The 210,066-nt window shown below is 70.7% G+C and carries 199 protein-coding genes, 2 tRNA genes, 1 rRNA gene, 1 pseudogene and 1 riboswitch; of the genes and pseudogenes, 73 read left to right on the top strand and 130 right to left on the bottom strand.

Translation table 11 applies throughout. The features are described 5' to 3' along the window. Positions 1-71: 71 nt before the first annotated feature. Positions 72-1,529 carry an ABC transporter ATP-binding protein gene (locus JKJ07_RS42745; protein ID WP_202997731.1) on the bottom strand — a complete coding sequence of 486 codons (1,458 nt, stop codon included), beginning with the start codon at positions 1,527-1,529 and terminating at the stop codon, positions 72-74. A gap of 323 nt (positions 1,530-1,852) precedes the next feature. On the opposite strand from JKJ07_RS42745, the gene sepH reads away from it, so the two are divergent. Both sepH and JKJ07_RS42735 read left to right on the top strand, forming a co-directional pair. Beyond that, on the top strand, positions 1,853-2,938 hold the full coding sequence (sepH, locus tag JKJ07_RS42740) for a septation protein SepH (RefSeq protein ID WP_202997730.1): 1,086 nt from the start codon (positions 1,853-1,855) through the stop codon (positions 2,936-2,938). Further along, positions 2,887-3,477, top strand: a complete 591-nt coding sequence (locus tag JKJ07_RS42735; protein ID WP_202997753.1) for a 2'-5' RNA ligase family protein — start codon at positions 2,887-2,889, stop codon at positions 3,475-3,477. Before sepH ends, JKJ07_RS42735 begins: the two co-directional genes overlap by 52 nt. Here the strand turns inward: JKJ07_RS42735 and JKJ07_RS42730 are convergent, their stop codons facing one another. The 4 genes from JKJ07_RS42730 to JKJ07_RS42715 form a co-directional block, all read right to left on the bottom strand. After that, positions 3,478-3,927 (bottom strand): hypothetical protein, encoded by a 450-nt coding sequence (locus JKJ07_RS42730; protein WP_202997729.1) that lies wholly within the window; start codon positions 3,925-3,927, stop codon positions 3,478-3,480. 59 nt (positions 3,928-3,986) lie between these two features. Continuing rightward, on the bottom strand, positions 3,987-5,300 hold the full coding sequence (locus tag JKJ07_RS42725; protein ID WP_202997728.1) for an MFS transporter: 1,314 nt from the start codon (positions 5,298-5,300) through the stop codon (positions 3,987-3,989). Between the two features lie 67 nt (positions 5,301-5,367). Next, positions 5,368-5,814 (bottom strand): MarR family winged helix-turn-helix transcriptional regulator, encoded by a 447-nt coding sequence (locus JKJ07_RS42720; RefSeq protein ID WP_202997752.1) that lies wholly within the window; start codon positions 5,812-5,814, stop codon positions 5,368-5,370. A gap of 71 nt (positions 5,815-5,885) precedes the next feature. Further along, positions 5,886-7,310 carry an NCS2 family permease gene (locus tag JKJ07_RS42715; protein WP_202997727.1) on the bottom strand — a complete coding sequence of 475 codons (1,425 nt, stop codon included), beginning with the start codon at positions 7,308-7,310 and terminating at the stop codon, positions 5,886-5,888. 173 nt (positions 7,311-7,483) lie between these two features. On the opposite strand from JKJ07_RS42715, the gene JKJ07_RS42710 reads away from it, so the two are divergent. Continuing rightward, complete coding sequence (locus JKJ07_RS42710) at positions 7,484-7,696, top strand: DUF2530 domain-containing protein (RefSeq protein ID WP_202997751.1); 213 nt, start codon at positions 7,484-7,486, stop codon at positions 7,694-7,696. On the opposite strand, the gene JKJ07_RS42705 is transcribed toward JKJ07_RS42710, so the two are convergent. Then, positions 7,687-8,532, bottom strand: coding sequence for a DUF3027 domain-containing protein (locus JKJ07_RS42705; protein ID WP_202997726.1), 846 nt, complete (start codon positions 8,530-8,532; stop codon positions 7,687-7,689). The genes JKJ07_RS42710 and JKJ07_RS42705 overlap by 10 nt on opposite strands. Positions 8,533-8,619: 87 nt before the next feature. Here JKJ07_RS42705 and JKJ07_RS42700 point away from each other — a divergent pair, with 87 nt between their 5' ends. The 3 genes from JKJ07_RS42700 to JKJ07_RS42690 all read left to right on the top strand — a co-directional run bounded on the left by JKJ07_RS42700 (position 8,620) and on the right by JKJ07_RS42690 (position 12,114). Then, complete coding sequence (locus JKJ07_RS42700; protein WP_202997725.1) at positions 8,620-10,413, top strand: MFS transporter; 1,794 nt, start codon at positions 8,620-8,622, stop codon at positions 10,411-10,413. Between the two features lie 190 nt (positions 10,414-10,603). Next, a complete protein-coding gene (locus tag JKJ07_RS42695; protein ID WP_202997724.1) occupies positions 10,604-11,230 on the top strand; it encodes a futalosine hydrolase in 627 nt (208 codons plus the stop codon). A 71-nt stretch (positions 11,231-11,301) separates the two neighbouring features. Continuing rightward, positions 11,302-12,114, top strand: a complete 813-nt coding sequence (locus JKJ07_RS42690) for a 1,4-dihydroxy-6-naphtoate synthase (RefSeq protein WP_202997723.1) — start codon at positions 11,302-11,304, stop codon at positions 12,112-12,114. On the opposite strand, the gene JKJ07_RS42685 is transcribed toward JKJ07_RS42690, so the two are convergent. Next, positions 12,111-12,497: a cold-shock protein gene (locus tag JKJ07_RS42685; protein WP_202997722.1), complete on the bottom strand. Its 387-nt coding sequence runs from the start codon at positions 12,495-12,497 to the stop codon at positions 12,111-12,113. The genes JKJ07_RS42690 and JKJ07_RS42685 overlap by 4 nt on opposite strands. 131 nt (positions 12,498-12,628) lie before the next feature. Continuing rightward, positions 12,629-13,252, bottom strand: a complete 624-nt coding sequence (locus tag JKJ07_RS42680) for an HAD family hydrolase (RefSeq protein WP_307834708.1) — start codon at positions 13,250-13,252, stop codon at positions 12,629-12,631. A gap of 288 nt (positions 13,253-13,540) precedes the next feature. On the opposite strand from JKJ07_RS42680, the gene JKJ07_RS42670 reads away from it, so the two are divergent. The 3 genes from JKJ07_RS42670 (at position 13,541) to JKJ07_RS42660 (ending at position 18,430) form a co-directional block, all read left to right on the top strand. After that, positions 13,541-15,970 (top strand): helicase-associated domain-containing protein, encoded by a 2,430-nt coding sequence (locus tag JKJ07_RS42670; RefSeq protein WP_202997720.1) that lies wholly within the window; start codon positions 13,541-13,543, stop codon positions 15,968-15,970. Between the two features lie 115 nt (positions 15,971-16,085). After that, positions 16,086-17,747, top strand: a complete 1,662-nt coding sequence (locus JKJ07_RS42665) for a DNA repair helicase XPB (protein ID WP_202997719.1) — start codon at positions 16,086-16,088, stop codon at positions 17,745-17,747. 59 nt (positions 17,748-17,806) lie between these two features. Next, a complete protein-coding gene (locus tag JKJ07_RS42660; protein WP_202997718.1) occupies positions 17,807-18,430 on the top strand; it encodes a maleylpyruvate isomerase family mycothiol-dependent enzyme in 624 nt (207 codons plus the stop codon). On the opposite strand, the gene JKJ07_RS42655 is transcribed toward JKJ07_RS42660, so the two are convergent. From JKJ07_RS42655 to ligD (JKJ07_RS42635), 5 genes are read right to left on the bottom strand one after another with little or no spacing between them, the layout of a single operon-like run. Then, the gene (locus tag JKJ07_RS42655) at positions 18,427-18,840 is read right to left on the bottom strand and encodes an HAAS signaling domain-containing protein (protein ID WP_202997717.1); all 414 of its coding nucleotides are present in this window, start codon (positions 18,838-18,840) and stop codon (positions 18,427-18,429) included. The genes JKJ07_RS42660 and JKJ07_RS42655 overlap by 4 nt on opposite strands. Further along, positions 18,837-19,181: a PadR family transcriptional regulator gene (locus tag JKJ07_RS42650; protein ID WP_202997716.1), complete on the bottom strand. Its 345-nt coding sequence runs from the start codon at positions 19,179-19,181 to the stop codon at positions 18,837-18,839. The genes JKJ07_RS42655 and JKJ07_RS42650 overlap by 4 nt, the downstream gene beginning before the upstream one ends. A gap of 54 nt (positions 19,182-19,235) precedes the next feature. Continuing rightward, entirely contained in the window at positions 19,236-20,339 is a 1,104-nt protein-coding gene (locus JKJ07_RS42645; protein ID WP_202997715.1) for an Ig-like domain-containing protein, read from the bottom strand. Positions 20,340-20,377: 38 nt separating this feature from the next. After that, a complete protein-coding gene (gene ligD / locus JKJ07_RS42640; protein WP_202997714.1) occupies positions 20,378-21,283 on the bottom strand; it encodes a non-homologous end-joining DNA ligase in 906 nt (301 codons plus the stop codon). Then, on the bottom strand, positions 21,273-22,223 hold the full coding sequence (gene ligD, locus JKJ07_RS42635) for a non-homologous end-joining DNA ligase (RefSeq protein WP_202997713.1): 951 nt from the start codon (positions 22,221-22,223) through the stop codon (positions 21,273-21,275). The genes ligD (JKJ07_RS42640) and ligD (JKJ07_RS42635) overlap by 11 nt, the downstream gene beginning before the upstream one ends. Positions 22,224-22,319: 96 nt before the next feature. Here ligD (JKJ07_RS42635) and ku point away from each other — a divergent pair, with 96 nt between their 5' ends. Together ku and JKJ07_RS42625 are read left to right on the top strand one after the other, a co-directional pair. After that, the gene (ku, locus tag JKJ07_RS42630; protein WP_202997712.1) at positions 22,320-23,204 is read left to right on the top strand and encodes a non-homologous end joining protein Ku; all 885 of its coding nucleotides are present in this window, start codon (positions 22,320-22,322) and stop codon (positions 23,202-23,204) included. 13 nt (positions 23,205-23,217) lie between these two features. Beyond that, a complete protein-coding gene (locus JKJ07_RS42625; RefSeq protein ID WP_202997711.1) occupies positions 23,218-23,706 on the top strand; it encodes an NUDIX domain-containing protein in 489 nt (162 codons plus the stop codon). On the opposite strand, the gene JKJ07_RS42620 is transcribed toward JKJ07_RS42625, so the two are convergent. The 5 genes from JKJ07_RS42620 to JKJ07_RS42600 all read right to left on the bottom strand — a co-directional run bounded on the left by JKJ07_RS42620 (position 23,696) and on the right by JKJ07_RS42600 (position 26,938). Next, positions 23,696-24,229, bottom strand: a complete 534-nt coding sequence (locus JKJ07_RS42620; RefSeq protein ID WP_202997710.1) for a GNAT family N-acetyltransferase — start codon at positions 24,227-24,229, stop codon at positions 23,696-23,698. The genes JKJ07_RS42625 and JKJ07_RS42620 overlap by 11 nt on opposite strands. A 14-nt stretch (positions 24,230-24,243) precedes the next feature. Then, positions 24,244-24,438, bottom strand: a complete 195-nt coding sequence (locus JKJ07_RS42615; protein ID WP_202997709.1) for a hypothetical protein — start codon at positions 24,436-24,438, stop codon at positions 24,244-24,246. A 126-nt stretch (positions 24,439-24,564) separates the two neighbouring features. Beyond that, on the bottom strand, positions 24,565-25,815 hold the full coding sequence (locus JKJ07_RS42610; RefSeq protein WP_307834706.1) for an MFS transporter: 1,251 nt from the start codon (positions 25,813-25,815) through the stop codon (positions 24,565-24,567). Continuing rightward, a complete protein-coding gene (locus JKJ07_RS52085) occupies positions 25,812-26,381 on the bottom strand; it encodes a TetR/AcrR family transcriptional regulator (RefSeq protein ID WP_202997708.1) in 570 nt (189 codons plus the stop codon). Before JKJ07_RS52085 ends, JKJ07_RS42610 begins: the two co-directional genes overlap by 4 nt. Next, positions 26,378-26,938, bottom strand: coding sequence for a sugar O-acetyltransferase (locus JKJ07_RS42600; protein ID WP_202997707.1), 561 nt, complete (start codon positions 26,936-26,938; stop codon positions 26,378-26,380). Before JKJ07_RS42600 ends, JKJ07_RS52085 begins: the two co-directional genes overlap by 4 nt. Between JKJ07_RS42600 and JKJ07_RS42595 the strand changes: the two genes are divergently transcribed. Further along, positions 26,937-28,100: a geranylgeranyl reductase family protein gene (locus JKJ07_RS42595; RefSeq protein ID WP_202997706.1), complete on the top strand. Its 1,164-nt coding sequence runs from the start codon at positions 26,937-26,939 to the stop codon at positions 28,098-28,100. The two genes, JKJ07_RS42600 and JKJ07_RS42595, sit on opposite strands and share 2 nt — an antisense overlap. Here the strand turns inward: JKJ07_RS42595 and JKJ07_RS42590 are convergent. From JKJ07_RS42590 to JKJ07_RS42570, 5 genes are all read right to left on the bottom strand, one after another. Further along, entirely contained in the window at positions 28,054-28,602 is a 549-nt protein-coding gene (locus JKJ07_RS42590) for a DUF6226 family protein (RefSeq protein WP_202997705.1), read from the bottom strand. The two genes, JKJ07_RS42595 and JKJ07_RS42590, sit on opposite strands and share 47 nt — an antisense overlap. 57 nt (positions 28,603-28,659) lie before the next feature. After that, positions 28,660-28,863 carry a DUF397 domain-containing protein gene (locus JKJ07_RS42585; protein WP_202997704.1) on the bottom strand — a complete coding sequence of 68 codons (204 nt, stop codon included), beginning with the start codon at positions 28,861-28,863 and terminating at the stop codon, positions 28,660-28,662. Positions 28,864-29,104: 241 nt separating this feature from the next. Further along, positions 29,105-29,299, bottom strand: a complete 195-nt coding sequence (locus JKJ07_RS42580; RefSeq protein ID WP_202997703.1) for a DUF397 domain-containing protein — start codon at positions 29,297-29,299, stop codon at positions 29,105-29,107. A gap of 55 nt (positions 29,300-29,354) precedes the next feature. Continuing rightward, on the bottom strand, positions 29,355-30,287 hold the full coding sequence (locus JKJ07_RS42575; protein ID WP_202997702.1) for a helix-turn-helix domain-containing protein: 933 nt from the start codon (positions 30,285-30,287) through the stop codon (positions 29,355-29,357). A gap of 145 nt (positions 30,288-30,432) precedes the next feature. Further along, positions 30,433-30,885: a DUF6232 family protein gene (locus JKJ07_RS42570; protein WP_202997701.1), complete on the bottom strand. Its 453-nt coding sequence runs from the start codon at positions 30,883-30,885 to the stop codon at positions 30,433-30,435. A 763-nt stretch (positions 30,886-31,648) separates the two neighbouring features. On the opposite strand from JKJ07_RS42570, the gene JKJ07_RS42565 reads away from it, so the two are divergent. Next, positions 31,649-32,107 (top strand): DUF2231 domain-containing protein, encoded by a 459-nt coding sequence (locus tag JKJ07_RS42565; RefSeq protein WP_202997700.1) that lies wholly within the window; start codon positions 31,649-31,651, stop codon positions 32,105-32,107. A gap of 45 nt (positions 32,108-32,152) precedes the next feature. Then, positions 32,153-32,689, top strand: coding sequence for a type 1 glutamine amidotransferase domain-containing protein (locus tag JKJ07_RS42560; protein ID WP_202997699.1), 537 nt, complete (start codon positions 32,153-32,155; stop codon positions 32,687-32,689). A gap of 55 nt (positions 32,690-32,744) precedes the next feature. Here the strand turns inward: JKJ07_RS42560 and JKJ07_RS42555 are convergent, their stop codons facing one another. Next, positions 32,745-33,938: a DNA polymerase III subunit delta' gene (locus JKJ07_RS42555; RefSeq protein WP_202997698.1), complete on the bottom strand. Its 1,194-nt coding sequence runs from the start codon at positions 33,936-33,938 to the stop codon at positions 32,745-32,747. Positions 33,939-34,101: 163 nt separating this feature from the next. Between JKJ07_RS42555 and JKJ07_RS42550 the strand changes: the two genes are divergently transcribed. Genes JKJ07_RS42550 through JKJ07_RS42540 form a run of 3 tightly spaced genes read left to right on the top strand, consistent with a single transcriptional unit; the run spans position 34,102 to position 35,394 of the window. Beyond that, positions 34,102-34,428 carry a YbaB/EbfC family nucleoid-associated protein gene (locus JKJ07_RS42550; protein ID WP_202997697.1) on the top strand — a complete coding sequence of 109 codons (327 nt, stop codon included), beginning with the start codon at positions 34,102-34,104 and terminating at the stop codon, positions 34,426-34,428. A gap of 1 nt (position 34,429) precedes the next feature. Continuing rightward, positions 34,430-34,783: a hypothetical protein gene (locus JKJ07_RS42545; protein ID WP_202997696.1), complete on the top strand. Its 354-nt coding sequence runs from the start codon at positions 34,430-34,432 to the stop codon at positions 34,781-34,783. Then, complete coding sequence (locus JKJ07_RS42540; RefSeq protein ID WP_202997695.1) at positions 34,783-35,394, top strand: hypothetical protein; 612 nt, start codon at positions 34,783-34,785, stop codon at positions 35,392-35,394. Before JKJ07_RS42545 ends, JKJ07_RS42540 begins: the two co-directional genes overlap by 1 nt. A 301-nt stretch (positions 35,395-35,695) precedes the next feature. Here the strand turns inward: JKJ07_RS42540 and JKJ07_RS42535 are convergent, their stop codons facing one another. Next, complete coding sequence (locus tag JKJ07_RS42535) at positions 35,696-37,393, bottom strand: hypothetical protein (RefSeq protein ID WP_202997694.1); 1,698 nt, start codon at positions 37,391-37,393, stop codon at positions 35,696-35,698. A gap of 162 nt (positions 37,394-37,555) precedes the next feature. On the opposite strand from JKJ07_RS42535, the gene JKJ07_RS42530 reads away from it, so the two are divergent. Then, on the top strand, positions 37,556-38,392 hold the full coding sequence (locus JKJ07_RS42530) for a PSP1 domain-containing protein (protein WP_202997693.1): 837 nt from the start codon (positions 37,556-37,558) through the stop codon (positions 38,390-38,392). Here the strand turns inward: JKJ07_RS42530 and JKJ07_RS42525 are convergent. Next, a complete protein-coding gene (locus tag JKJ07_RS42525; RefSeq protein ID WP_438871483.1) occupies positions 38,389-40,149 on the bottom strand; it encodes a metallophosphoesterase in 1,761 nt (586 codons plus the stop codon). The two genes, JKJ07_RS42530 and JKJ07_RS42525, sit on opposite strands and share 4 nt — an antisense overlap. 51 nt (positions 40,150-40,200) lie before the next feature. Between JKJ07_RS42525 and JKJ07_RS42520 the strand changes: the two genes are divergently transcribed. Next, a tRNA-Thr gene (locus tag JKJ07_RS42520) sits at positions 40,201-40,277 on the top strand. A 60-nt stretch (positions 40,278-40,337) separates the two neighbouring features. Here JKJ07_RS42520 and tmk read toward each other — a convergent pair. Beyond that, positions 40,338-42,842: a dTMP kinase gene (gene tmk / locus JKJ07_RS42515; protein ID WP_438871486.1), complete on the bottom strand. Its 2,505-nt coding sequence runs from the start codon at positions 42,840-42,842 to the stop codon at positions 40,338-40,340. Between the two features lie 201 nt (positions 42,843-43,043). Between tmk and JKJ07_RS42510 the strand changes: the two genes are divergently transcribed. Beyond that, entirely contained in the window at positions 43,044-44,249 is a 1,206-nt protein-coding gene (locus JKJ07_RS42510) for an amino acid deaminase/aldolase (RefSeq protein WP_202997691.1), read from the top strand. Between the two features lie 4 nt (positions 44,250-44,253). On the opposite strand, the gene JKJ07_RS42505 is transcribed toward JKJ07_RS42510, so the two are convergent. Further along, positions 44,254-44,883, bottom strand: a complete 630-nt coding sequence (locus JKJ07_RS42505; RefSeq protein ID WP_202997690.1) for a TetR/AcrR family transcriptional regulator — start codon at positions 44,881-44,883, stop codon at positions 44,254-44,256. Between the two features lie 114 nt (positions 44,884-44,997). Here JKJ07_RS42505 and JKJ07_RS42500 point away from each other — a divergent pair, with 114 nt between their 5' ends. Further along, positions 44,998-46,299 carry a D-arabinono-1,4-lactone oxidase gene (locus tag JKJ07_RS42500; protein WP_202997689.1) on the top strand — a complete coding sequence of 434 codons (1,302 nt, stop codon included), beginning with the start codon at positions 44,998-45,000 and terminating at the stop codon, positions 46,297-46,299. Here JKJ07_RS42500 and topA read toward each other — a convergent pair whose 3' ends face one another. The 6 genes and pseudogenes from topA to JKJ07_RS42470 form a co-directional block, all read right to left on the bottom strand. Beyond that, positions 46,300-49,131, bottom strand: coding sequence for a type I DNA topoisomerase (gene topA, locus JKJ07_RS42495; RefSeq protein ID WP_202997688.1), 2,832 nt, complete (start codon positions 49,129-49,131; stop codon positions 46,300-46,302). Between the two features lie 852 nt (positions 49,132-49,983). After that, positions 49,984-50,283 (bottom strand): annotated as a pseudogene (locus JKJ07_RS42490) (hypothetical protein); the annotation flags it as partial. A gap of 1 nt (position 50,284) precedes the next feature. Beyond that, complete coding sequence (locus JKJ07_RS42485) at positions 50,285-50,815, bottom strand: hypothetical protein (protein ID WP_202997687.1); 531 nt, start codon at positions 50,813-50,815, stop codon at positions 50,285-50,287. 91 nt (positions 50,816-50,906) lie between these two features. Next, the gene (locus JKJ07_RS42480; RefSeq protein WP_202997686.1) at positions 50,907-53,240 is read right to left on the bottom strand and encodes a sodium-translocating pyrophosphatase; all 2,334 of its coding nucleotides are present in this window, start codon (positions 53,238-53,240) and stop codon (positions 50,907-50,909) included. 275 nt (positions 53,241-53,515) lie between these two features. Beyond that, positions 53,516-53,956 (bottom strand): ATP-binding protein, encoded by a 441-nt coding sequence (locus tag JKJ07_RS42475; protein ID WP_202997685.1) that lies wholly within the window; start codon positions 53,954-53,956, stop codon positions 53,516-53,518. Further along, on the bottom strand, positions 53,953-54,309 hold the full coding sequence (locus tag JKJ07_RS42470; RefSeq protein ID WP_184954092.1) for an STAS domain-containing protein: 357 nt from the start codon (positions 54,307-54,309) through the stop codon (positions 53,953-53,955). Before JKJ07_RS42470 ends, JKJ07_RS42475 begins: the two co-directional genes overlap by 4 nt. Positions 54,310-54,451: 142 nt before the next feature. Here JKJ07_RS42470 and JKJ07_RS42465 point away from each other — a divergent pair, with 142 nt between their 5' ends. After that, the gene (locus JKJ07_RS42465) at positions 54,452-56,770 is read left to right on the top strand and encodes a DEAD/DEAH box helicase (protein WP_438871482.1); all 2,319 of its coding nucleotides are present in this window, start codon (positions 54,452-54,454) and stop codon (positions 56,768-56,770) included. Here the strand turns inward: JKJ07_RS42465 and JKJ07_RS52080 are convergent. The 7 genes from JKJ07_RS52080 to ssd all read right to left on the bottom strand — a co-directional run bounded on the left by JKJ07_RS52080 (position 56,752) and on the right by ssd (position 61,562). Then, positions 56,752-57,105, bottom strand: coding sequence for an Rv3654c family TadE-like protein (locus tag JKJ07_RS52080; protein WP_202997683.1), 354 nt, complete (start codon positions 57,103-57,105; stop codon positions 56,752-56,754). The genes JKJ07_RS42465 and JKJ07_RS52080 overlap by 19 nt on opposite strands. Further along, positions 57,102-57,398: a TadE family type IV pilus minor pilin gene (locus tag JKJ07_RS52495; protein WP_438871485.1), complete on the bottom strand. Its 297-nt coding sequence runs from the start codon at positions 57,396-57,398 to the stop codon at positions 57,102-57,104. Before JKJ07_RS52495 ends, JKJ07_RS52080 begins: the two co-directional genes overlap by 4 nt. A gap of 179 nt (positions 57,399-57,577) precedes the next feature. Beyond that, positions 57,578-57,706, bottom strand: a complete 129-nt coding sequence (locus JKJ07_RS42450; RefSeq protein ID WP_438871484.1) for a DUF4244 domain-containing protein — start codon at positions 57,704-57,706, stop codon at positions 57,578-57,580. A 116-nt stretch (positions 57,707-57,822) separates the two neighbouring features. Further along, positions 57,823-58,530, bottom strand: coding sequence for a type II secretion system F family protein (locus tag JKJ07_RS42445; RefSeq protein ID WP_202997681.1), 708 nt, complete (start codon positions 58,528-58,530; stop codon positions 57,823-57,825). Between the two features lie 43 nt (positions 58,531-58,573). Further along, the gene (locus JKJ07_RS42440) at positions 58,574-59,275 is read right to left on the bottom strand and encodes a hypothetical protein (RefSeq protein ID WP_236030837.1); all 702 of its coding nucleotides are present in this window, start codon (positions 59,273-59,275) and stop codon (positions 58,574-58,576) included. Further along, positions 59,272-60,495 carry a TadA family conjugal transfer-associated ATPase gene (locus JKJ07_RS42435; protein WP_438871481.1) on the bottom strand — a complete coding sequence of 408 codons (1,224 nt, stop codon included), beginning with the start codon at positions 60,493-60,495 and terminating at the stop codon, positions 59,272-59,274. Before JKJ07_RS42435 ends, JKJ07_RS42440 begins: the two co-directional genes overlap by 4 nt. Continuing rightward, positions 60,492-61,562 carry a septum site-determining protein Ssd gene (gene ssd / locus JKJ07_RS42430; protein WP_202997680.1) on the bottom strand — a complete coding sequence of 357 codons (1,071 nt, stop codon included), beginning with the start codon at positions 61,560-61,562 and terminating at the stop codon, positions 60,492-60,494. Before ssd ends, JKJ07_RS42435 begins: the two co-directional genes overlap by 4 nt. 137 nt (positions 61,563-61,699) lie before the next feature. On the opposite strand from ssd, the gene JKJ07_RS42425 reads away from it, so the two are divergent. Next, positions 61,700-62,143, top strand: coding sequence for an STAS domain-containing protein (locus JKJ07_RS42425; protein WP_236030836.1), 444 nt, complete (start codon positions 61,700-61,702; stop codon positions 62,141-62,143). A 349-nt stretch (positions 62,144-62,492) separates the two neighbouring features. Continuing rightward, positions 62,493-63,302 (top strand): HAD family hydrolase, encoded by an 810-nt coding sequence (locus JKJ07_RS42420; RefSeq protein WP_202997679.1) that lies wholly within the window; start codon positions 62,493-62,495, stop codon positions 63,300-63,302. 500 nt (positions 63,303-63,802) lie between these two features. Here the strand turns inward: JKJ07_RS42420 and JKJ07_RS42415 are convergent, their stop codons facing one another. Together JKJ07_RS42415 and JKJ07_RS42410 are read right to left on the bottom strand one after the other, a co-directional pair. After that, positions 63,803-64,276, bottom strand: coding sequence for an SCO5741 family PH domain-containing membrane protein (locus tag JKJ07_RS42415; RefSeq protein WP_307834702.1), 474 nt, complete (start codon positions 64,274-64,276; stop codon positions 63,803-63,805). A gap of 69 nt (positions 64,277-64,345) precedes the next feature. Then, the gene (locus JKJ07_RS42410) at positions 64,346-65,077 is read right to left on the bottom strand and encodes a Fic family protein (protein WP_307834701.1); all 732 of its coding nucleotides are present in this window, start codon (positions 65,075-65,077) and stop codon (positions 64,346-64,348) included. A gap of 213 nt (positions 65,078-65,290) precedes the next feature. Here JKJ07_RS42410 and acs point away from each other — a divergent pair, with 213 nt between their 5' ends. The 3 genes from acs to JKJ07_RS42395 all read left to right on the top strand — a co-directional run bounded on the left by acs (position 65,291) and on the right by JKJ07_RS42395 (position 68,888). Further along, positions 65,291-67,276: an acetate--CoA ligase gene (gene acs / locus JKJ07_RS42405; RefSeq protein ID WP_202997677.1), complete on the top strand. Its 1,986-nt coding sequence runs from the start codon at positions 65,291-65,293 to the stop codon at positions 67,274-67,276. Between the two features lie 100 nt (positions 67,277-67,376). Continuing rightward, positions 67,377-67,871, top strand: coding sequence for a hypothetical protein (locus tag JKJ07_RS42400; RefSeq protein WP_202997676.1), 495 nt, complete (start codon positions 67,377-67,379; stop codon positions 67,869-67,871). A 93-nt stretch (positions 67,872-67,964) separates the two neighbouring features. Then, complete coding sequence (locus JKJ07_RS42395; RefSeq protein ID WP_202997675.1) at positions 67,965-68,888, top strand: alpha/beta fold hydrolase; 924 nt, start codon at positions 67,965-67,967, stop codon at positions 68,886-68,888. An 8-nt stretch (positions 68,889-68,896) separates the two neighbouring features. On the opposite strand, the gene JKJ07_RS42390 is transcribed toward JKJ07_RS42395, so the two are convergent. The 4 genes from JKJ07_RS42390 to JKJ07_RS42370 form a co-directional block, all read right to left on the bottom strand. Then, complete coding sequence (locus JKJ07_RS42390) at positions 68,897-69,262, bottom strand: UCP033725 family protein (RefSeq protein WP_202997674.1); 366 nt, start codon at positions 69,260-69,262, stop codon at positions 68,897-68,899. Beyond that, positions 69,262-72,669 (bottom strand): SseB family protein, encoded by a 3,408-nt coding sequence (locus tag JKJ07_RS50690; RefSeq protein ID WP_307834700.1) that lies wholly within the window; start codon positions 72,667-72,669, stop codon positions 69,262-69,264. The genes JKJ07_RS42390 and JKJ07_RS50690 overlap by 1 nt, the downstream gene beginning before the upstream one ends. Before the next feature lie 342 nt (positions 72,670-73,011). Continuing rightward, a complete protein-coding gene (locus JKJ07_RS42375; RefSeq protein WP_202997673.1) occupies positions 73,012-73,308 on the bottom strand; it encodes a WXG100 family type VII secretion target in 297 nt (98 codons plus the stop codon). An 18-nt stretch (positions 73,309-73,326) separates the two neighbouring features. Then, positions 73,327-73,614, bottom strand: a complete 288-nt coding sequence (locus tag JKJ07_RS42370) for a WXG100 family type VII secretion target (RefSeq protein WP_236030834.1) — start codon at positions 73,612-73,614, stop codon at positions 73,327-73,329. A 350-nt stretch (positions 73,615-73,964) separates the two neighbouring features. On the opposite strand from JKJ07_RS42370, the gene eccE reads away from it, so the two are divergent. The 4 genes from eccE (at position 73,965) to rarD (ending at position 77,855) form a co-directional block, all read left to right on the top strand. Further along, positions 73,965-75,818, top strand: a complete 1,854-nt coding sequence (gene eccE / locus JKJ07_RS42365; RefSeq protein WP_202997671.1) for a type VII secretion protein EccE — start codon at positions 73,965-73,967, stop codon at positions 75,816-75,818. Positions 75,819-75,921: 103 nt separating this feature from the next. Beyond that, complete coding sequence (locus JKJ07_RS42360; RefSeq protein ID WP_202997670.1) at positions 75,922-76,302, top strand: phage holin family protein; 381 nt, start codon at positions 75,922-75,924, stop codon at positions 76,300-76,302. A 107-nt stretch (positions 76,303-76,409) separates the two neighbouring features. After that, the gene (locus tag JKJ07_RS42355; RefSeq protein WP_202997669.1) at positions 76,410-76,847 is read left to right on the top strand and encodes a GNAT family N-acetyltransferase; all 438 of its coding nucleotides are present in this window, start codon (positions 76,410-76,412) and stop codon (positions 76,845-76,847) included. 75 nt (positions 76,848-76,922) lie between these two features. Continuing rightward, positions 76,923-77,855, top strand: coding sequence for an EamA family transporter RarD (gene rarD / locus JKJ07_RS42350; protein WP_202997668.1), 933 nt, complete (start codon positions 76,923-76,925; stop codon positions 77,853-77,855). A gap of 15 nt (positions 77,856-77,870) precedes the next feature. On the opposite strand, the gene JKJ07_RS42345 is transcribed toward rarD, so the two are convergent. Next, positions 77,871-78,596, bottom strand: coding sequence for an anti-sigma factor family protein (locus tag JKJ07_RS42345; protein ID WP_202997667.1), 726 nt, complete (start codon positions 78,594-78,596; stop codon positions 77,871-77,873). An 88-nt stretch (positions 78,597-78,684) separates the two neighbouring features. Then, a complete protein-coding gene (locus JKJ07_RS42340; RefSeq protein WP_202997666.1) occupies positions 78,685-79,479 on the bottom strand; it encodes an IclR family transcriptional regulator in 795 nt (264 codons plus the stop codon). A 152-nt stretch (positions 79,480-79,631) separates the two neighbouring features. Between JKJ07_RS42340 and JKJ07_RS42335 the strand changes: the two genes are divergently transcribed. Together JKJ07_RS42335 and JKJ07_RS42330 are read left to right on the top strand one after the other, a co-directional pair. Next, positions 79,632-80,822, top strand: coding sequence for an MFS transporter (locus tag JKJ07_RS42335; protein WP_202997665.1), 1,191 nt, complete (start codon positions 79,632-79,634; stop codon positions 80,820-80,822). A gap of 746 nt (positions 80,823-81,568) precedes the next feature. Continuing rightward, on the top strand, positions 81,569-82,603 hold the full coding sequence (locus tag JKJ07_RS42330) for a polyprenyl synthetase family protein (protein ID WP_202997664.1): 1,035 nt from the start codon (positions 81,569-81,571) through the stop codon (positions 82,601-82,603). A gap of 81 nt (positions 82,604-82,684) precedes the next feature. Here the strand turns inward: JKJ07_RS42330 and nuoN are convergent, their stop codons facing one another. From nuoN to JKJ07_RS50685, 19 genes are all read right to left on the bottom strand, one after another. Next, positions 82,685-84,217: an NADH-quinone oxidoreductase subunit NuoN gene (gene nuoN / locus JKJ07_RS42325; protein ID WP_202997663.1), complete on the bottom strand. Its 1,533-nt coding sequence runs from the start codon at positions 84,215-84,217 to the stop codon at positions 82,685-82,687. A gap of 2 nt (positions 84,218-84,219) precedes the next feature. Further along, positions 84,220-85,761, bottom strand: coding sequence for an NADH-quinone oxidoreductase subunit M (locus JKJ07_RS42320; RefSeq protein WP_202997662.1), 1,542 nt, complete (start codon positions 85,759-85,761; stop codon positions 84,220-84,222). Beyond that, on the bottom strand, positions 85,758-87,683 hold the full coding sequence (gene nuoL / locus JKJ07_RS42315) for an NADH-quinone oxidoreductase subunit L (RefSeq protein WP_202997661.1): 1,926 nt from the start codon (positions 87,681-87,683) through the stop codon (positions 85,758-85,760). The genes JKJ07_RS42320 and nuoL overlap by 4 nt, the downstream gene beginning before the upstream one ends. Before the next feature lie 12 nt (positions 87,684-87,695). Continuing rightward, a complete protein-coding gene (gene nuoK, locus JKJ07_RS42310; RefSeq protein ID WP_184954117.1) occupies positions 87,696-87,995 on the bottom strand; it encodes an NADH-quinone oxidoreductase subunit NuoK in 300 nt (99 codons plus the stop codon). Beyond that, complete coding sequence (locus JKJ07_RS42305) at positions 87,992-88,735, bottom strand: NADH-quinone oxidoreductase subunit J (protein ID WP_202997660.1); 744 nt, start codon at positions 88,733-88,735, stop codon at positions 87,992-87,994. Before JKJ07_RS42305 ends, nuoK begins: the two co-directional genes overlap by 4 nt. Then, positions 88,735-89,328: an NADH-quinone oxidoreductase subunit NuoI gene (nuoI, locus tag JKJ07_RS42300; protein ID WP_202997659.1), complete on the bottom strand. Its 594-nt coding sequence runs from the start codon at positions 89,326-89,328 to the stop codon at positions 88,735-88,737. The genes JKJ07_RS42305 and nuoI overlap by 1 nt, the downstream gene beginning before the upstream one ends. Before the next feature lies 1 nt (position 89,329). Continuing rightward, positions 89,330-90,697 carry an NADH-quinone oxidoreductase subunit NuoH gene (gene nuoH, locus JKJ07_RS42295; RefSeq protein WP_202997658.1) on the bottom strand — a complete coding sequence of 456 codons (1,368 nt, stop codon included), beginning with the start codon at positions 90,695-90,697 and terminating at the stop codon, positions 89,330-89,332. Continuing rightward, on the bottom strand, positions 90,694-93,171 hold the full coding sequence (locus JKJ07_RS42290) for an NADH-quinone oxidoreductase subunit G (protein ID WP_202997657.1): 2,478 nt from the start codon (positions 93,169-93,171) through the stop codon (positions 90,694-90,696). The genes nuoH and JKJ07_RS42290 overlap by 4 nt, the downstream gene beginning before the upstream one ends. Beyond that, positions 93,171-94,487 carry an NADH-quinone oxidoreductase subunit NuoF gene (nuoF, locus tag JKJ07_RS42285; protein WP_202997656.1) on the bottom strand — a complete coding sequence of 439 codons (1,317 nt, stop codon included), beginning with the start codon at positions 94,485-94,487 and terminating at the stop codon, positions 93,171-93,173. Before nuoF ends, JKJ07_RS42290 begins: the two co-directional genes overlap by 1 nt. After that, complete coding sequence (gene nuoE / locus JKJ07_RS42280) at positions 94,484-95,509, bottom strand: NADH-quinone oxidoreductase subunit NuoE (RefSeq protein WP_202997655.1); 1,026 nt, start codon at positions 95,507-95,509, stop codon at positions 94,484-94,486. Before nuoE ends, nuoF begins: the two co-directional genes overlap by 4 nt. Beyond that, positions 95,509-96,834 (bottom strand): NADH-quinone oxidoreductase subunit D, encoded by a 1,326-nt coding sequence (locus JKJ07_RS42275; protein WP_202997654.1) that lies wholly within the window; start codon positions 96,832-96,834, stop codon positions 95,509-95,511. Before JKJ07_RS42275 ends, nuoE begins: the two co-directional genes overlap by 1 nt. Further along, a complete protein-coding gene (locus JKJ07_RS42270) occupies positions 96,831-97,448 on the bottom strand; it encodes an NADH-quinone oxidoreductase subunit C (RefSeq protein ID WP_236030865.1) in 618 nt (205 codons plus the stop codon). The genes JKJ07_RS42275 and JKJ07_RS42270 overlap by 4 nt, the downstream gene beginning before the upstream one ends. Positions 97,449-97,522: 74 nt before the next feature. Beyond that, positions 97,523-98,194: a NuoB/complex I 20 kDa subunit family protein gene (locus JKJ07_RS42265; protein ID WP_184954125.1), complete on the bottom strand. Its 672-nt coding sequence runs from the start codon at positions 98,192-98,194 to the stop codon at positions 97,523-97,525. A gap of 6 nt (positions 98,195-98,200) precedes the next feature. Continuing rightward, positions 98,201-98,566 (bottom strand): NADH-quinone oxidoreductase subunit A, encoded by a 366-nt coding sequence (locus tag JKJ07_RS42260; protein WP_133873576.1) that lies wholly within the window; start codon positions 98,564-98,566, stop codon positions 98,201-98,203. 70 nt (positions 98,567-98,636) lie between these two features. Beyond that, positions 98,637-99,932: a geranylgeranyl reductase family protein gene (locus tag JKJ07_RS42255; RefSeq protein ID WP_202997652.1), complete on the bottom strand. Its 1,296-nt coding sequence runs from the start codon at positions 99,930-99,932 to the stop codon at positions 98,637-98,639. Between the two features lie 98 nt (positions 99,933-100,030). Next, entirely contained in the window at positions 100,031-100,300 is a 270-nt protein-coding gene (locus JKJ07_RS42250) for a hypothetical protein (RefSeq protein WP_202997651.1), read from the bottom strand. A gap of 57 nt (positions 100,301-100,357) precedes the next feature. Continuing rightward, on the bottom strand, positions 100,358-101,053 hold the full coding sequence (locus tag JKJ07_RS42245; protein ID WP_202997650.1) for a demethylmenaquinone methyltransferase: 696 nt from the start codon (positions 101,051-101,053) through the stop codon (positions 100,358-100,360). 300 nt (positions 101,054-101,353) lie between these two features. Continuing rightward, positions 101,354-102,595: a cyclic dehypoxanthinyl futalosine synthase gene (gene mqnC, locus JKJ07_RS42240; RefSeq protein ID WP_202997649.1), complete on the bottom strand. Its 1,242-nt coding sequence runs from the start codon at positions 102,593-102,595 to the stop codon at positions 101,354-101,356. 33 nt (positions 102,596-102,628) lie between these two features. Beyond that, positions 102,629-103,366 carry a TetR/AcrR family transcriptional regulator gene (locus JKJ07_RS50685; protein ID WP_307834698.1) on the bottom strand — a complete coding sequence of 246 codons (738 nt, stop codon included), beginning with the start codon at positions 103,364-103,366 and terminating at the stop codon, positions 102,629-102,631. A 78-nt stretch (positions 103,367-103,444) separates the two neighbouring features. On the opposite strand from JKJ07_RS50685, the gene JKJ07_RS42230 reads away from it, so the two are divergent. From JKJ07_RS42230 to JKJ07_RS42220, 3 genes are all read left to right on the top strand, one after another. After that, a complete protein-coding gene (locus JKJ07_RS42230) occupies positions 103,445-106,762 on the top strand; it encodes an SNF2-related protein (protein ID WP_236030833.1) in 3,318 nt (1,105 codons plus the stop codon). Position 106,763: 1 nt separating this feature from the next. Further along, positions 106,764-107,594: an SWIM zinc finger family protein gene (locus tag JKJ07_RS42225; RefSeq protein WP_202997646.1), complete on the top strand. Its 831-nt coding sequence runs from the start codon at positions 106,764-106,766 to the stop codon at positions 107,592-107,594. 81 nt (positions 107,595-107,675) lie between these two features. Next, complete coding sequence (locus JKJ07_RS42220; protein ID WP_202997645.1) at positions 107,676-108,134, top strand: cytidine/deoxycytidylate deaminase family protein; 459 nt, start codon at positions 107,676-107,678, stop codon at positions 108,132-108,134. On the opposite strand, the gene JKJ07_RS42215 is transcribed toward JKJ07_RS42220, so the two are convergent. Next, positions 108,089-108,724, bottom strand: coding sequence for a Type 1 glutamine amidotransferase-like domain-containing protein (locus JKJ07_RS42215; RefSeq protein ID WP_202997644.1), 636 nt, complete (start codon positions 108,722-108,724; stop codon positions 108,089-108,091). The two genes, JKJ07_RS42220 and JKJ07_RS42215, sit on opposite strands and share 46 nt — an antisense overlap. A gap of 723 nt (positions 108,725-109,447) precedes the next feature. After that, positions 109,448-111,037, bottom strand: a complete 1,590-nt coding sequence (locus tag JKJ07_RS42210) for a beta-1,3-glucanase family protein (RefSeq protein WP_438871480.1) — start codon at positions 111,035-111,037, stop codon at positions 109,448-109,450. Between the two features lie 153 nt (positions 111,038-111,190). Between JKJ07_RS42210 and JKJ07_RS42205 the strand changes: the two genes are divergently transcribed. Continuing rightward, positions 111,191-112,150 carry an aldo/keto reductase gene (locus JKJ07_RS42205; protein WP_202997643.1) on the top strand — a complete coding sequence of 320 codons (960 nt, stop codon included), beginning with the start codon at positions 111,191-111,193 and terminating at the stop codon, positions 112,148-112,150. Here the strand turns inward: JKJ07_RS42205 and JKJ07_RS42200 are convergent, their stop codons facing one another. Further along, complete coding sequence (locus JKJ07_RS42200; protein ID WP_202997642.1) at positions 112,151-112,924, bottom strand: SDR family NAD(P)-dependent oxidoreductase; 774 nt, start codon at positions 112,922-112,924, stop codon at positions 112,151-112,153. Positions 112,925-113,041: 117 nt separating this feature from the next. On the opposite strand from JKJ07_RS42200, the gene JKJ07_RS42195 reads away from it, so the two are divergent. Continuing rightward, positions 113,042-113,926: an AraC family transcriptional regulator gene (locus JKJ07_RS42195; protein WP_307834696.1), complete on the top strand. Its 885-nt coding sequence runs from the start codon at positions 113,042-113,044 to the stop codon at positions 113,924-113,926. Here the strand turns inward: JKJ07_RS42195 and JKJ07_RS42190 are convergent. From JKJ07_RS42190 to JKJ07_RS42170, 5 genes are all read right to left on the bottom strand, one after another. Beyond that, on the bottom strand, positions 113,915-114,733 hold the full coding sequence (locus JKJ07_RS42190) for a class I SAM-dependent methyltransferase (RefSeq protein ID WP_202997641.1): 819 nt from the start codon (positions 114,731-114,733) through the stop codon (positions 113,915-113,917). The genes JKJ07_RS42195 and JKJ07_RS42190 overlap by 12 nt on opposite strands. 77 nt (positions 114,734-114,810) lie before the next feature. Next, a complete protein-coding gene (locus JKJ07_RS42185) occupies positions 114,811-116,268 on the bottom strand; it encodes an LPXTG cell wall anchor domain-containing protein (RefSeq protein ID WP_202997640.1) in 1,458 nt (485 codons plus the stop codon). A 57-nt stretch (positions 116,269-116,325) separates the two neighbouring features. Then, positions 116,326-117,177, bottom strand: a complete 852-nt coding sequence (locus JKJ07_RS42180; RefSeq protein ID WP_202997639.1) for a menaquinone biosynthetic enzyme MqnA/MqnD family protein — start codon at positions 117,175-117,177, stop codon at positions 116,326-116,328. Further along, positions 117,174-118,394 carry an MFS transporter gene (locus JKJ07_RS42175; protein ID WP_202997638.1) on the bottom strand — a complete coding sequence of 407 codons (1,221 nt, stop codon included), beginning with the start codon at positions 118,392-118,394 and terminating at the stop codon, positions 117,174-117,176. The genes JKJ07_RS42180 and JKJ07_RS42175 overlap by 4 nt, the downstream gene beginning before the upstream one ends. Before the next feature lie 44 nt (positions 118,395-118,438). Beyond that, the gene (locus JKJ07_RS42170; protein WP_202997637.1) at positions 118,439-119,029 is read right to left on the bottom strand and encodes an ArsR/SmtB family transcription factor; all 591 of its coding nucleotides are present in this window, start codon (positions 119,027-119,029) and stop codon (positions 118,439-118,441) included. Between the two features lie 199 nt (positions 119,030-119,228). Here JKJ07_RS42170 and JKJ07_RS42165 point away from each other — a divergent pair, with 199 nt between their 5' ends. Continuing rightward, positions 119,229-121,229 carry a HelD family protein gene (locus JKJ07_RS42165; RefSeq protein ID WP_307834694.1) on the top strand — a complete coding sequence of 667 codons (2,001 nt, stop codon included), beginning with the start codon at positions 119,229-119,231 and terminating at the stop codon, positions 121,227-121,229. Here the strand turns inward: JKJ07_RS42165 and JKJ07_RS42160 are convergent. Then, positions 121,213-121,638, bottom strand: coding sequence for a GNAT family N-acetyltransferase (locus JKJ07_RS42160; RefSeq protein ID WP_202997636.1), 426 nt, complete (start codon positions 121,636-121,638; stop codon positions 121,213-121,215). The genes JKJ07_RS42165 and JKJ07_RS42160 overlap by 17 nt on opposite strands. A gap of 468 nt (positions 121,639-122,106) precedes the next feature. Here JKJ07_RS42160 and JKJ07_RS42155 point away from each other — a divergent pair, with 468 nt between their 5' ends. Genes JKJ07_RS42155 through JKJ07_RS42135 form a run of 5 tightly spaced genes read left to right on the top strand, consistent with a single transcriptional unit; the run spans position 122,107 to position 125,511 of the window. Beyond that, positions 122,107-122,739 carry a transporter gene (locus tag JKJ07_RS42155; protein ID WP_202997635.1) on the top strand — a complete coding sequence of 211 codons (633 nt, stop codon included), beginning with the start codon at positions 122,107-122,109 and terminating at the stop codon, positions 122,737-122,739. Further along, entirely contained in the window at positions 122,736-123,047 is a 312-nt protein-coding gene (locus JKJ07_RS42150) for a winged helix-turn-helix domain-containing protein (protein WP_202997634.1), read from the top strand. Before JKJ07_RS42155 ends, JKJ07_RS42150 begins: the two co-directional genes overlap by 4 nt. A gap of 13 nt (positions 123,048-123,060) precedes the next feature. Then, complete coding sequence (locus tag JKJ07_RS42145) at positions 123,061-123,960, top strand: ABC transporter ATP-binding protein (protein ID WP_202997633.1); 900 nt, start codon at positions 123,061-123,063, stop codon at positions 123,958-123,960. Positions 123,961-123,969: 9 nt separating this feature from the next. After that, on the top strand, positions 123,970-124,710 hold the full coding sequence (locus JKJ07_RS42140; protein WP_202997632.1) for an ABC transporter permease: 741 nt from the start codon (positions 123,970-123,972) through the stop codon (positions 124,708-124,710). 51 nt (positions 124,711-124,761) lie between these two features. After that, positions 124,762-125,511: a VOC family protein gene (locus tag JKJ07_RS42135; RefSeq protein ID WP_202997631.1), complete on the top strand. Its 750-nt coding sequence runs from the start codon at positions 124,762-124,764 to the stop codon at positions 125,509-125,511. 57 nt (positions 125,512-125,568) lie between these two features. On the opposite strand, the gene JKJ07_RS42130 is transcribed toward JKJ07_RS42135, so the two are convergent. The 6 genes from JKJ07_RS42130 to JKJ07_RS42105 all read right to left on the bottom strand — a co-directional run bounded on the left by JKJ07_RS42130 (position 125,569) and on the right by JKJ07_RS42105 (position 130,027). Beyond that, a complete protein-coding gene (locus JKJ07_RS42130) occupies positions 125,569-126,336 on the bottom strand; it encodes an ABC transporter ATP-binding protein (RefSeq protein ID WP_202997630.1) in 768 nt (255 codons plus the stop codon). Next, positions 126,333-127,406 (bottom strand): FecCD family ABC transporter permease, encoded by a 1,074-nt coding sequence (locus JKJ07_RS42125; protein ID WP_202997629.1) that lies wholly within the window; start codon positions 127,404-127,406, stop codon positions 126,333-126,335. Before JKJ07_RS42125 ends, JKJ07_RS42130 begins: the two co-directional genes overlap by 4 nt. After that, positions 127,403-128,338, bottom strand: coding sequence for an ABC transporter substrate-binding protein (locus JKJ07_RS42120; protein ID WP_202997628.1), 936 nt, complete (start codon positions 128,336-128,338; stop codon positions 127,403-127,405). Before JKJ07_RS42120 ends, JKJ07_RS42125 begins: the two co-directional genes overlap by 4 nt. 132 nt (positions 128,339-128,470) lie before the next feature. Then, positions 128,471-128,532: riboswitch (cobalamin riboswitch) on the bottom strand. A 41-nt stretch (positions 128,533-128,573) separates the two neighbouring features. Beyond that, complete coding sequence (locus JKJ07_RS42115) at positions 128,574-128,885, bottom strand: DUF4229 domain-containing protein (protein WP_202997627.1); 312 nt, start codon at positions 128,883-128,885, stop codon at positions 128,574-128,576. 19 nt (positions 128,886-128,904) lie between these two features. Then, positions 128,905-129,333 carry a hypothetical protein gene (locus JKJ07_RS42110; protein WP_202997626.1) on the bottom strand — a complete coding sequence of 143 codons (429 nt, stop codon included), beginning with the start codon at positions 129,331-129,333 and terminating at the stop codon, positions 128,905-128,907. Between the two features lie 25 nt (positions 129,334-129,358). Next, positions 129,359-130,027 (bottom strand): hypothetical protein, encoded by a 669-nt coding sequence (locus tag JKJ07_RS42105; protein ID WP_202997625.1) that lies wholly within the window; start codon positions 130,025-130,027, stop codon positions 129,359-129,361. A 284-nt stretch (positions 130,028-130,311) separates the two neighbouring features. Between JKJ07_RS42105 and JKJ07_RS42100 the strand changes: the two genes are divergently transcribed. The 4 genes from JKJ07_RS42100 to JKJ07_RS42085 all read left to right on the top strand — a co-directional run bounded on the left by JKJ07_RS42100 (position 130,312) and on the right by JKJ07_RS42085 (position 137,551). After that, positions 130,312-131,985: a C40 family peptidase gene (locus JKJ07_RS42100; protein ID WP_236030832.1), complete on the top strand. Its 1,674-nt coding sequence runs from the start codon at positions 130,312-130,314 to the stop codon at positions 131,983-131,985. 207 nt (positions 131,986-132,192) lie between these two features. Continuing rightward, positions 132,193-134,604, top strand: a complete 2,412-nt coding sequence (locus JKJ07_RS42095; RefSeq protein WP_202997623.1) for a hypothetical protein — start codon at positions 132,193-132,195, stop codon at positions 134,602-134,604. Positions 134,605-134,892: 288 nt separating this feature from the next. Next, the gene (locus JKJ07_RS42090; RefSeq protein WP_236030831.1) at positions 134,893-136,809 is read left to right on the top strand and encodes a DEAD/DEAH box helicase; all 1,917 of its coding nucleotides are present in this window, start codon (positions 134,893-134,895) and stop codon (positions 136,807-136,809) included. 91 nt (positions 136,810-136,900) lie between these two features. Next, entirely contained in the window at positions 136,901-137,551 is a 651-nt protein-coding gene (locus JKJ07_RS42085; protein ID WP_202997622.1) for a putative glycolipid-binding domain-containing protein, read from the top strand. A gap of 62 nt (positions 137,552-137,613) precedes the next feature. Here JKJ07_RS42085 and JKJ07_RS42080 read toward each other — a convergent pair whose 3' ends face one another. Next, positions 137,614-138,063, bottom strand: coding sequence for an Lrp/AsnC family transcriptional regulator (locus tag JKJ07_RS42080; RefSeq protein WP_202997621.1), 450 nt, complete (start codon positions 138,061-138,063; stop codon positions 137,614-137,616). A 212-nt stretch (positions 138,064-138,275) separates the two neighbouring features. Here JKJ07_RS42080 and JKJ07_RS42075 point away from each other — a divergent pair, with 212 nt between their 5' ends. Beyond that, positions 138,276-138,551: a BldC family transcriptional regulator gene (locus tag JKJ07_RS42075; RefSeq protein ID WP_030442123.1), complete on the top strand. Its 276-nt coding sequence runs from the start codon at positions 138,276-138,278 to the stop codon at positions 138,549-138,551. On the opposite strand, the gene JKJ07_RS42070 is transcribed toward JKJ07_RS42075, so the two are convergent. The 7 genes from JKJ07_RS42070 to JKJ07_RS42040 are packed head-to-tail and all read right to left on the bottom strand — an operon-like array spanning position 138,524 to position 144,851. Next, positions 138,524-139,162 (bottom strand): UbiX family flavin prenyltransferase, encoded by a 639-nt coding sequence (locus tag JKJ07_RS42070; RefSeq protein ID WP_202997620.1) that lies wholly within the window; start codon positions 139,160-139,162, stop codon positions 138,524-138,526. The two genes, JKJ07_RS42075 and JKJ07_RS42070, sit on opposite strands and share 28 nt — an antisense overlap. A gap of 16 nt (positions 139,163-139,178) precedes the next feature. Beyond that, complete coding sequence (locus tag JKJ07_RS42065) at positions 139,179-140,348, bottom strand: hypothetical protein (RefSeq protein WP_202997619.1); 1,170 nt, start codon at positions 140,346-140,348, stop codon at positions 139,179-139,181. Beyond that, complete coding sequence (locus JKJ07_RS42060; protein ID WP_307834690.1) at positions 140,335-140,859, bottom strand: SigE family RNA polymerase sigma factor; 525 nt, start codon at positions 140,857-140,859, stop codon at positions 140,335-140,337. Before JKJ07_RS42060 ends, JKJ07_RS42065 begins: the two co-directional genes overlap by 14 nt. A gap of 40 nt (positions 140,860-140,899) precedes the next feature. Beyond that, on the bottom strand, positions 140,900-141,973 hold the full coding sequence (locus JKJ07_RS42055) for a hypothetical protein (RefSeq protein ID WP_202997618.1): 1,074 nt from the start codon (positions 141,971-141,973) through the stop codon (positions 140,900-140,902). Then, positions 141,954-142,466: a SigE family RNA polymerase sigma factor gene (locus JKJ07_RS42050; RefSeq protein WP_202997617.1), complete on the bottom strand. Its 513-nt coding sequence runs from the start codon at positions 142,464-142,466 to the stop codon at positions 141,954-141,956. Before JKJ07_RS42050 ends, JKJ07_RS42055 begins: the two co-directional genes overlap by 20 nt. 31 nt (positions 142,467-142,497) lie before the next feature. Then, positions 142,498-143,394, bottom strand: a complete 897-nt coding sequence (gene mqnP, locus JKJ07_RS42045; protein ID WP_202997616.1) for a menaquinone biosynthesis prenyltransferase MqnP — start codon at positions 143,392-143,394, stop codon at positions 142,498-142,500. After that, entirely contained in the window at positions 143,391-144,851 is a 1,461-nt protein-coding gene (locus JKJ07_RS42040; protein ID WP_202997615.1) for a menaquinone biosynthesis decarboxylase, read from the bottom strand. The genes mqnP and JKJ07_RS42040 overlap by 4 nt, the downstream gene beginning before the upstream one ends. A gap of 149 nt (positions 144,852-145,000) precedes the next feature. Here JKJ07_RS42040 and JKJ07_RS42035 point away from each other — a divergent pair, with 149 nt between their 5' ends. Continuing rightward, on the top strand, positions 145,001-145,900 hold the full coding sequence (locus tag JKJ07_RS42035; RefSeq protein WP_236030830.1) for a hypothetical protein: 900 nt from the start codon (positions 145,001-145,003) through the stop codon (positions 145,898-145,900). Here JKJ07_RS42035 and ccsB read toward each other — a convergent pair. The 6 genes from ccsB to hemL are packed head-to-tail and all read right to left on the bottom strand — an operon-like array spanning position 145,854 to position 151,788. After that, positions 145,854-146,822: a c-type cytochrome biogenesis protein CcsB gene (ccsB, locus tag JKJ07_RS42030; RefSeq protein WP_202997614.1), complete on the bottom strand. Its 969-nt coding sequence runs from the start codon at positions 146,820-146,822 to the stop codon at positions 145,854-145,856. The genes JKJ07_RS42035 and ccsB overlap by 47 nt on opposite strands. Continuing rightward, positions 146,822-148,444: a cytochrome c biogenesis protein ResB gene (gene resB / locus JKJ07_RS42025; RefSeq protein ID WP_202997613.1), complete on the bottom strand. Its 1,623-nt coding sequence runs from the start codon at positions 148,442-148,444 to the stop codon at positions 146,822-146,824. The genes ccsB and resB overlap by 1 nt, the downstream gene beginning before the upstream one ends. Next, a complete protein-coding gene (locus JKJ07_RS42020; protein WP_202997612.1) occupies positions 148,441-149,244 on the bottom strand; it encodes a cytochrome c biogenesis CcdA family protein in 804 nt (267 codons plus the stop codon). The genes resB and JKJ07_RS42020 overlap by 4 nt, the downstream gene beginning before the upstream one ends. After that, positions 149,244-149,804, bottom strand: a complete 561-nt coding sequence (locus JKJ07_RS42015; RefSeq protein WP_202997611.1) for a TlpA disulfide reductase family protein — start codon at positions 149,802-149,804, stop codon at positions 149,244-149,246. Before JKJ07_RS42015 ends, JKJ07_RS42020 begins: the two co-directional genes overlap by 1 nt. After that, positions 149,801-150,448: a histidine phosphatase family protein gene (locus JKJ07_RS42010; protein ID WP_202997610.1), complete on the bottom strand. Its 648-nt coding sequence runs from the start codon at positions 150,446-150,448 to the stop codon at positions 149,801-149,803. Before JKJ07_RS42010 ends, JKJ07_RS42015 begins: the two co-directional genes overlap by 4 nt. After that, on the bottom strand, positions 150,445-151,788 hold the full coding sequence (hemL, locus tag JKJ07_RS42005; protein WP_202997609.1) for a glutamate-1-semialdehyde 2,1-aminomutase: 1,344 nt from the start codon (positions 151,786-151,788) through the stop codon (positions 150,445-150,447). The genes JKJ07_RS42010 and hemL overlap by 4 nt, the downstream gene beginning before the upstream one ends. 146 nt (positions 151,789-151,934) lie before the next feature. Between hemL and JKJ07_RS42000 the strand changes: the two genes are divergently transcribed. From JKJ07_RS42000 to JKJ07_RS41990, 3 genes are read left to right on the top strand one after another with little or no spacing between them, the layout of a single operon-like run. After that, positions 151,935-152,261 (top strand): STAS domain-containing protein, encoded by a 327-nt coding sequence (locus JKJ07_RS42000; protein WP_202997608.1) that lies wholly within the window; start codon positions 151,935-151,937, stop codon positions 152,259-152,261. Between the two features lie 58 nt (positions 152,262-152,319). After that, positions 152,320-152,709 carry a MerR family transcriptional regulator gene (locus JKJ07_RS41995; protein ID WP_202997607.1) on the top strand — a complete coding sequence of 130 codons (390 nt, stop codon included), beginning with the start codon at positions 152,320-152,322 and terminating at the stop codon, positions 152,707-152,709. Then, positions 152,682-153,029 (top strand): thioredoxin family protein, encoded by a 348-nt coding sequence (locus JKJ07_RS41990; protein ID WP_202997606.1) that lies wholly within the window; start codon positions 152,682-152,684, stop codon positions 153,027-153,029. The genes JKJ07_RS41995 and JKJ07_RS41990 overlap by 28 nt, the downstream gene beginning before the upstream one ends. On the opposite strand, the gene JKJ07_RS41985 is transcribed toward JKJ07_RS41990, so the two are convergent. Both JKJ07_RS41985 and JKJ07_RS41980 read right to left on the bottom strand, forming a co-directional pair. Next, complete coding sequence (locus tag JKJ07_RS41985; RefSeq protein WP_202997605.1) at positions 153,030-153,578, bottom strand: response regulator; 549 nt, start codon at positions 153,576-153,578, stop codon at positions 153,030-153,032. A 22-nt stretch (positions 153,579-153,600) separates the two neighbouring features. Continuing rightward, positions 153,601-158,007, bottom strand: coding sequence for a HAMP domain-containing protein (locus JKJ07_RS41980; RefSeq protein ID WP_202997737.1), 4,407 nt, complete (start codon positions 158,005-158,007; stop codon positions 153,601-153,603). A gap of 63 nt (positions 158,008-158,070) precedes the next feature. On the opposite strand from JKJ07_RS41980, the gene JKJ07_RS41975 reads away from it, so the two are divergent. Together JKJ07_RS41975 and JKJ07_RS41970 are read left to right on the top strand one after the other, a co-directional pair. Then, complete coding sequence (locus JKJ07_RS41975) at positions 158,071-160,158, top strand: SpoIIE family protein phosphatase (RefSeq protein WP_202997604.1); 2,088 nt, start codon at positions 158,071-158,073, stop codon at positions 160,156-160,158. A gap of 408 nt (positions 160,159-160,566) precedes the next feature. Further along, positions 160,567-161,178, top strand: coding sequence for a dihydrofolate reductase family protein (locus tag JKJ07_RS41970; protein ID WP_202997603.1), 612 nt, complete (start codon positions 160,567-160,569; stop codon positions 161,176-161,178). A 264-nt stretch (positions 161,179-161,442) separates the two neighbouring features. Here the strand turns inward: JKJ07_RS41970 and JKJ07_RS41965 are convergent, their stop codons facing one another. Beyond that, a complete protein-coding gene (locus JKJ07_RS41965; protein WP_307834688.1) occupies positions 161,443-162,585 on the bottom strand; it encodes an FAD-binding oxidoreductase in 1,143 nt (380 codons plus the stop codon). A gap of 146 nt (positions 162,586-162,731) precedes the next feature. On the opposite strand from JKJ07_RS41965, the gene JKJ07_RS41960 reads away from it, so the two are divergent. Both JKJ07_RS41960 and JKJ07_RS41955 read left to right on the top strand, forming a co-directional pair. After that, positions 162,732-164,810 (top strand): S9 family peptidase, encoded by a 2,079-nt coding sequence (locus tag JKJ07_RS41960; RefSeq protein ID WP_202997602.1) that lies wholly within the window; start codon positions 162,732-162,734, stop codon positions 164,808-164,810. Positions 164,811-165,039: 229 nt separating this feature from the next. Further along, entirely contained in the window at positions 165,040-166,146 is a 1,107-nt protein-coding gene (locus JKJ07_RS41955) for a FlgD immunoglobulin-like domain containing protein (RefSeq protein WP_202997601.1), read from the top strand. 9 nt (positions 166,147-166,155) lie between these two features. Here the strand turns inward: JKJ07_RS41955 and JKJ07_RS41950 are convergent, their stop codons facing one another. From JKJ07_RS41950 to JKJ07_RS41925, 6 genes are read right to left on the bottom strand one after another with little or no spacing between them, the layout of a single operon-like run. Next, a complete protein-coding gene (locus JKJ07_RS41950; RefSeq protein ID WP_202997600.1) occupies positions 166,156-167,688 on the bottom strand; it encodes a SpoIIE family protein phosphatase in 1,533 nt (510 codons plus the stop codon). Next, a complete protein-coding gene (locus tag JKJ07_RS41945) occupies positions 167,685-169,022 on the bottom strand; it encodes a sensor histidine kinase (protein ID WP_202997735.1) in 1,338 nt (445 codons plus the stop codon). Before JKJ07_RS41945 ends, JKJ07_RS41950 begins: the two co-directional genes overlap by 4 nt. Before the next feature lie 35 nt (positions 169,023-169,057). Beyond that, positions 169,058-170,089 (bottom strand): ATP-binding SpoIIE family protein phosphatase, encoded by a 1,032-nt coding sequence (locus JKJ07_RS41940; protein WP_202997734.1) that lies wholly within the window; start codon positions 170,087-170,089, stop codon positions 169,058-169,060. Then, on the bottom strand, positions 170,086-170,490 hold the full coding sequence (locus JKJ07_RS41935; RefSeq protein WP_202997599.1) for an anti-sigma regulatory factor: 405 nt from the start codon (positions 170,488-170,490) through the stop codon (positions 170,086-170,088). Before JKJ07_RS41935 ends, JKJ07_RS41940 begins: the two co-directional genes overlap by 4 nt. Then, positions 170,487-170,909: an STAS domain-containing protein gene (locus JKJ07_RS41930; RefSeq protein WP_202997598.1), complete on the bottom strand. Its 423-nt coding sequence runs from the start codon at positions 170,907-170,909 to the stop codon at positions 170,487-170,489. Before JKJ07_RS41930 ends, JKJ07_RS41935 begins: the two co-directional genes overlap by 4 nt. Position 170,910: 1 nt before the next feature. Then, a complete protein-coding gene (locus JKJ07_RS41925) occupies positions 170,911-171,747 on the bottom strand; it encodes an STAS domain-containing protein (RefSeq protein WP_202997597.1) in 837 nt (278 codons plus the stop codon). 160 nt (positions 171,748-171,907) lie between these two features. Between JKJ07_RS41925 and JKJ07_RS41920 the strand changes: the two genes are divergently transcribed. The 3 genes from JKJ07_RS41920 to JKJ07_RS41910 all read left to right on the top strand — a co-directional run bounded on the left by JKJ07_RS41920 (position 171,908) and on the right by JKJ07_RS41910 (position 173,101). Continuing rightward, complete coding sequence (locus tag JKJ07_RS41920) at positions 171,908-172,261, top strand: STAS domain-containing protein (protein ID WP_202997596.1); 354 nt, start codon at positions 171,908-171,910, stop codon at positions 172,259-172,261. 115 nt (positions 172,262-172,376) lie between these two features. Next, complete coding sequence (mscL, locus tag JKJ07_RS41915; RefSeq protein WP_202997733.1) at positions 172,377-172,805, top strand: large conductance mechanosensitive channel protein MscL; 429 nt, start codon at positions 172,377-172,379, stop codon at positions 172,803-172,805. A gap of 62 nt (positions 172,806-172,867) precedes the next feature. Further along, a complete protein-coding gene (locus JKJ07_RS41910; protein WP_202997595.1) occupies positions 172,868-173,101 on the top strand; it encodes a hypothetical protein in 234 nt (77 codons plus the stop codon). A gap of 88 nt (positions 173,102-173,189) precedes the next feature. On the opposite strand, the gene JKJ07_RS41905 is transcribed toward JKJ07_RS41910, so the two are convergent. The 3 genes from JKJ07_RS41905 to sthA form a co-directional block, all read right to left on the bottom strand. After that, entirely contained in the window at positions 173,190-174,101 is a 912-nt protein-coding gene (locus JKJ07_RS41905; protein WP_202997594.1) for a zf-HC2 domain-containing protein, read from the bottom strand. A 103-nt stretch (positions 174,102-174,204) separates the two neighbouring features. Further along, positions 174,205-174,834 carry a CGNR zinc finger domain-containing protein gene (locus tag JKJ07_RS41900; protein WP_236030829.1) on the bottom strand — a complete coding sequence of 210 codons (630 nt, stop codon included), beginning with the start codon at positions 174,832-174,834 and terminating at the stop codon, positions 174,205-174,207. Between the two features lie 253 nt (positions 174,835-175,087). Further along, a complete protein-coding gene (sthA, locus tag JKJ07_RS41895) occupies positions 175,088-176,491 on the bottom strand; it encodes a Si-specific NAD(P)(+) transhydrogenase (protein ID WP_202997593.1) in 1,404 nt (467 codons plus the stop codon). A gap of 108 nt (positions 176,492-176,599) precedes the next feature. Between sthA and JKJ07_RS41890 the strand changes: the two genes are divergently transcribed. The 3 genes from JKJ07_RS41890 to JKJ07_RS41880 all read left to right on the top strand — a co-directional run bounded on the left by JKJ07_RS41890 (position 176,600) and on the right by JKJ07_RS41880 (position 178,866). Beyond that, entirely contained in the window at positions 176,600-177,535 is a 936-nt protein-coding gene (locus JKJ07_RS41890; RefSeq protein ID WP_202997592.1) for a hypothetical protein, read from the top strand. A 249-nt stretch (positions 177,536-177,784) separates the two neighbouring features. Continuing rightward, the gene (locus tag JKJ07_RS41885) at positions 177,785-178,303 is read left to right on the top strand and encodes a helix-turn-helix domain-containing protein (protein WP_202997591.1); all 519 of its coding nucleotides are present in this window, start codon (positions 177,785-177,787) and stop codon (positions 178,301-178,303) included. Next, complete coding sequence (locus JKJ07_RS41880; protein WP_202997590.1) at positions 178,303-178,866, top strand: DUF6036 family nucleotidyltransferase; 564 nt, start codon at positions 178,303-178,305, stop codon at positions 178,864-178,866. Before JKJ07_RS41885 ends, JKJ07_RS41880 begins: the two co-directional genes overlap by 1 nt. Before the next feature lie 74 nt (positions 178,867-178,940). Here the strand turns inward: JKJ07_RS41880 and JKJ07_RS41875 are convergent, their stop codons facing one another. Both JKJ07_RS41875 and glpK (JKJ07_RS41870) read right to left on the bottom strand, forming a co-directional pair. After that, positions 178,941-180,662, bottom strand: coding sequence for a glycerol-3-phosphate dehydrogenase/oxidase (locus tag JKJ07_RS41875; RefSeq protein WP_202997589.1), 1,722 nt, complete (start codon positions 180,660-180,662; stop codon positions 178,941-178,943). Between the two features lie 13 nt (positions 180,663-180,675). Beyond that, a complete protein-coding gene (gene glpK, locus JKJ07_RS41870; RefSeq protein WP_202997588.1) occupies positions 180,676-182,136 on the bottom strand; it encodes a glycerol kinase GlpK in 1,461 nt (486 codons plus the stop codon). Between the two features lie 61 nt (positions 182,137-182,197). Here glpK (JKJ07_RS41870) and JKJ07_RS41865 point away from each other — a divergent pair, with 61 nt between their 5' ends. Beyond that, a complete protein-coding gene (locus JKJ07_RS41865; protein ID WP_202997587.1) occupies positions 182,198-182,953 on the top strand; it encodes an IclR family transcriptional regulator in 756 nt (251 codons plus the stop codon). After that, on the top strand, positions 182,950-184,422 hold the full coding sequence (glpK, locus tag JKJ07_RS41860) for a glycerol kinase GlpK (protein ID WP_202997586.1): 1,473 nt from the start codon (positions 182,950-182,952) through the stop codon (positions 184,420-184,422). Before JKJ07_RS41865 ends, glpK (JKJ07_RS41860) begins: the two co-directional genes overlap by 4 nt. Here the strand turns inward: glpK (JKJ07_RS41860) and JKJ07_RS41855 are convergent. From JKJ07_RS41855 to JKJ07_RS41835, 5 genes are all read right to left on the bottom strand, one after another. Further along, positions 184,406-185,236, bottom strand: coding sequence for a universal stress protein (locus tag JKJ07_RS41855; RefSeq protein ID WP_202997585.1), 831 nt, complete (start codon positions 185,234-185,236; stop codon positions 184,406-184,408). The two genes, glpK (JKJ07_RS41860) and JKJ07_RS41855, sit on opposite strands and share 17 nt — an antisense overlap. 70 nt (positions 185,237-185,306) lie before the next feature. Continuing rightward, positions 185,307-186,956 (bottom strand): alpha/beta hydrolase, encoded by a 1,650-nt coding sequence (locus JKJ07_RS52070; protein ID WP_202997584.1) that lies wholly within the window; start codon positions 186,954-186,956, stop codon positions 185,307-185,309. Positions 186,957-187,529: 573 nt separating this feature from the next. Then, positions 187,530-188,135, bottom strand: a complete 606-nt coding sequence (locus tag JKJ07_RS50675) for a helix-turn-helix domain-containing protein (RefSeq protein WP_236030827.1) — start codon at positions 188,133-188,135, stop codon at positions 187,530-187,532. Positions 188,136-188,151: 16 nt separating this feature from the next. After that, positions 188,152-188,355: a MerR family DNA-binding transcriptional regulator gene (locus JKJ07_RS41840; RefSeq protein ID WP_202997583.1), complete on the bottom strand. Its 204-nt coding sequence runs from the start codon at positions 188,353-188,355 to the stop codon at positions 188,152-188,154. After that, positions 188,352-189,791, bottom strand: a complete 1,440-nt coding sequence (locus JKJ07_RS41835) for an alpha/beta hydrolase (protein WP_202997582.1) — start codon at positions 189,789-189,791, stop codon at positions 188,352-188,354. Before JKJ07_RS41835 ends, JKJ07_RS41840 begins: the two co-directional genes overlap by 4 nt. Before the next feature lie 172 nt (positions 189,792-189,963). Between JKJ07_RS41835 and JKJ07_RS41830 the strand changes: the two genes are divergently transcribed. The 3 genes from JKJ07_RS41830 (at position 189,964) to JKJ07_RS41820 (ending at position 193,396) form a co-directional block, all read left to right on the top strand. Then, complete coding sequence (locus JKJ07_RS41830; protein WP_202997581.1) at positions 189,964-191,094, top strand: glycoside hydrolase family 19 protein; 1,131 nt, start codon at positions 189,964-189,966, stop codon at positions 191,092-191,094. A 99-nt stretch (positions 191,095-191,193) separates the two neighbouring features. Then, positions 191,194-191,892 carry a type II restriction-modification system restriction endonuclease gene (locus tag JKJ07_RS41825; protein ID WP_202997580.1) on the top strand — a complete coding sequence of 233 codons (699 nt, stop codon included), beginning with the start codon at positions 191,194-191,196 and terminating at the stop codon, positions 191,890-191,892. After that, a complete protein-coding gene (locus tag JKJ07_RS41820; RefSeq protein WP_202997579.1) occupies positions 191,882-193,396 on the top strand; it encodes a hypothetical protein in 1,515 nt (504 codons plus the stop codon). The genes JKJ07_RS41825 and JKJ07_RS41820 overlap by 11 nt, the downstream gene beginning before the upstream one ends. A gap of 147 nt (positions 193,397-193,543) precedes the next feature. Here the strand turns inward: JKJ07_RS41820 and JKJ07_RS41815 are convergent, their stop codons facing one another. Then, positions 193,544-194,431, bottom strand: coding sequence for a pyridoxamine 5'-phosphate oxidase family protein (locus JKJ07_RS41815; protein ID WP_202997578.1), 888 nt, complete (start codon positions 194,429-194,431; stop codon positions 193,544-193,546). A gap of 114 nt (positions 194,432-194,545) precedes the next feature. Here JKJ07_RS41815 and JKJ07_RS41810 point away from each other — a divergent pair, with 114 nt between their 5' ends. Next, on the top strand, positions 194,546-195,091 hold the full coding sequence (locus JKJ07_RS41810) for a CGNR zinc finger domain-containing protein (RefSeq protein WP_202997577.1): 546 nt from the start codon (positions 194,546-194,548) through the stop codon (positions 195,089-195,091). Positions 195,092-195,173: 82 nt separating this feature from the next. Then, positions 195,174-195,383 (top strand): hypothetical protein, encoded by a 210-nt coding sequence (locus JKJ07_RS41805; protein ID WP_202997576.1) that lies wholly within the window; start codon positions 195,174-195,176, stop codon positions 195,381-195,383. Here the strand turns inward: JKJ07_RS41805 and JKJ07_RS41800 are convergent. The 7 genes from JKJ07_RS41800 to JKJ07_RS41770 all read right to left on the bottom strand — a co-directional run bounded on the left by JKJ07_RS41800 (position 195,380) and on the right by JKJ07_RS41770 (position 201,626). After that, entirely contained in the window at positions 195,380-195,568 is a 189-nt protein-coding gene (locus tag JKJ07_RS41800) for a hypothetical protein (protein WP_202997575.1), read from the bottom strand. The genes JKJ07_RS41805 and JKJ07_RS41800 overlap by 4 nt on opposite strands. 11 nt (positions 195,569-195,579) lie before the next feature. Further along, entirely contained in the window at positions 195,580-196,233 is a 654-nt protein-coding gene (locus JKJ07_RS41795) for a response regulator (RefSeq protein ID WP_202997574.1), read from the bottom strand. Then, positions 196,230-197,375: a sensor histidine kinase gene (locus JKJ07_RS41790; protein ID WP_202997573.1), complete on the bottom strand. Its 1,146-nt coding sequence runs from the start codon at positions 197,373-197,375 to the stop codon at positions 196,230-196,232. The genes JKJ07_RS41795 and JKJ07_RS41790 overlap by 4 nt, the downstream gene beginning before the upstream one ends. After that, complete coding sequence (locus JKJ07_RS41785; RefSeq protein WP_202997572.1) at positions 197,375-197,635, bottom strand: hypothetical protein; 261 nt, start codon at positions 197,633-197,635, stop codon at positions 197,375-197,377. The genes JKJ07_RS41790 and JKJ07_RS41785 overlap by 1 nt, the downstream gene beginning before the upstream one ends. Positions 197,636-197,918: 283 nt before the next feature. After that, a tRNA-Lys gene (locus tag JKJ07_RS41780) sits at positions 197,919-197,990 on the bottom strand. Between the two features lie 103 nt (positions 197,991-198,093). Continuing rightward, positions 198,094-199,713, bottom strand: coding sequence for a hypothetical protein (locus tag JKJ07_RS41775; protein WP_202997571.1), 1,620 nt, complete (start codon positions 199,711-199,713; stop codon positions 198,094-198,096). Then, positions 199,710-201,626 (bottom strand): hypothetical protein, encoded by a 1,917-nt coding sequence (locus JKJ07_RS41770; RefSeq protein WP_202997570.1) that lies wholly within the window; start codon positions 201,624-201,626, stop codon positions 199,710-199,712. The genes JKJ07_RS41775 and JKJ07_RS41770 overlap by 4 nt, the downstream gene beginning before the upstream one ends. 242 nt (positions 201,627-201,868) lie before the next feature. Between JKJ07_RS41770 and JKJ07_RS41765 the strand changes: the two genes are divergently transcribed. Then, complete coding sequence (locus JKJ07_RS41765; RefSeq protein WP_202997569.1) at positions 201,869-202,933, top strand: hypothetical protein; 1,065 nt, start codon at positions 201,869-201,871, stop codon at positions 202,931-202,933. Positions 202,934-203,050: 117 nt separating this feature from the next. Here JKJ07_RS41765 and JKJ07_RS41760 read toward each other — a convergent pair whose 3' ends face one another. From JKJ07_RS41760 to JKJ07_RS41750, 3 genes are all read right to left on the bottom strand, one after another. Next, positions 203,051-203,455 (bottom strand): hypothetical protein, encoded by a 405-nt coding sequence (locus JKJ07_RS41760; RefSeq protein WP_202997568.1) that lies wholly within the window; start codon positions 203,453-203,455, stop codon positions 203,051-203,053. A gap of 162 nt (positions 203,456-203,617) precedes the next feature. Further along, positions 203,618-204,724, bottom strand: coding sequence for a glycosyltransferase (locus JKJ07_RS41755; RefSeq protein ID WP_307834686.1), 1,107 nt, complete (start codon positions 204,722-204,724; stop codon positions 203,618-203,620). A gap of 11 nt (positions 204,725-204,735) precedes the next feature. Continuing rightward, positions 204,736-205,878, bottom strand: coding sequence for a glycosyltransferase family 4 protein (locus JKJ07_RS41750; RefSeq protein ID WP_202997566.1), 1,143 nt, complete (start codon positions 205,876-205,878; stop codon positions 204,736-204,738). A 108-nt stretch (positions 205,879-205,986) separates the two neighbouring features. Between JKJ07_RS41750 and JKJ07_RS41745 the strand changes: the two genes are divergently transcribed. Then, a complete protein-coding gene (locus JKJ07_RS41745; RefSeq protein ID WP_202997565.1) occupies positions 205,987-206,718 on the top strand; it encodes a hypothetical protein in 732 nt (243 codons plus the stop codon). Here the strand turns inward: JKJ07_RS41745 and JKJ07_RS41740 are convergent. Then, positions 206,699-208,036, bottom strand: a complete 1,338-nt coding sequence (locus tag JKJ07_RS41740; protein ID WP_202997564.1) for a serine/threonine-protein kinase — start codon at positions 208,034-208,036, stop codon at positions 206,699-206,701. The genes JKJ07_RS41745 and JKJ07_RS41740 overlap by 20 nt on opposite strands. Before the next feature lie 49 nt (positions 208,037-208,085). Here JKJ07_RS41740 and JKJ07_RS41735 point away from each other — a divergent pair, with 49 nt between their 5' ends. Then, positions 208,086-208,628, top strand: a complete 543-nt coding sequence (locus JKJ07_RS41735; RefSeq protein WP_202997563.1) for an RNA polymerase sigma factor — start codon at positions 208,086-208,088, stop codon at positions 208,626-208,628. Here JKJ07_RS41735 and JKJ07_RS41730 read toward each other — a convergent pair. Together JKJ07_RS41730 and rrf are read right to left on the bottom strand one after the other, a co-directional pair. Beyond that, positions 208,625-209,845, bottom strand: a complete 1,221-nt coding sequence (locus tag JKJ07_RS41730) for a phytase (protein ID WP_202997562.1) — start codon at positions 209,843-209,845, stop codon at positions 208,625-208,627. The genes JKJ07_RS41735 and JKJ07_RS41730 overlap by 4 nt on opposite strands. Before the next feature lie 120 nt (positions 209,846-209,965). Further along, positions 209,966-210,066: ribosomal RNA gene (rrf, locus tag JKJ07_RS41725) — 5S ribosomal RNA — on the bottom strand; the annotation flags it as partial.

Raw genomic sequence — 210,066 nt, 5'->3', positions numbered from 1 at the left:
GCCCGGCTCACACCCATCACCACCAGCCAACACACCGAACCCGACCAGCCCGTCGAGATCGCCGCATAACATCAACCCACACGGATCAGCGATGGCCGACTGTTACACCACGCCCGCGGACGTGACCACGGCACCTCGCGATGTGAGTGCTCACTTACCTTCCGCGGCACCTCGCGATGTGAGTGCTCACTTACCTTCCGCGGCACCTCGCGATGTGAGTCCTCACTTACCACCGGCGGCACCCCACGATGCGAGTCCTCGCTTACCCCCGGCGACGCCACGCGAAGTGAGTCCTCACTTACCACGTGCGGCATGTCGCGAAGTGAGTCCTCACTTACTGACCACAGCAGTGCATTGTCGCGGAGAGTGCCGTCCAGTTCGGGCTCGTTGCGGGCGACCACGGCGACCCGCCCAGGCAGGTCGTCCAGGTAGGCCCGGACCGCGGCGGGATCGCCCAGCACGAGGATCCGCTCGCCGGGGCGGGGTGGGGGGCCCGACGGTTCGAGCAGGGGCGCGTCGCGGAACAGTGTCTCCACGTCGGCGGTCATCGTTGCCGCCCAGGCCACCGCGGCGTAGGTGGACATGTTTTCGCGGACCGCGGCGACCAGCAGCTGGACGACCAGCAGCAGGGCCAGGCCCGCGCCCAGATCGCCGGCCAGCACGACCGCGATCAGGCAGACCAGCGCGGTTCCGCCGCCGGCCAGCGCGGCCAGCACCGCGGCGGGGCGGGCGGCTGCACGCAGGGCCGTGAACTGGCCGTCGCGGGCGCGTTCGGCGGCGGTGAGGACGGGCCGGGTCCAGTGCTGGCGGGCGATCGACGCCCAGTGCCGGGTGACCGTGTCGACGAGCGTGACCCGCTGGTGCCCGTGCTCGAGGTAGCCGTGCATGGCCCGGGTCTCGGCCCGCACGAGCCGTTGCCACCCGGCGACCAGCACCCCGACCAGGGCCGCGACCACGAGCCCGACCCAGCCGAAGGCGACCGCCAGATAGCCGGTGAGCGCGAGCGCGAGGGCCGTGTTGACGGCGAACTCGGCGACGAACGCGATCTGGGCGACCTGCTGCGGCGCGGTGACCAGATAGGTGCTGACCGAACGGCCGGTCCGCGCCGGATCGACGCGCTGCAGCCGGGCGAAGATCGCCAGCTTGAGCAGGGTCGTCATCTGATAGAGCAGCGCGCGCACGAGCCACGTCGTCAGCCAGCGCAGCGCCGCCGCGAGCGTCACCGTGCCAACCACCACGCCGGCCAGGGTCAGGGTCACCCCGCCCGTACGCAGGCGATCGGCGAGCCGGGCGACCAGGGCCGGCACCGCCGGGCCGAGGGCCACCACGCCCAGGCCGGCGACACAGTAGAGGGCGATCCAGCCGCGGTGGGCCCGGAGCAGCGCCCGCGACGCGCCGCGGGCTTCGAGGTCGTGAGTGAACCTCTCGACCCGGCCGGGCGCGGGGAAGGACAGCCGGTCGGCTTGAGCGACCGTGAGATCGTCCGGCGCCAGGCGGGCCAGCCGGCCGGCTCGCAGAAATCCCGTCACGAGGGGTAGACCCTAGATCGGGGGCCACCCTCGCGTGACCACCCACCACGGCCGGAGGACGCGGCACGGGCCTTGGGTTGCAGTCGGTCGCGGTGTCGGGCAGGGTTCTGTCCTAGTGCTTTTGGTCACCCACGACCCGTACGTCTGCAGTTGAAGGTTCTGAATTTTCAAGATCATCGCAGCTCAGCGAACTTGACTGGCGTGGCTTACCACCATTAGGTGACCAAGACGCGTACCGTGTTCCGAAACGCGCCCGAGTGGCTGACTCTCGGGAGCACAGGCCACCGGGCAGATCCTAGAGAGTGACGGGACGGAGGCAACGCATGCGGCCGGTACGCTTCGTCGCCCTTTCCGAGGACGGCCAGGCCATGGTGCTCGCCGATGAGGTCGGCCGGCTCCTGGCTCTCCCGATCGACGACCGGGTCTCCGGCGCGATCGGCCAAGAGGGACACCCGGTGTCACCCGGCACAGCCGTCGCGGTCATGGCACCCGACGCTCAGCCGTCGCTGTCCCCGCGCGACATTCAGGCCCGCATCCGCTCCGGCGACTCGGCCGAAGAGGTCGCCCGCATCGCGGGTGTGCCGGTCGACCGGGTGCTGCGTTATGCCGGTCCGGTGCTGCAGGAGCGCGCCATGCTGGCGCAGCATGCACGCCGCACCCGCCTCAAGACTTCGGATTCCGGTGCCCCGCTGGCCGAGGTGGTCGACAGCCGCCTTTCGCAGCACGGCATCGACACCGAGAAGATCTCGTGGGACGCCTACCGGCGCGAGGACGGCACGTGGCGCATCGTCGCCACCTGGCCGTCCGGCAAGGCGACGGCCCAGGCGATCTGGGATCTCGACAAGGGACGCCAGGTCGTCTCGCCGCACGACGACATGGCGCAATATCTGTGCGCCGAGCGGCCCACCCAGATCCTCGGGCAGGAGCCCGCGCCCGAGCGTGCGTTCACCGAGCGGGGCGGTCACGGCCTGCCCGGCCCGTCGCGTTCGGCCGAGCCCACTCGCGGCGGTCACGGCCTGCCCGCCGCCGAGACGCAGTCGCCGCGGCCCGTCCGCGACCCGATCCGGGCCGGTCGTGACGCGCTGCTGGCGTCGCTCGACCGTCCGCTCAGCCCGTCCGCGGGCAGCCGCAGCCTCGACGCCGGCCCGGCCGAGTCTCCGCGCCGCCCGGTCGCCGGTGGCGCCGCGGCCCTGCTCGGCGGCGGTTCCGGCTCGGCTTTCGACGAAGACTCCGACCTGCCCAAGGAGGTGCCGGCGGTGCCTTCGCTGGCCGTCCTCCGGCCGCGCCGCACGGTGGGCCAGGGCCAGCAGCAAAACAGCGAAACCGACGAGGCGAAGCCCCGCAAGCGGCTGCCGAGCTGGGACGACGTGCTGTTCGGCGGCGGCCCGGCCGCGCGCGAGTCGTCCTGACCCGGCTCTTCGTCGCCGTTTATCCGCCGCCGTCGGCGCTCGATCCGCTGCGCGCCGCCCTGCCCCCGTCGTCCCGTCTGACGCCGCTGGAAAAGTGGCACCTCACGCTGGTATTCCTCGGCACCGTCGCGGCGCCCTCTAACGCCGCGCCCGCCGAAGCCGCCGCGCCCGCCGCGCCCTCCCGCGGCGCTGCGGTCGAGCAAGTCGCCGCCATTTTGGGCGATCTGCCGCCTCTGGGTTCGTTCGAGGTGCGGCTCTCGGGTGGCGGGCGGTTCGGGTCGGCGTGCTGGGCCGGGGTGGACGGTGAGCTGGCCGCGCTGAGCGAGCTGCGCGAGGGCGTACGGGATGCCTTGACGCTGGGCGGCTTCCCCAGCGACGACCGGCCGTTCCACCCGCATCTGACGGTGTCCTACCACCCGGATGCGGCGCTGCGGCAGGCGCTGGCCGGCTATTCGGGGCAGCCGTGGCCGGTCACCGAGTATTCGCTGGTGCGGAGCGTGGACGGCCGTTACGAGCGACTGGGGACCTGGGCGGTCTGATCAGCGCAGTTCGAGGCCGGCGGCTTGGAGGGCGCCTTCCACCCGTACGCGCTCGATCTCACGGTCCATGCCGTCGAGCGGCTGCAGATTCTCCGCCACCCCCAGGCATTCGCAGGCGAGGCAGAGTCGCTCGTCGTAGGCCCGCAGCACGGCCGCCAGCAGCAGGCCGGATTCGAGGGTGATGCCGCCCCGGCGCTGACGGTCGAGGCGGCGCAGATCTTGGGCCAGCCACTCGATCGGCGGCGGCCCGAGGCGGGCCAGGGCGGCGGCCGGGTCGAACTCCCGGATGTCGCGGTCGAGGCAGGCCAGCGTGCGCGCCTGGGCCGGGCAGTCAGCCCGCGCACGCCTGCGGCGGAACTCGTCTCGCCGCAGAGCGACCGCCACCGCATAGGGAACGGTCAAGGGAAGAACGAGCGCCGCCGTGAGCACAGCAACGTGCGCGAGGGCCACGCACTGACGCTAAAGGGGAACAGGCCCGAACCGGAATAGGATTTCCTGCCAAATACCCGTCAGGCGGCCGTCGGAAGCTTGACCGGCGGGGCGTCCTCAGCGACCACCGGCGGCACCAGGGTGAGCCGCGGGCGGGGGCGCAGGGTCATCTCGATCCGCTCGCCGTTCGAGCGGAGCTGCCAGAACAGCGCGGCCACGGCGGCGACGAAGCAGACCACCCCGGCCCCCGAGATGCTCGACGCGACCCCGAAGCGCTCGCCCCACCAGCCGGCCAGCGATGCCCCGATCGGGGTCGTGCCGAGGAACACAAGCACGTAGAGGGCCATGACGCGGCCGCGGTAGGCGGGGTCGACGCCCATCTGCACGCGGTGGTTGGCCGCCTGGGCCAGATAGATCGAGAAGAACCCGGTCGGGATCAGCACCAGCATCGCGACCACGAAGTTCGGGGCGAAGCCGACCGCGAACTCGAGGGCGCCGAACGCGATGGCGGCCCCGATCACGACGTAGGAGCTGGGCCGGGCCCGGCGGGCGCTGCCGGCCAGGGCGCCACCGAGCGCGCCGACGGCCAGGGCCGTGGTGAGCAGGCCGAACGTGGACGGGCCGGCGTTGAAGTCAATCTTGGCCAGTGCGGCCAGGGTGACCGGGAAGTTGAAGCCGATCATGCCGACCACGAACATCAGGGCGATCGGCATCATCAGGTCGGAGCGCCGGCCGACGTAGCGGAGCCCGTCCAGGATGCGGGCGTCCTTCTTGGCCTGCCGGGCGGCCGGCTTCAGCTCGTCCGCCCGCATCAGGGTGTAGCTGAAGATCGGGGCGATCGCGACGGCAGTGGAGATCAGGAAGACCGGGCCGGTGCCGAAGAGCGCGAGGGCGACGCCGGCCAGGGCCGGTCCGCCGATCCGGGCCGTGTTGAAGGTGGCCGCCGAGAGGGCGAGCGCGTTCGGCAGCAGGCGCAGCTCGACCAGTTCGGAGACGAACGCCTGCCGGACCGGGGTCTCGACGGCGTTGGCGATGCCGAGCAGGCCGGCGAAGAGGAACACGTGCCAGAGCTGGACGTGCCCGGAGGCGACGATGACGGCGAGGGCGACCGCGGTGACCGCGAACGCGGCGTTGGCGATCACGAGCAGGCGCCGCTTGTCGAAGCGGTCGGCGAGCTTCCCGGCGTACAGGGTCAGCAACAGAACCGGCAGGAACTGCAGCGACGTGACCAAACCGAGGGCGCTGGGCGAGTTGCCCGACAGGTCGAGCACCAGCCAGTCCTGGGCGGTGAACATCATCCACACGCCGACCAGCTTCACGAGCTGGCCGGTGGCGAAGAGCCGGTAGTTGCGAACCCTGAGGGACCGGAAAGTGGTGTTCAGCACTGACCGCACGCGGTTGTGCCTCCTGTTCGGTCGTACGCGTCATCGTCACGTGACGAAGCGCCGCGTAGCCGAACCCTCAGGCGCGGGAGATCTTTTGCAGGATCTCGGAGGCCTGGGCCAGGGTTTCTCGTTCGCTCGGCGTCAGGTCGGCCAGTTGCGTGGCCAGCCATTCGTTTCGCGCCTGCTCGAACTGGGCGTGCACGGCCCGTCCCTGCTCCGTGGCCGACAGGATGACCTGCCGGCCGTCGGTCGGGTGCGGGGTCCGCGCGACCAGGCCGCGTTCCTCCAGCTTCCCGACGATCTTGGTCATCGTCGGGGGCTGGACACGTTCGACGTCGGCGAGCTCGCGCGGGGTCAGCGCGCCGGCCAGTTGGAGGCTGGTCAGCGCGGAGAGCTGGCTGAAGGTGAGATCACCGACCGGGCGGGCCTGGCGGACCCGCCTGTTCAGCCGCATTATCGACTCGCGCAGGGCCTTGGCCAGCTCATCGGCTGTGCCTCGATCCGCCACCACGGGCCACTCCATCACGGTTCTTAGCCTAGCTAATGAGCATGGCTAACGACATTCGAAACGCGCATGACCTCGGTCACCGCAGGTCACAGGATCCAAGTCTCCAGCGGACCGCGCAAGAAGTAGAGGACGAAGAGCGCGGCCACGCCGTACAGGATCGGGTGGATCTCGCGGGCCCGGCCGGTGACCGCCTTGAGCAGCACGTAGGTGATGATCCCGGCGCCGATGCCGTTGGAGATCGAATACGTGAACGGCATCAGCGTGATCGCCAGGAAGGCGGGCACGGCGATCGTGTAGTCGCCCCACTCGATCTGCTTCACGGCGGTCATCATCAGGAAGCCGACCACCACGAGCGCGGTCGACGCGGCCTCGAACGGCACCACCGAGACCAGCGGGGCCAGGAACATCGCGAGCAGGAAGAGCACGCCGGTCACCAGGTTGGCGGCACCCGTACGGGCGCCCTCGCCGACGCCGGCCGCGCTCTCGATGTACGACGTGTTGCTGGAGACGCTGGCCGCACCACCAGCGGCGGCCGCGACCGAGTCGACCAGCAGAATCTCCCGCGTACGGGGTGGCATGCCCTCGGCGTCGAGGAGCTCGCCCTCCTGGCCCACCGCGACCATCGTGCCCATGGTGTCGAAGAAGTCGGTGATCAGCAGCGTGAAGATGAACATCACCACGACCAGCCAGCCGGCCCGCGACCACGAGTCGAGCACGTTGAAGTGGCCGAGCAGCGACAGGTCGGGCGAGCTGACGATCTTTTCGGGCAGCTTGGGGGTGTTCAGCGACCAGCCTTTGGGGTGCGCGATCGCCTCGACGATGATCGCCAGCACGGTGCTGCCGAGGATGCCGATCAGGATCGCGCCGCGCACCTTGCGGACGAACAGCACCAGCGTGAACAGCAGGCCGACCACGAAGACGACGGTGGGCCAGGTGGACAGCCGCCCGCCGACGCCGAGCTCGAGCGGGACGGTGGTGCCGGACGCGTCGGGGATGCGGCGCACGAAGCCCGCGTCGACCAGTCCGATGATCATCAGGAACAGGCCGATGCCGACGCCGATCGCCGTCTTGAGCTGGGTCGGCACCGCGCGGAAGACCATCGTGCGCAGGCCGGTGAGCACGAGGATCGCGATCAGCACGCCCTCGATGACCACCAGGCCCATCGCGTCGGCCCAGGTCATCTCGGGGGCGATCTCGTACGCGACCAGCGCGTTCACCCCGAGCCCGGCGGCCAGCGCGAGCGGGAACCGGGCCACCACACCCATCAGGATCGTCATCAGACCCGCGACCAAGGCGGTGCCCGCGGCCAGGGCGGTGATCGCCAGCTGGGCGCCGTCGCCGTCGACCCCGTTGCCGAGGATCAGCGGGTTGAGCACCACGATGTAGGCCATCGTGAAGAAGGTGGCCAGGCCACCGCGAACCTCCCGGCCGAGGGTCGAGCCCCGGGCGGAGATCTCAAAGAACCGATCAAAACCATTTTTCGGCGTACGGGTGTCGGCAGCGGCGGTCATGCGGCCCTCTCCGGATCACGAGGAAACGTCGCGGGCATGGTCTCAGTCGTCGATGACCTGCGCAAAACCGGGCTGTGTCGGCCCTGTCACAGGGGGCCCCCGCGTGATCGTCCCGGACCTATCCTGTCCGAGTGACCACACCCAAGCCCCGAGTCGAGCCGCTGGACCCACCCATGGTCCCGTTCGCGGTCGGCGGGCTGGCCGCATTCGCCGTCGCCGCCCTGATCGTGTGGCTCGCGAACGGCCCCGACCGCTGGCTGCAGATCTGCGTCGCCGGTTTTCTCTGCGGCATCCCCGGCCTGATCACGATGATCGTGCACGACCGGCACCGCAAGCGCCGCCGGCTGCTCAGCCACCCCGAGTTTCGGGTGACCTCTCAGCTGTGACCGTAATCCTCGGCGGGCTCGCTCTCCTCCACCGAGCCGTGGCCGCGGCTGACCGCGACTGACTCGACCTCGCTGTCGTCGTAGACCGTCGGCAGCTCGTCGACCGGCGGTTGCTGCTCGGGCGTGCCGAGCAGGGCCTCGGAGTGGGCCCCGCAGCCGTGGTCGGCGCTCACCGCGCGGCCGTCGTCGGGCGCGTAGAGGTTGCCGCAGACGCCGAACATCGAGCGCATGGAGCCGGCCAGCGGCAGATAGAACCCGCAGGCGCCGCATCGGGCGTTGCGCGGGGCGGCCACCGAGATCGGCGCCTCGGGCCCGGCCTCGCCGTCATACCACCGCTGGGCGACGTCGATGCGGCCCTCGCGCGACATCACCCGGGGGCGGCCGAGGCCCAGCTCCCAGCTGACCTCCTCGACGGCCGGGTCGTCGCTCAGCACGTAACCCTGGGCGAGGCGCTCGTCGTCGGGGGCGGTGGGCATGAGGTCGCCCACGCCCAGGTCGCCGGGCTGCAGCCGCTCGTTCCACGGCACCCAGCCCGGGGCCAGCAGCGCGTCGGGGCCGGGCAGCAGCACGGTCTCGCAGATGGTGACGTGGCGGCTGCGCGGCACCCGGGTCACCGTGACGGCCCAGCGCCAGCCGCGATAGCCCGCGAGGTGGCTCTCGAAGAGGTGGGTCACGACCCGGTCGCCCTCGGCGATGGCCTCGAGGTGGTCGCCGACGTCGGCCGGGTCCACATCGGTGATCGCACCACGTGCGACGCCGACCGCATCGGCACAAACCTGGTCGAGGCGGGCAGCGCGAGTGGTGGTCCGAGTCGTCACGTATCTATTGTCCCCCACGCGGGCGCGGCTTCCGCACCGACTCCCCCGGATTCCGGCCGTCACGGAACGGGACAGCACTGGCCCGGATCAGTCAGGATGGGTGCCATGCCGCTGCTTCCCACCCTCGGACGCACAGTCGGCACCGGCGTCAAGGCGGCCCGCCTGCTGGTGCGAGGCTCCGTGCGCGGTGGCGCCTGGGCGACCCGGCGGGTCGGCACGGCACGGGCCCGGGGCGCCGCCAACGAGACCGGCATGATCCGGCTCTTCGACCTGCACGCGCTCTCCTGCGCGGGCGACACGCTCATCGCGATCGGCCTGGCCGGCACGATCTTCTTCAACGTCCCGCTGGGCGAGGCGCGCAGCAAGGTCGCGCTCTATCTGCTCATCACGATGGTGCCGTTCGCGCTGCTGGCGCCAGTCGTGGGCCCGCTGCTCGACCATTTCCGGCACGGCCGTCGCTACGCGCTCGCGGTCACCATGCTGGGCCGGGCGTTCCTGGCCTATGTGATCTCCGATCACCTGTTCGGCTGGGGCCTCTATCCGGCGGCTTTCGGGGTGCTCGCGCTTTCCCGGGCGTACGGGGTGGCCAGGTCGGCCGCGGTGCCCCGGCTGCTGCCCGAGGGGGTCGGCCTGTCCCAGGTCGGCGCGCGGGCCAGCGTCTACGGCACGTTCGCCGGGGCCGTGGTCGCGCCCGTGGGCCTGCTCGCGTTCAAGTTCGGGCCGCAGTGGCCGCTCCGCGTCGCGATGATCATCTTCATCGTGGGCATGGTGGTGTCGCTGCGCCTGCCCCCGCGCGCCGATTCCGACCCGCCCGAGGCCGTGCCGCGCCCGTGGCGCACGATGCTGCGCCTGGGCCGGGGCGAGGACAGGCCGCTCTCGGGCGCGCTGGTGATCTCGACCCTGATCGGCGCCGCCGGCCTGCGGCTCCTGTACGGCTTCATGCTGCTCTTCCTGACCTTCGCCATCATGGCCGACCAGCTCGACACCACGGTCCTGGGCAACGACCTCGGCCGCCAGGGCGCGGTCGGCCTGGTCGGCGGCGCGCTGGTCGTGGGCACCTTCCTGTCCACGGCCGTCGGCACCCGTCTGCGCATCCGCCGCCCGCTCGCGCTGCAGTCGGCCGGCCTCACCGTGGTCGCCGCCGTGGGCGTGCTGACGACGCTCTTCTACAGCCTGCTGACGGTCACCCTGCTGGCGCTGCTGGTCGCGATCTTCAGCGGCATCGCCAAGCTGGCCGTCGACGCCACCATCCAGGAGCGCGTCCCCGAACGCCTGCGGGCCAGCGCCTTCTCCCACTCCGAGACGGTCCTGATGATCGCCTGGGTCGTGGGCGGCGGCATCGGCATCATCCCGCTCCCCGGCCGCCTCGGCGTCGGCCTGGCCACCCTGCTGGCAGTGCTCGCCGCGGCCCGGGCCGCCTACATCGCGACCCGCCTCCACAATGAACGCCTGAGCGGCCGCGCCGACGACCCCTCGCCCGGCACCACCCCGGAGGAGGCCCCCCAGCCCTCGCCCCGCTCGGCCGAGCCCAGCGATCCGTGGCCCGAGGCCCCGACCGTGCCCACCCGCACGCGGGCCAACAACACGCCCCCGAGCCGCCCCGCCACGCCCCCACAGGCGGAACGGCCGAGGACCGACCCGTCCACCAAGGTCGACCTGGGCGAGCCCACGAAGGGCTGGTTCGGCCGCCGCAAGGACAAGAAGGCCGCCTCCGAGCCGCCACCGCCACCCCCGCGCGCAGCCGAGCCGACGTCTCCCGGGCCGCGGTCCTCAGATGACTCCCAGCCGGCCACCAAGCCCGACGCCGCCTTCGCCCCGCCCGGCTTCCACGTCTATCGCCCGTCGTCGGTCGACCACCCCACCAACGGCAATGCCTCGACCGACGACCCCGGCCGCTGACCCTGCCCATACCATCCGGCCTCGGCGCCAGGCGGCTTATCCACAGATCTTCGCTTGTCCACAGGCACGGCACTGGGCTCTTCGTTGATCAGGCCGGCTCGATAAAATGGTGGTGGCGGGGGCCCCCGGTGGAGGGCGGGCCCCTGTGTTCGGCCATGATCGACTGGGGACTGAGCGAGGACCGCGACCGATGACTTTGCCCCTGTTAGTAGTCACCGCGGTGGCTGCCGAGGCGGAAGCCGTACGCGCCGGCGCCGATCCCGATCACGTGGTGGTCGAGCCGGTCGGCGTGGGTCCCGCAGCCGCCGCCGCAGGCACGACTCGACTGTTGGCGACCGGTCATTACCGGGCCGTCATCTCGGCCGGCATCGCGGGCGGCTTCGTCGGCCGCGCCCCCGTCGGCTCGGTCGTCATCGGCGTCCGCAGCATCGCCGCCGACCTGGGAGCCGAGACCCCCGACGGCTTCCTCAGCGTCGACGAGCTCGGCTTCGGATCCAGCGTGATCCCCGGCGACCCCGCCCTCGTGAAGTCGCTCACCGAGGCGCTGCCCGCCGCGATCCCCGGCGACGTCGTGACCCTGAGCACCGTCACCGGCACGGCGGTCACGGCCGAGCGGCTGGCCGCAAGTTATCCACAGGCCGTCGCCGAGGCGATGGAGGGCTACGGCGTCGCGGTCGCCGCCCACGGGCTCCCCTTCGCCGAGCTGCGCAGTGTTTCCAACCCGATCGGCCCGCGGGACAGGGCGGCGTGGCGGCTCAAGGAGGCCTTCCAGGCGTTGTCCACAGCTTCCGGGGCCTTGTGGATAGCCTGTGGATAACTTAAACGTGTGGGATGAGAGACAGCCGTCGTGACCCACGGGGACGGGTCGGCGCGTCTAGCGTGGACGACGTGGCGCTTTCTCTCGCGGTCTCTCCCTGCCCCAATGACACGTTCGTCTTCCATGCTCTGGTGCACGGGCTCATTCCGGGCACGCCCGAGGTCAATCTGACCTTCGCCGACGTCGACGTGACCAACACGGCGGCCGAGCGTGGCGAGTTCGACCTGGTCAAGGTGAGCTACGCGGCGCTGCCCTGGCTGCTCGACGACTACGAGCTGCTGCCGACCGGGGGCGCGCTGGGCCGGGGCTGCGGCCCGCTGGTGCTGACCCGCGAGCCGGGCGTCGACCTGACCGGCAAGACGGTGGCCGTGCCCGGCGACCGCACGACGGCCTATTTGCTGTTCCGCCTGTGGTCGGCCGACCGCGCGCCGGGGCGCATCGAGGTCGTCCCGTTCCACCAGATCATGCCCGGGGTCGCCGAGGGCCGGTTCGACGCCGGCCTGGTCATCCACGAGGCCCGGTTCACCTATCAGCGGCACGGGCTGCACGCGCTGGCCGACCTGGGCGAGTGGTGGGAGGGCGACACCGGCCTGCCCATCCCGCTGGGCGCGATCCTGGCCCGGAAGGGCGCGGTCGACCCGGTCGAGGCCACCGAGTGGATCCGCAACTCGGTCAGCATGGCCTGGGCCAACCCCGCCGCGAGCCGCGAGTTCGTGCTGGCCAACGCGCAGGAGATGGAGCCCGAGGTCGTCCAGCAGCACATCGACCTCTACGTCAACGAGTTCACGCTGGAGCTGGGCCGAGACGGGTTCGCCGCCGCCGACGCCCTGTTGCAGCGTGCGGCGGCGGCGAATTTGACGCCGGCTGTGAAGCCGTTTGTCTAAGCCTCGAACTCTTTCGCGACGGCGTGCACAAGCTGCGCGATCTTCTGCGAGACGCGCTTGTCGGGGTATCGCCCGCGGCTCAGCCCGGGCTGCACCTGCGACTCCAACACCTTGATCATGTCTTCGACCATGCCGTGAAGCTCCTCGGCTGGCCGGCGACGCAGCTCGGACAACGACGGCGGGGCGTCGATCAGCTTGACGCCCATGGCCTGGGCACCCTTGCGACTGTCGACCACGCCGAACTCGATGCGCTGACCCGTTTTCAGCTCGGCCACCCCGGCCGGCAGCGCGCCCTTGGGCAGGAACACGTCGCCGCCCTCATCGCTGGTGACGAACCCGAATCCCTTCGCCGCGTCGTACCACTTCACTCGACCCGTGGGCACCGCTGACCTCAACTCACTGAGTGAGGATTATTCAGGGCGGTGGAGACCAAGGCGACAACCTGCGCAAGTCGTCGGTCAAGGTGGGCCCTGAATAACCCTCAAATGGAAACAACCGCTCACGGCAAGGCTACTTAAGCGGCGGGCTCGCGCCCAACCGAGAATCGGCGCAGCAGCGGGGGCAGCCCGGTGAGGTCGTCCAGCACGTACGCGGCCCCGGCGTCGCGAAGCTCGTCGGGCGAGCACGGTCCCGTGGCCACGCCGATCCCCGGCACCCCGGCCGTCCGCGCGGCCACCATGTCGGCCACGTGATCACCGACGTACCAGCGGACGCCGTGCTCGGTCAGCGCGGTCGCCTTGCCCTCGGCGAACAGGTCGCCGGCGAGCTCGTCGGCGACCAGGCCGAGGTGCTCCAGGTGCAGCGCGGCCAGCCGGCCCAGCTTCGATGTGACAACCACAACACGCAGGCCCAGCTCGCGGACGGCGGCCAGCGCCTCGATCGCGCCCTTGGTGGGCACGGCCGGGGTGATCGCGTGCTCCACGTAGAGCGCGCGGTAGGTGGTGACCGCCTCCTCGACCTGGTCGGCCGGGAACCAGTGCGCGAGCTCGGTGCGCAGCGGCGGCCCCAGGCGCGTGACCGCGAGGTCGGCGTCGACGAAGACGCCGGTGCGCTCGGTCAGCGCCCGGTAGGCCGCATGGATGCCCGGCCGGGAGTCGATCAGGGTCATATCCAGGTCGAACCCGACCGCAGCGGTCACGCGGGGGTCGACGGGATGTAGTTCAGCCGGTCGACCGGCAGCGGGAAGGTCTGGTCGTCACCGAACGGAGACGGCGCGGCGGCCCGGTCGGAGAGGATCTCGGAGACGTCCATGTGCCCCTTCATGTCGACCGACTGCGTCTGGCGAGGACCCGCGCCTCCCTCGACGGCGGTACCCGGCAACTTGTTCTTCGCGGCCACAGATGTCCCCTTCAGCGTCCGTACAGATCGGTGTCGCGGCCAAGCCGGACACCTCAATATCGTCCCATGACCGCTAGCGTTGAACACGATGGCCACCACATTCGCCGATCAACTCCGGTCGCTGACCGATGAGGCGCTGAGCGCGCTCGTCCAGCTGCGGCCCGACCTCGTCGTGCCCGTGCCCGCCGACATCTCCGCGCTCGCGGTGCGCGCCCAGTCCCGGGGCTCGGTCGCGCGCTGCCTCGACGGCCTCGACGAGTTCACGCTGCACGTGCTCGACGCGGCCCGGCTCAGCCGCTCCCCCGAGACGGCCATGACCTCGGCCGACGCGATCCTCGAGCTGGCCACCGGGGTCGCCGCCGACGACGTGCGGGTGGCGATCGACCGGCTCCGGGTGCGGTTCCTGCTCTACGGCAGCGAGGACGCCCTGCAGCTCGTGGGCGCGATCGACGAGGTCACCTCGCCCTATCCGGCGGGCCTGGGCCGCCCCGCCGACTATCTCGACCCCCAGGCCGCCGCGCTCTGTGCCGACAAGGCCAAGCTCCGCCGTACGGTCCTGGCCGCCCCGCCGGGCGCGCGGGCCGTGCTCGACCGGCTCGCCGTGGGGCCGCCGATCGGCGCGCTGCGGCGCGAGGCGGTCGCCGAGCCGGTGCAGTGGCTGGTCGACAACCACGTGCTGGTGCCGATCAGCGAGGCCGGCCGGGCCCCGCGACCCGACGGCGAGCTGGTCGAGCTGCCCCGTGAGGTAGGCATGCTGCTGCGGCGCGACACGGGCCCGCTGGGCGCGCTGCGGCCGTTCCCGCCCATTCCCGAGGGCGCCGCGCGCGACCCGAAATCCGTCGACTCGGCCGGTGCGGGCCAGGTCATGGAGGCCGTACGCAGCACCGAGGCGCTGCTCGAGGCGCTCGCGACCGAGCCCGCCCCCGTGCTGCGGGCCGGTGGCCTGGGCGTACGGGATCTCAAGCGGGTCGCCCGCGCGGCCGGCCTGGACGAGCCCGGGGCGGCGCTGCTGGTCGAGGTGTCGTATGCGGCGGGCCTGCTCGGCGAGGCCGACGTCGCCGGTTCCGGCCGTTCGGTCACCGTGAGCCGGGCCGGCGGCGGCGCCGACGAGACGTTCCTGCCCACCGGCGCGTACGACCTGTGGCGCGCCCTCAGCATCGCCCAGCGCTGGACCTCGCTGGCCCGCGCCTGGCTCGCCATGACCCGGCAGCCTGGCCTGGTGGGCCGGCGCGACGACCGGGACCGCCCGATCAACGCGCTCGCCCCCGACGCCGAGCGCGCCGGCGCCCCGCAGGCCCGCCGGGAGGCCCTGCTCGTGCTGGCCGACCTCAAGCCGGGCACCGCCCCGCAGGTCGACGAGGTGCTCGGCCTGCTGGCCTGGCAGACCCCGCGGCGCTCGCGCGGGCGGGAGGCGGCCCACCGCGACGCCCTGGCCGGGGCGGCCCAGCTCGGCGTCTCGGCGCTCGGGGCCATCACCTCGTACGGGCGGCTGCTCCTGGAGGATGTCGACGACCCCGACACCGACCCGCTGGGGGTGCGGCCGGGCCCGGGCGAGCCCCGCGACGACGCCGTCCGGACGCTCGACACGCTGCTCCCGGCCCCGGTCGACCACGTGCTGGTGCAGGCCGACCTGTCGGTGGTCGTGCCCGGCCCGCCCGAGCCGGAGCTGGCCGGTGAGCTCGACGTGATCGCCGAGCCCGAGTCGGCCGGCGGCGCCAGCGTGTTCCGGGTGACCGCGGCCAGCGTGCGGCGGGCCCTCGACGTCGGCTACACGGCGGCCGACCTGCACTCGCTGTTCCGGCGCCGGTCGCGCACGCCGGTGCCGCAGACGCTGACCTACATGATCGACGACGCCGCCCGCAAACACGGCGGGCTGCGGGCCGGTTCGGCCGGGTCCTACCTGCGCAGCGACGACGAGGCCCTGCTGGCCGAGGTGCTGGCCGACAAGCGGATGGGCCCGCTCGGGCTGCGCCAGATCGCCCCGACCGTGCTGGTCAGCCCGTTGCAGGTGGCCCGGCTGCTGGGCGCGCTGCGCGAGGCCGGGTTCGCGCCGGTGGCCGAGGACGCCGGGGGCGCCGCGGTGCTCAGCCGGCCCAAGGTGCGGCGGGCCCCCACCCGCTCGTCGGTGGCCGCCCGGCTGGCCGACCAGGCCGGTCCGCCGGTGCTGGCCGGGCCGCGGCTGGCCGGGGTGGTCGAGCAGATCCGGCGGGGCGACATCGCCACCCGCGCGGCCCGCCGGGCCCCGACGACCGTGCGCGCGGCCAACGGGCAGGGCGTGCCCGGCCTGACGTCGGTGCAGCAGCACGGGCAGGCCATGGCGGTGCTGCAGCAGGCCGTACGGGAAAAGGTCCGGGTCTGGGTGGGTTATGTCGACTCGCACGGCGCCACGCTGTCGCGGCTGGTGCGCCCGGTGTCGCTGAGCGCGGGCTATCTGCGGGCCGAGGACGAGCGGACCGAGACGCTGCACACGTTCGCGCTGCACCGGATCACGGCCGCGGTTCCCGACGAGGAGAAGTAGGCCGCACGCCCCCGTACGCGTGCGGCCTCTTGATCAACGAGCGCCGGGGCCGGAAGGTTGCCCGGTTTCCGTGTCAGACTGGAGGGTCGGTTAGAGCTCTTCGAAGGGTGTCTCAGTGAGCGGCGGACCTCTGATCGTCCAGTCCGACAAGACTCTTCTGCTGGAGGTGGACCACCCGGACGCGCAGGCGTGCCGGATGGCGATCGCCCCGTTCGCCGAGCTGGAACGGTCGCCGGAGCACGTGCACACGTACAGGCTGACCCCGCTCGGCCTGTGGAACGCCCGGGCCGCGGGCCACGACGCCGAGAGCGTCGTCGACTCGCTGATCAAATACTCGCGGTATCCGGTGCCCCACGCGCTGCTGGTCGACGTGGCCGAGACGATGGATCGGTACGGCCGGTTGCAGCTGGTCAACGACCCGAGCCACGGGCTGGTGCTGCGCGGCCTCGACAAGATCGTGCTGATCGAGGTGGCGAAGTCCAAGAAGCTGGCCGGCATGCTCGGCGCCAAGATCGATGACGAGACCATCGCGGTCCACCCGTCCGAGCGCGGCCGCCTCAAGCAGGCGCTGCTCAAGCTCGGCTGGCCCGCCGAAGACCTCGCGGGTTACGTCGACGGCGAGGCCCACGAGATCAACCTGGCCGAGGACGGCTGGACCCTGCGCTCCTACCAGCAGGAGGCGGTCGACGGCTTCTGGGCGGGCGGCTCGGGCGTAGTGGTGCTGCCCTGCGGCGCCGGCAAGACGCTGGTCGGCGCGGCCGCGATGGCCACGGCCAAGGCCACGACGCTGATCCTGGTGACCAACACGGTCGCCGGGCGGCAGTGGAAGCGCGAGCTGATCGCCCGCACGTCGCTGACCGAGGAGGAGATCGGCGAATACTCGGGCGAGCGCAAGGAGATCCGCGCGGTCACCATCGCGACCTATCAGGTGCTCACGTCCCGCCGCGGCGGCGCGTTCACGCATCTCGACCTGTTCGGCGCGCGCGACTGGGGCCTGGTCATCTATGACGAGGTGCACCTGCTGCCCGCGCCGATCTTCCGGTTCACGGCCGACCTGCAGGCCCGGCGCCGGCTCGGGCTGACCGCCACCCTCGTGCGCGAGGACGGCCGCGAGGGCGACGTGTTCTCGCTGATCGGCCCCAAGCGCTACGACGCGCCGTGGAAGGACATCGAGTCGCAGGGCTGGATCGCGCCCGCCGAGTGCGTCGAGGTGCGGGTCACGCTGACCGACGCCGAACGGATGGCGTACGCGGTGACCGAGGCCGAGGAGCGCTACCGGGTCGCCGCCACCGCGCGCACCAAGCTGCCGGTCGTCCGGGCCCTGGTCGAGAAGCACCCCGACGAGCAGGTGCTGGTCATCGGGGCCTACATCGACCAGCTGCACCAGCTGGGCGAATATCTCGACGCGCCGATCATCCAGGGCTCGACGACCAACAAGGAGCGCGAGCGGCTGTTCGACGCGTTCCGCAGCGGCGAGCTGCGCACCCTGGTGCTCTCGAAGGTCGGCAACTTCTCGATCGACCTGCCCGAGGCGGCGGTGGCCATCCAGGTCTCCGGCACCTTCGGCTCGCGGCAGGAGGAGGCCCAGCGGCTCGGCCGGGTGCTGCGACCCAAGGGCGACGGCCGCCAGGCCCACTTCTACACGGTCGTCTCGCGCGACACGATCGACACCGAGTACGCCGCCCACCGGCAGCGCTTCCTGGCCGAGCAGGGCTACGCCTACACGATCGTCGACGCCGACGACATCCTCGGCCCGGCCCTCCCCCAGATCGACTGAGGACATTCGGAACGTACGGCCGTAGTGCTCTTGAACACCCCGGCCGTACGTTCCGGTTCGTGTGGGACGTCATCATCGCCGAGCGGGTGGCCCTGACCGACCTGCTCGCCTCGCTCTCGCCCGACGAGTGGGAACACCCATCGCTCTGCGCCGACTGGACGGTTCACGACGTCGCGGCGCACATGACGCTGCAACAGGTCAGCCTGGCCGGGTTGTTCGGCATCCTGCGGCAGTGGCAGGGCAGCATCGACCGCACCAACCACCACGTGGCCAAGCGGCTCGCCGCGAGCAAGCCGCCCGAGCGCATCGTGGCCGAGCTCAGGGCGACAGCGAACAACCGCAGGGGCTCCACAGGCGTCTCGCGGCTGGAGACCCTGACCGACCTGCTGGTGCACACGCAGGACATCGCCCGCCCGCTCGGCCGCACCCATGACATGCCGCCCGCGGCCGCGGCGCTCGCGGCCACCCGGGTGCTGACGATGCGCTGGCCACCCCCGTTGCCGGCGACCCGCAAGGTCGCGGGGTTCCGGCTGGTGGCCACCGACACCGACTGGTCGTACGGGGGTGGGCCCGAGGTGCGCGGACCGATCAGCGCGCTGCTGCTGGTCTGCACCGGCCGCCGGATCGCGGCGCCCGAGCTGAGCGGTGAGGGCGCCACGCAACTGGTCGCCCGGATCGGCTAGCTCGTCGGCTCGACCGCAGGCGGCGCGGTGACCGCGGGTTCGGCCGGGGCTTGCTCATTACTCGAGCTTTGGGCGAAGAACAGGAAGAAGGAACACACGACCAGCACGACGAGCACGGCGGCGGCCCCCGCGAACCACGGCCAGAGCCGGCGGTGCGGCGGGGCGGGCGGCTTCGGACGGGTGCCGGCCTCCTCGTGGGCGGCCGCGGCCACCACTTCGGGGCTGCCCAGCCGCTCGAGCACCTCGATCAGCTCGCCCTCGCTGGCCAGGTTGCGCTCGGCCCGCTCGGCGGCGATGTGCGCCTCGAGGTCGGCCAGCAGCTCGCGCCGCTGCAACACCGGGATCCCGGCCAGCCGTTGGTCGATCTCGCCCAGGTATTCCGCGACGACATCGTTCTGCCTGGTCTTCATGCTGCCTCACCGGTTCCCACGAGACGGTCGACGGTCTGCCGAAACGACACCCATTCGGTGCGGAAGTGGGCGAGCGCGGAACGCCCGTCCGAGGTCAATCCGTAGTAGCGCCGCGGCGGCCCGCTCGGCGACTCGACCCATTTGCTCTCCAGCCAACCCGACCGGCGCAAACGCGAGAGCAGCGGATAGATCGTGCCCTCGCCAGCGGCCAGATTGGGCTCCTCGCCCAGCCGCCGGACGATCTCGTTGCCATACCTGTCTTCGAGCTCGACCAACGACAGGACGCAGAACTCGAGGGTGCCGCGGCGCAGACTCGTCGACAACTGCGAGACATCTGCCATGCGCCACACAGTACCTTGCGACGCAAGGTAGGTCCACAAAGAGAAGGTCAGGCCCTAGCGACGCCAGGTGCGGGTGGCCGTCGTGGTGGCGTTGCCGGCCCGGTCGTACGCGCGCACGGCGACCTTGATCGTCTTGCCGTGCTTGGCGGTGTTGACCGAGAAGGCGTACGCGGCCGTGGTGTCGCGGGCGACCACCTTGCCGTTGACGATCAGCTCGACCCGGGCCACGCCGTAGCGGTCGTTGGCCGCCACCGACACCTTGACCGTGCCCTTGACCTTGGCCTTGTTCGCCGGCGCCTTGGTGACCTTGAGCGAGGGCCGGGTGTTGTCCACGATGACCGTGCGCCGGACGGTCGACGTCTGCGTGTAGTCGTCGACCAGACGCCAGGTCAGCACCTTCGGGCCGTCCTTGCCGGCCGCCACCGAGTCGGTGTACGGCGTCTTGTGGATGCTGCCCGTCCCGTTGTCCAGCGTGACCCACTGCACGCCGCTGCGGTCGGCCGCCACCACCGTGCTCCTGATCCGGGTCCCCCGTACGAGGGCGAGCGACGCCGGAGTCATCGACACCAGCTTGGGGCCGTCGCCGTCGACCCAGAACGTCACCGGGGTCCGCGACGCGTTGCCGAGCGCGTCCCAGGCCCGGAACTCGCCGCTCACGACCGTGCTCTTCGGCCCGAAGTCGTAGAAGAAGGACTGACCGGAGGCCTGCTGCACGCCGCCGATCCAGAACTCGACCCGGCTGACCGGGGAGATGTCCGACGTCCGCAGCGTGACGAAGTTCCGGCCCTTCGGCACGACACCGATCTTGCTGTCGCCGTAGTCGACCGAGACGCCCGGGCCGGAGTTGTCGACCCGATAGGTCCGGGTGACCCAGATCCCGCGGCCGTCAGCGTCGACGACGCGGAACGCGACCCCCTGCTGCGCGACGGTGTCCCACGAAAAGGTCCACGGCGCGCCGGTAGCCCGGCTCAGCTGCGTGCCGAGCACCTTGTCATACATCGCGATCTCGGCGACGTTCGCGGAGACGTCGGTGAAGGTCAGCTCGGTGACCCCGTGCACGATCGCCCCCGACGCGGGCGAAAGGGTGTACGTCACCACTTCGGCCGCCCGCACGGGCGTCGAGCCCATCGCCAATACGGAAACCAGAACCGCCGCCATTACGGCCACCCTTTTCACGGCGGCAATATAGATCAATATCAGGGTAGTGCGGGGCCCGGGGTGAGCAGTGGTTCCATCAGATCGCCGTGCGCCTCGATGCGATCGAGCACCTCGGCCGCCGTGTAGTGGTGGGGCTCCTCGGCCCCGGTTGCCACCGCCTCCACCTCGTCCCAGGTCAGCGGGGTCGAAGCGGTCGGAGTCGCCTGCGCCCGCAGCGAATACGGCGTCACCGTGGTCTTGGCGCCGTTGTTCTGACTCCAGTCGATGAAGATCTTTCCCGGGCGTACGGCCTTGGCCATCTTCGCCGTGATCGAACCGGGCACCATCGACGCCAGCTCGTCGGCGACCCTCTTCGCGTACAGGGAAACGGTTTCCGAATCTTGGGTCCCCGAGATCGGGCAGCACAGTTGCATGCCCTTCTTGCCGGAGGTCTTCGGATACGCGGCCACGCCGTCCTCGGCCAGCCGATCGCGCATCAGCACCGCGACCGCGCTGCACTCCCGGAGCCCGGCCGGCGCGCCCGGATCGAGGTCGACCACCAGCAGGTCGGGGTGCTCGCCGATCCGCCACTGCGGGGTGTGCAGCTCGAGCGCGGCCAGGTTGGCCAGCCAGACCAGCGTGGGCAGGTCATCGACGACCACGAAGTCGATCGTCTCGCGGCTCTTGGTCGACCCCGGCACGGGCAGCGTCTCGAGCCGCACCCAGCCCGGGGTGCCGCCCGGCTTGTTCTTCTCGAAGAAGTGCATGCCGTCGACGCCGTTGGGATAGCGGATGCGGGTCACCGCGCGCTCGGCCAGATGCGGCAGCATGACCGGCGCGATCCGCGTGTAGTAGTCGATGACCTCGCCCTTGGTGAAGCCCGCGGCGGGGTACATCACCTTGTCGAGGTTGGACAGCTCGAGGTCGCGCCCGTCGATCGTGACGGGCAGCCGGTTACCGGCCATCCTCGTCCTCCTCCACGCACTCCTTGGGAGTCTTGTCGTAACGCAAACGCAGGAACCTGGGGAAACGCAACCGCCCGTCCGGCGTCCGGTTGCCGTAGCGCACCTCGACGACCAGCTCCGGTCGTACCCAGTGGGCGCCCCGGGAATCCTCGCGAGGCACCGCGCCGGCCACGAACGGCGACCTGGGCTGGACCAGCGGTCCGAGCGCGGCCAGCAGCTCCCGCTCGGCGGCCGCCCCGATGCCCCCGCCGACCCGCCCGCGAAAGGCCAGCCCGTCCGGGGTCGGCACGCCGACGAGCAGCCCGCCGAGCTTGCGCACCCCGGCTCGCCAGCCACCGATCACGTAGTCGCCCGTACGGTCGAATTTGACCTTGACCCAGTCGGGCGAGCGCAGCCCGGGCAGATAGACCGAGTCCTCCCGCTTCGCCACCACGCCCTCGAGGCTGTTCTCGCGGGCCGCGTCGGCCGTCGCGGGCCCGTCGCCGAACGAGGGCGGCACCATCCAGCGCGGCCCGGCCAGCCCCAGCTCCTCGAGCCGCCGCCGGCGCACCCGATACGGCAGGCCGGTCAGGTCCTCGCCGGCGTAGAAGAGCAGGTCAAAGATCATGTACGTCACCGGGAGGGTCACCGCCAAGCGAGCCGCCCGATGCCGCTCGCGGACATGCATGCGCTCGGCCAGCGCCGTGAAGGACGGCCGCCCGGCCTCGTTGAGCACCACCATCTCGCCGTCGAGCAGCGTGCCGTCGGGCAGCCGCAGGTCGGCGATCTCCGGGTACGCCGCCGTGACGACCGCTCCGGAGCGCGCGAACAGGGCGGGTGGCCCCTCGGTGAAGAGTGCGAGAACCCGGACCCCGTCCCACTTGAACTCGTAACTCCACCCCGGCCCGGCCGGCAGCGCGCCGGAGGTCGCGAGCATGGGAGACAGCGGCGCGCCGGGCACCCGATCACCATAGGCAGGGACGAACACCTTACGCAGGAGTCTCAGTGATGCGATTCTGATCAGGCGCTTTATAGTTTTCGACCCACGGGAGGCGACATGCGAGCGATCTGGAAGGGTGCCGTCTCCTTCGGGCTGGTGTCGATCGCGGTGAAGCTGTATTCGGCCACCGAGGAGAAGGACATCCGGTTCCACCAGGTGCACCGCACCGACGGCGGCCGGATCAAATACCAGCGCACCTGCTCGATCGACGGCGAAGTGGTCAGCTACGACGACATCGCCAAGGGGTACGACATCGGCGGCGGCGAGATGGTCATCCTGACCGACGAGGACTTCTCCGACCTGCCGCTGACCACGTCCCGCGCGATCGACGTGCTGGAGTTCGTGCCGGCCGACGACATCGATCCGATCCTGTTCGCGAAGGCGTATTACCTCGAGCCCGAGGGGCAGGCGGCCAAGCCGTACGTGCTGCTCCGGGACGCGCTGCAGGACGCCGACCGGGTCGCCATCGTCAAGATCGCGATCCGGCAGCGGGAACAGCTGGCCACCCTGCGCGTGCACGAGGACGTGCTGGTGCTCAACACGATGCTCTGGCCCGACGAGGTGCGTACGCCGGATTTCGGCTTCCTCGACGAGGACATCGAGACCCGGCCCGCGGAGCTCGCGATGGCCAGCTCGCTGATCGACTCGATGGCCGGCAGCTTCAAGGCCGACGAATTCACCGACAACTACCGGGCCGCGCTGCAGGAGGTCATCGACGCCAAGGTCGAGGGCCGCGAGATCGTGCAGCCGGAGGAGGCCGAGGAGGCCCCGGCGGCGGCGGTCGACCTGATGGCGGCGCTGAAGGCGTCGGTCGAGCGGGCCAAGAAGGCTCGTGGTGAAGAGGCCCCGGCCGCTGCCCCCAAGAAGAAGGCCGCTCCGGCGAAAAAGGCGGCTGCGAAGAAGGCCACTCCCGCCAAGAAGGCCGTCAAGAAGTCGGCGTGACTAGAGTTGCCCCGTGGGATTGACGTGGGCTGAGTCTTATCTGGGCAAGGTGCGGGCGAGCATCGGCGACACCGACACGATCCTGTTCGTCGGGGCACGCGGCGTGATCTTCGACGAGCAGAAGCGGCTGCTGCTCATCCAGCGCTCCGACAACCACCGCTGGGCCATCCCGGCCGGCGCGATGGAACTCGGCGAGAGCATGGAGGAGTGCGCCATCCGCGAGACGTGGGAGGAGACGGGCCTGCGGGCCACCTCGCTCACGCCGTTCGCGTTCTACACGGCGTACACCTACACGAACGACTACGGTCACACCTACCAGCAGATCCTGATGTCGTTCCTGATCCACACCTGGGAGGGCGAGCTGCTGCGCCAGACCGACGAATCCGTGGACGCCGGCTTCTTCCCGCTCGACGCCCTGCCCGGTCCGAAGTCGTTCGTGATCGACGAGACGCTGGCCGACCTGGCCCAGTTCGAGTCGACCGGCCGCCTGGTCATGAAGTAAGGCGCAGCTCGCTCTCGAACAGCCCCATCGTGAACTTGTCGGCCCACTGACCGTCCGCGCTCCGGAAGGTCCCGCGCAGCCGCCCCTCCTCGACAAAGCCGACCTTGCCGTAAATGTGCCGCGCCCCCTCGTTCTCGGCGGCGACAGTCAGCGTGATCTTGCGAAGGCGCATCTTGTGGAAGCCGTACCGGCAGACGGCCCGGACGGCGTCGGTGCCGTAGCCCTTGCCCCAGAAGTCTTTCTCGCCGAGATAGATGTCCATGTCGGCGATGCCCGCCTCGGGCTCGGCCCCGTGCAGTCGGACGAGCCCGATCAGCGTGCCCTCGGCCTCGACCCCGAACAGCACATCCCCGTACGCGTTGGGCGGCCGCTCCTCGAGCCACTTGGCCACCTCGGCGACCGTTTCCGCGTAGCCCTCATCCATCCAGCGCATCACGTCGGCGTCATGGTTCCACCGCCACAGGGCCTCGGCATCGTCGACACCCATGGCCCGCAGCCGAACCAGTTCCCCGTACGCATCCATGCCTGTCCCCGTTGTCAGCCGGCGTTACGCACCTCGCGGCTGAAGTCGTGCCCGCACGGCAGCACCACGAAGACCACCGAGAGGACAGTCATTGTGCCGTCCGCATGCTCGACGTAATCGAGCGGCTCCGCATTCACGTCGGTGACCACCTTGCCGCAGGTCGGACAGCGCCCGTCGGCGGTCACCACCCCGAATTCGTGGGCCGGCATACGGTCACCTTGCTCGTCCGCGTCCCCACTGTTCGCCATGCTCATCTGCGGTCTCGGCACAGAACCCCCATTTACGACTCATACGCTTTCGAAAGCGGCCGCCCCCGGCCCAGTACGGCCAGAATCTCAGACCAGCCGCTCCTCTTCCAACGCCGCCTCCGGCAACGGCTTGACCGCGCCCGCCAAAGTCAGTGAGACGATCAGCAGGACGGCCACCGCCACCAGCGCGTTCTTGACCGTCATGTGGTCGCCCAGGAAGCCGATCAGCGGCGGCCCGCCCAGGAAGGCGCAGTAGCCGATCGAGGCGACCACGCTGACCCGGGCCGCAGCGTGGGCCGGGTCGTCGGCGGCCGCGCTCATCCCCACCGGGAAGCCCAGCGAGGCACCCAGTCCCCACAGCAGCGCTCCCACGAAGGCGAACGGCGCCGCCGGCCCGAGGATGTAGAGGGCCAGCCCACCCAGGCTCACCGCGGCCAGCACCCGCACGACCGGGACCCGGCCGTAGCGGTCGAGCAGAGCCGGGCCGAACCAGCGGCCGGCCGTCATGGCGCTCAGGAACAGGGCGAAGGCCAGCGTGCCGACGGCGGCCGACGTGCCGTAGCTGTCGATCATCGAGATGCTGATCCAGTCGATGCCGGCGCCCTCGGTGAAGGCGAACGCCAGCACGAACACCCCGACCAGGAGGGTGCGCGGCTCCCGCCACGTGGAGACGGCGTTGCGGAAGCGTTCGCGCTTGGTCACGACGGGGGTGTTCGAGCCGATCATCGTGGGGTCGGAGGGTGTCACGGCCGGCATCGGGCCGGCGTCGTCGGGGACGAAGGCCCGCACCGAGAACACCACGATGACGGCGATCAGCACCGCGGTCACGGCCAGGTGCACGGTGACCGAGAGGCCGAGGGCGACGGCGGCCGCGCCGACCAGGGCGCCCGCCACCGTGCCGACGCTGAAGCCGGCGTGGAAGCGCGGCATGATCGACTTGCCGAGGCGGCGTTCGACTATCGCACCCTGCACGTTCATGGCCACGTCCCAGGCGCCGTTCGCGAACCCGAAGGCGAACAGCCCGATCACCACGGGTACGACGCCGAACTCGTAGCCGATCGAGATCGAGAACAGGGCCACGCCGAGCAGCACACCCATCGTGGCGACCGTGCGGCTCGAGCCGAAGCGGGCGACGATCTGACCGGCGATCAGCAGCGAGACGATCGAGCCGGCGGCCAGCGCGAGCAGCACGAGACCGAGGCGGGACGGGGTCAGCTCGAGCTCGTCGCGGACCTGCGGGATGCGCGAGGCCCAGCTGGCGGCGGCGACCCCGGCCATGATGAACGCCGCGTAGACGGCGCGGGTGGCCGCCCGCACTTCGGGAACGACGATGGTCACCCGGTGACTCCGAGGAAACGGCGCACGATCGTACGGGTGTCGGCCCGGTCGAACGTGGCGGTGGACAGGATGAGGTGCATGACCAGGCCCTCGTTGAGCGCGTCGACGGCCCGCGCGGTCACCGGGTCGACGAATCGCTCGAGCACGGCCCGTGACCGGCGCATCCACGCCTCGGTCACGCTGCGCAACGCGGGGTCGCGCAGGGCCGCCAGATAGAGCTCGTACGCCACGGCCCAGTCCTTCTGGTCCCCGCCGGCCCCGCCGTGAATCAGGTCGGTCACGGCGTCGGCAAACCCGGCCAGGTCGGTGACGTGCTCGAAGTGCGCCTCGTAGCGGGGCGACATCTGCTCGGCGTGCCGCCGGAAGGCCTGTTCGAGCAGGTCCTCCAGGCTGTCGAAGTGGTAGGTGATCGAGCCCAGCGGCACGTCGGCGGCGGCCGCGATGCGCCGGCTGGTGGTGCCCGCGACGCCGTGGCCGGCGATCACCTCGATGGCCGCGTCGATGATCCGGCTCTTGCGGCCGGGGTCGTAGCGCCGCGGCGAGCGGGCCGCGGGGACGGCGGTCACGGCTCGACCGTCCGGATGATCCGGGCCGGGTTGCCCACCGCGACCACGTTCGGTGGCAGGTCCTTGGTGACCACCGCGCCCGCCCCGACGACCGTGTTCTCCCCGATCGTCACGCCGGGCAGGACGATCACGCCGCCGCCGAGCCAGACGTTGTCGCCGATGACGATCGGCGAGGCCGCCTCCCACTTGTCGCGGCGGGGACCGGCGGCGACCGGATGCCACGGGGTGAGCAGCTGCACGTTGGGGCCGATCTGCACGTCGTCGCCGATCGTGACGGTTGCCACATCCAGGCTGACGAGCCCGAAGTTCACGAACGTCCGGGCGCCGATGAAGGTCTGATACCCGTAGTCGCAGCGGAACGGGGGCCGGATCTCGGCGCCCTCGCCCAGGCCGCCGAGCAGCTCGGTCAGCAGCTCCCGGCGCAGCGCGTGGTCGGCCGGGTCGGCCTGGTCGAGCCGGTGGGACAGCGTCGCCGCCCGCTCCATGTCCTGGAACAGGGCGGGGTCGTCGGCCCGATAGAGCTCACCGGCCAGCATCCGCTCGCGCATCGTGGTCATGCGTACGAGCGTACATAACATCCTGGCTAGAATCCCCGTCGTGAGGGCAGAGCCGGCATGGGACGTTGCGGTTGTCGGCGGCGGACCGGCAGGGTTGTCGGCGGCGCGTGCGGCGGCCGCGGCGGGGGCCCGCACGATCGTCCTCGAGCGCGCCGAGCATCCGCGCTACAAGACGTGCGGCGGCGGCCTCATCGGCACCTCCCTGGCGTACGCGTCGGCGCACATCTCGGTGCCCGCCCGCGATCGCATCACGTCGCTCACCTTCACACGCGACGGGCGGCGGTCCTTCACCCGGCACGCCTCCGGCCGGCCGTTCCTCACGCTGGTCCGGCGCGACGACTTCGACCACGCCTGGTTCGTGGCGGCCGTCGAGGCGGGCGCGACCGTGCGGCAGAACGCGCAGGTTCGCGCGATCGACCAGAACGACGAGTACGCGACTGTGACGCTGGCCGGCGGCGAGCAGATCACGGCGGGCGTGGTGATCGGCGCGGACGGCTCGGCCGGCATCACGTCACGCTACGTGGGTGTCACCTTCGAGCAGCAGGATCTGGGCCTCGAGGTGGAGCTGGCCGCGACCGAGGCCGACCGCGAGACGTGGCGCGGGCGGGTCCTGCTCGACTGGGGCCCGTTCCCCGGGTCGTACGGGTGGGTCTTTCCCAAGGACGACGAGCTCACGGTCGGCGTGATCATGGCGAAGGGCAACGGCGCCGCCACGAAGCAATACCTGAACGACTTCGTGCAGCGGCTCGGCCTGGGCGACCGTCCGGTCGTGCGCGATTCCGGGCATCTGACGCGCTGCCGGCGACCCGACGCGCCCCTGCGCCGGGGCCGCGTGGTGGTCACCGGCGACGCCGCGGGCCTGCTCGAGCCGTGGACCCGCGAGGGCATCAGTTACGCGTTGCGCTCCGGCGACTGGGCCGGTTCCGAGTTCAAAGACCTTCCCGCGTACGAACGTCGCGTCACCGCCGAGCTGGCGCCCGAGATGACCGCGGGCCGGCGGCTGCTGGGCGGCTTCTCCCGCCTGCCCGGCGTCGTGCACCTGGCGATGGCGACCCCGCTGGGCTGGCGCGCGTTCGAGACGTTCTGCCGCGGGGACCTCTCGATGGCCCGCGTGGTCAAACGTCCCGGCGTACGGGCTCTGCTCGCGCTGTTCCGGGCTTGAGCGGCCAGGGCGCCCACTGCACCGCCGCGGCGAACCCGCTGCGCCGCGCCTCACGCGCATCCCACCTGGTCAGCGGCCCTTCGCGGCGCGCGTTGAGGCCCACCCCGATGAGCCGGCTCTCGAACCACGAGCCGCCGACGCCACGCCGCACGCGCTCCCACAGGCCGCCCTCGATCAGGGCCGACGCCTGTGTCCGGAGCGCGTCGACGAGGCGGGCCGGGTCTTCGTCGCAGACCGCGCAGGCGCACATGGGCAGGGTTTCGACCCACCAGCGCCCCAGCCGCAGGACGAGGCCCGGCGTCTCGGTGAACGCGATGGCCAGCGGCGCGGCCGCGGGCGTACGCGGCATGAGCCGTTCCATGCGCACCAGGGCGTCGGCCGGCCCGAGAAGCTCCTTGCTCTCGCGGCGGTCAACCACGTAACGCTCCGCCAAATCGTCCAGCAGCGCCTCGGCCGCGTCATGCAGGACGGCAAAGCGAGCGACGTGCGGGTCAGCCCTCACCAGCGCAGTATGCCGCCCTCGGCCGGCAGCCCACCAGCGCTTCCGCCGGCTTCTCCCTCATCCGAAGGAGAAGTCCCCCGCCTTGACGCCGGCCACGAACGCCAGCCACTCCGCCTCGGAGAAGCTCAGCGCCGGGCCCTCCGGATCCTTCGAGTCCCGGATCAGGACGATGCCGCCCTTCTCGGCGGCGACCTCGACGCAGGTTCCTCCGGAGCAGCGCGTCGAGCGATACCACTTGTGCCTGTCGTTTTTCTGTTCCATGTGCACCTCCGTGCCGGTTCCCAAATCCCACGGTAGGCGACCGGTTACAGGCACGGCAGGAGTGAATACTGCGACCTCGCGCGCTATGTGCTCTATCTACCAAAAGTGCGCAGCGTTTGGCGTGTATTGCAGGCTTTCGCCCGTTTTGCAGAGCGCGTGCAGGCCCGAGCCACGCAAGCGCGGCTTCCGTTTTGTCGTCGTCTCGCGCGAGTGAATCGCGCGAGACGACGATTCATGTGCGTCAGAAGGTGAAGTCGTCAGCCTTCACGCCGGCGACGAACGCTTGCCACTCCGCCTCGGTGAACGAGTGCGGGGCCAGATCGGGGTTCTTGCTGTCCCTGATGAGATAGCCCCCGTCGACCTTGGCCACTTCCACACAATTACCACCGGTGCAACGGCTGCTCCGACGCCACTGAGGCGACACGACCTCACCCATCTGTCTCTCCCTGTTTCTAGTACGGTTCAGTCATTGATTTTCATGTTGCTCGACCTCACAAGTTCGGAGATTTCGCGCCAAGAAAAACTGCTCGACGCTCCTCGATGAAGGCGATTGTGTCGCCCTCATTCCGGGCGACTTCCCACAATTGGTCGAATCTGTTGCGATGCCGCGCGGTCTCGTCCCGGTCCTCGACCATCTCGTCGAGCGGGCCGTTCTCGCGATACATGACCTCGCTGTCCGCGCCTACCTTGAGCAGGTCGAAGCTGCCGTTGTTGGCGATCGCGGTGCCGAGGTCGAAGGGCAGCATGCGCAGCTTGAACATCCCCTGCGCGCTCAGCTCAAGGATCTGCTGGAGCTGGGCGGCGAAGATCGCGGGCCCGCCGGCCGGGCGCAGCAGCACGGACTCGTCGAAGAGAATCAGATATTTCAGCGAGTCGAGCCGGTTCAACATCGCCTCGCGGCGCAGGCGCCTGGCCTCGACCAGGGCGGCGACCTTCTCGGGGGAGAATCCGCCGGGGCGGGGCGACTCGCTGTCGCTTCTCTCGTTCTGCCACATGCGCGTGAGGGCGGTCGCGTATTCGGGCGTCTGCAACGGCCCGGGCACGTAGAGGATGTTGTAGGACCGGATCTCGGATGCCTCGGCCTCGTACTCGACGAAGCGGCGCAGCGGGTCGTTCATCCCCTCGCGAATGCTCGGGTCCTGCCACCACGCCGTGACCGGCTGCTGCCGCCGGCGGGCGACCCGGGCGTCGGCCAGCAGGGAGTCGATGTGCTCCTTGTCGGAGACGCCGAGCAGGGTCAGCAGGTTTTTCAGGTCATTGATCGAGATGGTGTTGTCGCCGTTCTCGATCCTTATGACCTTACTGTTCGACCACTCCATCGCCTCGGCGACTTCAACCTGCGTCAGACCGGACGCCTTACGCGCCTCGCGAATGGCGAGACGAACGCGTAGGCGCGCGATCGTAGGCGAATCGCCCTCGGTCATCGGTCCTTCATCGTTGAAGTAGTTGCATCACGGAGCGGATCAAACTGCTACCTCGCGGATTGCCAGCTGGCAGTCCGCGAGGTCGCGCACATCCTAACGTCCGTTATACAGACGACCGACCGGGGGGTCAGGTGATTGTTAAAGATCAAGCGACCGCGAGGTCAAGTCCCCTCCCGGGTGGCCGGGCATTCTCGATGGCCCGCCGCAGGGCCCGCTTGACCTGGTTGAACTGACGTTCGTCGAAGTCCGAGTAGAGAACGACGTCGGATCCCCGATAGATCGCGTGGAGCTCCCACCCCCGGCCGCTGCGCCGCACCAGCGAGGGCACGACGCAGGCCAGCGGAACGAGCACGGCCAGCAGGGCGATCGCGTACGCGGTGGGCGGTGCCAGCAGGGTCCACCCGGCGCCGACGGCCGCGACCGTGCCGGCCGCCACGGCCAGGGTGGCTGCCGGCGAGGACGGCGCCGAGCTGGAGCGCACCACTCCGACGTTGTGCAGATCGTGAACCGCGTAGCTTTTCAACGGCTTGCCGCGCAGGATGAACAATTCGTCGGTGACCACGACGCCGGGGCCGCGATAATAGATGCGTTTGCTCATGGCGCACTCCTGTCCCTCGGTCCTTGCGAGGAAAGGAAGTCACGGCAATACTGCCGCTAGAGAGAGATGTTTCCCAGCCTCGCTCGTCCGGAAGATCATTGGCGTCAACGAAAGACGTCCCCAGAAGCGAAAACGGCACCCGGTTGCCGCCGGGCACCGCCTTTCCTCCAACCTCGCCCTTGTTGCTCTACAGGTAGTACAGCACGCGCTCCGGTGAAGCCGCTACCCATCATTCTGCCATGTAGCAGATTACGAACAAGCTGGCATTCGCCGAGTTCACGAGGGGTGTGCCGAAACGCGGGTGGGAACCGGCGCGGCCGACGAACCTGATCACGGACGTGTGAAGCGTTTCCTGATAGCGCATTCCTCGCCCCCGGATTCTTGCGGTGACGGGGCCGCCGAGTTCAGGATGGCGCTTAACGGGAGACGTTGCCCATCTCGTTTGTTCAAGATCGTCGTTTGTCATGACGACAGCGAACGCCCGCAGCGGCAAGAACGGCACCCGGTTGCCGCCGGGTGCCGTTGTCTACCGTCTCCCCTCCAACTCCGCCCTTGTTGCTCTACTTGTAGTGAAGCATGCCTCCAGGCTGTCCGCTACGCATCAATCTGCCATGTTGCAGATTGCGTCTAAGCTGAGTGTTCTATGAGTAGCGTGCGCCACTTGACCACCTTGTGGCGTTTCATTGACGAACCGACCGGGTAGCTCAGCGACGGATGCCAACCTCGAACCTGTGATGTCGCAGGTAGAAGGGCGATAACCCGCATGGAGAGCCGACTCAAGATCGCGGGCCAGGCGGTGCAGCCAATTCTGGTGATGTTCCCGCTGGGCCTCTTCACGATGGCCGTCATCTTCGACGTGGCCACCCTGCTCGGAGCGCCGGGGATCGTGGGATCACTGGCCTACTGGAACATCGTCGCCGGCCTGGTGGGCGGCGTGGCCGCGGCCATCGCGGGCGCCATCGACCTGGCGTTCGTCCGCCGACCCGACGCGAAACGCATCGGCGTGCTGCGCGTCCTGCTCAACATGGGCGTGCTGTTCCTGTTCGCCGTGATCCTGATGGTCCGGGTCGGCGACCCCAACCGGCAGGCCGGCGTCGGCCTGTTCCTCCTCGAAGTGCTGGCCCTGGCGATCAGCGGCTTCGGCGCCTGGTTCGGCGGCGAACTGGCCAACGGCCGCACCCCGGCGTTTGCCCGCGCCGCAGTCGGGAATCGCGGCTACTAGGGCGCCCCGGCGCCCTGGCTCCACCGACGAGAAAGGGCGCCTGACATGACCACCTCGATAACCGGCAAGCGCATCGCCTTCCTGGCCGCCGACGGCGTGGAAGAGGTCGAATACACCGAACCGCGCAAGGCGGTCGAGGCAGCGGGCGGCACGGCCGAGCTCGTCTCGATCAACGACGACGAGATCCAGGCCGTCAACCACATGGACCCGGCCGGAAAGCACAAGGTCGAAAAGCCGATCACGAGCGCGGCGGTGGCCGACTACGACGCGCTCGTGCTGCCGGGCGGCGTCGCCAACCCCGATTTCCTCCGTACGAATCCCGACGCGGTCGCCTTCGTGCGCGAGTTCGTCGCGTCCGGCAAGACCGTGGCCGCCATCTGCCACGCCCCGTGGACGCTCATCGAGGCCGGTGCGGTCGACGGCCGCACGATGACGAGCTGGCCCAGCCTGCGCACCGACCTGACCAACGCCGGCGCCACCTGGGTCGACGAGCAGGTGCACACCGACGGCAACCTGATCACCAGCCGCAAGCCGGACGACCTGCCCGCCTTCTGCGAGAAGCTCGTGGCCGCCCTGGCCTGACCCGGCGCCTACGGAAAGCCCAGGCCAGTCGGTCTGGGCTTTCGTCGTCTCGGGGTCAGCCGCGCCAGAGGCTCAGCATCATGGCCTCCACAGCGATCTCGGGCTTGACGTTCTCGTCGATCGCCTGACGGCAGGCCAGCACCGCCTCCAGCCGGCGCAGGGCGCTCTCGGGCGACCACTTGCCGGCCGCGGCCTCGGACTGGCCGGCCACGTCGGTGTGCACCACGGCGACCGGCGCGCGCATGTTGGTGATCAGCACGTCGCGATAGAAGCCTGCCAGGTCGACCAGCGCGCGATCGAGCGCGTCCCTTTTCGAGCGGGTCGCCCGTGACTTCTGCCGGCGTTCCAGATCTTTCAGCTGGCCGGCCGCGCCGCGCATCGCCCCCGCCGCACCCCGGCCCGTGCCGCCCGCACCCAGCGCCTGCTCGAGGGCCGCGCGCTCGGAGGCGTCGGTCTCGACCAGCTGCTCCGCCGCCTCGGCCTCGGCCGCCTTGATCAGCGCGCTCGCCGCCTCGAAGCACGCCCCGACCCCGGTCAGCCGCCGCGGCACCGACAGCACCGCCTCGCGCCGCCCGCGGGCCTCGGTGTCGTTGGCCAGGCGCTTGGCCCGCCCGACATGCCCCTGCGACGCGGCCGCGGCCCACGCGGCGACGTCGGGGGCGATGTGGTCACGGCGCACGAGCACCTCGGCCACCGCGTCGGCCGGTGGCTGCCGCAGCGCCACCACCCGGCAGCGCGAGCGGATCGTCACCGAGATGTCGTCGGGGTGGGTCGACGGCGTGCAGAGCAGGAAGACCGTGCGCGGCGGCGGCTCCTCGATCGCCTTGAGCAGCGCGTTTCCCGCCTGCTCGGTGAGCCGGTCGGCATCCTCGATGACGACGATCTGCCACCGGCCGCCCGAGGGGGCGCTGGCCGCCCGCAGCACCAGGGCCCGCATCTCGTTGACGCCGATCGAGAGGCCCTCGGGCACCACGAACCGGACGTCGGCGTGGGTCTTGCCGAGGGTGGTGTGGCAGCCGTGGCACTCGCCGCAGCCGGCGCCGTCACGCTCGCACTCGAGCGCGGCCGCGAAGGACCGCGCGGCCACCGAGCGGCCGCTGCCGGGCGGGCCCGTGAAAATCCAGGCGTGGGTCATGGCGCCGGCGGCCACCTGCTCACCGGCGACGACCCGGGCCGCGGCCGACGCCGCCTGTCGCAGCGTGGCGACGGGCTCGGCCTGGCCCACCAGATCGGCGAAGACGTCACTCACGGCACCGATGGTATTGCCCGCCCCCGACAAAACCTCATCCGTCATCCACCGGGCCGGGAGTTATCCACAGTGGAAAACCCGGCGTAGCGAAGGCATCACTCTTCCGTGTACGTTCTGGTCCCGGTGCGCGACGGCACGTTGACACACGGTTAGGAGCCTCGGTATGGCGCGTGAGATCGACGAGGCGTGGATCAGCGAAGCCATCGAGAGGCATCGACGCGTCGAGCAGCTGCGCGGCGATTACGAACGGGCGGTCGAGTCGCATCAGGTCTCGGTCCACTCGCCCGACGACTCGATCGAGGTCACGGTGACGGCATCCGGCCAGATAACGGACATCCAGATTCATGGCGGGCTCCAGCATCGGCAGCCGGTCGAGTTCTCGCGCGAGCTGCAGGCCGTGGTGGCCAACGCCGCCGAGGCCGCCCACTGGGCCCGCGGCAAGCTGCACGACGAGATCTTCGGCAAGCTGCGTTCGCTGGGCGAGGCCTGAGGTGGAGGGGCTGGCCGAGGGCCTCGATCAGGCCGCCGACGCGTTGACCGCGCTGTCCCGCGAGCTTCCCGCCCTGCAGGCTGCGCCGGGGGCGTTCGCCGCGGCCCCGGCCGCCCTGGCGCACCCGCGCGGATCGGTCGCGTCCGGCTCGGGCGCCACCGCGGGTTCGGGCCTGCCGGGCCGGGTGGGAAACGCCCTGCATGAGCATTGGGCCGCGACGCTCACGGCCCGGGCGCACGAGGCGTCGGCTGCGGCCGCCCGCCTGGCCGCGACGGCCGGCTCGGTGCGGGCCACCCGGCGGGATTACACCGAGACCGACGAGGCGGTCCGGCGCCGCTTCACCCGGGAGATGTGATGGACCGGCTCGACCAGGTGCTCGATTCCGCCACGCCGCTGCTGCGTCGGGCCGAAGACGTCCTCGAGCTGGCCGGCGCACCGCCGGGTCATCCGGTGTGGGGGCACCTTCGACGCGTACGCCTGATGCCCGCCGACGCCGCTCGCGCGGTGGCCGAGCTGCGGCCGGCCGCGCTGGCCGAGGCCGAACCGGAGTTGCGGGCAGGCGCCCGGCTCTGCGCCGGCACGGCCGCCGCGCTGCCCCCGCCCGACGAGTGGGAGGGCGAGGCCGCCGACGCCTACGACGATCAGCGCCGCCGCGTCGCCGCGCACCTCTCGGGCGGCCACGACAGCCTGGAGGAGCGCTTCGAGGCGACCGCCGACCTGGCCGCGGCCCTGCACGACTGGATGACCCGGGCCCGCGACAACCTGGCCGCCGTGCTGGCCGACGCCCTGACCTCGGCCGAGGCGCTCACGCTGACCGGTCCCGCGAGCCTCCCGCCCACGTCCGCCGAGAGCGTGGCCGCCGCCGACCTGACGGCCCATGTGCTGCGCGCGATCGCCGACGACTACGCCGAGGCCGAAGAGCTGCTCGAGGGGTCGCGGCAGCTGGCCGACCCGATCCCGCTGTGACGGGGGCTCGGCGCACATGAACGCGGCGCCGCATTCGGATAACCGGAAAGAACCCCGAATGCGACGCCGCGTCCTCCTGCACCCCCCGCAGGTATAGGAATACTCAACGCTACTAATCGATGGATGTCTCGGAGTCGGGCACGCTTTCGGCCGCTCGGCGGAGCAGGAAGGGACAACCGTTCGGGTCCGACTCATCCGTCAGGAGATCGACATGCCTCCATCCGGCCGACCCGGTTCCGGTATCGGGCGGCCCTCCGGTTCGAGACCGGAGGACCGCCCGGGCGTGATCACACCCGAGTGATCACGAGTGCGAGCGGCGCCGCCGCAGGCTGAACAGCACAGCGCCGATCCCGGCCAGCAGCAGGCCACCGCCGGTCAGCGCGACCCGGTCGAGCCGGGGGCCGGTCACCGGAAGGCCACCGCCCCCGCCCGGCGAGACCGCGGGGCCCTCGGGCGAAACCGCGGCCGCCTCCAGCACGCCGACCGACATGCTCAGCGAGACCATGGGCTTGCCGCCGTAGCCGTCCTGGCCCCGGTCCTTCGAGCCGGCCGCCTGCGCGACCGAGACCTTGATGGCGTCGGCCCGGGCGGCGATCGCGTGCCCCTCGATCGCGTGCCGCACGTCGCCGAGCGAGACCCGCACCCGCATCCCCTTGGCAGGCAGGGTGGCCGACTCCGGTTCCGGGGCGGCCACCGGCGGCAGGCCCGGGACGCCGGGCACGGGCAGCGGCCCGGTCTTGCCCAGCCCGCCCAGGTCGGTCAGCGGCGCCGACTCCATCGCGCGCTGGTTCGGGGTCAGCGCGAAGTCGGCGTGGTCACCCGCGGCCTCCAGACGCTTGGTGGGCAGGCCCTCGCCGGAGACCTCGACGACCGCGGGACGATAGGCGACCTTGCCGCCGGCCGTGGCCGACATGGCGGCCTCGAGGGTGGGCGCGCGCAGCACCCGTACGGTGACCTTGCCGCCCGCCAGCTCGATGCGCCCCGCGGTGATGGTCGACCGGGCCACCGTACGGGCCTGGTCGTTGTGGTTCTCGATCACCGTGGTGCCGCGGCTCGTCATCCTGCCCGGCACCCGGACCAGCGCTTCGCGGCCGCTGCCGAGCAGGCTGAGGCTCTGCAGGACGGTGTCGGCGCGACCCGTCTCGCCCGCGACCCGGCCGCACGCCATGGCCTTGTCCCACCGGGCGTGCGCGCCGATCCGGCCGTTGCCGAGGCGGAACGGTCCCGCCTTCGCGGCCAGGGTCGAGCGCTGGGCGCCCTTCGCGTTGGTCGGCGGCGCCTGCTGCAGCAGCGGCTTGGCGATCGCCGCGTCGGGGGCGCCGCCGAGCATCCGGGCGTACGCGGCCGACGCGACCTTCGAGGGCGCGATCATCGCCGTACGGGCCTCGCCGACCTCGACCTCGGAGAGCGACCCGCTCGTGGCCCTCGCCCGCTTGTTCGTGACCTGCCCGCCGTCACCCTGAGCGCCCGCCGCCCCCGAGTCGTCGTCCGCCCGTACGTCGTCGGCGCCCTTGGATCGGCGGTCGGCTCGCGAGTCACCGTCGGCAGACTCATCTTCGTCGGCCGGTTCCCCGCCCCCGGCGCCCCCGGTCAGGCCGCCCACCACGGCGCCACCCCGATCGGCCAGATCGCCCGCCAGCCCACTCCTGGCCGGCGGCACCCCATCGGCCCCCGACTTCGGCGCGAGCCCGAGATAGCCCAGCGCCCCCGTCGCGGTCATGCCGATGCCCTCACTCAGCGTGTCGCTGTCCGCGGGGTCGGGGATGACCGAGTCGTCGCCGCTCAGCACGCGTGCGCGCTCCTGAGTCTTCGGCCGCTCCCCGGCGGGCGCGTTGACCTCGAGCTTGTTGATCTTCAGCAGGTCAGCGCCGGACTGCGCCGCGAAGTTCTCGGCCCGTTCACAGGGCGTGGGCGCCGCGAGTGCGGGCTGCGGTGCGGTGAGGGCGCTCGCGAAACCGAGCGCGGCGACACTTGCGGCCAGCGACCTGGCGGGCGTCATGTGGCAGTTCCCTCCCTCAGATGGGCCGCGAACGAGCGGCGTCTACGGGTCTGCCCAACGAAGGTCGATTCGGGCGGTTGCGATACATCTATGCGACAACCCCGACGGGTAGCCCAAAACCGACATTTGTTACGGCGTTCTCGGCGTCGTAGGGTGGTGGCCATGGGCATGCTGTGCGCGGTCAGCTTCAACCGGTACGGCCGCCTCTACTACCTCGATCCGGGCGAGTTCACGCCCCAGGTCGGCGACCGTGTGCTCGTGCCCACGGATGACGGCCCCGAGGTGGCGGAGTGCGTCTGGGCGGCGCAGTGGGTGAGCGAGGACACGTCGGGCTTCCCGAAGGTGGCCGGGCTCGCCGATGACAACGATCTGCGGCGCGACGAGCTGCTGCGCAAGCGCAAGGCGGAGGCCAAGGTCGCCGCCAAAAAGCTGATCAAGGCGCACGAGCTGCCGATGAAGGTCGTCGCGGTCGACCACGTGCTCGACCAGACCGGCGCCGGCAGTGCCCGCACGACGATCTATTTCACCGCCCCGCACCGGGTCGATTTCCGTTCCCTCGTACGGGATCTTGGCGCGACCCTGCATTGCCGCGTGGAGCTCCGGCAGCTCTCGGCCCGCGACTCCGCTCGCGTGCAGGGCGGCATCGGCTCGTGCGGGCGTGACCTGTGCTGCGCGACGTTCCTGACCGATTTCGAGCCGGTCACCATCCGGATGGCCAAGGATCAGGACCTGCCGCTCAACCCCCTGCGCATCTCGGGTGCCTGCGGCCGCCTCATGTGCTGCCTCAAATATGAGCACCCGCTCTATCAGAAGTTCCAGGCCACGGCGCCCGCCATCGGCTCCCGCGTGACGACCCCCGAGGGCGACGGCCGGGTGGTGGCCCACAGCGTGCCCAAGGACGCCGTGGTGGTCCGCATGGACGCCGACGGTTCCCGCTGCTCGTGCAGCCGGGCCTCGGTCTGCGGCCCGCGTCAGTCACACGAGGAGCGCTACAGCTAACGGACCTCGATCGGCGCCTCGATGCGCCGGGGAGTCAGCGGTTCGGCGGGGTGCAGCCACGGCCCGTCGGCGGGTCCGTCGGGGTCAGGGGTCCACTTGCGACAGATCTTGTCGACGGCGATGGGGTGGATCGTCAGGCTGCCGTCCGTCGCGATGTGCATACGCAGGAAGCTCTTGTGGTCCTCGATGCCCTGACCGGCGAACAGCTCGTTGACGTTGACGCCGGCGTAGGACGCGAGCAGCAGATAGAGCGCCGTCAACTGGGTGGCGAGGAAGCCGATGACCGGGCCGTAGACGACCGCGGCGACCACGAGCGGGCCCGGCCACGCCCAGTCGTGGAACGGGAGCACCAGCCAGAGCCAGGTGCCGGCCGCGGCCAGTCCGATGTGGGCGAACGCGTGCAGCAGGCCGGCGATCCAATGTCGAGCGTGCCCGGGTTTGTCGGCCTTCGGGGGTTGGGCGAAGGCTACCGACCCCGCGATGATCAGCACCAGCATGACCGTCAGCGGAATGCTGAACAGCCGGGCGACGATGCTCGCGTTGCCGGCCGTCGCGCCCGCCATGGCCAGCATGGTCAGCACGTGGATGATGCCGAGCATCGTGACGAAACCGGGGTTACGCGTCGGGATCCGCCGGAAAGCGCCCCACCCGAGACTGCGCGAGGTCTTGGCGTCCGGATAGGACTGGCGGAACTCGTACGGCCGGCTGACGCTGCGACTGCGGGTGAGCGTGTCGGGCTGCGGGACGATCAGCTCGTCCGGCAGTTGCTGCGTGCCGACCAGATAGGCGCCGCCACCCCCACAGGTGATCAGCTCACGCCCGGGGTCGCTGTAGCGCGCGTAGTGATGCAGGTCGCCCGAGACGAGCACCCGCGTGGTCGCGCCCCGCGGGTCGAGAATCTTGCGGATGAAGTAGTCGATCGCGTCGTATTCCTCGGGACTGTCGACCGACTTGACCCACTTCGGCGACGGGGTCATCAGGATGACGCGATCCTCCGGGCCGACATGCCGGGCGGCCTGCTCGAAATACTGCAGCTGGGGATCGTCGATATACGCCCCGAACTGCTCGTCGATCGCGAACAGCCACCAGTTCGCGGGCAGCTTGACCGCGAAGTAGGACCGGCGCTGCTCGGTGCGCCACCCGCCGATGTGACCGTCCTTGCGGCGGGCGAAGAGCCGGATGAAGGCGGTGAGCCCGTCGTACCAGTCGTGGTTGCCCGGCAGCGCGAACAGGGTGGGCTGCGGCACCCCGGCCGGCGGCTCGGGCAGCGCGGCGCGATAGGGCCCCTTCATCCGGCTCTCGTAGCCGTCGCCGCTGGCCAGCGGATAGACCTGGTCGCCACCCATCAGCAGCAGGCGGCCCCGGGGCAGCGCGGCGCCGTCGACCTCGAGGCTCGGCTGGGCCAGCAGATAGGCCACCGAATACGTCGCGTCGAAGCCGTCGCCCAGGTCGGCCACATAGTCGAGCCAGAGCTCGCCGTCCTCGGTCTCCGAGTGGTCGAACCAGCCGCCGTCGAGGGCGTTCTGCAGCTCACGCTTGTCGAGATAGGCCCCGAACAGGGTCGCCAGCAGGGCGCGCAGCCCCGTGCTGAGCAGCAGCAGCGGGGCCAGCCAGCCGACCGGCCGCTGCGGCGTGAACCCGAGCTCACGGGGCTGCATGCTGCCGGGCCGGCGCGGCACGACCTGACCCGTCGGCAGCGGGGGAGGCTCAGGGTGATCGTCGGTCACGCGGGGAACACTAGTCCCGCCCCCCGACATTCGGACCCCGGCGTGGCGTCGAGGGCGGATACCGTACACTTGGTTCTCGTTGCCGCCTTAGCTCAGTCGGCTAGAGCGACGCACTCGTAATGCGTAGGTCGACGGTTCGATTCCGTCAGGCGGCTCCATGCGAAAGCCCAGGTCAGATGGCCTGGGCTTTTGCCATTCCCGGCGCTGGGCCAGGTCGCTCAGCGGCGGCTGTAGCGGCCGGGGCCGTCCGGGGTCTCGTCGTCGTTAATGCCGAGCAGTTCCGCCATCTCCTCGAGCGGCGGCTCCTCGTCGCGCCCGTTGGCTCGGTGGTCGGCGGGCGGGATCGCCTGCGTGACGTCGGCGGCCGGGCGGTCGGGGATCGGCTGGGTCTCGTCCACGTCGGCCATCGGCCGGTCCGCGATCGGCTCGGTGGGGTCGGCCGCCTCAGCCACCGTCCGATCCGCGATCGGCTCGGTGAGGTCGGCCGCCTCAGCCACCGTCCGAGCCGCGATCGGCTGGGTGACGTCGGGCGCGGAGTCGCCCCGGGCAGCGGGCGCGGCCTCGCCCAGGGCAGCGGGCGCGGTCTCACCCGGGGCAGCCGGAGCGGAAGGAGTGGTGGGCCTGGCGCGGCGGTCGTCGGGGCCGACGCGGCGGTTGTGGGTGGCCGTCAGGTCGGGGGCGCCGAAATCCGGCTCCGGGGGCAGGTCGGTCGAGGCCGGGGCCGGGTGGTTCGGCTCGGCCGCGCCCAGCAAGCCCGAGAGGCGTTCCTCGACCACGGTGGTGATGTCGTCGACCGGGCGAGCCGCGTCGAGCACCAGGTAGCGTTTCGGGTCGGCCGCGGCCAGGTCGAGGAAGGCGTAGCGGACCCGCTCGTGGAACGACCGGGATTCGCTTTCCAGGCGGTCGGTGCCCTCGCCGCGGGAGTCGACCCGGTTGAGGCCGACGCCGGGGTCGACGTCGAGCAGCACGACCAGGTCGGGCTTGAGGCCGCCGGTGGCCCATGACGACAGCCACGAGATCTCGGCCACCGGCAGGGTGCGGCCGGCGCCCTGATAGGCCAGCGACGAGTCGACGTAGCGGTCGCTGATCACCACCGCGCCGCGGGCCAGGGCCGGGCGGACGACGGTGGCCACGTGGTGGGCGCGGTCGGCCGCGTAGAGCAGGGCCTCGGACCGGGGCGACGGGGCCTCGCTCTTGTCGAGCACCAGCTGGCGGATGCGCGCCCCGACGTCGGTGGCGCCGGGCTCGCGGGTGACCACCACGTCGCGCCCCTCGGCCTGCAGGAGCGCCGCCAGCCGGGTGACCTGGGTCGACTTGCCCGCGCCCTCGCCGCCCTCGAAGACGACGAAGATGCCGCTGCGCACGAACTGCTCGTCGGGCGCGAGCGGGCGGCCGCGCAGCGAGCCCCACAGGTCGGCCAGCACGGGCACGCCGCGCTTGTCGTCCATCTGGCGGAACGAGCCGATGCCCACGAAGACGCCGACCGCGCCCGCGACCAGCAGCAGCACGCGGGTCGAGGAGACGTCGAAGTGCACGACGCCCAGGTCGACGCGCCGCGAGCTGCCCAGGCCGACGAGGAAACCGGAGAGCGTGATGGCCAGCAGCAGCACCATCCGCACGCCGATCTGGACGACGGCGAACACCCTGCCCCGTACGGCGTCGTCGACCTCGCCGTAGAGCAGCGTCGTGCCGGCCAGGAACGCCATGCCCGCGCCGGCGCCGACGAGCAGCGCGCCGACCAGGGCCATCGAGAGGTGGAAGGCGATGCCCAGGAACATCACCGAGCCGCTGGCCAGCACGATGCTCATGCCGAACCAGCGGCGGCGGGACAGCTCCTTGATGATCATGGGGCCGAGGCCGATGCCGACCGCCAGGCCCATGAAGATCGTGCCGAAGAGCAGGTAGAACGCCGCTTCACCGGCGCCCAGCGAGGTCGCGAACGTCTTGGCCGCGCCGATCACCACGCCGCCGGCCGCGAACGCGCCGAAGATGCCGAGCACCAGACCCCGTACGAGGGGGGTGGTCCCGATGTATTTCCAGCCGTCGAGGAATTGCCGGGTCATGCTCTGCTGCTGGGCGGCCTCCTGCCGTTCCGCGCTCTTGCCGCCGATCTCCTTGATGCCGAAGAAGACGGTGATCGCGGTGGCGAGCCGGGAGATCGCGTTGAGATAGAGGGCGATCTGCACGGGCTGGGCCCAGCCGGGCAGCGTGGCCCCGGATTGCTGGATGCCCGCGGTGAGGGCGGACAGCGCGAGCGCGGCCAGGATCGGCGTGATGCCGTACGTGGTGACCAGCGTGAGCTGGTTCGAGACCTCGATCCGCGACTTCGGGATGAGGTTGGGCACCGCGGCTTCCTTGGCCGGGATCCAGATCAGCGTGATCGTCTCGCCGACGAAGGTGGCGATGGTGGCCCAGAGCACGGTGACCCCGGGCGACCCGCCGAAGAGCGGGACGAGCGGGATCGAGCCGTAGAAGACGAACCGGATCAGGTCGGTGATGACCATCGTGTAGCGCCGGTCGAACCGGTCGGCGAACACGCCCGCGATCGGGCCCAGCAGCAGCGCGGGCAGCAGGCGGACGGCGATCGTGCCACCGAACGCGGCGCCCTGGCCGACGCTGCTCTCGAACTGGGCGGCGGCGAAGATGCCGGTGGCCAGCAGCCCGATCCAGTCGCCGAAGGAGGCGAGGCCGAGCACGAGCCAGAGGCGGCGGAAGGGCCGGATGCGAAGCACCGAGCGCAGCGCCGCCGCGCCGGACAAGTCGACCGGGCCGGATTCCCGCTTTTCGGTGTCGATGACCGTACCTCCCGTGATTACTGCAGGGTGCACTCTATCGGGCGGCTCGTAGCCGCCGGTTTACCCACGTTCGGGTATCGAATAAGTGAAGAGCTTTCGCATTGCTCGTGACGGCGATACGGTGCGGGCGTGATCGATGACCGCAAGGCCTTGCAGAAGCGGCTCGACCGGGCCACCGCCCACCTCGAGACGCCGGTCGCGGCAGTCGACCTGGCGGCCTTCGACGCCAACGCCGATCAATTGGCCGCGCGCGCCCAGGGCAAGCCGCTGCGCGTGGCGAGCAAGTCGGTTCGCTGCCGTACGCTGCTGGAACGCGTTCTCGCCCGCCCCGGCTGGCACGGCGTGATGGCGTACACGCTGCCCGAGGCGATCTGGCTCGTGCGCACCGGCCTGACCGACGACGTGCTGGTGGCCTACCCGACGGCCGACCGCACCGCGCTGCGCGAGCTGACCTCCGACGCCAAGCTGGCCGACGCCATCTCGATCATGGTGGACCACCCGTCCCACCTCGATCTGGTGGATCAGGTCACTCCGCCGGGCGACCGTCCCGCCGTACGGCTCTGTCTGGATCTCGACTCGTCGTGGCGCCCCGCGGCCGCCCTGCACGTCGGGGTGCGCCGCTCCCCCGTCCACTCGGCCGGTCAGGCGTCGGCCCTCGCGCGCCGCATCACCGCCCGCCCCGGCTTCAAGCTGGTCGGGATGATGTCGTACGAGGCCCAGATCGCCGGCCTGGGCGACCTGCCGCCGGGGCAGACCCTGCGGGGCCGCGCGATCCGCCTGATGCAGTCGCGCTCGTTCCCCGAGATCGTCCGCCGGCGGGGCGAGGCCGTGGCCGCCGTACGGGAGCACGCCGACCTGGAGTTCGTGAACGCGGGCGGCACCGGCAGCGTGGCCGCGACCGGGGCCGACCCGGCGGTGACCGAGGTCACGGCGGGTTCCGGCCTGTACGGACCGACGCTGTTCGACGCCTACTCGGCGTGGCGCCCGACCCCGGCCGCGTTCTTCGCGCTCAGCGTCGTCCGCCGCCCGGCCCCGCGGATCGCGACCGTGCTCGGCGGCGGCTGGATCGCGTCGGGACCGGCCGAGACGTCCCGGCAGCCGACGCCCTGGCTGCCCGCGGGCCTCAAGTTCAAGCCCGACGAGGGGCCCGGGGAGGTGCAGACCCCGCTGGTCGGGGCGGTGGCGGACACGCTACGGCCCGGCGATCGGGTCTGGTTCCGTCACGCCAAGGCCGGCGAGCTGTGCGAGCACGTCAACGAGCTTCAGCTGGTCGACGGCGAGTCAGCGACGCCGGCCCCGACGTACCGGGGGGAGGGTCATGCCTGGCTGGGCTGACCCTTCAGTTCGTGACGTGGCGGTGCAGGTATTCCCGGATCAGCGCCTTGGCCTCGGTCAGCACTGCCTCGTCGCCGCCTTGGTCGCGCCGGAAGGCCAGCTTGATCAGCGCGTCCGCGGCCTCGACCGAGATCTCCAGCGAGAACCGCATCCGTCCCCTGTCCATCAGCTGGAACTGGTCGACCAGCAGCTCGGCCAGGCGCTCGGCGATGACCGCGTTGTTGTCGCGTTCGACGTCGAGCAGGTGCACGTCGACCACGTCGCCGAAGTGCAGCGTGCGGAAGCCGGGCACCGAGCGGTGCATGTGGATGAAAATGTCGATCGCCGCGTCGACGCCGTCCCACCAGTGGGCGAACGTCTCGCTGCCGAACCGGTCGGACAAACCCTGCAGATACGCATCCATGTTGCGCATGGCCAGGGCCTGGACGATCGCCCTCTTGTCCGGGAAGAACTGGTAGACCGAGCCGATGGCGACCTCGGCGCGCTCGGCCAGAAGCGTCGTGGTCAGGCCCTCATAGCCGACCTCGTCCACGAGCTCGGCACAGGCGTCGAGCATGCGCTGGACCCGGGCAACGCTTCTGCCCTGCACCGGGACACGCCGCAGCGGCCCGGTGGTGACGGTTGGTGTCGACACGCGTCGCCACTCCCTCTCAGCAGTGATAATCGGAACGTTACTCGGATCAACGAGCGAGGCGCATCGACGGGACGCGCGGTGCGCCTGTCCGCTCGTACGGAGGACAAAGGCTGAATGACTACCCCCCGGAACGCCCGCAGTTGGATCAATTGGGGCGGCAACCAGCAGTCACTCGCTGTCGACGTCCTGACCCCTGGCACTGTTGACGAGGTCGTGAGCCACGTCAAGGAGGCGTCGGAAACCGGACGCCGGGTCAAGGTCGTCGGCAGCGGTCACTCGTTCACCGACATCGCGGTCGCCAACGACCAGCGGATGCTCATGCACCAGCTGACCGAGCTCGTCTCGGTCGACGGCCCGCTGGTGACGGTGCAGGCCGGCATGCCGCTCTGGAAGCTCAACGAGCTGCTGGCCAGGCACGGGCTGGCGATGCCGAACCTGGGCGACATCGACGCGCAGACGATCTCGGGGGCCATCTCCACCGGCACGCACGGCACGGGCGCGGATCACTGCACGCTGGCGACCTGCGTCGAGGCCGTGAAGCTGGTCACCGCCGCGGGCGAGGTTCTCGAGATCAGCAAGGGCGACGAGATCTTTCCCGCCGTACGGCTCGGGATCGGCGCCCTGGGCATCCTCGTCGAGGTGACGCTGCGTTGCGTGCCGGCGTTCACGCTGCTGGCCGACGAGCGCCCGATGGCCCTGACCGACGTGCTGGCCGGTCTCGACGAGTGGATCCCGGCCAACGAGCACGTCGAGTTCTACTGGTATCCGTACACCGACCGGGCGCAGCTCAAGCGGAACAACAAGGTGGCCGAGAACGACCGCCCGCTGTCCGGCTTCCGGGGCTGGATGGACGACGAGTTCCTGGCCAACACGCTCTGGCAGGGCGTCTGCAAGCTGGGCCGGCGGGTTCCGGCCGTGGTGCCCACGGTGCAGTCGATCGCCGCGCGGGCGCTCACGGCCCGCACGTACACCGAGCGCTCGGACCGGGTCTTCTGCACGCCGCGGCGGGTGCACTTCACCGAGATGGAGTACGAGATCCCGCGCGCGGCGCTGCCCGAGGTGCTCGACGCGCTGCCGCGGATCATCGACGGGCTGCCGTTCAAGATCCAGTTCCCGGTCGAGGTGCGGTTCACCGGCCCTGACGACGTGTGGCTGTCCCACGGCTACGGCCGCGAGTCGGCCTACGTCGCCGTGCACCAGTTCACCGGCGCGCCTTACGAGCCCTACTTCAAGGCGTTCGAGGCCGTCTGCCAGCCCCTCGGCGGACGCCCGCACTGGGGCAAACTGCACTACCGTACGGCGGCGGATCTGCGCCCGGCCTATCCGAAGTTCGACGACTTCGTGGCCGTACGCGACCGGCTCGACCCGGCCCGGGTCTTCACCAACGACTACCTGGACCGGGTGCTCGGCGCCTGACTACTCGGACGTGGCCGCGGCCTTGGCCGGCGCCGTCTTCTTGGCCGGCGCCGCCTTCTTCGCGGCGGCGGTCTTCTTGGCCGGCGCGGCCTTCTTGGCGGCCGTCTTCTTCGCGGGAGCCTTCTTCGCCGCCGCCTTCTTGGCCGGCGCGTCGGAGGCTGCCGCCTTGGCGGGCGCCTTCTTGGCCGCGCGCTTCTTCGGCGCCGGGCCCTTGGCCCGCTTCTCGGCCAGCATCTCCGACGCCTGCTCGATCGTCAGGTTCTCGGGGGTCTGCTCGCCGCGCAGCGACGCGTTGTATTCGCCGTCGGTCACGTACGGCCCGAACCGGCCGTCCTTGATGACCATCGGCTTCTCGGTCACCGGGTCGGGACCCATCTCGCGCAGCGGCGGCTTGGCCGCGCCCCGGCCGCGGGTCTTCGGGGCCGCCAGCAGCGCCAGCGCCTCGTCGAGGGTGACCGTGAACAGCTGATCCTCCGACGCCAGCGAGCGCGAGTCGGTGCCCCGCTGCACGTACGGGCCGAAGCGGCCGTTCTTGGCGATGATCTCGTTGCCCTCGGGGTCCTTGCCGACCACCCGGGGCAGGCTGAGCAGCTGCAGCGCCTGGTCGAGAGTGAGCGTCTCGGGCGTCTGCGACCGGAACAGCGACCCGCGCCGCTCGCCGCTCTGCACGTACGCCCCGAAGCGGCCCGACTTGATCAGCACGGGCTCGTTGGTCTGCGGGTCGTCGCCCAGGCTGCGCTCGCCGCCCCCGCCGAGGAAGAGCTCCTTGACCTTCTCGAGGTTGAGCTCGTCGGGCGCGACCCCCTCGGGGATCGAGACCCGGTTGGCCTTGTCGTTCGCCTGTTCCTCGGTCGCGCCGGGCACCTGACGCTGCAGGTAGGGCCCGAACCGGCCGACCCGCACCACGATGTGGCGGCCCTCCTCGTCGTCGAAGAGGGGGATCGAGTTGATCAGGCGGGCGTCGATCGCGCTGAGGTTCTCGGTGACCATCTTGCGCAGGCCGCCGGCCTTGGCGATCTCGTCGTCGGCGCCGGGGGTCTGGCTGCCGAAATAGAAGGAGGTCAGGAAGTCGAGGGAGGCGTGGTCGCCGCCCGCGATGCCGTCGAGGTCGTTCTCCATCGCGGCCGTGAAGCCGTAGTCGACCAGGCGCGGGTAGTGCTGCTCCATGAGGTTGACCACGGCGAACGCGATGAACGTGGGGATCAGCGCCTGGCCGCGCTTCTCCACGTAGCCGCGGTCCTGGATCGTCTGCATGATCGACGCGTAAGTGGAGGGGCGGCCGATGCCGAGCTCCTCCATCGCCTTGACCAGCGACGCCTCGGTGTAGCGGGCGGGCGGGCTGGTGTGGTGGCCCGCGGCGGTCAGCTCGTCGGCGTCGAGCGGCTGGTCCTTGGCGAGGTTGGGCAGGCGGCGCTCGGCGTCCTCGGCCTCCGCGTTCTCGTCGTCGGACGACTCGACATACGCCTTCAGGAAGCCCGGCTCGGTGATCGTCTTACCGGTGGCGCCGAAGTCGGCCTCCTCCTGCGCCGTGGAGACGGCCCGGATGCGCACCGAGATCGAGTTGCCGACCGCGTCGGTCATCTGCGACGCGACCGTGCGGCGCCAGATCAGCTCGTAGAGCCGGAACCCGTCGCCCGAGAGCTCCCCGGCCAGCTCGGCGGGGGTGCGGAAGGTGTCACCGGCGGGCCGGATGGCCTCGTGAGCCTCCTGCGCGTTCTTGACCTTGCCCTTGTAGTGGCGGGGCTCCGGCGGAACGCTGCGCTCGCCGTAGAGCTCGGCGATCTGCCGGCGGGCGGCCGCGATGGCCGTCTCCGACAGGTTGACCGAGTCGGTACGCATATAAGTGATGTAGCCCTCTTCGTACAGCCGTTGGGCCGTGCGCATCGCCTGGGCCGACGACATGCGCAGCTTGCGGGCGGCCTCCTGCTGCAGCGTCGAGGTGATGAAGGGCGGGTAGGGCCGGCGCCGATACGGCTTCTCCTCGACCCGGGTGACCGTGAACTCCTGGCCCTCGAGCCGGGCCGCCAGCCCCCGGGCGCCGGCCTCGTCGAGCTGCGTGACGGCCGCGCCGGGCTTGAGACGGCCGGTCGTGGGCTCGAAGTCCTTGCCGGTGGCGATCCGGTCGCCGTTGAGCGCGATCAGCGTGGCGCCGAACTGGCGCGGACCCTCGACCTGGCCCCGGACGGCGAGCAGGGCGTTGATGTCCCAATACTCGGCGGTGCGGAACGCCATGCGCTGACGCTCGCGCTCGACCACGATGCGGGTCGCCACGGACTGGACGCGGCCCGCCGAGAGCTTCGGCATGACCTTCTTCCAAAGCACCGGGCTGACCTCGTAGCCGTAGAGGCGGTCGAGGATGCGGCGGGCCTCCTGCGCGTCGACGAGGTTTTTGTCGATCTGGCGCGGGTTGGCCACGGCGGCCTGGATCGCGGGCCGGGTGATCTCGTGGAAGACCATCCGGTGCACGGGCACCTTGGGGTTGATCGTCTCGAGGAGGTGCCACGCGATGGCCTCGCCCTCGCGGTCCTCATCGGTGGCGAGGAAGATCTCGTCGACCTCTTTGGCCAGCTTCTTCAGCTTGGCGATCTGCTGCTTGCGATCGGCCGAGATCACATAGAGCGGGTGGAAGCCGTTGTCGACGTCGACGCCCAGCCGTGCCCACGACTCACCCTTGTACTGTTCGGGCACCTCGTCGGCGTTCTTGGGCAGATCCCGGACATGGCCGATGGAGGCCTCGACCAGATAGTCGGGGCCCAGATAACCGGCGATCGTCTTGGCCTTCGACGGGGACTCGACGATGACCAGACGGGTCGTCCTGGTGTCACTCGGCACGGCACTCCCAAACTTCGACACTTTCGCGTTCCGCCATGTGGACATGGCCGAACACAGACTTTCAACGTAACGCGCCGGATGAGTCAACATTCCCCGGCAAGCCCGGAGTCGGATGGTAACGGTCCGGCCACCGTATGCCTCCGACGGCGACACCGTACACCGGGAACATGCTGTCGTGTCGCACACAATCCAGGAAGATCACGCAGCCGCGCCACCGGGCCAGAGTCGTTCGGGGGCCGCCGCGGGCCGTTCGCCGACCAGCTCGGCCAGGCGCTTGACCCGCCTTTTCCCGGAGATCAGATAGCGTCGCCCGTCGTCGCTGACGCGCCCGGCCAGACCGGCCCGGACCAGCGCGGCATCGATCTCCGTGACGTCCTTGGCCGGGTCGAGACCGAGCGCGTAGCCACCCGGGACGGGCTCGCCGGCCGCGGCCACCCAGAGACGCAGGCGAGGGCCGCTGAGGAAAAGCTGTGAAGCGGCCTGGGGCCAGGCTTGGGCCAGACCGTTCAACCTTCGGGAGTACGCCGTGAGAACCTCGAACCGGGGGGCCGCCGGCTCGGGTTCCGGCTGTGCCTCGGGCGCGAGTTTTGCCTCGTCAGCGCCGTCCTGCGACTCGCCCGAGTCGCCTGGGGTCGCGCTCGCGTCGCCCGTGACTTCGCCCACGTGGGCCGCTTCGACCGCCCGCAATTTTGTGGACTTTTTCGGTTTGTCGGCATCTGCCGGAACTTCGGCCGTGGTGCCGCCGCGCGGATCAGCGTCGGCACCGAGCTCGGGAATCGAGTCGTCCTCGAACGGCGCGTACACGACGTCTCGTACATCTGTCTCTTCATGGTCTTGATCTTGAATAGGGCGCCAGTTGACCACCAGGCCCCGGATGACGAGCTCGGCCACCAGCACATGCACCCGCCAGGCGGCGTCGACCGGCACCAGCACCCGGGCCGTCCCGCCCATCCGCCCGAGCACCCCGGGCCCGGCCAGCAGCCCGGCGAGGTCGGCGGGCGACGGCTCGGTGGTCTCGGCGCCGAAGAACGGCAGCTGACGGCCGGCCTCGGGCGACGGCGGGTCGGCGCGGGGCGAAGCAGGGCGCTTGGCAGCCGGAACCGGCGCGGGCAGCACCTCGCGCGGGATAAGCGGCCACCCCGTCTCGGTCATCTCACCGGCACTCGGGCACTTCGTCGAAGGCGGCCTTGAGCTCGCTGGAGCTCAGCTTGCTGGTGTCGAGGCCGCTCGCCTGATAGTCGCTCTGCAGCTGCTGCACGACCTGGGTGACCTGCTGATAGAAGGTCTGGGCGGGCGCCGTCGGCAGCCCCTCGATGCCGCTCCTGGCCCTCGAGTAGGCGTCGCGTGTGGCGGCCAGCGAACCGGTGAAGCCGTCGGCGATCCGCTCGCCGTCGTCGACGTCGGGCACCCCGGCCTTGACCACCCCGGCCCGCGCCTTCTCGCTGGCGTCGGCCGCCCCGCCGAACAGGCGCATCAGATTTTCCTTGGCCTGACTGGGCGTGGTGGCGGTGTCCATCTGCTGCTGGGTGCGTGACGTGAGGGAGCCGATCTCGCTGCGCCACGGCTCGAGAGTGGTGCACACCGAGGCCGCCCAGGCGCGGGCGCTGTGCGACCCGGAACAGGCGGCGAGGGATGCGACGAGCGCGAGAACGACAAGTGGAACGAGGGGTCGGGCCGGGCGCATGGGAAGCAGCGTACGGGCAACGTCCGACAACCTCATCTATGGTGCGGGGCACCCGGCTCAGCCGGGTGCCCCGCATCGGGATCAATCAGCCTCAGGCGGTGACCTTGGCGGTCGGCGTCGAGCTGCTTGTCGGGGTGTCGTCACCCATCGAGATGGGCTTGCGCTTGCTCCACACCACCGCGCCCGCGATGATCAACGCCGCCACGACCGCAATCGAGATGCGCAGCGGGTTGTTCTGGTCGTTGCCGATGCTCCAGGCCACGACGGCCGGGGCGATCAGCAGCGAGACCAGGTTCATCACCTTGATCAGCGGGTTGATGGCCGGGCCCGCGGTGTCCTTGAACGGGTCGCCCACGGTGTCACCGATGATCGTCGCCTCGTGCGACTCGGAGCCCTTGCCGCCGAAGTTGCCGTCCTCGACCAGCTTCTTGGCGTTGTCCCAGGCCCCACCGGAGTTGGACAGGAAGACCGCCATCAGCGTGCCCGTGCCGATCGCACCGGCCAGGTAGGACGCGAGCGCGCCCGCGCCGAGGCCGAAGCCGACGGCGATCGGCGCCATGATCGCCAGCAGGCCCGGGGTGAGCAGCTCGCGCTGCGCGTCCCGGGTGCAGATGTCGACCACGCGGCCGTACTCGGGCCGCTGGGTGCGGTCCATGATGCCCGGGAACTCGCGGAACTGGCGGCGGACCTCCATGACGACCGCGCCCGCCGAGCGGGACACGGCGTTGATGGCCAGGCCGGAGAAGAGGAACACAACGGCCGCGCCGACCAGCAGGCCGACGAGGTTGCGCGGGTTCGCGATGTTGAGCAGGCCCAGGATCTCGTTGCCGACCTGGCCGGCGTCGATGCCGGCGTCGGCCAGCGAGGTGGCCAGGCTGTTGGTGTACGAGCCGAACAGCGCCGTCGCGGCGAGCACGGCCGTCGCGATCGCGATGCCCTTGGTGATCGCCTTGGTGGTGTTGCCGACCGCGTCGAGCTCGGTCAGGATCTGCGCGCCCTTCTCGTCGACGTCGCCGGACATCTCGGCGATGCCCTGCGCGTTGTCCGAGATCGGGCCGAAGGTGTCCATGGCGACGATGACGCCGACCGTGGTCAGCAGGCCGGTGCCGGCGAGCGCGACGGCGAACAGCGACAGGGTGAGCGACGAGCCACCCAGCAGGAACGCGCCGAACACACCGGCGCCGAGCAGCAGCGCCGAGTAGACCGCGGACTCGAGGCCGACGCTGATGCCGGCCAGCACGACGGTGGCCGCACCGGTCTGCGACGACTTGCCGATGTCCTGCACCGGGCGGCGGTTGGTCTCGGTGAAGTAGCCGGTCAGCGCCTGGATGGCGGCGGCCAGCACGATGCCGATGACGACCGCGCCGACCGCGAGCCAGCGCGGGTCCTGCCCGCTGGCCAGGATGTCGGCCGAGATGCCCTCGTCCTCGAAGCCCGCGAACGACGACGGCAGGTAGACGAAGCTGACCACCGCGACGGCGACTGCGGCGACGGCCGCGGAGATGTAGAACGCCCGGTTGATGGCGGTGAGGCCGTTCCGGTCGCTCGGCCGCAGCCGGGTGATGAAGACGCCCAGGATGGCGATGACGACGCCGACCGTCGACACGATCAGCGGGAAGATCAGGCCGTCCTGACCGAACGCGGCCGAGCCCAGGATCAGCGCGGCGACCAGGGTCACGGCGTACGACTCGAACAGGTCGGCCGCCATGCCGGCGCAGTCACCGACGTTGTCGCCCACGTTGTCGGCGATCGTCGCGGCGTTGCGCGGGTCGTCCTCGGGGATGCCCTGTTCGACCTTGCCGACCAGGTCGGCGCCGACGTCCGCGGCCTTGGTGAAGATGCCGCCGCCGACCCGCATGAACATGGCGAGCAGCGCGGCGCCGAAGCCGAAGCCCTCGAGCACGGTCGGGGCGTCGCCGCGGAAGATCAGCACGACGAGCGCGCCGCCGAACAGGCCCAGGCCGACGGTGAGGAAGCCGACCACACCACCGGTGCGGAAGGCGATGCCCATCGCCGTCTCGCGGCCACCGTTCTCGCCCGCCGCCGCGGCCACCCGCAGGTTGGCCCGCGTCGCCAGCGCCATGCCGGCGCCGCCGATGAACGAGCTGAACACGGCGCCGACGATGAAGAACAGCGACCGTCCGATCTTGACCCAGACCTCGTTGTCGGTGTCGTGCACCGGCAGGAGGAAGAGCAGGACGACCGCGATCACCACGAAGATGGCGAGGGTCTTGAACTGGCGGAACAGGTAGGCCGACGCGCCCTCTTGGACGGCCCCGGCGATCTCCTGCATGTTCTTGGTGCCCCGGCCGGCCTTGAGAACCGACTGGACGAACATCGCCGCGAAGCCCAGCGCGATGAGCGCGAAGACCAGGGCGACGATGACAAACGTGACGTTAGAACCACTTAATGAGGTCCCGGACATCAATGTCCTCCTGTACACCGACCGCGCCCGGTTTCGGCGGACGAGACCGCACGGGCGCATCCCCTTGCGAGGGGAAACGACAACTGGGTCCCGCGGCCGCGGGACCAGGAGCAGTAGCTGATAACTCGCGTACTGTATCGGCCGATGGTGGTGCTGGTCACACCTGAGTTCAGCCGTGTCGTGGTGATGTTTGCCGCTGTGTTAGCAGGCGGATGTCGGGGTATCAACGAGGGTTGATATCGTCGCGGATTTGTCCAGTTTGTTTTAAGACCGGTTCAGCGCCGCCGGACCGGCCAGACCATCCGGACCTCCGTGCCCGGGCCGTCGTCAACCGGGCGTACCTGCAGGTCGTCGACAAATCCGGCCAGCAGCGCGAAACCCACGCCGGTGGTGAGCGCCTCGTCGGTCAGCGACTCGTCGGCCAGCTCGTCGGGCGGCAACTTGGTCAGCCCGACGCTCGCCTCGATCGGGGCGTGGTCGATGACCCGTACGGAGTAGGAATCCGAATCAGACATTTCGACGGTCACCAGATCGGGCAGACCGTACTGATTGTGCAAGGCGACGGCGCGCGTGCAGGCCTCACCGATCGCCAGCCGGACCTCGTCCAGCAGCTCTTCGGCGACCCCGGCACGCCGGGCCACCGCAACGCCGACCAGCCGTGCAGTCCGAACGTGCACGGGGGCGGGAGAGAAGGACAGCCGAACTGTCGCCATCACGAAGTCGCGCTGCCGTCGCTGTCTGCGGTGGCCGCCTCGATCGTGGGGAAGATCGGGAAGACCTGATCGAGCGCCGTGATCCGGAAGATCTTGAGCAGGGCCTCCTTGGAGCACACGAGGCTGAACCGCCCGTTCGCCACCCGCAGCCGCTTCATCGCGCCGACCAGCACGCCGAGGCCGGTGGAGTCGAGGAACTCCACGCCGCCGAGGTCGACGACGACGCTGCGGACCCCGGAATCGACCAGCTCCACGAGGCGCTCACGCAGCCTCGGAGCCGTGTAGACGTCGACCTCGCCGCCAACCTCGAGCACCGTGTGCTCGGCGACGGTCCTGGTCGCAAGGGACAGCTCCATCGCTCCTCCTCCCTGCGGGGGCACGCTGATTGACGGCCGATCTCCCCAGCGAATCTAACCATCGACCGGCAATCGGCCGACGTCCGGCTCCACCGTCGTACCCGTTTGAGGTTCCCGCCATTCGGGTGTCACAGTGGCCGGCGTGACGTCGACCGCCTACGGCCCCGCCGAACTGCTGCAGCGGCTGCGGGCCCGCACCCCGGCGGCCGACTCCCCCATCACCCATATCGAGGAGATTCCCGCCCGTACGGGGAAAACCGCTCCCTGGCCCGAGTGGGCCGCCCCGGAGGTGGTCGCCGCCCTGACCGCGCACGGCATCGCCCAGCCGTGGGAGCACCAGGCCACCGCGGCGTCGCTGGCCGCCGAGGGCACCCACGTCGTCGTGGCGACCGGCACCGCGTCGGGCAAGTCGCTGGCGTATCAGCTCCCGATGCTCACCCGGCTCGCCGTCGACCCGCGTGCGACGGCGCTCTACCTCTCGCCGACCAAGGCGCTCGCGGCCGACCAGCTGCGCGCGGTGACCAAGCTCGGCATCGACGGGGTGCGCCCGGCCACGTACGACGGTGACACCTCCCGCGAGGAGCGCGAGTGGATCCGGCAGCACTCCCGGCTGATCCTCACCAATCCCGACATGCTGCACCACGGCCTGCTGCCCGGCCACGCGCGCTGGGCGACCTTCCTGCGCCGCCTGACGTACGTGGTGATCGACGAGTGCCACGCCTATCGCGGGGTGTTCGGCTCGCACGTCTCGCACGTGGTGCGCCGGCTGCGACGACTGGCCGCGCGCTACGGCGGCTCGCCCACGTTCGTGCTCGCCTCGGCCACGTCCGGTGATCCCGCTGATGCCGCGTCGCGCCTGATCGGCCTGCCCGTGACCGCGGTGACCGAGGACTCGTCGCCGCGCGGGGCGACCACGTTCGCGCTGTGGGAGCCGCCCCTGCTTCCGCCCGAGGAGCCAGACCTTCCCCCCGTACGCCGGTCCGCCCTGAGCGAGACGTCCGACCTGCTCACCGACGCCGTCGTGGCGGGCACGCGCACCCTGGCGTTCATCCGCTCGCGCCGCGGGGCCGAGGTGGTCGCGACGATGACCCGGCGCTCGCTCGACGAGGCGGTGCCGGGCCTGGGCGGTCGCGTGGCGGCGTATCGGGCGGGCTACCTGAAGGAGGACCGCCGCAAGATCGAGCGTGCCCTGCTCTCGGGCGAGTTGCTCGCGCTGGCCTCGACCAACGCGCTCGAGCTGGGCGTCGACCTGGTCGGGCTGGACGCGGTGCTGATCTGCGGCTACCCCGGCACCCGGGCGTCGCTCTGGCAGCAGGCCGGGCGGGCCGGTCGCGACGGCGGCTCGGCGCTGGCGGTGCTGATCGCGCGGGACGACCCGCTCGACACCTACCTCGTGCACCACCCGTCGGCGCTGTTCGGCCGCCCGGTCGAGATGACGGTGCTGGATCCGGCCAACCCGTACGTGCTGGGTCCGCAGCTGTGTTGCGCCGCGTCCGAGATGCCGTTGACCGCGGCCGACATGTCCCTTTTCGGACCGGCTGCTCTGCCTGCGGTCGAGGGGTTGACCGCCTCGGGTGCGCTGCGGAAGCGGCCGTCGGGCTGGTATTGGACGCGTCCCGGCCGCCCCGACGTCGACCTGCGCGGCGCGGGCGGCGCCCCGGTCTCGATCGTCGAGGCGTCGACGGGCCGCCTGCTGGGCACGGTCGACCAGACGTCCTCACACGTCATGCTGCACACCGGCGCGGCCTACCTGCACCAGGGCGTGACCTACCTGGTGGACAACCTCGACCTGGACGACGCGATCGCGCTGGTGCACCACGAGGAGCCCGACTGGACGACCCAGGCCCGCGACGTGACCGACGTCGAGGTGCTGGGCATCCGCGAACACATCAGCGCGGGCCCGGTCGGCCTGTTCCTCGGTGACGTCGAGGTGACCAGCCAGGTCGTCTCATATCAACGCCGCCGCATCACGACCGGCGAGGTGATCGACACCCGGCCCCTCGACCTGCCGGTGCGCGACCTGCGGACGGTGGCCGTTTGGTTCACGATCTCACCCCAGGCCCTCGACCGCGCCGGCGTCGAACCGCCCGACGTCCCCGGCGCCCTGCACGCCGCCGAACACGCCGCGATCGGCCTGCTGCCGCTGATGGCCACCTGCGACCGCTGGGACATCGGCGGCCTGTCCACGGCCAACCACGTCGACACCGAGGCCCCGACGGTCTTCGTCTACGACGGGCACCCCGGCGGCGCCGGTTTCGCCGAACGCGCCTACGCCGTGGCCGCCGACTGGCTCGCGGCCACCCGGGAAGCCATCGCCGCCTGCACGTGCGACTCCGGCTGCCCGGCGTGCGTCCAGTCCCCCAAGTGCGGCAACGGCAACAACCCCCTGCACAAACTAGGCGCCGTCCAGGTCCTCGACACCGTGCTGACCGCCCTGGCCGATCAGTCCGGCAGGGCGTAGACCGGGCCTGCTCGGGCCGTGGCCACCGCTTGTCCGCCCAGGCCGAAGGCGACGCGGACCTCGACCTCGGCCCGGACGACGATCTCCAGGCCCTCGACCACGCACGACGTCATGCGGCCGCCGTTGGCCGTCACGAACCGGGCGGCTCGGGGGCACGCTGTCTCGGGGCCGAAGATCGCCTGGGTGCCGCCGGCCAGCGCGCCCAGATCGGCGGCCGTGCGGGCCTGGTGGCGACCGACCCGAGCCGCGCCCACGCTCGCGCCGAAGACGCCCGCCGTGACCAACACCAGGCCGATCGCCAGGACGAGGACGGTGGCCGCCCCGCGGTCCCTCACAGCACCGGCTCCGGCTCGCGGGCGGCCGTCGCCGAGCCCTCGACGGTGATCGCGGGCAGTTGGGCGCCCAGCACCCGGAAGTGCGCCCGCACGTGGACCGTCACGATCTCGCCGTCGCCGCCCAGCTCGACCGCCGCGCCCGGCGGGGCCACCCGGGCGCCCGCCGCGGCCCCCGACTCGCCGCGGGCCTCGGCCAGGGCCGCCTCGCGGGCGGCGTCCAGGCATTGGCCCTTGGCGGCCACGGCCGACACCATGGCCAAGCCCGCCAGGAGCAGCAGCATCAACGCCGGCAGCCCGGCCGCGAGCTCGGCCGTGAACGCTCCCCGGTCGCACCGCGAGACCGCGAACGCTCCCCGGTCGCACCGCGAGGCCGTGAACGCTCCCCAGTCGCGCCACGAGACCGGGGACGCTCCCCAGACGCGCCGCGAGGCCAGGGACGCTCCCCGGTCGCGGCCGGGCCGCCGGCGCCGGATCACTTCAGCGCCCGGCCGATGATGCCGGTCAGGGCGGCCATCACGGCCGTTCCCGTCAGGACCTTGTAGAGGATGCCGGCGAACGCGACCGCCGCCAGTGTGCCGACGGCGTATTCGGCTGTGTTCATGCCGGCGTCCGCCGCCTCGGCCCGCAGCCGCGCGAAGTTCGCGATCAGTTTGCGCACGTGGTTCTCCTTCAGTTGTGGTGAGCGACCGGCCCGCGGCCGGTCCGGTGGTCCCGGGGTCAGAGCACGTCCCCGAGGACCGCGATGAGCACCGGGACGAGCCCGGCGAGCAGGAAGGCGGGCAGGAAGCACAGCCCGAGCGGCAGCACGATCAGCACGGCGGCCCGCTGCGCGGCCGCCTCGACGGCCACCGACCGGTCGGCCCGCAGGTCGTCGGCGAGCCCGCCCAGCGCCTTGGCCAGGGCGCCGCCGCTGGCGCTGGTGCGCACCGCCGCCGCGACCAGCCGGTCGGCGCCCGGCACCCCGTCGAGGTGCCCCCACGCCTCGGCCGGGGCCGCGCCCAGCGCCAGCGATCGGGCCGTGCGGCACAGCCGGGTGCCGAGCGGCCCGTCGAGGGCGTCGGCCACCGCGGCGGCCGCCCCGTCGACCGGCGCGCCCGCCCGCAGCGCGGCCGCCAGCAGGTCGGCCCCGAGCGGCAGGTCGGCCGCGGCGGCCCGGCGCTCCTGCCGGACCCGGGCCGGTTCGCGCCGCCGCAGGAACCGCTCGGCGCCCACCCCGGCGGCGACGCCCGGGAGCACTCCCCACCAGGTGCCGAGGTAGCCCGTGACGGCCAACCCGGCCAGGACCGCCAGCAGGATCCTCAATCGCCGTGCGTTCGCGGCCGGCGCCGACCGCGGGACCGGGCGCAGGAAGGCCAGCCGCCGACGACGAACCGCGGGGGTGATGACCAAGGCGAGGGCCGCCCCCACAAGCAGCAGGGCGGTCATCGGGTCACCCCGACGAAAAGCCGTCGCGACCGGAACAGGGCGGTCATCGGGTCACCCCGCCGACGAGACGCTCCGACCAGAGCAGGCCGCCGGCTTGCAAGCCCACCGCGACCAGCCCGCAGGCCGCACCGAGCGGGGTGTGCAGCAGCACCCGCAGCGGGTCGGCGCCCATGGCCGCGCCGAGCCCGAGCCCCGCCACCGGCAGACAAGCCAGCAGCATGGCCGTGGCGTGGGCGCCGGCCGCCTGGGCCTTGGCCGACGCGCCGGCCCGGTCGGCCGCGCGCGCGTCGGCCTCGATCCGTTCGACCAGGTCGGCCGCGGGGGCGCCGGTCCGCTCGGCGAGACGCCACACCGAGCCCGTCAGCCGCCGCAGCCGATCGCCGCTGCCGGGGCTGCTCGCGGGTGGCAGCCCCGCTCGCAGATCGGCCGCCAACGCCGCCAGTGCGTCAAGCGCCGCCGCCCGCTCAGCCGCCTCTCGCCGCCGCCGGGCGCGCCGGATCAGGGCCCGCCCCGCGAGCGCCGCATAGGCCCCGGCCATCACCGCCCCGGCCGGGCCACCCGCGAGCAGCCCCGTCACCACCGCGACCGTCACCCCACCGGCCACCGCCTGCCGCGGCGACCGCCCGGCCGTGACGGCGATCCGACGCACGATGGCCACAAAGGACAGCCGGGGCAGTCGCACCCGCCCGTTCGGCAGCACGACGACGAGCGCCCCGGCCACGAGCAGCAGCGGCCCCCAGTTCATGGCGCCACCACCGGCGGCGTGAGCACCGCGGGCACGGCCGCCCCGCGTACGGCCAGCATGCGGGCCAGCGCCCCCGAACCGGGCCCGGCGCCGCGCAGCCGCTGCCAGGCCGGCACCACGGTGGCCAGCCGTTGCTCCCCCGAGGGCAGCAGCACGCTCACCGATTCGAGCACGCGGCCCCGATCCGTACGCCGGACCTGCAGCACCACCTGCAGCGCCGCCACCACCTGGGCGTGCAGGGCGGCCCGGGGCAGCCCGCCGAGCAGCCCGAGCGCCTCGAGCCGGGCCGGCACGTCGCCCGGCGTGTTCGCGTGCAGCGTCCCCGCCCCGCCGTCGTGCCCGGTGTTGAGCGCGCCGAGCAGGTCGACGATCTCGGCCCCGCGACACTCCCCCACGACCAGCCGGTCGGGACGCATCCGCAGCGCCTGCCGCACCAGGTCGGTCAGCCCGATCGCGCCCGCCCCCTCGACGTTCGCCGTGCGGGCCTGCAGGGCGACCACGTGCGGATGCAGGGGCCGCAGCTCGGCGGCGTCCTCCACGAGCACGATCCGCTCGGTCGGCGGCACCATGCCCAGCAGCGTGGCCAGCAGCGTCGTCTTGCCGCTGCCGGTGCCGCCGACGACCAGATAGGCCAGCCGGGCCGCGACGATCGCCTCGAGCACCGGGGCCACGGTCGGCGGGACGGTGCCGTGCTCGACCAGGTCGCTCAGGCGGAACGGCCGCTGGCGGAAGGTGCGCAGCGACAGACAGGGCCCGTCGGCCGCCACCGGGGGCAGCACGGCGTGCAGCCGGGTGCCGTCGGGCAGGCGGGCGTCGGCGTAGGGCTGGCCGTCGTCGAGCCGCCGTCCGCAGGCGGCCGCGAGCCGCTGGGCCAACCGGCGCACCTCCTCGAGGGAGCCCAGCACGATCGGCGCTCGTTGCAGGCCCACGCCCCGGTCGACCCACACGGCCAGACCGTTCACCAGCACGTCGGTCACCTGTGGATCGGCCAGCAGCGGGGCCAGCGGACCGGCCCCGACCAGCTGGTCGTGCACCCGGTCGGCCAGGCGCAGCACGGCCGTGTCGCCCAGGGCCGCCGCGTCGGACTCGCTGCGCACGGCGTGCACCACGGCCGCGGGCGTCGCCTCCCCGCCGTCGACGGCGAACCGGTGCCGCACCCGGTCGGCCACCGCCGGCGCCGAGGCCGCGAGCCGGCTGCCCAGCCCCGCGTACGCCGTCACGCCGCCACCCCCGCCGTGTCGCCCAGCAGGTCGGCGAGCAGGTGCCGGCACAGGTCGGCCAGCGGCCCCTTGCCCTCGGCGGCCGGCGCGACCCCCCGCTCGACGCCTTGGCTGATCGCCGGCTCGGGCCGCAGCGTGCCGATCAGCGGCAGGCCGAGCGCGGCCGAGATCTCCCGCGGCTTGAGCTTGCCCGGGGACGGCCCCCGCACCACCAGCGCCAGCTCGCGGCGGTGGGCCTGCACCATGCGCGCGATCCGGGCCGCGGCCGCCGATGCGCGCACCTCGGCCGGCACGATCAGCACCGCCTGGTCGGCGCATTCGAGCGCCAGCACCCCGGCGTCGTCGAGCCGGCGCGGCAGGTCGACCACGATCACGTCGCGGGCCCGCCGGCCGGCGTCGATCGTCGCGCCCATCGCCTCGGCCGGCACGAGCGGCGTCGCCTCGCGGTCGAACGAGAGCACCACGAGATCGCCCCGATGCGGCAGCGCCTCGAGCAGGGTGGGCGGATCGACCCGGCCGCCCGCCTCGGCCAGGGCCGACCAGCGCAGGCCGTCGCGGCGCTCCCACCCGAACATCAGGTCGAGCCCGCCGCCGAGCGGGTCGGCGTCGATCAGCAGGGTGCGGTGCCGGGCCGCGGCCGCGGTCGTCGCCAGCCCGGCGGCCAGGGTGCTCGCGCCCGCGCCGCCACGCCCGCCGATCACAGCCAGCACCCGGCCGATCGGCTGGTCGAGCTGCTCGGCGAAGCGGTCGACGACCCAGGAGTCGGCCACGGGCAGCTCGGCGATGTGCTCGACGCCGTGCGCGTTCGCCGCCGCCCACATCGTCTCGGTGACCTCGTCGCGGCCCACGACGGCGACCCGGGAACGGCGGGGCAGCCGGGCGCGCAGGCAGGCGTCGAGCTGATCGGCGCCGATCATGACCAGCGGGGCGGTGCCGTAGCGGGGACGGGCCGCGGCCGGGTCGGGGGCCACGTCGATCTCGGTGCCACCGGCGGCGGCGAGGCGCAGCAGATCGTCGAGCAGGTCGGGGTCGGAGGTGACGACGAGGGGCAGGCGGGCAGCGGGCATCTGCGGTCTCCAGCGCGGGGCGGCGGTTGTGGCGCCCACCTTCGCGGCTCCGGGCGGGCGCGGCCGGTGCCGGCCGCCCGGGCTGTGGACAACTCCGGGCCCTGTGGATATCGCGTCCCCGCCCGGGTCGATCTGGTATGGACGCCGAGCCCCGGCACGGCGGGTGGAACAGGCGTCGATTGGGTATGTTGGTGCCGACACGAACCGATGGGGTTGGCATGGAAAGCTCGATCAATCGTTCGCTCGACGCCGACGGAGCCGCCGTCGTGTCCGTCACGGGCGAGATCGATTTCTCGAATGCGGACGAGTTGGCCGGCTGTTTGCGCGGCGCCGTCTCCGAGTGGTCCCCGCCGGTCGTGCGGGTCGACCTGCGCGGCGCCAGCTTCATCGACTCCACCGGTCTGGGCGCCCTCATCGAGGGTTACCGCGCCACCACCGAGATCGAGTCCCGCTTCCTCGTGATCAACCCGACGCCGGCCTTCCGCCGCGTCCTCGATGTGACCGGTCTCTGCGATTTTTTCGGGTTGGGCGAGACGGCTGAGGCCGAGCCCGCCGAGCAGACGCAGGCCACCGGCGCCTGACAAAGCCGAAAGCAGCCGAAAGCAGCCGAAAGATAGGGAACGACCCCCGTCGGGGGAGACGGGGGCCGTCCGAGGATTCGGCTCCGGGGGGGTCGAGCCGAATCGACTCGGTGATCGCGGGGGGCGCAATCACCGAGGGTTCTTGAGTGGTGGGGCGCGACCGTCACAACATGAATCCCGATCGCAACAGCACAAGCATGCCTCACAGAAGCAGCGCAGTCGAGTACCGACTTGTCGCGCCCTGCGATACTGCTGCCCGTCTGACCGATTTCACGGGCTGTCACGGCCGGAGCGGCCGGGCGCGCCGAGGACAACGGCGTTGAACCACTTGCGACTACACTTGCCGCCCGTGGGCCTGAGTGCCGCGTTTTTCGACCTCGACAAGACGGTCATCGCCAAGTCCAGCGCGCTGGCCTTCGGCCGGCCGTTCTACCGTGACGGCCTGATCAGCCGTCGTGACATGGTCAAATCCGCTTACGCACAGCTGATGTTCCGGCTCGGTGGCGGCTCCGACGAGCAGGCGATGGCCCGCACCCGCGACTATCTCGCCGCGCTCTGCAAGGGCTGGCGGGTCGAGCAGGTGCAGCAGATCGTCGCCGAGACGCTCGACGAGCTCATCAATCCCTATGTCTACGCCGAGGCCGCGACGCTGATCGCCGAGCATCAGGCGGCCGGGCGCGACGTCGTGCTGGTCTCCGCCTCGGGCGACGAGATGGTCCGCCCGATCGGCGCGCTGCTCGGCATCACCGACATCATCGCCACCCGCATGGGCATCGTGGACGGGCGCTACAGCGGCGAGGTCGAGTTCTACGCGGCCGGCCCGAGCAAGGTCGTCGGCGTGCGCGAGCTGGCCCTCGAGCGTGGTTACGACCTGACCGACTGCTACGCGTATTCCGACTCCAGCAGCGATCTTCCCCTGCTTGAGGCGGTCGGCCACCCGACCGTCGTCAACCCCGATCGCACCCTGCGCCGCGCCGCGATCGAGCACGAGTGGCCCGTTCTCGAGTTCCGGCATCCGATCCCGCTGGGTCAGCGCCTGCGTGATCGGCCCGCGGTGCCGGTCGCCGCCGCGGCGCTCGGGGTGGGTGTCGGCGCCGCCATCGGCCTGGCGATCTACGCACGTCACCGCCGAGCCAAAACCCTTTCCCGTACGGGTTAGCCCCGGTCCCCGCATCACGGGATGCGCCAGGCGTTTCCTCACCCTCCTCACCCGCTTCCGGGTGGGCCCGGCCCGTTGCGCGACGGCCGCGCCGCCGAAGACGATGCGTATCGGTGCGCATTGCCGTGGGTGATCGCGCCACTCTGCGCAAGCCTAGTGAGCTGCGCGAATGCCTTTGGTCTGACTAATACCGAAAGCCAGGTTTGCCGGGCTGAAGCCCTGGCGATCATGCCGGGACGGGCGTAGAAAGAACGAGCGAGGTTCGCAGCGGAGGGGCCGGGTTTCCGGCCAGCAGGCAGCGGATTTCGTGCACGGCCACCGGGAACCCACGCGCGATCAGCCACGGCAGGCACGTTGCGACGGGACCGCGGCCCCCTGGGCTCCATTTGAGGAGCCGCGAGGCTGTGGACCGGCGACAACGACCCAGGTGCACGCTTGATAACCCGGTCCGGACGCGCAGCAGCCGGCGCCCCATCGCGGGACGCCGGCTCTAAACTTTTTCAGGCGTTCTGCGCGGCCAGGTGCCGTTCGCGCAGCTCGCGATAGACGGCGCGGAAGACCTTGGGCCGCGAGTGGAAGTCGACGCCCTGGGCCCACAGCTCGGTGTCGACAGTCGTGCCGTCGCGCCGCTCGATCAGCACGGTCAGCCCGCTCGGGATCCGCCACGGACCGATCCGGTGGTTGACCTCGTGCAGGCGCACGTGGGCGATCTGGTCCCACGGGATCGTCCGCGAGCGCAGCAACCCGTGGATGCGCAGACCGTCGGGGCTCACGTAGGCGCCCATCTGCAGGATCCGGTAGGCGCCGAGCACCCAGATCACGGCCAGGGCGCAGGTCACCAGCCGCACGCCGTGCCAGCCCAGGCCGAACGTCTCGATCGAGCTCCAGGCCAGCAGGGCCAGGGCGAAGGCTTCCCAGCCGATGACCAGCCAGCGTCCGGCTCCGGGCGTGTAAGGCCGCTCCCACGTCTCCACGACATAGAAGTCTAGAAGCGATTCGTCATCGCCTCGGCTGTAAGCACAAACGCACAGTTCAACAACTGGTCATACGGTCGCCAGCACATTGTCGCCGATCGTGGTGATCTCGTCGGCGGCGGCGGTGACCGCGGCGGCGTAGTGCCGCAGCCACGAACGGACACCGTCGGGCGTCCCGGTCGCATAGGCGCCGGCCGAACCGACGTACTCCGGCTCGCGGCTGTGATGCCCCACTTCGACGGCGACCAAACCCCGCGGATCGAAACCGCGGCTGATCAGGGTCAGGCGGGCGGCGGCCCGGGCCACGACCCCGGCCGGGCCGGCGAACGGCCGCAGCGTGATCAACTCGGCGTGCACCACCGCGGCGAGCAGCAACGGGGGCGTCTTGTCGTTGCCCGCGACCAGGCCGGCGAGCATGTCGACCCGCTCCGCCGCGCCGGTGAGCCGGCCCAGGTCGGCCGCGGGCACGGCACCCCGGGCGGCCAGCACGTGCAGCTTGGCGAGCACCTGACGCGGCGCGCGGGGCCAGAGGTCGACCAGCCCGCCGACGCCCTCGGCGACCCGCAGGGCGCCCTGCACCACGGGATCGGTGACGGTCCCACCCCGTACGTCGTCAAGGTCGTGAACACTGCCCTCGAGCGCGGCGCTGGCGACGGCCGCGCGCAGGCTCGCCTCGGCCGCGACCTGACCGCCGTGCCGGCGCAGGGCGCGGTGCCGCATCGCCGCGTCGACCCGCTCGCGGGCCTCGGCCAGGGCGGGAGCAACATCGGCAAGGTCAAGAAGCGGGGCAAGTGGATCCACGGGAACACCGTAGCCGGTAAACCCGGCGAAACATGGGCTGCACAAACGGGCTCAGAACTGGCAAGATTCGCGCAGTATCACGCACGGATTGGTCATCCGGCGCGGCCACGACGCCATCTGGCGTTCTGTTGTCCACAGGCCTCGCCGGTGCCCATCAGCGCAACTAGTGTGCAACGAAGAAGCCCGGGTCAGCAGTGAAGAGGAGCCGCCCTCATGAGCGAGACATTGGCGAACCTGTCATCGGAGAGTCGACAGTTCCCGCCGCCTGAAGCGCTGGCCGCGGCCGCCAACGTCAAGGCGGAGGCCTACGAGGAGGCGGCCGCCGACCGTCTCGCGTTCTGGGCGCGGCAGGCCGAGCGCCTCACCTGGAGCAAGTCGTGGGACCAGGTGCTCGACTGGTCCAACCCCCCGTTCGCGAAGTGGTTCGTCGGCGGCGAGCTGAACGTCGCGTACAACTGCGTCGACCGGCACGTCGAGGCCGGCCACGGCGACAAGGTCGCCATCCACTGGGAGGGCGAGCCCGGCGACACCCGCACGATCACCTACGCCGAGCTGCTCAAGCTGGTCAGCCAGGCCGCCAACACCCTGACCGACCTGGGCGTCGGCGCCGGCGACCGGGTCGCCATCTATCTGCCGATGATCCCCGAGGCCGCGGTCGCGATGCTGGCCTGCGCCCGCGTCGGCGCCACCCACAGCGTGGTCTTCGGCGGCTTCTCGGTCTCCGCGCTGTCGACCCGCATCCAGGACGCCGACGCCAAGCTGGTCATCACGGCCGACGGCGGCTACCGCCGGGGCAAGCCGTCGGCGCTCAAGCCCACGGTCGACGAGGCCGTCGCCCAGTGCCCGAGCATCGAGAACGTGCTCGTCGTCCGCCGCACCGGCCAGGATGTCGCGTGGACCGACAAGGACAAGTGGTGGCACGAGACCGTCGAGCAGGCCAGCCCGGAGCACAAGGCGCAGCCGTTCGACGCCGAGCACCCGCTGTTCATCCTCTACACCTCGGGCACGACCGGTAAGCCGAAGGGCATCCTGCACACCACGGGCGGCTATCTGACCCAGGTGTCGTACACGCACAACGCCGTCTTCGACCTCAAGCCCGAAACCGACGTCTACTGGTGCACGGCCGACATCGGCTGGGTCACCGGCCACTCGTACATCGTCTACGGCCCGCTCTCCAACGGCGCCACCCAGGTCATGTACGAGGGCACGCCGGACACTCCGGGCCGCGACCGGTTCTGGCAGATCGTCGACAAGTACAAGGTGTCGATCCTCTACACCGCGCCCACCCTGATCCGCACGATGATGAAGTGGGGCGACGACATCCCCGCGGGCTACGACCTGTCCTCGCTGCGCGTGCTGGGCAGCGTCGGCGAGCCGATCAACCCCGAGGCCTGGATGTGGTACCGGGAGAACATCGGCCGCAACCGCACCCCGATCGTCGACACGTGGTGGCAGACCGAGACCGGCGGCGTGATGATCTCGCCGCTGCCCGGCGTGACCGCGACCAAGCCCGGCTCGGCCATGACCGCGCTGCCCGGCATCACCGCCGACGTGGTCGACGACCAGGCCCAGTCGGTGCCGAACGGCGGCGGTGGCTTCCTGGTGCTGCGCGACCCGTGGCCGTCGATGCTCCGCACGATCTGGGGCGACGACAAGCGCTTCATCGACACGTACTGGTCGCGCTTCGGCGCCGGGGCCGGCACGGGCGACGAGTGGATCTACTTCGCGGGTGACGGCGCCAAGAAGGACGAGGACGGCGCGCTCTGGCTGCTCGGCCGGGTCGACGACGTCATGCTGGTCTCGGGTCACAACATCTCGACCACCGAGGTCGAGTCGGCGCTGGTCTCGCACCCGTCAGTGGCCGAGTCGGCAGTCGTCGGCGCGACCGACCCGACCACCGGCCAGGCCATCGTGGCGTTCGTGATCCCGCGGGGCAATGTGGACACCGAGGGCGACGCGGGTGAGCAGCTCAACGTCGAACTGCGCAACCACGTGGCCAAGACGCTCGGCCCGATCGCCAAGCCCCGCCAGATCATGCTCGTGCCCGAGCTGCCGAAGACCCGCTCCGGCAAGATCATGCGGCGCCTGCTCAAGGACGTGGCCGAGAACCGCTCGCTGGGCGACGTCACCACGCTGCAGGACTCCGCGGTGATGGACCTGATCTCGAAGGGCATGAACACCGGCAAGTCCGAGGACTGACGACCTTCCCGACACCGCACCCCCGTACGGGACGTGAAACCGCTACGCTTTGCGCCGCGGTCCCGGACGACCGCAAGCTCGGGTCACGGGGGTGCGGGTCATGGTCAGGTCCACCGCAGGCGTCGCGGGAGCGCTGACGCTGGCGCTGCTGATGGTCGGCGGCTGTTCGCGCGACGACGAGCCGGTCGCCGCGGGTGACTCCGGCGTCGCACCGGGCGTCTCGGCCTCCGTCGCCCCGGGCGCGTCGCAGCCGACCGGCGGCGCCCCCGGCGACAATCCCGTCCCGGCCGGGCAGCCGGCCGACAGCGAGGCCTCGCCCCTGCCACCGCCGAGCCGCCCCGCCGGTGTCACCGCCCCCGACCTCTCCTCGTTGCGCGTCGGCTCGATCACCGCGACCGTCACCAAAGGCGGCGGCGGCCCCTGCTACGGCCTCAAGAGCGCCGACGGCGTGGCCTGGTCGGTCTACTCCAAGAAGCCCGTGCCGCTCGCCAAGGGCGACCGGGTGCAGGCCCGCATCACGCCGGGCAAGACGCCGGTCGACTGCGGCTCCGGCAAGCCGGCCACGCTCGACCGCGTGATGATCGGCACCGACTGAGTTTCCCCCGGGTTACGGCCGCCGCGGGTTCGACGCGGGTTGGTTGCGGCCGCCGCGCGCTCACGCTCGACCCGAACGCCTAGGCTGGAGGCCATGGGCGGTCGGGTGGACGAGTCGTGCGTGCTGGTGGACGGGCCCTGGACCCATCGCTTCGTCGGCGCCAACGGCAGCCGTTTCCACGTCGTCGAGGCCGGCACCGGCCCGCTGGTGCTGTTCCTGCACGGCTTTCCCGAGTTCTGGTGGGCCTGGCACGACGTGCTCCCCCGCATCGCCGACTCGGGCTTCCGGGCCGTCGCGATCGACCTGCGCGGCTACGGCGCGAGCGACAAACCGCCGCGCGGCTACGACGGCTACACGATGGCCGCCGACATCACCGGCCTGATCCGGGCCCTGGGCGAGCGGAACGCGACGATCGTCGGGGCCGGCGCCGGCGGCATGATCGGCTGGGCCGCCGCCGCCTTCCACCCCAAGCTGGTCAACCGGCTCGTCGTGCTCGGCGCGGCCCACCCGCTGCGGCTGCGGGCGGCCCTGTTCGCCGACCCGCGCGGCCAGTTCGCCGCGTCCTCGTCCGCGCTGCGCTTCCAGGTGCCGCGTTACGAGCACGTGCTCACCCGCGACAACGCCGCGATGGTGGGCGAGCTGATGACCAGCTGGACGGGTCCGCAGTGGAGAGAGACGCCCGAGTTCGCCGATTACGTGGCCCGCTGCCGGGAGGCCATGCAGATCCCGCAGGCCGCGTTCTGCGCGCTCGAGGCGTACCGGTGGGTGTTCCGCAGTGCCCTTCGCCTGCAGGGCTACCGGTTCGTCAAGCTGATGCAGAAGCCCCTGATCACGCCGACCCTGCAGCTGCACGGCGGGCTCGACACGGCCACCCTGCCCCGCACGGCGCAGGGCTCGGGGCGTTACGTGCTCGCGCCGTACGAGTGGCGGCTGATCCCCGAGGTCGGGCACTTCCTGCACCAGGAGGCGACCGACGTGATCACCGGCGAAGTGCTGCGCTGGCTCAAGTCCAACTGAGGCCCCGGCTAGATGCGCTGCTCGCTCAGGTCGGAGACCTCGTTCAGCGGCGCCCAGCCCTGATAGACGCCGAAGTCGAACTCCTCCAGGCCCAGCTGGCGGGCGATCGGCGCGCGGCCGCCCGTGTATTCGACCCGCAGCCACGCATCGGCCTCGGCCAGCACGATGAACGGCGCGCCCCGCCAGGTGCACGTGGTGCGCACGTAGACCAGCTCGTCGTACTCCTCGGGGGTCAGCACCCGCGCGTAGCGGCCCGGGCGCACCTCGTCGAAGCCGTCGGCCGGATCGGTGCGATAGATCCGCACGTTGTCGCCGTCGGGCGCGGCGTCGTACTCGCGGCCCTGCCAGGCCACCACGTAGCCGTCACGCATCACTACTCACCCACCCGGCGCCAGAGCGGACCGTCGTTGTCGAAGATCGCGACCATCCGCTCGTTGCCGTCCACGTCGATGCGCCACAGCTGCGCGCCGTGCGGCAGCCGGACACTGTCCACCTTGAACTCGGCGATCACGTCGCGGCCCTCGCCGGGGGCGAACCCGTTGCCCCGGAAGGGCGCGCGCTCGATGACCCAGCCGTCCATCGCCCGCAGGGCCTGCTCGTTCTGCCCGCCGTACGGGATGCGGTAGAGGCTCGGACGATACGCCGGCCACCGCAACACGTACGCCTCCTTGGCGTCGTGCTGATGCGGCGAGGTGTCGTAGCTCAGGCCCAGGGCGCCCAGCAGCTCCGCGGGCGTCCGCAGATGCTCGACCTCGGTCGCGCGGTGCACGAAGCCGGCCACCCGGTCGTAGCCGCGCTCGAGGTAGTAGTCGACCTGGTCGGGCGGCAGCGTCTTCTGCATCACCGTGGCGTGCTGCTTGTCGTCGCTGGCGGGCTCGGGCGCGGGCACCGGCGCGACGTCCTCGATCGGGCCGTCCGGGTCGTGACCCAGGCCCGACTCCGCGGCCCAGCTGGCCAGCGCGATGACCTGCGGCCCGGGATACTTCGCGCCGATCGGGCCGTCCGGGTTGACCGCGAACGACCAGGCCGGGTCGGGCCAGTTGCGGATCAGCTCGAAGAAGCGCACCCCGACCGTACGGGTGGGCTCGGAGAAGTGCTCGGCGAGCCTGTCGCGGCTGGTGAAGACGACGAGGAAGGTCTCGCCCTCGGCCTGCTCGGTGCGGAAGGCGAACCCGGACTCGCCGGGCGAGCTGCCCGGACGCGAGTGGTCGGCCACCGGCACGAGCACCGTGGCCAGCAACAGCGTGGACAGGAAGGTGTCGGTGTTGTGGGCGCTGGCGGCGTTGTAGAGATCCTGCTCGACCTCGTTGGCCGGCACGAACGCCACGGGCGGCGGGGCCTGCGGGGCGGGCGACGCCGGACGGGTCTCCAGCGGCGGCTGGGCGCCGAGCCGGGCCGGGCGGTCGCTGCCGGGCGAACCGGGAATGACCGGCGGGGTCATCGGCTGCGCGGGGGCCTCGGACTTGGTCTGGAACGCCGGGAAGGACGTGAGGCCGGGAGCCTCCGACGGCGAGGTCGCCTGCCGGCGGGGCAGCGGCGTGCCGAAACCGGGACTGGGCTCGGTCGGCAACCCGGGCGCGGCCGCCGGGGCCGGGCTCGACAAGCCGGGCAGCCGAGCCGCCAGGCCCGGGGACGGACTCGCCGGGGCCGGCGGGGCCGAGATGGGCGGCATGGCGGACGCGGACGACTGCCGGGCGGCCGCCTGCGGGGAGGCCGGGCCCTGCGGGAAGGCGGCACCACCGGACGACGACTGGCGGCGCGGCAGGTCGCTCAGCGCGCTGGTGCCCGGACGCGACGGCGGGGCCGACGCCGACCAGTTCGGGTTGAACGGGGTCTCGTCGGGGTTGTGCGGGCTGAAGTTGTCGGGCGGGGGCGGGGTCTGCGCCATGGGGGTGCGGACCGGCAGCCCGGCCGGGTCGGGCAGGGGGCCGCGCGGGTCGTCGCCACCGGTGGGCGGGACGGCCGGCGACTGGTAGGCCGGGGGCACCACGGGCGGCTGGGCCGGCGAGGGCGCGACGCTCGGCTGCTGACCGAAACCCTGCGGCGCGCTCGGCTGCTGGCCGAAGGCGGGCGGGGCGCTCGGCTGCTGGCCGAAACCTTGTGGGGCGCTCGGCTGCTGGCCGAAGGCGGGCGGGGCGCTCGCGGGCAGGCCGGAGGTGGGCGCGGCGCTCGGGGTGCGGGCGGGCAGGCCGCTCGGCAGCACCGTGCCGGGCGTGCGGATCGGGAGGCCGCCGGGGCCGAACTGCTCGGACTGCGCGCCGGGCGACTCGGGAGAGGTCGGCGCACCCAGGGGCTGACCTGCGTTTTCAGGCTGGCCTGCGGTTGCGGGCCGGGCTGCGCTCGCGGGCTGGCCGAAGCCGCCGGACGTCGGTGCGGGCCGGTTGAAAGCGTCGGCAGCGGACGAGGCATGGCCCGAGCCGCCGGAGCGGACCGCGGCGTGGCCGGAGGCGGCCGAGCCGGCCGACTGGCCGTAGGCCGGGGGCGCGCTCGCCGGGCGTCCGTAAAGCGGCGGGCCGCTGGCCGGCGGCGCACTCGCGGGCGGAGCGCTCGCGGGAGCAGCTGCGGGCTGGCCGTAGGCGGCGGGCTGACCACGCGTGGGCAGACCCGCGGGCGACTGCCCGGCGGCCTGGCCGAACGCGGCCGACGGTGAACGAGTCGGCAGGCCACCGACCTGATCCGGCGCCTGGCCATAGGCGGGAGTGCGGGCCGCGGGCTGCTCCCCATAGGCGGGGGTGCGGGCCGCCGGCTGCTCGCCGTAGGCCGACGTGCGGGCCGCCGGCTGCTCGTTCGGCTGGCCGTTGGACGGGCTGCGCGTGGGCAGGCCGGGAGCCTGATCCGCGGCCTGACCGTAGGCCGGCGTGCGGGGCGGCAGGCCAGGAGCCTGATCCGCTGCCTGCCCATAAGCCGGCGTGCGGGTCGGCAGGCCGGGAGCCTGCTCGCTGCCCTGACCGTAGGTGGGGGTGCGCGTGGGCAGGCCACCGGCGGGCGGCTGCTCGGCGGAGGGTGTGCGGGTCGGCAGGCCGGCGGGCTGACCGTAGGCGCTCGCCGGTGCCGGCGTACGGCTGGGAAGGTCGCTCGACGGCGCGGGCGTGCGGCTCGGGAGCTCGCTCGACGGCGGCTCGCCCGGGGTGTGGGCGTAGGCACCGCCGTAGGAGGCCGCAGCGGCCTGACCGTACGCGGCCGGCGCCTGTCCGTAGGAGGTCTTGGCGCCGGGATATTGCGGGTAGGACCCCGTGGCCGCGGTCATCGGGGCGCCCTCGTGAGTGGGACCGCCCGGCCGGGCCGTCTCCTCCTTTTGGGCGGCCGCCGCGTTGGCCGCCAGGGCCGCGGCCTGCAGATCCTGCATCTTGCCGGACTGGCCGACCGGCTCGGCGCGGCCCGGGCCACGGGTCGGCAGCCGCAGATCGCCACGTGAGAGTTGCGCCACGAACCAGGCCGGAAGGTAGCCCTCGATCGGCAGGCCGGGGTTGACCGCCAGCCACCACTCGAGATTTGGCCAGGTGTTGGCAAGCTCCGCATAGGGGACACGACGGGCGGAACCCGTGTAATCCGCTAGGCAGGACTGCAACGCCGCTGTCGACGTGAAGGCCAGCACGTGCGTGCGGCCCCCGGTGCTCCAGGTGCCCCAGCCGAGCGGGGCGAGACCCGCCAACGCGTCGGCCGACACCGGCAAGAGCAGGTCAACACCGGAGAGAATGCGGAAATACGACTCCTGGTCGTCGGTGCGCAAAGCATCGCGCATAGCGACCTCGGCGTCCGTAGCCGGCTCCCACTCGGACACGTCCACCTCTCCCCACCGTGCGACGAGGCCATCTCAACGCGTACAACCTACAAGGTCAGGCCACGATCACAATGGGCGGCGGTACGCAGAAGAGTAAAGCGGGTGGTCGAAGCCCTAAGTATGCGTCCGAATGCTCTCCGGATCACCGTTTCGGTCGCTCGAGGCGATCAAACAACAACTGATCGTAGCCGGATCGCCCAGACGGTCCAGTACGCGTTCGAGCGACAACAAGCTTCGCAACAACGGACTAAACGGTCGTATTGCCGGGCCGGGAAATGCGAAACGGCCGGGACAGTCGCTTGACTGGTCCGGCCGTTCACGGCTGCGGCGAGCGCCGCGCGCTCACTGGAAGCGCGAGGTCGCCTGCTTCTCGGTGTTCACGTAGTCGTCGGCCGACTGGTCGACGGCGCCCTTGATGTTCTGCAGGATGCTGGTCAGGTCGTTGGCCGCGGTGCGCCACGCCTCCTGACGCGCGTAATACGCCTGCTGGGCCTCGCCGTCCCACGAGTCGACGAGCCGCTTCGAGTCGCGCTCGAGGTCGCCGAGCTGCTGCTGCAGCGAGCTCACGGCCTTCGCGATGTTGGCACCCGCTCCACGCAGGGCCTCGAAATTGACGAGAAGTACTCCGTCGTTAGCCATTTGTTGGTCTCCCCCGGGTCAGAGCGGCAGCGAGAAGTTGCCGCCGGAGCCGGACACGCGGCTGGCAGCGTCGGTGTCGGTCGAGCTGTAGCCGGTGCCGGACACCCGGATCGACTCCGCGGTGTCGGCCAGGGCCGAGTTGAGCTTCTTCAGGTCGGTCTCGTACTGCACCTTGACCTGCTCGAACGCGGCCGCGCCCATGCCCTTCCACGCGCCGTTCAGCTGCGACAGCTCGTTCATCAGCGTGGACAGCATCTGCTGCAGACCCTGGTTGACGTTGTCGAAGTTGGTGGCAGCAGCTGCCATCTCCTCCGGTGTTACTTGCGTTGATCCGGCCACCCGGAAGTCACCCCGCTTTCTCGTTCGGTTCGCCGAGGATGTCGTGATCCGTTGTGGACGGACGGTGATCATTCACCTGCGACATATCGACGCTGGCCACCAGGCTAACCCCTGACCACAAGCCACGGGGGGCGGGCCGTGAGCGGCCGACTACTCTTTCCTGACGTCGCCGACCGTAGCGAAACTCGTCAAGCCGCGACAGTCCCGGATCGGGGCCTGTGGATAACTCTCGGTTGTCCACAGGGTGCCCCGCCGATGGCCGCGAGCCCATACGATAGGCGCCGCACGAGCACAAATGCGGGGAAGGGCGGTGGATCGTGACGGTCGGAGTGACAGGCGACCGCGACTACCGCGAGCTGTCCGGGCCCGCGAAACCACTACCCAAGGTCAGCCGGCGGCCGATCCGCCGTGGACGGTTCCTCGGCGTCCGGGCCGGCCAGCTCGTGGCCACCCAGGTCGCCGCCGTGGCCGTGGCGCTGGGCGCGGTCAACGGCCCGATCGGCCTGGTCGCCGGCGCCGTCCTGGGCCTGGTCATCCTCGCCCTGACCTGGTTGCGGCTCAACCGGCGCTGGGCGTTCGAGTGGCTCGGCGTCGGTCTTCGCTTCGGCGGTCGTCGGCACTCCGCCGCGGTCGACACCGACCCGACGGCGCTGCTGCGATTCCTCGCCCCGGGCGCGCGGGTCGAGCAGGCCGAGCTGGCCGGCGATCCGGCCGCGGTGGTCGTCGACGGTCACGGCCTCACCGCCGTGCTCGAGCTGGGCGACCCGACCGGCCTGCTGACCGAGGAGACACCCGACCTGCCGTCGCCGGCCACCCTGCTGCCCTCGGGCGAGGCCGAGCTGCCCCCGGTGCTGATCCAGCTGCTGCTGACCGGGGCGCCGGCGCCCTCGCTGCGGGCCGGCGCGGGCACCCCGGCCAACTCCTATCGGCAGCTCACCGAGGGCCGCCTGCTCGGACACAGCCGGGCGCTGCTGGCCGTGCGGGTGCTGCGGGCCGAGGGCTGGTCGGAGGAGGAGCTGCGCCGCTCGCTGTCCGGCCTGGTGCGCAAGCTGGTGCGGCGGCTCTCCGCGGTGCCGGCGCGCCCGCTCGGTGAGGCGGCCGCGCTGCGGGTCATCGCCGAGCTGGCCCACGACGACGGGGTGGGCTCGGCGCAGGAGACGTGGCCCGCCCTGCGGGTCGGCGGCCTGGCGCAGACCACGTTCCGGCTGCGGCGCTGGCCCGACCCGCAGGTCGAGACGTCCCGGCGGCTGGTCTCCCGCCTGCTCACCCTGCCCGCGGCCGCGACCACGGTGTCGCTGACCGCCGGTCCGCAGGCGGCGCGCGGTCCCGTCCCGCTCGACATGACGATCCGGCTGGCCGCGCCCGATCCGAATGCGCTCGGCGTCGCCACCCAGGCGCTGCGCAAGCTCCTGTCGGGCGAGCACGCCGGCGCGCAGCGCCTCGACGGCGAACATCTGCAGGGCCTGTTCGCCACGCTGCCGCTGGGTGGCCGGCCGAGCGCCGTGCCCGGCTTCCCCGCCGACGGGGTGCAGCCGGCCGAGCTGCTCGAGGGCCTGCACCTGCCGGTCGGCGCGTCGGGCCTGATGCTCGGGCGCAACCGCCACGGCAGCCCGGTCGTGATCCGTCTGTTCCGCCCCGAGCAGACCCGGGCCCTGCTTGTCGGCGGCGTCCGGGCGGCCCAGCTGGTGGCCCTGCGAGCGATGGCCCTGGGCGCCCGCGTGGTGGTGCAGACGGCTCGGCCGCGCGCGTGGGAGCCGTTCGTCCGCGGGGCGGCCGTCCCCGGCGAGTCGATCGCCGTGGTGCCGCCGGGCCGCCCGATCGAGATCGCGCCCGGCTCGGCCCTGCACCCGCTGCTGATCGTGGTCGACATCGGCCCGGTCGGCGCCGACAACCGCCCCGGCGAGGGCTGGCAGGCCACGCTCGTGGTGCGCGACGAGTTCTCGGCCGCCGACGTCGACGTGGCCTCCCGCGCCGACCTGCTGATCCTCCAGCCGCTGCGCCCCGAGGAGGCCACGCTCGTCGGCGGCGCCCTGGGCCTGGGCGAGGTGGCCCAGTGGATGACGCGGATTCGGCCCGACATGGTCGGCGTGGTCAACCGCCGGGCGGTCCGCTGGGCGGCCCTGGCCCACACCCCCATCGAGACCCAGCTGACCGGCCCACCCGGCCGCTGAAAAGAGCGGCGAAAGTCGATATGCGCTGTTCAGTGCAACGAGATCGACAAGATCGGGGAGTGTCGCCGCTGCCGGTGGCATGATCGTGGCACCATTCCGGGCCATGGGCCTCATCATTCGGCTTCTGATCACGGCGTTCTCGCTGTGGCTGGCCACCGTCTTGATCGACGGCATTGAACTGACCACCGACAAGGTGTCGGAACAGATCATCACGCTGCTGATCGTGGCGGTCATCTTCGGCGTGATCAACGCAGTGCTGCGACCGATCATCAAGGTCGTGGGCTGCGGTTTCTATGTGCTCACGCTCGGGTTGATCGCCCTGGTCGTCAACGGCGCGCTGTTCATGCTGACCAGCTGGGTCGCCGGCCAGTTCGACCTGCCGTTCCACGTCGACGAGTTCTGGCCCAGCGCCGTGCTCGGCGCGCTGCTCGTGGGCGTCGTGAGCTGGCTGCTCAACATGCTCGTGCCCGACGGCGACGACTGACACTGCTACGACCGGCCCGGCTACGGGGTCGCCGACGACTACCTCCGTCGGCGGCCTCGGCGGGAAACCGCTGGCGGTCCGGCGATCTTGCGGCTTGACTCGGCGGCGTGCTGCACGAACTTCGCGACGACGGGTACGAGCTGGACTCCGCACGCGAGCGGATCGACCTCGCCACCGTGCATCGATGGCTGTCCACCGACTCGTACTGGGCCATGGGACGCCCTCTCGAGCAGATGCGGGCCGCCCTCGACGGCTCCGAGGCGTACGGGATCTATGACCGCGGCGGCGCCCAAGTGGCCGTGGCCCGGGTCGTCACCGACGGGGCGGTCTTCGCCTATCTCTGCGACGTCTACGTCGACCCGGGCCATCGGGGCCGCGGCCTCGGCGGCTGGTTGGTGCGCAACCTGCGCGATCACTACGCCGCTCGCGGCCTCAATCGCTTCCTGCTGGTCACCCGGGACGCGCACGCCGTCTACGCGCCGCACGGCTTCACCGAGGTCGAGCCGGGACGCTGGATGGAGTGCGACCTGCGCGCAGCGAGGTGAGGCCGGCCGCGAGCGCTGCGGTGAGGTCGGCCATAGGCAAGGAGCGAAACGCCGCCGAAACCTTACGGTGAGGGCATGAGCGACGAGCGGCGCGGATACCTCTACGGCCTCGCGGCGTACGGGATGTGGGGTTTCTTCCCGATCTACTTCAAGCACCTGCAGCCGGCGTCACCGCTGGAGATCCTGGCCCACCGGGTGATCTGGTCGGTGGTGTTCGTCAGCCTGCTGCTCGCGGCCATGCGGAACTGGGTCTTCCTCAAGCGCCTGTTCCGCTCGCCCAAGCTGCTCGGCGGCCTGGCGCTCGCGGCGCTGCTCATCGGCGTGAACTGGGGCTCCTACATCTACGGCGTCAACTCGAACCGGGTCGTCGAGACGGCGCTGGGCTACTTCATCACCCCGCTCGTCATCATGCTGCTGGGCGTGACCGTGATGCGTGAGCGGATGCGCGCCCTGCAGTGGGTCGCGGTCGGCATCGGCGCGATCGCCGTGGCCGTGCTGACGATCGACTACGGCCACCTGCCATATATCGCCCTGCTCCTGGCGGCCAGCTTCGGCACCTACAGCCTGGTCAAGAAGCGCATGTCGCTGCCGCCGGCCGAGGGGCTGTTCGTCGAGTCGGCGGTGCTGGCGCTCCCGGCGCTGGCCTACGTCGCCTGGCTGACCAGCGCGGGTGACGGCGAATTCGGGCACGTCTCGGCCACCCACACCGCGCTCATGATCTTTTCGGGGCTGGCCACCGCGCTGCCGCTGCTGCTGTTCGCCGCGGCCGCCAATCGAGTGCCGATGGTCGGGATCGGCATCCTGCAATACGTCGCGCCGATCCTGCAGCTCGCCGTCGGCCTGCTGATCTATCACGAGCCGATGCCGCCGGCCCGCCTGGCCGGGTTCGCCCTCGTGTGGCTGGCGCTGATCATCTTTACCGTCGACGCGCTGCGCCGTCGCAAGCAGACGGCAGCCGGCCCGACGGCCGCCACCGTCGAGCCGGCTACCACCCTGCCACCCCGCTGACCTCGAATCAGAAGGTCAGGGGACGTCGTAGGCGAGCAGCACCTTTCCATCGTTCTGCACCAGCTCGAGCCGGGACAGGCTGTCGCTGCCGAAGTGGGTGACGCTATTCATCGTGAACTCGCCGCCCGGGGTCGCCTGCCAGGAGCCGATCTGATCGTCCTTCTCGCCGGGCCCGTAGGCGATCATGCGGAAGGTGGCCGGCTTCTTGGCGGTGGCGCTGTAGGAGCAGACGAGCTCCACCTTGGTGCCGCCGGGGGTGCTGGTCAGCCGCACCGAGGCGGAGACCGGCGACGACCTCTGCATCGCGGTCATCGCGACGGCGGGACCGGCCGGTGGGGCGGCGGGGGCCGCGTTGTCCCGCGTCCAGGCGAACACCCCGACGCCGATCAGCGCGACGAGCACCGCGGCCGCGGCGGTGCTCATGACCCGTACGCGGAAGGTCTTGGTCTTGCCGCTCTTGCGACGCTTGGCATCGGGCGCGAGCGTCTGCCACTCGCTGGTCGCCCAATCGCGGAAGGCCGCCCCCGGGTGCCCGTCGCCGCTGGTCAGCGTCGGGTCGAGCAGCTTCGCGAACTCCCTCGCGTCGAGCCGGGACAGCAGGTCGGGCAGGGCCGAGATGTCGGCGACAGCCTCACGGCAGAACGAGCACGTGGCGAGATGCCCCTCGTACGCCGCTCGTTCCGCCGGCGACAGGGCGCCCAGCACATACGCCCCGTCGTCGTGCTCGTGCTCGCAGTGCACCCGTCACCACCCTCCGCCGATGTCCCCCTTGCAACCTGTCTTACGGGAGGGAGGCGCCGGAGGTTCAACGGAAGATTAGGTCTGCACGTCAGGCCGTGGCGGACTCGCCCGCGGAAAGCGCCTCGGCCACGTTGCGGGCGGCCGCGGTCAGCTTCGCTCGCACGACGCGGGCGGAGGTGAGCATCTCGGCGGCCGGCAGCGCACACGCCAGCACCAGGCGGCGCTCGATGTCGCGATCGGCGATGACCAGCACCGAGGCACAGGCCAGCCCCTGCCGCCACTGACCCATCTCGAGCTGCATGCCCCGTCGCTCACCGGCGGCCAGGTCGGCCTCGAGCGCCTCGGGCGTGGTGAGCGTGGCCGGGGTGAACGCCCGCATGCCGTAGTCGCGCAGATATCGCGCCCGCTGATCCGGAGTGAGCGTCGCCAGCAACGCCTTGCCGAGCGCGGTCGCGTGGCCGCCCTCGTCGAAGCCGGGCGACATGTCGTCGATGAACGGCGACCGGGCGCCCTCGGCCGACGCGGTCACCGCGATCCGGCCGCCGACGAAGCGACCCAGGTAGTGGCTGTAACCACTGTCGAGCGCGGCGCGCCGCAGCGCCTCCCCCACCGCGGGCGGGCCCCGGAAGGCGGAGACCAGCTCCCGATACCTGTCCGCGATCTCCAGGCCCACGATGTACGTGCCGTCCTCACGGCGGATCACGTAACCCTCGTAGGCCAGAGTGCGCACCAGGTGGTACGTCGTCGCGACGGTCAACTCGCACCGTCGCGCTATCTGCTTCACGGTGAGTCCGCGGGGTGCCCGGCCGACCGACTCGAGCACGCGCAGGGCGCGTGACACGCTCCGAATCAGGTCGGACGGCTCCGCCAGGGGGTCGCGCACAGCTACCTCCGACGCCAGGGACTTACACCATATGAATAATCTTCCTCCGAGGGAATGCCAAAACCATGTGGATCACGATCGATTTGCACGAGGCGTGTGGTCATTAGCACTCTGAGCGCACGGATGCATTCTGTCGGCTTAGTCTGCGAGTGATGGCGAAGCTCAAGATCTTTTCTCCGCCGAGCACGCCGACCAGCGCGTTCCGCGCATCCACCTCCGCGCTGACGACGACGATCGCGGTCAGCGTCCCGGTCTTCCTCGTCGGCGGACTCGCCGTACAGATCGGCGACGAACTCGAATTCAGCCCCGCCGGGCTCGGGCTCGCGGTGTCGGCGTACTTCGGCGCCAGCGCGCTCGCCTCCATCCCGGCCGGCAATCTCGTCGAGCGCTACGGCGCGGCCCGGGTCTCCCGCGGCGGGATCATTCTCGCGGTGGCCTCGTTGCTGGGCGTAGCGGCCTTCGCGAATACATTGTGGAGTCTCATCGCGATCCTGGCCCTCGGCGCCGGGGCCAACGCGATGGGCCAGCTCGCCAGCAACACGACGCTGTCCCGGCACGTGCCGCCGCGCCGGCAAGGCCTCTCGTTCGGCATCAAACAGGCCGCCATCCCGGTCGGCACGCTGCTGTCGGGCGCCGCGGTGCCGGCCGTCGCGCTCACCCTGGGCTGGCGGTGGGCCTTCGTCTTCGTCGCCGCGCTGGCCGCCTCGGCCCTCCTGCTCGTGCCGGCCGAACCGGCGGCCGCCCGGCGCCCGGCCGCCAAACCGGCCAGACGGGCCACGGGCGCGCTGATCGTCGTCGGGGTCGCGGCCACCCTCGCCGCCGCGTCCGCCAACGCGCTGAGCACGTTCCTGGTCGATTCCGCGGTAGCTCGCGGTATTTCTCCGGGTCCGGCCGGTCTGTCCCTCACGCTGGGTAGCGCGGTCTGCGTGGTCGCGCGGATCCTGGGCGGGTGGCTCGCCGACCGTCGGCCCGACCGGACGATCGCGGTCATCGCCGGCCTGCTGCTGACCGGGGCCGCCGGCCTGACCCTCCTCGCCGTGCCGGGCGACCTGCCGCTGGTCGCGGGCGTGGTGCTCGGCTTCGGTTTCGGCTGGTCATGGCCGGGGCTGATGAACTTCGCGGTGGTGCGGCTGCATCCCCAGGCACCGGCTGCGGCCACCTCGATCACGCAGACCGGGGTGTATGCGGGGGGCTGCATCGGGCCGCTCGCCCTGGGGACCCTGGCCACGGCTACGAACTATTCGACCATGTGGTTCGTCGCGGCCGGCGCCATGCTCGCGGCGGCCGGGGCCATGCTGCTGGGGAGCCATTTGCTGCGCGCCTCGGCCGGCAGCGGATCGTAGCCACCGCCATGGGCGCCGCGGGGCTGGGCGCATTCTCCGCCTGCGGGGTCTAAGCATCGTCCGGCTCTGCCCGCTGCATGCGCGGGCTGAGCACTGTCTGAGCGCAGTCGCTGGCCGCTGGGTCCGACCGCGCTCGCTGCCTGCGCGGGCTGCTCACCGTCCGAGCGCAGTCGCTGGGTCCGACCCTGCTCGCTGCATACGCGGGCTGCTCACTGTCCGACGCAGTCGCTGGCCGTGGGGTCCGACCCCGCCCGCTGCATACGCGGGCTGAGCACCGTCCGAGCGCAGTCGCTGGCCGCAGGGTCCGACCCCGCCCGCTGCATACGCGGGCTGCTCACCGTCCAAGCTCAGTTGCTGGCCGCGGGGGCGGATAGGAGCCGCGGCGACGCGGCCCGGGTGACCACCCGCCACGGCCGGAGCCCGCGCTGCGGCCCGGTGGCTCACGCAGGCCGCGAGGCACCCCCGGGGGCCACCCTGCCTGCGGGTGTGGGAGCCGACGAGTCGTACGTCTTCGATCTTGGCCGCTTTTCAAGATCGCTGAGCAGCCACCACCTCCCCCGCCCACCCAAGGGAAAAAGCGGGGTCACCCTATCGCTGGGGCGGGGCTCGAAACGGAGTTGTCCACAGGTGCGGATCGGATGAAATCGGGGATATCCACAGGGGCGGTTCGGGCAAATGGCGTACGTGTGCCAGATCTCGAATTTGATCTTGCTGCCAAGACCCCTGGGGCCGAAGTCGTCGGACCCATGTGGCATCGTGAAAGCGTGGTGAGCACCGGTGACATGACGCTCTCGTCGCTCGGCCTCGACATCGATCCCGCGGTCGATGAGTCGGTGTCGGCGACGCTGACCGCCGTCGAAGAGGCGCTGCGGGCCAACGTGGCCAGCGCCGACCCGCTGGTGGCCGAGGCTGCGCGGCATCTCGCCGACGCGGGTGGCAAGCGGTTCCGGCCGATGCTGGTGGCCCTGGGCGCCCAGTTCGGCGACCCGTCGGCCCCCGAGATCATCGCGGCGGCAAATGTGGTGGAGCTGACCCACCTGGCCACGCTCTATCACGACGACGTCATGGATGAGGCGCCCGTGCGCCGCGGCGCCCCGAGCGCGAATGCCCGCTGGGGCAACTCGGTGGCCATCCTCGTCGGCGACTATCTGTTCGCCCAGGCGGCCGACCTGGCGGCCTCGCTCGGCCCCGAGGCGGTGCACCTGCAGGCGCGCACGTTCGCGCGGCTCGTGCACGGTCAGATCGCCGAGACGGTGGGCCCCCGCGGCAGCGACCCCATCGAGCACTACCTGCACGTGATCACCGAGAAGACGGCGTCGCTGATCGCCACGTCGGCGCGGTTCGGCGGGCTGTTCTCGGGCGCCCCGGCCGAGCACGTCGAGGCCCTCGCGGGCTATGGCGAGACGATCGGCATCGCCTTCCAGCTCTCCGACGACCTGCTCGACATCGCCTCCGAGTCGGTGCAGTCGGGCAAGACGCCCGGCACCGACCTGCGTGAGGGCGTGCCGACGCTGCCGGTGCTTTACGCGCTGGCCGGTGACGACACCGACGCGTCGGCAGTGCGCCTGCGCGAGCTGCTGGCCAGCGGCCCGATCACCGATGACGACCTGCACGCCGAGGCGCTCACGCTGCTGCGCGAGTCCGCCGCCATGAAGAAGGCGCGCGAGACGGTGCGCACCTATGCCGAGGAGGCGCGGGCCCAGCTGGCCCCGCTGCCCGACAGCGGCGCGAAGCGGGCCCTCGAGGGCCTCTGCGACCACATCGCCGACCGCACAAGCTGAAGCGGCCGCACAAGCTGAAGCGGCCGCACAAGCTGAAGGGGCCCCGGCTGGCAACCAGCCGAGGCCCCCGCAACACACCAGCTAGCGGACGAACTGCGCCGCGTCTCGAGTCAGGTCGATCAGCGGCGCCGGCATCACACCCAGGGCGAACGTCGCGGCGACCCCGATGACCAGGGCGGCCGAGGTCAGGAAGCCCGGGATGGAGACCGTCGGCGTCGACTCGCCAGGCTCGGAGAGCCACAGCATGACGACCACCCGCAGGTAGGGGAACGCCAGCAGCATGCTGGTGACCACACCCACGATGACCAGCCACGTCTGGCCGCCCTCGACGGCCGCCCCGAAGACCGCGAACTTGCTGGTGAAGCCGCTGGTCAGGGGGATGCCGGCGAAGGCCAGCAGGATGAACGTGAAGGTCGCGGCGAACAGCGGGCTCTTGCGGCCCAGGCCGGCCCAGCGGGCGAGGTGGGTGGCCTCCCCGTCGGCGTCCCGCACCAGGGTCACCATGCCGAAGGCGGCGAGCACCGAGAAGCCGTACGCCACCAGGTAGAACATCGTGCCGCTGAGGCCCTCCTCGTTGAGCGCGAGGACGCCGACCAGCAGGTAACCGGCGTTCGCGACCGACGAGTAGGCCAGCAGGCGCTTCATGTCGGTCTGCGTGACCGCGAGGATCGCGCCGACCAGCATCGTGAGCACCGCGATCGCGCCCAGCACGGGCTGGAAGTCCCAGCGCACGCCGTCGAAGGCGACGTACAGGATGCGCAGCAGCGCGCCGAACGCGGCGACCTTGGTGCAGGCGGCCATCAGCGCGGTGATCGGGGTCGGGGCGCCCTGGTAGACGTCCGGCGTCCACACGTGGAACGGCGCCAGGGCCGCCTTGAAGAGCAGACCGATCGCGATCATGGCCAGGCCCGCGTAGAGCAGGATCTGGCTGCGCTGCGGGTCGACCACGGCCGCGTGCACCTGGCTGAGCGAGATTCCGCCGGAGAAGCCGTAGACGAGCGCCACGCCGAACAGGAAGAACGCCGACGCGTACGAGCCGAGCAGGAAGTACTTGAGCGCGGCCTCCTGGCTGAGCAGGCGGCGCCGGCGGGCCAGCGCGCACAGCAGATAGAGCGGCAGCGAGAAGACCTCGAGCGCGATGAACATGGTGAGCAGGTCGTTCGCGGCGACGAAGAGCATCATGCCGCCGAGCGCGAACAGCGTGAGCGGGTAGACCTCGGTCATGCCGGGCTGGTCGCCGGCCTGCTTGAGGTCCTTCTGCGAGCCCACCGTGATCGCGGCCTGCGAGACGAACGGGCCGCCCCGCTCGACCGAGCGCTCACCGATCAGCATCAGCGAGACCAGGCCGAGCACCAGGATCGCGCCCTGCAGGAAGACCGTGGGGCCGTCGACGGCGACCGCGCCGCCGATCGTGATCTTGCGGGTGCTGTGCTGGACGATCACGGCCACGAACGCCGCCGTGACGGCGAGGAAGCCGAGGGTCAGCTGGATCGGGTTGCGGGACCGGCGGGGCGTGAACACCTCGATCAGGATGCCGACGCACGCCGCCCCGAAGAGGATCAGCATCGGCAACAGCGCGCCGTAGTCGATGCTGGGTAGTTGGAGGTCCTCCATGGCTAGCGCGCCACCCTTTCGTTAGCGACGACCGCCGTCGGCCCCGGATCCTCGACGCCGACGTCCTGCATGGTCGCCTGGACCGCCGGGTTGATCACGTCGGTGACCGGCTTGGGATAGAAGCCGAGCAGGATGATCAACAGGATGAGCGGGGCCACCACGACCTTCTCGCGAAGCGTGATGTCCTTCTTCATCTCCGGCACCTCGGTGAGGGCCGGATTGAGGGTGCCCTGCGTGGTGCGCTGCACCATCCAGAGCACGTAGGCGGCGGCCAGGATGATGCCGGCCGTGGCCACCACCGCGTACGCCGGGTGCACGGTGAAGGTGCCGATCAGCACGAGGAACTCGCTGATGAACGGCGCCGTGCCGGGCAGCGCCAGCGACGCCAGACCGGCGAAGAAGAACACCCCGGCCAGGACCGGGACGAGCTTGCCGGCGCCGCCGAAGTCGCTGATCAGGTTGGAGCCGCGGCGGGCGACGAACATGCCGACCACGATGAACAGCAGACCGGTCGCGAGACCGTGGTTGACCATGTAGAGCACCGAGCCGGTGCCGGCCTGGGTGGTGAACGCGAAGATGCCGATGCCGATGAAGCCGAAGTGCGCGATCGACGTGTACGACACCAGGCGCTTGAGATCGTTCTGGCCGACCGCGAGCAGCGCGGCGTAGATGATCCCGATGACGCCGAGCACCAAGGCGGCGGGCGCGAACCAGCGGGACGCCTCGGGGAACAGCGAGAGGCAGTAGCGCAGGATCCCGAACGTGCCGACCTTGTCCATCACGCCGACCAGCAGCGCCGCGGCGCCGGCCGGGGCCGCACCACCGGCGTCCGGCAGCCAGGTGTGGAACGGGAAGAACGGCGCCTTGATCGCGAACGCCACGAAGAAGCCGAGGAACAGCCAGCGCGCGGTGTCCTGATCGATCGAGCCGGCCGCCTCGGCCAGCTTGGCCCAGTCGAACGTGTGCCCGCCGACCACCCACAGCCCGATCACCGCGGCCAGCATGAACAGACCGCCGACCAGGCTGTAGAGGAAGAACTTGACCGCCGCGTACTGGCGGCGCGGCCCGCCGAACGACCCGATGATGAAGTACATCGGGATCAGCATGACCTCGAAGAACACGTAGAACAGGAAGATGTCGGCGGCCGCGAAGACGCCGATCATCGTGAACTCGAAGGCCAGCAGCAGCGCGAAGTAGACCGGTGCGGAGCGGTTGCTCTTCTCCACGTCGTGCCAGGACGCCAGGATCACGACCGGGAACAGGATCGCGATCAGCATCAGCATGACCAGCGCGATGCCGTCGGCGGCGAACGTGAACCGGGCGTCCCAGGACGGGATCCAGGCGTACGACTCGCGGAACTGGAAGCGGTCACCGTCCACCTGGAAGGCGATCCACATGAGGACGCTCAGCACCAGCACGACCAGCGACCAGGCGAACGCCACGGTCTTGGCCAGCTCGGCCTTGTGCCGGGGGATGAACGCCACCGCGATGGCGCCCACCAGGGGCAGCAAGGTCAGGATGGAGAGAAACGGGAAGTCTTTCACGCCAACCACCCAAGCTGGATCGCGAGGAAGGCGCCGACGACCACGACGGCACCGGTGAGCATGGAGAGGGCGTACGAGCGGACGAAGCCGGTCTGCAACCTGCGGAGCCGGCCGGAACTGCCGCCGACCCCCGCCGCGATCCCGTTGACCAGACCGTCGATGCCCCGGTTGTCGAGGTAGACCAGCGCCCGGGTCAGATAGATGCCGGGCCGCTCGAACACCGCCTCGTTGAACGCGTCGGTGTAGAGGTTGCGGCGGGCCGCGGTGACGACCACGCCGGCCGGCTGCTCCTGCAGGGCCGTGCCCCGGCGGAACATCGCCCAGGCCAGACCCGCGCCCGCCACCGAGATCACGATGCCGAGGATCTGGATCAGCGTGTGCGGGATGACCGCCTCATGGTGCGCCTCCTCGGGGCCGAATACTGGCTCGAGCCAGCCGGGCACCGAGGTCGACATGAGCCAGCCGGCGCCGATCGAGCCGAGGGCCAGCAGCATCAGCGGCACGGTCATGATGAACGGCGACTCGTGCGGGTGCTTGTTGTCCTCGGTGTACCGCTCGGGGCCGTGGAAGGTCAGCACGAACAAGCGAGTCATGTAGAACGCCGTCAGGCCGGCGCCGAGCAGGGCCGCCATGCCGTACAGCCAGGACGTCCAGTCGCCGCGCTCGAAGGCCGCCGCGATGATCGGTTCCTTGGAGAAGTAGCCGGACAGCGGCGGGATGCCGATGATCGCGAGCCAGCCCATCATGAAGGTGAGCCAGGTCCACTTCATGTATTTACGCAGGCCGCCGAAGCGCCGGATGTCGACCTGGTCGTGCATGCCGTGCATGACCGAGCCCGCGCCGAGGAACATGTTGGCCTTGAAGAAGCCGTGCGCCAACAGGTGGATGATCGCCAGCGCGTACGCCCCGCCGCCGAGCCCGACGCCGAGGAACATGTAGCCGATCTGGCTCACGGTCGACCAGGCCAGCACCCGCTTGATGTCGTCCTTGGCGGCGCCGATGATGCAGCCGATCAGCAGCGTGAGCGCGCCCACGCTGACCACGACCGTCTGCAGCGTGGTGTTCGCCGTGAAGATCGCGTTGGAGCGGGCGATCAGGTAGACGCCCGCGGTCACCATCGTCGCCGCGTGGATCAGGGCCGAGACGGGGGTCGGGCCCTCCATCGCGTCGGGCAACCAGGCCTGCAGCGGGAACTGACCGGACTTGCCGGCCGCGCCCAGCAGCAGGAGCAGACCCATGATCAGCACGGTGGTCGAGCTGAGCGCGCTGACGTTGCCGAAGACCTCGTCGTACTGGGTGGTGCCGAGCGTGGCGAACATCATGAAGATGCCGATGGCCAGGCCGGCGTCGCCGACCCTGTTCATCAGGAACGCCTTCTTGCCGGCGGTGGCCGCGGACGGCCGGGTGTACCAGAACGAGATCAGCAGGTACGACGCGAGACCCACGCCCTCCCAGCCGAAGTAGAGCATCACGTAGTTGTTGCCGAGGACCAGCAGCAACATCGCCGCGACGAAGAGGTTGAAGTAGGCGAAGAACTTCCGCCGGCCCGGGTCGTGCTCCATGTAGCCGACCGCGTACAGGTGGATCAGCGATCCGACGCCCGTGATCAGCAGGACGAAGACACCGGCCAGCGGGTCGAACAGCAACCCGAAGTCGACATGCAGATTGCCGACGGCGATGAAGTCCCACAGGCTCAGCTCGGCCGACCGCTGTTCCGGGTCGAGACCGCGCAGGCTGAAGAAGAAGATCAACCCAAGCACGAAGGAGGCTGCCACCGCGAGGACGCCGAGCCAGTGCCCCCACTTGTCGGCCCGCTTGCCCAGGAACAGCAAGATCGCGGCGCTGACCAGCGGAATGGCGATGAGCAGCCAGATGCCGCTCAGCGCCCCCGTCGCGTGGGCGTACTCCACTGTTGGTTCCACGTGAAGGCCCCTTTAGTACTTCAGAAGGTTCGCGTCGTCGACGCTCGCCGAGCGCCGCGTACGGAAGATCGACATGATGATCGCGAGACCCACCACGACCTCGGCGGCCGCGACGACCATCACGAAGAACGAGATGATCTGGCCGTCCAGGCTGCCGTTGATCCGGCTGAAGGTGACCAGGGCGAGGTTCGCGGCGTTGAGCATGAGCTCGATGCACATGAACAGCACGATCGCGTTGCGGCGGACGAGCACCCCGGCGGCGCCGATGGTGAACAGGATTGCCGCGAGCACCAGGTAATACTCGGGAGTCACTTCTCAGTTCCCTTCGGTGCCGCCTCGTCCGCGGTGAGCTCGCGGATCGGCAGGATCGGGGAGATGCTGCGCTCGGAGCCGTTGCCGTCGGGCAGCCGCGCGGGGGCGGCGACCGACATGGTGTTGGCGTAGACGCCGGGACCGGCCTTGGGACCGGGGTAGTTGCCCGGCCGGAACCGCTCCTTCATCCGGGTCAGCTGGTCGACCGCGTCCTCCTTGGCCTTCTCGACGTGGGCCAGGATCATCGCGCCGACCGCGGCGGTGATCAGCAGCGCCGAGGTGACCTCGAAGGCGAAGACGTACCGGGTGAACAGCAGTGAGGCGAGGCCCTGGACGTTGCCGTCCGCGTTCGCCTCGGTCAGCCCGATCGTCGGGACGTCGCCCAGCGAGCGGGCCAGCCCGGCCCCGATCAGGGCGGCCAGGCCGACACCGAGCAGGATCGCGGCGACCCGCTGGCCGCGGAGCGTCTCGATCAGCGAGTCCGAGGCGTCCCGGCCGACCAGCATGAGCACGAAGAGGAACAGCATCATGATCGCGCCGGTGTAGACGATGATCTGCACCGCGCCCAGGAACGGCGCCGAGTTGACCACGTACAGGAAGCCCAGGCAGAGCATCGTGACGACCAGCCACAGCGCCGAGTGGACCGCGTTGCGGGCGATCACCATGCCGAGGGCGCCGATCACGGCGAGCGAGCCGAGGATCCAGAAAGCGACCGCTTCGCCGGTGGACACGTGGTCCATCACACGGCCTCCTTAGCGGCTTGCCCCGAAGCGTCCTCGGCCTCGTTGGTCGCCCACGGCGCCCGCTCGGCACCCGCCGAGGTGCCCGGGTTGCTGAGCGCGCCGACGTAGTAGTCCTTGTCGGTCTCGCCCAGGCGCATCGGGTGCGGCGGCTGCTCCATGCCGGGCAGCAGCGGGGCCAGCAGCTCCTTCTTCGTGAAGATCAGATCCTGCCGGCTGTCGCGGGCCAGCTCGTACTCGTTGCTCATGGTCAGCGAACGGGTCGGGCAGGCCTCGATACAGAGCCCGCAGAAGATGCAACGGGCGTAGTTGATCTGGTAGATCCCGGCGTAGCGCTCACCCGGCGAGAACCGCTGCTCGTCGGTGTTGTTCGCGCCCTCGACGTAGATGGCGTCGGCCGGGCAGGCCCAGGCGCACAGCTCACAGCCGATGCACTTCTCCAGGCCGTCCGGGTGCCGGTTGAGGATGTGCCGGCCGTGGTAGCGCGGGGCCGGCGTGGGCGGTGTGAACGGGTAGTCGGTCGTGATGACCTTGCGGAACATGTGCGCGAAGGTCACCCCGAAGCCCTTGAACGAGCCGGTGAACGTACCCACGTCACACCTCCTTGTTTTCTTCAGGAGACCCGACCGTGGCCGGGGCACGCTCGGCCACGGCCCGGCGGGCCCGTGGACTGGGAGGAACTTGTAGATCCATCGGTGGCACCGGGAAACTGCCCGGTGGTCTGGCGGCCAGCTCCTCCTCGATGGAGAGCTGCCTCGGCTTGCGGGCGGCCGGCCAGAGCATGGCGACCAGCAGGATCACGACCACGATGCCGACGATCGAGAACCACTTGGCCTGCTGCGAGAGCTCGTTGTTGGCGACCTTGACGTAGCTCAGGAAGAGGATCCACACCAGGTTGACCGGGATGAGGACCTTCCAGCCGAAGCGCATGAACTGGTCGTAGCGCATGCGGGGCAGCGTGGCCCGCAGCCAGATGAAGCCGAAGAGCAGCAGCAGCACCTTGGCGAAGAACCAGATCAGCGCGAAGTAGCCGGAGTTCGCGCCCTCCCAGAACCACGTGATCGGCCAGGGGGCCCGCCAGCCGCCGAGGAACAGCGTGGTGGCGAACGCCGAGACGGTGATCATGTTGATGTACTCGGCCAGGAAGAACAGCGCGAACTTGAACGACGAATACTCGGTGTGGAAGCCGCCGACCAGCTCGGACTCGGCCTCGGGCAGGTCGAACGGCGCGCGGTTGGTCTCGCCGACGGCCGCGATGCAGTAGATGACGAAGCTGGGCAGCAGCAGCACCGCGTACCAGCTCGGGGTCGTCACCTCCCAGCCGAACAGGTTGACCGGGTTGCCGTGCGCCTGCGCGGCGACGATCTGCGACGTGCTCATCGAGCCCGCGGTCATGAACACCGCGACGATCGACAGACCCATCGCGACCTCGTACGAGATCATCTGGGCGCTCGACCGCAGACCACCCAGCAGCGGGTAGGTCGAGCCGGAGGCCCAACCGGCCAGCACGACGCCGTAGACCGCCATCGACGAGCAGGCGAGCAGCACGAGCACCGAGACCGGCACGTCGGTCAGCTGCAGCGCGGTCTGGTGGCCGAACATGTTGACCACGCCGCCGAACGGGATGACCGAGAACGCCGTGAAGGCGACCGTCGCCGAGATCACCGGGGCGATGAAGTAGACGACCTTGTCGGCCGTCTTCGGGATGATCTCCTCCTTGAACGGCAGCTTGACGCCGTCTGTGAGGCTCTGCAGCCAGCCCTTGGGCCCGACCTGGTTGGGGCCGGGCCGCACCGCCATCCGGGCCACGACCTTGCGCTCATAGTTGATCGTGAAGAGCGTCAACAGGAGCAGCAGGACGAAGACGCCGAACAGCTTGATCAGCGTGATCCACCAGACGTCGTTCTCGAACGTCTGCAGCGTCGGATCCACGGCGTGGGCCGCGAGAATCGACGTTTTCATGCCTTGACCTCCGACGACGCGAGGATCGGGCCGCTGCGCCCGGCGGTGAGCCGGACGACCGCACCCGCGGTCACGCCGAGGCTGCGGCCGACGGCCGACCCGGGCGAGTTGGTGGGCAGCCACACCACGCCGTACGGCAGGTCGGTGATGACGGCCGGCAGGGTGATCGCGCCGCGGTCGGTGCCGACGGTGAGGGCGTCGCCGTCGGTCACGCCGAGCGACTTGGCCAGCACCTTGCCGATCCGGACGACCGGCGGCCGGGCGGTGCCGGCCAGCGCCTCGTCACCCTCGAGCAGCGAGCTCTCGTCGATCGCGTGGTGCCAGGTGGCCAGCACGGCCTCGTGCTGGCCGACGGTGGGCAGCGCCGCCGCCGTGACCGTGGGGGCCGCCGGGCGAGGCGCCTTGGTGAGCGGCATCGCGCCCAGCTCGCGGCGGATCGCCAGCACGTCGCCGGTGGCCAGCGTGACGTCCATCAGGGCGGCGACCGCCTCGAGGACCCGGCCGTCGGTCATCGACGTGCTCGGCAGCACCGTGCCGAAGGACCGCAGCCGGCCCTCCCAGTTCAGGAACGTGCCGGACTTCTCGGCGGCCGGGGCGATCGGGAGCACCACGTCGGCGCGGCGGGTGACCGCGCTGTGCCGCATCTCGAGGCTGACCACGAAGCCCGCGTTGTCGAGCGCCTGCTCGGCCAGGCGCGGGTCGGCCAGGTCGCCCGGGTCGACGCCGCCGACCAGCAGGCCGCCGAGCTCGCCCGCGGCGGCCGCCGCGACGATGCCGTTCGTGTCGCGACCCAGCCGGCTGGGCAGCGCGCCCGCCTCGACGTCCCAGGCCAGCGAGAGCTCGGCGCGGGCCGCCGGGTCGCCCACGGGGCGGCCGCCGGGCAGCAGGTTGGGCAGGCAGCCGGCGTCGATCGCGCCGCGGTCGCCGGCCCGCCGGGGCACCCACGCGAGGCGGGCGCCGGTGCGGGCGGCCAGCGCGGCCGCGGCCGACAGGCCACCCGGCACGGTGGCCAGACGCTCGCCGACCAGCAGCAGCGAGCCGGGCGCGGCGAGCGCCGCGGCCACCGCCGCGTTGTCGGTCAGCACCCGGGCCTCGTCACCTGGAACCGTCGGCACCAGGGTCGCGCCCATCTTGCCGAAGCCTCGGGTGAGGAACGGCGCGACCGCGGTGACCTGCAGCTTCTTGCGCAGGTGGCCCTTGCGGAGGCGCAGGAAGAGGATCCCGCTCTCCTCCTCGGGCTCGAGGCCGACGATCACGGCCGATGGGGCGTTCTCGACGTCGGTGTAGGTGACGTCGGAGACCCCGGCGACCGAGGCGGCCAGGAAGTCGGCCTCCTCGCCGCTGAGCGGGCGGGCCCGGAAGTCGATGTCGTTGGTGCCGAGGGCGACCCGGGCGAACTTCGCGTACGCGTACGCGTCCTCCACCGTGAGCCGGCCGCCGGTCAGCACGCCGACGCCCTTGGCCTTGGCCGCCTTCAGCCCCTCGGCCGCCGCCAGCAGAGCCTCGCTCCACGACACCTCGCGCAGCTCACCGGTCGCGGCGTCGCGCAGCAGCGGGTTCATGATCCGGTCATTGGCGACCTGATACTGGAAGCCCCAGCGGCCCTTGTCGCAGTTCCACTCCTCGTTCACCGCCGGGTCGTCACCGGCCAGCCGGCGCAGCACCTTGCCGCGGCGGTGGTCGGCCCGCAGCGAGCACCCACCCGCGCAGTGCTCGCAGGTGGTGGGCGTGGAGACCAGGTCGAACGGGCGGGCCCGGAACCGGTATTGCTCGCCGGTCAGCGCGCCGACCGGGCAGATCTGGATCGTGTTGCCCGAGAAGTACGAGTTGAAGGCGACGTCGCCCTCGCCCTCGCCGACCTGGCCGTCGCCGGTGCCCGTGCCGCCGAAGAAGTCGTCACGGTAGACGTTGATCTGCTCGCCGGACGAGCGGTCCATCAGGTCGATGAACTTGTCGCCGGCGATCTCCTCGGAGAACCGGGTGCAGCGCTGGCAGAGGATGCAGCGCTCACGGTCGAGCAGCACCTGGCTGCTGATGTGGATCGGCTTCTCGTACTCGCGCTTGTGCTCGTGGAAGCGCGAGTCGGCCCGCCCGTTGCTCATCGCCTGGTTCTGCAGGGGGCACTCGCCGCCCTTGTCGCAGGTCGGGCAGTCCAGCGGGTGGTTGGCCAGCAGCAGCTCCATCACGCCGCCCTGCGCCTTGGCCGCGACCTCGGAGGTGAGCTGGGTGCGCACCACCATGCCCTCGGCCACCGTCTGGGTGCACGAGGCGACCGGCTTGCGCTGGCCCTCCACGTCGACCAGGCATTGGCGGCAGGCGCCGGCCGGGGCCAGCAGCGGGTGGTCGCAGAACCGCGGGATCGCGATGCCCATCCGCTCGGCGACCCGGATGACCAGCTCGCCCTTCTCGGCGGTGACCTCGATCCCGTCGATGGTGAGCGTGACGGTATCTGTCTTCTTGGCTACGTCCGTCATCAGTGCGCCCCAACCAGAGCCTTGGCGGACAGCCGCGGGGCGGTCCGGCCCTCGATGTAGTCCAGGTAGTCCTGGCGGAAGAACTTGAGCGTCGACATGACCGGAGTCGCGGCGCCGTCGCCCAGGCCGCAGAACGACCGGCCGAAGATGTTGTCCGCCGTGTCCTGCAGGGTGTCGAGATCCTTGTACGTGCCCTCGCCGCTGAGGATCCGGCGATAGGTCCGCACCATCCAGTAGTTGCCCTCGCGGCACGGGGTGCACTTGCCGCACGACTCGTGGTGGTAGAACTCCAGCCATCGCCACGTCGAATAGACCGGGCAGTCCTGGTCGCTGAAGATCTGCATCGCGGTGGTGCCCAGGATCGACCCGGCCGCGGCCACCCCCTCGAAGTCCATCGGGGTGTCGATGTGGTCGGCCGTGAGCAGCGGGGTGGACGACCCGCCCGGGGTCCAGAACTTCAGGTTGTGCCCGGGCTTCATGCCGCCGGCCAGCTCGATCAGCTCGCGCAGCGTGATGCCCAGGCCGCACTCGTACTGCCCCGGGTTGGCGATGCGGCCGGAGAGCGAATAGATCATCGGGCCGGACGACTTCTCCGTGCCCATGCTCTTCCACCAGTCGGGGCCGCCGAGCACGATGTACGGCACGCTCGCGATCGTGCCGACGTTGTTGACCACGGTCGGGCTGGCGTACAGGCCCGCGATGGCCGGGAAGGGCGGGCGGAGCCGGGGCTGGCCGCGGAAGCCCTCCAGCGAGTCGAGCAGCGCCGTCTCCTCGCCGCAGATGTACGCGCCGGCGCCGCTGTGCACGACCAGCTCGAGGTCGAAGCCCGAGCCCAGGATGTTCGTGCCCAGGTAGCCCTTGGCCTTCGCCTCCTCGACCGCGTTGCGCAGGCGGCGGGCGGCGTGCACGGCCTCGCCGCGGATGTAGATGAACGCCCGGTTCGCGCGGATCGCGTACGAGGCGATGATCGCCCCTTCGATCAGCGAGTGCGGGTCGTACGTCATCAGGGGCAAGTCCTTGCAGGTGCCCGGCTCGCCCTCGTCCGCGTTGATCACGAGGTAGTGCGGCTTGCCGTCGCCCTGCGGGATGAAGCCCCACTTGAGACCGGTCGGGAAGCCCGCGCCGCCGCGGCCGCGCAGACCCGAGTCCTTGATCAGCTGAATCAGGTCGTCGGGGTGGACGTCGAGGGCCTTGCGGAGCGCCGCGTAGCCGTCGAGCCGCTCGTAGACGTCCATCTTCCAGGCGTCCGGCGACAGCCAGCGCTTGGTGAGGACAGGGGTCAGCTTCTGCAGAATCTCACGCCGCGGCTGAGTCACTTCGCCTCCTCGGTACGGGCGGTGTCCCCGGCGGGCTTGCCGTCGCCGGCAGGCTCATTGGACGCGGTCCCGGCGGCCTCGGCCGGGTTCGACGGCACGGGCTTCTTCTCGTCGGCCGTCCCGGTCTTGTCGGGCGTGCTCGCGTCGGGGTTGCGCTGCTCCGCCGTACGGGTCTGGGGGTCCTTGACGTCACCGGCGTGGGTCGTCTTGCCCGCGTGCCCGGGGGTGACGCTGCTGACGGCGCTCTTGACCTTGTCGACCACCGTGGCGACCTTGCCGCGGCTCTCCTCGCGCGGGGAGGGCTTCGTCTTGGTGATCGGCGTGTCCGGGTTGAAGTCGGCGACCGCGATGCCGTGCTCCTGGGCCAGCGTCACGCCGCGCAGGGTCGGCGCCCCGGCCACCCCGTCGGCGACGGCGCCCGCCCGCGGCTCGGCGAACCCGGCCAGCTGGACCTGCATCTCCTTGAGCGAGCAGATGCGCGCGCCCCGGCTGGGCGTGGGCCGCTCGCCGTTGCGCAGCTGGTCGACCAGGCCGACCGCCGCGGCCGGGGTGGCCTCGTCGATCGCGAAGTCGTAGTTGACCGTCACGACGGGCGCGTAGTCGCAGGCGGCCAGGCACTCGGCGTGCTCCAGCGTGATCCGGCCGTCGGCCGTGGTCTCGTCGTGCCCCACCCCGAGATGCTCGGACAGCTCGTCGTAGACCTGCTGACCGCCGAGGGTGTTGCACAGCGTGTTGGTGCAGACGCTGACCAGGTATTCACCGGTCGGGCGGCGCTTGTACATCGTGTAGAACGTGGCGACCGCGCCGACCTGGGCCTTGTTGATGCCCAGGATCTCGGCGCAGAAGGCCACCCCGTTCGGGCTGACGAACCCCTCCTCGGTCTGCACGAGGTGGAGCAGCGGCAGCAGCGCGGAGCGGCTGCGGTCGGCCGGGTAACGAGCGATGACCTCGAGCGCCGCGGGAAGCAGCTTCTCGGCCAAGGGAGCGGCGGCGGGGGAAAAGTCCACCGTGGTGTCAGTCATTAACGGTCACACCCACCCATCACGGGGTCCAGGGACGCGCCGCCGGCGATCACGTCGGCCAGCAGCGCACCTTCGGCCATCGCCGGGATGGCCTGGAGGTTCACGAAGCTCGGGTCCCGCATGTGGACCCGATAGGGATGGGTGCCACCGTCGGAGACGGCGTGGACGCCCAGTTCGCCACGCGGGTGCTCGATCGCGACGTACACCTGGCCCGGCGGCACCCGGAAGCCCTCGGTCACGAGCTTGAAGTGGTGGATCAGGGACTCCATCGACTGGCCCATGATCTTGGCGACGTGCTCGAGCGAGTTGCCCATGCCGTCCAGACCCACGGCCAGCTGCGCGGGCCAGGCGATCTTCTTGTCGGCGATGAAGATCGGGCCCGGGCGGAGCCGGTCGAGCGCCTGCTCCACGATCTTGAGGGACTCGCGGATCTCGGCCAGGCGCACCTGGTAGCGGCCCCACACGTCGGCGGTCGTCGCGGTCGGCACGTCGAACTCGTAGTTCTCGTACCCGCAGTACGGCATCGTCTTGCGCAGGTCCCAGGCCAGGCCGGAGGCGCGCAGGACGGGGCCGGTGACGCCCATCGCGAGGCAGCCGGTGACGTCGAGGACGGCCACCCCCTGCGTACGCTCCTGCCAGATGACCTGGCCGGAGAGCATGGCCTCGTACTCCTTGAGCTTCTTGGGCAGATACACCAGGAAGTCGCGGATCTTCTTGATCGCCGACTCCGGGATGTCCTGCGCCACGCCGCCCGGGCGGAAGTACGCGTGGTTCATCCGCAGGCCGCTGGTCTCCTCGAAGATGTCGAGGATGTACTCACGCTCGCGGAAGCCGTACAGCATCATCGAGATGGCGCCGAGCTCCATGCCCGTCGTGGCCAGCCACACCAGGTGCGACGAGATCCGGTTGAGCTCCATGAAGAGCACCCGGATCGTGTTGGCCCGCTCGGTGATCTGGTCGGTGATGCCGAGCAGCTTCTCGACCGCGAGGCAGTAGCCGGCCTCGTTGAACAGCGGGGCCAGATAGTCGGCGCGGGTCACGAACGTCGTGCCCTGGGTCCAGTTGCGGTATTCGAGGTTCTTTTCGATGCCGGTGTGCAGGTAGCCGACGACCGGCCGGACGTCGGTGACCGTCTCACCCTCGAGCTCGAGCACCAGCCGCAGCACGCCGTGCGTGGACGGGTGCTGCGGACCCATGTTGACGACGATCTTCTCGTTGCTCAGCGGGTCGACACTGCCGGTGACGGTGTCCCAGTCGCCGCCGGTGACCGTGAAGACGCGGCCCTCGGTGGTCTCCCGCTCGCTTGCGTATCCGGACTGTGTCATTGGTAGACCCTCCGCTGGTCAGGAGGCGGAATCTCGGCGCCCTTGTACTCGACGGGGACGCCGCCGAGCGGGTAGTCCTTGCGCTGCGGGTAGCCCTCCCAGTCGTCCGGCATCAGCACCCGCGTCAGGTTCGGGTGACCCGTGAAGATCACCCCGAACATGTCGTACGTCTCCCGCTCCTGCCAGTCGGCGGTCGGGTAGGCGCTGGTCACGCTGGGGACGCTGCCGCCGGCCGGGATCGCGACCTCGAGGCGTACGCGCCGCCGGTAGGTCATCGAGGTCAGGTGGTAGGTCACGTGCAGGCGGCGGGAGTCGCTGTTGAGGTAGTCCACGCCGGAGACCGAGGAGCAGAGCTCGAAGCGGAGCGCCTCGTCGTCCCGCATGATCTGCGCGACCTCGGCGATCCGCTCGGCCTTGATGTGCAGGGTCAGCTCGTCGCGGTCGACGACCACCTTCTCGATGGCGTCGGCGAAGCCCGGGTAGGCCTCCTCGAGCGCGTCGGTGACCTCGTCGAAGTAACCCCCGTACGGCTTGGGGCTGCCGACCGACTCGGGGCGGTGACGCACGAGGCCGCCGAAGCCGGAGACGTCACCGGTACCGGTGATGCCGAACATGCCCTTCTGCGGGCTGGCCGGGGTCTGGGCCGGGGCGCCGAGGTTGGCGCCGTCCGGGCTGCTGGGTTCGACAGTCACTTGCCGTCCTCCCGGAGGTGCGGCTGGAGCTTCATCCAGTTCTCGATGCGCAGCTGCTCCTCGCGGCCTTCCTTGACCGCCTGGGTCCACTCCGCACGCCGGGCCTTGTCCACCCGGTACGACGACGGCATCGCGCCCGGGGCGACGATCGGCATCTTGCCCTCGGCCTTGCGGGCCTCCAGCATCTTCTTGCCGTTCGGGCCGAGCGGGGCGGCCATGACCTTCTCGCGCATCTTGAGGATGGCGTCGATCAGCATCTCGGGCCGCGGCGGGCAGCCGGGCAGATAGATGTCGACCGGGACGATGTGGTCCACGCCCTGCACGATCGCGTAGTTGTTGAACATGCCGCCGGACGAGGCGCACACGCCCATCGAGATCACCGAGCGCGGCTCGGGCATCTGGTCGTAGATCTGGCGGACGACGGGCGCCATCTTCTGGCTGACCCGGCCCGCGACGATCATCAGGTCGGCCTGGCGGGGCGAGGCCCGGAAGACCTCCATGCCCCAGCGGCCCAGGTCGTAGTGCGGGCCGCCGGCCGCCATCATCTCGATGGCGCAGCAGGCCAGACCGAACGTGGCGCCCCAGAACGAGGACTTACGCGCCCAGTTCGAGACCTTCTCGACGGAGGTGAGCAGGATTCCCGCAGGGAGTTTCTCTTCGATACCCATGACGCATCAGTCCCAGTTGAGTCCGCCGCGTCGCCACACGTAGGTGTAGGCGATGAAGACGGTGACGATGAAGAGGACCATCTCGACGAACCCGAACAGGCCGAGCGCTCCGAAGGAGACGGCCCAGGGATACAGGAAGATGGTCTCGATGTCGAAGATGATGAAGAGCATCGCGGTCAGATAGAACTTGACCGGGAACCGGCCACCGCCGACCGGCTGCGGCGCCGGCTCGATACCGCACTCGTACGCGTCGAGTTTGGCGCGGTTGTAGCGATGCGGGCCGACGATCGGGGCGATCGACACCGAGAACAACGCGAAGAGCGCGCCAAGGATCAGTAACCCGACGATCGGGACGTATGGGTTGATCGTCATCGTGTCTCCTGGTCGACTATTAGCTGGTTCACACTATTAGTCCGATTTGCTCGTGTCGGCCGCGGGGTGCTCATACGGCCGGTGCGACCTTGGTCAGGCCGTTGATGATCCGGTCCATGCTGTCGCCGCCACGCGGGTCCGTGAGGTTGGCCAGCAGCTTCAGAACGAATCGCATCAGCGTCGGATGCGGCATGCCGTGTTTCGTGGCAATCCGCATGATCTGAGGATTGCCGATCAACTTCACGAATACGCCACCAAGGCGGTAATAGCCGCCGAACCTGAGGCTGAGCTCCGTGGGATAGGCCCGCAGCGCGCGCTCACGGTCGGCGCCGGCGGGCCGGGCGAGCGCCTGCACCGCGACCTCGGCCGCCAGCTCGCCGCTCTCCATCGCGTACGCGATGCCCTCGCCGTTCATCGGGTTGACCATGCCGCCGGAGTCGCCGACCAGCATCAGGCCGCGCGTGTAGTGCGGCACCCGGTTGAAGCCCATCGGAAGCGCGGCGCCGAGGATCGGCCCGTCCGCGTTCGACTCGTCGCGCATGCCCCAGTCGGCCGGCGTCCCGGCCAGCCAGTCGGTCAGCATCGCGCGGTAGTTGGTCTTGCCGAACGCGCTCGAGCTGTTGAGAATGCCGAGGCCCACGTTCACCCTGCCATCCCCCATGCCGAAGATCCAGCCGTATCCGGGGAGAAGGCGCTCGCGGTCGGTCGCGCTGCGCAGCTCGAGCCAGGACTCGAGATAGTCGTCGTTCGCGCGCACCGGCGAGTGGTAATAGCGCCGGACGGCCACGCCGAGCGGACGGTCGTCGCGCTTGGCCAGGCCCATGGCGATGGGCAGTTTGCCCGAGACGCCGTCGGCCGCGATGACCAGCGGGGCACGGAACTCGACGGGCTCCTTGCCCGGGCCCACCTTGGCCGTGACGCCGATCGCGTGGCCGTCGTCGTCCAGCACCGGCCCGGTGACGTTGGTGTTCGTGTGCAGCACGGCGCCCGCCTCGACGGCCCGCCGGGCGAGCATGTCGTCGAAGTCGAGCCGGGTCCGCACCAGGCCGTAGTTGGGGAAGCTGGCCAGATCGGGCCAGTCCAGCTCGAGCCGGACGCCGCCGCCGATCACCCGGAGGCCCTTGTTCTGCAGCCAGCCGGCCTTTTCCGAGGTGTCGACGCCCATTCGCACCAGCTGGCGGACGGCACGCGGGGTGAGACCGTCGCCGCAGACCTTCTCGCGCGGGAACTCGGTCTTCTCCAGCAGCAGGACTCTGAGCCCGTGCCGCGCCATGTGATAGGCCGCCGCAGATCCTCCCGGACCTGCACCGACGACGATGACATCAGCCTCGTCGGCTATTCGCCCGGATGGTACTTGGTTGCTCACACCACACCTCCGTCTCGCAGCAGCTCGTGAAACAGTTCACAAGCATGCCCAAGTCGGAGTCTAGGACGGCCATTGAAGGTCGTTCGGGTTAGGGGAACCTAACTGTTTCGGCCGGGTGAATTGCCCGACGTCAGTACCCTGTCCGCGGCCTCCCGCGCCTCACCGTCCAGGTAGTCCCGGAAGTTGCCGCCCATGGCCTTGTCGAGCGCGACGATCAGGTTGTCGACCAGCTCCTGAGCCAGGTCGGGATCCTCGGCGGCGACCATCCGGAGCCGGGTGGCCAGCTCCATGCCCCGGCGCTCGCCGGCGTCGCGCTCGTCGATCGCGATGTCGATGTCCGTGTCTTCGAGATGCCCGAAGGTCGTCATTCCCCGAGCCAAACAGGCCTTCTACCGTTTCGCGGCGAAAGCCGTTTTTATCCCTCTTTAGGCCTTCGTCGCCCGATGCAGGGCCACGATGCCGCCGGTCAGGTTGCGCCAGCCGATCCGGCTCCACGGGCCCGCCGCGGCGATGCGCGCCGACAGGGCCGCCTGGTCGGGCCAGGCGCGAATCGATTCGGCGAGATACACGTACGCGTCGGGGTTGCTCGACACCGTGCGCGCGACCACCGGCAGCGAGCGCATCACGTACTGCATGTAGACCGTGCGGAACGGCGTGAAGGTCGGGCTGCTGAACTCGCAGATCACCAGCCGGCCGCCGGGCCGCGTGATCCGGGCCAGCTCACGCAGCGCGCCCTCGACGTCCACGACGTTGCGGAGCGCGAACGAGATCGTGACCGCGTCGAACGTCTCGTCGGCGAACGGCAGCCTCAGCGCGTCCCCGGCGACCAGCGGGACCTGGGGGCGCACCCGGCGGCCGGCCCGCAGCATGCCCGTGGACAGGTCGGCGCCCACCGCGAACGCGCCCGAGCGGCTCAGCTCCTCGGTGGAGATGCCGGTGCCGGCCCCGACGTCGAGCACCCGCTCCCCCGGCCGCAGACCGAGGGCCGCGCGGGTGGAGCGGCGCCAGCCCCGGTCCTGCCCGAAGGCGAGTACCGTGTTGGTCAGGTCGTACCGCTCGGCCACGCCGTCGAACATCTCGGCGACCTCGTGCGGCTGCTTGTCCAGATCTGCGCGCGTCACCCTGACAACTCTGCCACCCCGCACAAACAGATCGGGCGGGATGGTCACCCATCCCGCCCGGTTCCTTGTGCGTTATATATACGACCGCCATCGGTCGGGTCCGCGACCATCACCGGTATTGATCCCCGGCTCTGCGTCAGGAAGTTCTCAGGCCTTACGCAGGCAACGTAACCAGGCGTGCAACACCCGCAACAGAGGTTCACGAGCCTCGTTACGAAGGAGATACCCGGCCTCCACAGTTTGGGGAGGGCGACCTGACCGAACGGTCAATGGCGGTACGTCTATTCGGCCTTCCGGTCTCTATTTGGCCTCGACCAGGGGCAGCTGGGCGCGGCCGGCGCCGCCGCCGGGCATCGCGATCGAGGAGAAGTGCGAGACCACCCGCTCGTCGGTCGGGTCGTCGGCCGGGGTGTGGTGCACCGCCAGATGGCGGTAGAGGGTGTCGCGCTGGGCCGGGGTGCGGTCGGCCGTGCGGATCATCCAGATCAGCTCGTGCAGGTTCGACCGGTGGCGGGCGCCCGCCGAGGAGATCACGTTCTCCTCGAGCATGATCGAGCCCAGGTCGTCGACGCCCAGGTGCAGCGACAGCTGACCGACGTCCTTGCCGGTGGTCAGCCAGGACGCCTGCAGGTGCGGCACGTTGTCGAAGAACAGCCGCGACATGGCCAGGAACCGCAGGTATTCCATGGTCGTGGCCTGGGTGCGGCCCTTGAGGTGGTTGTTCTCGGGCTGATAGGTCCAGGGGATGAACGCGCGGAACCCGCCCACCTCGTGGCTGGTCTCGACCGCGTCGTCGCGGTAGCCGTTGGCGACCGCCAGATCCTGCACGTCGCGGATCATCCGGATGTGCTCGATGCGCTCGGTATGCGTCTCGCCCGTGCCCATCATCATCGTCGCGGTCGACGAGAGGCCGTGGCGGTGCGCGACCGCCATCACCTCGAGCCAGCGAGCGCCGCTCTCCTTGAGCGGGGCGATGGCCTTCCGCGGGCGGTCGGGCAGCATCTCGGCGCCGGCCCCGGCGATCGAGTCGAGCCCCGCGGCCTTGATGCGGACGACCGCCTCCTCGATCGAGACGCCGGAGACCTTCGCCATGTGCAAGATCTCGCTGGGGCCGATCGAGTGGATCGCGAGCTGCGGATACGCCTGCTTGACGGAGGAGAAGAGCTCCTCGTAATACTCCACGCCGAAGTCGGGGTGGTGGCCGCCCTGCAGCATCACCTGGGTGGCGCCGAGATCGACCGCCTCGCCGCAGCGGTGCAGGATCTCCTCCATCGGGTGCGACCAGCCCTCCTTGTGCTTCGGGGCACGGAAGAAGGCGCAGAACTTGCACGCGGTGACGCACACATTGGTGTAGTTGATGTTGCGGTCGATCAGGTAGGTGACGATGCCGTCGGGATAACGACGGCGGCGGACCGTGTCGGCGGCCTCGGCGAGCGCGTGGAACGGCGCCTCCGTGTAGATGAGCAGCGCCTCCTCGGGCGTGATCCGCCCGCCGTCGGCGGCTCGCTGCAGGATGCTGTCGATCTCCGGGTTCGCCGTCACATCGTCGAGATTACGTCCCCGGCTGCCCGGTCGTCAGTCGGCGGGTCGCGTGGCGATGAGCACTCCCAGCCCGTCGAGCACTCGTTCCAGACCGAACCCGTACGCATGATCGGGGTTGATCGCGGCCCTCTGAGCGGCCCCGGCGGCGGCCCCGACGCGCGTCGCCGTGGGATAGGCCCGCTCGTCGAGGACGACGCTGAACCGGGGCTTGTTGACCTCCCACCACTGCGCGTCGGTGCCCTCCTGAGCGGCGGCGACGGCGCCGGCTCGGGCCGAGGACTGCACGAAGCCGATCAAAAAGGTCAGCGCCGCGTCGGTGGTCACGTCGTCGAGCCCGCACCCCTCGAACGCCTTGAGCTCGTGCTCGTACTTCGCCATCAGCCCCGGGCCCAGCGGCGGGCGGCCGGCGGGCATCTCGGCCGCCCACGGGTGCTCGGCGTAGAGCCGGCGATTCTCCTCGGCGATCGCGGCCAGCCGGTCACGCCACGGCTCGCCCGGCCGCTCGACCCGGCTCATGGCCAGATAGACCCGGTCGAGCATCAGCTCGAGCAGCGTCGCCTTGTCGGGCACATAGGTATAAAGCGTCATCGGCACGACGCCCAGCTCGTGAGCCACCCGGCGCATGGTCACCGCCTCGAGACCCTCGTCGTCGGCCAGCGTGACGCCGGTCTCGACCACGCGGGGCACGCTCAGGCCCTGGCGGCGGCCGCGCCGCTTCTCCACCGCGTCGGGGAACCACAGCAGATCGATGGTGCGTCTGGCCTCGGCCACGGGTTGGCGCTCCTTTCTTGTACGGCGTATTGTGTACGACGTACAGACTTGCCGCTCGGCTCCGCTCAAGGGGGCACCATGAAGATAAGCCGCGCCCCGATCCGGCGCCGCCACCCCGGTCGTCGCCGTCCGTGGTCGCGCAACGGCGCCCCCTGGGACGAGATGCCCGAGGCCGGCTTCACCCCAAAAACTGCCGCCACCCTCGTACGGCTGCTGGACGTGCTGGCGAAACGCGGGCTGCGGCGTCGCAGCCCCCGAAGCGGGCCGCTGCCCTGCAGCCACTCCGAACCGCCGGGGCGTGAGTCGTTTCCGCGGGCCGGGGTCGTTAGTCTCGATGCGTTCTTTCAGGGGGTGGGTGTGCTCGTCGTGCATGGCGGCTGGGTCCCGGGCACGGACCGGCCGGGTCAGCTCGCGCTCTGGGCCGAGGATCCCGATCTTCCGTCGACGACCCGCTCCCGGGCGCAGCAGCGGTCGCATCCGTTCGCGCCCGGCGCCGAGGCGCTGCTGACCGCCTTGGCCGAGACGTCCGACGACGTCCGCGACGCGCTGGGCAAGGCCGCCGCGGGGTCGCTGACGCTCCGGCTGCCCAGTTCGGCCCGCGGCCCGCTCCCCTCCCCCGACACCGGCGTCGAGTCGGCGACGCGCGGCGTTCGGCTGGCCGAGTGGTCGGTGCCGGTTCTGCTGCTGCCGGGCGACGCCGCGCTGGCCGCCCTCTCCGCGCTGGCCGAGCCCGACCCGGCCGGCTCCTGGCTGGCCGGCTCGTCGCTGCGCTACCTCAGCGTGCTGGCCGCCCACGCCTGCGACCTGGCCCGCCGCGGCCGCATGCTGCCCCAACTGGTCACCGAGGCCGGGGTGCCGACGGCCCGCTGGCGCGCGGTCGTCACCGGCGCCGACGCCGCCACCTATCGCGACTTCGCCACCGCGATGCCCGCCGCGGTCCGGGCCACCGGCACCTCGGTGGCCGCCACCCTGCAGGACGCGGTGGCCGCCCTGCTCGACGGCGCGGCCCGGGCCGTCATGCCCGAGCGCATCCTGCTCGGTCATCGGGCCGGCCCCAAGGGCCCCCTGCCCGACCGGTGGATCGCCGCGCTGACCGCGGCCGACCCCGCGCTGCCGGGGGCCAAGCCGGCCGAGGAGCGCGAGCTGCGCGAGGCGCTCGACGAGTGGCTGCGCGCGGCCTACGAGGCCAACGGGCCGATCCGGGTCAGTTTCCGGCTCAGCGAGCCCGAGCCCGGCGCCGACGAGTGGGGGCTGGAATTCGCGCTCCAGTCGTCGGAGGATCCGAGCCTCTATCTCGCGGCGACCGACGTGTGGGCCGGTGGACGGTTCCCGGGGCTGCCGGCCCGGCCCGACGAGACCCTGCTGGCCGGGCTCGGGCGGGCCGTCCGGCTGTTCCCGCTGCTGCATCTGGCCCTGCAGGAGCAGGAGCCGGCGGCGCTCGTGATCGACACCGGCGAGGCGCACGAGTTCCTCCGGCAGGCCGCTCCCCTGCTGCAGGCGGCCGGGTTCGGGGTGCAGCTGCCGGCCTGGGCCGGGCGCAAGGGCGTCGGGCTCAAGCTGACCACCCGGTCGAAGTCGAAGAAGGGCAGCTCGTCGCGGGCGGTCGCCGATTCCGGGTTCGGGCTCGACGACCTGGTCGACTTCAAGCTCGAGCTGGTGATCGGCGACGGGGTGGTGACCGCGGAGGAGCTGGCCGAGCTGGCCCGGCTCAAGGTGCCGCTGGTGCGCGTCCGGGGGCAGTGGGTCGAGCTCGACGATCGCCAGCTCAAGGCCGCCCTCAAGGCCGTCGGCAAGCGGCGCGAGGGCGAGCTCACCGCGGGCGAGGTCCTGCAGCAGGTCATGGATGGCGGCGAGGAGGATCTGCCGCTGGTCGACGTCGACGCCGACGGGATGCTGGGCGACCTGCTCTCCGGCCAGGCCGCCGAACGTCTCGCCCCGGTCCCGACCCCGGCGAGCTTCCAGGGCGCGCTCCGGCCCTATCAGGAACGCGGCCTCTCGTGGCTGCACTTCCTGTCGCGGCTGGGGCTCGGCGGCATCCTCGCCGACGACATGGGCCTCGGCAAGACGGCGCAGACCCTGTCGCTGCTGCTGACCGAACGAGCCGACCCGGCGGCACCCGTCGCGCCGACCCTGCTCATCTGTCCTATGTCTCTGGTCAGCAACTGGCAGAAGGAGGCGGCCCGGTTCGCGCCCAGCCTGCGGGTCTACGTGCATCACGGCGGCACCCGTCAGCGCGGCGAAGACTTCGACGCGGCAGTGCGCGACGCCGATCTGGTGCTGACCACGTACGGGACGGCGGTTCGCGACATCGAGGCTCTGCGTGATGTCCATTGGGGACGCTTGGCGTGCGACGAGGCGCAGGCCATCAAAAACAGCGGCACCCGGCAGGCCCAGGCCGTACGGTCGGTGCCGGCCCGCACCCGGCTCGCTCTCACCGGCACGCCTGTCGAAAACCACCTGGCCGAGCTGTGGTCCATCATGGACTTCTGCAACCCGGGGCTGCTCGGGCCGGTCAAGCGGTTCCGCCGGCGGTTCCAGGAGCCGATCGAGGTGCGGCAGGACGAGGACGCCGCGGCCGCGCTGAAAAGGGCGACCGGCCCGTTCGTGCTGCGCCGCCTCAAGACCGACAAAACGATCATCTCGGATCTGCCCGAGAAGAACGAGATGAAGGTCTGGTGCACGCTCACGGCCGAGCAGGCGACGCTCTATCAGGCCGTCGTCGAGGACATGATGGAGGCGATCTCGGGCAGCGAGGGCATCCAGCGGCGCGGCAACGTGCTGGCCGCGATGACCAAGCTCAAGCAGGTCTGCAACCACCCCACCCACCTGCTCAAGGACGGCTCGCGCCTGCCGGGCCGCTCGGGCAAGCTGGCCCGGCTCGAGGAGCTCGCCGAAGAGATCATCGAGGACGGCGACAAGGCCCTGATCTTCACGCAGTACGCGGAATGGGGCTCGCTGCTGCAGCCCTATCTCGCGGCGCATCTCGACCGTCCGGTGCTGTGGCTCCACGGTGGACTCTCGAAGGCGAAGCGCGACGATCTGGTCGAGCGGTTCCAGACCGATGACGAGCCGATGCTGTTCCTGCTGTCGCTCAAGGCGGCGGGCACCGGTCTCAACCTGACGGCGGCCAACCATGTCGTCCACTTTGACCGATGGTGGAACCCCGCGGTCGAGGATCAGGCCACCGACCGTGCGTTCCGGATTGGACAGTCGCGCAACGTGCAGGTCCGCAAGTTCATCTGCACGGGGACGCTGGAGGAGAAGATCGACGGGATGATCGAGCGGAAGAAGGCGCTCGCCTCGTCGGTCGTCGGCACCGGCGAGGAGTGGATCACCGACCTGAGCACTGACCAACTGCGTGAGCTGTTCGCGCTCGACCCGGCGGCGGTGCGCTGACATGCCGATTGATCCCAAGGGGCGATTCTTCGAGGGCGGCCGGCCGATCGAGGTCGAGGGCGGCATCGCCGTACGCGCCAAACGCGGCAAGATCGGCGACAGCTGGTGGTCGCGGCGCTTCGTCGACGTGCTCGAGCAGATCTGCGACGGCGGGCGGCTCGCGCGCGGACGAAGCTACGCGCGCAAGGGCCAGGTGATGGATTTCGCGCTGTCGGCGGGCCGGGTCACCGGCCGGGTGCAGGGTTCACGACCCCAGCCGTACGAGGTCACGATCGAAATCGCGGCGTTCGACGAGGCACAGTGGACGGAGCTGACCGACGCGCTCGGCTCGCAGGCCTTGTATCGCGCGGCGCTGCTGGCAGGCGAGATGCCGCGCGAGATCGTCGACCTGTTCGCCGAGCACGACGCGCCACTTTTCCCCGACCGGCTCGACATCCGGTGCAGCTGTCCTGATTGGAGCGTGCCCTGCAAACACGGCTCCGCGGTGCTTTACGTGCTGGCCGAGGCCTTCGACGACGACCCGTTCCTGGTGCTGGCCTGGCGGGGCCGCGCACGTGAGGCCCTGCTCGACGCCCTGCGCGGCACTCCCGACCCCACGCCGCCCGTCGACCCGCTGGCGGTCGAGGAGTCCCCTTTGGAGGCTCACCTGGCCGACTTCTACACCCCGGCGATCAGCTTGAGCCGGCTGCGGGAACGACCGTCACGCATCACGGCTCCACCCGAGCTACTACTGCGAGCACTGGACGCCCCGCAGATCCGCGTCCGGCACATCCCGCTGGTCGACCTGTTACGCCCCGCCTACCGAGACCTGGCCGCCCCGGCGGACGGCTGACCTCGGGTTCCAGGAACGTCTCGAATCGGGACGCGGCGGGCGTTCGGGGCCGGCCTCAGGATCGGGCGCGTGGGAATTCCGATGCGTGAGTTGACCGTGGACGATCGAGAGCTGATCGAGTTCGCCCGGCAGATCGTGGATGCCAACACCGACGGCGAGACGGGTGTGCACACCATGGGTGCGGCCGTGCGCGAGGCCGACGGTCGCATGTTCGGCGGCATCAACATCTTCCACTTCCTCGGCGGTCCGTGCGCCGAGCTGGTGGCGCTGGGCCACGCGCGGGCCTCGGGCGGGCGCGAGTTCTCGACGATCGTCGCGGTCGGCAACGAGGGCCGCGGGCCGGTCGGGCCGTGTGGGCGTGATCGCCAGATCCTGTTCGACTACCACCCGGGCATTCGCGTCATTCTGCCCACCGAGCAGGGCCTGCGCAGCGTGGCCATCACCGACCTGATGCCGCTGGCCGCCCGCTGGGACGCCGAGTCGGGCACCCAGCCCTACGACCCCGCGCTGTTCAACGACCACACGTCGCTGGCCGCATAGGTCACCTTCGCGCCAGGAGTTAAGACCTGGACGGGCGAGGGGCCGGCGTTGCGGGCCGTCTCCCCGTCGACGATGACGCCGGCGGTCTCGGGAATGGCCAGCACGGCGACGTCGTGATCGGCGGCCCAGCGTGCGGCCGTCGACTCTTGGTCGGCGGTGAAGTGCGGATAGACCACGTGCCCGGCCAGCAGGTCGGCGCCCGCGGTGTCGGTCAGCCCGATGTCGTTCGGGTCGAGAATCCCGGCGATGTCGATGTCGGCACCCAGCAGGATGGCGCCCGCGCTGCCGCCGTAGATGTGACCGCCCCGCTCCAAGAACGGACGCAACGCGGGCAGCATGTCGCGCACCGCCGCCAGTAAGTCATAGGTGTTGCCGCCCGGAATGGCCAGTATGTCGGCCTGGTCCAAAGCGCGGTCAAACACGAACTGTCCGCGCGGGGCCAGCGCCTCGCGGAACCACCGTTCGACTTGGGGCCGGCGGTCGGGTGGCATCGCATAAGGCCAGAGCGTGAGCCGCCGGCCCTCGACGAAGACCTCGTCCCAGAGGTTTGCCTCGTCGGTTTCGCTGCCCCCGCCGCCCAGAAAGATCACCCGCCCAAACTGACAGCCGCCGAGCTAGGACCGCAAGCGCATTGATCAGAACGGCAGCGCAGGCGGCGGCGAGGTGCCGGTGGGACGTGCGGGGGGCGACGTAGCGCGGGGCGACGTAGCGCGGGGCGACCTCGCGGAGGGCGACGTGGCGCGGGGCCACCTCGCGGAGGGCGACGTGGCGCGGGGCCACCTCGCGGAGGGCGACGTGGCGCGGGGCCACCTCGCGGAGGGCGACGTGGCGCGGGGCCACCTCGCGGAGGGCGACGTGGCGCATGGCCACCTCGCGGAGGGCGACGTGGCGCATGGCCACCTCGCGGAGGGCGACGTGGCGCATGGCCACCTCGCGGAGGGCGACGTGGCGCGGGCCAAACCGGCTGGGGCGACGTGGCGGGGGCAGCGCCGGAAAAGAGCGCGCAGGGTAGGGGCGCGCGGCGGACGGGCGCGCGGGAACGAGACGCCGTAGAAGAGGGGCGCGAAGGAGGCGGCGCGAGGGCGGCAGCACGGGAGAGCCCGGCGGGAGCAGGGGAGGCGCGGGACAAGAAGGCACGGGCCAAGAGGCGCGCGCGAAGGCTGGCGCAGGACAAGAGGGCGCGCGGGAGAACTGGCGCAGGACAAGAGGCGCGCGGGAGAGCTGGCGCAGAGCAAGAGGGCGCGGGAGGGGCTGGCACGGGCATGAGGGCGGCCCCACCGCGAAGTGCGGTGGGGCCGCTGTGAGAGGGAGGGTTAGCCCTTGCGCCACTTTTGGTTGGCGGCGCCTACGCAGTCCCACAGGTGCAGGCGGGCGCCGTCGGCTGAGTTGACTTCTTTGATGTCGACGCAGCGGTTGGCTTGTGGGTTGACCAGGTCGCCGGCTGCGCTGAGGACGAATTGCTGGGCTGCCGTGCCGTTGCAGGTGTAGAGCTGGATCGGCGTGCCGTTGGCGGTGCCGGCGGCCTGGGCGTCCATGCATTTGCCGCCGGCCTGCAGGGTGCCGCCCGTGAAGGTCCACTTCTGGGCGCTCGAGTCGTTGCAGCCCCACATCTGCAGCGGCGCGCTGTCGACGAAGTTGCCGCTCGGCACGTCGATGCACTTGTTGTTCAGCGAGCTGATCACGGAGACGCCGGTGGGCTGCGGGTTCGTCGGGCCGCCGCCGCCGGTGAACGGGGTCAGGTGGATGCCGGCCGAGCGCGGGTCGCCGTCGTGGACCAGGGACTCGAACGCGCCGACGTCGTCGAATGCGAACGCGTACGCCTTGCCGTCCTGCATGTTGGCGTGCACGGCCTTGGCGTACACGTTGGTCGGGTTGTTCTTGTAGAAGTCGGCTGCGTTGGTGCTCGGCTGGGTGTCGATCGTGCCGAGCGTGCCCCGGTTGAGCGCGGCGCACAGCGTACGGGAAATGGGGCCGACGACCAGGTCGTTGGGGGCGGGCAGGTCGCCGTCGCAGCCCCACACCGACGCCGACGAGGGCCGGTTGAACGACGCCACCTGCGCGCCCGACGAGTTCGTGAAGCGCATGACGTTGCCCGAGGTCCGCCCGGTGTAGCGAGTGTTGGGCTGGTCGGCGAACGGCACGACGGTCAAATTCTTGCCGGTGTATGCGTTCCACGCCGACGCGATGTACGAGTCGAGGTAGGTGCTGCTCATCAGGCCCGCGCCGGCCGCCTTGCCCGGGGCGAGCACCCGCAGCACCGTGCCGTCCGAGCGGCTGTAGACCGTGCTGCCCAGCCCCGCGTTGCGGATGGCGTTGATGATGTTGTCGCGCCCGTTGGCGACCAGGTCACCCGTACGGCGGGAGGCGCCGTTGGCCCCGGTCACCGAGACCGCGTGCGGCACGGCGAACATGTCGACCTGCGAGCTGTTGAGCCACAGACCCGAGTCGTTGTAGGTGAACTCGCTCCAGTCGAACAGGATGTCCCGGTTGGCGTCGCCGCCGGCCCACGGTGCGGGCTGCACCAGGCCGTCCGGGGTGAGGAAGAACTTGAGCTTCTGGCCGAGCGAGAAGTAGACGCGTCCGGAGAAGCCGCGCGGGAAGTTGATCGTCGTCGAGCCGCCGTTGCCGGCCGCGTTGATCGCGACGTCGGGTGCGGGGGCGGGCGGGATCGCGCCGCCGGTCCACGCGTTGAAGGTGCCGGCCTGGTTGACGTACCCGAGCCTGCCCGACGACAACTGGATGCCGATGACGTACAGGTAGACCGCGTCACCGCGACCGGTGTTGTTGGAGACGGTGACGGGCAGGATGCTGGGGCCGATCGCTTGGGCCGCGGGCGGGGACACCGCGGCCGCGACCGGAATGGTCATGGCCAGTGCCGCTAAGGCTCGGAGGACGGTACGCACGGGGGACACCTTCCGCTTCAAGGGGGAACGGACGGATCGTGGAGAGCGCTCTCAGGAAAGAGTCCTTTTCGTTTCCGACTCGTGTCAATAGATAACGGCCGATGGATGGCGTCGCGGGCAAACGTCGGCACGAACGGGCATAGGGTCGTGGTCATGAGCGAGATGAGCTACCGGCGACTGGGCACCTCGGGCCTGGTCGTCTCCGTGGTCGGCATCGGGTGCAACAACTTCGGCCGCAAGCTGGACGCCGAGGGCACCCGCAAGGTCGTCGACGCCGCGTTCGACGCCGGGATCACCCTGTTCGACACCGCCGACCGTTACGGCACCGAACCCGGCGCCTCCGAGGAGTGCCTCGGCGCCGCGCTCAAGGGCCGCCGCGACGAGGTCATCGTGGCCACCAAGTTCGGGCTCGACGTGGGCCGGCTCAACGGCAACGACTTCGGCGCCCGCGGCTCCCGGCGCTACATCGTGCGCGCGGTCGAGTCGTCGCTGCGGCGGCTCGAGACGGATTACATCGACCTCTATCAGATGCACGAGCCCGACCCGCTTACCCCGATCGACGAGACTCTGTCCGCCCTCGACGACCTCGTACGCTCGGGCAAGGTGCGCTACCTGGGCAACTCGAACTTCGCCGGCTGGCAGATCGCGGACGCCGACTGGACCGCCCGCGCCGGCGGCCTGACCCCGTTCGTCAGCGCGCAAAACCAATACAGCCTGCTCCACCGCGAGGTCGAGAAGGAGGTCGTGCCGGCCTGCGAGCAGTTCGGGCTCGGCCTGCTGCCGTTCTTCCCGCTCGATTCGGGCCTGCTCAGCGGCAAGTATCGCCGCGACGAGAAACCGGCCGAAGGCACTCGCCTCTCGCTGCCGCGCTATCAGCGCTGGGTCGACGGCGCCGACTGGGACACAATCGAGGCGCTCACCGCGTTCGGCGCCGAGCGCGGTCACAGCCTGCTCGACGTGGCGATCGCCGGCCTGGCCGCGCTGCCCGCCGTGACCAGCGTGATCGCGGGCGCCACCACCGCCGAGCAGGTGCACGCGAACGCCGCCGCCGGCCGTTGGGAGCTGACGGCCGACGACATCGCCGCGCTGGAAGCCGTACTGGAAAAGGGGTAGTCAGAGGCCGAAGCCGCCCGACACCTCGACGTTCTGCGCGGTGATCCAGCGGCTCTCGTCCCCGAGCAGCGCCGCGATCGCGACCCCCACGTCGTCGGGCTCGCCGAGCCGGCCCAGCGCGGTCTGCTCGGCCAGCATCGGGATGACCTCCGGGTACGCCTCGAAGCCGACCACCCCGTCGGCGTCCGCGAGCCGGGTGCGGGTCGGGCCGGGCGAGACGGTGTTGACCCGGATCCGGCGGACGGCGAGCTCCTTGGCCAGCATCCGTGTCCACACGTTGAGCCCGCCCTTCATCGCCGCGTAGGCCGTGTAACCGACGGCGGCGGGCCCGGTCGGCAACGCCGAGCTGCTGCTCACGTTGACGATCGCCCCGCCGTCGGCGAGCAGCGGCGCCAGCGTCTGGGTCAGGAAGAACGGCCCCTTGAGCAGCACCCGCATAAACCGGTCGAACAGTTCCTCGGTCACGTCGGGGAACATCACCATCCCGCCGAAGCCGGCGCTGTTGACCAGATAGTCGAACGTGTCCCGCTGCCACGTCGCGAGCAGCGTCGCGGCCACCTGCTCGCGGAACGCGGGAAACTCCTCGGTGCGCCCGACGTCGAGCCGAAACGCGACGGCCGTGCCACCCTCGCGCTCGATCGCGGCCACAGTGTCCTTCGCCCCCGCCGGGTTGCCGCTGTAGGTGACGATCACGCCCACCCCACGCCGCCCCAGCTCGACGGCCGCCGCCTGCCCGATCCCCGAACTGCCCCCGACCACCATCGCGACTCGCATAATCCAACCCCTTTTCCCATACGGCGTGAAGTGCTCTTCCTCAATGTCACCAGCTGAGACACGTACGGGGTAGAATGAGCCTCGCTGATACTTGCCCAATCCTCTCGTGGAGGATCAGTGCCGCTCGACGTCCTGCGCGCCTTGCTGGAGCGCCATGCCCGCGGTGACGGGGCCACGGCCATCGACGGTGTGCTGATCGGCAGGGCGACCCGGGCGTACGAGAACAGCGCCTCGATGTCGGGAACCGTGCTGGCCCTCGTCGCCCAAGGGGCCAAGACCCTGGCGCTCGGCGAGCGGGTCTTCGAGTATCGCGCCGGGCAATATCTGGTGGCGTCGGTCGACCTGCCGGTCACGGGGTATTACACGGAGGCGCCGGCCCTCGGGTTCGGACTGCTGCTCGACCCGGCCGAGATCGCGGAACTGCTGCTCCAGGCCCCCGCCGGCTCGCTGCCCCCGGCCTCCGGCGCGCCCTCGGCGATCGCGGTCAGTGACGCCCCTGCCGAGCTGCTCGATGCGGCCGTACGGATGCTGCGGCTGCTCGAGACCCCGCGCGACATCCCCGTGGTGGCCCCGCTGATCCGGCGCGAGATCCTGTGGCGTCTGATCACCGGCGAGCAGGGCGCGACCGTACGGCAGCTGGGTCTGGCCGACAGCAGCCTCGCGCACGTGGCCCGGTCGGTGCAGTGGATCCGGGACCACTATCGCGAGGCGTTCCGGGTCGAGGACGTGGCCCGGTTGGCCGGGATGAGCGCCTCCGCGTTCTATCGCAACTTCCAGGCGGTGACCGCGATGAGCCCGATCCAGTTCCAGAAGCAGATTCGCCTGCAGGAGGCCCGCCTGATGCTGGCCACCCGGCCGAACGACGTCACCGGGGTCGGCCAGCGGGTCGGCTACGACAGCCCGTCCCAGTTCAGCCGCGAGTATCGCCGCCAGTTCGGCCTGCCCCCGAGCCGGGACGCGGCCCACCTGCGCGCCACTCCCGCGGCGACCTCAGTGCCGTAAGCCACCGGAGGCCAGCAGCGCCGACGTGGGGAGGGCCAGCATCCCGTCGTCCGTCCGATAGGGAGCCGTGACCTCGTCGTACGCGGCCCGCACCTCGGCCACGACCGACGGCGGCTGGTGATCGAGAATGAGGCCGGCCGTGCCCAAACCCGCGGCGGGTCCGGCCCACCAGTCGTCCGGGTCGATGTGCAGCGTCCACGACACCGTTTCGCACCTGACCCCGGCCAGGCCGGCCCCTTCGAGCAGGGCGGACAGACCTGATTCCGTACGGGGGAAGTCTTTGGCCGCCTCGAGCCGGGGCAACGACGCGGGCCGCTCGGCACCCGCCGCGTCGAACGCCTCGCCCCACAACCGCTGAGCCGTGGGCGCCGGCGCGGGCCAGAGCGTGACCGCTATCCGGCCGCCCGGACGGGTCACCCGGGCCAGCTCGGCGACCGCCGCGGCCGGATTGCCCACGTGATTGATCACGAAATTGCCCACGCTCGCGTCGAAGGACCGCGCCGGGAACGGCAGCACCGGCAGGGTCGCCAGCACCGTGGCCCGGGCCGGGAGCCGGGTCGCGGCCACCTCGAGCATCGACGGCTCGGCATCCACCGCCACCACCGAGGCCCCCCGCGCCGCGGCCAGGGCGGCCACCGTGCCCGTGCCGGTGCCGACATCCAGCAGGTGGTGCCCCTTGTCGACACCCGCGGCATCCAGCAACGCCTCGGCCGGATGGGCACAGAGACGAGCGAAGCTGCGGTCATAGGCGCGGGCCCGCCCGGACCACCGGGCCCGCTCGTGCCCATCGAAGTCGGGACTCATCATGATCCGTCGGACCCTAGCAAGCCAGAGCAACCCGACATATCCCCCGGAGCACCGCCGCCCCGGGGGCCCGCGTGCGGCTAGAGCGTCGTAACGATCCGCCGGCGCCGGAAGAGGAACGCCGCCCCGGCCCCGGCCAGCAGCAGCACCGCGCCACCCAGCGCGACCCACCCGGCCGGCGCGCCGGTGACCGGCAGGCCGCCGCCCTGGCCACCGGAGGCGGTCACCACGATCTCCGCCTTGTCGTTGGCGGCGTTGGTGTCCTGCACCCCGCCGTCGACCACGACCGAACCCTTGCCGCTGCCGGTGGCCGTGCCCGCGAAGGCGAACTTGATCGTCTCGCCGACCGCCGCGCCCAACTCGGGGAAGCAGGTGTAGACGTGGCCGTCGACGGTTCCGGCCGTGTCGAAATCCCACTCCGTCAGGTCGGTGCCGGGCACGCAGTTGACGTCGACGTCGGTCAGCTCCACATTGGCCGGCACCGCGACGCGGACGCTCGGGAACCAGGTGAAGTCGTCGTTACCCGAGATCAGGGTCGTCGGCCCGTTGTTCCGCAGGCCGACCTCGAGGGTCACGTCTTCCGAGTCAGCAGTCGCCCCCAGTGCGGAGACGTCGGCGACCGACTTGCCGACCGTGACACCGAAGAAGGCGCTGTTGTCCTCCTCGTTGATGTCCTCCGGCGCGTCACCGTCGGTGACGTCCGACTTCTTGCGGAGCGCGTCCAGGGTCAGCAGCTTGCCGGACTTCTTCTTGGCCAGCAGGGCGGCGTCGGAGTCGTTCACGCCGATGGCCAGCACGGCGGCACCGTACGTGTAGGGGCCGCCCGCGTCCTTGTTGACCTTGATCGAGAGCGGGGAGGCGGCCGGCACCTCGAAGGTGGCGCCGGGCTCGAACGTCTCGTCGAACTTGCAGACGACCCCGGTCTCCTCGCCGAGCTCGTCGTCGATGTCGGCGAGGTTCAGGCAGTTGCGGTAGTCACCGAGCGCGGTCAGGCCCTGCTCGTTGAGCACCACGATGCCGACCGAGTCGACCGCCTCGGTGCCGGCGTTGTGCACGACGACCGGCAGCTTGGCCGACTGGCCACGATTCAGGTTCAGACTGGCGATCGGCTCGATCTCGAGGTCGACGCCGCCCGCGGAGCGCACGACGGTCACCTCGGTCTCGAAGGCGCCGGTGGCGACCTCGAAGGTGGCGGCCAGCTTGTCGCCGGTCACGCCGACCTTGAGGGTGAGGACCTTGGTGGCCCGGGGCGCGAGGTCGCCCACCTGGCACGAGGTGGCGTCACAACCGGCCGGCAGGCTCAGCTCGAGCGACTTGTCCACATTGCCGAAGTTCACGACCACGTTCTTGGCCACGGTGCTGCCCGCGTTGATCACTTCGGCCCGGATCGTCTTGGTCCGACCCTCGATCACGGCGATCTGCTCGGGCAGGATCACGCCGACGGTCGGTTCGGGGACTTCGGGCGCGGCTTGAGCCGGCGCGGCGAGACCGCCGAGGGCAACGGCCGCGAGAGCGGCCGGAAGTGCGAGTCGACGCATGACCCGGTCCCCGTTTCTAGGAAGAGGCCGGGAGCGTATGGCCTGCGCCTCCGAAGATCAAACTTCGGCGAATAGCGGCCCTTCCGCGGGCAACGCGGGCACCTCACCGCGAGCCGCCGCACGCCGGGCGAACTCCCGCACACCGGCGATTTGACGCTCGCCGAGCGAGAAGTCGAGCGCGCGGAAATAGGTGGCCAGGGTCTCGGCGTCGAACGGCTCCCAGCGCGCGGCCGCGGCGGCGACCTCGTCGAGCTCACCCAGGCAGAGGTCGCGGGAGCGCTGGAAGGCCTCGTGCACGTCCTTGACCACGCCGGGGTGGGCGGCCGCGAAGTCTTTGCGGACGGCCCAGACGGCGAAGACCATCGGCAGGCCCGTCCAGTCGCGCCAGGCCTGACCGAGGTCGACGACCTGCAGGCCCGAGCGGGGCGCCTCATACATGGCGCGCAGGGCCGGGTCGCCGATCAGCACGCCCGCGTCGGCCTCGATGAGCATCTGGGTCAGCTCGGGCGGGCAGCGGAAATACTCCGGCTCGGCGCCGTACTGCTCCGACAGCAGCATCTGGGCCAGCAGCACCCCCGTACGGGAGGTGGAGCCGAGCGCGACCGGACGCCCGTCGAGCTCGGCCGGCGGCCGGGTCGAGATCAGGTTGACGCTGAGCACCGGCCCGTCGCTGCCGACGGCCAGGTTGGGCAGCAACAGCAGGTCGTCGGCGTGGCGCAGGTATTCGACGAGGGTGATCGGGCCGATGTCGAGGTCGCCCGCGACGAGCTGGGCGCTGAGCCGCTCGGGGGTGTCCTTGCGCAGGTCGACGTCGAGCAGGGCGCCGGACCGCATCAGCCCCCAATAGATCGGGAGGCAGTTGAGGAACTGGATGTGCCCGACCCGGGGCCGACCGGCGCTGTCGCTCATGCTGCGACGCTATCCCGCGCCGGCGGCTGTGTGCTCGTGAGCGGAACCGAAGGTGGCTCACGTCGCACCAGTGGCAGGCTGACCAGGATCGTGACCAGGCCGAACGCACCGGCCACGGCCATCAGCAGCCGCGGGTCGGCCACCTCGACCAGCGGACCCGCGACGAGCAGGCCGATCATGCCGGAGCCCTGCACCGCGGCGTTGAGGGCGGCGAAGGCGCGGCCCCGGGCGGCCGACGGGGTGCGGCCCGCGATGATCACCATGGTGAAGATGTTGATCCCGCCGTTGCACACGCCCCCGGCGATCCAGAGCGGGATCAGCCAGTACGGTCCGGGCACGGCCGCGCCGAGCAGCAGCGGAAGGCACGAACCGCCGGTGACCAGCAGCACCCCGGACACCGTGACGCGGTCGGGCCGGACCCGGCTGAACAGGGCGTTCCCGGCCAGCATGCCGACCGTCCAGGACGCCGCGACGAAGCCGAACAGCGTGGTCGAGGCGCCCAGCGTGTCCCGGATCAGGAACACCTCGACCACCTGGATCATGCTGACCCCGGCGATCGTGGCGGCGAGCACGCCGACCATGACCGTGAGGGTCCGGTCGTCCCGCAGGCGCCATTTCGCGAGCGGCGCTTTCCGATCAGTCAAACCCTTCCTTCTCGTACGCAGGAAGAGCGCGGCAACCACAAGCGCGAGGTAACTCGCCGCGTCGAGCAGCAGCGGCAACCGGGCCCCCGACTGCCCCACGAGGATGCCGGCCAGCGCGGGCGCGACCAGCATGCCGATGTTGCCGGCGGTCTGGCTCAGCCCGCTCGCCTTGGCCAGATCCGCCCGGCGAGCGATCTCGGGCAGCAGGGCCGCCGTGACCGGCTGGGTGAAGGCGAGCCCGCAGGCCAGCAGCGCGACCAGGCCGATGATCGCGACCGGGTGCCTGGTGAAGGCGAGGGCCAGGCAGACCCCCGCCTGCAACAGCGGCACCACGGTCAGGATCGTCCGGCTGTCGGCGCGGTCGGCCAGCCGCCCGGTGATCGGCGCGAGCAGGGCCAGGGGCAGGCTCGCGGCCAGCATCAACCCCGACACGGCCAGGCCGCCGTGGCCGCTCTGCTGCAGCACGAGGGCCAGGGTGGTGGCGGCCAGGAAGTCGCCGCAGACCGACACGGCCTTCGACCCGGCCACGATGTAGACATCGCGCCAACGCGTCTCGCCAGATGTGAAGGACATACTTTGAAAATAATCCTTCACATCTGATCAACACCAGAGGGCGGTCAGCTTTTCGTCACGTCGTCCGGGAAGGCCATGTAGTTGATCTGGACCCGGCGGGCCCCCGCCGGCGGCTCCTCCTGGCGCCGCCGCACCCGGTACGGCTCGACCAACGCGAGCACCTTCTCGTTAAGCTCGCGCAGCTCATCGGCCGTGAGCGACACCTGATGGCTGCTGATGGTGGCGGTCTCGCGCCACTCCTCCGGCTCGCCGGCCGCCCGCCCGATATAGTGCCGGGCGCGTTCCATGTCGCGCTCGAGAAAGATGTCGACCAGAGCCGCCCGCGCCGACACCGTCTCCGGATCGTCCCGGTCGGCGTCGATGCTCAGCCCGGCGCTGGTGCTGCGCCAGACCCGCTCGCGCCCGTCGCCCCGGCTGTCGGCCTGCTCCACGAGCCCGAATTTGGCCAGCTCACGCAGGTGGTAGCTGGTCGCGCTGGGCGACAGGCCGACCAGCTCGGCGCACTCGGTCGCGGTGATGACGGCCCCGGTGCTGTTCAGATGCTCCACGATCGCGATCCGTGCCGGGTGGGCCAGCGCCCGCATGACCTGCGGATCCGTGATCCGAACCCCACTGCGTGCACGCTCATCCGTCATGCGCCCATTCTTGCTGGCCGCCCGGCCGGGGCAGTGCTTGGTAATTCGGTGGAGGCGCGGGGCGACGTGCCGTAACGTGGAGTGCCGCTTGACGGCCGTGGTGAGCATGCACCGCAGCGGACGTCCTCCCCGCGCCGATGGGCGACGTGAGCCCCCCGGAAACGCGAGCAGACGAGTAACACCGGCCCGAGGATGCACCGTGCCCGCATTCGACCTGGACACCGAACTCACCGCCGAACGACACCACCTCGCCGAGTCGCGCGCCGCGCTCGCCCGCATGCGGGGCCGGGCCGAGGAGCTCTTCTCGACCGGCGACCGGGTGGCCGGCGACGCCTACACCGCCGAGCAGCTGGGCCGGCACATGGCCCGCCGCGTCAAGGAGCTCGCCGACGACCCGACCACCCCGCTCTTCTTCGGCCGGCTCGACATCGAGGAGGCGGCGTTCCACGTGGGCCGCCGCCACGTCACCGACGACGCCGGCGAGCCGATGGTGCTCGACTGGCGGGCCCCGCTCTCCCGCTCGTTCTATCGGGCCAGCGTCCGTGACCCGCAGGGGGTCGCCACCCGCCGCCGGTTCGGCTTCGTCAAGGGCGAGCTGACCAGCTTCGAGGACGAGCACCTCGACCGCGGCGAGGAGCTGGGCACCAAGAGCCGCATCCTGACCGCCGAGATCGAGCGCCCGCGCGTCGGGCCGATGCGCGACATCGTGGCGACGATCCAGCCCGAGCAGGACGAGCTGGTGCGGGCCGAGCTGACCGACTCGATCTGCGTGCAGGGCGCCCCCGGCACCGGCAAGACCGCGGTGGGCCTGCACCGGGCGGCCTACCTGCTCTATCTGCACCGGGAACGGCTGCGGCGCTCGGGCGTGCTGATCGTCGGGCCGAACACGGCCTTCCTGTCGTACATCTCGGCCGTGCTGCCCGCCCTCGGCGAGGTCGAGGTGCAACAGGCCACGGTGGACGAACTGGTCGGGCGGACCGCCCGGGCCACCGACAGCCCGGCCGCGGCCCTGGTCAAGAACGACGTGCGGATGGCCGAGGTGCTGCACAAGGCCCTGTGGCGCAAGCTGGCCAAGCCCACCGACCCGATCATGGTCTCGGACGGGTCGTACCGGTGGCGCATCGACGCCGAACCCCTGCGGCGCATCGTCGACGAGGCACGGCGCGAGGGCCTCCCGTACGGGGTCGGTCGTGACCGCGTACGGGCCAGGGTGGTCGGTCTTTTGCAGCGGCAGTCCGAATATCGCACCGGGAACTCGCCGGGCGAGGGGTGGCTGCGCCGGATGAGCAAGATCGGCCCGGTCGTGGAGTTCCTCGAGGCGTCGTGGCCCGCGGTCACGCCCGAGCAGCTGGTGGCCGAGGTGCTGACCGACCCGCCCGAGGGCCTGCTGACCGACGAGGAACGCGACGCGATCCGCTGGGCCAAGCCGCCCAAGACCGTGAAATCGGCCAAGTTCAGCCCGGCCGACCTGGTGCTGATCGACGAGGCGGCGGGGCTGCTCGAGCGCGAGACGAGCTTCGGGCACGTGGTGGTCGATGAGGCCCAGGATCTCTCCCCCATGCAGGCCCGCGCGATCGCCCGGCGCAGCGAGCACGGGTCGATCACCGTGCTGGGCGACCTGGCCCAGGGCACCGCGCCGTGGGCCGCCGCCGAGTGGCAGGTGACGCTGGGCCACCTGGGCAAGCCGGAGGCGGCGGTGGTGCCGCTGACGGTCGGGTTCCGCGTGCCGGCCTCGGTCGTCGAACTGGCCAACCGCCTGCTGCCCGCGCTCGGCGTCGACGTGCCCGAGGCGGTGTCGCTGCGCCGCGACGGCGACCTGGTGCTCGTGCCGGTGGCCGAACCGTCCGACCTGGACGCCGAGACGCTGACCGAGGTGACCGCGGCGCTGGCGCACGAGGGCTCGGTGGCGGTGATCGCGGCCGACGCGGCGGTCGACCGACTGCGTCAACACCTGACCACGGCGGGCATCGAGCACGCGACGGCCGACGACGTCGACTCCGAGGCGCGGGTCACGGTGGTGCCGGCCACGATGGTCAAGGGCCTCGAGTACGACCATGTGGTCGTCCACGAGCCGGCCGACATCGTCGCCGCCGAGCCCCGCGGCCTCAACCGGCTCTACGTCGTGCTGACCCGCGCGGTGTCGCGGCTGTCGGTCGTGCACGCCCAGCCGCTGCCCGGCCCGCTCACCGCAGCGGCTTGACCCAGCGCGACCACTCCGGCTGCCGGCGGTAGCCACGCGCGGCCCAGATCGCGTGGGCCCGCTCGTTGCCGTCGAGCACCATCGCGTCGACCCGGCTGCCGCCGAGGGCCCGGAATCGTCGCTCGGCCGCGTCGATCAGGGCCGCGCCGATGCCCTCACGCCGGCGGCCGGGCGCGACGGCGAGCCGATAGAGATGACAACGCCAGCCGTCCCATCCGGCGATCACAGTGCCGACGACGCGCCCGTCGTCCACCGCGACGATCAAGGCATCGGGATCACGCAGATGCAGAGCAGCCAGCGCGGCGGGCGTGTCGACCGGCCGCCCCTCGTTCTCAGCGGCGACCTGCCAGAACCGCAGCACCGCGCCGAGCTCCGACGACTCCGCCGCCCGCAAGATCAGACTCGACACGCCCCGAGCGTAACCGCCAAACCCCGACCTCCCCGCTCCACCGCCACCCGCCCGCCGCCGCTAACCCGCCCCGCCTCGCCGGCCCCGCCTCGCTCGACACCCGCGAGCCAGCCCAGGCCGCCTCACCCCACGCCCGCAAGCCGCCCCAATCCGCCGCCACCCCCCACCTCACGCCGCAAACCGCCCCAACCCGCCGCCGCCCCCACCTCACGCCGCAAACCGCTCCAATCCGCCGCCGCCTCACCCCACGCCCGCGAACCGCCGCAGCCCGCCGCCACGCCCGACCTCACCCTGCGGCCGCCAATGGCCGGCTCGTCACCGCCTCACTCACGTCCGTTTGCCACCCCTCCCGCCGCCGCCCGCAAACCACTCCGGCCCGTCCCCGCCCGAAGCCCGCGAACCACCCTGCGACCCCTAGTCAACTTTATGGCACAAACCTCTTTGACTTTGTGCGGTAAAGTTCTTTGCATGACCCCGATCGACGACGACGCCCCTCCCCTCGACCCGGCCGAGTCGCTGGCCCTGATCGAGCGCGAGCGGCACAATCTCGGCCGCGACCTCGCGCCCGACCCGCGCCTGATGTTCTGGCCGTGGGGCATCGCCTGGCTCGCCGGCTTCACGCTGTTCTTCCTGCGCTTCGGCCCCGACGGCCGGGTCTTTGTCAACCTGCCCGAGTGGCTGCCGCTGGTCGCCCTGGCCCTGCTCATGGTCGCGGCGGGCATCACCACCGGCATCGCCGGCAGCAAGGTGAGCCGCCGCGTCACGGGCCCCAGCACCCGCCAGGGCGCGATGTACGGCATCAGCTGGTCGATCGCCTTCACCGCCTTCTCCATCCTGTTCTCGCAGTTCAGCGATCTGCTGCCGGAGGACAAGGCGGGCCTGCTGTGGGCGGGCGGCATGGTCGCGCTCACCGGCGCGCTGCACATGGCCGGCGGCGCGGTGTGGAACGACCGTGAGCTGTTCGCCCTCGGCGCCTGGACCAGCGTCATCAACATCGCCGGCATCCTGATCGGCCCGGGCTGGCACGCGCTGATCGTCGCCGTGGCCGGGGGCGGCGGCATGATCGTGGCCGGCCTGATCGGGTGGCTGCGGTTGCGATGACCGACAACGAACCGCTGGTCACCGAGCTCGACCCGGTGATCCACGCCCAGGCCCGGCTGCGCGTCGTCTCGGCCCTCTCGGTGTTACGCGAGGACGACCGCATCACCTTCCCCCAGCTCCAGGAGTCGTTGCGGATGACCGCCGGCAACCTCTCGGTCCACCTGCGCAAGCTCGAGGACGCGGGATATGTCGAGGTCACCAAGACCCATCAGGGCCGCACCCCGGCCACCCTGGTCCGGCTGACCCGCCGCGGCCGGCTCGCCTTCGACGACTACACCGCGGCGCTGCGCGCGCTGCTAAACCCCTGAACGAGGAGAAGTCGTGATCCTGGCCCGCGCTCTCGACGTCACCCGCCGCTACGGCGACAACCTGGCCCTCGACAGTGTCACCTTCGAGGTCGAGTCCGGCGAGCTGGTCGGCCTGCTCGGCCCCAACGGAGCCGGCAAGAGCACCCTGGTCAACCTGCTGACCGGCATCCGGCGGCCCACCTCGGGCACGGTCGAGCTGCTCGGCGGCGACCCGCGCCTGCCGCAGAGCCGGCGCCACCTCGGCGTCACTCCACAAGAGACGGGCCTGCCGGGCTCGCTGCGGGTCGGCGAGGTCGTCGATTTCGTCTCCGCCCACTACGACAAGCCGCTGCCCAAGGCCGAGCTGCTCGACCGGTTCGGGCTGACCGAGCTCGTCCGGCGGCAGACCGGCGGCCTCTCCGGCGGCGAGAAGCGCCGGGTCGCCGTCGCTCTCGCGTTCGTCGGCCGGCCCCGCATCGTGTTCCTCGACGAGCCCACCACCGGGCTCGACGTGCAGGCCCGCCGGTTCCTGTGGGACGGCATCCGCGCCTTCCAGGCCGAGGGCGGCACGGTCGTGCTGACCAGCCACTACCTGGAGGAGATCGAGGCCCTGGCCCGGCGGGTGGTGGTGATCGGGGGTGGCCGGGTGCTCGCCGACGACACGGTCGACGCCGTACGCGGCCTGGTCGCCGTCCACCGGGTCAGCCTCAGCCTGGCCGACTCGCTGCCCGACCTGCCCGGCATCGCGGGCGCCGAGCGCGACGGCGACCGGCTGCACCTGCTGACCGCCGACGCCGACCGCCTGGTGCGCGACCTGGTCGCGTACGAGGTGCCTTTCAAGGATCTGGAGGTGCGCCCGACCTCGCTCGAGGAGGCGTTCCTGACCATCACCGAAGACCGCGCGCCCGCCACCGCCATCGCTCGCGCCGCCTGAGAGGCTTCCATGACATCCCTCGCGCTCACCCACGCCAAGTTTCAGCTGCTCGAGACCGCCCGCATCCCGATCGCCCTGTTCGGCAGCGCCTTCTTCCCGGCCGCGGCGATGCTCGCGTTCGTGGTGCCGTTCGTCGGTGACAACGCGGAGTACGCGACGTTCGCGACCGCCTCGATGATCACGTTCTCGGTGATGTCGACCAACCTGTTCCAGCACGGCGTCGGCGTCTCCGAGGATCGGGCGCAGCCGTGGGATCCGTACATGCGCACCCTGCCCGCCGGGGCCCTGCCCCGCTTCGCCGGCCGCATCCTTTCCGGCCTGACCCTGATGTTCGTCTCGCTGATCCCGGTCGTCCTGATCGCGGCGTTCCTGACCGAGGCCACCCTGACCTCGGCCCAGTTCCTGCTCACCGCGGCCACCGTGGTGGTCATCGCCATCCCGTTCATCCTGATGGGACTCGCGATCGGCTACTCCATGCCGCAGAAGGCCGCGGTCGTCGTCGCCCAGCTGCTGTTCTTCCCGCTGGCCTTCCTGGGCGGCCTGATGACCGGCCCCGGCATGGCGCCCGGCATCGTCGAGGACATCGCGCCCTACCTGCCGACCGGCGGCGCGGCCCGGCTCATGTGGGCCGCCGTCGGCGACTTTCCCTACGATTTCGGCTCAATCGCCGCGCTTGTGGGCTGGATCATCGCCCTAGGTTGGGTGGCCGTATGGGCCTATCGACGCGACGAGGGTCGGCGGTTCAGCTAGAACAACGACACTTAAGCCCGTCCAAAGGTGCGCGGTGCGACGATTTCGGCCATGACCCCATCGACTCCCGGATCACCTACGTGGGTCGATCTCGGCACTGCCGATCCCGTCGACGCGGAGAGGTTCTACACCGCGCTGTTCGGGTGGACGTCGGATGTCGCCGGCGACTACATCACCTTCCTGCTCCGCGGGCGGCCGGTGGCCGGCGCCGGCCCGCTCTACGGGGCCGGCCAGCCGACCGCCTGGAGCACATACATCGGCACCGACGACGCCGACGGGGTCGCGGCCCGGGTGGCCGCGGCCGACGGCAAGGTGCTGGTCCCCCCGTTCGACGTGCAGGATCAGGGCCGGATGGCCGCCTTCCTCGACCCCGGCGGCGCGCCGTTCAGCGTCTGGGAGCCCGGCACGATGCGCGGCGCGGAGCTGTTCGACGTGCCCGGCGCGCTCACCTGGAACGAGCTGAACACCCGCGACCTCGACGGTTCGATGGCCTTCTACCAGGCAGTGTTCGGCTGGCAGTTCCGCAACAGCTCGATGTCCGGCATCCCGTACGTCGTAGCCAAGGTCCACGAGACCCCGGTCTGCGGCATCCAGCCGATGCTCCCCGAGGAGTGGCACGACGACGTCGGTCCGCACTGGACGGTCTACTTCGCAGTCCCCGACAGCGACGCGGCGACCGACCGCGCACTGGCACTGGGCGGCTCGATCGTGCGTCCGCCGACGACCCTCCCGATCGGCCGGTACGCGGTGCTGGCCGACGCCCAGGGCGGCTGGTTCGCCGTCCTGGCCGGCAACCGCTGACCCGAGGCCGCCGCCCGACACTCGCGCGCGGCCCATGTAGCCGATGTGAGTACTCACTTACCGGTGGCGGACGGGCACCACCAGCGGCCCGTGCTCGCCGTCGATTACCCGCACCCGCACCCGGTAGTGCTTGGCCAGGTTCTCCTCCGTCAGCACCTCCCGGGCCGTCCCCGCCGCGGCCACCACCCCTTCGGCCAGCAGCACCATGCGCTCGGCGTACTCCCCCGCGACGGACAAATCGTGCATGGTGGCCAGCACGGTCAGCCCCCGCTCGGCCCGGAGCCGGTCGATCAGCTCGAGCACCTCCTGCTGGTGTCCGATGTCGAGGGCGCTGGTCGGCTCGTCGAGCAGCAGAATCCCCGCGCCCTGGGCCAGCGCGCGGGCCAGGAACACCCGCTGCCGCTCGCCACCCGAGAGCGTCTCCAACCGCCGTCCGGCGAACCGGGCGACGTCGAGCGACTCCAGCACCTCCTCGACCGCGGCCAGGTCGGCGGCGGATTCCCGGCCGAGCGGGGGGATGTACGGCGTGCGGCCGAGCAGCGCGTAGTCGAGGACGCGCATCCCGGGCGGCACGGTCGGCGTCTGGTTGACCGTGGCGATCGTCTTCGCGCGTTCGCGGCGGTGCAGAGTGTCGATCGGACGGCCGTCGAGCTCGACGACGCCGGTGAAGGGCAGCAACCCGCCGATCGCGCGCAATGCGGTCGACTTGCCGGCGCCGTTCGGGCCGATCACCATGACCCACTCGCCGCTGGCCACGTCCAGGTCCACGCCGTCGACGATCAAGTTCCCGTCCAGCCGTACGCGGAGGTCGCGCGCCCTGATCATGGTGTGCCCGCCCGGCTGCGGCGCAGCACGACGATGAAGAACGGCGCGCCGAAGAACGCCGTGATCACGCCGATCGGGATCTCGGCCTGGCCCCCGGCCGTGCGGGCGAGCAGGTCGGCCAGGGCCAGGAAGGCGCCGCCGAACAGCACCGACAGCGGCAGGATCGAGCGATGGCTGGGCCCGGCCAGCAGGCGCATCGTGTGCGGGACGATGATGCCGACGAAGCCGATCAGGCCGGAGACCGAGACGGCGGCCGCGGTGCCCAACGAGGCGGCCACGATCAGCAGGTAGCGGCTGCGCTGCGGGTGCAACCCGAGACCGCTCGCCTCCTCGTCACCGACGGTCAGCACGTCGAGCTCACGCCGCTGGGCGAGCACGATCACGGCGGTCACCACCGCGTACGGGAGGACGATCAACACGTCGTGCCACCCGGCGGTGGCCAGCCGGCCCAGCAGCCACGAATAGACCTCGCGCAGCGTGTCGACGTGCTGCTGCATGAGGTAGGTCTGACCCGCGGCGAGGAACGATGACACCGCCACCCCGGCCAGGATCAGGGTGGCCGGCGACCGGTCGCGCCCCCCGGCCGCGCCCAGCAGCCAGGTCAGCGCGACGGCCAGCAGCGCGCCCGCGAACGCCGCGACCGGCACCCCGACCGGCAGGTTGGCCGTCGCGTCGCCGGTCGTCCCGGCCCGCAACGAGATCACCGCGGTGACGCCCAGGCCCGCGCCGGCGGCCACCCCGAGCAGGTGCGGGTCGGCCAGCGGATTGCGGAACACGCCCTGATAGGCGGCGCCGGCCAGGGCCAGCAGCCCGCCGACGAGCAGGCCGAGCACGACCCGGGGCAGCCGCAGTTCGGTGAGGATGGCCACCTCACGCTCGGTCAGGCCGCTGTGCAGGCGAACACCCGGGATGAGGTTGAGCAGTTCGATCGCGACCCCGCCCGGCGGCAGCGCCACCGACCCGAAGGCCAGCCCGGCGATCAATGCGACCAGCACCGCGGCCACGCCACCGGCCAGCCAACCGGCGCGCAGGCCGGCCGGCCGCGGGCGGGAAGCGAGCGTCGCCGTCACGCGGGGATCTTGGTCACCGCGTCGGCGATGGTGCGTACGAGGTCGACCGTACGCGGGCCCCAGCGGGAGGCGATGTCGTCGTCCAGCGCGTAGATCTGGTTGTTCTTGACCGCGGTGATCGTGCTCCAGCCCTTGCGCGCGGTCACCGTCTGCGGCGACTGCTGGCAGCACTTGCTGTCGGCCAGGAAGATCGTGTCCGGATCGGACTTGACCAGCGCCTCCTGCGACAGCTGGGGATAGCCGCCCTTGGCGCCGTCCGGGTCGGCGGCGTCGGCCACGTTCTCCATGCCGAACTTCGCGAAGATCGAGCCGATGAACGTCTTGGAGGTGACGCTGTAGAAGGTCGGATCGAGCTCGTAGTAGTAGCTGAGCGGGGTGCTGCGCCGCGGCACGTCTTTGACGATCTTGTCGATGTCCGCGGTCATCGTGGCGCTCAGCGCGTCGGCCTCGGTCCGGTGCCCGGTGAGGCTGCCGAATTGCCTGATCTGCTCGTAGGTGCCGTCGAGGTCGGTTGTCGCCGAGGCCAGGAACACCGGGATCTCGAGCTTGTCCAGCTGCGAAACGATCTTGTCGATGTCGTTGGACAGGATCACCAGGTCGGGGTCCTCGGCCGCGATCGCCTCGGCGTTCGGCTTGACCCCGGACAGGTCGGTCCGGGGTGCGTCGGCCGGGTGGTTGGACTGGTCGTCGACCGCGGTGACCTGCGGACCGGCCCCGATCGCGTACAGGATCTCAGTGGCGGTCGAGCTCAGCGAGACGATCTTTTCGGGCCTCTGCTCCAGCGTGAGGTCACCAACGGTCACCGGGTACGCCGCGGCGGCCGCGCTCGAGGGTGTGGTGCCCGAGGGCTCGGTGGTGTCGTCGTTGCCGCCGCAGGCACCGGCGACGAGCAGGGTGGTGGCCGCCAGGGCAGCCGTGAGCACGCGTTTCATGAGGTCCTCCGGTCGGCCGGGTGCGATGCCGACGGGCGTCGGCCGGGTGCTTCGCCGACGAGGCCTCGGGGGCGGTCCGTCCGCGAGGCGCCCCTCCCCGGGAGCGCTGGTTCGCGACCGGCGTCCAGGCGACCTGGCTCGACCCCCTTGGCGAGGGCCACACAGTTGCGGGACAGCGCCGGACTCGCACCGGCTTCGCTGAACGCGGTCCCTCCGACGCTAACCCACCGGAGCGCTACGCGCGGTCGGCGGGCTTCTCTTCCACCTTGGCCGGCGCGGCCCGGTCGCCCTCGGCGGCCGCCTCCTCGTCGCCGGCCAGGGCGGCGCGCAGCCGCTCCTTCTCGGCCGAGCGGCGGGTCGCCACGCTCACCAGCTGCTCGTTCATCTGGTTGCGCCACTTGGCGAGCAGAAAATAGGACGCGACGGCCGACACGACAATCGCGATCATGCCCGCGACCAGCAAGTTGAGCGGGAAGAACGAGAGCAGCCCGAGGACGACGGCAAACAGGCCGACCCGCCCGAGCGTGTACTTGATGGCGGGGCTCATCTCTCCCTCTTTCCTTGCATCAGCTCGTGCGGTCGTTCAGCCAGCGCAGGCCGTAGAACCAGATCAGGCAGTAGACGACGGTGAAGCCCGCGGCCCCGGCCAGCCCGCTGACCAGCGTCGGGAACTGGCTCGCGGCCAGCCCGGCGACGGTCATGCCGGCGGCCACCGCGAACCCGATGCCGAGCAGCGCGACCACCACGCGCGAGGCACCGAAGCCCTCGGCCCGGAACTCCTCGACGAACAGCCACACCGGCAGGATGATGGCCAGCCAGCCGCTGGTGTCACCGAAATCCGAGACCCGGGTCAGCGACAGGATCGCCTCGAGGATCAGCAGCAGGACGGCACCGGTCACCAGCCCGGCCAGGGCGGTGCCGATCAGGTCACCGATGGTGGCCAGGCGTCCACTGGGGTCGCGGCGCGGCCGGCGCTCGCTCTTCGTGTCCGTCATGACAAGTGCAGACTACGCGCTCGGCTCAGGCCCAGACCTTCTGCGGCTCGCTGCGCCGCCCGGCCAGCGAGGGGGCCGGCTCGTGCTCGTGCACGACCTCGTAACGCGCGTCCCGCTCGACCGGCCGGAAACCCGCGTCCCAGATGAGTTCGAGCAGGTCGTCGCGGGTGGGGTCGCCGTCGGTGACCGAGCCGTCGAGGTCGTCGGCGCCGAAGTTGAGCGTCAGCTGGGCCACCGACAGGCCGTGGTTGCCCCACAGCGACTTCACGTGCGGCACGTTGTCGACCAGCAGGCGGGCCACGGCGAACGTCTTGAGCGACTCGGCGGGCGCGGCCGTCTCGGTGTGATCCCCCGACTCGGGCTGGTGCAGCACCGGGATGAGGACCACCAGGCCACCCGTCTCGTCCTGCCGGTCGCGCAGCCGGATCAGGTGGTCGAGGCGCTGCCCGTGGTTGTCGTCCTTCCCGTACGGGAGGAGGGCCGCGAGCGGCGACTCACCGGCGAGCTCGCGGGCCGGGTCGGGGTCGGCCGCGAACAGCACGCGGTCGCCGTTGAGCTCGGTGCGCCGGTGGTGCGCCAGCCGGCCGAGCCAGGCCAGGTCGTCACACCCGAGGAGCGCCTCGCCGTCCGCCCGGGTCAGCCGCTCGCCCGCGTAGACCTTCGTCTCGAGCTCGCTCTTGCGTCCGGCATCCATCTGTCGCACTCCTTCTCCACCGCCTCGCCGTCGAGGGTACGTCCCCGCCTCCGACGATCTTGATTTGGCCGCTCGATACGGAGGTGCAGGTCACGCGGTTGTTCGCCGGATTCCCAGCCTTCTTTCATCTTCGATCAATCGACAGGCATGTTCAGGGTGATGTATGCCTTTAGAGGGAACGGCATGCGGCGCCCGGCGTCGCGGCGGACGGGGAGCACATGGCGACAGCACGAGTTGGGGTCCGGCGATCACGCAGCGCGCGTCCATGGTGGCGCCCTGTTGTGATGTCTGCCGTCGCCGCCACGATCGCTGCCCTCTTCCAGCCCCTCCCGGCCCTGGCCGACCCGGCCAACGCCCCCCAAGACACGTTCAACCAGGCCGTGCCCGACGTCGGCGCCCGGCCGATGGCGCTCGGCACCCTGGCCCTCCCGGGTCAGAAGGTCGCGACCCCCACCCCGACCGCGTCGCTGGCCGGCGCCGCCGCCAGCCCCGCGCTGCAGCAGATCGAGAAGGGCCGCAACGAGATCGCGACCCTCGGCGACCAGCTGATTCAGGTCGGGCAGGATCGCGATCTCGCCCGTGACCAGCACACCGCGGCCGATCTGAAGGTCAAGCAGGCCTCCGAGGTGCTGCAGGAGGCGCAGACCGCCGCCGCCGAGGCGGCCGCCCAGGCCGTGGTCGACGCGGCCGCGGCCCCGCCCGGCGGGCTCGGCGGGCTCTCCGACCTCGGCGACCTGGCCCGCCTGCAGCGCGGCGACGACACCCGGCAGGCGATCGCCCGGCAGATCGAGCTGGCCCAGGTGACCACCCAGCTCGCCCTCGACGAGCAGTCGCTGAGCGGCGAGCGGTTCACCGAGCTCGAAAAGAAGTACGCCAAGCTCAACGGCACCCTGACCAAGAAGCAGGCCGCCCAGCAGCGCCTCGAGCTCGCGCACGCCGACGAGCTGGCCGCCGCCGAGGCCAGCCAGGCCGGGGTCGACAGCGCGCTCGGTGCGGGCTTCCTGGCCGGCGCCGAGGCAGGCCGCGGCGCCGACGCGCGGGCCATGCAGGCGCTGCAGTTCGCCCTGGCCCAGCGCGGCGATCCGTATGTGTGGTCCGAGGAGGGCCCGGACGAGTACGACTGCTCCGGCCTGATGTACGCGGCGTACCGCTCGGTCGGCTTCCAGCTGACCCGCGTGTCCCGCGACCAGTATTGGCAGACCCGCAACAAGGTCGTCTCGCGCTACTCGTTGCTCCCCGGTGACCTGCTGTTCTTCAGCCACTCGAACAGCTGGCGGGGCATCCACCACGTCGCCATGTACGCCGGCGACGGCATGATGGTCGAGGCCCCGCGTACGGGTCTGAACGTGCGCCTGACCCCGGTCCGCTGGTCGCGCCTGTTCCAGGCCACCCGCATCTTCGGCTCGATCGAGGGCATCGTCCCCGGTCCCGAGCTGGGCGCGCCCGACCCCGACCCGACGGGCAACCCGACCCCCAGGCCGACGCTGCCGGTGCCGACCTTCCCGACGACGACGCCGCCCAGGACGACGCCGCCGGTGAGCACGCCGCCCAAGACGACCCCGCCGGGCACCACGCCACCGGCCACCACACCGCCGGCGACCACCCCACCCGCCACGACGCCCCCGGCGACCACACCGCCGGCCACCACGCCGCCCGCGACCACCCCGCCGGCCACGACGCCGCCCCCGGCGACCACGAGGCCACCGTCGACCCCCAACCCGCCGGCCACGACGAACCCGCCGGCCAACGGCGGCGGGTCCAGCTCGGGCGGCTCGCCGTCGGGCGGAGGGTCGAACTCCGGCGGCTCGTCGTCGGGCGGGTCCTCGTCGGGCGGCTCGTCTTCGGGCGGGTCGGCCTCGAGCAGCGCGGCCAACACGCCCAGCGGCACGACGAGTTCGGCCAACGCCGCCGAGTCGGCGAGCAGCCGGGCGGCCTCGTCGTCTGCTTCCGGCTCCTGACGAGCAGTCGGCGCCCTATAGTCTCGGTCTTCCCGGACCGGCAGGTGATCATCCGGGAGGCGTTCATATTTCGCCTTTCCGGTGGTCAGTGCCGGGCCGGGGGCATGGTCCGGTTGATGCCGGGTGTGCTGACGCGCACGGATATGGCACGGTTATGGGCAGCGCCCGGCGACCGAATCCGTCGGCACGCGGCGGTCGGGAGGATCCATGGACGAGCGGCAGGCGACACCGGACAGCGACGGCGTGAGGCCGCCCGCTGCGCGGACGCCCGCGGGCGACCAGGACGGATACGCTCCGCCGCCGCCGCCCGCCCCCGGTGCCCTGTGGGCGGCCAAACAGCCCGCCGCAGGCACGATCAAGGCCTCGGCCCCGGTCTCGGCGGCCCCCGCCACCGGCACCCCGGCCTCGGACGACACACCCGGCGGCCCGATCCACGCCTCGGATGCTCCTGCGCCGAGCGTTCCCGTCTCCGGCTCACCAAGCTCGGACGGCTCGCTCCTAGGCTCCGCGAAGTCCGGCAGCCCGGTCTCCGGCGCGCCGACATCCGGCGCCTCGACCTACGGCACGCCGAGTTCCGGCGGCCCCACCTCCAGCGCCTCGACCTACGGCACGCCGAGTTCCGGCGGCCCCACCCCCAGCGCTCCCACATCCGGCGCCTCGACCTACGGCACGCCGGCCTCTGGCGGCGCTCCCATTTCCGGTGCCTCGACTTATGGCACGCCGGCCTCGGGCGCCCCGGCCGGCAGCGCTCCCGCGTCCGGTGCGGCGGCCGCCGTCGGTTCGGTGCGGCCGGTCAGTCCCGCCTCCGAGCTGGTGCCCGAGCGGGTCGACGGCGAGAGCCGGCGCCTGCCCACCACGCTGGGCAGCGGCGCGGCCCGGGTCAGCGTGCCCGGCTCGATCAGCCCCGAGTCGGCCGGCGCGGCCCGCGCGGCCGGATGGGGCACGGGCGAAGCCAAGATCTATGGCAGCAAGTCCCCTGAGGACGTCGGGGCCAAAGTCGTCAAGCCCACCGTGGTCGCCTCCGCCCCGGTCTCGGCCGCCCCCGCAGCCCCGGTAGTCGCTTCCACCCCGGTCTCCGCCCCGCCCTCGGCCCCGGCGGCCGGTTCCGCGTCCCCGTCGGGCCGGGCAGCCGCCTCCACCTCGGCCCCGGCAGCTGGTTCCGCCTCGGCCCCGGCGGCCGGTTCCACGTCGGCCCCAGCGGCGGGTTCCATCTCGGGCCGGACAGTCGCCTCCGCCTCGGTCTCGGCGCCCCCGGCGGGTGGCACCTCCACCCCGGACGAAGCCGGCCACGAGAGCCGCTCGGTCGTCGCGCGCGCCCGCGTCACGCCACCGCCGACCGGCTCCCGCGCCCCGCAGGCCACCGAGCCGTCACCCGAGCCCGGCGACCCCAAGCCGTCCGACCCGCGCCCCGGTCAGCCCGAGCCCGGCGAGCCGTCCCGGCCCGAACCCGGCGACCCGCGTCCCAGTGACCCCGAGCCCGGCCAGCCCGAACCCGGCGAACCCAAGCCCGAACCCGGCGAGCCCGAGCGGCCCGCCCCGGTTCCGGCCCCGCCGTCGCGTCCGGAGCCCACCCGGCCCGAGCCGACCAGCCCCGCGCCCGGTCGTCCCGACCCGATCCAGCCGCCCGACCCGTTCCCGGCCCCGCCGGCGCCCGGCCCCTTCCCGGCGCCGACCCCGGGCCCGTTCCCGAGCCCGTCGCCCGGCCCCGCACCGACCCCGCCGGGCCCCACGCCGCCTGGTCCCACGCCGCCCAGCCCCGGCCGGCCTCCGGTGCCCGGCCCCACGCCGCCCGGCCCGGTTCCGCCCGGCCCCGGCCCGTCACCGGTTCCGCCGGGTCCGGGTCCGTCGCCCACGCCGCCCGGTCCCGGTCCGTCCCCGGTCCCGCCGGGTCCGTCGCCGAGCCCGGTTCCCGGTCCGCCCGGCCCGAGCCCCGTGCCGGGTCCGCCGCAGCCGATCGTCCCGCCGCCGCCGACGATCCAGAGCGGTCTGCCGTCGTACACCGTGCCGCCCGCCACCGGTGGCCGTTCACCGGCCGCCAGCACTCCGTTCGGGGTCGCCGGGCCGGACGCCAGGACCGCGCCGTTCGGTGCGACTTCGCCTCGTCCGTTCGGCGAGCCGGCGACCCGGCCGGCCCCGGCCGTTCAGACCGGCGACGAGCCCACCCGGATCGGCGGCGCACCGGCCGTTCGGACCGGCGAGGAGCCCACGCGGATCGGCGGGGCACCGGCTGTCCAGGCCGGCGACGAGCCCACCCGGATCGGCGCCGCACCGGCTGGTCGGGCTGGCGGCGCTCCGGCGTACCCGCCGGGCTTCGACCCCGAGCCGACGGCGGCCGTGCCGCGGCAGATGCAACCGGGCACGCTCTACGGCACCGGCGGTTACGAGACGATCGACGCCACGATGCCCGTTTCCACCAATCCTGTGGAGAATTCGGGGTCACTTACCGGACACATCCTGGCCCAGGGCTGGCACGACGAGGTCGTCGACCGCAAGCGCAGCAACCTCAAGGTCGCAGTGGCCATGCTGGTGGTGTTGGGCCTGCTCGTGACGGTGAGCATCGTGTTCCTGCTGACCGCCGGAAGCTCGTTCAGCGACTGGATCGGCGGGGTGTTCTCGTAGATCACATGCGTACGGGAAAATTTGGCTTGTAGCGCTGAGTGACCCTAAGCTTGTCGGGTTTGCGCCTCCGGGGTGTCGTGCCGTGTGTCACTTGTGCGGTGAGCCTGCCCACTACCGGCGCGGAATGCGGTCGGCGTGCAAAACGTTGAGCCGTACACTTATGACAGTTATTGACGCGGCGTGCCCTTGCGGTGCATGCCACGGGCGTTCTTGCGGGGATTACAGCGGCCGGCTCTCGACAGCCGCGGCGGGCCATTCGCGAGCATGCGCCCCCGTAGAGAGGTTCTCTTGACCACTTTCGCTGATCCCAGCACGTTCCCGTCCGTCTTCGAGCCCCGTTCCACCGATGAGCAGACCCCCGAGACCGACGCCGCCGAGACCGCGGCTGTCGAGACCCCGGCCGCCGAGACCGCGGTCGTCGAGACCCCGGCCGCCGAGGCCGAGGCCGTGACCACCCCGGCCGCCGAGACCGAGACCGCGGAGACTCCGGCCGAGGGGACCGAGGAGCCCGCCGAGGCCCCCGTCGCTCTGCCGAGCTTCGCCGAGCTGGGCCTGCCGGCCGAGCTGGTGCGCGTCCTCACCCGCGAGGGCATCACCACGCCGTTCGAGATCCAGGCCGCGACCATGCCCGACGCGCTGGCCGGTCGTGACGTCCTCGGCCGCGGCCAGACCGGTTCCGGCAAGACCCTGGCGTTCGGCCTGCCGCTGCTGGCCCGCGTCGCGCAGGGTGGCCGGGCCCGCCCGCACCACCCCAAGGCCCTGATCCTGGTGCCCACGCGCGAGCTGGCGATGCAGGTCGCCGACGCGCTGATGCCGCTGGGCCGCTCGGTCGGCGTCTTCCTCAAGACCGCCGTCGGCGGCGTGCCGTACGACCGGCAGATGGACGCGCTCCGGCGCGGTGTCGAGGTCATGGTGGCCACCCCCGGCCGCCTCGGCGACCTGATCGAGCGCGGCGCCTGCAAGCTCGACGACATCGAGATCACGGTCCTCGACGAGGCCGACCAGATGGCCGACATGGGCTTCCTGCCCGAGGTCACCGAGCTGCTGGCCAAGACGCCCGAGGGCGCGCAGCGGCTGCTCTTCTCGGCCACTCTCGACGGCGACGTCGACGCGCTGGTCAAGCGGTTCATGCACGACCCGATCACGCACTCGACCGCGCCGGCCGAGGCCAGCGTGTCCACCATGGACCACCACCTGCTGCTGATCCCGCCGCACGACAAGTTCCCGATCGCCGCGTCGATCGCGAACCGGGACGGCAAGACGATCGTCTTCGCCCGCACGCAGATGGGTGTCGACCGGCTCGTCGAGCAGCTCCGGCAGGTCGGTGTCCGGGCCGGTGGGCTGCACGGCGGCAAGACCCAGCGGGTCCGCACGCGCACGCTCGCCGAGTTCAAGGAGGGCCGCACCAGCGTCCTCGTGGCGACTGACGTGGCCGCCCGCGGCATCCACGTCGACGGCATCTCGCTGGTCATGCACGTCGACCCGCCCAAGGACCCGAAGGACTACCTGCACCGGGCCGGTCGCACCGCCCGGGCCGGCGAGTCCGGCGCGGTCGTCACGCTCGTGCTGCCCAAGCAGCGTCGCAGCACCCAGGCCATGATGTCGAAGGCCGGGGTCGCACCGGCCGAGACGCGGGTGCGCAACGGCGACGAGAAGCTGATCGAGATCACCGGCGCCCGCGAGCCGAGCGGCGTGCCCGTGGTCGACGAGCCGGAGCCCCGCCGCGAGCGTGGCGACCGGCCGCGGGGCCGCTTCGGCGACCGCCCGCAGCGCTCGTACGGCGACCGGCCGCGCGGCTCGTACGGTGACCGCACGCGTGGTGACCGTCCGCAGCGCTCGTATGGTGACCGTCCGCAGCGTTCGTTCGACGACCGGCCCGCCGGTGACCGTCCGCAACGTTCCTACGGCGACCGCCCGGCGGGCGACCGGTCGGAGCGCGGCGGCTACGGCGACCGTCCGCAGCGGTCGTACGGCGACCGTCCCGACCGCGGTGGCTACGGCGACCGGGCCGGCTCGGGTGAGCGCGGCGGCTACGGCTCCGGCGACCGTGGGGGCTACAGCTCGGGCGAGCGCGGCGGCCAGGGTGGCTACGGCCGCAACGGCGAGCGGACCGGTGGCTTCCGGCGCGACAACAACCAGCGGAACGACCGCCGCGAGGGGCCCTCGGGCCGCTTCGGCGCCGCCCGCCCGGCGCGCAGCTACTGACGCACAGCAACGAACGAACGCCCGGCCTCTCGTGAAAGAGGGGCCGGGCGTTCGGCTTTTCCCCGCCCGGCGACGGGGGTAGACAAGAGGAATGCTGCCCTCTTCGTTGTTCTGGCAACGCAAGGACACCGCCGGATCCGAGCATGTGCTGACCGACTCCACGGACGGGCTGTATGCCCAAGGCACGGCGCTCGCGGTCGACCCGATCCCCTACACCTGCCGCTACGAGCTGCGCACCGGCCCCGACTGGGCCACCGGCTTCTTCGACGTGTCGGCCGAGGGCGCGGGCTGGAGCCGTGGGGTGCGCCTCGAGCTGGCGGCCGGCCGCTGGCGGGTCACGACGGCCGAGCGCGGCCACCTCGACAAGGTGCTGTCGACGGCCGGTCACGCGGGCGCGGGCCTGCCCGGCACCGAGGATCCCGACCTGCTCTACGGCGCGTTCGACGTCGACCTGGGCGGCTCCCCGCTGACCAACACGCTGCCGATCCGCCGGCTCGGGCTGCATCGGGCGGTCGGGGCCGACATCGGTGTCGCGCATCGGATCAGCGTGGCCTGGGTGCTGCTGCCGAGCCTCGAAGTGGTGCAGTCGGACCAGATCTACACGGCGCTCGGCGACGGCCGGGTGCGGTTCGCGAACGAGACGTTCAGCGCCGACCTGTCGATCGACGAGGACGGCTTCGTGGTGGACTATCCGGGCCTGGCGGCGCGAGTGGGTGACCCGGGCCCCCGGCGGGCCGGTTGAGCGGCGTACGGGCTCCTCAAGGGTGCCCGATCGTCGATGCCCGCGGGTGGGAACCCGGAAGATCAGCCGACGCCGGGCTGGGGGCGGTTCTCCCATTTCGTCGAGAGCGCGATGGCCGTACGGGTGGAGGCGACGCCGGGCGTGCGATTGATGCGCACGATCAGCTGCTCGAGCTCGGCGATCGTGCCGACCCGCACGGTCAGCTGATAAGACTCCACACCGGCCATGAAGTAGCAGCTCTCGACCTCGGGCATGGCCCGCACGGCGGTCAGCACGTCGTCGGTGTCGGCCCCCGAGTCCTCGATGATGCCGATCAGCGCGGTGACGCCGAGGCCCAGCGCCTCGTGGTCGACCTCGGCGCGATAGCCGCGAATGGTGCCGGCCGCCTCGAGCTTGCCCACCCGCTCGTGCACGGCCGGCGCGGAAAGGCCGACCTTGCGCGCGAGCTCGGCATACGACGAGCGGGCATTGTCCCGTAGCAGGTCGATCAGCCGAAGGTCGATGGAGTCCATGGTGATGACCCTAAACGGGTGGCAGAACGCCACTCACGCCCGGTAGTGAGGAATCGGCGGCAGGATAACGATCACTGTCGCAATTAGGGCTTTTTCCGCATTCCAGGGACTCGGTTCCGGGGCAATGCTCTAATGGCTTTACGTCCCGATCGAGCACGCCGACACTCACCGTGATCACGGCCGCTCCAACTGACCGACGCGAGGAGGGGGCTGTGGACACTGGAGATCGTCTGCTCACACCAGGCGAGGTGGCCGCGCTGTTCCGCGTCGACCCGAAGACAGTCACGCGATGGGCCGCAGCCGGACGTATCGGCAGCATTCGCACCCCGGGTGGCCACCGTCGATTCCGCGAGTCCGAAGTGCGCGCGTTGCTGGAAGGCGACGGCGTGGTCGAGGAAATGCGCGAGGACGACGCGGCCAACCGCCCACGCAACGCGGGTCCGACGAATCCGGGCATGGGCTACGGCCCGCCCAACGGCTTGCGCTGAGCATTCAACTCACCTTTCCACCGGGTCAGGAGCGTGTGCTCCACACCCATGGCGTCCAACGCCTTGCCCGCAACGAAGTCGATGAGCTGCTGCGCCGTGGCCTGCGCCCCGGAGCCGTAGAACCCGGGGCTGGCGGGCAGCACGACCGCCCCGGCGTCGTGCAGGGCGATCAGGTGCTCCAGGTGACTGCGAGTAACCGGCGTCTCCCGAGGCACGATCACTGTCCGTCGACGCTCTTTGAGGTTCACCTCGGCCGCCCGCTGCAGGAGATCCTTCGACAGTCCGATGGCGATGCCCGCACACGCTGCCGTGCTGGCCGGCACCACCACCATGCCTCGCGCCGGGTACGAGCCACTGCTCGGCCCGGCGGCGAGGTCACCGGCCGGCCAGTACGTCAGGTCGCCCAGGTCACGGCCCAGCCACGCGCCGACGTCGTCCTTCCAGTGCGCATCCCGTACGGTGGCACCGGTCTCGTCGAGAATGGTGAGCCGGGCCGCCTTCGAGATGACCAGGTCGACGGCCTCGCCCGCGTCGAGCAGCCCCGTGAGCACGGCCCTGGCATAGGGCGTGCCCGAGGCACCTGAGACACCGACGACCCACGGTTCACGCATGCCTCAAGTGTGCAACCTAGTCGCGCGGCAGTTGGGCAGAAGTGGGGAAGGCCTCGACCGAAGGGGTCCAGGAACTCGCCACGCCGAACGGTCCGGTCGACTTGGCCGACGCCGCCACCTGCCGCAGCTGATCCGCGGACACGCTGTCGCCGGCCCGCACGGTCAGCTGGACCCCGGTGGGGCTGTCCTGGTCGAGGGGGGCCGACTCGTCGGGCAGCGGCACGATCATGACGCGGCACTCAGTCGTCCACGTCGGGCCCGCGTACGGGGCGAGTCCCGGATTCTTGTTGGCCCGGCACTCCGGTTCCGGTCCGATCTCGCTGCTCCCGCCGAGCCGGAAGTCGATCACCATCCCGCCCGGTGGCACGGGGGTGGGGCCGGGGATCCGACGGTTCTGCGGGTCGAGATTCGCCAGCAGTTGCTCGGTTTCGCTGTCGCGGAAGGTGCTTTCGAACTCGGCGCTCGCCGCGTCGGGCACGAACACCACCGATCCCTGACCCCGCATCGAGTATTCGACCGCGGCCAGCTTGAGCCCGGGCGGCGTATGCCCCACGGTGTAAGCCTGCCGGATCGGCTGCGGGGTGGCCTGAAGCGCGAACTTGGCCGCGACGGCGCGCATCTCGGTTTCGGTGAGGCCGAGATGCCGGTCGTACGCGGTCACCACCGCCGTCGCGTTCTCGGCGTACTGCCAGACCAGCACGCGCGTAGGGGTCCAGACCCCGACGTCGTAACCGGTGGCCCTCGGCTGCGCGAAGTATGCGGACCGCCCGCCGATCGGCTCCGTCACGGAGGCGGAGTCCCAGGCCGGCGTCGGGTTGAACCCGGGGCGATAGACGCTGAGGGTGCCGACGGCGCGCAGCGGACGCCCCGGCGGCCGGTCCCGGCCGATGTAGGTGGTCTGGTTGTTGACGCCCACCCACTCCGGATCGCCCACCGTGAGCGCGCCGACCTTGTACGTCTTGAAGAGCCGGTCGAGGGCCCGGGTCGGGGCCGGCTCGGGCGTGACCGGATGGGTCTGCTGCCGGGTGAGGATCTGCGGCACCCCGATCGCGATGGCCACCGCCACCACGGCCGCGATCGCCCACCCGGCATTCCGGCGTCGCTTGCGCCGGCGTCCCGCCGTGACGAAGTCGTCGACGGTGTATCGCGCCGGAGGTGCGCCCTCCAGCAGGTCAGACAGCTTCACGGCGGGCCTCCGTCCGGTCGTTGAGGTCGAGGTCGACACCGAGAATCCCGCGCAGCGTCTCGAGCCCCCGCGACGTGTACGCCTTGACCGTCCCCTCCGGGCAGCGCAGCGCGGCCGCGGTCTGCGGGACGCTCAGCCCCTCCAGGAACCGCAGCACCAGAACGGCCCGGTGCTTCACCGGCACCTGCAGGAGCGCCCGCCGCAGGTGCACCCGATCGTCGGCGTGCGGGATCACGTCCGGCGCCGGCATCTCGGGCATCGCGTGGCTGCGCGACTGCTCACGGCGCCACCACGGCCGGCGCGTCTCGTCGATCGCCGCGCGGACCACCGCCGTACGGGCATAGCCATCGTGATTCTCGACCCGCCCCCACTTCACGTAGAGGCGGGCGAGGGCCGACAGAACCGCGTCCTCGGCCACCTGCCAGTCCCCGCACGTGAGGTAGGCGAGCCCGCGCAGCGACTCCATCTGCGCCCCGACGAACTCGCGGAACTCGGCCTCGTTGTCGCTCACGCGGGTTAGACGGAGCCCACGCCGGAAACGGTTACACCCGTCACGGCACCCGCAGTTGGTTGGCCTCGGGCACCGCCTCGTTGACCGACGTCCAGGTGGCGCGGTCATCCGGATCAGCCATGGTGACCGACTCCAGCATTCGGCGGTGCTCCGCCTCGCTGAGGCTGATACCGCCGGCCCGGAGCAGGTAACGGCCGTCGGCGACCACACGGTGGCACTCGTGCGGCCCGCACGTGACCTTGGCCGGGTCGGGGTCGGTGCCCGCGGGCACGGGTTCCAACGCGATGAGTGCGTCCGAGGGCGTTTTGTCCATGTTGGGGCGGTCATAGACGCGGTCGGGCGTCTTCATCCGGAGGCTCGTTCGCTTCACATGCTCGAAGCGCACGCCCCGGTAGGAGGCAGAGCTGCTTGCTTCGGTCAGACTCCAGGCGGCGGGTACGTAGCCGACCCGGAACGGGACCGTCAACGCCTGTTCAGGCGCCAGGCGGAAGGCCTCGGCGATCCGCGGCAGGTCGGCCTTCTCCGTCCGGTTCGGGCTCGGCTCCAGGCGGGCGAGCAGACCGTCGGCGTACTCCCAGAAGAACATGGGTTCGTCGCGCGACTCACTCCGAGGGTCCGGCTTGAGCCAGAATGCCCGCCGGCCGTTGATCGGCGCGACTTCGATGATCGTCGCGCCGGGAGCGGGAAAACGGGCCAGGGGGTCGACGCCGGGCCCATAGATCGTCAGCCCCGGCCACCCGGCGGGCCGCTCCCAGCCGACCGGCGTGATCCAGGCAACCGACGCCCGGACGTCCGCGAACTCGGGGTTCTCGACGCGATAGCCCGCCGCCTCGAAGCTCTGGGAGCGGGTGACGAACGGGATCACCGCGCCCCGGGCCGGCGTGGTGACCACGGTCGGAACCGGCGCCGGCGTGACCGGATGAGCCTGCTCCCGGCGGACCAATTGCGGCACCCCGATCGCGGCAGTCACCGCCACCACGGCCGCGATCGCCCAGCCCGCGTTCCGGCGGCGCTTTCTTCCCCGGCCGGCCCGCAACACGGAATCGGCGTCGTGGCGCAGCGGCGGCGCCCCCTGCGCGGCCTCGTCCAGCAGCTCACCCATGTCGGAACGCACGTCGCCCCTCCTTCCGCTCGTCCAGGATCGCCCGCAGCGCCTCGAGACCCCTCGACGTGTACGCCTTCACCGTGCCCTCGGGGCAGCGCAGCGCGGCCGCCGTCTCCTGCACGCTCAGCTCTTCGAGGTAGCGCAGCACCAGCACCGCCCGCAGCTTGGTCGGCAACCGGCTCAGGGCCTGCCGGATGCGCAGCCGCTCGTCGACCGCGTGCTGCCCGCCGTCGACCGGCAGCTCGGGCAGGGCGTCGCCGTGCGACTGCTCGCGCCGCCACCACGGTCGCCGGGTCTCGTCGATCGCCGCCCGTACGGCGATGGTGCGGGCGTACGCCTCGGGGTTGTCGACCCTGCCCCACCGCAGGTAGAGCTTGCTCAGGGCCGTGACGGCGGCGTCCTCGGCCACCTGCCAGTCGCCGCACGTCAGGTAGGCGAGCGCGCGCAGCGGCTCGAGCCGGGCGGCCGCGAAATCCCGGAACTCGGCGTCCTTGTCACTCACCTGAGTTAGACGGACGGCGATGAGCTCGGCGTTACAACAAAATCAGGTCGAGGAGCGCGAAGAGGAACAGGGCGATGCCGACAAACCCGTTGGCCGTGAAGAAGGCCCGGTTGACCTTCGACAGGTCGGTCGGCGTGACGACGATGTGCTGATAGACGAAGGCGGCCGCGGTCAGCACCAGGCCGATCCACCAGAGCCAGCCCAGCCCGACGACCTGGCCGAACCAGACGAACAGCGCGAACGTCACCACGTGGGTGGCGGTGGAGATGTGCAGGGCCGTGCGGACGCCGAACCGGGCCGGGGTCGAGTGCACGCCGATCTTGCGGTCGACCTCGACGTCCTGGCAGGCGTAGATGATGTCGAACCCGCCGATCCACAGGCCGACCGCGACGCCGAGCAGCCAGGCCGGGCCGGAGCCGTCGAACGTGCCGGTGATGCCCAGCCAGGCGCCGACCGGGGCCACCGCCTGGGCCAGCGCCAGCACGTAATGCGGGAAGTTGGTGAACCGCTTGGCGTACGGATAGACGACCAGCGGGATCACGGCGAGCGGGGAGAGCACGAGGCAGAGCGGGTTGAGCAGGCCGGCCGCGACGAAGAGCACGACCAGCGAGACCGCGGCGCCCGTCCACGCCGTACGCAGGGAGACGGCGCCGGTGACGAGCTCGCGATTCCGCGTACGGGGGTTGAGGGCGTCGATCTTGCGGTCGAGGATGCGGTTGGCCGCCATGGCGAAGGTGCGGCCGGACACCATGGCGACGGTGATCAGCAGCAGGTCGAGCCAGTGGACGCCGGTGCCGAGCCGGTCGAGCGCGACGAAGGCCGACAGATAGGCGAACGGCAGCGCGAACACCGAGTGCTCGATGGCGACCAGGCGCAGGAACGCCTTGACCTTGCCGGGTTTCTCGGGGACCGCCGCGACCGCCGTCATATGCCGTACTCCTTCCAGCGCTTGTCCACGAGGCTGACCACCTCGGGCGACATCGCCATCTCCTCGGGCCAGCCTCGCGAGTAGCCCTCCGACGGCAGCTTACGGGTGGCGTCGATGCCGGCCTTGCCGCCCCAGAACTGCTGGTAGGAAGCGTGGTCGAGGTGGTCGACGGGGCCCTCGGTGAGCAGCAGGTCGCGGCTGTAGTCGACGTTGCCGAGCGCGCGGAAGGCGACCTCGTTGTAGTCGTGGACGTTGCAGTCCTCGTCGACGATCACGATCAGCTTGGTGAACGCCATCGAGTGGGCGCCCCAGATCGCGTTCATGACCTTTTGCGCGTGCTTGGGGTAGCGCTTGCGGATCGAGACGATCGCGCAGTTGTGGAAGACGCCGGCCGACGGCAGGTCGTAGTCGACGATGTCGGGGATCATCATCTTGAGCAGCGGCCGGAAGATGCGCTCGGTGGCCTTGCCGAGGCCGTGATCCTCCTGCGGCGGCTGCGACGTGATGATCGAGTGGTAGATCGGCTTCTTGCGCATGGTCATCGTCTCGATGTGCAGCACCGGGAACGGCTCGACCGGGGTGTAGAAGCCGGTATGGTCGCCGAACGGGCCCTCGGGCAGCCGCTCGCCGGGCTCGAGATAGCCCTCGAGGACGATCTGGGCCTCGGCCGGCACCTGCAGCGGCACGGTCAGGCAGTCGACCATCTCGACCCGCTCGCCGCGCAGGAAGCCCGCGAACAGGTATTCGTCGATGTCGGAGGGCAGCGGGGCCGACGCGGAATAGCTGACCACGGGGTCGCACCCGATCGCGATGGCCACCGGCAGGCGCTGCCCGAGCCGCTCGGCCACGGCGTGGTGGGCCGTCGAATCCTTGTGGATCTGCCAGTGCATGCCGAGCGTGTTCTTCGAGTGCTGCTGCAGGCGATAGAGCCCGAGATTGCGCTTGCCGGTCTCGGGGTGCTTGGTGTGGGTGAGCCCGAAGTTGTGGAAGATGCCGCCGTCGCCGGGCCAGACCTGCAGGCCGGGCAGCAGGCCGAGATCGACCTCGTCGCCGGAGAGCACGACCTCTTGGCAGGGCGCCGTCTTCACCTTGCGGGGCGGCAGCGACTTGAGCTGAAGCACCTTGCCGATGCCCTCGCGGATGCCGGACCAGCCGACCGGAAGCTCCGGTTTGATCATCCCCCCGATGCGGTCGCCCACTTCGTCGAGATTTTCGACCCCGAGGGCCATCGCCATCCGTTTCTCGGTGCCGAAGAGGTTGATCGCCAGCGGCATCGAGCCCCGGGTCGGCCGCTCGAACAGCAACGCCGGGCCACCCTCGCGAACCGTACGAGTCACCACCTCGCTGATCTCAAGCGTCGGGTCGACCGGAACGGTCACTCTGCGCAACTCTCCGGCCGCCTCGAGGGCGTCGAGGAAGCTCTGCAGATCCGGATAGGGAAACCCACGAGGCGCCATGACAACCAGTCTCGCGCACGGGTCCGACAGTTTCGCGCGCGGGCGATCACCGTCACTCACGATGTCCGATTCGCGTTGAGTGGGCGATTGATACGCAAACTCGGGGCGGGGTGCAGGTGAAGATCCGAAAAGCGGTGCTGTGGTGCGCAATGACAAGCCTCGTCGCTGCCCTGACCGGTGCGAATCCCGCTGTCTCGGCGCCGTCCCTGCCGGCCTGCCCGTCCGCCCAGAAATCCACGCGCGCCCCGTCCGAACCGGCCGGGCCGGCCGCCACCGGGGCCTGTCGTGCCACAGGTCACATCCTCGAATCCGGGGTGCGGCTCGCCCGCCGCGGCGAACCGGGTTTCACGCCGAGCGGCTATCACCACCTCGGCGCCAACACGGGCGGCGAGTGGGCCGGCGTCTCCGGGCGGTTGTCGGTCGTCGACGGCTCGATCCGGGCCCGCTCGTACGACTTCGTCGCCGCCCGCTTCATGGTCAAGCGCAACCTGGGCCGCGGCACCATCTCGTGGCTGGAGGCGGGCTGGGCCGAGACGGGCTGGGCCGACCCGGGCCGGCAGAAGATCTACACCTTCAACACCAACAGCAAGACCTGGCAGTTCTACGACCAGTACACCGTGCGGCCCGGCGACAAGGTGTGGCTCGACGTGCACGCCGACTCCGACGGCGTGTGGAGCGCGTGGCTGTGGTGGGGCAACCGGTGGAACCTGCTCACCGCCCAGCGGCTGCCGCTCGGCGCCACCGCGACGATCGAGCAGTACGTCGAGGTGCACGTCGACGCGGGCAAGCCGGGCCGGATCGACGTGCCGCCGGTGACGGTCGACAACGTGCGGCTCCAGCCGGGCGACGGCGGGCCGGTGCGGTTCTGGCGCGACGACGTGCCCACGCTGACCGGTTCCGACCCGGCCCGGCGCGAGCTCAGCGGTGGGTTCTGCCTCGACTGGCTGACCCGCTACGACACCTGGACGGCCGGGGACTGCGGCCGCGCCCGCCCGATCGAGGTCAGCCGGCGTTCGCGTACGAGTGCAGACCCTCGAAGAACAGGTTGACGCCGAACAGGTTCATCAACATGGTCAGGAAGCCGAGCAGCGCGATCCAGGTCGCCACCGTGCGCTTGACGCTGGGCGTGGCCCGGGCGTGCAGGTAACCGGCGTAGACGATCCAGGAGATGAACGCCCAGACCTCCTTGGGGTCCCAGCCCCAGTAGCGGCCCCAGGACGCCTCGGCCCAGATCGGGCCCGCGATCAGCGCGCCAAAGGTGAACAGCGGGAACGCGAACGCGTGCAGGCGGAAGGTCAGGCGCTCGAGGGAGACGGCGTTGGGCACGTGCTTGCCCAGCGTGTACGGGAAGCGGCGCTTGCCCTCGTCGTACCCGTTGCGGATGAGGAACATCGCGGCCGGCACGGCGCCGATCAGGAAGATGCCGGAGCCGATGATGATCGTCGACACGTGGATGATGAACCAGTACGAGTGGAGCGCGGGCACCAGCGGGCCGACCGGGGTATAGGCGATCATGCTGGCCGCGCCGAGCATGACGACCAGCGCGAGCGCGGCGAACAGGCCCAGGTGCCGCACGGCCGGGCGGGCGAGCACGATCCCGATCCACACCGCCGAGGCGATGAACGTGGTGGCCAGGATGTATTCGTACATGTTGCCCCACGGCATCCGGTCGGCCGCGACCCCGCGGGTGACCAGGCCGCCGAGGTGCAGCAGCACGGCGACGACGTTGAGCCCGACGGCGATCTTGCCGACCAGCTCGCCGCGGTCGCGCTTCGCGGTGACGGGTGGCTCCACGTCGTCCGGGACCGGATCGACCGGGGCTCCGGCGCCCACGAGCTGCTTGGCCGGGCGCACGGCGGCGCGGCCGACGCGGCTGCGCTTGCCGAACGCGTACTCCCCCGCGTAACAGATCATCGCGGCCAGGTACAGCAGGACGGCCGCCGCCATCAGCTGATTCGACAACTCCGCCATCAGGGCGTCCCTTCCTCGGCGGCCTTCACCAGAGCCTTGAACTCGTCGGAGAAACCGGGATAGTCGGTGCGCGGGAGTCCACCGGCCGTCACCAACGTACCGCCGGAGGATCCCGGCGAACCCGCCAGGTCGGCATTCTCCTGGACGGTGAACCACACCCGCCGCCGATGACCGGCCAGCGAGAGCATCAGGCCGAGCAGACCGGCCACCGCGCCGGCCAGCGCCAGCGCCTGGGTGGGGTCGTGCCGGATGGACAGCGTGGCGAACGGGCGGGTGCCGACGAACTCGAGCTTGCTGCCGTCGTCGAGCGTCCACGTGCCGCCCAGCTTCAGCGCGTACGGCCGGGCGTCGCTGACCTTCTTTAGGTCGCCGCTCGCGATCTGGCCCTGGTTGAGCGAGTAGACCGAGCCCGGGGTGCCGACGTCGAGCCCCAGGTCGCCACGGTACGCGCTGAGGTAGAGCATCGGGTTGTTCTCGGCCGGGAAGATCGAGCGCGCGGTGCCGTCGGTGGGCGCGGTCGGCAGATACATCCCCTCGAAGCCCACCTGCAGCGTCGGGTCCCGTTTGTCGGTCTTGGGGTCGATGTTGACGTCGGGGAACTGCGCGACGCCCTCGCTGGTCTGCATGGCGTCCATCGGCAGGAACGGCACGATCTTGGTCTGCGAGACACCGAAGCGGTCGGTGTATTTCAGGACCGGCGCGTAGCCGTGGCCGAGCAGATAGACGTTCGCCTCGTCGAGCCGCAGCGGGTCGTTGACCGTGAACTTGCGGGTCTCGTACGGGCTGTTGTCCTGACTGACCTGCACCGTGGCCGAGAAGCTCTTGGGCTGGCCGGTCTCCTGGAACGACGCGTCGAAGTCGCTCAGCCGCAGGCAGAAGACCGGCAGGTCGGCGGGGTGGACGCGGGGGCCGAGGGTGGAGTCGTCGTACTGGGTGAGCGTGTTGCAGAAGCCCATCTCGTTGCCGCCGATGAGGATCCGGTTGGCGTGCCAGCCGTACCAGTGGCCGAACCCCACGCCGATCAGCACGGCCAGCAGGGCGGTGTGGAACAGCAGGTTGCCGGTCTCCTTGAGGTAGCCCTTCTCGGCCGAGACCGTCCAGCTGCCGTCGTCGCGCTGCCGCAGCTTGGTGCGGAACCGGCGGCGGCGCAGGCCCTCGGCGACGCTCCGGGCGACCTCGGCCGGCGCGCCGCTCCGCGACCACTGCGGGGCGCTCTGGGGCAGGCGGTCGAGCCGCTTGGGCGCGTCGGGCGGGGCCTGCCGCAGCGCGCGCACGTGGTCGAGCAGCCGCGGCACGACACAGCCGATCAGCGACGTGAACAGCAGCAGATAGATCGAGGCGAACCAGGGCGAGGCGTAGACCGAGAAGCCGCCCAGCCGCTCGAGCCAGGGGGCCAGGTCGGGGTGGGCCTGGTAGTACTGCGTGACCCGTTCGGCGTTGACCGAGCGCTGCGGGAAGACCGAGCCCGGGATGGCCGCGATCGCCAGCAGGAAGAGCAGCACCAACGCCGTACGCATGCTGGTCAGTTGCCGCCACGAGTTGCGCAGCAGCGCCCAGGCCCGGTTGGGGCGACGTGGCGGCGGGGACGACGCGGGCGCCTGGCGCTCCTCGATGACTGTCACAGCCACGTCCCCCCGCCGAAGTCGAAGGTGACCCGCAGCCACACCATGAAGTGGTTCCAGCCGCCGGTGACCAGGGTCAGCCCGACCAGGATGAGCAGCACGCCACCGATGCGCGTGACCCACTGGCTGTTGCGGCGGATCGCGCGGAACACCCCGAGCAGCTTGCGGAAGAACAGGCCGAAGAGCACGAACGGAACACCCAGACCCAGGCTGTACGCCACCGCCAGGATCACGGCGCGGTCGGTCTGCCCGGTCGTCGAGGCGAGCAGCATGACCGCGCCCAGGGTCGGGCCGACGCACGGGATCCACGAGAACGCGAAGATCGCCCCGAAGACCGGCGCGCCCAGCAGGCCGGCCGCGGGCAGCTTCGAGAATCGGGCCTCGCGCTGCAGGCCGGGGATCCAGCCCAGGTAGGCCACGCCGAGCCCGATGATCAGGACACCGAGGACGATGTTGAGCACGTCCTGATGGCGTACGAGGAAGGTGAGGTTGGCCACGGCCGTCGTGAGCAGGGTGAAGACGACGGTGAAGCCGAGCACGAACAGGCTCGTGCCGGCCAGCACCCGGCCCTTGCCGGCCACCCTGGACCGGGTCAAGGTCTGCACCCCGCCGCCTGACGAAGGCGCATCAGGCGATTTGTCCAGATCGGAGCCGGCCAGGCCCGTCACATAGGACAGATAGCCCGGCAGCAGCGGCAGGACGCACGGGGACAGGATGCTGACCAGGCCGGCCAGCGCGGCCACGCCGATCGCCAGCAGCAGCGGCCCGGTGCCGGCGATTCCGGCGAAGCTCTCGCCCATCAGCCGTTCCCCTCCGCGGCCACCCTTTCCACCAGCGGCCGGAGCTGGGTGGCCGTGGTCGCCTTGCGGATGGCGACGGCGATCCGGCCCTGCCGATCGATGATCAGCGTGGACGGCATGGCCGTGTTGGTCACGTCGAACTGCAGGCCGAGCTTGCCCTCGAAGTCGTAGAGGCTCGGATAGGTCACCCGGCCCCGCTCGAACTCGCGGGCGGCGTCCTTGTCGTCGCGCGAGTTCACCCCGAGGAACGTGACGTTCTTGTCCTTGGTGGCCTGGAACGTGCTCTCCAGGTCGTCGGCCTCGGCCCGGCAGGGCGCGCACCACGACCCCCAGAAGTTGACCACCACGACCTTGCCCTTGTCCTGGCTCAGGTCGTACGACCCGCCGTCGAGCAGCTCGCCGCTGACCGGCTTGACCGCCGTGCGCTGGCCGGGCGCGCACTCGACCACGCCGTCGGTGGTCGCGCACTTGTCGGTCCAGTTCTCCCCGCTGCATCCGGCGAGGACACCGGCCGTGACGGCGGCGGTGGCCAGGACTGCGGCGAGGCGGCGCATGGTCAAGCTCCCTTGGCGGTCTTGGCAGTCGCGGAGAGGGCCACGAGGTGGGCGGCGGGCTCGGAGTAATCGATCCCGACGACCTTGGAACCCTCGAAGCGGAACGAGGTGAGGCTGGCCAGCCCGCACTGGCGGCGGCGCGGGTCGTGCCACAGGCGCTTCTTCTCTATATAGCGCCTCAGCGTCCAGATCGGCAGTTGATGCGAGACGCAGACGGCCTCGTGCCCCTCGGCGGCGACCCGGGCCGTCTGCACCGCGGCGAACATGCGCTGCGCGATGACCAGGTATGCCTCGCCCCAGGAGGGCGTGATCGGGTCGCGCAGCACCCACCAGTGCCGGGGGTTGGTGAGCGCGCCGTCGCCGACCGAGACCTTCTTGCCCTCGAAATAGTTGGCGCTCTCGATCAGCCGCGAGTCGGTGGCGATGTCGAGCTCGAACTCGGCCGCGATCGGCACCGCGGTCTCCTGTGCGCGATCGAGCGGGCTGGCCACGACGTGGGTGACGTCCCGCTCGCGCAGCGCCTCGGCGGCCGCCTTGGCCATCTGCACGCCGAGCTCCGACAGGTGGAAGTCGGGCAGCCGCCCGTACAGGATCTTGTTCGGGTTGAAAACCTCACCGTGCCGAAGCACGTGGACGGTTGTCTTGGTCATGCTGCTCCCCCCGCCGCCGCTCGCGCCGCGTGGGGCAGCGCCGCGGCGATCGTCTCCAGCGCCTGCTCGTCGAGCGCGGTCGAGACGAACCACGACTCGAAGGCGCTCGGCGGCAGATAGACGCCGCGCGCCAGCATCGTGTGGAAGAACGCCTTGAACGCGCCCGCGTCCTGAGTCTTGGCCGACTCGTAGTCGGTCACCTCGGACTCGGTGAAGAAGATCGAGAACATGTTGCCCGCGAACGACAGCCGGTGCGGCACGCCCGCCGTGGTCAGCGCGTCGGAGGCGAGCGCGCCCACGGTGGCCGAGAGCTCGTCGAGCCGCTTGTACGTCGCGTCGTCGGCCAGCCGCAGCGAGGCCAGCCCGGCCGCGCAGGCCAGCGGATTGCCCGAGAGCGTGCCGGCCTGATAGACGGGACCGGCCGGGGCCAGCCGCGACATGATCTCGCGACGGCCGCCGAACGCCGCCGCGGGCAGCCCGCCACCCATGACCTTGCCAAACGTGAACAGGTCGGCGTCGACCGGCTCGAGCCCGGCCCAGCCGCCGGCCGAGACGCGGAAGCCGGTCATCACCTCGTCGACGATCAGCAGGGCGCCGGCCGCGTGGGCGATCTCGGCGATCCGCTGGTTGAAGCCGTCGCGCGGGGCGACCACGCCCATGTTGCCGGCCGCGGCCTCGGTGATGATCGCGGCGATCTCGCTGCCCTCGGCGCGGAAGGCCTCCTCGACCGCGGCGACGTCGTTGTACGGCAGGACGATGGTCTCGCTCGCCGCCGCGCCGGTGACGCCGGGCGAGTCGGGCAGGCCTAGCGTCGCGACCCCGGAGCCGGCCGCGGCGAGCAGCGCGTCGACGTGGCCGTGATAGCAGCCCGCGAACTTCACGATCTTGGAGCGGCCGGTGTAACCCCGGGCCAGCCGGATCGCCGTCATGGTGGCCTCGGTGCCCGAGTTGACCAGGCGGACCTCGTCGACGGCGGTGCGCCGGACGATCTCCTCGGCCAGGTCGACCTCGCCCGCCGTGGGGGTGCCGAAGCTGGTGCCGAGCGAGGCGGCGGCCTGGATCGCGGCGACGATCTCGGGGTGCGCGTGACCGTGGATGAGCGGGCCCCACGAGCAGACCAGGTCGACATAGCGCCGGCCGTCGGCGTCGGTCAGCCACGGGCCCTTGCCGTGCGCCATGAATCGGGGCGTGCCGCCGACCGCTCGGAACGCACGCACGGGTGAATTGACCCCGCCCGGCACGATGGCCTGGGCGCGGTCGAACAGGGCCTGAGAGACCGGGGCGTCCTCCGGGTAGGGGAGGCCCTCGGCGCGGTATGAGGTGGTCACAGCGGCTCCCATTGTGTCAGCGCGGTCCGGCAAGAATCTCAAGAGGGTTCCTCACATCACCCGAGGATGGCCGAATGCGGCAATCGGGGATGTCGGGATCGCCCCGATACGGCCGAGCCCAACAGGCCGAACATGCGCACAGGCGATAGGCTGACCGCGTGGAGCGACCCGAGCTGTCGATCACGACTGAGCACGCACCCGACGAGGTCATCTTCCACCTCGCCGGGGAGATCGACGTGCTCACCGTCGCGAACCTGTCGGCGCTGGTCAACGAGACACTGGCCGAGCCGCCGGCCCGCATCGTGCTCGACATGGCCGGGGTGACCTTCTGCGATTCCCAGGGCCTGGGCACGCTCGTGGTGCTCAGCCGCAAGGCGCAGCATGCCCGTTCTGTCCTGTCTCTGGCCAACGTCGGCGACTTCCTGCTGCGAGTGCTCGATATCACGGGACTGCGCAGCGCCCTGATGATCAGCAGCACCGCCTGAGCCTTGCCTTGACGCCGGTGTCAACGCCTAGCGTCGGGTGACGACGAGGGGGCACCGGATGTTGATCGGGGAGTTGGCGTCACGCGCGGGCACCAGCACACGCACGCTGCGCTATTACGAGCAGCACGGCCTGGTGCGAGCCGGCCGTGACGCGAACGGGTATCGCCAGTACGACGACGCCGAGCTGCGCGTGGTGCACGAGATCCGCTCGCTGCTGGCGGCGGGCTTCGCGCTCGAAGACATCCGGCCCTTCGTCGCGTGCCTGCGAGCCGGGAACGACTCGGGTCATGTCTGCCCCGACTCGGTGCTGGTGCTGCGTCGCAAGCTGGCCGAAGTGGACGGCTACATCGAGCAGCTCACCGACATCCGGCAGCAGTTGCGCGCCCAGTTGACCGAGGCCGTCGCACACCGGGAGTCGCCATGTCACACCCAGACCTGCCAGCCCTGACCGATGCCACCATCGGCCCCTACCTCGCCGAGGCCGGCGTTCCGGTCGCCGTCGACGTCTGGGCCGAGTGGTGCCCGCCGTGCGGACCCATGGCCCGGACACTGGCCGAACTGCAGCCCGAGTTCGCCGGGCGCCTGATCATCACCACGCTGAACGCCGACGAGAATCCGGAGACTTCCCGCGCGTACGGGATCATGTCGCTCCCGACCCTGCTGATCTTTCAGAACGGGGTGGTGACCCAGCGGCTGGTCGGCGCGCGGCCGAAGTCGGTGCTCCGGCCGCTGCTGGCCAACGCCCTCACGCCGTACGCGAATGTTTGATCAGTTGCCCCAGCGGGCCTTCTCCAGGAGGGCCAGCGCCTCGCCGGCGGCGTCGTCACCGCCGGAACGCAGCACCCGGGCCGCCTCGTCGACCGTGTCGGTGAGCCGCTGCCACTGCGACTCGCGCTCGCGGGACGCCTCGGACTGGGCCTTGAGCTGCTGCGTCTTGTTCCACAGGTCGACGAAGATGCTGACCTTGGCCCGCAGCACCCACGGGTCGAACGGCTTGGTCAGATAGTCCACCGCGCCGACCGCGTAGCCCCGCAGCGCGAGCTGGGCGTCGCGGTCGGCGGCGGTGAGGAACAGGATCGGCACGTGCCGGGTGCGCTCGCGCCGCTTGATGTGGCCGGCCGTCTCGAAGCCGTCCATGTTGGGCATCTGGGCATCGAGCAGAATCACCGCGAAATCGTCGGTGAGCAGCTGCTTGAGCGCCGCCTCGCCGCTCTCGACCGCCACGGCCGTCACCGGCAGGCCCTGAAGGATGGCCTCCAGGGCGAGCAGGTTGTCCTTGCGGTCGTCGACCAGCAGGGCCTTCGCGCGCTCCGCCACTGTGCTCCCCTCCGTGGACCTATCAGCCCAGATCCGGCTCCGTGGTCTTGTCGGCGTTCACCCAGCGGGCCATCAGCTCGATCAGCTCGTCGAGATCGACGGGCTTGGTGATGTAGTCGCTGGCGCCGGCCGCGAGCGCCGACTCCCGGTCGCCGGGCATCGCCTTCGCCGTCAGGAAGACTACCGGTAGATCCTGGAAGCGCTGATTGCGCCGGATTCCGCGGGTGGTCTCGTAGCCGTCCTGGTCGGGCATCATCGCGTCCATCAGCACGATGTCGACCTCAGGGTGCTCGGCCAGCAGCCGTACGCCGTCGACGCCGTTGTCGGAATACAGCACGTTGAGCCCGTGCATCTCGAGCGCGCTGGTCAGGGCGAAGACGTTGCGCACGTCGTCGTCGACGATCAGCACGGTCGCGCCGTCGAGCTGGCGGCTGGCCGGGCTCACCACGTGGCCCTCGAGCGCGGGGCTCTGGTGCAGCACCGGCATCTCCATGAGCGGGATGTCGATCGGGGCCGGCGCCGGCTGCACCACGACCGTGCTGGTGGGCAGCGTGGGCAGGCTCAGCGGCGGGATCGCCTCGGCGCTGAGCGCGTCGGGCATGTAGAGCGTGAACGTCGAGCCCTCGCCGGGCCGGGACGAGACCACGATCGTGCCGCCGAGCAGGGCGGCCAGGTCGCGGCTGATCGACAGGCCCAGGCCGGTGCCGCCGTACTTGCGGGTGGTCGTGCCGTCGGCCTGCTGGAACGGCTCGAAGATGATCGCCAGCTTCTCGTCGTTGATGCCGATGCCGGTGTCGGTGACCGCGAACGCGATCACCTGCCGGGCCGCGGCCAGCGCCGGGATCTCGAAGTCGGTCTCGGGCGGGGCGCCGAAGATGCTCAGCGTGACCGAGCCGCTGTCGGTGAACTTGACCGCGTTGCTCAGCATGTTGCGCAGGATCTGGTGGAGCCGCTGGGCGTCAGTGAGGATCGACTCGGGCAGGCCGGGCTGCAGCCAGACCCGGAACTCGAGGTTCTTCTCGTTGGCCTGCGGCGCGAAGGCCTGCTCGACGTAGCTGCGCACGCCCTCGAAGTCGACCTGGTCGGGCTCGACGTCCATCCGCCCGGCCTCGATCTTGGCCAGGTCGAGGATGTCGTCGATCAGCGAGAGCAGGTCGGTGCCGGCGCTGTGGATCGTGCGGGCGAACTCGATCTGCTTCTCGGTCAGGTTGGTGTCGTTGTTGTCGGCCAGCAGCCGTGCCAGCAACAGCAGCGAGTTGAGCGGGGTCCGCAGCTCGTGGCTCATGTTGGCCAGGAACTCGGACTTGTACGCGCTGGCCCGGCTGAGCTGCTGCGCCTTCTCCTCCAGGCCGCGCCGGGCCTGCTCGATCTCGCGGTTCTTGGTCTCGATGTTGGCCTTCTGCTCGCTCAGCAGCTGGGCCTTGTCCTCCAGCTCGGCGTTGGTGCGCTGCAGCTCGGCCGACTGGTCCTGCATCTCGCGGGCCAGCCGCTGCGATTGCGAGAGCAGTTCCTCCGTACGGCGGTTGGCCTGGATGGTGTTGAGGGCGACCCCGATCGTCGACACGAGCCGCTCGAGGAACGTCAGATGCAGGCCCGAGAACGCCGCCACCGACGCGAACTCGATCACGCCGAGCATCTCGCCCTCGAACAGCACCGGCAGCACGACCAGGTCGTTCGGCGGCATCGACATGAGCCCCGAGCGCATGGTCAGGATGCCGTCGTGGGTGGCCCGGACCCGGATCGTGCGGCGCGAGACGGCGGCCTGGCCGACCAGCCCCTCGCCCGGCCCGAAGGTCACCTCGTGGTTGCGGGCGACATAGCCGTACGACGCGGCGAGCCGCAGCCGCATGACCGCCTGCTCGTTGTCGACCAGGAAGAACGCGCCGAGCTGGGCGTCGACCAGCGGGGTGACCTCGGTCATGATCATGCGGCAGACCTCGCCGAGATCACGCTGGCCCTGCAGCAGGCCGCCGATGCGGGCCAGGTTGGAGTCGAGCCAGCCCTGCTCCGCGTTGGCCTTGGTGGTCTCGCGGAGCGTCACGATCATCTGGTTGATGTTGTCCTTGAGCTCGGCGACCTCGCCCTGGGCCTCGACCGCGATGCTCTGGGTCAGGTCGCCCCGGGTCACGGCCGTGGACACCTCGGCGATCGCGCGCAGCTGGATCGTCAGGGTCGAGGCGAGCTGATTGACGTTGTCGGTGAGGTCCTGCCACGTACCGGAAACGCCCTTGACCTGGGCCTGGCCGCCGAGCTTGCCCTCGACGCCGACCTCGCGGCCGACCCGGGTGACCTCGGTGGCGAAGCTGGAGAGCTGGTCGACCATCGTGTTGACGGTGTCCTTGAGCTCCAGGATCTCGCCGCGGGCGTCGACCGTGATCTTCTGCGACAGGTCGCCCTTGGCCACCGCCGTGGTGACGCTCGCGATGTTGCGGACCTGGGCCGTCAGGTTGGAGGCCATGTAGTTCACGTTGTCGGTCAGGTCGCGCCACGTGCCGGCCACGCCCCGCACCTGGGCCTGACCGCCGAGCTTGCCCTCCGAGCCCACCTCGCGGGCCACGCGGGTGACCTCGTCGGCGAACGACGACAGCTGGTCGACCATCGTGTTCACGGTGTTCTTGAGCTCGAGGATCTCGCCCTGGGCGTCGACCGTGATCTTCTGCGACAGGTCACCCTTGGCCACCGCCGTCGAGACCTGCGCGATGTTACGCACCTGGCCGGTCAGGTTGGAGGCCATCGAGTTCACGTTGTCGGTCAGGTCGCGCCACGTGCCGGCCACGCCCCGCACCTGGGCCTGACCGCCGAGCTTGCCCTCCGTGCCCACCTCGCGGGCCACGCGCGTGACCTCGTCGGCGAAGGAGGACAGCTGGTCGACCATGGTGTTGACGGTCGACTTGAGCTCGAGGATCTCGCCGCGGGCGTCGACCGTGATCTTCTGCGACAGGTCGCCCTTGGCCACGGCCGTGGTGACCGACGAGATGTTGCGCACCTGGCTCGTCAGGTTCGACGCCATGTAGTTCACGTTGTCGGTCAGGTCGCGCCACGTGCCCGAGACGCCCTTGACCTGGGCCTGGCCGCCGAGCTTGCCCTCCGATCCGACCTCGCGGGCCACGCGGGTGACCTCCTCGGCGAAGCTGGAGAGCTGGTCGACCATCGTGTTCACGGTGTTCTTGAGCTCGGCGATCTCGCCCCGGGCGTCGACCGTGATCTTCTGCGACAGGTCGCCCTTGGCCACCGCCGTCGACACCTGGGCGATGTTGCGCACCTGGTCGGTGAGGTTGTCGGCCAGCTGGTTCACGTTCTCGGTGAGGTCGCGCCAGGTGCCGGAGACGCCGCGCACCTGGGCCTGACCGCCCAGCCGGCCGTCGGTGCCGACCTCGCGGGCCACGCGGGTGACCTCGTCGGCGAACGACGACAACTGGTCGACCATCGTGTTCACGGTGTCCTTGAGCTCCAGGATCTCGCCCTGCGCGGCCACCGTGATCTTCTGCGACAGGTCGCCCTTGGCCACCGCCGTCGACACCTGGGCGATGTTGCGCACCTGGCTCGTCAGGTTGGAGGCCATCGAGTTCACCGAGTCGGTGAGGTCCTTCCACGTGCCCGCCACGTTGGGCACCTCGGCCTGGCCGCCCAGCTTGCCCTCGGTGCCCACCTCGCGGGCGACCCGGGTCACCTGCTCGGCGAAGAGCCGCAGGGTGTCGGTCAGCCCGTTCATCGTGTCGGAGAGCTCGGCCACCTCGCCGCGGGCGGAGACCGTGATCTTCTGGGACAGATCGCCGCGGGCCATCGCCGTCGCGACCTGTGAGATTGATCGCACCTGGTGGGTCAGGTTCGACGCCATCGTGTTGACGGAGTCGGTCAGGTCCTTCCACGTGCCGGCGACGCCGCGAACATCGGCCTGACCGCCCAGTTCGCCCTCGGTGCCCACCTCGCGGGCCACGCGCGTGACCTCGTCGGCGAACGACGACAGCTGATCCACCATCGTGTTGACCGTGCGGCCGATGCGCAGGAATTCACCCCGAAGGGGGCGCCCGTCCATCTCCAGCGCCATGTGCTGCGAGAGGTCACCCTCGGCCACCGCGACGATGACCCGCGAGATCTCCGTGGTCGGGCGGCCGAGGTCGTCGATCAGGGAGTTCACCGAGCGGACGCTGTCCGCCCACGCCCCGTCGAGGCCCTCGTCGTCGAGCCGCTCGGTGAGCCGGCCGTCGCGGCCGACGATGCGGCTGATCCGGCGCAGGTCGAGATTTTGCCGCTCCTGCAGCGACACCACCTCGTTGAACGCATCGGCGACCTCACCGGCCGTCCCGCTGCGGCGGGGCAGCCGCACCTTGAGATCGCCACGGCGAACGCGCCGCAGGGCCTCGGCGAGTTCACCGAGCACGGCGGTGTCGTCGGGCATGCCGACGCTGGCTTCCTTGGCCGCGGTCATGCTGGTCCTCACTCGCTGTCCATCCGGCGTGGGCTACCTATCCTCTCTCGCCCGACCGGGTCAATGCGAGAGACGACTTTGTGCACGAGCCCACCTACAGGAGAGGATGCATGCGTGTCAGTGGCCGATGCGATCTCGGACACCCCGGCGGGTGGGCTGGTCCGGCGCGTCCGGCTGCCCAACGACCGGCGGACGCCGGCGGCTGCGCGCGCGCTGGTGCGCTCGGTCCTCGAGGAGGCGGGGCTCGAATCCCTCCTCAACGAGGCACTGCTGCTGACCACTGAGCTTTCCACCAATGCGGTGGTCCACGCCAACACCGAGCTCGACATAGAAGTTCGCGCCGACGGCACCGGGCTCACGGTGACGGTCACCGACTTCGCGCCCGGCCCGGTCGAGCAGCTGGCCGTCGGGCCGCGCAACGAGAGCGTCGACATCGGCGAGGTGGCCGAGCGCGGGCGGGGCCTGCTGCTGGTCGACCACTTCGCGAGCCGCTGGGGCACGGTGCACGAGGGCACCGGCAAGGGCGTGTGGTTCCGGCTCGAGGCCGAGCCCTCCGACCGGCCGACCGCGGTGGTGCCGGCCGTGGCCACGGTGGTCGAGGACGACACGCCCAGCGTCGGCGCGCTCACGATGCTGCTGCAGGTCAACCCCGAGCGCCACTCCGAGGAGGGCGTGGCCGAGTTCGCGGCCGACCTGCTGGCCCAGCTGGCCCGGCTGACCGGCGCGGCGGGCGGGGTGATCCGGCTCGACCGCGGCGACGGCGGCGGCCGCCACCTGCTTGCCCGCTACGGCCGGGCCCCGCGCGACGACGCCGACACGATCCGGGTGCCGCTGACCGTCCAGCGGCCGTATTCGGGAGAGTTGGAGCTCGACGCCTCCCCGATCGGCTTCGCCCAGCCGCTGGCCACGCTGGTCGCCGAGCGTTTCTCGCTCCATCTGGAGAACGATCGGCTGCGCCGCACCGACCTGCGCCGGCAGACCTGGCTGACCTTCCTGGCCGAGGCCAGCGAGCTGCTCGCCCAGTCGCTCGACGTCAACCTCACGATGGCGCTGATCCCGCAGCTGGTGGTGCCCCGGCTGGGCCAGTGGTGCGCCGTGCACACCACCGACGCGTGGGGCCGGCTGCAGCTCGCGGCGGCCACCCACACCGACGAGTCCGCGCTGCCGCAGCTGCACGACACGCTGGCCGAGACCGGGCCCGACTCGATCCTGACCCGGCTCGAAGAGGCTTCCCGCCTCGGCACCCAGGTGATGCTGGGCGCGCCGACCGAGGGCTTCGCGGTGCCGCTGGTGGCCCGGGGCGTCCGGCTCGGCACGCTGGCCGTGGGCCGGCACCACCGCATCCGGCACGACGCCGACGAGGTCAACGTGCTCGAGGACGTCGCCCGGCGCGCGGCCCTGGCCATCGACAACGCCCGCATCCACGACGAAAGGCACAAGGTCGCCCGTACGCTCCAGGCCTCCCTGCTGCCGCCCGCGCTGCCCAAGGTCGAGGGCGTCGGGTTCGCCGCGGAATACGTGCCGACCGGCTCCGAGGTCGGCGGCGACTTCTACGACGTGGTGCCGTCGGGCCCCGACAGCTGGATCGTGGTCGTCGGCGACGTCTCCGGCAAGGGCGTGCAGGCGGCGACGGTGACCGGCCTGGTCCGCGACGTGATCCGCATCCTCGTCGACGACGGCAAGCCGATGGTCGAGATCCTCTGCCGGGTCAACAAGACACTGGTGCAGCGGGGCGGCGGGCGCTACTGCACGCTGGCGATGGCCTCGGTGACGCGCTCGCAGGACGGGGTGCTCGAGGTCGGCCTGCATCTGGCCGGCCACGACCGGGCGGTGCTGGTGCATGCGGACGGCAAGACGTCGTTCGTGGGCGAGGGCGGCACGGCGCTGGGCCTGCTCGAGTCGATCACCTCACCCGACGTCGAGGTCCGCCTCCAGCCGGGCGACAGCCTGATCTTCTACACCGACGGCGTGACCGAGCGCCGCCGCGGCCGCGAGCTCTTCGGCACAGCCCGTCTCCGCGACGCGGCGGGCCCCCTGGCCGGCTACCCAGCCGAGGTCATGGCCGCCCGCCTCCGCTCCACCACGATCAACTTCTCGGTCGAAGAACCCCGCGACGACATCGCCATCCTGGTCCTCAGAAACGACGCCTGACCCCGTACGAGCGTCCTCGGCCCCGATCCCCGGCCCGACTCACCACCTGCTCGCCGCGCTGAGCCGCACTCCCGTTGCCACCCTCTGCTCGCCGCGCTCAGCCGCCGCCCTCGGCTCGCCGCTTAGCCGCCGCCCTCTGCTCGCCGCGCTGAGCCGCACCCCGGCCGTCCTCTGCTCGCCGCACTCAACTGCCGCACCCCGGCCGCCGCCCTCGGCTCGCCGCACTCAGCCGCGCCGCGGCCGTCCTCTGCTCGCCGCGCTCAGGTGCCGCACCCTCGCCGCCGCGCTGTGCTCGCCGGACGGGCCACCGCACCCCGCCGCAAACGTCCGACCTCGCCCCGCCACCGCTCCGCCCAAGCCCCACGATTCGCCCCTTTTCTGCGTTTATTTCGTGGCATGGTGTTTGTCATGGCGAAAACTCAGTACTACACGGCGACGAGCATCGACGGTTACATCGCCGATGAGAACAACTCGCTGGAGTGGCTCTTCGACGTCGACGGCGGCAACGAGAACCCGTTCGGCGGCTTCTTCGCGGGTGTCGGCGCGTTCGCCATGGGCGCGACCACCTACGAGTGGGTGCTCGAGAACGACAACGTGCTGGCCCAGCCGCAGAACTGGCACGACCTCTACGGCGACGCCCCGTGCTGGGTCTTCGCCAACCGCGAGCTGCCGCTCGTGCCCGACGCCAACGTCTTCATGGTCAGCGGCGACGTGAAGCGCGTCCACGAGGCCATGCTGGTGGCCGCCAAGGGCAAGAACGTCTGGCTGGTCGGCGGCGGCGACCTGGTCGGCCAGTTCGTCGACCAGGGCCTGCTCGACGAGATCATCCTGGGCATCGCCCCGGTCGTGCTGGGCCGCGGCGCTCCCCTGCTGCCCCGCCACCTGACCGCCCAGCACCTGGCCCTGACCGGCACGGCCCAGATCGGCCGCTTCGCCTACCTGACCTACGCCGTCGGCAGCGAGCCCATGCCCGACCGCCACCCGGCCGCCACCGACCACCGCTACGCCGTCCTCCACTGACCCGCCCGGCGGGCCGCCGTCGGCCGGACATGCCCGGTCGCTGCCCCGCCGCGCGAAGCGCCGTCAGCGAGACGCCCGCCGCCCCCCATCGGGACAGACAACGCCGCCACCCCTCAAGTTGATCATGCAGGGGGTTGAGGGTATCGCGACGGGCAACGCCGCCGCCGCTCAGTTGATCATGCGGAAATTGACAGGGCTGACAGAGCTGACGGGCCGAGCGGGGCAGGAAGGACTCAAAGCGGCGGCCGACCAAAATCGAGGTCGTCAGAAGAACTCGTAGCGGCCCGCCATCTCCACTTCGTGGGCCAGCTCCGGTGGGGCGGCCACGATGGCGGCCCGGCCGCCGCGGGCCAGCAGGACGTGGCGGACGCTCTCGACGATGCTGGTCAGGCGGGCCGGCGGCAGTGTGCCCGGCAGCACCGCGTGGACGCTGCCCAAACCGGCCGAGCCGCGCACCGGCACCGGGCCGCCCACCGTGTCGCTCAGGGCGTAGAGGGTGGCCGGCAGATCGGCCGCGGAGACCGAGAGGCGCAGGGCCACGTCGTCGCGGCGGAACGGATAGACGCCCCACCACGGCGGCGCGATCGGGGTGACCACGGCGCCCGAGCCCCACGCCGCGGCCAGCTCTGTGGCCTGGGCCACGGCGGCGGCCTCGGCCCCTTCGAACAGCACGGCCAGTGTGCCGCCCTGGCCGTCGGCCGGCAGGTCGGTCTCGATCGCGCTGGGTTCGAGCGCCTCGGCCGCGCCGACCAGTTTGCCGAGTTGCAGCGGGGTCGTCACGGCGACCCCGACCCAGCGGCGGGCCTGGGGCAGCGGCTCGAGGCGCAGCGTGGCCGCGGTGATCACGCCGTCGATCTCGGCCAGGCCGGGGCGGCCGTTCTCGCCGTCGGAGTCGCCGGGGCGGCCCCCGCGATCCACGTAAGCCACGCTGTTCACGTATTCCGCGGGGGTGCCGAACCGGTAGCGCAGCGGGCCGGCCTCGTTGACCGCGAGCATGCCGCCGACGGTGGCCGTGCGGGACGGCGGATCGACCGGGAGGCGCTGACCTTGCAGGGCCAGGGCGGCCTGCAGGGCGCGGACGGGGGTGCCGGTGGCGACCTCGGCCGTAGACTGCTCGACGTGGTGATCCCACATGCCGTTGAGCCGGCCCGTGTCGATCAGCACGTCGACGCCGGGGCGGGGCGTGCCCCAATCGATCTTGGATCCGCTGCCGCGGGGCAGGGCGGTCAGGCCGCGCTCGGCGACGAGGGTCAGGACGTCGGCCACCGAGCGGGCCGTGGCCGGCACCGCGACGTGACCGGCCCGGCGGCCGCCGACCGTGTCGATCGAGCGGGCCGCGCGCGCATAGTCAGGACCGCAGATGTCCACCAGCGCGGCGAGCACTGGATCTTGCGAAGGCGATGGCACAGCCCGATTCCCCAACGTCGACGGCGGCTGATCGAACGGTCCGAAGATCGTCCACTCTGGCATATCGTACACGTGTTCGAACGACCGCGGTCCACAGGCGCAAGAACTCCGGAAGGCGGGAAAACCGGACCGGTAACCTAGGGCGGGTGACGATCCAGACTCCGGACAGCCCGCCCTCGGCCGCCCAGGTGCCCAGCGAGCGCACCTTCCACGGCGACACCGTGACCGACGAATACGCATGGCTGGCCGACAAGAAGGATCCGCGCACGACCGCCTATCTCGAGGCGGAGAATGCCTGGACCGAGAGGGCGACCGCCCACCTGTCCGGCCTGCGCGGCACGATCTTCGACGAGATCAAGGGCCGCACCCTCGAGACCGACCTCAGCGTGCCGTCGCGCAAGGGCGACTACTGGTATTACACGCGCTCGGTCGAGGGCCAGCAGTACGGCATCCAGTGCCGGATCCCCGTGCAGCCGGGCCAGACCGATCCGCCCTCCACCACCGACCAGCCCGGCGAGCAGGTGCTGCTCGACGGCAACGAGCTCGCCGGCGACAGCGAGTTCTTCGCCCTCGGGGCCTACGAGGTGAGCGTCGACGGCAACCTGCTGGCCTACTCGACGGATTACACCGGCGACGAGCGCTTCACGCTGCGCATCAAAGACCTGCGTACGGGCGAGCTCTACCCCGACGAGGTGCCCGACACGTCGTACGGGTCGGCCTGGTCCGCCGATGGCAGCGTGCTGTTCTACATCACCGTCGACGACGCCTGGCGGCCGCACCGGGTCTGGCGCCACACCGTCGGCCGCCCCGCGAGCGAGGACGTGATCGTCTACGAGGAGGCGGACGAGCGCTTCTGGGTCGGCGTCGGCCTCACCCGCAGCGAGAAGTTCATCGTCATCGAGTCCGGCAGCAAGATCACCTCAGAGGTGCGCGTCCTGCCGGCCGACGCGCCCGAGTCCGAGCCGCTCGTGATCGCCCCGCGCGTGCAGGGCGTGGAGTATTCGATCGAGCACCACGGTCACCGCTTCCTCATCCTGCACAACCGCGACGCGGAGGACTTCGCGCTGGCCTGGACGTCGGCCGACGCCCCCGCCGACTGGGTCGAGATGATCCCGCACGAGCCCGGCACCCGCCTCGAGTCGGTCGACGCGTTCGCCCGGCACATCGTGATCTCGCAGCGCCGGGCCGGCCTGACCGGGTTGCGCGTCATCACCGACGGCAGCACCGACTCGTACGAGATGGAGTTCCCCGAGCCGCTGTACGCGGTGGGCCTGAGCGAAAACCCCGAGTACGACACGGCGACCGTCCGCATCGGCTACACCTCGATGGTCACGCCCGGCTCGGTCTTCGACGTCGACCTGACCACCCGCTCGATGGTGCTGCGCAAGCAGAAGCCGGTGCTGGGCGGCTACAACCCCGACGACTACGAGCAGTTCCGCGAGTGGGCCATCGCCCCCGACGGCACAAAGGTGCCGATCTCGATCGTCGCGCGCAAGGGCGTTCGCGAGCGGGGCCCGGCCCCCACGCTGCTCTACGGCTACGGGTCGTACGAGGCCAGCATCGACCCGTATTTCTCGATCGCCCGCCTGTCGCTGCTCGACCGCGGCGTGGTCTACGCGATCGCCCACATCCGCGGCGGCGGCGAGATGGGCCGCCAGTGGTACGAGCAGGGCAAGACGCTGACCAAGCGCAACACGTTCACCGACTTCGTGGCGTGCGCCCAGTCGCTGAGCCGCGAGGGCTGGACGACGCCGGAGCTGCTGGTCGCCCGGGGCGCCTCGGCCGGTGGCCTGCTGATGGGCGCGATCGCCAACCTGGCCCCGGAGGCGTTCGCCGGCATCGTGGCCGAGGTGCCGTTCGTCGACCCGCTGACCTCCATCCTCGACCCGTCGCTGCCGCTCACGGTGACGGAGTGGGAGGAGTGGGGCAACCCGCTCGAGTCGGCCGAGATCTACGCCTACATGAAGGGCTACAGCCCGTACGAGAATGTGGCCAAGGTGAGCTATCCGCGGCTGCTCGTGATGGCCGGCCTGAACGACACCCGCGTGCTCTACCACGAGCCCGCCAAGTGGGTCGCCCGGCTGCGCGCGGTCGCCCCCGGCGGCGACTATCTGCTCAAGACCGAGATGGGCGCCGGTCACTCCGGTCCCAGCGGCCGGTACGACGCCTGGCGCGAAGAGGCGTTCGTTCTGGCCTGGATGCTGGACGTGCTGAAGCTCGCTTAGCACCCCGTGAGCAGCCGTTGAAAAGACATCAGTGAATGTCTACGATCCGGCTGATCACCACGGGGGCTATCGATGCATCGAAATCTTCGCCGTGCCGTCACGGCAGTAATCTCCGGTCTGGTCCTCAGCGCTTCGGTCACCGCAACGGCCGAAGCCGCTGGCCTACCTCGGCCGGGACGGCTCCCGGACGCTGCTCCGGTCGACCGATCCGGACCAGCGCGTCCTCGAGGTGCCGGCCACGGCCAAGGTCATCGACGCCGCACCCCGCTACCGGATTCTGCAGTATCCCGGGGCGGCGATCGTGTTCACCACGGTGGGCAACATCGGCTTCCAGGACCCGCCGACCACCGGCGCGGTCTGGTTCGACACGCTCTGGCGCGTCCAGGAGGGCGCCTCCCTGCAGCCGTTCCACATCCCGACCGAGACCGTGTCGGGCCCCGCCCTGGCCACCGGCTCGACCTGCACGCCGACCGAGGTGCAGGCCACCGGCAAGCACCTGCTCTGGAGCTGCGGATCGCAGGGCCCGGCCGGCGTCGTCGAGATCGCCACCCGGAAGACGATCGCGCTGCCCGCGGGTCAATACCTGCTCGGCGACAACTACGTCGTACGGCATGACGCGAACGGCACCCTGCTCCGCTACGACGTCACCGGCGGCACGCTGGGCGAGGCCGTCACGCTGGCCAATTTCCCCCGCGGCGACCTGGCCGACGACCGCAACATCACCTGGGCCGTCGACAAGTTCGGCGGCGACGTGGCCTGGGTCGACGCCGGGAACGCGGTGCACATCGTCGACCCGGGAGTCGCGCCCTCGGCGCCGGTAGCGGTGTCGAACACGGCGCCGGCCCTGGTCGACTACCCGCAGAACGGCACCTTCACGGTCAAAGTGGAGCTCACCCGCCCGATCAACAACACCACGCTGACCATCACCCAGGTGCGCACCGGCCAGACCGTACGGGCCATCGGCAGCGCGGCCCGGGTCAGCTCCACCACATGGGACGGCGTCTTCAACGGCGACCGGGCTCCCCGGGGCCGGTATCGCTGGTCGCTGGCGGCCTCGGCCGACGGCGTGTCCACGGTTCTCGCCGGCAGCACCATGTACGCCCTCTACGGCGACGGCAACGGCACGTTCCAGGCCGGGCTCAAGGTCGTCGGCACCGGCTGGCTCGGCTACAACTCCGTGGTCGGCGCCGGTGACCTCAACGAGGACGGCAAGAACGACCTGATCCTGCGCGACACCGCCGGCAACCTGTTCCGCCGCCTCGGCACCGGGCAGGGCACCTTCGGCGACCGGGCGCAGATCGGCTCGGGCTACCAGCAGTACGCCGGGATCTACTGACCCTGATCCCTATCGGCGGCGCAGAGCGACCACGGCGATGTCATCGGCCTGTTGCCCGGCGCCGCCGAGCTGCACCATCAGGCGCCGGCAGAACGCGTCCAGGCTCGGCTCGACCGTGCCGGACGCGTTGGCCAGCGCCTCCAGGCCGACGTCGATGTCCGCGTCGCGCCGCTCGACCAGGCCGTCGGTGTAGAGCACGAGGGTGCCGTCCGGCGGCAGCACGAACTCGAGGTCGGCGTCGAGGCGGGTCGCGTTGATGCCGAGCAGCGGCCCGTGCGGCTCCAGGAACCGTACGCCGTCAGCCGTGTGCAGCAGCGGGGGCAGGTGGCCGGCGCTGGCCATCCGCACCCGGCCCGTCGCGGGTTCGAGCGTCATCAGGCAGATCGTCGCCGAGTCGGCCGGCAGGACCGTACGCATGAAGTTGTTGACGAGCGTCAGCACGGTTCCCGGCGGATGCCCCTCGACGGCGTACGCGCGTACGGCGTGGCGCACCTCGGCCATCACCGTGGCCGCGTGCAGCGAGTGGCCGGCCACGTCGCCGATGGCCACCAGCAGCCGGCCGTCGACCATCGTGAGCTCGTAGAAGTCGCCGCCGACCTCGGTCTGCGCGGCGGCCGGCTCGTAGCGCATGGCCAGCTCGACGCCTGGCACGTCGGGCAGGCGCGACTGCAGCAGGCTGCGTTGCAGGGTGACCGCGATCCGGTGCTCCTCGTCGTAGGAGCGCTGCGCCTCGACCGCCGCGGCCACCGTCTGGGAGAGCTGCCGCAGCACCGGAAAGCCCGGATTTTGGCTGCTCTCGGTCACCACCACATAGATCGGGGGGCGGTCGTTGCGCAGCCGGGCCGCGGCCACGGCCACCGATTCCCCGGCCGGCCAGGCGATCCCGTCCCATTGGGCCGCGTCGTCGGTGCGCACCAGCGACCCGACGGCGACCGTGTCGTCAGGCAAAGCCCACGCCCGTACGACCGGGGGTGAGCCCGCCGCGGCGAGGCCCTCGCCGTCCGCGCCCTCGGCCAGCACGACGACCGGACCGCCGAAGATCTCGTTGGCCCCGGCCGCGGCCGCCTCGAGCAGGGCGGGCAGGGTGTCCGCGGTGTTGATGGCCAGCGTGGCCTCGGCCAGCCGGACCATCCGGGCGGCGAGCGACTCGGCACGCCGTCGGGCTGAGTAATAGCGCAGGACGGCGTGGGCGGTGGCGATCAGCTCGTCGGGCTCGATCGGCTCGACGAGATACGCGTCGGCGCCGCGGTTCAGGCCCTGGGTGCGGTCGACGACGTCGACGGCGTGCGCCGACACGTGGATGACGGGCAGGGACCCGTACGCGGGATCGGTCTTGATTTTTTCGCAGACGTCGAAGCCGCTCATGTCGGGCAGCTTGACGTCGAGCACCACCAGCTCGACGTCGGAGCCCGGCAGCATGGTCAGGGCCTCGCCGCCCGTCTCGGCCTGACGCACCGTGAAACCGGCGCGGGTGAGCCAGCTGACCAGCAGATAGCGCTTGGTCGCGCTGTCGTCGACGACGAGGACGGTCTCTTTTCTCATGACGACGGCAGCCTGAGAGTGAAGGTGCTCCCCTCGCCCGGAGTGGAGTCGACCCGCAGCGCGCCGCCCAGGATGCCGGCCAGCCGGCGAGCGTACGGCAGGCCGAGGCCCGTGCCCTTGCCGCTGAGCGACTTGCTCCCGGGCACCTGATAGAACTCCTCGAAGACCCGCTCGTGCAACTCCACGGCGATGCCTGTGCCGGTGTCGGAGACGGTGAACTCGACGTCGTCACCGACCGGGCGCACGGCCAGCCGCACCTCGCCCTCGGCGGTGAACTTGAGCGCGTTGGTCAGCAGGTTGCGCAGCACCCGGGCCAGCAGCACCTCGTCCGACCGGAAGGCGGCCACGCCCGGCTCGTCGACCACGAATTCCACCTCGGGGCGGGTCGCGAGCGGCCGCAGGGTGCCCCTGAGCTGGCCGAACATGGCCTTGAGGTCGACCTGCGCCCACTGTGGCTCGATTCGGCCGGCCTCGGCCTTGGCCAGGTCGAGCAGATCGTTGACCAGGGTGAGCAGATCACTCGCGGAGCTGCGGATCAGGTCGACCTGGCGCCGCTGCTCGATGGTCAGCGGGTCGGACGAGTCGTCGCCGAGCAGCCGGCTCAGCCCGATGACCGCGGTGACCGGGGCCCGCAGCTCGTGGCTGACGTTGGCCAGGAACCGGCTCTTGGCCTCGCTGGCCGCGGCGAGCTGCTCGGATTTCTCATCGAGCTCGGCGTAGAGCGCCACGACGCCGCGGTTCGTCTCCTCCAGCTCGTCGGAGAGCTGGTGGTAGAGGGCCATGACGCCCCGGTTGGTCTCCTCGAGCTCCTCGTTGAGCCGGGCCAGCTCGTCGCGTTGCGCGGCCAGCTCGTCTCGTTGCGCGCGCACCTCGTCGAGGGCGGCGATCAGCTGCTGATTCTGCACGTTCAGCTCGTCCAAAGGGCTTCCGGGGACATGACGGGCCAACCCGGCGCGGATCTCCTCCAGCCGTTCCGGGTTCAGCCGCGGCGCACTCACCGGCAGACGTCGAGCCATCCAGACGACCGTACCGGTCTCACCGTCCCCGACCTCCATCTTGTCCACCAGGCGGCCGACATGTCTCAGCTCTTGGTTCAGCGCCGCCGCGCCGGGGCCCGGCCGCTCGACCGACACCCGCAAGGTGGGGGTTACCCCGTCGGGCCGGATCACGAACGTCACATCCGTATCGGCGCCCCCGGCCAGCACCACCCGGCTCACCTCGCTCAGGGCGGTGGCGAGGCGGGTCTGGTCCTGCTGCTCGAAGCCGACCTCACGGGCCACCTCGCGGGCCAGCTGACGCACCAGGAAGACGTCCTGCTCGACGCGCAGCCGCATCCGCAGCAGCGGCTGGGGGCCGTCCACCGGGCCGGTCACGGCAACCGGGCCACGAGCACACCCGCGTCGTCGCGGCGCACCCCCGCGTCGCGCAGCACCGTCGCCGCGATCACCAGCGGCGAGTGGGTGAGCAGGCCGGGGTAGTCGGTCGGGTTCCAGCGGTCGACGACGCCGTCGGAGTGCATGAGCACGATCGCGTCGGGCGTGATCGGATAGTCGTACTCGCGGATCTGGCGGCGCTGGTGACCGGCGATCCCGGGCAGCGAGACCATGCCCCGCCGCGGCCCGAGCGGCGAGATCACGGTGCCGGAGATGTTGCCCAGGCCGGCGTAGCGGACCAGGCCCGCGTCGGGGTCGAGCTCGGCCACGGCGAGGGCGGCGCCCCGGGTGTGGCTGAGCTTGCGGTGCAGCAGCTCGAGCACGGCGGCGGGCGGGGCGGCCGGGGCGTCGGTGAACACGCGGACCGCCTCGTGCGCGGCCGCCGCGGCCAGGCCGCCGTGGCCCAGCCCGTCACACATCATCACCTGGCGACGACCGTCGGCGTCGCGAATGGCGTACGCGTCGCCGCTGACCGGTTCTCCGGTGAGCGGACGGGTCAGTCCGGCGGCCCAGACGGGCGCGGGCGCGTCGGCAGGCCAGATCTGGGCGGTGAGCACGGTTCCCCGGCCCGCGACGGAGTGTATGTCGCACCACGTGGCCTGCCGCGTGATCGCGCCCAGGCCGATCCCGAGCGTGCCCGCCGTGGAGTGCCCGTCACCGAAGGAATGGGCCAGGTCGGCCATGCCCGGTCCGCTGTCCAGCGCGACGATCTCGACCCCGGCCTGACCGCTCGCGCGCACCGCACGCAACAGCAGGACGCCCTGGTCGGCGTGCTTGGCCAGGTTGCCGGCGGCCTCGGCGGCCACGATCGAGAGGTCGGCGACGCGGCGCTCGGGCAGGCCGAGCTCGACGGCCAGGCGCTCGGCCGACCGCCGTACGGAGGAGGCGGTCGGGGCGGCCTCGACCCGGAACCAGACTCCCCCGTCGAGAAGCCCCTCGGGTAGCGACGCCACCGCGCCTCCGCTCATCGGCACCACTTGGTCACGGTAATGGTCGTACCCTCGCCGACCGCGGTCTCGATGTCGAACTCGTCGACGAGTCGCCGCGCGCCGCTCAAGCCCAGGCCCAGGCCGCCACCGCTGGTGTACCCGTCGGTGAAGGCCAGGTCGAGGTCGGCAATGCCCGGCCCCTGGTCGGCGAAAACAATCCGGATGCCTTTGCGCCGGCCGTTGTCGACCGACGTCACCTCGACCGAGCCGCCCCCGCCGTAGACCAGCGTGTTGCGGGCCAGCTCGCTGGCCGCGGTGACCAGCTTGGTCTGGTCGACCAGGGACAGCTTGACCGCGACGGCCCGGGCGCGGATGAGCTGCCGGACCCGGACGACGTCCTGGTCGGAGCCGACTTCGATCCGCTCGGCCTGGTCGCTCACGACGTGGCAACCGCGGAAGCGCCGGGCTCGTCCTCGTCCTCGTCGTCCGGTTCGTCGTCGTCCTCGCCGCGCTCGCGGGCCAGCAGGTCCATGCCGAGCTCGACGTTGAGGGCGGTCCGGATGCCGGGCAGCGAGAGGCCCAGCTCGACCAGCGTGATCGCCACGGCCGGGCGCATGCCGACCACGACCGTGTCGGCGTCGAGCACCTTCGAGATCGCGGCGATCGTGGCCAGCGTCCGGCCGACGAACGAGTCGACGATGTCGAGCGCGCTGATGTCGATGATCACGCCGTGGCAGCCGGTCGCCACGATCCGGTCGGCCAGATCCTCCTGCAGCTGCAGGGCGACCTGGTCCTCCATGTCGATCTGGATCGAGACGAGGAGGATGTCACCGATCTTGAGGATCGGAACCCTTTCCACGTCAGCGGCCCTTCTTCTTACCCGTCTGGGCCAGCACGTAGCGCAGCGCGTCGGCCAGCGAGGCCTTGGTCGCGATGTCGCCGAACTCGATGCCGAGGGCGACGATCGTCTGCGCGATCTGCGGGCGGATGCCGGAGATGATGCAGTCGGCGCCCATCAGCCGCGCGGCCACCACGGTCTTCAGAACATGCTGCGCGACCTGGGTGTCGACGGCCGGCACGCCGGTGATGTCGATGATCGCGTACGGCGAGCCGGTGTCGACGAGCGTTTGCAGCAGCCGCTCCATGACCACCTGGGCCCGGGCCGAGTCGAGCGTGCCGACGAGCGGGACGGCGACGACGCCCTCCCACAGCTTGACCACCGGGGTCGACAGTTCGAGCAGCTGCTCGGCCTGATCGGCGATCAATTCCTCCCGTACGCGGACGTAGCTGTCGAACGTGAACAGCGCGGCCTCGTCCACGAATGAGGAGAAGGCCACGTAGTCCCGCAGGGTCGTGGCGTCGCTCCCGTCGAGGACGTTCAGCACGGCCTCCTTGAGGGCGAACACGCTGACCGCGGTCTCGGTGGCGGTGAAACCCTGCCGGGCCCGGGTCGCGGAGAGATCGGCCAACTGGGCCCGCAGTTCGCCCGCGGCCTCCGTGGTGAGATCTTGGGCGGCGCCGGCCAGCGCCTGCTGGAAGGCGCGCCGCATCTCGGAGGTCTGCCGCTGCAGCTCCGCGTGGCTCAGCCGGCCCCGCAACGAGGTGGTCACCCGGTCGGTCCAGGCCGCGACCAGTGCCTCTTGATTCTCCTCGAGCAGAGCGGCGAAGCGGGCCGCCTCATCCGCGCTCAGCGTCACCGCTGCCTCCCTGAAACCTGAGTCCTGCCTGCAACGGGCGGGACTTTACCATCGTGAAGTCTGATTGTTGCTGTCAGCCAAATAACTCCGCGAGGGGTTCCCCGTTCTGCGGGCGGCAGGGGTCTTGGAGTACCGTTCAGCTCATAACTGGAGGTCCTGAATGTCTCTGACGGTACAAACGGAACAACGCGCCGACATGGTCGTCGTGTCGGTGGCGGGCGAGCTCGACATGGCCACCGCGCCCCAGCTTCAGGACCAGATCAGCGACCTGCTGGAGAAGGGGCGCACCCGTCTGGTCTTCGACCTGGCCGAGGTGTCGTTCTGCGACTCCACCGGGCTGTCGGTCTTCGTCCGGGCCAAGAACAGCACCGACGATGCCGGCGGCACGGTCCGCCTGGCCGCCCCGCAGCGGGGCGTGCTGCGCATCCTCGAGGTCAGCGGTCTGGTCGAGGTGCTGCGCACCTACCCCACGGTCGACGAGGCGGTCAGCGCCCAGGAGCCCGCGCTCGACTGAGCCACACAGCCCTTCCAGGGTCGTCCCGATCGGCGTAGTTTGTCGCCGACCGGTCGTGGGCACCTGCGGCCGTAACGATCATTTCGGGCGCGCGCAGGAGAGCTTCGTGAACAAGATCTTCCAGGGCTTCAAAGACTTCATCATGCGGGGCAACGTCGTCGACCTCGCGGTCGGCGTCGTGATCGGTGCCGCCTTCACCGGAGTCGTGACGGGCTTCACGAACGGCTTCATCAAGCCGCTGATCCAGCTCATGGGCGGCGGCTCCGGCGTCGGCGCGGGCACCTTCTCGATCAACAAGGTCCCGTTCGACTACGCCACGTTCCTCAACTCGCTGATCACGTTCCTGATCACCGCCGCGGTGCTCTACTTCTTCGTCGTGCTGCCGCTCAACATCCTGGCCGAGCGTCGCCGCCGCGGTGAGGAGCCGCCGCCGGCCGCCCCCGCCGAAGACATCGTGCTGCTGACCCAGATTCGCGACGCGCTGGTCGCCCAGTCCTCGCAGACCCGCGGTTACGGCGACAACCCGGGCCGTCACCAGCAGTGATTTTCTAGAAAAGATCATCCCCGGTCCGCGAGACTCGAACAGATGTTCGATACGCTGCCCGGATGGAGCAACGTAAGCACTGGTGGAACGGCAAGTGGGGCCGCACGGCCCGCAAGGACGTCTACTTGCGGGTCAACGGCAACCAGTGGTACGTGGAGCAGCGCGCGGGCGGGGCCGAGGGCGTCTCACACTTCTTCGAGTACGACAGCGAAGAGGCCGCCCTGGACACAGTCCGCGTGCTGCTCGCGGCTCCCGGCGACTGGCGAGAGCTCTCCGTACGCCCCCCGGCCCGCTGACTCTCCCGCCCCCCACTTCGTCGGGCAGCCCTCGCAATGCCGCCCGGTCGCGGTTCGCTGAGCAGCAATCGCCGTGCGTCGCCCCCGGTCAGGCGGCCCGGGTCTCGTCGTGCTCGGCCGTCATCGGCCCGCGGGGCACCAGCCGCAGCCCCGGCCGATACGTCTCGGCCACCGGCTCCTCGTCATCGCTGCCGGCGAAGCTGGCCCGCCACGTGCCCCCGCCGGACCGCGCACCGGGCGGCGTGCTGGCAAAGCCCCCCGGAATCCGCGAGAGCGCGACGATCAGCAGATAGCCCAGAATCACGAACCCGTGGCTGATCAGCCGGGCGGCATCCACCCGGGCCGCGGTGAGATCGTTGACCGAGAGCAGCAGAAGCATCCCGACAAAGGCCGTCAACATCGGCACGAGCCCCGACGGCCGGGTGCGCCGCAACGCGATGAATAGATAACCGGTCCCGACGGCGACGTTCCAGGCCGCCGACTCGTGCCAGAGGTGCCCCGGGTTGGCATCGGGCCCCGTGTGCACGTGGGCCCCCACCACGCCCCCGCCGATCTGGTCGAGCCCGAGGATGAGCTGCACCGCCCCCACGGCCGCGAGCGCCACCAGCAGCGCCCCGGCGATCGGGAACTCCCGGAGCCGCCCGCTCCAGCGCCGCCACCGCCCCAGCCCCGTACGCTTCCCAGTTCCGCCGCTCGGGCGCTCCCCGGCACTGCCGTCAACGGCTGTCACACTCGCTGCCGCGAGCCCGGCGTCGCCGGTCGGCCCCGCCTCGGCCGGGTCACCGGCCCACCCCGGCAGCGCGGCCAGGATCGAGGCCGTGAGATCGGGCGGCGTGGCCATGCTCGTGCTGGTCAGCCGGTTGACCGACGCCGCACGATCCAGCCATTCCTGACATCCGGCACATCCCGCCAGATGCGCGTCGACCGCAGCCCGCTCAGCCGGATCGTCCTCGCCGTCCAGCTGCGCCGAAAGCATCTCGCGCCACCGCTCACAAGCCATGTGTCAATAGTCGCCCGGCCGGCCCCCAGAGTTCCCACCCGAGCGGCTCACATCTGCGACCCGTCCGATCGGCCGCCCCCGGCAAACCGATCGGCCCCGTAGGTCAGATGAGGCTCGGCGGTCCCTGCACCGTAGGGCGTGGGGGCAGCGCACCGCTCCCGCCCATCAAGCGGCGCCGCTCGCGGAAGGCTCGCAAGTTGGCCGTATTGCCGCAGGTGCTGACGTCGTGCCAGACGCCGCTGTTGTTGCGGGACGTGTCGAAGAAGGCGGCCCGGCACTCGAAGTTGTTGCAGAGCTTGAGCCGCGGCCAAAGACCCGCCTGTTGGGCCAGCAGCGCCTCCGCCCACAGGGCCGAGGCCAGCCAGCGGGTGCCGCGGCCGGTGGGCACGATGCGCACCCAGCCGTCGGTGTCGGGCACCAGGCTCACCGGCACGTCGGCCGGCGGGAGGGCGCCCTCGGGGCCCACCGCGAGCAGCACGTTTTCAAAGGTGGTGCGGAGGCGGCGCAGCGAGCGCAGGTCGGCCGACGAGATCAGCAGGGTCGGGCCGGGCAGGCCGGAGACCCGCGACCACGTGGCGAGCGCCTCGGTCAGCCACGGCTGGGCGTCGTCGGCCGTGACCAGCAGGTCGGTGCCGTATGACATGGGTGCGCGCGTGTTGAGCAGCTCTTGAAGGAGCGCCAAACCGGCGGGCGCCTCCCGCACGCCGTGCCGCGCGCTGGCCATCCATGACATAGCCGAAGCGTACTTGATTCTTTTTCGCGACCGCTCCTACCTCGGCTTTGGTTCCCCTTAAGAGATCAGATTTTCATCGTTGTGGGGTGCTCCACTTGTGCCGATTCGCCACACTGCGGACGGTCACTTGGGAGTAAGTAACGAAAATTTCTCAGTAATCATCGTCTCAGGGTTGGCAGAGACGATGATTCGCGCGATTCCGATAAGTCAGAAAAATCGGGCGCGGGAGCGAATGACCCCACGCCCGAGCGAGTTACCCGTCGATCCGCGTGATGTTGCGGATCTTGTTGGCGGCATCCAGGGCCGCCACCTTGTACGCCTCCGACAGCGTCGGATAGTTGAAGACCGTGTCGACCAGATAGTCGACCGTGCCGCCGCAGCCCATCACGGCCTGCCCGATGTGGACGATCTCGGTCGCGCCCGTCCCGAAGACGTGCACCCCGAGCAGCTTGCCCGTGTCGGGAGCGACCAACAGCTTCAACATCCCGTACGAGTCACCGACGATCTGCCCGCGGGCCAGCTCGCGATACCGCGCGATGCCGACCTCGAACGGCGTCGCCGCCTCGGTCAGCTCGTCCTCGGTCTTTCCGACGAAGCTGATCTCGGGAATCGTGTAGATGCCGATCGGCTGCAGCTGGTGCATCTCGCGGGCCGGCTCGCCACAGGCGTGGTGCGCGGCGAGGCGTCCCTGCTCCATCGACGTCGACGCCAGCGCCGGGAAGCCGATCACGTCGCCCACGGCGTAGATGTTGTCGACCGCCGTACGGTAATTGGAATCGACCTCGATGCGGCCGCGCCGGTCGGCCTGCAGTCCGGCCGCATCGAGGGCCAGGTCGTCGGTCTGACCCTGGCGGCCGGCCGAATACATGACCGTGTCGGCCACGATCTTCTTACCGCTCTTGAGAATGCACAGCGCGGCCGTCTGGTGCCGCTCGACCGCGGCCACTTCCTCGCCGAAACGGAACGTCACGCTGAGGTCGCGCAGGTGGTATTTGAGCGACTCGATGATCTCGTCGTCGCAGAAGTCGAGCATCTGATCGCGCCGCTCGACCACGGTCACCTTGGTGCCGAGCGCGGCGAACATCGACGCGTACTCCATGCCGATGACCCCGGCGCCGACCACGACCATGCTGCGCGGCACGGACTGCAGGTTGATCACGCCGTCGGAGTCGACGATCGTCCGGTCGTCGAAGTCGACGCTGTCGGGCCGCGCGGGCCTCGTACCGGCCGCAATGATGATCTTTTCGGCGCTGACCTTGGTGTCCCGGCCGGTGCCGCCGTCGATCCAGATCGAGTTGGCGTCGGCGAAGCGGCCCGTCCCGGTCAGCATGGTGACCTTGTTGCGGGCCAGCTGGTTGCGGATGACGTCGGTCTGGCGGCTGATCACGTGCTGGGTGCGGGCGGCGAGGTCACTCACGGTGATCTCTTCCTTGACCCGATAACTGCTGCCGTACAGGTCACGCTGGCTCAGGCCGGTGAGATAGAGAACGGCCTCACGCAGCGTCTTGGACGGCACGGTGCCCGTGTTGATGCACACGCCGCCGATCATGTCCCGCCGGTCGACGATGCCGACCCGGCGTCCGAGTTTCGAGGCAGCGATGGCGGCCTTCTGACCGCTGGGCCCGGAGCCCAGCACCAACAGGTCGTAGTCATACACAATGCTTAGCGTCGCAGTGCCGGGCCGATCGGTCCACCGAGTCCGATTCTTTTTTCATGGTCTATTTACCTCCGGCCGTCGGACGCCACTTGGGTTCACACTGGCATCGTGAACACCAGCACCGAACCCGACGTCCGGGCCCTGCTCGCCCAGGGCGCGGCACTGACCGGCGCCGGTGATCACGGCGGGGCCCTCGCCTGCTACACGCGCGTGCTGGCCCGGGCGGCCGAGGGCTCGACCCGCCAGGCGTGGGAGGTGGCCACGGCCCACATGCACTGGGTCGAGTCGGCGCGTTTCGCCGGTGTCCCGCTGCGCTCACTGTTCCCGGTGCTCGACGCGGCCGACCGCTACCTCGAGTCGATCGGTCACCCCGAGTGGCGCAGCGGGCTGCTCATCCAACGCGCGGCCACCCACCGTGAGCTGGCCGAATGGGACGAGGCGAGCGCGGCCGCCGAGGAGGCGCTGGCGGCCTACGTCCCGGGGGCGCCCGGCACGACGCTGGCGACCCTGCGCTACCGGCTGGGCGACATCCTGCTCGCGGCCGGGCGGCACTACGACGCCGTCCCGCATTTCCGCGCGGTCCTCGAGGACCCTGATTCGGGCGCGGCCGGTCGTTACAAGGCACACGTCGGGCTGGCCAACTGCGCGCTGAGCCGCCACTATCCGCCCGCCGCCGTCCGGCACGCCACTGCCGCCGTACGGGAATCGGAAGCCCTGGGTGACGAGGCGCTCCGTCTGCCCCTGCACGTGCTGGTGGCCGCGCATCGAGCCGCCCGCGAGCACGAGGCCGCCACCGTCACCGCGACCCGCTACCTTGAACTCGCCGAGCGCCTCGGTTCCCCGTACGCGGCCTTCTTCGCCCTGCGCAGCGCGACCGACGTAGCACTCGACCGGCACGACTTGGCAACGGCCCGCGACCTGCTGACCGAGCTGGAACAGCAGGCCACAGTGCTCGACGACGCCAACGGCCACACCCGCCGGTCAGCCGAGGCCACCAAACGACGCCGGCGGCTGAACTCAATAGCTGAACGTCCCCCGCAATAGGCCGCGCCCCGAATGACCGTCGCCCGGCACGGTGGCGGGCCCGCCGGGCGACTACGACATCGCACTCACCAACCCGGGCGACGCGATCGGCAACGCGCTGCTCATGGTGGACAACGCCGAGGTGCCGGCCTCGCCAACGTTACGAAAGATCAGCCATATCCCTGGCCAAGTACTACGCCCGCGACGGCCCCTTCGACCCCAAAACCCGCCACTCCATGGAGCCATAGTAGTTTTTGCTATAGTTGAGAGGTGACCGATCGCGGCTCGATCCTGCGCGAGGTGATGCTGGAGGTCGGCATCACGCAGTCCGAGCTGTCCCGGATCAGCGGGGTACGTCAGCCAAGCATCAGCCAATACATCTCCGGACGCGGCCACCTGAGCGACGACATGCTCGACCGGCTGCTTTCATGCATGGGTTATCGCCTGGAAGTCGTACGGCGGCCTTTCCGACCAGAACTCAGTCGTTCGTCGCGCCGCTCCTGGGAACTTCACCGCCGGCTGTCAAGTCATCTGACGTCGGAGACGCTGGACGAATGGCGGCCGACCATGCTGCGCAATCTGATTCACCTCCGTGAGGTCAACCGCGGGCAACCTCACTTGCGAAACCTCGACCGCTGGGAGCACCTGATCGAATCCGGCGATGTGTCCCGTCTGCACCGCGTGATGACCGGACTCGACGCCGATTCGGTCGAGATGCGCGAAGTATCACCTCTGCGAGGCCTGCTCTCCCAGGGAGAACGGTCCGAGGCCCTGGGGCTGGTGAGCTGATGCGACGCGATCAACTCGAACACGCGATCCGCACGGCCTGTCAGATCATCGGCCACGACGCCGTCGTTGTGGTCGGCTCGCAATCCATCCTCGGGTCCTTCACCGAGGATGAGCTCCCGGCTGAAGCGACCATGTCGGCCGAGATCGACATCCTTCCGCTCGCCGAGAGCAACGTCGAGACCGCGAGGCTCGCGGATCTGATCGAAGGCGTCGCCGGTGAATGGTCGCCGTTCGAGGACCGGCACGGCTTCAGCATCGACGGTGTGGATTTGGAGACTGCGGTCCTGCCGACAGGCTGGCGCGATCGACTAGTCAAGGTTCAGAACGCCAACACCGCCGCGATCTCCGGAAACCCCCAATACACCGGATGGTGCCTCGACAAAGAGGACTTGTGCGTGGCCAAGCTGTGCGCTCTCCGCGAGAAGGACCGCAATTTCGTAGCGGCGTTGCTCGACGCCGGACTCGTCGACACAGCCGTCATCGCAGCACGACTCACCGAGGTGCCCGAAAGCCATCAGGTTTCTGCCGAGAAGGCAGTCAATTGGCTCGAGGCGAGGCGCTAGCCGCACGGTTGTAACGGGGCCTCGGCATCCTGGCGCGGATTCGCAACGGACGCCGAGGCTCGGGCCAGAGGTGGTCAGACCGCCGTCGGCGTCAGCGGCACTGCTTCCAGGGCGTCGCGGCGGGTGGCGTCGGCGCTTTCGTCGTCCGGTTGTTGTTGGGCGGCCAGTTCGGCGGCTACCCGTGATTCGTAGGCGGCCAGCTCGCGGGCCGTTTCCGCGCCTGCCCAGCCCAGCGCCGAGGCCAGCAGCGGCGCGGCGGCGCGGGCGGCTGTGATGCCGCGGTCGGGGGTCTCGATGGAGATCCGCGTACGGCGGGTCAGGACGTCCTCGAGGTGGCGGGCGCCCTCGTGCGTGACCGCGTACAGCAGTTCCGCCATCAGGTAATCGGGCGCACCCGGCACCGCTGCGGCCAGGGCCGGGTCGGAGACCACCAGCGCCAGCACCTCGTCGACCAGGGTGCCGTAGCGGCGGAGCAGGTGTTCGACCTGGGCCACCTGCAGGCCGGCCTGGCGGGCCAGCGTGGCGCGGCGGTTCCAGGCCGCCTTGTAGCCCACGGCCCCGAGCAGCGGCACCTGGTCGGTGCACGACGGCGGCACCGGAGTGTTCAGCTGAAGGGCGGCCGCGTCCACGGCGTCCTTGGCCATCACCCGGTATGTCGTGTATTTGCCGCCGGCCACCACGATCAGGCCGGGCACCGGCGTCCCCACGGCGTGCTCGCGGGACAGCTTGGCCGTCGACGAGGCCGCGGCCGACAGCAGGGGGCGCAGGCCGGCGTACACGCCTTGCACGTCGTCCCTGGTCAGCGGGGTGGCGAGGGCCTTGTTGACCTCGGTCAGCAGGTAGTCGACGTCGCGGCCGGAGGCGGACGGGTGAGCCTTGTCGAGGGTCCACGCGGTGTCGGTCGTCCCGATGATCCAGTGGCGGTCCCACGGGATGACGAACAGGACACTCGACGCCGTCCGCAGGATCATGCCGGTGCCGCCGGAGATGCGGTCGCGCGGCACGACCAGGTGGATGCCCTTGCTGGCGGTGACGCCGAACTGAGGTGCGAGGCCGGCCAGCAGCGCCTGGCTGTCGCCGGTCCACACGCCGGTCGCGTTGATCACGACCTTGGCCCGGATCTCCAGCTCGCGGCCGGTTTCGAGGTCGCGGGCGCGGACGCCGACGACCCGGTCGTCCGCGCGCAGGAAGCCGATCACCTCGGTGCGGGCGGCGACCTTGGCCCCGTACGCGGTGGCCGTGCGCACCAGGAACATGGTGTGCCGGGCGTCGTCGACCTGCGCGTCGTAGTAGCGGATCGCGCCGACGAGCGAGTCGGGGCGCAGCGACGGGAACGCCTTCATCGCCTCGGTCTTGGTGAGGTGGCGGTGCCGCGGCAGCCCGGCCCCCCAGCCGCTGAGCGCGAGCACGTCGTACAGGGCGACACCGGCCCCGGCGTACAGGCGCTCCCAAGCACGATGCCGCAGGGGGTAAAGGAAAGGCACCGGCCGTACGAGGTGGGGTGCGAGCCGCTGGATGAGGAGTCCGCGCTCGCGCAGCGCCTCGCGCACCAGTGAGAAGTCGAGCATCTCGAGGTAGCGCAGCCCGCCGTGGATCAGTTTGCTGGATCGGCTGGAGGTGCCGCTGGCGAAGTCGCGAGCCTCGAGCAGTCCGACGTTGAGGCCGCGGGTGGCCGCGTCGAGCGCCGAGCCCGCACCCACCACGCCGGCCCCGATGACCAGCACGTCCAGCTCGTCGCCCGACATGGCGGTCAGTGCGTCGGCCCGCGCCTGTGGCGAGATCAGTCCGGTTTGCATGAAGGTCCCCATCTCACATGATCCAGTCGAGGGTTCGGTCGACGGCGCGCTTCCAGTTCGCGTAGTCGGAGGCGCGCCGCTCCGCGGTCCAGGTCGGCTGCCAGCGCCGGTCTTCCCGCCAGTTGGCGCGCAAGTCGTCCACGGACTCCCAGAAACCAACGGCCAGACCCGCGGCGTACGCGGCCCCGAGCGCGGTGGTCTCGGCGACGGCGGGCCGGCTGACCGGGACGCCGAGGATGTCCGCCTGAAGTTGCATGCAGAGCTCGTTGGCCGTGACTCCGCCGTCGACACGCAGCCGGTCGAGCGCCGTGCCGCTGTCCTGCGCCATCGCCTCGACCACGTCGCGGGTCTGATAGCAGATGGCTTCGAGCGCGGCCCGGGTGATGTGCGCGGCGGTGTGAAAGCGGGACAGCCCGACGATCGCGCCGCGGGCGTCCGGCCGCCAGTAGGGCGCGAACAGGCCCGAGAACGCCGGTACGAAGTAGACACCCGCGCTGTCCTCGACCTGGCCGGCCAGGGTTTCGCTGTCCGCCGCCGAGTCGAGGATGCCGAGCTGGTCGCGCAGCCACTGCACCGCCGCGCCGGCCGCCGCGATCGAGCCCTCCAGGGCGTACACGGGCTTCTCGTCGCCGAAGCGATAGGCGACCGTGGTGATCAGCCCGTGGCTCGACCGCACCGGCTCGGTCCCCGTGTTCATCAGCAGAAAACCGCCGGTCCCGTACGTGCATTTGGCGTCACCGGGCGCGAAGCAGGTCTGCCCGAACAGCGCCGCCTGCTGGTCGCCGATCGCCGCGGCGATGGGCACCCCGGGGAACGCCTCGCCGTAGACCTCGGCCGACGACCGGATCTCCGGCAGCATCGCCCGCGGGATGTCGAAGTGCGCGAGTAGGTCGGGATCCCAGTCAAGGGTGTCGAGGTTCATCAGCATCGTGCGGCTGGCGTTGGTCACGTCAGTCAGGTGCTTGCCGGTCAAGTTCCAGATCAACCAGCTGTCCATCGTCCCGAACAACACCTCGCCGCGAGCGGCACGCGCCCGCAGCTCAGGAGAGCGATCAAGCAGCCACTTCACTTTGGTCGCCGAGAAGTACGTCGCGAGCGGCAACCCCGTACGCGAAAGGATCAACGAACCGTCGAGCGCGTCCAGCAGAGGCGCGGTCCGGGTGTCCTGCCAGACGATCGCCGGGGCCACGGGCGTACCGGAAGCTTTGTCCCAGACGACGACGGTCTCGCGCTGGTTGGTCAGGCCGATCGCGGCCAGGTCGGACGGCACGAGCCCGGCGCCGGTGAGGGCCGCGTCGATCGTCTTGCGGGTGTTCTCCCAGATCTCGGTGGCGTCGTGCTCGACCCAGCCCGACGCCGGGAAGAGCTGCCGGTGCTCGAGCTGGTGCCGGCCGATCTCGGCCCCAGACCGATCGAAGATCATGAAGCGGGTGCTGGTCGTGCCCTGATCGATCGCGCCGACGAACTGCTTCATGTGCTCGAAGTTAGGAAGGTTCGGCGGGGTCGACAACGGGCTGCGTGCGACAATGTCGCACGTGCCGGGCTTGATCCAGTCGATAGAGCGGTCGTCGGCCGTGCTGCGGTTGCTCGCGGCGGGGCGGCTGCGGGTCAAGGAGATCGCCGACGCGCTCGACCTGCCCAAGTCGACCGCGCACAGCATCCTGCGCACGCTCGAGCACGTCGGCTTCGTCGAGCAGGACACCCGGACCGCGCGTTATCGGCTCGGGCGCGGGTTACTCGAGCTGGGCGAGGACGGGCTCGACCTGAACGAGCTGCGCGGGCGCGCGCTCAACTGGGCCGACGCGCTGGCCGCCCGCGGCGGCGAGGAAGTGCGCATCGGCGCCCTGCGCGACGGCCACGTGGTGGTGGTGCACCACGTGTTCCGGCCGGACGACTCGGTGCAGTCGCTCGACACCGGTCACCTGCTGCCGCCGCACGCCACCGCGCTCGGGAAGGTGCTGCTGGCCTACAACGCCCCGGCTGTCGAGGTCGCGGTGCGGGCGGGCCTGGAGGCGTACACGCGAAGGACCTTGACTTTGCCCCGGGATCTCGCGCGGTCGCTGACCGAGACCCGCGAGCGGGGGTGGAGCCTGTCGGTCGAGGAGTGGGAGGCCGGCCGGGCCGGGATAGCGGCCCCCGTACGCAGCTTCGGCGGCCTGGTGGTGGGCGCGATCGGCGTCTCGGGGCCGGTCGAGCGGCTGTGCGACACCCGACGCCAGGCCCGGCCGGCGCTGGTCGAGCACGTCACCGCGACCGCCCGGGCGATCACGCGCGACCTGGCCGGATCGTGAGCGAGCGCTACGTCCTGGCGATCGACCAGGGCACCACGTCGTCGCGCTGCATCCTGTTCGATCGGCGCGCGACAGTGGTCTCGGTGGTGCGCGGCGAGCACACCCAGTCGTATCCGCGGCCGGGCTGGGTCGAGCACGACGCCGCGCGCATCTGGCGGGACGTGCAGCGCCTGATCAAGCGGGCGATGCGCGAGGCGGGCATCGGGCCGGCGCAGGTGGCCGCGATCGGCATCGCCAACCAGCGCGAGACCGTCGTGGTCTGGGACAAGGCTTCCGGTACGCCCGTGGCCCCGGCCATCGTCTGGCAGGACACCCGCACCTCGTCGATGCTTGACGGGCTCGACGGCTCGTTCATTCGGGAACGGACCGGGCTGCCGCTGGCGACGTATTTCTCGGCCACGAAGGTGAAGTGGCTGCTCGACAACGTGGCCGGCCTTCGTTCGCGGGCGGCTCGGGGCGAGGTGCTGTTCGGGACGATGGACAGCTGGTTGATCTGGAATTTGACCGGCGGCAAGCATCTGACCGATGTCACGAACGCCAGCCGGACCATGCTGATGGATTTGGCAACACTCTCGTGGGACCCAGATCTTTTGGACATTTTCGACATTCCGCGGGCGATGCTGCCCGAGATCCGGTCGTCGTCCGAAGTCTACGGGGAGGCGTTTCCCGGGGTGCCGATCGCCGGCGTGCTCGGCGACCAGCAGGCGGCGCTGTTCGGGCAGACCTGCTTCGCGCCCGGTGACACCAAATGCACGTACGGGACCGGCGGTTTTCTGCTGATGAACACGGGCTCCGCACCGGTGCGGTCGAGTCACGGGCTCATCACCACGGTGGGTTACCAGATCGGGTCGGGCGAGGTGGCGTACGCGCTCGAAGGGTCGATCGCCATCGCGGGCTCGCTCGTGCAGTGGGTGCGCGACGGGCTCGGTCTGATCGGCACTGCCTCGGAGATCGAGACGCTGGCGGGCACGGTCGGCGACAACGGCGGGTGCTACATCGTGCCCGCGTTCTCGGGCCTGTACGCGCCGTACTGGGAGAGCGAGGCACGCGGAGTGATCGTGGGCCTCACGTCGTACATCACCAAGGGTCATCTCGCCCGGGCGGTGCTCGAAGCCACCGGATGGCAGACGCGCGACGTGGTCGACGCGATGAACGCGGACTCGGGGCTGGCGCTGACCGCCCTCAACGTCGACGGCGGGATGACTGCCGACAACCTGCTGATGCAGATCATCGCCGACTTCCTGGACGTGCCGGTGGTGCGCCCGATGGTCGCCGAAACCGTGTCGGTGGGTGCGGCCTACGCGGCCGGGCTGGCCGTCGGCTACTGGTCGGATCTGCGCGACCTGCAGCACAACCGGCACTCGGCGGGCCGCTGGCGACCGGGCATGGACGCGGACCGGCGCGCATTCGAGCACGCGAACTGGAAACGGGCGGTGGAGTCCGCGGTCTTCTTCAGTCGACGGCCCTGACCACCGCCACCGGACACTCCGAGTCGCGGATCAGCGCCTGGCTCGTCGAGCCGAGCAGCAGCCCCGCCAGCTGGCCGCGTCCCCGCGAGCCGACCACCACCAGGGCCGCGCCCGACGTCTCGTGGCTGACCACCGACTCGGCCGGGCCCTCGACCAACCGCTCGTACGCGGCCACCAGCGGAAACGTCGCGCGCAGGGGTGCCAGGGCGTCGGTCAGCAGGCGCTGGGCCGCGGCCGCCCATTCCTCGTGCGAGGCCGCGCCGCCCGCCGCGGCCGCCAATGTGCCCGCCCCCGTGGGCACCAACGGCTGCTGCCACGCATGAACCGCGAACAATGCGCATTCGCGGCGGGCGGCCTCGCGGAAGGCGAAGGCGAGGGCCGGCTCGTTCGAGCGGGAACCGTCGACCGCCACGACGATCGGGCCGACCGGGTCGGTGTCGCCACGCACGACGATCACCGGGCATTCGGCCTCGGCCACCACCCGTACGGCGACCGAGCCGGTCAGCGCGGTCGCGAACCGGCCGCGGTCGCTCTCGCCCAGCACGAGCAGGGCCGATTCCCGCGACGCGCCGATCAGGGCCGGCACCCGGTCGCCCGGGACCTCGTACGCGGAGAAGTCGACACCCGAACCGGCCTCCATCACCGCGGCGTTGAGCACCCGCTCGCTGACGGCCACCGGCTCGGACGCGCTCGCCGCATAGATCACGCGCAGCGGCAGGCCGGCGTCACGCGCGTGCCGTGCCGCCCACCGCACCGCCGCGGCCGACCCGTCCGACCCGTCCACCCCGACAACAACCGGCTCCCGTACGTTCATGCTTCCTGTTTTGCCTGGTCGGCGTGTCGGACATCCCTCAGTGAGATGACAGTTCTACGACGCCCTTCTTTTAGGACGCCCCAAACTGCTCCTCGTGCAAGGCGAACGAGCGGTCCAGCTTCGGCATCCAGTACGCGTCGTCGTGCCGCCCCGGCCCGAGCTGGTAGTCGTGCTTGACGCCCTTCGAGGCCAGCAGCGTGCTCATCTGCTGGGCCGCGACACCGAACCGGTAGTCGTCGGAGTCGCCGCCGTCGAAGTAGAAGCGATGCCGGCTCAGCTCGGCGGCCGACATCGCGGCAACCAGCGTGAGCGGCCGCAACCCGGCATTCGCGGCCTGCTCGGCAGCAGTGCCGGCCAACGGGGCCAGGCTGAGCGCGCCCATGTGACTGGTGATCGAGCTGAACACGTCCGGGTTCTTCAGGCCCAGCGTGAACGCGCCCTGGCCGCCCATCGAGACCCCGCTGATCCCCCGGTGGTCGCGGTCCGGAATCGTGCGATAGACCCGGTCGACCAGCGGCACGACCTCGTCGACGATCATGCTGCGGAAATTGCCGGCCGACGTGTCGACATACCAGCCGCTGTCCCCGTCCGGAAAGACGACGATCATGTCCCTCTTCAGCAGCCCGTCGAGCACCTGGTCGATCTTCCGGGCCTCCCATTCGATGTTGCTGCCGTTGAAGCCGTTGAGCATGTAGACGACCGGATAGCGCTTCTTGGCGCGGGTATAGCTCGGCGGCAGATAGACGTTGAACTGCACCCGCTTCCCCATGGCGGCCGAGTCGTATTCGTCGCGGAAGAACCGTGACCGGTCGCCCAGCTCCTGCTTCTTCCGCGGATCGATATACAGCAGCTCGCGGGTCGGCGGCCGCGTTCCCCAGGTCCGGATCGTGTCGACGACCAGTCTTCCCTTGCTGTCCACTATTACTTCTGCTTGATCATCCCCTAGCCGGGTCGTCTTGTCCGCTTTGAGTTCTCTGATCCGCCGCTCAGCCGTGTCGCCCTGGTGGAAGAAGCCGTCGGCGAGCGTCTTGGCATAGGCCCGCAGATCCCCCTCGGCCACGGCCCGATGCTGCTCGTCGAGAACGGCACAAACATGACCCATTTCCGTACGGGTGGCCGGCCGCCCTTCAATCCCCCGCAGCCGCGACCTGGAGAACAACCCGACGGGCCGCTGATAGAAGCCCCCGCCACCGGTGCCGTCATAAACCCGTACGGCCAGCACATTGGTCGCACCCCAGCGCAGCAGGCTTTCCGCCGGGTAATACTCGCGCGGCACCTCCCACGTCGAGTCGAAAGCGGGCGGAAACCCTCCCGTACGCCCGATCTCGACCCCGTTGAGGAAGGCCTGATCCGCGTCGTCGATCTTGCCCAGCGCCGCCACGATTTTCGCGTCGGGCCGGGCCGGCAGCGTGAACGTCTTCCGATACCAGGCGAACCCGTCGTACGACTGGAGGTCGCTCTCGTTCCCCCAGTTGTCGGGGACACTCCAGTCACGCCAGCCGCTGTCCACAAACGAGGGGTCCGCCCAGGCCGGGTCATCCCCGGTCGTGAACTTCCACCCCGCACCCGCCAGATCGACCCCGAAGTCAACCGCCCCCGTCGTGGCGCAGTCGGTGTTCGGCTTCCCGCCCGCTTGCGCGGCGGCCGGGATTCCTACGGCTCCGGTCAGGACGAGGACGGAGGCCAGCATCGCCCGGCTAACGGGCCTGATCGAAGGCACGAGCAACCCCCACAGTTTCCAACAAGAAACACGGCGGACGCACACTCGCAACGTCTTCGACCGTTGTCAATGGCGACAAGCGTCAATTCCGTGCACGTGCACACTCCAGCTCAGCATGGTGGCCGAGTCGGTGTTTGATCGTGTTGGAGCAGCAGGCGCTCACCCAACCCGCGCGGCACCGCACCCCCGGCCCGCCCCAGGAGGGCCCTAGTCGTCTCTCGCAACAGGGGCGAGCAATGTTTGATTGTCTTCGCACTGCCCGCGTCACCACCGTCGAGTTCGAGCCCGAACCGCCACAGATCGACATTGGTGGGCCCAAAGGACAGTCCGTACGTGGTGGTTTCGCCCGTACGGGCGGCAATCCGCCTCGCTTCCTCAACCCAGTGCCGGCTCTCGTTCACCCCCAGAGCCGCCGACACCTTGCTCCGAGCCGCTGCGCCGGCGAGATGAAGCATGCCGAGCACCTCAAGTCCGCCCGGGAACGCCGCATGCGGAGCCAGGTCGGTTGCCGCCCTCTCAGCCAGGGCCGACCCGCGCTGACAGGAACCACAAATAATCGCCGCGCACACTCGGCTATAAGCGGCCATGCCGAGCATGACTGGGCTTCCGGTCATCAATGCGACCTCGCGGCATCGTTCCGCGCTGAGAAACGCATCCGCGGGAAACTCCAACGCCCGAAGGAGCCCCGACGTCAGAAAGAGTGCCTCGCGCAACATCGAGAGTTCTCGTTTCCCGCGCGCGTCTCACCGCGACGACACCGGCCTGCGCGGCCGCTGACCACCGGCCTGCGAGCGGCATCGGCATCCCGATCAGATCGGCGACCGAACATTCCAGCGCCGCTGCGATGCCGGCCGGCACCAACCTGTTGTCCACCGCCTGCAGTCCACGTTCGATCCGGCTCCACGAGGCATGCGAAATCCCGGCCCGATCCGCCGCAAACCGAACACTCCACGACCGCATCAGTCGGCGCACCTTGATCCGTTCCCCGATGCCACACTCAGGGCTGACTATTCGCGACATGGCCCACCTCCGTCGGTATTCCTCGACGAAACCACGGCCGATCCGCCCCCACGGAACAGTGTCGGTGAAGTCTTTGCCCACGCTTCGTTCGGCCGCCTCCAGAAGCTCCGGGAACTTCTCCGCCAACCGGTGCAGTTCGGGGGCGAAGAGCTCGGCCAAGCGCTGCCGTTGGTCGTCAGATGCGTCGGGCGGCAAAGTGGCGAATTCGGCTTCGGCCGCAGATGGTGGAGTGCTGTGGGCCTTGCGTATATTTCCGGTAGCCGCCGGTCGTGCGGTCGGGCTCCGTGAGGAGCCCGACCCGGTGGTAGTAGCGAATGGCTTTCTGCGTGGTGCCGGCGATTTCGGCCAGTTCCCGCGTGCTCCAGCCTGCCTTGGTCATCCGCCTAGAGGACGCGGACAGTCAAGGTCCCGCTGCGGTCGCTGGCCAGTCGTGAGATAGGTGGTGACCGTGTCGTTGAGGCACGTGTTGGTGCCGGTCAGGTAGGCGCCGTGGCCGCCCTGGTCGGCGGTGACCAGGACCGCCCGGTGGCCGAATGCTGCTCGCAGCTCTTTCGCCAGGGAGAGCGGCGTGTTCGGGTCGCGCTGGTTGTGCACCACGAGCACGTTGGACGGGCCCCGGTCGCCGATTTCGACCCGGGGTTCGATCAGGTGGGCCGGCCAGAACGCGCACGGCCGGATGCCCGCCGTGGAGGCGCCCATGATCGGGTAGCGCTTGCGGTCGGTCTCGACGGCCCGCTGGTACGCCGCCACCGACTTGGGCCAATACCCGTCGGCGCAGGCCACGTGGAAGTGGGACGAGATCAGGTTGTCGAGGTCGACGGCCGGGCCGGCGTCGAACGGGTCGCCGCGGTCGGCGGTCCGCCAGACCGCGGCCAGGGCGGCGAAGTCGCGGTCCTTGCGGAGGAAACTGACGGTCAGGAGACGGAAGTCCTGCTGGCTCAGGCCGGGCACGGGGTGCTCGCCCAGCTTCTCGACGAGCTGGAAATACTTGGCCCGGACCTGCTTCGGGGTGGCGCCCATGGCCCATTCGTCCTGCCGTGCGGCCAGCCATTTCGCGAAGTCGGGGAAGCGCTTCTCGATGCCTTGGCCGGTCAGGCGAGCCTCCCGGAAGCCGTAGCCCTCCGGGCCCAGGTTGCTGTCGACCACGATCCGGTCGCTGCGGTACGGGAACAGCGTGGTGTAGACCGAGCCCAGGTAGGTGCCGTACGAGAACCCGAGGAAGGACAGCTTCTTCTCACCGAGGGCCTGCCGGATCCGGTCCAGATCCCGGGCCGTGTTCGCGGTGGTCACGTGCGGCAGCATCCACGCCGTCTCGGACGTACGGCATTGGTCTGCGATCTTTTTGACCTCGACGGCCCGCTCGGCGACGTCGGCCGGACCGTCGGCCCACGGCGCGGCCAGGCCCTCGAGCTGCTGCTCCTTGGTGAGATCGCAAGTTACCGGGGTGCTCCGGCCGACCCCACGCGGGTCGACCCCGATCACGTCGTACGTGTCGAGCACGCTCTGCGGCAGCTTGAGAGTGGCGGGAAAGGTGAGGCCCGCTCCGCCCGGGCCGCCCGGGTTGGTCAGCAGGATCCCGCGTCGCTTCTCCGGGTTCTTGCTGGCCAGACGGGAGATCGCGAGTTCGATGCTGCGACCGTACGACTTGCGATAGTCGAGAGGAACGTCGACGGTCGAGCACTCGAGCTGCGCGTTGGCCTCGCAGGGCTGCCAGCTCAACGTGCTGTGACCGGCGCTCGCGGCCGCCGGCGCCACGAGGGTCGCCGCTGTCGTCAGGACGGCCAGCGCGGCCGTTGTCAGTCTTCGATACGTCACCCGGCCATCGGAACCTTTGCCCTTGGGGCGAAGTCAACCGCGGCCCGACCTTAAATAAGGTTAATAATCCTTACTGATCCTTGACGGTGTGCAGGCGCGTGCAGTTGAGTCGACCTCGCTCCCCATTCCCCCACATGCCAGCGCGTTCGCCCTACGCGCGGAAGGTTTCTGCATGTCCAGAAAACGGCTCTTGTCAATCATGGCCGTCGTCAGCGTTGCCGTGGCCGGCGCCGCCGCGGCGATCCTGCCCATGACGACGTCGAACGCGGCCGAGGCCTGCGCCGCCGCGTACAGCAGCTCGGCGGTTTACACCGGTGGCATGCGGACGTCGCACAACGGGCGCAACTGGACCGCCAAGTGGTGGACCCAGGGCGAGACGCCCAGCACCGGCGGCTCGAACGTGTGGCAGGACAACGGCGCCTGCGGCGGCGGCACCACGACGCCCCCGCCCGGCAACGGCGGCGGCACGACCTGCAACCACCCGAACTGGGTCGCGGGCCAGTACTACAACGCCGGCGCGATCGTGCGCTACACCAACGGCAAGTACTACAAGGCGACGAACGCCAACCCGGGCTACGACCCGGTCATCAGCACCTGGTACTGGTCGCCCTTCACCTGCACCGGCGGCGGTGGCGGCACCACGCCCACGACGCCCCCGCCCGGCAACGGCGGCGGCAACACCGGCGGCTTCCTCGTCAGCGAGGCCCAGTTCAACCAGATGTTCCCGAGCCGGATCCCGTTCTACTCGTACGCGGGTCTGGTCGACGCCATGAAGAAGTTCCCGGCCTTCACCAAGACCGGCAGCGACACCGTCAAGAAGCAGGAGGCCGCGGCCTTCCTGGCGAACATCAACCACGAGTCGGGCGGCCTGGTCTACGTCGAGGAGATCAACCAGGCGAACTGGCCGCTCTACTGCGACCGGAACCAGTCGTACGGCTGCCCCGCCGGGCAGAGCGCGTATCACGGCCGCGGACCGATCCAGCTGAGCTGGAACTTCAACTACAAGGCGGCGGGCGACGCGCTCGGCATCGACCTGCTCAACAACCCGGACCGGGTCAAGAACGAGTCGTCGGTCGCCTACCAGACCGCGATCTGGTACTGGATGACCCAGCGCGGCCCGGGCACGATGACGCCGCACGACGCCATCGTCAACGGCCGCGGCTTCGGCGAGACGATCCGCAGCATCAACGGCTCGCTGGAATGCAACGGCGGCAACCCGGCCCAGGTGCAGAGCCGGATCACCGCGTACAACCGGTTCGCCGGCATCCTGGGTGTGACCCCGGGCAGCAACCTGTCCTGCTGACAACGGCAAACCACGAAGGGCCGCTCCGCATTCGGGGCGGCCCTTTCGCGTCGCGCGCCTTTCGCCGGTCGCGCCGCCGGCGCCGGTACCCTCTGTGCGGTGACCTCCCTTCCACCGCTCACCCTGCAGCTCTTTCACAAGGCGGCGACGGAGTTCGCCGAGGAGCTGGGTGGGCTGGCCTTTCCCGATCTCTACGGGGTGACGGACGGCAAGGCGGTCGGCACGGCGGTCGAGAGCATGTTCAAGAACTATCTCGTCGAGCGGTTCGACCTCGAGGTCGGCAACGCCGCGAACGGTCTCGACTTCCCCTCCCTCAACACCGATCTGAAAGTCACCTCGCGTCAGAAGCCTCAGTCGTCCTGCCCCTTCACCGCCGCGACCCAAAAGATCTACGGGCTCGGCTACAACCTGCTTGTAGTCGTCTACGAGAAGCGCGACGATCCCCGCGACCGGGTCGCCCACCTCGACATCAAGCACGTGATCTACGTGGATGAGCGCCGCACGGCGGACTACAACCTGACGAAGCAGATCCGCGACATCGTCGACTCCCTGCACTCCGGCCCGGGCGGTTACGAAGCGGTGGTCGAGGAACTCGACGCGTTGCTGGAGGACAAAAACGTGCCACTCGACGAGGTGAGCCGTCGGCAATTGGCCGAGCGCCTCGTTGACGACAAGCCCGAGCAGGGTTATCTCACGATTTCCAACGCCCTGCAGTGGCGGCTTCAATACGGACGGGCGATCGGCTTCGCGGCTGCGGGAACTGTCGCCCCAGAGGTGGTGGATCTGCGTGCCCAATAACGAGTTCGGTGATTTTCAGACGCCGCTCGCCCTCGCGCTTCAGTGCCTCAAGGTGCTGGAACTGCCCGGCGACGCCCGGCTGCTCGAGCCGACCTGTGGCGTCGGCAGTTTCCTGGAGGCCGGCGCCACGGTCAGCCCCGCGAGCGAGCGTCAGGGGTTGGAACTTCATCCCGAGTACGCCGAGAAGGCCGCGCGCTGGGGCCGTGTCGAGGTTGCCAACATCTTTCACACCCGGCTGCCCGACCACGTTTCCTGGACGACGGACGGCCCGCTTTATGTGGTCGGCAACCCGCCGTGGGTGACGTCGGCCGAGCTCAACCGGATGGAATCCGACAACCTTCCACCCAAGGAGAACTTCAAGGGCGCGAAGGGCCTAGACGCCCTGCTCGGCTCGTCGAACTTCGACGTCTGCGAATACATCCTGCTGAAGGTCCTGAACGAATACCGGGCGGAGCCCTTCACCCTGGGCATGCTCTGCAAGACACAGGTCGCCCGGAACGTCATCGAATACGCGGCCTCGTCCGGCATGCCGCTGGCCGGCGCGGACGTCTACCGCATCGACTCGATGAAGTGGTTCGACGCGGGAGTCGACGCGTGCTGGTTCGTCGTGCACGTCGACTCGAGCCGGCCGGCCGACTACACCGCCCGCATTCACGGTGACGTCTTCGCGCCCGAGGAGTCCGCCGAGAACCGATTCGGGGTCGTCGACGGCCGGCTGGTTTCCGATGTGGATCGCTACAGCGGCGTCCGGGTCGCGGACGGCGCTTCCCCGTACGAGTGGCGTTCCGGGATGAAGCACGACGCGTCCGGCGTCTTCGAGCTGGTCGCCACACCGGCGCCCGCGACGAAGGAGGGCGTCGCGCTCGACCTGGAGGCCGAGTTCGTCTATCCGTTCCTCAAGAGCACCGACATCTTTCGCGGTCGCCATCGTGACCTGACGAAATGGGTGATCGTCCCGCAGAAGACCTTCGGCGCCGAGACCGCTTCCCTCGAGCTCAAGGCGCCCGCGTTGTGGAAATACCTGAACGCCAACGGCGAGGCGCTCGACGGTCGCAAATCCTCGATCTATCGCAATCGTCCGCGCTTCTCGGTCTTCGGGCACGGCGACTACACGTACGCGCCGTACAAGGTGGCCGTCTCCGGCCTGCACAAGAAGCCCCTGTTCCAGCTGGTCGCGCCGCTGAACAACCAGCCGGTAGTGCTCGACGACACCTGCTACTTCCTGCCCTTCCGCGAAGGAGTGGAGGCAGCGGTCGTGACGGCGGTGCTCAACAGTCAGCCGTGCATCGACCTGATCGAGTCGCTCGTCTTCTGGGACTCCAAGCGGCCGATCACCAAGAAGCTGCTCGCCCGGATCGACCTCAACCAATTGCCGTACGACTCCGGGCTCGTCTGCGAGTCGGCCGCGAAATATGCGGCGGCGGCAGACATCCCGTTCGACGAATCCACGGCGAGGAAGCTGCTGGGCGCCTTCGGGGCCGTCGTCCTAGGTCCTGTTTCGTAGTGGGGGTGGGAGCGAGGCCGGGTCCAGATTTCGTCTGGTGGTGGCCCGGGGAAGCCCGGCTCCCGGGTTTGGAACCGGGCTTTCCCGGGACGCCGCCAGGCGGGATCTGGGCCCTGCCGCAGCCCCGCCCCCACTGCGAAACACGGCCTAGTGTGACGGCGGGTTGAAGCGGGACAGTTCGGGGGCGGTCCAGCGCAGCGGTGAGGCGTTGTCGATGCGGATGACGCGGTCGACGGTGAAGTCGACGAGGCGTTGGGCGCCGGGGACGGTGGCGGCGTGGCCGGGGTTCCAGTCGACGACGGCGCGGCCGGTCAGGTGGAGCAGGGTGCCGGTGGTCCAGTCGGGCAGCAGCAAGCCGGCCCGCGGGTTGACCTCCAGGTTGCCGAACGTGTTGAACATCGAGTTGCCGTCGTAGTCGGGCCAGCGCAGGTGGGTGGGGCTCAGCGCGCGCAGGAAACCCGGGTTGCCGCCGCGGTGGGAGGCGTCGGCGTTGCCGTCCAGGTCGGCGGTGGCGACGAAGAAAGTGTCGGTCGTGCTGATGAAACCCATTTCCTCGGCGGTGAGCTGGTCGCCTTCACGCGGGGTGGCGGGCGTGGTCGGAACCCGTACGGGGGAACGCTTTTGAATGTATCTGGGACAGTTGGCGTAGATCTGGGCGAGGTCGATGCGCAGGCCGTCGGCGGCGGGATGGGCGGTGCCGTTCATCCGGACGCGGCGGCGGGTGCCGGGCTCGATCGCGATCAGGCCGACCTGGGCGGGGACGTCGTGCAAGGGGTCGCCGGGCGCCGGTGTCGCGGCCACCTCGAAGGTCGACGGGCCGGTGACGGTGATGAAGCCGGGCTCGCCGGTCAGCAGCGTGGCCCACACGTCACCGCGATGGTCGGCGCCACCGATGACCAGCATGGGTTGCTCGGCCAGGAACGTACGGGCGAAGTAGGGGATCTTGGTGTTGATCATCGCGGCGACGTGGACGGCCTCGTCCAGCAGGCCGGCCCGCCGCTGGGCGATCAGCTCGCCACGGTGGTACGGGGTCATGCTCGGCTCCCTTCCGGGGGTAACCAGTAAAAGTTACTTTAGCGGTTAGAGGCCGGAATAGCAACCGGGTAAGCTTGGTTAGCCGGTTAGGACTGCGGCGGAAGGGCACGACCGATGAGCACACAAGCGGACCCCCGCCCCCTGACCGGGGAGCCACTGCCGCTCGACCTGGTGAACACGCGCTGGAGCGACGACGACGGGGCGTACGACCTGCTGGAACGGCCCGACGGGCTGGCGATCTGGCTGACCTCGGCCGGGCTGGCGGGCGAGGTGCCCGAAACGCCGGAGACGCTGAACGCCCTGGTCGCAACGCGGGAGGCGCTGTTCGCGATGCTGCAGCCCACCGCCGACGAGCAGACCCGGGAGCTGCTCAACGAGACGCTGCGCCACGGCCAGATCCGCCGCGTGCTCGGGACGGACGGGCCGGAAAGCGTGATCGAGACCGACTCCCCGGGCTGGCTCGCCGCGTGGCGGGCCGCGGAACACTATCTGCGCCTGCTCGAGGAAAACCCGGCCCGCATCCGCAAATGCGCCAACCCGGAATGCCCGCTGCGCTTCTACGACGTCTCGAAGGCCGGCGCCCGCCGCTGGTGCTCCATGGCCACGTGCGGCAACCGCGCCAAATACCGCAGCCACTACGCCCGCCAACACAACCGCTGACCCCGACTAATCGGCCCCCAGGAGTCGTGCCGTTTCTGTTGCGCTGGGCGGCGCTCACGGGACGCCGGGCTTTGCCGTTCCGGTGGGGCTCGAGGATCCGTACGAGCCGCTGCTTCTGCTTTTTGAGCGGGGCGGCGGGTTTCACATCGAGAACGGTGTCGTCGACCTCGAGTGGAAGTCCGTACGGATCGCCGCGTGGCGGAGCCGGGCCACTGACCCGCCGGCCGGGCTCGCGCCGGAGGTGCTCGACGAGATCGACCGGGCGGGGGCGGCGGCCCGATTCGGCAGTTAGTCGCGTTGCCAGGTGGCGTGGTCAGGGTCGTATTCGGCCAGGGGTTCCAGAGACGCGTCCTGCACGATGATGTCGCCGTCGGACTCGTAGATTCCCTCCTCGGCCGCGTCGGGGTGGGATTTGCGTACGTGGTCGGCCAGGTCGGAATCGGGGAAGTCGTGGTGGCACAGGTTGCACGTCGCCATCGCGTTGCCTTTCAGGTCAGGCCCTGTCGCTGCGCATAGCTTGCCGCTTCGGTGCGGTTGCGTGCACCGATCTTGGCGAACGCGTTGTTGATGTGCGTTTTCACGGTTGTTTCGGCGACGAAAAGGGCCGCCGCGATCTCGGCGTTCGTGTGGCCCTGTGCTATTCGGCCGAGCACTTCGGCCTCGCGGTGCGTGAGCCCGTCGGGCAGCCCGTCGCGCGGGGGTGGCGGCGCCGGACGGCTCATCGCCTCGGCCAGGCGCGCGGCGATCGCCGGGTCGAACAGCGCCTGACCGCCAGCCGCGGCCCGCAACGCCATGGCGATCTCGGCACGCCCGGCGTCCTTGGTCAGATAGCCTCGAGCCCCGGCCGCGAGCGCCCCCGCGATCGACTCATCGTCGGCGTAGGTGGTCAGCACAACCACTGCGACCTCGGGAAACTCGGCCCGCACCCGCGCGGTCGCGGCGACCCCGTCCAGCACGGGCATCTTCAGATCCATCAGCACCACATCAGGCCGATGCTCGGCGACCAGTTCGAGCGCGCGCCCGCCGTCGCCCGCCGACCCGACCACCTCGACACCGTCGGTCAGTTCCAGCAGAGCGGTCAAACCTTCCCGTACGAGCTGCTGGTCGTCCACCACCAGCACGCGCACCGGCCCGTCGCTCATCCCGGCACCTCCGCGGTGACTCGCCACGCGCCGTCGACGACGCCCTCGTCCAGGGTGCCGGCGACCAGCGCGATCCGCTCGCGGGCGCCGATCAAACCAAAACCGCCTTCCCCCGTACGCGGTGACACCGCCGAATTCTCCACGACGAGCCGGACGGAAGACTCCGCATAAACGAGCCTCATCGCGACCGGCTTTCCCGGCGCGTGCTTGGCCGCGTTCGTCAACGTCTCGCGCGCGGTTCGCAGCAACGCCACCTCGGCCGCCGACGGCAGGGCCCGCTCGGTGCCGTCGGTGCGCAGGGCCACCTCGACGGCGTGGTTCTCCCGGTGCACGCCGACCAGGCTGTCGAGCGCGCGGGCCAGCGGCAGCGCGTCGGATCGCAGCGCCGCGACCGCCGAACGCGCCTCGACCATGCCGTCCGCGGCGAGCCGCCGGGCCCGCCGCACCCGCTCGGCCGCCGCCTCGATGTCGCCCCGCTCGGTCAGCTGCGCCTCGGCCACTTCGAGCTGCACGCCCAGGGCGCCGAGCGAATGAGCGAGCACGTCGTGCAGTTCGCGCGCGATGCGAGCACGTTCGTCCAACGCGGCCGCGTGTGCCTGTGCCTCCTGCGTACGGGAGGTCTGCTCGAGCAACTGTTCGGTCTGCTCGGCCCGCAACCGGTGCTCCCGGCGATGCAGGCTGAACAGCACCACCACGACGACGACGCCGGGCTGAGTCAGCATCGCGGTCGGCCCGTTCCCGGCCACCTGCAGGGCGATCAGCAATACCACGATCAGGGCGCCGGTCAGCGACAGGATCGCCCACAACGGCATGCGCGGCAGCAGCACAAAAGTGAACAAGGCCCCGTACAGGAAAAGGTGTGCCGCCCCGTTGTGCGGCAACGCGGACACGGCGGCCGGCAACAATGCGGACAATGCCAGAACGGTTCGCGCGGGCACAGGATGGCGTTGGTCGGCGACCACCCAGAAGACCCAACCGACAAAACTCAGGACGAGCGTCAGGTGCACTTCGGGGTCGACGCCCGGCCAGAGAGTCAATGCCCAGACGAACAGCGCCGTCAGGACGATCCGCACCAGCCAGCCCGTCTCCGGATCGTCCGCCCGCAACAGGCGCAAACTCCGACGGGCCAGCCGGCGCAGCATCAGTTCTGTTCCCGGATCACGGTCAAAATCAGGTCGAGCACCAGCAAACGGTAGGCGACAAAGGCGATGCCCACCACAGCCAGGACGACGAGGATCGCGACAACAACACGGCCGGTCAACTTTCCACCCTCCTGATCGATCACCTTGCCCACCACAGCCCCGGCGATCCGGCCGGTCCGAGTCCGCTGCCGATTGATCAGATAATTGGCCGCTTCGACGACGGTCTTCGAGTGGGGGTTCGGCTCGTTCCGCTCGTTCATGCCCAGAACGCTACGAACAGCCCGGGTGGAACCGGCACCACCAGAGGGTGGAGATCCGGGTGGAGAGGACTATGCAATGGCCGGTGTCGATCCCGATGCCCGGGCCCGGACCACGCCATCCTGAGCCGCACCGATCAAGTGGCGACGATGACTGACGAGCCGCCGGATGGGGGGAACGAACCGAGGCGTAGGCCGATCATCGGCCGAAGGGCGAGCCCGACGGCGCGCAACAGGCGCGCCTACCGCGCCCCTCGCACCGTGGGGTTCTAGGGGTTGGCTTGGGTGGGCCGCCGGGGACTCGAACCCCGAACCTATGGATTAAAAGTCCACAGCTCTGCCATTGAGCTAGCGGCCCGCGATCATAGAGTACCTGTGGTCGTCCGGCTTGACTCGCAGGTATCCGGCCCGGTGGGAGCGGGGCGCCGGACCAAGGTCCGCCGCCCCGCCGTTTTCCCAGCTCAGTCCGCGATTTTGACGTCGTCGATCAGGCCTCGGTAGCCGCCCTTGGCTCCCGGCTGGTCGTACCCCACCACCAGGGTCGTCACCTTCTTGCCGGCCAGCGCGCCGAGCGGCACGACCACCTGGTTCCACTTGCCGGCGGTCACCTTGTTGCATTGGAAGGCCGGGTGGGCCCGGTTGCCGCGGGTGTCTTTCAGCTGGCTGTCGCGCAGGTTCTTGCCGTCGCTGAAGAGCAGGTCGATCGCCACGCACGTGCTGTTCGCGGGCTTCACCTCGGGCCGTACGGTGTTGGCCTGGGGATAGATCCAGTAGGTCAGCGACGTCGTCGGCTTGATGGTGATGCGGCTCAGGGCCATCGACTTCAGGTATGCGTACGACTTGGTCTCGTTGTTGTCGAGCCCGGCGTACATGAGCGAGGTCGTCCCGGTGTGTCCCGGTTCCGATCGTACGCCCAGCTCGGGGCCGGTCAGTTTGCAGCAGATGCCGGCCACGTTGACGACCGCGTTGGTCCACGCCGCCGTGTTCGACCAGCTCGGCAGCACGTCGCCCGGGCCGAAGCTGGTCGCCAGGTCCAGGTCGTACTGGCCGACGCGCAGAAAGTCGTCGAGCTCGGTCGGCGTGCCGGCCAGCGCTTTGTCGGTCCAGTAGACGAGGTTCAGGTCTTTGTTCTTGGTCGCCGTCGCCTTGATCTGCTGGGCCAGCGCCCGGTCGGCCTGGTGTTTGCGGTCGAGCGCGAGCTGGATGTCGCGGTCGACCGCCTGGTCGAGGCCGGTGTCGATGAACGCCTTCCACACCACCGGGTCGAGGCTGCGGGTCGCGGCGATCGCGGCCGCCTGCACCTCGCTGCCGTCGGCGGTGAAGTTCCAGACCTTGATGATGAAGTCGCGGTCGGGCAGGTTCAGCAGCTCGTCGGTGACGGTCAGGCCGATCCGGTTGGCCGCCAGCTTCTTCGCCGCCCGCGCCCGCTCAGCGGCCTTCTCCGCCTCGGTCTTGGCCTCGTCGGCCGCGATCCGGTCGTCGATGTCCTGCCGGGCCGCCTCGGCCATCCCCGTCGCGATGAAGGCCGTCCGGTCCTCGTCGCTGCCGTCCCGGGCCGCCCGCGCCGCGGCCTTGACCTTGGGCCATTTGACGTCCTCGGCGACCAGTTCCCAGATCAGCCGTACGAAGTCAGCGTCGCTCCCGTTGAGCAGGGCAGCGTCGGCCACCACGTCGATGCTGGCCGCGGCGGCCGTACGGGCGAGGTCACCGGCCCGCTTCGTGTCCGCCTCCACCCGTTCCCGCTCGACGTCGCGGTCGTACGCGGCGAACACCTCAGTCGTGATGAAGTCGTACGAGAGGTCAGGGTCGCTGGTGAACGCGGTCTCGGCCGCCACCCGCACCTCGACCTGATCGGGGTTGTCCTTGACGTGGTCCCAGATCCCGATGACGAAGTCGCGGTCGACCTTTTCGAGCAGGGCGAAGTCGTCGCCGAGCCCGAATTTCACGGCGACGGCGAGCTTCTGGTCGTAACTAGCCGACGCCGCAGCCAGCACGACTGAGGCGGGCGCCGCGAAGGTGGCCGCGGCGGTTCCGAGGACGAGTGAGCCGGCCAGTCCGGCCGCGAGGATGAGCTTCTTCATGCCGGGTCCGCCGCCATCTTGAACGTGGTGAACGGCGCCTCGACAGCACCGCTGTTGACATAGCCGACCCCGTCGTTGGCGATCGTGGCGATCCGGTTGGTCTCGACGGCGACCGACCACGAGCCCGTACGCACCACGGTCCAGAGCGCCGACAGGCCACCCTCCTTGACCCGTACGAGGCCGTCGGTGTGCACGAGCGCGATCCGCGTGCCGGCCAGCGCCATCGACGCCACGCCGTTGTGCTCGTTGACCCAGTTCGTGCTGAGGCCGCCCTCCTTGACCCAGGCGACGTTGTCCGTCCGCAGCACGCCGATCCGGTTGCCCGCCAGCACCAGCTGCTTAACCGCGCCCTGCTCGGTGACCCAGCTCGTCGACGCGACCGTGCCCTCCTTGACCAGCGCGACCTTGTCGGGCCGGAGCACACCGATCCGGGTCCCGGCCAGGGCCAGCTGCGTCACGCCGGAGTACACCTTGGTCCAGCCCGCGTTCAGGGCGCCTTCCTTCACGTACGCGGCGTTGTCGCTGCGGATGATCCCGATCCGGTTGCCCGCCAGCACCAGCTGCTTGACCCCGGTCTGCTCGGTGACCCAGTTCGCGCTCAGGCCACCCTCCTTGACCATCGCCACGCCGGTGTTGGTCAGCACGCCGATCCGGTTGCCGGCCAGCACGAGCTGCTTGACGTTCGTGTATTCCTTGACCCAGCCGGCGTCGATCCCACCCTCTTTGACGTACGCGGTGCCGTCCGCGGTGAGCATGCCGAGCCGGGTGGTGGTCAGCGCGAACTGCGTGACGTCGGGCCCGATCTGGTATTGCCCGACGCGCAGGAAGTCGGCGACCGCGGTGGCGTCGCCGGCCAGCGCGGCGCGGGCGGCGGTGGCCAGGCCACGCTGCGAATTCTTGGTCGCCCGGTCCACGATGGCCTGCACGAGACGACGGTCCTCGGCTTCCTTCTTGGCCAGGGCGATCTGGATGTCGCGGTCCTTGGCGGCGTGGATGCCGGTGTCGATGAACGCCTTCCACACAGCCGGGTCGTTGCTGCGCGCGGCGGCGATGGCGGCCGCCTGCACCTCGGTGCCGTCGGCGGTGAAGTTCCAGACCTCGGTGATGAAGTCGCGGTCGGGCAGGTTCAGCAGCTCGTCGGTGACGGTGAGCCCGATCCGGTTGGCCGCTAGCTTCTTCGCCGCCCGGGCCCGTGCAGCGGCCTTCTCGGCCTCGGTCTTGGCCTGGTCGGCGGCGATCCGGTCGTCCACGTCCTGGTGGGCGGCCTCGGCCAGGCCGGTCGCGATGAACACGCGCCGGTCCTCGTCGCTGCCCTCGCGGGCCGTGCGCGCGGCCGCCTTGACCTTGGGCCACTTGACGTCCTCGGCGACCAGTTCCCAGATCAGCCGTACGAAGTCAGCGTCGCTCCCGTTGAGCAGGGCGGCGTCGGCCACGACGTCGATGCTGGCCGCGGCCGCGCTGCGGGCCAGATCACTGGCCCGCTTCTCGTCGGCTTCCCGCTTCACCCGCGCCAGGTCACGGTCGAACGCGGCGAACACCCCGTCGACGATGAACTGGTAGCAGGCCTGGTCGACCGAGTCGTCCTCGACGGGCTCGGCGCTGAACGCGGCCTCGGCCGCGAGGCGAACCTCGGCGTGCGCCGGGTCGTCCTTGACGTGGTTCCAGATGCCCACGACGAAGTCGCGGTCGGCCTTCTCGAGCAGCGCGAAGTTGTCGCCGAGGCCGAACTTGAGGGCGACGGCGAGCTTCTGGTCGTAGTTCGCGAGGCTGTCCTCGGCGAGCGCCGCCTGCCGGGCGGAGGTGGGTGGCGGTGCGGCCTGCGCGGTGCCCGCCGTGGTCGCGGTGAGGGCGGCCACCGCGACACCGGCAGCCAGCAGCGGCCGCGCCCAGACGGCGCGGTTGATCGAAGTCATGAAGTTGTCCCCGTGGTTTGTTCTGGTGCATCACACGGCCTTCGACCTGCTCTTTCGAGGGCAGGGAGAGGCGTGGAGATCGATGTCGGCCGGTACGTTAGCGCCCGCTCTCCCTCGGGCACAAGGCCGCGACATTGTGATCAACGTCGTTGGGTCACCCCCACGCAGCAGCGGGTTCCGTGCTTAGATGACCGCGACCGCATAGCGATCAATCAATAGCTTGTTCACGGGGGAAACTGAATATGCGTACGCGTGCAGTAGCGCTCGCGCTGGCCGCGGCGGTGGGTGTCGTGGCCGTTCCGGCGGTGTCCTGGGCGGCACCGCCGAGCTCGTTCGTCATGGCCGCCGACGAGTGGGATCCGGCCGAGGCCGACCGGCTCTTCGTGCAGTGGTTGTCGGGCAACGAGCCCCGGCTCGCGGTGCGCAGTGCCGCCCGCGGCGCGCTGCAGGGCGGCCCCGAGGCGATCGCCACGTTCCTGCTCACCGGGTGGGATGCGGCGATCCTGCGGGCCGAGCAGACCCGCACCCGCAACGTCGACTTCACCAAGCGCATGATCAACACGCATCCGCTGCAGTTCTATCCGCGGGTCAACGCGGCCGGCCGGCGCGCCCTGGCCGGCACCGACGAGCAGCTCGCCGAGTTCGTGAGCAGCGGTTACGCGAAGGCGCTGGAGCTCGACCGCAAGGACATCCAGGACGACGCCGACCAGGCCGCGGCGATCCGCCAGGGCGACCGCGACTACGTCACGCTGCTCAGCACGGAGGATCCGGGCGCCCAGGTGCGCGCGTGGGCCGGGCGGGCCGTCGCCCCGGGCACGACCGACGCCGACGTCGTCGAGTTCTTCCGTTACGGCTGGGTCACCGCCTCCGGGCTCGACATGCAGACGTTCCGCACCCGCCTGGCCGACGAGGATCGCCGCTGGCACCTGAAGTCGCGCGAGCTGGTTGTCGACGCGCAACGCGCCGAGGCGGCCGCCCGCGACACGGCGGGCGAGGCGCAGGTGCAGGCCCGGGCGGCCGCGGCGCGGGCCTGGGCCCTGGTCGGCGCGCAGACCGGCCCGGCCAAGGTCGCGTGGGCCGACGCCGAGCAGGTGGCGCTGCGTCAGGCCGACACGTGGCTGCTGGTGTCGCAGGCCGCGGCCAACTCGGCCAGCACCAACTGGCTGACGATCGCCGCCGCCTCGCAGGACGCGCGGGCCGACTGGGAGACCGAGCGGGCGAACGCGGCCGCCCAGGCCGCGTCCTGGACAGCGCTCCACCAGCAGGCCCTGGCGGCCGAGGCGGCCCTGCTCGAGCCGATCGCATAAAACGCAGATCGGGTGCCGGACGCATTTAAATGCGTCCGGCACCCGACGGGGACCTGCGGGGAGTAAATCAGCGGCTAATCGCGGGGCGGCTCCTTTCGGAATTCACATTCGGTGGATTCAGCGGCCGCGGTGGCCGTCGCGGTCGCGGTGACCGTCACGGTCGCGGAAGCCGTCGCGGTCGTGGAAGTTGTGGCCCGGCCGGTTCCAGCCCCAGCCGCGCTCGACCTCGAGGGCGAACACGCCCCGGCCGAAGCCCCGGCGCTGGTAGTCACAGTCGAAGTCGTTCCACCGGCCGAACCGCTCGCCGATGCGCCCGGCCAGCTCACAGGCCCGGTACGAGCGGTAGTAGCCGACCACGATGTCGCGGCCGCGGTGCTGGTCGGCCTGTGCCGTCCGGTTGGGCTGGGACTGGGCAGCGGCCGTCGTCGAGGCGTTCGCCGCCTGCGCCGGCCCGACACCGAAGGCCACCCCGGCGAGCAGGCCCAGGCCGGTCGTCATCAGGAGTCGCGTCATCTTGTTCATGCCTATTTCCCTTCCGAGCGGATAGCTTTCTCATTCCGTGTTGCATGATCAGGAAAGCATCCCGGGACGGACAAATAGGGCATTCAACACGCCAGGTAACCCAGACGATTGATGGCCGAAAAGACGAGTGCCACTAATACGTTTCGGTTGCCGGAAAACCGGTTAAAAAGGCGCCGCCACCGGCGCCTGGTGCGCGGCGAGAAAGCCGGCGACGGAGGAGTCCCACGGGAAGCGCTCGGCCTGCGCGCGCGCCGCCGACCGGCGTACGGGCTCGGGCCGGGAGAGCAGCAAGCGGACGGCCTCGGCGTACGCGGGCCCCTCGCCGGGCGCGGCCATCCCCGCCTCGCCGATCACCTCGGGCAGCGCGCTCTCGGAGCTCACCACCACCGGCGTGCCGCTGGCCAGCGTCTCGAGCGCGGACAGGCCGAACGTCTCGATCGGGCCGGGGGCGATGGCGATGTCCACAGTGGCCAGCAGCGCCGACAGTTTCGCCTGGTCGGTGAGGTGGCCGAGAAACCGTACGGGCAGGCCGCGGTCGGCCGCCTCGGACTGCAGGGCGGAGCGCATCGGGCCCCCGCCGGCCACGATGAGCACCGCGGGCACGCCCGTCTTGCGCAGAGCGGCCAGCGTCTCGAGCGAGCGGCGGGGCTTCTTCTCGGGCGAGAGCCGCCCGCAGTGCAGGAGCAGCACGTCGTCGGCGGCGGACCAGCGCGTGCGCAGCGACAGATCCTGATTCGCCGGCGTGAACCGCTCGAGGTCGACCCCGAGCGGCACCTGGCGCAGATTGCGGACGCCGAGCCGCGCGAACTCCGAGGCCGCCCACTGCGTCGTGCACACGATCTGGTCGTGATCGGCGGCCGTCCGCGCGTTGATCAGGTCACCCGCGCGCCGGCTGACCCCGGGCCCGAACAGGCGCAACAACCCGTCGAGGCTCTCGTGCGAGACCATCATGGACGGTACGCCGCGCCGGCTCGCCCAGCGGCCCAGCCAGCGCAGCGTCGAGCGGTCGGAGATCTCGATCCGGTCGGGCCGCAGCGCGCTCAGCGTCGAGCTCAGCCGGCCCCGGTCGAGCAGCACGCGATAACCACCCATGCCGGGCACCAGCGGGCCGGGCAGCGTGATCACCCGGCCCTGATCGGTCGTCTCGTCGGATTCGGCGGCACCCGGCACCACCAGGACGGGCTCGTGACCCGCGGCGCGGTAGCCGGCGCCCAGGTGGCGCAGAGCCGTGCGAAGACCTCCGGACCGGGGCGTCACGAAGTTCGCCACCCGGACAATTCTCACGCGGCAACCGCCCTGCGCTCGACGTAACCGACACTGCAGGCCTCACCGTAGTGGCCGAGCAACTCCTCGCCCACCGCGTACCAGCTGCGGCCCTCGATCGCCTGCCGCCCGGCGACCCCGAAGGCCGCGCGCTTCGCCGGGTCGGCCACCAGATCCCGTACGGCGGAAGTGAAGCCCTCGGACTCGAACGGCGGGACCAGGAAGCCCGTGTGGTCGTGACCGACCAGGTCGACCGGGCCGCCCGCGTTCGGCGCGACGACCGGCAACCCGCTCGCCATCGCCTCCTGCACGGCCTGCCCGAACGTCTCGTACGGGCCGGTGTGCGCGAAGATGTCGAAGCTCGCGTACAGCTGGGCCAGCTCCTCCCCGCGGCGCACCCCGAGGAACGTCGCGGCGGGCAGGGCCTTGTGCAGCTGCGGGGCCGCCGGACCGTCGCCCACGATCACCAGCCGTACGCCGGGCAGGCGGCTCACGTCGGCCAGCAGGTCGATCTGCTTCTCGACCGCGAGCCGGCCGACGAAACCGACCACGACCTCGCCGTTCGGGGCCAGGTCACGACGCACCTCGGCGCTGCGGCGGCTGGGGTGGAACAACTCGTCGTCGACCCCGCGCCGCCACAGGTGCACTCGCTCGACGCCGTGCGTGTCGAGGGCGAGCGCCGACTCCGACGACGGCACCAGGGTGCGCGAGGCCAGGTTGTGCACCGTCTTGATCCACTTCCAGGCGGCGCCCTCGGTCATGCCGACCTTGTAGGCACGGGCGTACGCGGCGACGTCGGTCTGATAGACGGCGACCGTGGGCAGGCGCAACGTGCGGGCGGCCAGCATGCCCCACGCGCCGAGCACGAACGGGCTGGCCAGGTGCACGAGATCGGCGCCGAACGCGCGCAGGGCGCCGGTCAGCGTGGGCGTGGGCAGGCCCAGGCGGATCTGGGGATAGCCGGGCATGGGTAAGGAGGCGATACGGACCACCGGATAGGGGACGTGGACCGGTGTGTCGCGCACCGCGGGGGGTGGTTGCGGTGCGATCACCATCGGCTGGTGTCCACGGCGCAGCAGATGTTCGGCCGTGCGCACCACCGAGTTGGCGACGCCGTTCACATCGGGGAGGAACGACTCCGTGACCAGAGCGACTCGCATGCAGTCACGATGGGCTTCGCCGATGTCCGGCACACCGTACGTGCCGTAGCCGAATCACAAACGCTGATCGAACGACTAGGAGAAGCGCGGTCCGGGTAAGTTGCCGCCGTGAGAATCCGGACGGCGGTCCTGGTGCTGGTGGTCGGCCTGATAGGCGGGTGCGACTGGCCCGGCGGGGACGGCCGCGACCGCAATCCGGAGAACCGTCCGGGCTACGTCCTGGGTGAACGCGAGGGCTCGCCGCACCGGGTCCGCGGCGACGGCGACGTGACCTCGTTCCAGCTGTTCGGCGGGGCCGACGCCGTACGTGTCAGGCTCGGCGACCTCGGCGGCGACCTCTACGAGCTCTCCACGCCGGACGGGTCCAAGGCCGTGCCGACCGCGTCGATCGAGGGCGCCGACCTGGTGGCGGGCCTGCGCGACACCGGCCGGGGCGGCCCCGCGGTGCTGACGGTGGTGCTCAGCGACGACGTGCGGTGGCAGATCCGGCTCGCCGGCGGCGCCCAGGACGAGTCGGTCGACCTGACCGGCGGCCGCGGCGGCGACGTCGACTTCAGTGCCGGCACGGCCCGCGCCGCCGTGGTGCTGCCCGCCGCCGACGGCACCCAGAAGGTCACCCTGGGCGGTGGGGCCAGCCTGCTTTCCGTACGGGTGGCCGGCCAGGCACCCGTACGGGTCTCGGCCCTGGGCGGGGCGGGCAGCGTGACGATCGACGGGCAGGTGCACACCGGCGTCGCGGGCGGGTCGGTCTGGACGCAGGACGGCTGGGACGGCGCGGCCGCCCGCTACGACGTCGACGCCACCTCCGGGGTCGCCACGGTCACGGTCGAGCGCTTCTGAGCCGGACGCCGCGGAGCACCTCGTCCGTACGGTCGCCGGGGTCGTCCTGCCTGATCTGCAGATAGACGCCCCGCCCGCCGTTCGCCGAGAGCACCACTTCGCTGTACGACACCGAGGTGCCCGCGCATCCCGTCCAGCGCTGCACCCGGCCCGTCAGACCGTCCACGACGACGCGGCGGTCGGGCGTCCGGGCGCAGCCGGCGTGCGCGGGCAGTTCCGCCCCGGAGGCCGAGTCGCTGAGACCGGCGAAGACCCCGGGGGACGTACCGGAAGGGTTTGACCAATCCGCGAGGTCGGCCCCCACCACGAGCCCCGGCGCCCGACCGGCCGGCAGCCCTGCCGCGGCGGGGTTCCAGCCCTGGTCGGCCAGCTGGTGCGCCCACGACGCGGGAACGGCCACCGAGACCGCGCCACTCCCATCGGTCACGCGCTGCCAGCCCGCCATGGTCGGCTGGGCCAGCGCCGCGCTGCCGGTGGTCAGCACGGCCGCGGTCGCCACGACGGCACCGGCCAGCCGCAACGGCCACCGTCGAGGCGCGGGCGGGGGCGCGGCGGCCTCCTCCAGCGCCACGGCCAGCGACTCCGCCGACGGCCACCGCTTGCCGGGATCGGTCTCCAGCGCCCGCTGCACCACCCGATCAACCCGAGCCGGTACGCCGGGACGCAGCTTCGACGGCATGGTGCCGGACTTGCCCGGCGTACGCCCGGTCAGCATCTGGAACAGCATCGCCCCGATGGCGTGCACGTCCGCCCGCACGTCCAGCCCGCCGCCCGGAAGCTGCTGCTCGGGGGCCATGTAACCGGGCGTACCGGCCATCACGGTGAAGCCCGACGCCTGGGCGATCTCCTTGGCCAGCCCCAGATCGGCGACGAGCACCCGGCGCACGCCACGCACGGTGTGAAAGAGCACGTTGGACGGCTTGAGGTCGCGGTGCAGGACACCCGAGTCGTGCAGGACGGCGGCGGCCCGCGCGATGTCGACGGCGATGCCCAGGGCCGCCGCGACGGGCAGGGGACCGGCCTCGATCCGCTCGGCCAGGGTGCCGCCGTCGGCGTACGTCATGACCAGATAGGGACGGCCGTCCGGCAGCTCCCCGATGTCGAGCACCCGCACCAGCCGCTCGGAATCGGCCCGCCGCAGCACCTGGGCCTCCTGCTCGAAGCGGGCCCGCACGTCGGGGTGGTGCGCCCAGTTGTCGGCGAGCACCTTGATCGCGACCCACGACTCGAGCGCCTCGTCCGCGGCGAGCCACACCGTGGCGAAGGCACCGGCGCCCAGGCGGCGCTCCACGTGGTATCGACCGATCTTGCTGGGCATGGACACGACGGTCATTATGAGGCCGTCAGTGATCTTTTACGGGGGCAGCATGCGTGACGAACAGACGGAAGAACTGGCCCTCAGGGCCGCGGGCGGCGACGGGCCGGCCCTCGAGCAGCTGCTCGGCACGATCCGGCCCAACGTGCTGCGGCGGTGCGCCCGGTTCCTGCCCTGCTATCAGGACGCCGAGGAGGCCACGCAGGACGTGCTGCTGCAGGTCGCCCGCAACATCGGCCGGTTCGAGGGGCGGTCGAAGTTCTCGACCTGGCTACACGTGATCATCGCGAACTGCTCCCGGCAGACGTACCGGTCACTGAAGCGCCGGGCGGCCGAGCAGGCGCACGCGCTGCCCCCGGTCGACGTGGCCGACCCGCGGACGACGAGCGTGATCGCAGGTTCCCGGCTCGACCTGCTCGACGCGCTCGAGCTCCTCGAGTCGGACCGGCCCGAGCTGGTCGCCCCGATCGTGCTGCGGGACATCTGCCAGCTCGACTACGCCGAGATCGCCGGCCACCTCGACCTGCCCGAGGGCACGGTCAAGTCGCGTATCCACCACGCGCGGACCCGCGTACGGGAAACGCTGCTGGGTTAGAAGATCTCGCGCCAGTCCACGTATTTGAAGTTGGTGCTGACCCGGCCGGCGTCGGGCTTGTTCTCGCCGTCATGCAGGACGAGCAGGCCCTTCGGATAGCCGGGCAGGGGCACGCTGGTCGCGGCCGCGCCGTCGGAGTGCTGCACGCCGTCGGTCCGCTTGCCGTCGGCCACCTGGAAGCTCCGCAGCGGCCGGTTGGTGCGCCGGTCGTAGACGTAGAACTTGCTGTCGCCCTGGCTGGAGACGACCAGATAGCCGTCGCGCTTGCCCGTGGAATAGATCGTGGCGCCCTCGACGTCGGCCCGGATGCGACCGGCCTCGGGGGCGGGCTCACCGAGCGTGCACTCCTCGGTCTCCGGGTCATAGGTGCCGGCCGCGCCATATTCGGCGACACGCTCGACGACCCGGGGCACACCGACGAACCTGTCGCGGTCGAGCCGGATCTTCCACAGCGCGACGTCCTCCTGCGCGGCGTAGAGCACACCCGCCTCGGCGTCGACCACCATGCCCTCGATCTGCGGCTCCTCGCCCGGCTCGAGGCACGGGGTCCAGGTCGCGCCGCTGGCGAGGCGGAACTCCTTGGGCAGGTCGATCGTGTCCGTCACGCGGTAGCTCACGACGCTCTTCCGCGCCTCTGTGCGCTCCTCGAGCCGGAAGATCCCGAGCCGCGTGGTGTGGCGACGGCTGACCACGGCATATTTCCCGTACGTGGCCAGGCCGTACCCGGTGGCCTGGGTCTCGACCTCGTCGTCGTCGCGGGAGAACAGCAGTGGCGCGTCGGCCGCGGTCACGTCGGTGAGCTTGCCTGACGCCTCGATGCGGTAGATCCGCAGCTTGTCGAGCCCACGGTCCGTCACGACGGCGTAGTCGTGCCGCTTCTGGCCGAACCCGGTGACCAGATCGACGTTGTTGAAGCGGCCGCCCTCGGGGGGCTGGATCGACTGGACCTCGCGGCCGGCCAGGTCGTAGACGCGGAGGCCACCGTTCTTGGCCGTCCCGATGACCCGGCTGCGCGACTTGTCGGTGCGGTTGACCCAGATCGCCGGGTCGTCGGCGTCCGCGTCCCCGCCGGCCTCGTCGTCGAAGAGCGCGGGTGTCTCGACGGAAGCGGTGATCTCGCGCAACTGGAGCTCGGAGGGCCGCTCGCCGGCCTGAGCGGGCGCGGCCACGGCAGTGCTCAACGCGACGAGAGCAACGATCCCCACGGTACGACGCATAGCCAGTGACACTCCCCGATAAACCTGGCGTTTGCATGACCGCCGGTTGAACTCCCTGTATATCCCGGAAACGACAGTAGGCCCACCCCGCAACGGGGTGGGCCTACTGTTTCACGTTGAGTCCGGCGGCGTCCTACTCTCCCACACCCTCCCGAGTGCAGTACCATCGGCGCTGGAGGGCTTAGCTTCCGGGTTCGGAATGAGACCGGGCGTTTCCCCTC

The sequence above is a fragment of the Paractinoplanes lichenicola genome (assembly GCF_016785085.1).
In the GTDB taxonomy this organism is placed as follows: Bacteria; Actinomycetota; Actinomycetes; order Mycobacteriales; family Micromonosporaceae; genus Actinoplanes; species Actinoplanes lichenicola.
Note: the sequence above shows the minus strand (reverse complement) of the source record. Positions and strands in the feature narration are given on the sequence as shown.

Bases quoted from the DNA above. Each gene is read 5' to 3' on its own strand.
- JKJ07_RS42260 (WP_133873576.1), bottom strand. From the start codon at position 98,566: ATGACGATCAACCCATACGTCCCGATCGTCGGGTTACTGATCCTTGGC.
- JKJ07_RS42720 (WP_202997752.1), bottom strand. From the start codon at position 5,814: ATGGAGTGGCCCGTGGTGGCGGATCGAGGCACAGCCGATGAGCTGGCC.
- JKJ07_RS41975 (WP_202997604.1), top strand. From the start codon at position 158,071: ATGCGAGAGACGACTTTGTGCACGAGCCCACCTACAGGAGAGGATGCA.
- JKJ07_RS42140 (WP_202997632.1), top strand. From the start codon at position 123,970: ATGACATCCCTCGCGCTCACCCACGCCAAGTTTCAGCTGCTCGAGACC.
- JKJ07_RS41840 (WP_202997583.1), bottom strand. From the start codon at position 188,355: ATGACCAAGGCAGGCTGGAGCACGCGGGAACTGGCCGAAATCGCCGGC.
- JKJ07_RS42645 (WP_202997715.1), bottom strand. From the start codon at position 20,339: ATGGCGGCGGTTCTGGTTTCCGTATTGGCGATGGGCTCGACGCCCGTG.
- JKJ07_RS41950 (WP_202997600.1), bottom strand. From the start codon at position 167,688: ATGAGAAAAGAGACCGTCCTCGTCGTCGACGACAGCGCGACCAAGCGC.
- JKJ07_RS42360 (WP_202997670.1), top strand. From the start codon at position 75,922: ATGGGCCTCATCATTCGGCTTCTGATCACGGCGTTCTCGCTGTGGCTG.
- JKJ07_RS42530 (WP_202997693.1), top strand. From the start codon at position 37,556: ATGGGCATGCTGTGCGCGGTCAGCTTCAACCGGTACGGCCGCCTCTAC.
- JKJ07_RS42130 (WP_202997630.1), bottom strand. From the start codon at position 126,336: ATGATCAGGGCGCGCGACCTCCGCGTACGGCTGGACGGGAACTTGATC.
- JKJ07_RS41730 (WP_202997562.1), bottom strand. From the start codon at position 209,845: ATGCGTCGTACCGTGGGGATCGTTGCTCTCGTCGCGTTGAGCACTGCC.
- JKJ07_RS42175 (WP_202997638.1), bottom strand. From the start codon at position 118,394: ATGTCCTTCACATCTGGCGAGACGCGTTGGCGCGATGTCTACATCGTG.
- JKJ07_RS42095 (WP_202997623.1), top strand. From the start codon at position 132,193: ATGGACGAGCGGCAGGCGACACCGGACAGCGACGGCGTGAGGCCGCCC.
- JKJ07_RS41765 (WP_202997569.1), top strand. From the start codon at position 201,869: ATGCGTACGCGTGCAGTAGCGCTCGCGCTGGCCGCGGCGGTGGGTGTC.
- JKJ07_RS41785 (WP_202997572.1), bottom strand. From the start codon at position 197,635: ATGAACGAGCGGAACGAGCCGAACCCCCACTCGAAGACCGTCGTCGAA.
- JKJ07_RS42700 (WP_202997725.1), top strand. From the start codon at position 8,620: ATGCCGCTGCTTCCCACCCTCGGACGCACAGTCGGCACCGGCGTCAAG.
- ssd (WP_202997680.1), bottom strand. From the start codon at position 61,562: ATGCCCGCTGCCCGCCTGCCCCTCGTCGTCACCTCCGACCCCGACCTG.
- JKJ07_RS41735 (WP_202997563.1), top strand. From the start codon at position 208,086: ATGCGTGACGAACAGACGGAAGAACTGGCCCTCAGGGCCGCGGGCGGC.
- JKJ07_RS41875 (WP_202997589.1), bottom strand. From the start codon at position 180,662: ATGCAAACCGGACTGATCTCGCCACAGGCGCGGGCCGACGCACTGACC.
- JKJ07_RS42580 (WP_202997703.1), bottom strand. From the start codon at position 29,299: ATGGGTGAGGTCGTGTCGCCTCAGTGGCGTCGGAGCAGCCGTTGCACC.
- JKJ07_RS42450 (WP_438871484.1), bottom strand. From the start codon at position 57,706: ATGAACACAGCCGAATACGCCGTCGGCACACTGGCGGCGGTCGCGTTC.
- JKJ07_RS42710 (WP_202997751.1), top strand. From the start codon at position 7,484: ATGGTCCCGTTCGCGGTCGGCGGGCTGGCCGCATTCGCCGTCGCCGCC.
- JKJ07_RS41855 (WP_202997585.1), bottom strand. From the start codon at position 185,236: ATGAACGTACGGGAGCCGGTTGTTGTCGGGGTGGACGGGTCGGACGGG.
- JKJ07_RS41920 (WP_202997596.1), top strand. From the start codon at position 171,908: ATGTCTCTGACGGTACAAACGGAACAACGCGCCGACATGGTCGTCGTG.
- JKJ07_RS42395 (WP_202997675.1), top strand. From the start codon at position 67,965: ATGGGCGGTCGGGTGGACGAGTCGTGCGTGCTGGTGGACGGGCCCTGG.
- JKJ07_RS41790 (WP_202997573.1), bottom strand. From the start codon at position 197,375: ATGCTGCGCCGGCTGGCCCGTCGGAGTTTGCGCCTGTTGCGGGCGGAC.
- ccsB (WP_202997614.1), bottom strand. From the start codon at position 146,822: ATGGCGGAGTTGTCGAATCAGCTGATGGCGGCGGCCGTCCTGCTGTAC.
- JKJ07_RS41740 (WP_202997564.1), bottom strand. From the start codon at position 208,036: ATGCCCAGCAAGATCGGTCGATACCACGTGGAGCGCCGCCTGGGCGCC.
- JKJ07_RS42230 (WP_236030833.1), top strand. From the start codon at position 103,445: ATGAAGATAAGCCGCGCCCCGATCCGGCGCCGCCACCCCGGTCGTCGC.
- JKJ07_RS42100 (WP_236030832.1), top strand. From the start codon at position 130,312: ATGTCTGCCGTCGCCGCCACGATCGCTGCCCTCTTCCAGCCCCTCCCG.
- JKJ07_RS42085 (WP_202997622.1), top strand. From the start codon at position 136,901: ATGCTGCCCTCTTCGTTGTTCTGGCAACGCAAGGACACCGCCGGATCC.
- JKJ07_RS42670 (WP_202997720.1), top strand. From the start codon at position 13,541: ATGGCCACCACATTCGCCGATCAACTCCGGTCGCTGACCGATGAGGCG.
- JKJ07_RS42150 (WP_202997634.1), top strand. From the start codon at position 122,736: ATGACCGACAACGAACCGCTGGTCACCGAGCTCGACCCGGTGATCCAC.
- JKJ07_RS42575 (WP_202997702.1), bottom strand. From the start codon at position 30,287: ATGACCGAGGGCGATTCGCCTACGATCGCGCGCCTACGCGTTCGTCTC.
- JKJ07_RS42615 (WP_202997709.1), bottom strand. From the start codon at position 24,438: ATGCCGGCCCACGAATTCGGGGTGGTGACCGCCGACGGGCGCTGTCCG.
- JKJ07_RS42480 (WP_202997686.1), bottom strand. From the start codon at position 53,240: ATGTCCGGGACCTCATTAAGTGGTTCTAACGTCACGTTTGTCATCGTC.
- JKJ07_RS42010 (WP_202997610.1), bottom strand. From the start codon at position 150,448: ATGACCAAGACAACCGTCCACGTGCTTCGGCACGGTGAGGTTTTCAAC.
- JKJ07_RS42270 (WP_236030865.1), bottom strand. From the start codon at position 97,448: ATGTTCGGCATCACCGGTACCGGTGACGTCTCCGGCTTCGGCGGCCTC.
- JKJ07_RS42500 (WP_202997689.1), top strand. From the start codon at position 44,998: ATGACTACCCCCCGGAACGCCCGCAGTTGGATCAATTGGGGCGGCAAC.
- JKJ07_RS41815 (WP_202997578.1), bottom strand. From the start codon at position 194,431: ATGACCCCGTACCACCGTGGCGAGCTGATCGCCCAGCGGCGGGCCGGC.
- JKJ07_RS42470 (WP_184954092.1), bottom strand. From the start codon at position 54,309: ATGGAGCTGTCCCTTGCGACCAGGACCGTCGCCGAGCACACGGTGCTC.
- JKJ07_RS42525 (WP_438871483.1), bottom strand. From the start codon at position 40,149: ATGTCGGGGGGCGGGACTAGTGTTCCCCGCGTGACCGACGATCACCCT.
- JKJ07_RS42305 (WP_202997660.1), bottom strand. From the start codon at position 88,735: ATGGACCACGTGTCCACCGGCGAAGCGGTCGCTTTCTGGATCCTCGGC.
- JKJ07_RS42535 (WP_202997694.1), bottom strand. From the start codon at position 37,393: ATGACGCCCGCCAGGTCGCTGGCCGCAAGTGTCGCCGCGCTCGGTTTC.
- JKJ07_RS42600 (WP_202997707.1), bottom strand. From the start codon at position 26,938: ATGACCACGATGCGCGAGCGGATGCTGGCCGGTGAGCTCTATCGGGCC.
- JKJ07_RS42115 (WP_202997627.1), bottom strand. From the start codon at position 128,885: ATGAGCCCCGCCATCAAGTACACGCTCGGGCGGGTCGGCCTGTTTGCC.
- JKJ07_RS41995 (WP_202997607.1), top strand. From the start codon at position 152,320: ATGTTGATCGGGGAGTTGGCGTCACGCGCGGGCACCAGCACACGCACG.
- JKJ07_RS41770 (WP_202997570.1), bottom strand. From the start codon at position 201,626: ATGACTTCGATCAACCGCGCCGTCTGGGCGCGGCCGCTGCTGGCTGCC.
- JKJ07_RS42715 (WP_202997727.1), bottom strand. From the start codon at position 7,310: ATGACCGCCGCTGCCGACACCCGTACGCCGAAAAATGGTTTTGATCGG.
- JKJ07_RS42595 (WP_202997706.1), top strand. From the start codon at position 26,937: ATGCGTACGAGCGTACATAACATCCTGGCTAGAATCCCCGTCGTGAGG.
- JKJ07_RS41905 (WP_202997594.1), bottom strand. From the start codon at position 174,101: ATGGCTTGTGAGCGGTGGCGCGAGATGCTTTCGGCGCAGCTGGACGGC.
- JKJ07_RS42650 (WP_202997716.1), bottom strand. From the start codon at position 19,181: ATGGCAGATGTCTCGCAGTTGTCGACGAGTCTGCGCCGCGGCACCCTC.
- JKJ07_RS41940 (WP_202997734.1), bottom strand. From the start codon at position 170,089: ATGAGCGGAGGCGCGGTGGCGTCGCTACCCGAGGGGCTTCTCGACGGG.
- JKJ07_RS42375 (WP_202997673.1), bottom strand. From the start codon at position 73,308: ATGGCTAACGACGGAGTACTTCTCGTCAATTTCGAGGCCCTGCGTGGA.
- JKJ07_RS42190 (WP_202997641.1), bottom strand. From the start codon at position 114,733: ATGATGAGTCCCGACTTCGATGGGCACGAGCGGGCCCGGTGGTCCGGG.
- ku (WP_202997712.1), top strand. From the start codon at position 22,320: ATGCGAGCGATCTGGAAGGGTGCCGTCTCCTTCGGGCTGGTGTCGATC.
- JKJ07_RS42035 (WP_236030830.1), top strand. From the start codon at position 145,001: ATGACAAGCCTCGTCGCTGCCCTGACCGGTGCGAATCCCGCTGTCTCG.
- JKJ07_RS42540 (WP_202997695.1), top strand. From the start codon at position 34,783: ATGGACCGGCTCGACCAGGTGCTCGATTCCGCCACGCCGCTGCTGCGT.
- JKJ07_RS42560 (WP_202997699.1), top strand. From the start codon at position 32,153: ATGACCACCTCGATAACCGGCAAGCGCATCGCCTTCCTGGCCGCCGAC.
- JKJ07_RS42110 (WP_202997626.1), bottom strand. From the start codon at position 129,333: ATGACGGACACGAAGAGCGAGCGCCGGCCGCGCCGCGACCCCAGTGGA.
- JKJ07_RS42695 (WP_202997724.1), top strand. From the start codon at position 10,604: ATGACTTTGCCCCTGTTAGTAGTCACCGCGGTGGCTGCCGAGGCGGAA.
- JKJ07_RS42330 (WP_202997664.1), top strand. From the start codon at position 81,569: ATGTGGCATCGTGAAAGCGTGGTGAGCACCGGTGACATGACGCTCTCG.
- JKJ07_RS42620 (WP_202997710.1), bottom strand. From the start codon at position 24,229: ATGGATGCGTACGGGGAACTGGTTCGGCTGCGGGCCATGGGTGTCGAC.
- JKJ07_RS41830 (WP_202997581.1), top strand. From the start codon at position 189,964: ATGTCCAGAAAACGGCTCTTGTCAATCATGGCCGTCGTCAGCGTTGCC.
- JKJ07_RS42205 (WP_202997643.1), top strand. From the start codon at position 111,191: ATGAGCGAGATGAGCTACCGGCGACTGGGCACCTCGGGCCTGGTCGTC.
- JKJ07_RS41980 (WP_202997737.1), bottom strand. From the start codon at position 158,007: ATGACCGCGGCCAAGGAAGCCAGCGTCGGCATGCCCGACGACACCGCC.
- hemL (WP_202997609.1), bottom strand. From the start codon at position 151,788: ATGGGAGCCGCTGTGACCACCTCATACCGCGCCGAGGGCCTCCCCTAC.
- ligD (WP_202997714.1), bottom strand. From the start codon at position 21,283: ATGGCCGGTAACCGGCTGCCCGTCACGATCGACGGGCGCGACCTCGAG.
- JKJ07_RS42020 (WP_202997612.1), bottom strand. From the start codon at position 149,244: ATGGGCGAGAGCTTCGCCGGAATCGCCGGCACCGGGCCGCTGCTGCTG.
- JKJ07_RS42105 (WP_202997625.1), bottom strand. From the start codon at position 130,027: ATGGATGCCGGACGCAAGAGCGAGCTCGAGACGAAGGTCTACGCGGGC.
- JKJ07_RS42070 (WP_202997620.1), bottom strand. From the start codon at position 139,162: ATGCGTGAACCGTGGGTCGTCGGTGTCTCAGGTGCCTCGGGCACGCCC.
- JKJ07_RS42550 (WP_202997697.1), top strand. From the start codon at position 34,102: ATGGCGCGTGAGATCGACGAGGCGTGGATCAGCGAAGCCATCGAGAGG.
- JKJ07_RS41970 (WP_202997603.1), top strand. From the start codon at position 160,567: ATGGCGAAAACTCAGTACTACACGGCGACGAGCATCGACGGTTACATC.
- JKJ07_RS41750 (WP_202997566.1), bottom strand. From the start codon at position 205,878: ATGCGAGTCGCTCTGGTCACGGAGTCGTTCCTCCCCGATGTGAACGGC.
- JKJ07_RS42170 (WP_202997637.1), bottom strand. From the start codon at position 119,029: ATGACGGATGAGCGTGCACGCAGTGGGGTTCGGATCACGGATCCGCAG.
- JKJ07_RS42135 (WP_202997631.1), top strand. From the start codon at position 124,762: ATGACCCCATCGACTCCCGGATCACCTACGTGGGTCGATCTCGGCACT.
- JKJ07_RS42440 (WP_236030837.1), bottom strand. From the start codon at position 59,275: ATGAACTGGGGGCCGCTGCTGCTCGTGGCCGGGGCGCTCGTCGTCGTG.
- JKJ07_RS42445 (WP_202997681.1), bottom strand. From the start codon at position 58,530: ATGACCGCCCTGCTGCTTGTGGGGGCGGCCCTCGCCTTGGTCATCACC.
- glpK (WP_202997588.1), bottom strand. From the start codon at position 182,136: ATGAAGCAGTTCGTCGGCGCGATCGATCAGGGCACGACCAGCACCCGC.
- JKJ07_RS42275 (WP_202997654.1), bottom strand. From the start codon at position 96,834: ATGACACAGTCCGGATACGCAAGCGAGCGGGAGACCACCGAGGGCCGC.
- JKJ07_RS42565 (WP_202997700.1), top strand. From the start codon at position 31,649: ATGGAGAGCCGACTCAAGATCGCGGGCCAGGCGGTGCAGCCAATTCTG.
- nuoE (WP_202997655.1), bottom strand. From the start codon at position 95,509: ATGACTGACACCACGGTGGACTTTTCCCCCGCCGCCGCTCCCTTGGCC.
- JKJ07_RS41795 (WP_202997574.1), bottom strand. From the start codon at position 196,233: ATGAGCGACGGGCCGGTGCGCGTGCTGGTGGTGGACGACCAGCAGCTC.
- sepH (WP_202997730.1), top strand. From the start codon at position 1,853: ATGCGGCCGGTACGCTTCGTCGCCCTTTCCGAGGACGGCCAGGCCATG.
- JKJ07_RS41910 (WP_202997595.1), top strand. From the start codon at position 172,868: ATGGAGCAACGTAAGCACTGGTGGAACGGCAAGTGGGGCCGCACGGCC.
- JKJ07_RS42040 (WP_202997615.1), bottom strand. From the start codon at position 144,851: ATGGCGCCTCGTGGGTTTCCCTATCCGGATCTGCAGAGCTTCCTCGAC.
- JKJ07_RS41945 (WP_202997735.1), bottom strand. From the start codon at position 169,022: ATGCGGCTGCGCGTCGAGCAGGACGTCTTCCTGGTGCGTCAGCTGGCC.
- JKJ07_RS42155 (WP_202997635.1), top strand. From the start codon at position 122,107: ATGACCCCGATCGACGACGACGCCCCTCCCCTCGACCCGGCCGAGTCG.
- JKJ07_RS42425 (WP_236030836.1), top strand. From the start codon at position 61,700: ATGGACGCCGAGCCCCGGCACGGCGGGTGGAACAGGCGTCGATTGGGT.
- JKJ07_RS42220 (WP_202997645.1), top strand. From the start codon at position 107,676: ATGCGTGAGTTGACCGTGGACGATCGAGAGCTGATCGAGTTCGCCCGG.
- JKJ07_RS41760 (WP_202997568.1), bottom strand. From the start codon at position 203,455: ATGAACAAGATGACGCGACTCCTGATGACGACCGGCCTGGGCCTGCTC.
- JKJ07_RS42485 (WP_202997687.1), bottom strand. From the start codon at position 50,815: ATGCGCCCGGCCCGACCCCTCGTTCCACTTGTCGTTCTCGCGCTCGTC.
- mqnP (WP_202997616.1), bottom strand. From the start codon at position 143,394: ATGACGGCGGTCGCGGCGGTCCCCGAGAAACCCGGCAAGGTCAAGGCG.
- JKJ07_RS42335 (WP_202997665.1), top strand. From the start codon at position 79,632: ATGGCGAAGCTCAAGATCTTTTCTCCGCCGAGCACGCCGACCAGCGCG.
- JKJ07_RS42225 (WP_202997646.1), top strand. From the start codon at position 106,764: ATGCCGATTGATCCCAAGGGGCGATTCTTCGAGGGCGGCCGGCCGATC.
- JKJ07_RS41810 (WP_202997577.1), top strand. From the start codon at position 194,546: ATGAGCACACAAGCGGACCCCCGCCCCCTGACCGGGGAGCCACTGCCG.
- JKJ07_RS41800 (WP_202997575.1), bottom strand. From the start codon at position 195,568: ATGGCGACGTGCAACCTGTGCCACCACGACTTCCCCGATTCCGACCTG.
- JKJ07_RS42290 (WP_202997657.1), bottom strand. From the start codon at position 93,171: ATGACGGACGTAGCCAAGAAGACAGATACCGTCACGCTCACCATCGAC.
- rarD (WP_202997668.1), top strand. From the start codon at position 76,923: ATGAGCGACGAGCGGCGCGGATACCTCTACGGCCTCGCGGCGTACGGG.
- nuoN (WP_202997663.1), bottom strand. From the start codon at position 84,217: ATGGAGGACCTCCAACTACCCAGCATCGACTACGGCGCGCTGTTGCCG.
- JKJ07_RS42570 (WP_202997701.1), bottom strand. From the start codon at position 30,885: ATGAGCAAACGCATCTATTATCGCGGCCCCGGCGTCGTGGTCACCGAC.
- JKJ07_RS42120 (WP_202997628.1), bottom strand. From the start codon at position 128,338: ATGAAACGCGTGCTCACGGCTGCCCTGGCGGCCACCACCCTGCTCGTC.
- JKJ07_RS42655 (WP_202997717.1), bottom strand. From the start codon at position 18,840: ATGAAGACCAGGCAGAACGATGTCGTCGCGGAATACCTGGGCGAGATC.
- JKJ07_RS42400 (WP_202997676.1), top strand. From the start codon at position 67,377: ATGGTCAGGTCCACCGCAGGCGTCGCGGGAGCGCTGACGCTGGCGCTG.
- JKJ07_RS42265 (WP_184954125.1), bottom strand. From the start codon at position 98,194: ATGGGTATCGAAGAGAAACTCCCTGCGGGAATCCTGCTCACCTCCGTC.
- JKJ07_RS42180 (WP_202997639.1), bottom strand. From the start codon at position 117,177: ATGAGCGACAGCGCCGGTCGGCCCCGGGTCGGGCACATCCAGTTCCTC.
- JKJ07_RS42250 (WP_202997651.1), bottom strand. From the start codon at position 100,300: ATGACGACCTTCGGGCATCTCGAAGACACGGACATCGACATCGCGATC.
- nuoH (WP_202997658.1), bottom strand. From the start codon at position 90,697: ATGAAAACGTCGATTCTCGCGGCCCACGCCGTGGATCCGACGCTGCAG.
- JKJ07_RS42080 (WP_202997621.1), bottom strand. From the start codon at position 138,063: ATGGACTCCATCGACCTTCGGCTGATCGACCTGCTACGGGACAATGCC.
- JKJ07_RS42370 (WP_236030834.1), bottom strand. From the start codon at position 73,614: ATGGCAGCTGCTGCCACCAACTTCGACAACGTCAACCAGGGTCTGCAG.
- JKJ07_RS42185 (WP_202997640.1), bottom strand. From the start codon at position 116,268: ATGCGTCGACTCGCACTTCCGGCCGCTCTCGCGGCCGTTGCCCTCGGC.
- JKJ07_RS41990 (WP_202997606.1), top strand. From the start codon at position 152,682: ATGTCACACCCAGACCTGCCAGCCCTGACCGATGCCACCATCGGCCCC.
- acs (WP_202997677.1), top strand. From the start codon at position 65,291: ATGAGCGAGACATTGGCGAACCTGTCATCGGAGAGTCGACAGTTCCCG.
- JKJ07_RS42200 (WP_202997642.1), bottom strand. From the start codon at position 112,924: ATGCGAGTCGCGATGGTGGTCGGGGGCAGTTCGGGGATCGGGCAGGCG.
- JKJ07_RS41775 (WP_202997571.1), bottom strand. From the start codon at position 199,713: ATGAAGAAGCTCATCCTCGCGGCCGGACTGGCCGGCTCACTCGTCCTC.
- JKJ07_RS41880 (WP_202997590.1), top strand. From the start codon at position 178,303: ATGCGACGCGATCAACTCGAACACGCGATCCGCACGGCCTGTCAGATC.
- JKJ07_RS42585 (WP_202997704.1), bottom strand. From the start codon at position 28,863: ATGGAACAGAAAAACGACAGGCACAAGTGGTATCGCTCGACGCGCTGC.
- JKJ07_RS41900 (WP_236030829.1), bottom strand. From the start codon at position 174,834: ATGTCATGGATGGCCAGCGCGCGGCACGGCGTGCGGGAGGCGCCCGCC.